Below are 228230 nucleotides of genomic sequence, written 5' to 3'. Positions count from 1 at the left end.
TCGAGCAGCGACTGCATGACGTCGCGGAACGGCTTCTGGATCTCGGGCATCAGGCCTGAGCGCCCGCGCTCGATCGCGACATGGCGCATGTCGAAGCTCAGCGCCTCCAGCACCTGCAACGCGGCGGCGAACACCTGCTCGATGGCGCCGAGGACGGCGAGCTGGGTGAGCTGCTCGCGCTGCTGCGTGGCGAGGCTGCGGTTCAGGCGCTGCCGATAGTCGTCGAACGCCGCATCACGCTGCGCCGCGACCCAGGAGGCGAACCAGGAGAGGCTCGCGTCGTTGCCCGACAGCCCCTCGCCCACGCCGCCCGGCCGCACGCCCACCGGCGCGTCGGCGGCCCGCGCCAGCGCGCGCTCGATGCGCCGCGCCGCATTGACGGCGCCTTCCAGATAGCCGGCCGCATGGCTTGCGGTCTCGGCGCCGCCGAGATGCAGGCGGCCCTCCCACAGCGCCCGCCGCAGCATCGGATTGGCGATCTCGCTGTGCTCGCCGCGCGGCGTCGTCCGGTCCAGCGCGCTGCAGGTGAAGCGCTCCGTCGCCCAGTCCTGATAATGCTGCTCGCCGCTTTCCAGCGCCGAGCCGAACAGCTGCACCATCTGGCTGTCCATCAGCATCGGCAGGCCGACATTGAAGGCTTCGCGCAGATCGGGAGGGAAAGCGAGGAAGCCGCCGAGCGCGGCGCGGTCGCCGCCTTCGTCGCAGGCATCGAAGATCTCGCCGACGACGGCCTGCTCGTGACTCACGAAGGCGTTGCCCGATTGGCCCTTGTCGCGCCAATGCGCCTGGTCATAGGCGATCACGATTTTGGCCTGCGCGGCCATCCAGGTCTCGGCGTTGCGCAGCGCCTCGAAGGTCGCGTCATCGAGCGCAGGATAGAAGCCGACATGATCGATCAGCAGCCGCGGCGGCAGCGCCAGCACCGCGCGTTTGGCTTCAACCGCGACCGACTCCGTTTCGGTGGCGAAGATCAGCCGCACATGCGTGCCACAATCGACGATGCGCATCAGCTCATGGCCGAGATGGATCACGGAAGCCGGCAGATCGCGCGACAGCGCCTCGACCAGCTTCGTCATGCCCCCGGACAGCCGGCGCGCCCCCTGATGAATCGGCGGACCGCTGATCGGCTCGGCCGCCTTGTCCGCCTCCTTCAGGTGCAGCACCGTGCCGTCATCATGCTGGGCGAAATCGGTGAGTCCGAGCTCGGCGATCAGGCCGGTGAGCAGCGGCTGGGTCTCGGGCCAGAACCAGGTCGGCCCGAGATCCAGCGCGAGCCCGCTTCTGCTTTTTGCTGTCATGATCCGCCCGCCCAAGCGATGTCGGGCTTCGAACAACGCAAACGTCCCGCCGCGCTGCTGAAGGCTGCGCGCGAGTGTTATTCCGCACAATCCACCCCCGACAATGGCCGTTTCGAGCATGACAGGACCTCGGCTGCTGCGTTGCAATGGCGTGCCGATGGGGGCTTGCAAGAAGCTTGCAAGTTTGCGCCGAGGCAGGTGATGTGCGGTTTCGGACATCGGGTGATGTTCGGCAAAGGACTGACGCAGGACTGCGGCATGAGTGACGAAAGCGCGATCATTGCCGCCAATGCGGCCTTCTACGCGGCCTTTGCGGCCGGCGACTTCGCCGCGCTGGCGGCGCTGTGGGCCGATGGCGACGGCATCTCCTGCATCCATCCGGGCTGGCCGGCGATCGTCGGCCGCGCCGCCGTGATCGGCAGCTGGCGCGACATCCTGAGCAATCCGGCGCGCCCCCAAATCGTGTGTGCGGAACCGCACGCCATCGTCGATGGTGATCATGGCCACGTGGTCTGCATCGAGCTCGTCGATGGTGCCGCGCTTGCCGCCTCAAATCACTTCAAGCGGATCGGCGGCGGCTGGCGGATGGTCCACCATCAATCCAGCGCGATCGCGCAGCTCGTGTCGTCACAGGACGACAGTGACGGCCACAGTCTCCACTGATCGCGGCGCGTCTGGCACGAAATTTGATCTGTCATCTCGCACCGGCGGAAATGTCGGTGATTGTTGATTTTCGTCGCGTTGGATTCGGACCCGATTTCCGTATCCACGCGGGGCGATCGGTACGCTGCGACCAGCATCGTACTGATGCCGACGGGAGACACGGGATGGCACGCGTTCTGACCGCCTATCTGAAGCGCATCGATGTGCCGACGCGCCCAGCGTTGCAGCAGGCGATCGCGCGCCTTCCGTTCGCGCTGACGCTCGACGACGGCTATGTGCCGTTCGAGACATCGGGCTATCTGCCCTGCACGCTCGATGGCGAGGATGCCGGCTTCGACCTGCGCTTCGCCGGCGTGACGGAGCGGCGGGCGGACGCGGGCGAAGTCGCCATGACGATGAAATGGAGCGGCGACCCGCGAGAGGAGGCCGCAGCACTCGCGGTGGGCGCCGCACTCGCCAGGGATTTTCGCGCGACCGTCGAACGCGACGGCGCACAGCTTTCATCCGACCACATGCTCGAACAGGCGAAGGGAGCACTGGTATGAACATGACGGCTCCACTTCAACCAAGCGCGATCCACGCCGTGCCGGCCGAGCTCTGCGACTGCGGCTTCCGCCTCCTGATGATCCGCCAGTTCAATGTCGGCGCGGTGCCGCCGGCTTTCGCGATCATCGATCAGCGCATCATGCGGATGCCGCAGCGGCTCGGACGTCACGGCGTCTCGTTCGCCGCGACGTTTCTGCCCGACGTGATGGCGTGGCTGATCGATCATCTCGGCCGCCCGTCGTTGCATGACGAGAGCGGCCGCTCCTATCGCAATCCGCGCTGGCCGGTGGTGTGCTGGCACGACCAGGAGCGCTACTGGCCGAGCGGCGCCGTCACGGTCGAGTGGTTCGCCGAGGTCGCCTTCCAGGATCACGCTTCGTGGATGGCCTTCCGCACCCATTGGCAGGACGGCCTGATGGGCCGCAGCGCCGACGAGGACGCGCCGGCTGGAGAAGCGGATCAACGCAGCATGCACTCATCGGAAAAGGAATTTACCGAAGATGCGCTTCAGCAGGCATGATCTGCTAAATTGACGCGGAGCCGAGCCCTGCTCTGTTCGGCGCCGATCGAGGCATGATATCAAAGCGGTTGTGCAACGACGCGGAGGCTATCATGCGCTACGTCTCGTGGGTGGGAGGCTGGCTCGGTCACCTGATGCCGCAGCGGCGAGTTGACGCCCGCACGGAGCGCGGCGAACTGGTCGTGCGACGTCGCACCGGTGAGCTGTCGAACGAGGATCTCTTCTACCTCGCCATGCTCGGACCTCACGTGTAGAACGCACCCAGGATCCCGCCCGGCGCGCGACGCGTTCGGCAAAACCGACATCAACAAGATCGACTTCGATAAGTCGACTTCGCAGAGCCCGACTTCAGATGACTGACATTGCCCGTTTGCGCGACTTCGTCGCCGAGACAGCGCGCCTCGTGACCGATACGACTGACGAAGCGACATTGCTCGCGGCCCTCGCACCGAAGCTGAAAGACCTGATCGCGCATGACGATTGGCTGCCGGACGCCTATGCCGTCGCCGACGGTGCCCGCTACCGGCAGTATCTGCTCTATGCCGATCCGCTCGACCGGTTCTCGATCGTCAGCTTCGTCTGGGGTCCGGGCCAGGGCACGCCCGTTCACGACCACCGCGTGTGGGGCCTGGTCGGCGTGCTGCGCGGCGAGGAGCGGTCCGTGAGCTATGCGCGGCAGGCGGATGGCAGCCTGCGCGGAGGCATGCCGGAACGGCTACAGGCTGGACAAACTGCCGCAGTCTCGCCAGAGATTGGCGACATCCACGCCATCTCCAACGGTCTGGCGGACCGCTCCTCGATCAGCATCCACGTCTATGGCGGCAATATCGGCCGCATCCGGCGCGCGGTCTATGACGCGGAGAGCGGCACGAGCAGCGAGTTCATCTCCGGATATTCGAATGACAGCGTCCCCAACCTCTGGCCCGACCGCACCGCCGCCTGACATCGAAGGCTTCACTACACCAAAGGAGCTACGGCGGCGCTGGCGCGCCAATGAAGAGGTGGCGCTGCTCGACGTCCGCGAGGAAGGGCCCTATTCGCTGTCGCATCCGTTCTTCGCGGTGTCGCTGCCGCTGTCGCAGATCGAGCTGCGCATCCTCGATCTGATCCCGCGGCTCTCCGTGCCGGTCGTGGTCTATGATGACGGCGAAGGCGCTGCCGAGCGTGCGGTGCCGCGCATCCGCGCGCTGGGCTACAGCGACGTGTCGATCCTGGCCGGCGGGCTCGCCGGCTATGCCCGGGTCGGCGAAGTGTTCCGCGACGTCAACGTGCCGAGCAAGGCGTTCGGCGAACTGGTCGAGGCGATCCGCCACACGCCGTCGCTGCCGGCGGACGAAGCCAAGGCGCTGATCGAGCGCGAGTCGAACCTCGTCGTCCTCGATGCACGGCGCTTCGAAGAATACCGTACCATGAGCATTCCACGCGGGGTCAGCGTCCCCGGCGGCGAGCTCGCTTTTCGCGCGCGCGAAATTGCGCCGTCGCCCGACACCACGATCATCGTCAACTGCGCCGGGCGCACCCGCTCGATCATCGGCACGCAGTCGCTGATCAATGCCGGTCTGCCGAACAGGATCTATGCCCTGCGCAACGGCACGATCGGCTGGACGCTGGCCGGCCATCACGTCGAGCGCGGCAAGACCGCGCGCATGCTGGAACGGCCGCAGGCGAGCTACGCCAAAGCTCTCGCCGACGCCAAATCTTGGGCCGAGCGTGTCGGCGTCGGCATGCTCGATGCAGCGACGTTCGCGCGCTATCAGGCGGAGGCCGCAACACGGACGCTGTACTGCCTCGATGTCCGCACGCCCGAGGAATATGCCGCCGGTCATCCGGCCGGATTCGCCTCCGCGCCTGGCGGCCAGTTGGTGCAGGCGACCGACGAATGGGTCGGCGTGCGCGGCGCGCGGCTGGTGCTGTTCGATGACGACGGCGTGCGCGCGCGCATGACCGCGTCGTGGCTGACACAGATGGGCTGGGACGCCTCGATCATCGGACCTGACGTCGTGGCGCCGACCGCAACGGAGATCCCTGCCCCCTGCCGGCCGGCCTTGCCGGAGATCGGGGATGCGGCGATCGATGTGGCACGGCTCGCCGCTGACCGCGCGGCCTGGACCATCGTCGAGCTCACGCGCAGCCCGAACTACAAGGCCGGACACATTCCCGGCGCGCATTTCGTGCTGGCGTCGCGCTTTGCAACGGATCTCCGCAAGCTGCCGGGCGACGGCCCGATCGTGCTCGCAAGCGCCGACGGCGCGGAAGCGGCGTTTGCGTTGGCCGAGGCGCGATCGGCGACTAGCCGGCAGGTTCGCGTCCTCGACGGCGGCACGCGGGCTTGGACAATAGCGGGACATGCGCTGGAGACGGATCGACAGTCCTGGATCTCGACGCCGGACGACGTCTACAAGCGCCCCTACGAAGGCACCGACAACGCCACCGAGGCGATGCAGGCCTATATCGATTGGGAGCTGCAGCTGGTCGCGCAGCTCGCCAATGATTCCGTGTCCAACTTTCACGTGGTGTAGTCCGGGCCGCATCCGATCGCCGGGTGGACGACGAGGCAATCGCGGCGCGGATGCCTCCGTGCGCTTCGGCTGCTCGGGAATGCCGCGAACGACGGCGGATCAGGACGGGTCGCAGGCCCGGGATGTCGCCGCCTGCGGCAAGGTCGTCTCCAAGGACTCGCACGCGCCCGGCTGCAGCGGCGGTGCGCCGGGAAGTTGCGGCAACGCCCAGCGGCGGATGGCCTCGAACAGCAAGGGCGGCTGGATCGGCTTGGTGACGTAGTCGTTCATGCCGGCGGCGAGATAGGTCTCGCGCTGGCCGACCAGCGCGTTGGCGGTCAGCGCGATGATCGGCGTGTGGCACGCGGGCGGCGGCAGTTCGCGGATCGCGCGCGTCGCCGACATGCCGTCCATCTCCGGCATCTGGACGTCCATGAGCACCAGGTCGAAGCGCCGCTTGAACACGGCGGCGATGGCCTGGACACCGTTGACGACAATGGTCGGCCTGAAGCCCTGCTTGACCAGCAGGCTGGAGATCAGCGTCGCGATGATCGGACTGTCCTCGGCGACGAGAATGTCGAGCGGCCGATCGGGCGACGCCTCGATCGGCTCGATCGTCAGCACCGGCGCTTCGCCCTGCCGGCATCTCACCTCGAACCAGAAGCGGCTGCCGCGGCCGAGCTGGCTGTCGACGCCAATGTTGCCGCCCATGATGGTGCAGAGCTGCTTGCAGATCGCCAGACCCAGCCCGCTGCCGCCATACTTCCGCGTGATGGAGGTGTCGGCCTGAACGAAGGGGTCGAAGATCTGAGCCTGGATCTCCGGCGACATGCCGATGCCGGTGTCGATCACCTCGATCCTGAGATCGATTGCGCCATCCTCATGCGCGCGATGGCTCGCGCGCACGTCGATTCCACCCCGCTCGGTAAACTTGATGGCGTTGGCGACGAGGTTCAGCACCACCTGGCGGATCCGCGTCGGATCGCCCTTGAGGAATTGCGGCAGCTCGGGTGCGAGGCTCACCTTGAGATCGAGACTGCGTTTCCTCGCCCTCTCGCCCATGAAGGAGACCGCGCTCTCGACCAGATTGCGCACGTCGAAATCGATGCTCTCGGATTGCAGGCGGCCCGCCTCGAGCTTGGAGAAGTCGAGGATGTCGTTGATCACGTCGAGCAGCAGATCGGCGGATTCCTTGGCCAGCGCGGTGTAGCGCTTCTGCTCATCGGTGAGCGTCGTTCCGCGCAGCAGGTCGACCATGCCCACCATGCCGCTGAGCGGCGTGCGGATCTCGTGGCTCATGATCGCGAGAAAATCCGACTTGGCGCGGTTGGCGGCCTCGGCGGCATCGCGCGCGGCGCGCAGCTCCGCGCCGGTCGCTTCCAGCTCCCGTTTCTGCTCCTCGAGATCGGCGCGGATCGCCTGGACGTAAGCGAGCTTCTGCTCGAGTTCAGCCTGGACCGTCTTGAAGGCGGTGATGTCGGTGACGAGGCAGACGGTGCCGCCATCGGAGATGCGATGATCGACGCTCTGGATCCAGCGGCCATTGATCTCGCGATGCTCGATCAGGCGGCTGCCGCCGAGGTGCCAGGCGCGCTTGCGCTCCAGCCATTGCTCGAAGCCGGCACCCTTCGGGCGGATCAGCCCATCGTCGTGGGCCCGCCGCATCAGGTCGGTGAACGAAATGCCGGGCCGCATCAGCCTGGCCCAGCCTGGAAACATCTCGCGGAAACGCGTGTTCGACAGCACGAAGCGATCGTCATTGTCGAACAGGACAAAGCCCTTGGTGAGCGCCTCGATGGCGTCGAGCAACAATTGCTGCGCCTGCTCGGCCGCGATCTCGGCGGCCTTCCGTTCCGTGATGTCCTGGACGATGCCGAAGCGCTCGCGGAACTTGCCGTCGACATCATCGATCGGCTCGGCCACCATCCGGATCCAGCGGATTTCGCCGTCGGGGCGGACGATACGAACATCCTGCTGCAAGGCGCAGCCCGTGGCGATCGTGCGCTCGCGCGCGCGGATGAAGGTGCTGACGTCGTCGGGATGGATGATCTCGATCATCTTGGAGACGGCAACGCTGGGCTGCGGCTCAAGACCGGTGATGTCGAACAGCTGCTCCGACCAGACGGACGATTCGCCCCCCTGCTCTGCCGTCCAATGGGCGATACGGCCGATCCGCTGCGCCTCGTTCAACAGGCGGGTCGTGTGCGCCAGTTGTTCGTTCTGCCGCGCCAGGGCCTCCGCCATCGCAACCGCATGCCGGCTGTTGCGGATCAGCATCGATGTCAGCACGGCCATGACGATGATCGCGGCGACAGCGAGCATCAGCAGCGAGACGATCAGGTCCGGCTGCAGGTCCGCGATCAACTCCACGGCCAAGATCACGAAGGAGGCGGTCGCGACCGAGATCGCCATCGTCCAGCATCGCGCGCGCGGCTCGGCGACAGCGGAAACGCGGCCGTCCATGCCGGTGCCGGACCTCGTGAGGGTCTCGTCGGAGACGACCTGGCTCATGCGCATTCCGCCGCACGTTTCAACGCGTCGGTCGTGGCACCGATCGTGTCGCTCATCAGCGGCAGCTGCGCCGCGATCTCCTCGGCCGTCGACAGATCGAGTTCGATCACGCGCGCGATCTCGGCCAACCGTGCGGCGCCCAGGCTCGAGGAGGACCCTTTCAGAACATGGGCCGCCTTGCGCACCTGGTCCAGATCGCCCTTCGCGAGCGCCGTCCGGATGCCGGCGAATGTCTCGGCCGCGACCACAGGAAGCTGGGACAGCATGGCCCGCAACTCATCGGGATCGAGCGCTGCCTGCAGCAGGTCCAGTTGGTCCTGATCGATCAGCGGAACGTCGGAAGCCCCCGTCACGTCAGCGGCCTCCGCGAGATGAAGTCGTTGCCCGCGGCTTTGCCGCGCGGTCGGGCGCTCTCTCGGCGTTGTGACGCAGCCCTGCGCGCCGGTCGAGGCAGACGATCGTGGTGTCGTCGGGCAGCGGGCTGGCTTCGCCAATCCCGGCCGCGCTGCACAGCCGGTCGATCACCTCCTGCGGCGCGAGCGCGGGCCCGCATGCATTGAGCGCCTTCACAAGCCCATCATCACCGATCCGCTCGCCCTTCGCATTGGGAAACTCGGACAGTCCGTCGCTGAACAGCAGCAGCAGCGAGCCGGGCGAGAACTTGCGGCGCGAGGTGCGATACTGCACGCCGCGTTCGACTCCGAGCGGAAAGCCGCTGGTGTCGCATAGCCGCGCCCGACCATCGATGCCCTGGACGAGAATGGCGGGCGGTGCCCCGGCGGAGGCACATTTGAGCACGTTGGCCCGATGGTTGACGACGACGTACATGAAGGTCGCGAACTGGCCGGTGCGCAACAGCCGGACGAGGCGCTCGTTCAGCATCGACAGCAGGGCGCCGGGATCGTCGTGCAAGGCCTTGTATTCGTGGATCAGCGCGTGCAGCCGGAACGTATTCAGGGCCGCGTTGACGCCATGCCCCGTGAAATCGGCGAGAAAGATTCCGAACGCGCCATTGCTGATCGGCAGAATGCCCCAGAGATCGCCGCCGAGTTCCGAGGACGACCTGTTGTAGGTGGCCATGCGCAGATCCGCGGTGCGTGCCGCCCACTGCAGCGTCACCGGATCCGGCAGCAGCTCGACCTGCATGCGATGGGCGGCTTCGAGCTCCCGCGAGATGCGCTCGCGATAGTCGCGCAACTCGCGCAGCGAATTCCAGCGTTCGAGATGCACGACGACGCGGGCGATCAGCTCCGACGGATTGAGCGGCTTGGACAGAAAATCCGAGGCGCCCGCGGAGAACAGCTCCCCCATCTTCTTGCGGTCGACCGTCGCGGTCTGGACCAGGATCGGCACGTCGGCGAATTCAGGCTTGGCGCGGAGCCGGCGGCAGACGTCGAGGCCGCTGATGTCCGGCATCTGCATGTCCAGCAGCATCAGGTCGGGCCGAAAGCTGTGCACCTGCTCCATCGCCGACAAGCCGCCTTCGGCAAACTCGATGTTGGTGAATTTCTGCGCGCGCAGCACGCCGGCGACCAGGCGCCGACACAGCGGATCGTCGTCGGCAATCAGGATCCGCGCATTGGCAAGTCCCTCCGGCACGGCTCTCTCGTCGGCCGCGGGTTCGACCATCGTCATGACCGGACTCATCGCAGGAACTCCAGCCGCACCGCCGTTCCGCGATCGAGCACCGTCACGGCATCGGAGAACACCTGGAGAATCTCGAGACCGCGACCCGACGCGCCATCCTCCGCGGCCGGCCGGACGCTGCTGTAGTCGTAGCCACGGCCGCTGTCACGGACCGTGACCTGCAGGGCGGCATCGGTCCAGGACGCGGTCAGCCGAATCGGCGCGCATCCGACATCGCGGGAGTTCAGCCTGTCCTCAATCACGGTCTGCGCGGCAACAAGGCCGTCGAGACTGCCGCGCATCCGGCCGTCGATCTGCAGGTTGCCGTGAAGCACCGCATTCATCAGCGCTTCCTGCACGGCGCTGCACACCCTGATCCGCAGATCCTCCGACAGCTCGATCCGGGATCGAATGGCCTGGACGAAGATCCTCACGACCGAATGGCGATAGGCCGCCCGCGTCGTGATGAGCAGATCGAGCCGGTCTGCAGCGGCGCCGTCGAGCACCACGTCCGCGTCTCCGGGCACAGGCAGGCCGGCCTGGACGCAAGTTGTCGCAGGCCGCGCCAAGGCGGCCGCCAGCGTCTCCTCCGAGATGCCGTCCCAACTCGCGCTTCCGGCGATCTCCACATCGGCCGAGACGGACATCGCGGATCACTCCTCGACGGTGAACAGCGCGTTGAACTTGGTGACGGAGAACATGCGCTTCACCTGCCCGATCGGCTTGCGCAGGATCAGCTCGCGATGATTCTTCTTCGCTTCGTCGCGCGCCAGGAGCAGCATTCCAAGTCCCGCGGAATCGATGAAGTCCAGCTTCGAAAGGTCGATGACCACCGATTTGCCGGGCACGGCGAAGAGCTCCGTGACCATCTCCTTGAAGGGAACGTGGTCGGTGAAGGTGAACTCGCCGCTCATCGCAATCTGGCCGCCCGCGCGGTCGATCTGTATCTGCATGATGTCCTCCTAGAACAATTCGACGGTGCCGGTGTCCAACGGCGCGACCGCGGTTTCACCGGGATCAGCGGGCTGCCTGCCCTCCAGGATCTGCGCAACGAAGCGCGAGCGCATTTCCCCGAGCGTGAAGCGGTCCAGCATGGCCTTGACCCATTCATTGTCGGTCGACAGCTCGGCCACCGGCACGTCGAGCGTCTGCTCCGTCGTCGTCTTCAACTCGTCGAGGGCCTCATCGACCACGCGCAGCGTATCCACCACATGCTCGAGCCGCTGCCGCGTCCGGTCCTGGAACTGAATCCCGGTCACCATGCCCGCGACATCGGCGGAAATGGTCTCGGCCTCCTTCATCGCTTCGGCGACGACCTCGTTCAGGTTGCTGCTGCGCTGGATCAGCGCGTTCATCAGCAATTCGAGACGGTCCTTGGCCATCAGGTTCTGCGACATGTCGATGGTCGCGACGCGCTGCAGCGTCGCATGGCCGTTGGCAATGCCTTCGGTGACGGCCTTGAGCTCGGTATCCATGTCGACCGACAGCCGCTGCGTCGCGCCCGACAATTCGCGCACCTCGCCGGCGACCACACGGAAGGCCGCACCGGCCGCCCCTGCCCGTTCCGCCTCGATCCGGGCGTTGAGCGCGAGCATGTTGGTTACGCGGTTGATCTTGTTGAGCTCCTCCATGCAGCTGTCGACGCGGTTGACGTTCGCGTTGAGCTCGCTCAGCGCATAGACCATCGACATCGCGTCCTTGGACAACAGCAGGATCTTCTCGACGACGTCGCTCAACGTCTCCTCGAGCAGGCCGGCGATCCGGTCGATCGCGACCGCCTCGCCATCGACCTCGATGCCAATCGCAAGCCGGCTCAGGCTTTCGACGCGCTCGGTCTGCTGCCCGGCACACACGGCGAGACGCTGGAAACGGCCGCTGAGGCTGTCCGCCTCGGTCTCGACGATCGCCGACGTCTGCTGGATTTCGCCGACCAATGTCCTGATCACGCGCTGCTGCATGCCGCCAAACGCGATCCAGCGGCGCAGCAGATCGTCCTGCTTGGATTGCTCATCCGGCGCGGGCGGCTGCGACGGCTCCGGATCCGGCGGCCTCGTCGCGGCTGCGCTGCTCTGCTTCCAACCAAACATGCGCTACACCCTGACGCCACGCGCCGCGAGGGTTTCGCACCGCTTGAGAACGTGTTCTGCAATCTTGTTGAGCGGCATTTCGGCTTCGACCGCGCCGCATTCCTTGGCGGCCTTGGGCATGCCGTAGACCACGCAGCTCGCCTCGTCCTGGCCAATGGTCGGCGCTCCCGCCGAGCGCATCTCCAGCAGGCCCATCGCGCCGTCGCGGCCCATGCCGGTCAGGATCACGCCGATCGCATTGGGGCCGGCCGCATGCGCGACGGAGCGGAACAGAACGTCCACCGAAGGGCGATGGCCCGAGACGGCCGGCTCGTCGTGAACGCGGCAGACGTAGTTCGCGCCGTTGCGCGCCAGCTCCATGTGGAAACCGCCGGGTGCGATGTAGACATGGCCCGGCAGCACGCGCTCACCGCTGACCGCCTGCTTCACCGTGACCGCGCACAGCTGATTGAGACGGCTCGCGAACGACGCCGTGAACATCGCCGGCATATGCTGCGTGACGACCGCGGCCGGCGCGTCCGACGGAAACGCCATCACGAGTTCCTGCAGCGCCTCCACCCCGCCGGTCGACGCGCCGATCGCGATGATCTTCTCGGACGAATTATACGAGACCCCCGGCCGCTGGATCGGCCGCACCTGCTCGCCGGCCCGCGCGCGAATCTTTGCCGTCGAAGCCGCCTTCACCTTGCTGACGATCTCGTCGCGCATCGCCGGCAGGCCTTCGACCAGTCCGATCACCGGCTTTGCCACGCAATCGAACGCGCCCATCTCCAGCGCCCGGACCGCTGTATCCGCACCCTTCTGGGTCAGCGACGAGATCATCAGCACGGGCATCGGCCGCAGCGCCATGATCTTGTCGAGAAACGCCAGGCCGTCCATGCGCGGCATCTCGATGTCGAGCGTGAGGACGTCGGGATTGAGGCTCTTGATCATGTCGCGCGCGACGATCGGGTTCGGAGCGGCGCCCACGACCTCGATTCCGGGATCGCTCGACAGGATCTCGGTCAGAACCTGGCGCACGAAGGCTGAGTCGTCGACGATCAGAACGCGAATGGCACTCATGTCTACTGCCTCAAAAGAGCTCGACGGATCCGGCGACAGGCTCGACCTGGATCTTGGATTTGTAGGACGTCTCGTGACGGACCAGCGCCTCCTGCTCGATGCGCGGCAGTTCGAGCAGCATCACGCGGCCGGTCGCGGGGAAGTAGTGGACGCGGCGCGGCGATGAGCCACGCAGATGGCTTGCCGCGATCGGCAGATTTTCCGCCGCGAGATACTCCTCGACGAAATCCGCGTTGCGGTGGCCGACCTTGGCCACACCGTTGAGGACGTTGGCGCCGCCAAACACCTTGATCTCGAGCCGGCGGCGCGCGCCGCCGCGCGCGAGCACGTCGTTGATCAGCCGCTCCATCGCGACGTTGCCGTAGCGCATGCTGTCGGACGCATTGCCCCAGGCGCCGAAATTCTCCGGCAGCATGAAGTGATTCATGCCGCCGACCTTGGTCTTGGGATCGCGGATGCAGGCCGCCACGCAGGAGCCGAGCACGGTGACCAGCATCTCGTCATCGGCATCGGTGACATAGTGCTCGCCAGGAAACACCTTGATGGCGACCGCGTCGAAGCGGCTGTCGCGATAGCGCCGGCTGCCGGTGGAGACCTCATCGGTCGCCGCCCCCGCCGCCATTGTCCGCCGTCTTGTCCTGGTCTCGGTCATCGGATCCTCCGGTAGATCGTTCGGCCGACCAGTTCGAAACGGTCGGTGACGCCGAGCAGGTTCTCCGAATGGCCAATGATCAGCCAGCCGTCCGGCTTGAGGATATCCGCGTAGCGGTCGAACAGCCGCATCTGGGTCGGCTTGTCGAAGTAGATGACCACGTTGCGGCAGAAGATGACGTCGAACGGCCCCGACATCGGCCAGGGGCCGAGCAGATTGAGGTGCGCGAAGGTGATGAGATCGCAAAGCTCGTCGTTCATCACGACGTTGCCGTCCCGCATCCGCGTGAAGCGCTTGCGGTGGGTCTCGGGAATGCTCGTTGTCCGGTCCAGCTCATAGACACCCTCTGCGGCATGGGCCGTCACGTTGGTGTCGAGATCGGTGGCGAGGATCTTCAGGTCCCAGTCCATCAGGACCCGCGGGCCGGCCGCGACCGTCATCGCGATGCTGTAGGGCTCCTCACCCGTCGAGCAGCCGGCCGACCAGATACGCACGCGCTCGGTCTGCGCATTGCGGGTGACCAGGGCGGGAAGGATCACCTGCGACAGATAGTCGAAATGGTGGGCCTCGCGAAAGAAGTTGGTGTGGTTGGTGGTGACCGCGTTGATGAAATTGCGCAGCTCGTCGTCGCCCTTGGTGCTCTCGAGCAGACGGCAATACTGCGAGAAATTGGACATGCCGAGCGCGCGCAGCCGCCGCCCGAGCCGACCATGGATGAAGGCACGCTTGCGCTCGCTCAGCACGATGCCGGCCGTGTCCATCACAAGCTTCGACAGCTTGCGAAAGTCCTTGTCCTCGAGCGCGTACTGTTCCTGCACCATGATCTCCCTGGCCTTCGGGGAGACGCCCCCGCGCAAGCGGGGGCGTCTCTACGGCTCAGAATTCCTTCCAGTCCACATCGCCCGCCCCGACCACACGCCGGCGCGCGGTCTCGCCGTCAGAACTGCGAGGCGGGGGGGACGGCGCTCGCACGGGCGCCGGCTTGGCGGTCGCGCTGCGCATCGTTGCGAGCTTGTCCTTCCCGGCGCCGAGCGAGCGGTCGACCACCGGATTGCCGGTCTTGGCCGCGTAGGGCCGCCCGCGATCGAATTCGGGCAGCATCACGAAGCGATTGACCATCTCGGCCATCGTCTCGGTCTGCTCTTCCATCGACTTGGCGGCGGCGGCGGCTTCCTCGACCAGCGCGGCGTTCTGCTGCGTGACCTTGTCCATCTGGGTCACGGCGTTGTTGACCTGCTCGATGCCGCCGCGCTGCTCCTGCGACGCCGCCGAGATCTCGGCCATGATGTCGGTGACGCGCTTCACCGACTGCACGATGTCCTCCATCGTCTTGCCGGCGGTGTCGACCAGGCGCGAACCGGACTCCACCTTGGAGACCGAGTCGGAGATCAGTCCCTTGATCTCCTTGGCCGCATTGGCGCTGCGCTGCGCGAGGTTGCGCACCTCGGCGGCGACCACTGCGAAGCCGCGGCCCTGGTCGCCGGCACGCGCGGCCTCGACCGCCGCATTGAGGGCAAGGATGTTGGTCTGGAATGCGATCTCGTCGATCACGCCGATGATGTCGGCGATCTTGCGGCTGGCATGCGTGATGCCTTCCATGGTCTGTACGACCTCGGCGACCACGGTGCCCCCCTTGATCGCGACGTCCGACGCCGAGGACGCCAGCTTGTTCGCCTGCTGGGCATTCTCGGCGTTCTGCCGAACGGTCGAGGTGAGCTGCTCCATGCTGGCCGCGGTCTCTTCGAGGCTGGCCGCCTGCTCTTCGGTCCGCTGTGACAGATCGGTGTTGCCGTTGGCGATCTCGCGTGCAGCACTCGACAGCGTGTGGGAGCTCTCGGACACTTCGGCGAGCACGGCGGACATCGCGTCGAGCAGCCCGTTCACGCCTTCGCAGAGCTGGGCGATCTCGCCGCTCTTGCCCTCCATCGGGATGCGCTCACGCAGATCGTTGTTCTTGGCCGCATCGACGACGGCCTGCGTCTGCCGCACCGCGGCCTGCAGCGATTCCGACGCCCTCACCTGATCGGTGATGTCGGCGGCGTATTTGACCACCTTGAACGGCTTGCCGGATTGGTCGAGAATCGGGTTGTAGCTCGCCTGGATCCAGATCTCGCGTCCGCCCTTGCCGAGCCGCTTGAACTGGCCGGCCTCATATTCACCGCGGCCAAGCTTGTCCCAGAACAGGCGGTATTCCGCGCTCTGACGGTGGGCCGGCTCGACGAACATCGAGTGATGATGGCCCTTGATCTCGGCCAGCGAGTACCCCATCGACGTGAGGAAGTTGTCGTTGGCGTCCAGGATCGTTCCGTCCAGCGCGAACATGATCATCGCCTGCGAGCGATCGATCGCGGCAAGCTGCGAGGCCTGGCTGCGGATGTCGGTCACATCGGCCCATTCGAGCATGAAGCCGTGGCTGCCCTGGGCGCCCCGCATCGCATTGACGCTCAGCGAGATCTTGAGCGGGCCGACCGAGATGTCGGTCTTGAATGGCAGATTGGCTGGGTTGGCCAGCATCGTCCGCTGGTGCGCCGGGTTGCGATGGAAGATGTCGATGCAGGTTCCGAGCATCCCGTTCGGATCGAAGCTTGGCCAGACCTTGCGGAACTCCGCGAGATGCTGGTTGAACAGCTGCTTCGAGGCGTGGTTGAGGTAGGTGATCTTGAGGTCGTTGTCGACCAGCATCACGGCGCTGGTGACGCGTTCGGCGACCATGGTCATCAGGTCGTCACGCGGGGCAGCGGGTTGCCTGGGAGCGGACGGCTTAGCGGCGGGCTGCGGCCGGCTGCTGCGCGAGCGCGAGCGCGCCTTCGGCTTTGCGCTGTCTTCGCCCGGAGCGCCGTCGGCTGTGAAGTCCTGCATGATGTTGTCCTCGTAAGTGTCGCTCATGACGATCTCGCAAAAATGTCCTGTGATGGGTTCAGGCGGCGGCCGCCGCATCGGCCGGAGCGGCCTTACGCTTGACTGACTCTGCCGACATTCCGAACAGGCCGGACAGCGACACCAACGTCACCATCCGCTCCTGAATCGCGACCAACCCCTCCAGGAACTGATCCTCGACCGGCATGCCCATCTCGGGCACGTCGCGGATCTCCTTGGGATCGACCGAGATGATGTCGGAGACGGTATCGACCAGGAGGCCGACGGTGCGCGTTCCCGCCGCAACGATGATGACCACGTGCATGCTGGTCGGCACGGTCACGCCGGTGCCGAACCGCGCGCGCAGATCAAAGATCGGCACGATGATGCCGCGCAGATTGATCACGCCGCGCACATGTGACGGCGCGTTGGGGATCATGGTCGTTTCGGTCCAGCCCTTGATCTCGCGGACCACCATGATGTCGATGCCGTACTCCTCCGCGCCAAGCGTGAAGGTGATGAATTGCTGCACGTTCTCGCCGACGGCCGCGTCCAGGCCGAAACCGACGGCCGGCTTGTTGTCAGGCTGCATGGGTGAGGTCCTTTGCGAGTTCAGCTGTCAATGGCTCCGGCGCGGGCAGCCGTCCGGGCGTGCCGCGGACGTCGATCTCGTGCAGCCGGGCGACGTCGAGGATCAGCGCAACGCGGCCGTTGCCGAGAATGGTGGCGCCGCTGATGCCCTCGACCGGCTCGTAGTTGGCCTCCAGGCTCTTGACGACGACCTGCTGCTGTCCGAGCAGCTCGTCGACGACGATGCCGACGCGGCCGGCGCTTTCGCTCTGCACGATGATCACGATGCCGCGGCAGGGATCGCCGATGGCATCGCCGATCGAGAACACGCGATGCAGATAGACCAGCGGCAGATATTCCCCTCGCAAGGCGAGGACGTGCCCGCGGCCGACCACGGGATGGATGTCGGCGGCCAGCGGCCGCAGGTTCTCGACGATCGCCACCAGCGGAATGATGAACGTCTCGCGCCCGACCGAAACCACCATGCCGTCGACCACCGCGAGCGTGAGCGGGAGCGACAAGATGAATGAGGAGCCCTGCCCGAAGCGCGAGCGCACCGAGATGCGGCCGCCGAGCGCCTGCACGTTGCGCTTGACCACGTCCATGCCGACGCCGCGGCCAGAGATGTTCGAGATCACGTCGGCGGTCGAGAATGCCGGCAGGAAGATCAGATTGTCGATCTCGTCGTCGCTCAGATTGGCGCCGGCCGGCACGAGATCGCGCGCCCTGGCCTTGGCCAGGATCTTCTCGCGGTTGATGCCGCGGCCGTCATCCGACACCTCGATGACAATGCGGCCGCTGCGCTGCGCGGCGGACAAATGGATCGTTCCCTGCCGCGACTTGCCTGCGGCGAGCCGCTCGGCCGGCGGCTCGATGCCGTGATCGAGCGCGTTGCGGATCATATGGGTCAGCGGATCGTTGAGCTGCTCGATGACCGTCTTGTCGATCTCGGTCATCTCGCCGGAGGTGATGATGCGCACCTCCTTGCCGAGCGTGGCGGCGAGCTCGCGCACGATCCGCGGCATGCGCGCGAACACCGACTTCACCGGCTGCGCGCGGATCGCCATCACGCTTTCCTGCAACTCGCGCGCGCTCTGGGCGAGTGCTTCGATACCCTGGATGAGCTGCGGATACTTGTCGGCCGGCAGCGAAAGGCCCTGCTCCGTCAGCATCGCCTGACTGATCACGAGCTCGCCGACGAGATTGACCAGGCGGTCGACCTTGTCGACGTCGACGCGGATCGATTGCGCGACGCTGACGGCCGAAACGGCGGGAGCCGGTGCTCCGCCGGGCTCACCGGCCACTGTCTCGACCGCGCTTGCGGCCGATTCGAGCTGCTCGATCTCGAGATCGCAATCATCCTCGACGAATTCGAAGACATCCTGGATGGCGCCGCGCGGGACGGCCGTCTCCAAGGTGAACGTCCAATTGAAGTAGGCCGCCTCGGGATCGAGCTGACCCAGCGCCGGAAGGCTGGAGCTGTCAACCACGGTCGTCAGCGTACCGAGCTTGCGCAGCTGACGGATCAGCAGCAGCGGCTCGTTGGCCTTCTTCAGCATCTCCGTGTGCGGCCGGAACTTGATGCGATATTTCTGTTCGCCGAGCGACTTCGTCTCGACGGCGACATGGGCCGGAGCCGCACCAGAGGCCTGCCCGGCGCCCTGGAGCGCGTCCTGCATGGCCACGCTGATGTCGCTGGCGAAGTTCGGCGGCAGCTGCTGCTCCAGCCGCGCTGCCGTCACGATGTCCGCCAGCGCATCGCTGGCGCGCAGCAACAGCTGCCGGATCTCCTGGGACGCAGCGATCTTGTGGTCGCGCAAGGCGTCGAGCAGGCTCTCGAACGTGTGTGAGAACGCGACCAGGTCGGTACAGCCGAATGCGCCCGCGCCGCCCTTGATCGAGTGCACCGAGCGGAAGATCGCATGCAGCGTCTCGTCGTCCTCCTGCCCGGAGGACAGCAGTTCGAGATTGGACTGCAACGCGTCCAGCAGCTCCGCACATTCCTCGAAATAGGTCTTGCGGAACTGCGCGACGGGATACGCTTCTTGGTCTGACGTTACGGACATACGCGGTTGACCGTCGCGATCAGTTGCTCGGGATTGAACGGCTTCACCAGCCATCCCGTCGCGCCCGCCGCCTTGCCGTCGGCCTTCTTGGCGCCATCGCTCTCGGTCGTCAGGATCAGGATCGGCACCGCACGATGTTGGCTGCCGGCCCTCACATTCTTGATCAGCGTAATGCCGTCCATGTTCGGCATGTTCAGGTCGGTGATGATCAGATCGAACTTGCCACCGCCCAGAACGTTGAGCGCCGCCTTGCCGTCCTCGGCTTCCGCCACGTCGAAGCCAGCCTTCTTCAACGTGAAGGAGACCATGTCGCGCATGGTCTTCGAGTCGTCGACTGCGAGAATTCGCTTGGTCATGTCACTCCATCCAATGATCTAATTCGTCGCCAAGTCCCAGCTCGGTCACCGCCGTTCGGAACAGCTCGGATGCCTGCGTGATCTTGAAAGATTTGTGGGCCGCGCCCGCGCCGCGTGCGGCGGCGAGCAGGATCTGCACGCAGGGCGTGGACATCCGCTCGACGCCGCTCGCGTCGAGCACGATATCGCCAGCGCTCGCGAGCCGGACCATCTCGTCGCGCAACTGGGAGGCTTGCGTGAGATCCAGCATCTGCGGCAGCACGTAGGCGCCGTCGGCTACGTGGTTGGTCAAGCCAGGGGCTGTCGAGTTCGCGTCCGTCATGCTCGAAATTCCATGGAGCTTTTGAGCTCCGGCCGCGGCGCCAACGCGCCACGGACTAAAAAACGATCTTTGAGTTCACCCGACAGACACAGCCCTTGCGCGTCAACTCGTTCAAACTTCGCGGAAAGCGATTGTTGGATTGTTAAATATGAGAGCCGTATTAGTACGGCTCATCTACCCTGGCGTGTTTCGATTTCCAGAAGTGAGGTGGAACACGCGCCGCCCTCGCGACGGCGCAAATGCTTTCGAACGTGCGCAGCAGCCGTCGGCGCTGCGTTGAAATGGGTGAAGAGTGAGACATGCGTGATCGCCCCGGCCGTTTCGCCAAGCGTTAGCAACGCGGGTGTTAATGGAATCCGTGTCGATTGCTGAACGGATGGTCCGGACGACTACGGGTCCGGCGCAGCAATGACCGGGATCTTACGGGCCGGCGACGGATGCACGCTGATGTGCAAAAGGCCAGCGTCGGTGACGCTGGCCTTTTTACGTCTCTGGTGATCGCCGAAACCGAAGCGTCGGCGCGGTGCGTGGGTCGTTATCGGCGCTGGTTGTAGACGTCGATGCAGACGGCGCCGAGCAGCACCAGGCCCTTGATGACCTGCTGATAGTCGATGCCGATGCCGAGGATGGACATGCCGTTGTTCATCACACCCATGATCATGGCGCCGATGACCGCGCCGCCGACCCGGCCGACGCCGCCATAGGCCGAGGCGCCGCCGATGAAGCAGGCCGCGATGACGTCGAGCTCGAAGCCGAGACCGGCCTTCGGGGTTGCGGTGTTGAGACGGGCGGCGAAGATCAGGCCGGCCAGCGCCGCCAGCACGCCCATGTTGACGAAGGTCAGGAACACCAGCCGCTCGGTCTTGATGCCCGACAGCTTGGCCGCCTTGGCATTGCCGCCGACGGCGTAGATCTGCCGGCCGACCACGGTGCGGCGCGTCATGAAGCCGTAGAGCGCGATCAGCGCTACCATGATCACCAGCACGTTGGGCAGGCCGCGATGCGAGGCGATCAAGTAGGTGAAGTACATCAGTACGCCGGCGAGCACGACGTTCTTGGCGGCGAACACGCCGAACGGCTCGACGTCGATGCCGTGCTCGACCTCACGCGCCCGGCCCTTGACGCTGGCATAGACCAGGATGAGCGTGAGCACCGCGCCGATCGCGAGCGACGTCGGATTGAGATTGCCGGCGCCGGAGATCAGCTCTGGAATGAAACCGGACGACAGCTTCTGAAAGGTCGCGGGGAACGGACCGACCGACTGGCCCTGCAACAGCGCCAGCGCCAGGCCCTTGAACACCAGCATGCCGGCGAGTGTCACGATGAAGGACGGAATGCCGAAATACGCCACCCAATAGCCCTGCGCCGCACCGATCGCCGCGCCGACGATCAGGCAGGCGATGATGGCGAGCGGGAAATCGATGTGGTAGCGCACCATCAGCACGGCCGCGACGGCGCCGACGAAGCCCGCGACCGAGCCGACCGAGAGGTCGATATGCCCGGTGACGATCACCAGCAGCATGCCCAGCGCCATGATGACGATGTAGCTGTTCTGCAGCACCAGATTGGTGAGGTTGAGCGGCTGCAGCAGGGTGCCGTCGGTCATGATCTGGAAGAACAGCATGATGACGAACAGCGACATCAGCATGCCGTAGCTGCGCAGATTGTTCTTCAGAAAGCCGGCGTGGGGCTTCTCTTCCGGGAGTGAAACCGTCTTGTCGGTCATGGCTGGTGTCCTCCCGGCCGCTTAGGCGGCCGTCTCCTGGTTCTTAAGGGCTTCGTTGCGCATGATGGCGCGCATGATCTTTTCCTGCGTCGCGTCCGGGCCCGCGAACTCGCCGACGAAGGCGCCGTCGTTCATCACGCAGATCCGGTCACAGATACCCAGCAGCTCGGGCATCTCCGACGAGATCACCACCACACCCCGGCCGGCGTCCGCAAGCTCCTGGATGATACAGTAGATCTCATATTTGGCGCCGACGTCGATGCCGCGGGTCGGTTCGTCCAGGATCAACACCTTGGGATCGGTCATCAGCCATTTCGACAGCACGACCTTCTGCTGGTTGCCGCCGGAGAGCTGGCCCGCCTCCTGATAGACGTCCGAGCAGCGGATGCGCATGCGGCCGCGGTAGCCGGAGGCCGCCTTGAGCTCGGCGATGTCGTCGATCACGCCCTTCGGCGCGACCTGGGAAAGGCTTGCGAGCGTGATATTCTTGCGGACGTCGTCGGCCAGGATCAGGCCGAGCTGCTTGCGGTCCTCGGTGACATAGGCGAGGCCGGCATCGATCGCGGCGGGCACGCTGGTGAGATTGACATCCTTGCCCTCGAGCCGGGCGCGGCCCGAGATGTTCACGCCCCAGGAGCGGCCGAACAGGCTCATCGCGAACTCGGTGCGTCCGGCGCCCATCAGCCCGGCGATGCCGACGATCTCGCCGCGGCGCACCTGGAAGTCGACATTCTTGATGACGCGGCGGTCCGAGTGCTGCGGATGGAACACGGTCCAGTTCTCGACCGTGAACACCGGCTCGCCGATCTTCGGCTGGCGCTCCGGGAAGCGGTGCGCCATGTCGCGGTTGACCATGCTCTTGATGATGCGGTCCTCGAGCACCGGCTCGGCGCGGCAGTCGATGCCGTCGACGCTGCGGCCGTCGCGCAGCACGGTGATGCGGTCGGCGACCCGGGAGACCTCGTTGAGCTTGTGGGTGATCAGGATCGAGGAGATGCCCTGCTCGCGGAAGGCGACGAGACGATCGAGCAGCGCGGCGCTGTCGGCCTCGTTGAGGCTGGCGGTCGGCTCGTCCAGGATGAGAAGCTTGACTCGCTTGGACAGCGCCTTGGCGATCTCGACCAGCTGCTGCTTGCCGACGCCGAGATCGGTGATCAGGGTGTCCGGGGATTCCTTCAGGCCGACCTGCGCGAGCAATTGCTGCGTCCGGCGATAGACCTCGTCGCGGTCGATGACGCCGAAGCGCGACGGCGCGTGCGACAGGAAGATGTTCTCCGCGATCGACATCAGCGGGATCAGCGCAAGCTCCTGGTGGATGATGATGATGCCGAGCGCCTCGGAATCATTGATGTCGCGGAACTTGCGTTCCTCGCCCTCGAAGATGATCTGGCCCTCGTAGCGGCCGTGCGGATAGACGCCGCTCAGCACCTTCATCAGGGTCGACTTGCCGGCGCCATTCTCGCCGACCAGCGCGTGGATTTCGCCGGGCTCGACGGCAAAGCTGACGTCGCGCAGAGCCTGCACGTTGCCGAAGCTCTTGCTGACGTTGCGCATTTCCAGGATTGCGGTCATCGTGTCATGTCTCTGTTCTGACGCCACTCAGTTCTAGCGCCACTCGCCCCCGCCGCGCGAGCTCCAATAAGATGTCCCTCCCCCCGGAAGACCGGGGAGAGGGCTGCTTGTCTGTTAGACCGAGATCACTCGAACTGCGACTTCTTGTAGTAGCCGCTCTCGACCAGGACCTTCTCCCAGTTGCTCTTGTCGACCACGACCGGCTTGAGCAGGTAGGACGGCACGACCTTGACGCCGTTGTTGTAGGTCTTGGTGTCGTTGACCGGAACTTCCTTGCCGGCCAGTGAGGCATCGACCATGTCGGCGGTCACCTTGGCGAGATCGCGAGTGTCCTTGAAGATGGTCGAGTACTGGTCGCCGCGCAGCATCGCCTTGATCGACGGCACCTCGGCATCCTGGCCGGAGATCACCGGCATCGGCTGATCGGCGCTGCCATAGCCCACGCCCTTCAGCGACGAGATGATGCCGATCGACAGGCCGTCATAGGGCGACAGCACCGCGTCGACGCGCTTCTTGCCGTAGAAGGCGCTCAGCAGGTTGTCCATGCGGGCCTGGGCGGTGGCGCCGTCCCAGCGCAGGGTCGCGACCTTGTCCATGCCCTTCTGGCCGGAGCCGATCACCAGCTTGCCGGAGTCGAGATAGGGCTGCAGCACCGACATCGCGCCGTTGTAGAAGAAGTAGGCGTTGTTGTCGTCCGGCGAACCGCCGAACAGCTCGATGTTGAACGGACCCTTGCCGTCCTTCAGGCCAAGCTTGTCGACGATCGACTGCGCCTGCAGCACGCCGACCTGGAAGTTGTCGAAGGTCGCGTAATAGTCGAGGTTCGGCGTGTCGCGGATCAGGCGGTCATAGGCGATCACGGTGATGCCCTTGGCCTTGGCCTGCTTCAGCACGTCCGACAGCGTGGTGCCGTCGATCGCCGCAATGACCAGCACCTTGGCACCCTTGGTCACCATGTTCTCGATCTGCGAGAGCTGGTTCGGGATGTCGTCCTCGGCATATTGCAGGTCGGTGGCGTAGCCGCGATCCTTCAGCACCTTGACGATGTTGTTGCCGTCATCGATCCAGCGCGCCGAGGACTTGGTCGGCATCGCGATGCCCACGGTGCCCTTGCTCTGCGCCATGGCGGCGCTGGACAGCGCCAGGGCGCCGAGGCCGGCCAACGCGGCGGCCATGATGGTCTTGAAATTCAGCATGCTTCACTCCCTCTTGGATTTTCGAACTCTTGAACTTTTCGAACTCTTGGATTTTCGATTTTCAACGAGACTACGCGATTGCGTATCTTGATACCAGTTAGCTGTTAGGCTGAACGACGCTCGACTTGATTGTTCCTCCTCTCAGATCGACAGCACGACGTCGGGCTCGGCGCGTCCCCTTGCGCCGACATCGAGAAGAAAGGTCTGGCCGTGGCCGGGGTCGGCCGCCTTGGCCGCCGCGTCCATGTCCTGCCAGGCCGATGTGACCAGCAGGCGCGACAGATCGGGGCCAACGAAGGCGGGACAACTGGCCTGGCTGGCGGGAACCGCGACGCTGCGCAGATGCTCGCCCTGCGGGCTGTAGACGTCGACACAACCGCCGCCCCAGCGCGCGTTCCAGATCCGCCCCTCGGCATCGACCACCGCGCCGTCGAGCCCACCGATCCCGGTATGGCGCAGCAGCACCTCCGGCTCGCCACGTGGCAGCCCGGTCTGCGGATCGAGCGCGACGCGGTAGAGCACGTTCTCGTCGGTGTCGGCGAAATAGCCGGTCGCGCCATCAGCGGTGAAGCAGATTGCGTTCGGGATGGTGACGTTCGGAAAGAGACGGACGATCTCGCCGCGATGCAGCGCATAGATCGCGCCCAGCCCGCGCTCGGCCTTACGGCCCATGGTGCCGATCCAGAACGTGCCCGAGGGATGCACGCGCGAGTCGTTCGACCGCGTCGCCGGATTGTCGGCCTCGAGCGGGAGATACAGCGACAGCGCGCCGTCGGCGATGGTTCGGATATAGAGCCCGTCCTCGGCCACGATCAGTTGCCGCTTCGCATCGATCCGGCCGAGCGCGCTCGCCATCTTGCCCAGGACATGACGGCGAACCTCGCCGCCGCCGATCTTGGCTTCGAACAGCAGGCCTTCGCGGATGTCGAACCACCAGGCCGTGTCCGTCGCGGGATCGTAGGTCGGTCCCTCGCCGAGATGGCAGTGCTCAGCGCAAAGGATGGTGGTCGGCACCTGCTCCATCATCATGCGGACGCTCCCGTGGTCGAGAAGCGATAGATGGTCTGATGCTTGTAGACGTCATCAGGCGAGAGCTTGGCGCTCGGGAAATCCGGGCGGTTCGGCGTGTCCGGCCAGACCTGCGGCTCCAGGCAGAGCGCATCGGACTGCCGGAACACCCTGCCCTTGCCGCTCACGGTCGCGTCGATGTAGTTGCCGGAATAGACCTGGAGGCCGGGCTGATCGGTCAGCAGCTCCATGACGCGGCCCGAGCGCGGCGATTCCAGCCGGGCCGCGAAGCGCACGCCGTCGCCCGCGCGCAGGCAGAAATTGTGGTCGTAGCCGCGGCCGCATTTGATCTGCGCATCGTCGGCGCGGATGCGCGCACCGATCGCCTGCGCCTCGCGGAAATCGAACGGCGTGCCGACGACGTCAGCCGGCGGCCCAGGCAGCGGGATCGCCGTCTCGTCGATCGCGAGATAGTGGTCGGCGGCCAAGGTCAGCCGATGATCGAGGATGCCCGTGCCGGCCGCGAGGCCGTCGAGATTGAAGAAGCTGTGATTGGTCAGATTGACGATCGTGGTGCGGGTGGTCCGCGCCGCGAAGGTCACCGACAGTTCCGTCGGCCCGGTCAGCTGATAGGTGACGCGGACGTCGAGCCGTCCCGGATAGTTCGCCTCGCCGTCCGGGCTGACATAGAGCAGCGTCACCGAGGGCTGCTCGCCGTCCTCGATGGCGACGATCTGCCAGAGCTTGCGGTCGAAACCGTCGGGCCCGCCATGCAACGCATGCGCGCCGTCATTGGCCTCCAGGCGCACGTCGTCGCCATCCAGCGTGAAGCGCGCGCCGGCGATGCGGTTGGCATAGCGTCCGACCGTGGCGCCGAAGAACTTGCGGAGCTTGACGTAGCTCAAGAGGTCGTCATGGCCGAGCACGACATCGTCGACGGCGCCATGCGCATCCGGTACCAGCAGCGCCTGCAGCGCGGCGCCGAAGGTGATGATCCGGGCCTCGAAGCCACCGGCGCCACGCAAGGTGACGCGCTCGACCTCGCGGCCATCAGGCAGGCTGCCAAACACATCCCTGGTGATCCGGGTCTCGGCCATGGCTTAGTCCTCGAACGGCTCGACGATGTTGCGGCGGCCGAGCAGGAAGGAATCGGCCACCAGTCGGAGCGGCGCCAGATCGACGTCGCTGGCGCCAGTCTTGGTCAGCTCGACGAAGCGGCGATAGAGCCCGGGATATTCCCGCTCCTTCTCGTCGATCATCACCTGATCATCCGCTGTCATGCGCGCGCCGCCGAGCGACAGCTTCAGCTGCCCGGCATCGGTCTCGATGCGGATGTCCCAGCTCTGCGGCCCGGTCTGACGGAAGTCGAACTCGGCCGCGATCGGCAGTTCGCTCGCCGTGGACATCGAGAGATTGGCCGCGATCGGCGCCTGGCAGTTCGACGGGAACGACAACTCGGCCTCGGTGACGAACACCGGCTCCGGCAGGATGCGCGTCAGGATCGACAGCGCGTTGATCCCTGGATCGAACACGCCGAGCCCGCCCGGCTCCCAGATCCAGGCCTGACCCGGATGCCAGACGCGGACGTCCTCCTTCCAGTCGATGCGCACACTGCGGATCTCGCGCTGCGCCAGCCACGCGCGCGCAGGCTCGACGGCCGGCGCGTAGCGAGAATGCCAGGTGGCGAACAGCGTGCGCTGCTTCTTCGCCGCGAGCGTGACCAGCGGATCGAGCTCGCTCACGGCGGCGCCCGGCGGCTTTTCCAGCATGACGTGCTTGCCGGCCTCGAGCGCGACCAGGGCCTGGGCGCGGCGGACCTGCGGCGGCGTGCACAGCGACACCGCGTCGATCTCCGGCCCGTCGCGCAGCAGTTCCTCGATCGAGCCGAAATGCGGCAGGCCCGGCAGCGAGGCGTTGCGGCTCGCCACGGCGGTCAGGGTCACGCCCTCGGTGGCGGCGATCGCCGGCACGTGCTGGTCTTTGGCGATCTTGCCGAAGCCGACGATGGCGACACGAAGCTCGCTCATGGCTCAGCGTCCCCAGCGCAGCACGAGCGGATCGAGCCGGCGCGCGATCTCGATCAGGCCCTTCTGCGTCGCCGGATGGATCGGCGGCTGGGGCGCGCGCAGCGTATCGTGCTTGATCACGCCGCCCTCCTTCATCAGGATCTTGCAGGTCGCAAGGCCGCACTGGCGGTTCTCGTAGTTGATCAGCGGCAGCCAGCGCTCATAGGCCGCGGCCGCCGCGTCACGATCGCCTGCAAAATAGGGATCGATGATCTTTCTGATACCGTCGGGATAGCCGCCGCCGGTCATCGCGCCGGTGGCGCCGGCGTCGAGATCGGCCATCAGGGTGATCGCCTCCTCGCCGTCCCACGGGCCCTGGATGTCAGCGCCGCCCGCCTCGATCAGCGCGCGCAGCTTGTCGGCGGCGCGCGGCACCTCGATCTTGAAATAGGCGAGGTTCTCGATCTCCTTGGCCATGCGCGCGAGCAACGGCACCGACAGCGGCGTCCCCGCGACCGGCGCGTCCTGCACCATGATCGGAATCGAGATCGCATCCGACACGCCGCGATAGAACTCGTAGATCGAGCTGTCGGGCACGCGGAAGGTGGCACCGTGATAGGGCGGCATCACCATGACCATCGCGGCGCCCTTGTCCTGCGCGCGGCGCGAGCGCTCGGCGCAGACGAAGGTCGAGAAATGCGTGGTCGTGACGATGATCGGCACGCGGCCTGCGACATGCTCCAGCACCGTGGTCATGACGAGGTCGCGCTCGTCGTCGGTGAGTACGAACTGCTCGGAGAAGTTGGCGAGGATGCAGATGCCGTGCGAGCCGGCGTCGATCATGAAGTCGATCGCGCGCTTCTGGCCCTCGAGGTCGAGGCGGCCGTCGGCGTCGAAGATGGTCGGCGCGACCGGGAAGACGCCCTTGTAGAGCTTTTTGGCGGAAGCGGTCATGGGCCCCTCTTTAGTGATTGTCGCGCGGCACCGGCGAGCCGGTGCGGCCGACCAGGAAGTCGAAATCCACGCCGCGATCGGCCTGCAGCACGTGATCGATGTAGAGCTTCTGATAGCCGCGATCGGCATGCGGCTTCGGCGGCGTCCAGGCGGCGCGGCGCGCGGCCAGCTCCTCGTCGCTGACATGCAGATGCAGCCGGCGGCCGGGCACGTCGAGCGTGATCATGTCGCCGTTCTTCACCAGCGCCAGCGGTCCGCCGACGGTGGCTTCGGGCGCGACATGCAGCACCACGGTGCCGTAGGCCGTGCCGGACATACGCGCATCGGAGATGCGGATCATGTCGCGCACGCCCTGGCGCAGCACCTTCGCCGGCAACGGCATGTTGCCGACCTCGGCCATGCCCGGATAGCCCTTCGGGCCGCAGTTCTTCAGCACCATGATGCAGGAGGCGTCGATGTCGAGATTGTCGTCATCGACCGCGTCGTGCATCTCCTCGACGCTCTCGAACACGACGGCGCGGCCGGTGTGGTTCATCAGCTCGGGCGAGGCCGCCGACGGCTTGATGACCGCGCCGTTCGGCGCCAGGTTGCCATTGAGAATCGCGATGCCGGCTTCCGTCTTGAACGGCGTCTCGAACGGCGTGATCACCTCGGCATTGTAGTTCGGCGCTTCCGCCACGTTGTCCCACAGCGTCTTGCCGTTGACGGTGCGCGCGTCCTTGTGCAGCAGGCCACGCTCGCCGAGCGCGCGCAGCACCGCCGGCAGGCCGCCGGCGTAGTAGAAGTCCTCCATCAGGAAGCGTCCCGACGGCATCAGGTCGACGAGGCAATGCACGTCGCGGCACAGCCGGTCGAAATCGTCCAGCGTCAGCTCGACGCCGACGCGGCCGGCGATCGCGAGCAGATGCACCACGGCGTTGGTCGAGCCACCGATCGCCGCCAGCGTGCGGATCGCGTTCTCGAACGCCTGGCGCGTCAGAATGTCCGACGGCTTGAGGTCCTCGTTGACCATCTCGACGATGCGCCGGCCAGCCATGCGGGCCAGCAGATTGCGGCGAGCGTCAGCGGCTGGGATCGCGGCGTTCTCAGGAAGGCCGATGCCGAGCGCCTCGACCATCGAGGCCATGGTCGAGGCCGTGCCCATGGTCATGCAGCTGCCGGCGGAGCGGTTCATGCCGGCCTCGGCCTCGTGGAATTCCTTCAGGGTGATCTCGCCGGCGCGCAACTGCTCGCTCATCGAGATGATGTTGGTGCCGGAGCCGATGATCTGGCCGCGATAGACGCCGCGCAGCTGCGGCCCGCCGGAGACGCCGATCGCCGGCAGGTCGGCCGAGGCCGCGCCCATCAGGAGCGCCGGCGTGGTCTTGTCGCAGCCCATCAGCAGCACCACGCCGTCGAGCGGATGCGCGCGGATCGCTTCCTCGACGTCCATCGAGGCGAGGTTGCGGAACAGCATCGCTGTGGGGCGCATCGTCACCTCGCCGAGCGAGGAGACCGGGAATTCGAGCGGATAGCCGCCGGCATCGAGCACGCCCTGGCGGACGTGCTCGGCAATGACGCGGAAATGCGCGTTGCAGGGCGTCAGGTCCGACCAGGTGTTGCAGATGCCGATGACAGGCCGGCCTTCGAAACGGTCCTGCGGCGTGCCGCTGTTTTTCAGGAATGAGCGATAATAGAAGCCCATCTTGTCCTGGCGGCCGAACCACGCCTGGCTGCGCAGCTGCTTGTCTGATTTGTCGTTGCTCATTCCTGGTCCGTTCGTGCAGCCGATTGCGCATGACGCCGCCGGCCGTTGTAGATGACTTCGATCATGGCTTCCGAGGCACCCTCGGGGTCTCCATTGGCGATCGCATCGATGATGCGCTGGTGCCAGACCAGCACGGTGTCGCGATCGGCGGTCTCGACCGGTGCGCTCAACACGAAGGAGGCACGCAGTGCCGCCTCGATGACCGCGCCGATCGAGCGCATGAAGGGATTGCCGGACGCGTTGGCGATCGCGATGTGCAGGGCGAGGTCGGCGTCGGCGAAGGCGACCGAGGTCGACGGCTCGCGCTCCATCTTTGCCATCGCCGTGCGCATGGCTGCGACGTCGTCCTCGCTGCGGCGTTCGGCCGCGAGCGCCGCCGCGCGCGGCTCGATCGCCAGCCGGATCTCGGCGAGGTCGGCGAGGAAGCGTTTGTCGATCCCTGCGTCGAGGTGCCACGCCAGCACGTCCGGATCGAACATGTTCCAGGCGGAGCGCTCGCGCACCACGGTGCCGACGCGGGCCTTGGTCGAGAGCAGGCCCTTGGCCACCAGCGTCTTGACGCTCTCGCGCAGCACCGGCCTGGACACGCCGAACGTCGCGGTCAGCTCGGCATCGCCGGGCAGCCGCGCACCTTCGCCAAGACGGCCCGAGATGATGTCGATACCGATGCTGCGGGCGACTTCGGCGTGATTGGAATGTGCCCGCCGCGTCGGAATCGAGACGATGTGCGACGACGTCATGTCGGCGCCCCTGCAGGCTTGACCTCAGCGGGCTTGACGCCCGCCAGCTTGGCCCCTGCGGGCTTGACGGATGAGCGGCGCGCGAGCGCCATCAGACCTTGCTGCAGCGCAATGAAGACGAACAACAGAACCCCCGTGGCGATCTTGGTCCACCAGCTCGACAGCGTGCCGTCGAAATTGATGTAGGTCTGGATCATGCCCTGGATCAGGACGCCAAGGAAGGTGCCGATGACCGAGCCCTGCCCGCCGGTCAACAAAGTTCCGCCGATCACGACGGCCGCGATGGTATCGAGCTCGACGCCGACCGCCGACAGCGAATAGCCGGCCGCGGTATAGAAGGAGAAGACGATGCCGGCGAGGCCCGCAAGCACGCTGGACAGCATATAGATGCGGATCGTCATCGGCCCGACCGGGATGCCCATCAGCGCGGTCGCGGCACGGCTGCCGCCGAGCGCATAGACGTTGGCGCCGAACCGCGTCAGGTGCAGCAGCAGCGCGCAGACGACGAGGATCACCAGCATCGCAATCGCGATCGCAGTAAGCCGCCCGCCGCCGGGCAATTTGATCGCAAAATCCGAAACGGCGCTGTAGATCGGCGCGGTGATCGGGATCGACTCGGTGGACAGAAGGAAGCTGATGCCGCGCGCCAGAAACATGCCGGCGAGCGTCACGATGAAGGGCGGCAGCTCGAAGACGTGGATGATCGTGCCCATTGCGGCGCCGAACAGCGCGCACAGCACCAGCACCAGCGCGAAGGCCGCGAGCGGCGGAATGCCCCAGCGCTCGATCGCGAGCGCGGTGAATACCGTGGTGAAGCCGATCACCGAGCCGACGGAGAGATCGATGCCGCCGGAGATGATGACGAAGGTCATGCCGGCCGCGACGATGCCGAGAAAGGCATTGTCGGTGAGCAGATTGGCGACGACGCGGGTCGAGGCGATGTTCGGAAATTGCAGCGCGCACAGCGCAAAGCCTGCGACCAGCACGAAAGCGGTGATCGCAACCGAGGTCGAGGCCTTCATGGCTTGGTCCTCCGCCAGCGCGCGGTAAAGCGCGAGAGATCGCCGAGCCGGGGCGACTGCGCCAGCAGCACCGCCAGCACGACGACGGCCTTGACCAGCAGATTGAGCTCCGGGGGATAGCCCGAGAGCAGAATGCCGGTGTTCATGGCCTGGATGATCAGCGCGCCGGCCACCGCCAGCACGAGGCTGAAGCGGCCGCCGAACAGCGAGGTGCCGCCGATCACGACCGCGAGGATGGCGTCGAGCTCCAGCCACAGCCCCGCATTATTGGCGTCGGCGCCCATGATGTCAGCCGCGGCGATCACGCCCGCGAGCGACGCGCACAGCCCGCACCAGACATAGACCGACAGAATCATCGCGCGCGTGCCGACGCCCGACAGCTCGCTGGCGCGCGCATTGCCGCCCGTCGCCTCGATCAGCAGCCCGAGCGCGCTGCCGCGCACGACCGCCGCCGTCACCAGCAGCATGCCCAGGGCGATCACCACGGGGGTCGGCAGGCCGAGCACGGCGCCGTTGCCCATCCACACGAGATCCGGCGAGGTGAAGGTGACGATGCGGCCTTCGGTGATCAGCTGCGCGATGCCGCGCCCGGCGACCATCAGGATCAGGGTCGCGACGATCGGCTGGATCCGCAGCACAGCGACGAGGATGCCGTTCCACAGCCCGCAGGCGAGGCCGACGGCGAGCGCCGAGACCAGCACGACCGGGAGCGAATGGGTGTCGGCGAGGCTCGCCGCGGTGGCGCCCGCGATCGCCATGACGGCGCCGACCGACAGGTCGATGCCGCCGGTCGCGATCACCAGCACCATGCCGAGCGACAGCAGCGCCACCGGCGTGCCGCGGTTGAGCACGTCGATCACGCTGCCGAAGAGACGGCCATCCTGCAGATGCAGGTTGAAGAACTGCGGCGACACCAGGCGATCAATCATCAGGATGATGATCAGCGCCAAGGCCTGGGCCATGCCGCGGCGGGGGATGCGGAGCGTCATGATGCGGCCTCGTGCGCCGGCGCGGTGTCGGCGGCGATCGCCGCGAGAATGCTGGAAACCTCGATGGCGTCGCCCTTCAGCTCCTCGACATGTTCGCGATCACGCAACACCACGACGCGGTTCGAATAGGTCACGATCTCGTCGAGCTCGGAGGAGATGACGAGCAGCGCCAAGCCCTGGTCGCACAACTCGCGGACCAGGCGGATGATCTCGGCATGGGCGCCGACGTCGATGCCGCGGGTCGGCTCATCGAGCACCAGCAGCTTCGGCGATGTCGCGAGCCAGCGCGCCAGCAGCGCCTTCTGCTGATTGCCGCCGGACAACAGCCCGATCGGCCGCTCCGGATCCGGCGGCCGGATGTCGAGCATGCGGATATAGCGCATCGCGATCTCGTCCTGCTCGCGCCGCGACAGCGGACGATGCAGGCCGCGCCGCGCCTGCAGCGCCAGCACGATGTTCTCGCGCACCGTGAGATCGGCGACGATGCCCTCGGTCTTGCGCTCCTCCGGGCAATAGCCGAAGCCGAAGCCTGCGCCATCGCGCGGCGAATTCAGCTTGATGACCTTGCCGTCGATCGTGGCTTCGCCGCTGTCGGCGCGCTCGGCGCCGAACACCAGCCGCGCCGTCTCGGTCCGGCCCGAGCCAAGCAGGCCCGCGAGTCCGACGACCTCGCCGCGGCGCAGCTCCAGATCGAACGGCGCGACATAGCCCTGCTTGCCAAAGCCCTTGAAGCTGACGCAGACCTCGCGCGCCGTGTCGGGCTGGCTCGCAGCGCGCTCATGCGTCGTTTCGGCAAGCTCGCGGCCGAGCATCATGCGGATGAGATCGAGCCGCGGCAGGTCGGCGATGTCGCGCGACCCGATCAACCGGCCATTGCGCAGCACGGTGACGCGATCGCAGATCTCATAGACCTGATCGAGGAAATGGCTGACGAAGACGATGCCGATGCCGCGATCGGCCAGCTTGCGCATCACGCTGAACAGGATCTCGACCTCGTGACGATCGAGGCTCGCGGTCGGCTCGTCGAGGATGAGCACGCGCGCCGACAGATCGACGGCACGCGCGATGGCCGTGATGTGCTGGACCGCAACCGAAAAGCTCGCAAGCGGCGCGCCGACGTCGATGTCGAGACCGTAATCGAGCAGAAGCGCACGCGCGCGCCGCTTCATCTCGCCCTCGCGCACGACGCCGAAACGCGTCGGCTGGCGGCCGAGAAACAGATTCTGCGCCACCGACAGGTTCGGCAGCAGGTTCACTTCCTGATAGACGGTGGCGATGCCGGCATCGACGGCATCTTTTGCCGAGCGAGGCGCGATCTCGCGGCCGGCGAGCCGCACTGTGCCCGCGTCGCGCGCGAACACGCCGGTGACGACCTTGATCAGGGTCGACTTGCCGGCGCCGTTCTCGCCCAGCAGCGCATGGATCTCGCCCTCACCCAGCGTGAAGTCGACGCCATCGAGCGCTTTCAGCGTACCGAAGCTCTTCGACAGGCCACGGATGTCCAGGAGGGAGGGACGCGTCGCCGGCGGAGCTGAAGGATCAGACATCATGGACTACTTGGCGAGACGATTGGAGATCAGCCAGAAAGCTGACGTCCGCTTAGAATGCGGACGCCAGCACCTATTTTCGTCGTCCCGGCGAACGCCGGGACCCATACCGCGGATGGGTTGATTGAGGCACTTGGCCAATACCGTGCGCCTCATCAGCTTCGGTGGCTATGGGTCCTGGCTCCAGGTACGCATTTGCGCACAAGGCCAGGACGACGGAGAGTTCATAGGCTCAGTAGCCCAGGCCCTTCTTGCTGTCGTAGACCTTCATCGGCTCGTCAGCCGAGGTGTAGAGCTTCGACTCGGTCTGGATCCACTTCGGCGGCACCGTGCCCTTCTCCTTGAAGGCGACGATCGCATCGAAGGCCGGGCCGGCCATGTTCGGCGTCAGCTCGACGGTCGCATTGGCCTCGCCGGCGGCGATCGCCTTGAAGATATCCGGCACCGCGTCGATCGAGACGGTCAGGATGTCCTTGCCCGGCTTGAGGCCCGCTTCCTTCATCGCCTGGATCGCGCCGACCATCATGTCGTCGTTGTGGGCGTAGACGGCGCAGATCGACTTGCCGCCGCTCTCGGCCTTGATGAAGCTCTCCATCACTTCCTTGCCCTTGGCGCGGGTGAACTCGCCGGTCTGGCTGCGCACGACCTTCAGGTTGGCGTTCTTGGCGACGACGGAGTCGAAGCCCTTCTTGCGGTTGGTGGCGACGCTGGCGCCGACGGTGCCCTGCAGCTCGACGACGTTGCAGTCCTTGCCGGCCACGGTCTTGGCGAGCCACTCGCCGGCGACCGCGCCTTCATGCACGCTGTCGGAGGTCACGGCGGTCAGATAGAGGTCCTTGCCGGCGGGATCGATGTCGCGGTCGAGCAGCACGACCGGGATCTTGGCTTCCTTGGCTTCCTTGAGCACGGCGTCCCAGCCGGAGGCCACGACCGGCGCCAGGAAGATGGCGTCGACGCCCTGCGCGATGAAGGAGCGGATCGCCTTGATCTGGTTTTCCTGCTTCTGCTGGGCGTCGGCGATCTTCAAATTGATCTTGCGCTTGGCGGCTTCCGACTTCGAGACCGAAGTCTCGGCGGCACGCCAGCCGGACTCCGATCCGATCTGCGAAAAGCCGACGGTCAGCTCCGCGGCGCTAGCGGACGTGGCAAGCAGCAGGGCGGCCGTTGCCGAGGCCGCAAACAGGGCTTTCAGGGTCATCAGACGTTCTCTCCCACACAATAAAATCTGTTTTCGATGCGTCACCGCGATCTGCGGTGTCTTCGCACCGTTTCACCGGCCTCGACGGCCGACGGGGTCCGTTATTCCACGGAACCTCGGGGCTGACTAGTAATATTATTTGACTGTAATACTTTTTGTGGGAGCAAATTGGCGCGCCGCAGCACCGCCTGGGAGCGGCGGCAACGCGGTTGATATTTGAAGTTGTAGCTACGGACGTTCAGCGCAGGGTCGCCGCCTCGCGGGCGCGCTGCTCGATCGCGGCCCAAGCCCCCGCCTTGATGTCGGACGCGGGCGCCACCCAGGAGCCGCCGATCGCGACGACCTTCTTGTGCGCGAGCCATTGCGCGGCATTGCCGGCGTTGATGCCGCCGGTGGGGCAGAAGCGCACGTTGGGAAACGGACCGGCCAGCGCATCGAGCGCGGCAAGTCCACCGGCGGGGACGGCGGGAAAGAACTTCACCAGGTCATAGCCGCGCGTCACGCAGGCGATCAGATCCGACGGCGTCTGGATGCCCGGCGCGAATGGCAGCTCGCCAGCGTTGGCCGCGTCCAGCAGTTCGATCGACATGCCTGGACTGATCGCAAATGCCGCGCCGAGCCTGGCGGCGCGCTCGTAGTCTGCCGGTGTCAGCACCGTGCCGATGCCGACCTTCGCCTCGGGCACCTCGCTAATGATCGCACGCGCGGCATCAAAGCCGGCCTGCGTGCGCAACGTGATCTCGATGACGCGGAGGCCGCCCGAGACCAGCGCGCGCGCCAGCGGCACGGCGCGGCCAGCGTCCTCGATCGTGATCACCGGGATCACCGGCGCCAGCGCGAACACCGCCTCGAGCTTCGCACGCTTGTCCTGATTGCTCATCACGCCTCGCTGAGTGCCAAAATGTCCGTGGGCATCGCCGCAGCCGGGATCACCGCACCAGGCGACATGATCACAGCGCCTGCGAGCCGGTGGCCGGCCAACGCCGCCTTGCGCGGCGGCGCGCCGTTGATGCGCGCGGCGAGATAGCCGGCATTGAAGGAATCGCCGGCCGCCGTCGTGTCGACCGGCTGCAGCACGGCGGGCGGCGCGATATCGACCAGCACGCCATCGGCATGGATCAGGCAGCCGCGCGGGCCGCGTTTGATCACGACCTCGCTCACCCCGGCATCCCTGAAGCGGCGCAGGCAGACCGAGGCATCGGCGTCGTCGAACAGCATCTGCTCGTCCTCGAGCGTCGGCAGCGCGATGTCGACCAGCGGCAGGATGGCGCGGAAGGCGCGCTGCGCGACCTCCCGGCTGGCCCAGCCGCGCGGCCGGTAGTTGCCGTCGAACACCACGCGCGCGCCGCGCTTGCGCGCCACCGTCAGGAGCTCGCGCAGCTTGGCCTTGCCGGTCTCGCCATACAGCGAGAGACTGATGCCGGAGAGATAGATCACGTCGAAGCGCGACAGACGGTCGAGCATCGCCGGGTCGGCGCGATCGAACAGCTCGCGCGCCGGAGCCCGGTCGCGCCAGTACAGGAAACTACGCTCGCCCTTGGCGTCGCGCTCGATCATGTAGAGGCCTGGCACCCGGCCCTCGACCCGCAGCACTTGCGAAATATCGATGCCCTCGGCCTGCCAGGCCGCCAGCATCATCGCGCTGAGGGGGTCGTCGCCGAGCGCCGTGACGTAGGACGTGGGCACGCCGAGCCGGGACAGATAGAGCGCCGTGTTGAGCGTATCGCCGCCGAAGCCGCGCCTGAACAGGCTGCCGTCCTCCTGCGCGAACTCCACCATGCACTCTCCGATGCAGGCGACTCTCATCGGCTCAATCCATTGTTCAAAACGTCAAATGAACCTTCATCGCGCGGCTTCGATCGCTGGCGAGCTCGAAGGCGGAAATTGCCTCCTGGAACGGCAGCGTGGCTGTTATCAGCGGCTTCACGTCGAGCAGACCCTCGCCCATCAGCCGCACCGCCAGATCGAATTCACGGTCGAACCGGAACGTGCCGCGCAATTGCAGCTCCTTCGTGACCAGCGTGTTGAGCGGCAGCGTCATCTCGCCGCCGAGCCCGAGCTGCACGATGACGCCGCCCGGCCTCATGACATCGAGCGCCGCGCGCAGCGCGGCCTGGTTGCCGGAGGCCTCGAACAACACGTCGAACGTGCCCTTCCCCGCCCGCCAGGGATCGAGCGCCGCTGGATCGGCAGCGACGTTGAAGGCGTGGCTGGCGCCGAGCTTGCGGGCCACCGCGAGCGGGGCCTCGGCGACATCGGTCGCGACGATCTCGGCCGCCCCGCCGTAACGCGCGACCAGGATCGCCAGCGCGCCGATCGGTCCACAGCCGGTGACCAGCACGCGCTTGCCGAGCAGCGATCCCGCCTGATGCGCGGCGTGCAGGCAGACCGACAGCGGCTCGGCCATCGCCGCCTCTCCGAGCGACAGCGACGGCGCGATCGGCACCGCCTGCGAGGCATGAACGGTGATGAATTCGCGAAAGCCGCCCTGCACGTGCGGATCGCGCATCGCACTGCCCATGAAGCGCATGTCCAGGCACTGGTTACGCAGCCCCTCGCGGCAATAGGCGCAGTGGCCGCAGGGCAGGCTCGGATTGACGGCAACGCGGGTGCCCTCGGCGATCCCTGTCACCCCGGCCCCCACCGCAGCGACCACGCCGGCGATCTCGTGCCCAAGCGCCATCGGCTGCTTGATCCGCACCGTACCGAAGCCGCCATGATGGTAGTAATGCAGATCCGAGCCGCAGATGCCGCCGGCCGCGATCTTGACGCGGACCTGCCCTGCGTCCGGCGCCGGGTCGGGGAAGCTGTCGATGCGCAGGTCCTTGGGCGCATGTATCACGACGGCACGCATCAGCCGGGTCTCCCTGTCTTTCTCTTATCCGCCGATCCTAGACCACGAGGAGCCGGGGCCGGCAAGCGCTTCGTTGCGAGGACTGCCCGCCTCAACCGCCCGGCCGGCGCGCCAGCCTGAACAGCCGCGACAACATTGGACCAGAAAGTTAAGGTTGTTTGCCAATCACGGGGTCTCGTCTCAATGCGCCACTTCAGTCTGTTTCTTCTCGTTCTGCTGTCGATATCCGGCACGGCGTTCGCGGACGAGATGGCGTTCAAGCGGCAGCTTCAACAGCACCTCTCGGAAAACAGCTGGGTCATTCCGAGACGGTTGCAGACCAAGGCCGTTGATGTCGGCGTTGTGTTCTCGATCGGCCGGGACGGGAAGCTCTTGGATGCAATCGTCGATCAAAGCTCCGGCTCGCCCGCCGACGATGCAGACCTTCTCGCCAGCATCAGGCGCATCCACGCGTTTCCGCGGGTTCCTGACGAGCTGAACGCCCCTTATGAAATCAAGACAACGTTCAATCTGGGGATGCAGCGGCGGATCGGCCACGTCGACCTGCAATGGCCTCCGACCGGTCAGACACCGGCTCGGGAGCTCGCCTATCGCAGCGATGTCCAACACCATTTGCGGCTCCATCTACGCACCTTGCCAGACGGCGCCAATATCCCCGGGGAATCGCATTCGACCATCGCCTTCTCACTCGATCGCGACGGCCACCTCGTCGAGGCCAAGGTCACCAAGAGCTTCGGACGGAAAGCGTTCGATGATCAGACCCTCGCCTGGCTCAGGTCGATTGAACCCTTCCCCCACATGCCCTCGGAGCTGATTTCACCGATCAAACTGACAGCCGAATTGGTATTCGCTCCCAGGGGTGTCTGGAACGACGAAGACGCCCGACGAAAGGTCAACGGCGTCTGCCGGGGCTGCTGATCCGCGCGACGGTCCGTCTTATGCCTCTGGCAGCAGCTTGCCCGGGTTCATCAGCCCATGCGGATCGAGCGTGCGCTTGAGCTGCAGCATCAACTCGAGCTCGAGCGGGGGCTTGCACAGCGGCATCTCGGAGGTGCGGAGCTGGCCGATGCCGTGCTCCGCGCTGATCGAGCCGCGGCGGCGGGTGATCTCGTCGTGGACGAGGCGAGTGATGCGCGGGCCGCGCTGGTAGAACTCGGCCTCGCTCATGTCGAGCGGCCGCATCAGGTTGTAGTGCAGATTGCCGTCGCCGAGATGGCCGAACACCATGGGGCGGATGCCAGGCAGCGCGGCGCCGACGGCGGCATCCATCACATCGACGAAGTCGGCGATCTCGGCGACGGGCACGGCGACGTCGTGCTTCAGCGCCTTGCCCTCGCGTACCAGGGCTTCCGATACGCTCTCGCGCACGCGCCAGAACGCCTTGGCCTGGGTGCCATCCTGTGCAATGACGGCGTCGGCGACGAGTCCTTCTGCCATGGCGTCGGTCAACGTCGTTTCGAGCCGCGCCGTCAGCGCGGCCTCCTCGCCGATGTCGCTGAGCTCGATCAGCACGGCGGCCTCAGGCAATGCCGGAAACGGCAACCGCGCATCCGGCATCTGCCGCGTGATCATTTCGAGCGTTGCCGCGGTCAGGAATTCGAACGCCGTCAGGCGATCGCCGCAACGGGCGCGCGAGCGCTGCAGCAGCTTGAGTGCAGCGGCGGCATCGGCGACGGCGACGAAGGCGGTGGCGCGCGCGGTCGGCTGCGGGAACAGCTTCAGCACCGCGCCCGTGATGATGCCGAGCGTGCCTTCCGAACTGATGAAGAGATCGCGCAGCGCATAGCCGGTGTTGTCCTTGCGCAGCGACCGCAGACCGTCCCAGATGCGCCCGTCCGGCAGCACGACTTCGAGCCCGAGCGTCAGCTCGCGCATCACGCCATAGCGCAGCACGGCGACGCCGCCGGCATTGGCCGCCAGATTACCGCCGACGGTGCAGCTGCCCTCGGACCCCAGGCTGAGCGGGAAGAACAGGCCCGCTTCGCGCGCGGCATCCTGCACCTTGGCGAGCACGACACCGGCGTCGACCACGATGGTCTGTCCGATCGCATCGACCGCGCGGATGCGGTTCATCCGCGACAGCGACAGCACGATCGCGCTCCCGCTCGCATCCGGCGTGGCGCCGCCCGACAGGCTGGTGTGACCGCCCTGCGGCACCACGGCGACGCGCGCCTCGGCGCAGGCCGCCATCACGGCCGCAACCTCGGCCGTCGATCCGGGCCGCACCACGGCGATCGCCGCGCCGTGATATTTGCCGAGCCAGTCGCGCAGATAGGTCGCCTGATCCTGCGGCGCGGTCAGGACATGAGAGGCACCGACAAGACCCTGCAACGTGGTGATCAGCTTCGTCATGACGCGCGCGGAGACCTTTGTCGGTGATCGTTTTGCGATTTTCGCAAACTAACAGGATGGGCAGCGCAGCCCCCAATACCAAGTTGTCCGCCGTCCATAATCGATTGTTATGGGTCCGGGCTCAGGCCGTCGCCAGCGCCATCGGCGGGGCGATGTGGGGGACCGCGTCGACCAGCTCGCGGGTGTAGTCGGTCTGCGGATTGGCGAACAGCGCCCGGCTCTCGCCCTGCTCGACGATAGCCCCGGTGCGCAGCACGATGGTGCGGTCGCACATCATGCGGACGACGTTGAGATCGTGGCTGACGAACAGGAAGGCGAGATTGTCCTCGCGCCGGAGCTTGTTGAGAAGCTGCAGCACTACCGCCTGCACGGAGACGTCGAGCGCCGCGGTCGGCTCGTCGAGCACCAGCAGCCGCGGCTTGCAGGCGATCGCGCGGGCGATGCCGACGCGCGCCTTCTGCCCGCCGGAGAGCTGGTGCGGAAAGCGCTGCAGCAGCTCGCGCGGCAGGCCGACGCGCTCGGCGCATTCCTCGACGCGCTGGCGCATCGTTTCGCCCGAGCGCATGTTCATCAGCCGGAACAGCGGATGCGCGATGCAGTCGAACGCGGTGTAGCGCGGATTGAGGCTGTCGTTCGGATCCTGGAAGACGATCTGGATGTCCTTGCGCAGCTCGGAGCGGTGGAAGTCGCGCGCCGGAATGCCGCCGATCGACTGGCCGTCGAACAGGATCTCGCCTTCGCTCGGGTCGAGCAGCCGGCAGATCATCCGCGAGGTCGTGCTCTTGCCGGAGCCGCTCTCGCCGACCAGGCCGACGCTCTCGCCGCCCCGCATGGTCATCGAGAAATCGGCGACGCCGATGGTGCCGTCGTCGAAGCGCTTGACGATGTTCTTGACGTCGAGCAGCAGCGGCGTGCCGTGCGGCGCGGGCGGCAGCTCGGTGACCTCGACCAGCGGAATCGTCTCGCCTCCGGGCACGAGATCCTCGATGCGCGAGGTCGCGGTCGGCGACGCCGCGACCAGCCGCTTGCTGTAGGGATGCTGCGGCCGGTGGAACAAGGTCAGCGGCTCGGCCTCCTCGACCAGCCTGCCCTGCTCCATCACCACCACGCGCGCGCAATAGCGCGCGGCGAGGCCGAGATCATGCGTGATCAGGATCGTCGCCATGCCGCGGTCGGCCGCGATCTTGGCGAGCAGGTCCATCACCACCTTCTGCGTGGTGACGTCGAGGCCGGTGGTCGGCTCGTCGGCGATGAGCAGCGACGGATTGCAGGAGATCGCGACCGCGATCATCACGCGCTGGCACATGCCGCCGGAGAGTTCGTGCGGATACGCGCTCATGCGCCGCTCGGGATCGCGGATCTGCACGGCCTTGAGCAGGTTCAGCGCCTCGGCCAGCGCCTCCTGCCGCGACAGCCGTCGATGCGCGAGGATCGCATCCGCGACCTGCTGGCCGATGGTGCGGATCGGGTTCAACGCCGCGCGCGGGTTCTGAAAAATCATCGACATCGCAGCCCCATGCAGGCTGCGCAGATCGGCGCCGCCAGCACGGGTGATGTCCTGGCCCTTGAAGCGGATGCGGCCGTCGGTAATGCGGCCAGCCTTGTCGAGCAGATGGGTGACGGCAAAACCCGTCACCGACTTGCCGGAGCCGCTCTCGCCGACGAGGCCAAGCATCTCTCCCGGCTGCAGCGACAGCGACACGCCGCGCACGGCCTCGACGAGGCCGCGACGCGTTGAGAAGGAAACCTTCAGGTTCTCGACCTCGAGCAGCGGCGACTGGCTTGCAGATGCGGTCACGTGCGCATCCTCGGGTCGAGAATATCACGCAGCCCGTCACCCAGCAGGTTGAAGCACAGCACGGCGCTCATCAGCGCCAAGCCCGGGAACGCCACCAGCCACCAGCGTCCCGTCGAGATGAAGCGCGCGCCCTCGGCGACCATGATACCCCATTCCGGGGTCGGCGGCTTGACGCCGAGACCGATGAAGGAGAGACCCGCGGCATTGAGGATTGCCCAGCCGAGATTGAGCGACATCTGCACCGCCATCGCCGGCAGCACGTTGGGCAGCAGGAAGCGCAGCACCACCGCGACATGGCTCTCGCCGCAGGCGCGCGCGGCCTCGACCCAGCCGAGGTTGCGGCGGATGTTCACCTCGGCGCGCGCAAAGCGGATGTAGAACGGCAGGTTGATGATCGCCGTCGCGATCACGATGTTCTCGACGCGGTTGCCGAGCGCCGCGACCATTGCCATCGCCAGCACGAACAGCGGAAACGCCATCAGCACGTCGACGAAGCGCCCGACCGCCTTGTCGAGCCTGCCGCCGGCATAACCACAGAGCGCGCCAATCACCGAGCCGATCGCGAAGGACACCGCGACCGCGGTCACGGCTATGGTGAGATCGAGCCGGCTCGCCACGATCAAGCGGCTGAGCACGTCGCGGCCGAGCTGGTCGGTGCCGAACCAGTGCGCCGCGCTCGGCGGCTGCAAGGCGGCCGGCACGTCGGAGGCAATGGGGTCGTAGGGCGCGAGCCAAGGCGCGAAGATCGCCATCAGCGCCAGCAGAACGGCACCGCCGGCGGCGATCGCGGTGACGGGGTTGCCGCGCAGCACGAAGGCGGTGTGACGCAGCGTGGATGAGGTCTCGATCGTGGTCATGCTCATGCCACCGTCGCGCGGGGATCGGCCATGCCGTAGAGAAGATCGACGAGCAGATTGACGATCACGAAGATCGTCGCCATCAGCAGCACGAAGCCCTGCACCGGCGCGTAGTCCGAGACCAGCAGCGCGTCGAGCGCGTAGGACGCGACGCCGGGCCAGGAGAACACCTTCTCGACCAGCACGTTCGCGCCCAGCATGGTGGAGAACACGATGCCGGCGATGGTAATGACGGGGAGGATCGCGTTCCGCAAGGCGTAGGTCACGACGATGCGCCACCACGATAGCCCGACCGAGCGCGCGGTGCGGACGAAATCGCTGCCGAGCGAGACCAGCATCGACGCGCGGGTGATGCGCGCCAGCGGCGCGATCACGAACAGCGCCATCGTAACGGCCGGCAGCATCAGCTGCCGCGCCGCCGCCCACCAGCCCTCGATATCGCCGGCGAGCAGGAAGTCGATGATCAGGAAACCGGTCCGCTGCGGCGGCAGGCTCGCGAAGATGTCGATGCGGCCCGTGGGATCGGGCGCAATGCCGAACAGATAGTAAAACACGTAGATCAACAACAGACCAGAGACGAAGGTGGGCACGCAGACGCCGAGCGAGCAGAACAGCCGCACGCCGTGATCGATCAGCGATCCCGGCCTGAGCGCTGCGATGACGCCCAGCGGCACGGCCGAGACCAGCGCGATCAGCAGCGCCGTCAAGGTCAGCTCGAGCGAGGCCGGCAGGCGCTCCTTGAGGTCCTTGGCAACCGCCTGCCCGGTCATCATCGAGCGGCCGAGATTGCCGCGGGCAACGTCGGTCAGGTAGATCACGAGCTGGTTCGGCAGCGGCTTGTCGAGCCCCAGCTGCTTGCGGATGACCTCGATCTCCTCCTTGCCGGCGTTGGGGCCGGAGGCGAAGAACACGGCCGGATCCCCCGGCAGCACGCGCATCAGCAGGAAGGTGAAGACCAGGACGCCGAACAGCGCCGGCAGCGACGAGACGAAGCGTCGTCCCGCCCGCAGCAGAGTTGCGCCGATCGTGTTCATGGGTCTTCCGTCTCCTAAAACAATCCATCGTGAGCGAGGCGCACCGGTCCGCCGGGGCTCGGGATCACCTCTCCCCGCTTGCGGGGAGAGGTCGGATTGCATCGACAGATGCAATCCGGGTGAGGGGGTACAGGTCTCACCACGTGCACTGCCCGTGCGTCTGCCCCTCACCCCAACCCTCTCCCCGTAAGAACGGGGAGAGGGAGCGCAGTTGCAGCGCGGCACGAGCTTTAGTCCAACTTCAGAAGAGCGAAGCTTTCTCTCCCGATGGAAACATCCTGAGCCGCCTGATCGCCCTACTTCCGGCTCAGGTTACGATAATCGACCTGACGCGTGAACTGGTAGACGTAGCCGTCCACCGTCGGCTGCATCACCGCGTCCTGGGCCGCCTGCCAGATCGGGATCTGGAACATCTGGTCGAAGTGGATCGCGTTGAGCGCCTTGCCCTCGGCCTCGTATTTCGCCTTGTCGGCCTCGAAGCGCGCCTCCTGGGCGATCTTCTCCAGCTCGGCATTGTCGGTCGAGGAGTAGTTCCAGCGCTGCTTGCCGGTGTAGAAGTTGCGGTAGAAATAGTCGGTCGACGGCAGCCAGGCGACGATGCCCTCGATGAAGAACGGCAGCTTCTTCTCGTTGATCGCGGTCGACATCTGCGCATCCGGCAGCTTCTGGATATCGACCTTGATGCCGATCTTTCCGAGCGATTCCTTGACGAGCGCGGCCATCGGCTCGGCGGTCGCAGCCTGGCCGACGTTGAAGCTGAACGTCGTGGAGAACCCGTCCGGCATGCCGGCGTCCTTCAGATAGGCCTTCGCCTTCTCCAGGTCGAGCTTGATCGGCTGCGGGATCGGATAGCCGCCGCTCGGCGGCTTGCCGTCGGCCCAGGTCGCGCCGTACAGCGGCGCGCCGCGGCCGAACAAGGCGGCCTTGAACATGTCGTCATAGGGCAGCGCGTAAGCAATGGCGCGGCGCACATTGACATTGTCGAACGGCGGAATGGTGTTGTTCATCGAGATGAAGGTCACCGCATTGTATTGCGGGGTCGAGATCACCTTCAGCTTGCCCTTGCCTTCGAGCGACTGCACGTCGCTGGCCTGCAGATCGATCACCAGATCCGCGTCGCCGCGCTCGACGAGGTTGGCGCGCGTCGCCGGCTCCGGCACCGACTGGATGATCAGGCGCTTGAACGCCGCCGGCTTGTCCGGCGTGCCGCGGTTCCAGGCGTCGTTGCGCTTGGCGATCACCTGCTCGCCGGGCTTGAATGTCTCGACGATGTAGGCGCCGCTGCCCGCCGCGTTCTCCTTGGTCCAGTTCAGCGCCCACGGATCGTCAGCCGTCGCATGCGCCTTGGCGAGCTTGGAGTTGATGATGATCGGATAGACGGTGGCGAGGTTCGGCAGCGCCAGCTTGTCCGGCTTCGGCAAGGTGACTTCGATGGTCAGGGGATCGATCACCTTGAACTGATCGGCCGAGGTCAGCGAGCCCGTCAGCAGCTGCGCCTTGCCGAGGATCGGCGCGGTGACGCAACGGTCGAGCGACCATTTGACGTCCTCGGCCGTGACCGGCGAGCCGTCCTGGAACTTGGCATCGGGACGCAGCTTGAAGGTGATCTTCAGGCCATCCGCGCTGACCGAATAGGATTCGGCGAGCTCGCCGGTGATGGTGTCGAGATCGAACACCCACTTACCATTGAGCTGCTTGCGGCCGAACGAAACCAGCCGGTCGTAGCTCGACATCGACAGCGCGAAGGCTTCGCGCGTCGAGCCCGGAATGTTCGGATCGAGCGTATTGACGGTCGCACCGGTGACATAGCGCAACGTCTCCGCACGGCTCTGCGCATGCGCCGACGGCGCCGCGAGTGTCACCGCAAGCAACGCGGTCGCCGCGAACAACGAACGTTTGGACATTTCGAAACTCATCGCCCTTGTTCCCTCATCAGTCTCAAAATCCGGGACTAAAAACATTGGTTAACAGTCACCAGCGATATCCGCGCACTAGCAGCTCACTTGGTTTGCAGCTCACGTCGTCAGCAAATCACGTGCCACGGCGCACTTCGGCCTGCCTCACATCATAGGCCTGGAAGTTGGCCCAATGCTTGTCGATATCGGCCGTAAACAATCCGCGCGTCAGACCATGCACGAGCTTCGGCACCGCCGTCGTCATCGCATTGATGGAGGATCCCGATGCGCCGAAGCTCATCGTCGAGGCGATAGCGAACACATGGATATCGCGGATCCACGGCGTCTCGCCTGCCTTGCGCTCTGATAGCGCGTAGTCGTCGGCGAGATAGGGGAAGGCGCCGAGCCGGTCGTTGCGCTCGCTCTCATCGGGCGTGTAGCGGTCCGACCAGCGTGCGATGTTCGCAGCGAAGCGCTGCAGCTCCGGCCGCTTGGTGAAGTCCATCGAGATGCCGGTCGCGCTGATCACGAAATCCGTCGTGATCTCCCCTTTCGCCGTCTGCAGCACGACGCCATCGGCGGTCTGGCGCGCCGCGATCAAAGGCGCCCCTTCATGCAGATGGAACGCGTCATGGCGGGCGCAGCGATCATAGGTGTGCTGCGGAAAGCCTTCGCGCAGACCCAGGACTGCATTCATGAAGCGCCAGCGCCAGACATCATCGAGCTCGGAGAAGTGCCGCAGGAAGCCGCGGAAGGTCAGCCAGCGATACGGCTGAATGAGCTGGATTTCCGCGCGGCGGCACAACAGATCGACGCTGCCAGCACCGGCCTCGAGAGCAACGGCCGCGTTGTCGAACGCGGACGCGCCGGCGCCGATCACCGCGACGCGGCGGCCGCGCAGAGCATCGAAGTCGATCTCGGCACCGGAATGCGCGCAGCGCGTCGCGGGGAGATGGCGCAGCGGTTCCGGGATGCTCCAATCGCCCATGCCTTCCTGGCCGGTCGCGAGCACGATCTTGCGCGCGTAAAGCGCGGTCTCGCCGTCCTTGCTGCGCACCGTCGCCTTGAGCAGTCCATCGGCAGCCGGCGCGATGTCGACGACCTCGCAAGCATTGCGCACGGGAAGGTCGAGCACTTCGCGATACCAGGCGAGATAGTCTGCCCAATATTCGCGCGGGATCAGGTTAAGATCGCGCCAACTGTCGCTGCCGAACTTCGCCTCGTGCCATGCCTGATAGGTCAGGCAGGGAATGTCGAGGTCGGGTCCGGTGAAATCCTTGGGGCTGCGCAGGGTTGGCATGCGCGCATAAGTGAGCCACGGCCCTTCGCGGCCCTCCTCGGCCTTGTCGAGCACGAGGATGTTGCTGACGCGCGAGCGCAGCAGCGCGAACGCAGTCGCAAGACCCGACTGGCCGCCGCCGACGATCAGCACGTCGAGCGCAGCCCGGCCGTCGGGACCGGTGACGGGCGTCAACCATGGCATGGTGGGATGGGCGATCTTGGCAAGATCGCTGCGAACCTGGGCTGTCAGCCTAGCGAGACCGTCGCTCATGCTGACCACCGGCTGAAACACGCGCAATCGCGGTCGACACGCTTGCTGTCGCTCACGCTCTCTCCATCAGTCATGTCACCCGGCACATGAAGCTTAGCAAAGCGGACCTGAAGCCTTCCATACCGATTTGTCCGCTGCCCATAACAGCTTGTTATGGGAGGGCCGGCGCGGCTACAGTTGATCCGCACCCGCAGCGAGACAAGAGGTCGCATGCCGCTCAATCTGCGCCAGATCGAGGTCTTCCGCGCCATCATGATCACCGGCTCGATCAGCGGCGCCGCGCGGCTGTTGTCGGTGTCACAGCCCGCCATCAGCCGGCTCTTGGCCTACACCGAGGACGGCCTGAAGCTGAAGCTGTTCGAGCGCATCAGCGGCCGGGTGCAGCCGACGCCGGAAGCGAAGCGGCTGTTCGCCGAGGTCGAGCACATCCATCGCGGCGTCGCGCGCATCAACGATCTCGCCGACGAATTGCGTGCCGGCGGCACCGGCACCATTCGCGTCGTGGCCAGCCCGAGCGCGGGATACGGCATGGTGCCGGACGCCCTGGCGCGGCTGCGCAGCCGCTTTCCCGACCTGCGCGTCGAGTTCGAATCGCTGACGCTGCTGGAGATCGTCAACCGTGTCGGCACCGCGCGCGCCGATGTCGGCGTCACCGTGCTGCCGGTCGACGAGCCCACGGTGGCGGTGGAGGCCATCGCGGAAGGCGCGCTCCACGTGATCATGCCGGCGGATCATGCGCTGGCAAAACTGCGCAGCATCCGGCCGAAGGATATGCTGCCCTATCCATTGGTCGGCTTCGGCCCGCAGACGCCCTACGGCCACATCGTCACGTCGGCCTTGGCCGGCGGCCCGGACCCCACGACGATCGTGCGCTACACCCCCGACGCCTGCGCCATGGTCCGCGCCGGCGCCGGCCTCGCGGTGGTCGACGAATTCGTCCTGCGCGGCCGCGCTTGGCCCGACCTCATCGCGCGTCCGCTGCTGCCGAGGACCCCGATGCGCGCCTATCTGCTGACGCCGCGCTTCGAGCCGCTGTCGCGGAATGCCGCAGCGCTGGCGGACATCTTGCGCGGACGCGATCGGAAGGGGGCGACGGGGAAGCGATAATTGCTTGTCTGTTGGGATCCGACCTCTCTCCGCGCAACCGGTGAGCTCCCCTCCCCCTTGCGGGGAGGGGTCGGGGGTGGGGGTCCCCGAGAGTCCGGCTCGATGTGAGGCGCTCGAATAATTGCTGAAGATCGAACAGCGCGGAAAGGAGCCTTGCTCTCAGGCCCCAGATCCGGAAGGGCCGGGGGATTTCACGAAGTTCAGCGCCCGGGGACCCCCACCCCCAACCCCTCCCCGCAAGGGGGAGGGGAGCCGACCGCCGCCGCGGCGCGAGCTTCGCTTCAAATCAAAGTCAGGCGTCGCCTACCAGCTCACCTCGAAACTTGCGGCCCTACGCCGCCAGCCACCCGCCATCCACCGGCAGCACGATGCCCGTCGTGAATGACGCCTCGTCGCTCGCCAGAAACAGCGCCGCCGCCGCCACCTCATCGGCCTCTCCGAACCGCTTCATCGCATGGCGCTGGCGCGAGGCGTCGCGGACCGGCTCGGGATCGGCATGGCGCGCAAAGCTCCGGCGCAGCAGCGGCGTATCGATCGCGCCCGGGGCCAGCGCGTTGACGCGGATGCCGTCGGTGGCGAAATCGACCGCCATGGTGCGGGTCAGGCTGATGATCGCGCCCTTGGCGGCGATATAGGCACTGTTGCCCTTGCCGCCGGCGACGGCGAGTTGCGAAGCGACAGTGATGATCGATCCCGCCTTCTGCGCCTGCATGATCGGCACCGCGACCTTCGCCCACAGCCAGGTGCCGCCGACATTGGCGCGAAACACCGCGTCCCAATCGGAAGGATCGGTCGTGACCACCGTGCCGCCACAGGAGAAGCCCGCCGCGGTCATCAGCACGTCGAGCCGGCCACGCGCCGCGGCCACGCCTTCAATGGTCGCCTTGGCGAACGCGGCATCGCCGACATCGCCGACATGGACGCTGCCGTTCCCGCCGGCATCACGGACCAGCGCCAGCGTCTCGTCCGCACCGGCAGCATCGCGATCGACCAGGGCGAGGAACGCGCCTTTACGCGCGAACATCACGGCGCTGGCGCGGCCGATGCCGGAGCCGCCGCCGGTGATGATTGCGACCTTGTCCTTCAGCCTCATCTCAATCCCTCACGTACTGATCGAACCAGCGACCGAAATGCTCGGCCGAACCAGCGCAATCGAACCGCGCGCGCCAGCCGAATTCGTCCGCCAGCCGCGTCGTCGACAGCCGGCCGCGCACCGGCGCGAACACCGGCACCGTCGGCGTCTCGCCGTGCTCTGCGAGCCGGCACGTGAATCCGGCCCGGCCGGCCGCGAACGCGCGGCCCCACTCCTCGGCCGTGAACGTCGCCTCGTTCGAAATGTTGTAGAGCGTCTGCTGGGGCTTCTCGGCTTCGAGAAGCACACACACGGCATCGGCGACGTCGACGGCGTAGACCCAGTCCTTGTCGCCCGGTTCGTTCAGCAGCGCCGGCTCGTTGCGCACGCAGCAGGCCGCGATCAGCGCCTGCGGCGACGGCGTGTCACGCACGCCGCCGCCGCGCTCGAACGGGCCGAACACCGCGGACAGCCGCACGCTGATCACGTCGGTCTTCCAAAGATCCGACAGCCGCGCGGCGACGCGCTCGGAGGTGAATTTCGTGATCGCATACAGCGACACCGGTTCGCACGGCGTCGTCTCCTCCAGCACGGCAAAGCGCTGGCCGCTGGCGCCGTAGGATGCAGCGGACGACAGATTGATCACGCGCCGGACACCGCTGAGCCGCGCCGCCTGCAGGATCGGCACTTGCGCCAGCAGATTGACCGCCAGGATGCGCTCGGGATCGGACGCATCGCGCTCGGGACCGGCGGTGATCGCAGCGCCCATGACGACGGCATCGCAGCCGGAGCCGACCGCCGTCGCGACGGCAGCCGCATCGGTCACATCGCCTTTGATAACTTGCAGCCGCTCACCATGAGAAGCGAAGGCGCGTTGCGCGGCACTCGGCAGCGGCGCCGCATCGAACACGGTCACGCGGTGTCCGCGCTCCAACAAGCCTTGCGCGATGTTGAGCCCGACAAAGCCGGCGCCGCCGAAGATCAGGACATGCATGCGAGAAGCCTCTCCATCGGGGCCTCATGATTCGAGACGGCTGCTGGCGCAGCCTCCTCACCATGAGGTTCTGGCACCCAAGCGGGTCCTGCACACCGACCATGAACACGCCAAGAGGCGTGTTCATGGAGAGGAAACGCAGCGTGCGCGCCGCCTGCCCTGCTCTCTCCCCTCATCCTGAGGAGGTCGCGAAGCGACCGTCTCGAAGGACGAGGCCCGTGATCTCTCGCCGACATGCTCACAGCAGCGTCGCCCCAAAGTTCTGCTCGGGATCCATGTCCGCCACCAGCCGTCCCGTCGGCTTCGCCGCCTCGCCGCCGCTGCGGGCGAGGAACTGGCCGGAGCCGGGCTGCACCGAGACCTTGCCGTCATCAACAATCACCCGACCGCGCGACAGCACGGTCACCGGCCAGCCCTGTACGCTGCGGCCGGCGAACGGCGTGTAGCCCGCGAGGTCGTGCATGGCGGCATCGCTGATCGTGACGCGTTTGTCCGGATCCCACAGCGCGATGTCGGCGTCGGCGCCGATCGCGATCGCGCCCTTGCGCGGATGCAGATTGTAGATCTTGGCCGGCGCCGTCGACGTCAGCTCGACGAACTTGTTGAGGCCGAGCCGGCCCTTCGACACCATCGCGTCGAACAGCAGCGGCAGCCGCAGTTCCAGGCCCGGCAGGCCGTTGGCGATCTGCTTGAAGTTCGGGTTCGGACCGGCGCGCAGCTTGCCGGTCTCGTCGAAGCGGTACGGTGCGTGATCCGACGAGATCGTCTGCAGGTCGCCGAGCGATAGCGCCTGCCACAGCGCCTCCTGGTCCGGCGCGCGACGCGGCGGCGGGCTGCACATCCACTTCGCGCCTTCGATGCCCGGCTTGTCCAGATCGTCGGCCGTCATGAACAGATATTGCGGACAGGTCTCCGCGAACACTTTCAGCCCCTGCCCGCGCGCGTCGCGGATGACCTTGGCGCCTTCGGCGGTCGAGACGTGGAAGATCATGATCGGCTGATCGACCAGCGCCGCCATGCCGATCAGCCGGTTGAACGCCTCGGCCTCGGAGAAGCGCGCATGGCTGATGGCGTGGTATTTCGGCGCAGTGTAGCCGCGCGCCAAGAGCCGCTTCACCATCCAGGAGATGATGCCGTGGTTCTCGGCATGCGCGCACAGCATCGCGCCGCCCTCGCGCGCGGCGACGAGGATGTCGAGCAGCGGCTCATCGTCGATCTTGAGCCGGTCGTAGGTCATGAAGATCTTGATCGAGCCATGGCCCTGCCGGATCAGCGCCGGCAGATCGCGCTCCAAGGTCTCCTTGGTCGGATCGGCGATGATCATGTGGAACGCGTAGTCGATCACCGCGCCCTTGCGCGCCAGCGCGTGATAGTCCTCCAGCACCTGCGGCAGCTGCATACCGACATGCTGCGCGGCGAAGGAGATCACCGATGTGGTGCCGCCATACGCGGCCGAGGTCGTCGCGCTCTCGAAGGTATCGGCATTGACGATGCCGGCGGCCGAGAGCTGCTCGATATGGCAATGGCTGTCGACGCCGCCGGGCAGCACGTATTTGCCGCGCGCATCGATCTCGCGCTTAGCGGGCCCGAGCCCGCGGCCGATCGCCGCGATCGTCTCGCCGGAGATCGCGACGTCGGCCTCGAACGTGTCGGTGGTGGTGGCGACGCGCCCTCCCCGGATGATCAGGTCATAGGCCGGCTCGGTCATCGCGATCTCCTAGTTCTGCCAGATGGAACGGCGTGGACGTGATGAGGCCGCGACGGCCTGCTTGCGTCCGCGGTGGCATAGTGGTTGCCTGTCGGGCGACGTCAACTCCGAAGAAGCAGGTAACACCCATGTCCCGCCCGCGCATCACCGTGATCAACCCGAACTCCAACCAGGTGGTGACCGACGGCCTCGCGGCGGCGCTCAAGCCACTGATGTTCGCGGAAGGACCGGAGATCGTCTGCGAGACCTTGAAGGAAGGACCCTACGGCGTCGAGAGCCAGAAGGATGCCGACAGCGTCGCGCTGCCGCTGCGCCGCTTCGTCGAGGGCGACAACGCCTCCAGCGCATTCGTCATCGCCTGCTACAGCGACCCCGGCCTGCACGTCTGCCGCGAGGCGACGACGCGGCCGGTGCTCGGCATCGCCGAATGCGGCGTGCTGACCGCGCTGACCCGCGCCGACACCTTCGGCGTGCTCGCTATCGCGCAACGCTCGATCCGCCGCCACATCCGCTATCTCCGCCAGATGGGCCTGATGGACCGGTTGGCCGCCGAGCGGCCGCTCGACATGACGGTGGCGGAGACGGCCTCGGGTGAAGGCACGCTGGCGAAGATGATCACGGTCGGCCGCGCGCTCCGCGACGAGGACGGCGCCGGCGCCATCGTCATGGGTTGCGCCGGCATGGCGCGGCATCGCAAGAATCTGGAAGACGCGCTGGGCATTCCGGTGATCGACCCGACGCAGGCCGCGGTGACCATGGCGCTCGGCGCGGTGGCGTTTAGCAGCTGATTGCTTCGCAAATCTCGCGGCGCCGCCTGCGCTGCTCTGCCCGACCTACCCTCCGCTGTCGTCCCGGCCTCCGAGCCGGGACCCATAGCCACCGGCCGGGATGAGACAGGCAACTACCAGTGACGTCCCTCGATAGCTTCCGCGGTATGGTAGCATCGCAAGATGCAATCCGACTGAACGGGACCCTCCGCACGGTCGGTGGGCGTGGCTGCCCCTCACCCCAACCCTCTCCCCGTGAAGAACGGGGAGAGGGAGCGCACTGGGGTCTGCGACGCAGCGCCACCTGCAACTCACAAGGCAGCATACCTCACTCCGGCGGCACCGCGCCGGTGCGGCTGGTGATCAGGCCGTAATGCTCCACGCGGCGATGCCGCGCGAAGTCGAAGATCGTCTGCTTTCCGAACCGCGTCGCATCCATATCGCACGCTGCGACCAGCACCTCGTCGCCCTCCGTCACAGCTTCCGCAACGATCTCGCCGTCGGGATTGACGATCAGGCTGCCGCCGATCAGATGATGGCCATCTTCCAACCCGGCCTTGGCCACCGAGACCACCCAGCACGAATTCTGATACGCGCCGGCCTGCGCGGAGAGACGATTGTGGAACAGCCGCTGCTGCAGTCCTTCGGCTGATTTCAGCGAGTTCACCGACGGCGTGTTGTAGCCGATGAGCACCAGCTCGACGTCCTGCAGCCCCATCACGCGATAGGTCTCCGGCCAGCGGCGGTCGTTGCAGATCGCCATGCCCATGATCCCGCCGAGATTGCGCCAGACCGGAAAGCCGAGATCGCCCGGCTCGAAATAGCGCTTCTCCAGATGCTGATGGCTGCGCTCCGGCTCGAATTCTTCGTGGCCGGGCAGATGCACCTTGCGGTACTTGCCGACGATGTTGCTGGCGCGGTCGGTGAGAGCAGCTGTGTTGTAGTGGTGCCCATCCGGCGTCAGCTCCGCGTAGCCGAGATACATCGCGATGCCGTGCTGCGCGGCGCGATCGAACAGCGGCTGCACCGCGGCGTTCGGCATGTCGCGCTCGAACCATGTATCGACCTCGGCCTGATCCTCCATGTACCAGCGCGGAAAGAACGTGGTCAGCGCCAGCTCCGGATAGACGATGAGATCGGCGCCCTTGCGCTTGGCCTCGTCGAGCAGCGCGATCATGCGCGCGACGACGGCCTCGCGGCTCTCGGCCCGCTGGATCGGCCCCATCTGGGCGGCGGCAACGTTGATGATGCGCATGAAGGAACTCCTGTAGTAACTCCGCCGTCATTGCGAGCGAAGCGAAGCAATCCAGGGCCGCGCAAGGACTCTGGATTGCTTCGCTTCGCTCGCAATGACGCGTTGATAGACCATCACATTGTAACAACTAGATCATCCTGGCCGATGCAGCACAGGCCGCGTGCGCGAGAACGAGGGCCGGCCGCGCTTCAGGCCCCACAGCGGCTGCGCCAAGGTCGCCACCGCTTCGGTCGGATCGCGCGCATCGATGCAGACGAGGTCGGCCGGCGCGCCGACCGTCACGCCGTAATCCTCCAGCCGCATCAGCTTCGCCGCATCATGCGTCACCATGTCGAGACAGCCGGCGAGATGGTCGGGGCGCGAGACGTGGCAGACATTGGCGTAGAGATTGGCCATGCGGATTAGCGAGCCATCGCCATAGGGCGTGAAGGGATTGAGCACGTTGTTGGTCGACAGCGAGCACGTCACGCCGTGCTCGCGCAGCGGCTCAAGCGGCACCACGCCGCGCGGGATGGCGTGATCCTGCCGGCGGCCCATCAGATGCAGATCGGTCGAGGGCAACACGGTAACGGCAACGCCGGCATTGGCGAGCTTGACAGCAATCGCGTTGAAGCGCTCCGGTGGCAGCAGCGACAGCTGCGTGACATGGCCGACCGCGACGCGGCCGCCCCAGCCGTACTCCTCGGTCTTGCGGCAGACATATTCGATCTGCATGTGATCGAGCGTCTCGGCGAGGTCGAGATGCATGTCGATGTCAACGTCGTGCTCCCTAGCGATCGCGAAGATGCGGTCGATCTGCGCCGGCGGATCCGTGTCGAAATACGGTGCCGCGCCGATGGTGCGCGCGCCGCGGCGCAGGCCCTCGATCAGCAGCTCCTCGGTGCCCGGATAGTTCGTCAGGCCTTCCTGCGGAAACACGCAGATTTCGAGATCGAGCGCCCAGGCGTAGTCACGCGCAAGCTGCTGAATGGCTTCGAACGCGATGAAGCCGATGCCGGGATCGAGCTCGACATGGGTGCGCATCCGCATCGTGCCGTGACTGACGCAGCGCTCCACGGTCTGCTTCGCCCTGGCGTAGACATCCTCCGCCGTGAAATTGCGCTTGGCCGCCGCGGTCTCGCGCACCGCCTCCGCCACCGTCCCTTCCCGGATGGTGCAGCGATCGAGGATGCAGGTCTTGTCGAGATGAATGTGCGTCTCGATGAAGCCGGGCACGACGAGGCAGCTCTCGGCATCGCGCTCCTCGCCGTCCGCCTGCAGCGCGGCCTCGATCGCCACGATCACGCCTTTGGAAATTCCGATATCGGCGCGGCGCAGCTCGCCTTGCTGCGCCAGTACCGCGTTGCGAATGATCAGGTCCATGCCGCCTTTGCCGCCGACGAATCCGTGCGCGGCCCAAGCTGGCGGCGCGGCGCTCAAAAGGCAAGCGCCATGCCAGCGGACCAGACCGCGCTGCATCGCAGGCGGGGCTTCGTCACCATTCGTTTACAAATAGAGGGCGCCGGCGACGCCCTTGTTTGCTGCGGAAAAGCTGCTATATTCCCGTATGGAAAACGTGAACTCGTTCTGCTCAGGCCCGTCGTCAAGGCGGGCCGTTGCCGTTTTGGGGGTGGCTGTCCGATGACTCGCTCCAACCGTACGGATCACATCCGCCTGACCTCGCACCCGGTGCCAGGCGCCAAGCATAATTTCCCGCTCCATTGGGGCGCCGAGAGCGCGCGCGAGCGCGGGCCGATCATCGGCACGGTATCGCGCCCGCAGGACCGCAACGTGATCGGCAGCCATGGCGGCTCCTACACGGTGTACCGCGCGCTTGCGGTGTCCTCCGGCGCGCTCGATCCGATCCGCCGCCCCGATCTCACCAACACCCATCCCGCCGCCACCATCGGCCCGTTCGGCCAGTGGCGCGATCCCGCCAAGATCGTCGCGCTCGATCCCTGGGGCCATCTGGTCGCCGAGAACTTTGGCGGCGAGATCGCCGAGGGCATCGACATCCGCCCCTCGATCGCGGTGACCAAGGCGCGCATCGAGCTGCCGGAACTGCACGCCGCGCTCGCCGCCAAGCGCCTCGTCCATGACGGCGAGGTGGTGCATGCCAATGGCAGCGTGTCGGTGGTGAAGATCGCGATCGACCCGGTGTGGTACCTGCCCGGCGTCGCCGCGCGCTTCGGCACCAGCGAGACCAATCTGCGCCGCGGCCTGTTCGAGCAGACCGGCGGCATGTATCCGGAGCTGGTGACGCGGCCGGACCTGCAGGTGTTCCTGCCGCCGATCGGGGGCACCACGGTGTATCTGTTCGGCGACGTCACCAAGCTGAACGACTCCAGGACGAAGATCACGTGTCGCGTGCATGACGAGTGCAACGGCTCCGACGTGTTCGGCTCGGACATCTGCACCTGCCGCCCCTATCTGATCCACGGCATCGAGGAATGCGTCGCCGCCGGCCAGAACGGCGGGCTCGGCATCATCGTCTACAACCGCAAGGAAGGCCGCGCGCTCGGCGAAGTCACGAAATTCCTGGTCTACAATGCGCGCAAGCGCCAGGAGGACGGCGACGCCGCCGCGGCCTATTTCGAGCGCACCGAATGCGTCGCCGGCGTGCAGGATGCGCGCTTCCAGCAGTTGATGCCGGACGTCATCCACTGGCTCGGCATCACGCGCATCGACCGCTTCATCTCGATGAGCGACATGAAGCATGATGCTTTGGTCGGCCAAGGCGTCGACATCGTCGAGCGCGTGCCGATCCCGGACGAGCTGATCCCGGCCGACGCGCATGTGGAGATCGCGGCCAAGAAGGCGGCCGGCTATTTCTCGCTGGAGCCGCAGAAGCCCGAAGCGCTCGGCGACACCGTCGGCCGCCCGCTCGAAAAGTACTGAGCGCAGCGGCTGATCATGGACGACGTCTCATCCCTTCTGTCCGCCCGCGCCGTGCGCGAGCGGGCGCATCAGCTGCTTGCCCTCGGGCTCGACGACAAGCTGCCGCATTTTCGAGTCGATCTCGGCAAGCTCGAGGGAATCGCCGATCTCGTGCTAGACGTTACGAACAAGGCGTATCCGAGCGGCGAGGTGCCGTTTCATTCGCGTTGGCGGCACTTCGTATTCGGTGGCGTCGATCGCTGGGCTGCAATCGCTGAAAAGGTGGAATGGCCGGATGCCGCTGCGCGCGCGCGCGCCGAATTCGATCTCGCCATCACCAGCGTGCTGCTCGACGCCGGCGCCGGCGCCGCCTGGCGCTATCAGGATGCCGTCACCGGCGCGAAGATCGGCCGCTCCGAGGGACTTGCGCTGGCGAGCCTCGACATGTTCGAGCACGGCGCTTTCTCGGCCGATGTGCGCGATCCCCTGCGCGCTGATGCGGCGAAGCTGCAAGCGCTCTCCGTTGCCGATCTCGAACGCGGGTTTCAGGTGAGCCCCGACAATCCGCTGGTCGGATTGGACGGCCGCGTCGCCCTGCTGCGGCGGCTGGGCGAGGCAACGGCGGCAAAGCCGGAGATCTTCGGAACACAGGATGCTCCGCGTCCCGGCGGTCTGTTTGATCAGCTCGCCGCCGGCGCGTCCGGCGGTCATCTGCAGGCCGCCGACATCCTGCAGCAGGTGCTGCTGCAGCTCGGCCCGATCTGGCCGTCACGCCTGACGCTGCAAGGCATCGCGCTCGGCGACTGCTGGCGGCATGAATCGCTTGTTACGGCCGATGCGACCACCGGTCTCGTCCCGCTGCACAAGCTGTCGCAATGGCTGAGCTATTCGCTGATCGAACCGCTGCAGCGGGCCGGCCTGGTGGTCGATGCCATCGACGGCCTCACCGGCCTCGCCGAATACCGCAACGGCGGCCTGTTCGTCGACGGCGGCGTGCTGGTCCTGCGCGATCCCGCCGATGCCTCTCGCGCCCATGAAGTCGACTCGCCGCTGGTCGTGGAATGGCGCGCGCTGACGGTCGCCCTGCTCGACCGGCTGGCCGGACTGATCCGCGAGCGTACAAGCCAGACCGCAGAACAACTGCCCTTGGCCCGCATCCTCGAAGGCGGCACCTGGGCCGCCGGCCGCAAGCTCGCTTTCGCCCGCCGCCCGGACGGCTCGCCGCCGCTCACCATCATCAGCGACGGTACGGTGTTTTAAGGGGTTTGGACCACACTTACCGACCTTGCGGCTCCGTCATTGCGAGCGAAGCGAAGCAATCCAGGGCCCCGAAGAAAGTCTGGATTGCTTCGTCGCTTCGCGCCTCGCAATGACGAACCCATGAGGTATCCGTAGGGTGGGCAAAGCGCAGCGTGCCCACCACTCCAGTCTGAGCTAGCATCACGGTGGGCACGGCGCGTCGCGCCTTTGCCCACCCTACGTGTCGGAGATGAAAGCCATGGAAGGCGTCACGGTCGTCGATCATCCGCTGGTGCAGCACAAGCTGACCCTGATCCGCGACAAGTCGATCTCGACCAAGTCGTTCCGCGAGCTCCTGAAGGAGATCGGCATGCTCCTCTGCTACGAGGTCACGCGCGATCTGCCGCTCACGGAAGTCGAGGTCGAGACGCCGCTGGCGCGGATGCAATCGGCCAAGATCGCCGGCAAGAAGCTGGTGTTCGTGCCTGTGCTGCGCGCCGGCGTCACCTTCGTCGACGGCATGCTCGACCTCGTGCCGACCGCCCGCGTCGCCCATATCGGCCTCTATCGCGAACCGCAGACCTTCACCGCCGTCGAGTATTTCTTCAAGGCGCCGTCCGACCTGCAGGAGCGTCTCGCCGTCGTCGTCACGCCGGTGCTGGCGACCGGCAACAGCGCCGTCGCCGCGGTCGACCGCCTGAAGGAGCGCGGCGCCAAGGACATCCGCATGGTCTGCATGATCGCCGCCCCCGAAGGCGTCGAGCGCGTCCGCGGCCTGCATCCCGACGTCACCCTGTGGACCGCCGCCATCGACGACGGCCTCGACGACGACGCCTTCATCGTCCCCGGCCTCGGCGACGCCGGCGACCGCGCGTATGGGACGCGGTAAGGCTCGCATCAACTCGACAAATAGGACGCAGTAATCCGGGCCTCGCCCTTCGAGACGCGCGCCTTTCGGCCCGCTCCTCAGGGTGAGGAGTGGCAGGATTCGGCGTCGCCAAATTCTCTGCGCCGAAGCCTCGTGAGAGGCAGGTCTTCAGGAACACGACTTTCGGCGTGTTCCTGGCACGGGATCCAGCACCGACGTCGGTGCCGGACCCTCATGGTGAGGAGGCGCACGCCGATCTGCGCGTGAGAGCAATCGACGAACAAGCGCGCGCCGTCTCGAACCATGAGGCCAAGGTCGAGAGATCGCGATCGCTGATGCGTTCGCGCTGGGGCGCGCGGATGGCAACAAACTCCGCTGTCATCCGGGCAAGTCACGGCAACGCGACAGGGTTGTCGGGACGCAGACCCGGGATCCATAACCACGGCTTGCCGTTGTTGAAGCACGATGGAGCGTCGTTCGTCGCCTCAACGAGGCCTGTGGTCATGGGTCCCGGGTCGGCGCCATGACGTCGCGTTGCGACGCCATGGCTTGCCCGGGACGACAGTCGAATTTGGGGCTGCGGCCTGATGTTTTCGTCGGCGACGCCGTGACGTCGGCGGGCTCAGGAGCGACACTGCTCCAAAAGTCGTCAATCGCACCATCGCACGAGCCGCAGCTACCAGATACCCTGATTTGCCCGACGGGCGCAGTCTGTCGCTTGATCGCGCCGAATTCGTGTGTCGGGGTGATCGATCTGCGCCGCGCGAAAACGCGATTATCAGCAGCAATTCCAACAACAAGCTCGAGTTCAAGAGCCTGCGCGAAAATAAAACTCTTCCAAAAATCAGAATATTCGGTTTATCCTCCACCTCGTTCCGGTCCGGATGAGGGGCGTACGCGTCGTCACGAGACGTTGGATCGGCAATGCGGTGGACGTCGGAGCATCGGATGCGCTTGCGCGGACGAGCGGTGCTTCGCGGACGGCGAAGTCGCGTGGTCCTGATACCCCGAAGCTGGTATCAAGTCGGCCGGTGTGACGCATCGGATCGATGACGGCGGCCAACGAGCCGGGCGCCGGGGAGATCGCGTATAAGCCGTAAACCATCGCGCAGGGAAGGCCGGATGCTCCGGTCCGTACCTGTGGTTCTGCCGCGTGCTTATCTTGCTGCACGCGGACCGCGGGTGCGACCGGCACCCGGCCTTCCCTGCGCCCTCATCACGTCGCGAGGGCAACGACGATAGCATTACCCGGGCGCGATCCGCGCCGCGGCAGCGATGCGGCTCGCCCCCGGCTGTTTGACAAGGTTCAGATGAAACCCTCGCGCGACGTCAGCCCGCGAACGCGGCCTGCGCCTCCGGCAGCGCCCAGATCTTCTCGATCGCCGCAGCACCTGCTGCCGTGATCGCCGTCTCGTCGCCATGCAGATAGCGGCCGTCGTGAATCAGCAGCCGGCCGTCGACCATCACCTGGTCGATGTTGGCGCGGTTGGCGAGCGCGATCAGGCCGCGGCGCGGGTCATGCAGCGGCTGGAGATGCGGATGCGCCATGTCGACGACGGTGAGATCCGCGGTCGCGCCCGGCGCGATCACGCCGAGATCGTCCCGCTTGATCATCGCAGCCGCGGTCGCGGTGACCGCATCGATCAGCTCCGGCGCGCTCGCGGTCTCGGCATTGCCCAGCGCGACCTTCGAGATCAGCGACGCGGCGTTGAGCTCGCCGAGCAGATCCATGTTGTAGCCATCGGTGCCGACGGCGGTGCGCACGCCATGCGCGGCGAAGCGGCCGAACGCTGCCGTGACGCCGGCGCGCGCGAACACGCGCGGGCAGTTCAGCACGCCGGCGCCGCGCGCCGCCATCAGTTGAAGGTCCGAGTCGGTCGAGGCGTGGCAATGCGCGGCGAGCAGATCGGGGCCGAGCAAGCCGAGCCAGTCGAGATATTCGGCCGGCGTGCGGCCGCCGTAGCGCTGCCCGATCGTGGCCACCTCGCCGGCGCTCTGCGCCATATGCGTGGTGATGGGAACGTCGAGCTCGCGCGCCCGGCTTGCGGCAGCCCGCAACAGATCAGGTCCGCAGGTGTCGGTCGCATGCGGGCTCATTGCGAGACGGATGCGCCCGTCGCCCTGCCCGTGCCAGCGCTGATATAGCGCGTTCCAGGTCGCCATGTCGGCCTCGCCGTCGTCGCCGGCGTAGTGAACGACGCCGGAGGCATCCGCCTTGGCGTCCGACGTCGAGAACAGATAGGGCGCGCCGTAGAACCGCAGCCCCATCTCGAGCGCCGCGTCGAACAGCTCGGGAATCGTATTGCGGAACGGCTCCATCACGGTCGTCGCGCCGCCCTTCAGGAGCTGCAGCACGCCCATGCGGCCGATCGCCAGCCGCTCCTCGACACTCAGGATCTCAGCACCGCGCTTCGACAGCGGCAGCAGCACCGTGTAGACGATGCTCTTATTGTTGCGGCGGCCGTTGCCATCCTCGGTGAGCGTACGCGCGATCGCCTCGCTGAAGATGTGGTTGTGCAGATTCAACAGGCCTGGCAGCACGAAGCGGCCGGGCCGGTCGAGGACCTCGTCGGCCGACGGACGGGTCGGCGTGACCGCCGCGATCTTCTTGCCCTCGACCAGCACCCAGTGATCACGCAGCACGTGTTGCGCGCCATCCTTGCGGGTCAGTACGTAGCTGCCGAAGATCGCGGTCGTGTTCATGCGCCCTTCGCTTCCGCAGCCTCATGCCGCTGGTAGTTGGCCGCAATCTCCGCACCTGTCGTGATCCAGACGTCCTGGCAGGATTTGGCGTAGTTGAGGAACTCGCGCAGCAGCCGGAACCGCATCGGCCGCCCCGACACCTGCGGATGCAGCACGGTGGTGACCATCGCGCCCCAGTCGCGGACCTCGTCGAGCTCGTCCTTCCACATCGACAGCACATGCTCCTTCGGGAAGATCGAGCGCGGCGAGAACCGCGCCGACAGGCCGTGCATCCAGTCGTCATAGCTCGACGTCACCGGGATCTCGATCGTGCCGGGCGAGCCGGAGGCCAAGCGATGACGATACGGCCTGACGTCGTCGCGGAACGACGAGGTGTAGACGATGCCCTGCCGCACCAGCGCGACGCGCAGCTCCTCGCAGAACTCGCCGAACGGCGCGCGGTAGCCGATCGGGCGGACGCCGAGCCGGCGCTGCAGCGTCTCGAAGCCGCGCTCGATCTCCTCGATGATGAAGGGATCGCCGGGGTCGGGCAGCAGATGATGATAGCCGTGATGACCGATCTCATGGCCGGCCTTCAGCACCGCCTCAGCCATCGCCGGATGCGCATCGACCGCCCACCCCGTGATGAAGAACGTCGCCTTCAGATCGAGCTCGGCCAGCAGCTCGAGCAGTTTTGGCGTGCCGACGCGGGCCTCGAAGCCGCCGAAGCTCATCGTGACCAGGCGCGCGGCGTGCGCGGGGTCCTTCGATGTCCAGGCGCTCTCGGCGTCGATGTCGAACGACAGGAACATCGCCGCCTTGTACGGCGCGGGCCAGGGATATTCCGGCGCCGGCGGCGCCGTGTTGGAGGGAATGAGCGGAATGCCCGCGAGCGCCTTACTGTCCGGCATTGATCGTCACCTTCTCGATCGCGTTATCGCCAAGCTTCCACTTCGAAAGCAGCGCCTTGTAGCTGCCGTCGGCGATCAGCGCCTCCAGTGCGGCGCGCAGGGACTCGCGCAACTCCTCCGCCTTCACCGGCGTCGCGAGCCCGGTATACTGGAAGGCGATCGGCGTGCCGACCGGCACATAGGTGTTGGGCTCAAGGTCCATGATGTAGGGCAAGGTCTCGTTGCCCTGCACCGCGGCGTCGATGCGGCCCTGCTTGAGCTGCGTCCGCGCATCGGCCGAGCCCTCGGTGCCGACGAATTCGATCGGTGTCGCGCCGCAGTTCTTGTCGCTCCAGGCCGCGATGTCCTTCGGGAACATCGTGCGCCTGCTGGCGCCGACCTTCTTGCCGCACAGCGCCGCCGGCTCCTTGAACTCGGCGGCGCGCGAGGCCTGCACGAAGAAGCGCGGGCCGCTGCGCAGATAATCGATGAAGCTCGCGGTCTCCTGCCGGCTCTTGAGGTCGGTCATGCCGGTCAGGATGATATCGAAGCGCTGCGTGGCGAGCCCCGGCATCAGCTGGTCGAAGCTGGTCTCCTGCCACACCGCCTTGACGCCGAGCTTCCTGGCCAGCGCCTCGCCGAGCTCGACATCGAAGCCGGTCAGGGTCGCGGTGGCCGGATCCTTGAACTCCATCGGCGGATAGTTCGGCACCACCGCGATGCGCAGGCCGTTCTGCTTGATGTCGGCCGGCAGCTCGGCCGCAGCACTTGCCACCACCATCGCCGCGCTCGCGACGGCGGCCCACATGATCGACTTGACCTTCATGATCTCACCCCACTTCAGCTGCCAGAAATGCCTTGGTTCTCGCCTCGCGCGGCGCGCGCAGCACCTCGCCGGCCGGACCGCTCTCCACGATCACGCCCTGGTCCATGTAGACCACGCGGTCGGCGACCTCGCGGGCGAAGCCGAGCTCATGCGTGACGACCAGCATGGTCATGCCGGAGGTCGCGAGCTGCTTCATCACGCCGAGCACCTCGCCGACCAGCTCCGGATCGAGCGCCGAGGTCGGCTCGTCGAACAGCACCAGCCGCGGCGCCATCGCCAGCGCGCGTGCGATCGCGACGCGCTGCTGCTGGCCACCGGACAATTGCGAGGGATAGGAGCCGGCCTTGTCCGCCAGACCGACGCGGCGCAGCAGCGCCATCGCCGCATCCTTGGCTTCGGCTGGCTTGCGCTTCTGCACCTGCACGGGGCCCTCGATGATGTTCTCCAGCGCCGTCATGTGCGGAAACAGGTTGAAGCGCTGGAACACCATGCCGCAGGCGAGCCGCTGCCGCGCGATCTCGCGCTCCGAGAGCCGATGCAGCCGGCCATCCTGCTCGCGGAAACCGAGCAGCTCGCCATCGAGCCAGATGCCGCCGCTGTCGGCCGTGGTGAGCTGGTTGACGCAGCGGAGCAAGGTGGTCTTGCCGGAGCCGGACTGCCCGATCAGGCAGACCACCTCGCCTTCGTAAACATCGAGCGAGACCTGCTTCAGCGCCTGGAACTCGCCAAAGCGCTTGCTGACCTGACGGATCGCGACCAGCGGCCTCATCAGCGGCCCCGCGCAATGCCGCGCGCGAAGCGGCGTTCGAGCAGCATCTGCAGCGGCGTCAGGATCGAGACCACGAGCAGATACCAGAGGCCGGCGACGATCAGCAATTCGATGACACGGGAGTTGGCGTAGTAGATGTTCTCGGCCGAATGCAGCACTTCCGGGTACTGGATCACGCTCGCGAGCGAGGTCGCCTTGACCAGGCCGATGAACTCGTTGCCGAGCGGCGGGATCACCACGCGCATGGCCTGCGGCAGGATGATCCGGCGCAGCGCCTGCAGCCGGCCCATGCCGATCGCCTGCGCCGCCTCGTACTGGCCGATGTCGACCGACAGCAGCCCGGCGCGCATCACTTCCGAGGTGTATGCGCCCTGGTTGATGCCGAGCCCCAGCAGCGCCGCGAGGAACGGCGTCATCACATCGACGGCGCGCGCGCTCCACAGGCCGGGAATGCCGATGGTCGGAAACACCAGCGCGAGGTTGAACCACAGCAGCAGTTGCAGGATCAGCGGCGTGCCGCGGAACAGCCACGTATATCCGGCGGCAACCGAGCGCAGCACCGGATTCGGCGACAGCCGCATGATCGCGACGACCACGCCGAGCGCGATGCCGAGCGCCATCGCCGCCACCGCCATGATCATGGTGTTGACGATGCCGCGCAGGATGACGGGCGCGGTGATGAAGCGCTCGACGAACGACCACTCGATCTGGCCGCGCACGAAGGCGCGGCCGATCGCAAGGAGAATGACGATGATGATCGCCGCCGCGAGCCAGCGACCCCAATGCGCCTGCCGCGCGATTCTGTGCGCGGACAGATCCGGGAAACCTTCGGCCAGTGTCTCGCTGCGGCTCATCGCGGTGCCGTCAGTCGACGGCGACCGGCTCGACCACGCCGGCACGCTCGGTGATGAGCTTGTACTGATCGGGCCGGCGGTGCGCCGCGAAATTGAACATCTTGTCCTTGCCCTGCCGGCACAGATCGAGATCGATGTCGGCGACGAGCACCTCGTCACCGAGCGTCTTGGCCTGCGCGACGATGCAGCCATTGGGATCGACGATGCAGGAGCCGCCGATCAGGCCGCTGCCGTCCTCGTCGCCGGCCTTGGCGACCGCGATCGCCCAGGTCGCGTTCATATAGGCGTTGGCCTGCGCCACCAGCGTGGAGTGGAAGGTGCGCAAGGTTGCATCCTCGGTGTTGCCGCCGTTCGGATCATAGGCCGCGGAATTGTAGCCGACACAGACCAGCTCGACGCCCTGCATGCCGAGCATGCGCCAGGATTCCGGCCAGCGCCGGTCGTTGCAGATCATCATGCCCATGATCGCCCCGCCCCACTCCGCGCCCGCACGCACCGCCGGAAAGCCGAGATCGCCGTAGCCGAAATAGCGCTTCTCGAGCTGCTGGTACTTGGCCCCTTCGCGCGGCTCGACCGAGCCCGGCAGATGCACCTTCCGGTACTTGCTGATGATCTCGCCGTCGGAATCGACCAGGATCGAGCTGTTGAAGCGGCGACCGTCAGGCGTCAGTTCGGCATAGCCGACGTAGAAGCCGACGCCGAGCGTCCGCGCGCGATCGAACAGTGCGGCGACGGAGGCGTTCGGCATGCTGCGCTCGAAATACTGGTCGAGCGCATCGCCCTCCAGGATCCAGCGCGGGAAGAAGGTCGTGAAGGCGAGTTCGGGAAACACCACCAGCTTGGCGCCCTGGGCGGCGGCCTGCTCCAGGAGTTCTATCAGGCGGGACAATGTGTGCGCCCGGCTGTCGGCGCGCTGGGTCGGCCCCATCTGGGCGGCGGCGGCGCGGAAAATACGGCTCAAGACTGCCTCCGATCTGTGCGCCATGCCGAACGATCAGGCGAAGATCGCCTGGAGATGCGCACCGAAAGAAGGGGCCATCTTGGCGAACCCGGCGTGGGATTTGCAATCCGCCTTCGCGGCCGCGCGCTATGATATTTTGGCCGAGACCATAACCGGGGCTTATAGGGCGTTCACATGAACCTGCGACAGCTGGAGATCCTGCGGGCCGTTATCCGCCATCACACCACAGTCGCCGCCGCGGAGGAGCTATCGCTGTCGCAGCCGGCGATCAGCAACGCGCTGAAGGCGATGGAGGCGCAGGCAGGCTTCACGCTGTTCGAGCGCGTCAACAACCGGCTGTTTCCGACGCCGGAGGCGATGACGCTGTATGAGGAGAGCGAGGCGATCTTCACACTGCATGCGCGGCTGGAAAACCGGGTGCGTGATCTGCGCGAGCAGAAGACGGGGCATCTGTCGATCGTCGCGACGCCGCCGCTCGCCTACAGCATCATCCCTCCGACGTTGTCGGGCTTCCTGCGGCGCCGGCCGCAGACGCGGATGTTCTTCGACGTCCGGCGCTACGAGGGCGTCATCGAAGGCGTGCTCGGCAATGTCGCCGAGCTCGGCTTCGCACTCGGCCTGTCGGACCATCCGGGCATCGCGCATGAGGTCGTGCACACCGGCCAGATGGTCTGCGTGATGCCGCCGCAGCATCCGCTGGCCGAGCGCGATGTGATTTCGGCGCGGGACCTCGTGGGCTTCCCGTTGATCGGCCTGGAGCGCGGCACACGCCTCGGCGAAGCGGTACGCGACAGCTTTCGCGAAGCTGATGCCGACTATCAGCCCACCGTCGAGGTCCGCTACTGCAACACGGCCTGCGTGCTCGCCGCGACCGGCGTCGGCATTGCCGTGGTCGATCCCTTCTCGCCGCGCCAGGGCGGGCATGATCTCGTCGTGAGGCCGTTCACGCCAAGCACGACGGTTTCAGCCTACGTGCTGTGGTCGGAGGCGAGGCCGCTGTCGAATTTAGCGAAGACGTTTCGGAATGAGGTGCGGAACGCGAGCCGGAGTCTCAGCGAAAAGGCAAACACAACTGGTCCAGCAACGGCGCCGCCAAATACAGCGCCCTCGCCCCTTGTGGGAGAGGGCATCGCCAGCGTCTCCACAGACTCGGTTGGGTGAGGGGTCTCTTTCCGCAAGCGCGACTTGTCGAAGCAGAGCCCTCACCCGACCGAGCTCGCTGCTCTGCCCAACATGCCCTCTCCCACCCTAGCGAAGCTTCGCTTCGCCGTGGGGGCGAGGGCACATTCACGAACACCGCGCTTGCGGTGATATAAGAGGAGTGGAAATTCTATCGTTGGCTCCAACGCCTCCGCAGCGATCTCACGCCCGCGCCAATTCGATCTCGTGCGTCTGCTTCGTCTCGGCGTCGTACACCTTGATCTGCAGCATCGGGAATCGACGCTTGAGATCGTGCGCGCCGTTATGCGCACCGTCCTTGGTCTTGAACTCGGTCTTGATCTGGCCGTCGACCACGACCGCGTAGCCGGTCAGCGGAAGGTCTTTGCCGAACTTGTCTTGAGCAGGCTTGTTGTGGACAGACTTCTCTTGGGCAGACTTGAGCATTGCGAGCCGACGTCGATTCGTGAGTTGCGGGGGTGCCGAGTGCGCGGGTCTCCGCGCCTCGAACGACACCGATGTAAGGTGAGTCTGTCGCAGCGAGCAAGCGAAGACGCGTTCTTCACAAGCGGTGCGATTACGGTTCAACCTGATGGCGTGACCGCGCACCACGAGCATTCGAGGATGCTTCGTTCCGGCCGCCGGAACGGTAAACGCCGAGGCTTCGCCTTGACCGTGCGTTTACCTCCCTGTCGGCCACGAGATCGTGACTTTGATGCAAGTCAACATTCCCGATCCGAACGCACCGCCTACTGCCGCAACGTCCAAGCGAATCACGTTGCGGTTCCCTGGTTCGGCGTGCCGCCAACGGTTCCTGTGCATGGCCATGGAGAATCAGATGAGCGAAATCGGCGTCACCGCGCTGGACCATACCGTCCAGGAAACCAACATCTGGCTGAAGGCGATCGAGCAGCGGCTGGCGCTGGCCAGCCGGCAGCAGGCCTACAACGCGCTTCGCGCGGTGCTACATGTGCTGCGCGACCGCTTGCCGCTGGCCACCGCCGTCAACTTCGGCGCTCAGCTGCCGATGCTGATCCGAGGCGTCTACTACGAGGGCTGGCATCACGCGGCGACGCCGACCAAGGACCGGCATCTCGAAGAGTTCGTCGACGACATCTTCCGCCAGCTGCCGCCGCAATTCCCGGTCGATCCGCTCAAGGCCGCGCGCGGCATCTTCGAAATTCTGTGGGAGAAGCTCGATCCCGGCGAGTTCGACAAGCTGATGGGCCATCTGCCGGTGCCGCTCAGGAACCTGCGCGAACCCGTGACCTGAGAACTGCCGCGCGCTCAATGCGCGAGCTGCCGGTAGAGCGCCGGCAACGCCGCAGGCAGACGACGAATGTTCCCGACGATCGCATAGCCGCCGCGACCGAACAGCGTTGGAAAACACGACTGCGCCGATGCGTCGATGGTGACGCCGAACACCGCCACGCCGGCGCGGCGCGCCTCCTGTACCGCCTTGCGCGTGTCCTCGATCGCGAACCGTCCCTCGTAATGATCGACGTCGTTCGGCTTGCCGTCGGTCAGCACCAGCAGCAGCCGCTTGCGCTCGGGACGCTCGGCAAGCTCGCCGGCGGCATGGCGCACGGCCGTGCCGATCCGCGTGTAGTAGCCGGGACGGAGCGCACCGATGCGGCGCTCGATTTGCCCGCTCATCTTCTCGCCGAACGCCTTCACGGTCTCCAGTCGGACCCAGGAATTCCGCCGCGAGGTGAAGGTGAGGATGCTGTGGCTGTCACCGCAGGCCGACAGGCCGTGAGCGAGCACCAGCAGCGCCTCCTTCTCGACGTCGAGCACGCGAACGCCGTCGATCCACGCATCCGTCGACAAGGAGACGTCGACCAGCAGGGTCGCCGCAAGATCATGCGCGAGCGGACGCATCGCGAGGTGGACGCGATCGAGACCGCCATGGCCGGCATTGAGATCGCTGCGCGCGCGGACCAGCGCGTCGATATCGAGGTCGTGCCCGTCAGCCTGGGCGCGCATCACCTCCTGGCGCGGCCGCAACGTCTCGAAGCGACGCCGCACGCTGCGAATACGACGGCGCATCGCCTCATCGGGCGCCCACGTCTCGCCTGTCTCGGCCGCGGCGCCGGTGACGACGCGACAATGATCCGGCAGGTAGTCGCCGCTTCGGTAATTCCATTCAGGGTACAGCCGCCCGCTGTCGAGCCGCGCGGTGTCGACCGCCTCGGGCGGCAGATCGAGATCGAACTTCAGCTTGCTCGCGGGACGTCCCTTGCGCCTGGAGATCGCGAGCTCATCGAGATCGTCGGCGGCCTTGCGGGCGTCGTCATCGTCGGTATCGTCAGAGGGACGATCGACATTGACCATCTCCGCCATCGCGAGAATCTTCTCGAAGCGGTTGAGAATGAATGGATCGCGCCTGACGCCATCGTCGCGTTCGCGCCGCGCAAAGCGCTTGCGGGTGTCTTGCGTCTCCGCCTGCTCGGCCGGCGTCGGCGTCTCCTCGTCGTCGCGTTCGGCAGCAACAGCGTCGCGGCTCCAGCAATCGCCCCACAACGGGCACGGCAGCATCGGTCGGTAGCCCGGCGGTGCGCGATGCGGCAGTTCGCCGTCGGCGATGACGGCATTCCACAGCACGCCCTGCGGCGGCACGGCCGCTCCAAGCAGCGCCATGACGATGTGCTCGACCTGCTGCTCCAGACGCGGCAGCGGACGTCGCGGTCGGGTCACGGCCAGGGCACGCGCGAGCTGGACGTAGGATCGGTTCAATCCGGGGAAGCGCGTCAGCACCACCATCGTGGTCTCGCGCGCCCGGCGCAGCGCGAGGAGATCCCGCCGCAACGGATCGCTGTCCGCGATCGGCTCGACCTCCATGGTCGCGAACCACGCCGCGAGCCAGTGATAGAGTTGCGCGTTGAGGGCGCGATCCGGCAGCAGCGCGATGGTGTCCGGGAGAAACACGGTGGCGCCGTCGCGGCCCGCCTGATCGAGGCACTCGTCGCCGAGCCCGATGCGCTGGCGCCAGCCGAGACGATGGCCCGACTTGCGCGCCTTGGCGCCTGCGATCTGCACACCGCTCTCTCCGCCAAGCGCGCGGAACATCACGGCGATACGGCCGCTGACGTCATTCAACGCGACCGCGTGATCGGGATGAACCGAATAGCTCGACGTGGTGCCGACAAGGCGATGCCAGGCACGGCCGACGGTTTCTTCCAGTTCGAGAAAGTCGAGCATGCTTCACCCGATCACGGCCTGCGCGACCTCGCGCAAGGCTGCCTTGACGTCGGCATCGTCGGTCAGCGGCTCGATCATCGCGGCGAGCACGGCTTCGGCGACGGGCGTCCCGGCAGCGACGAGCGTGGCGCAATAGACCAGCAGCCGGGTCGAGACGCCCTCCTCCAGATCGTGGCCCTGCAGCGCCCGCAGCCGATGCGCCAATGCCACCAGCGGCCGCACACGGGCAGGCGTCAGCCCGCTCTCGGCGGCGACGACCGCGATCTCCTGCTCCGCGGGCAGGAAGCCGAACTCGATCGCAATGAAGCGCTGCCGCGTCGACGGCTTCAACGCCTTGTGCAGCGACTGATAGCCCGGATTGTAGGACACCACGAGCATGAAGCCGTCGGGCGCGACCAGCTCCTCGCCGGTGCGCTCCAAGGGCAGCATGCGACGATCGTCGGTGAGAGGATGCAGCACGACCGTGACGTCCTTGCGGGCCTCGACCACCTCGTCGAGATAGCAGATGCCGCCATCGCGCACGGCGCGGGTCAAAGGTCCGTCGGTCCAGACGGTGTCGCCGCCCTTGAGCAGATAGCGGCCGGTGAGATCGGCGGCGGTGAGGTCGTCATGACAGGCGACCGTATGCAGCGGCAGGCCGAGCCGCGCCGCCATATGAGCGACGAAGCGGGTCTTGCCGCAGCCCGTCGGGCCCTTCAGCAGCACCGGCAGCCGATGACGGAACGCATGCTCGAACAGCGCGCATTCATTGGCGGTCGGCGTGTAAAGCGGGAACACAGGAACGGTGTCGATCGCGTGCAGCGCGGCTTTCATGGTCTTTCTCCAATATTGGGGGACTGCAGGCGGCGACCGCGGGGCCGCCGCCTGCCCGCATTCACTCCGCGGGCTGCAGGGCCCCGGAAATTACGGCCTGCTTCGCGCGGCCGGGCACCAGCACGGCCCAGACGAACATCAGCGCCGAGATCGCGACGAACACGCCGGAGCCGAGCCGCACCCAGTAGAACATCGCGAGCTGGTCCTGCACGTCCATGTAGCTCTGGCCGAGCACGCGCTGCAGATGCACCTGAAGAATGCCGGCGAAGGTCAGGGCGAAGGTCATCACCATCATCGCCGTGCACATGATCCAGAAGCTCGCGATCGAGAGCCACTGGTTATAGGGCGCACGCTGGCGCAGCTGCGGCACGGCATAGGCCATCACGGCGAGGTTGAGCATCACATAGGCGCCGAAGAAGGCGAGATGGCCGTGCGCGGCGGTCACCTGGGTGCCATGGGTGTAGTAGTTCACGCTGGACAGCGTGTGCAGGAAGCCCCACACGCCAGCGCCGAGGAACGCCATCACCGAGCAGCCGACCGACCACAGCAGCGCAGCGCGGTTCGGGTGCTTGCGGCCGGCCTTGAGCGTCATCTGCACCGTGAAGATGACCATGGTGAAGAACGGCGCGACTTCCAGCGTCGAGAACAGCGAGCCGATCCACTGCCAATAGCCGGGAGCGCCGATCCAGTAGAAGTGGTGGCCGGTGCCGAGGATGCCGGAGAACAGCGCCAGGCCGATGATGACATACAGCCACTTCTCGACCACCTCGCGATCGATGCCGTTGAGCTTGATCATCAGGAAGGCCAGGATCGAGGCCATGATCAACTCCCAGACGCCCTCGACCCAGAGATGGACAATGTACCACCAATACATCTTGTCGACGGCGAGATTGGCCGGGTTGTAGAACGCGAACAGGAAGAAGATCGCGACGCCCCACAGCCCGAACAGCAGGATGTTGGTCACCGTGGTCTTGCGGCCTTTCAGCGCCGTCATCGTGACGTTGAACAGGAACATCAGGCAGACCACGACGATGCCGACCTTGATGATGAAGGGCTGCTCGAGGAACTCGCGGCCTTCATGGTAGTGGAAGAGATAGCCCACCACGGCGGCGCCTGCGGCTCCGAAGAACATCCAGAACTGGATCTTGGCGAGCAGCGGGCTGTAGAGCTCGGTCTCGGTCTCCTCGGGCAAGAGGAAGTAGGTCGCGCCCATGAAGCCGATCAGCGACCACACGATCAGCGCATTGGTGTGGATCATGCGGACGATGTTGAAGGGCAGCAGGACCGACAGCGTGTTCGGCAGCACGTAGATGGTGCCGGCGAGCAGGCCGAACAGGACCTGGGCGAGGAAGAGCGTCAGCGCGCCGTAGAAATACAGCATCGCGACCTTCTGGGTCTCATATCTCATCGCGGATCTCTCTCGTGGATGAAGGGCGGGATGCAGGGCTCAGCCGGCCTTGTTCGGCGGCCAGTCCTGGCGCTTGATCGTGTCGGTCCATTGCAGGAAATCGGCGAGATCGTTGAGCTCCTGGTCCGTGAGGTTGAACTGCGGCATTTGCCGCCGCCCGGGCGCGCCGGAGGGCAGCGACTGCATCCAGGATTTCAGCATCTCGCGCGCCGCGGCGGGGTCTTCCCGACCGCCCCAGCGGTCCCAGACGTTGCCGACCTCCGGCGCGAAATAGGCACCCTCGCCGAGCAGCGTATGGCAATTGATGCAGGAGTTCCTTTCCCAGACATGCTTGCCGCGCGCCACGCCATCGGAGAGCGTCGACGCCTTGGTCGAGGTCGTGACCATGTAGTAGTGGCTGTGCGCGGTCAGCCCGAGGAAGATCGCGAAGAAGAAGGCCGAACCGCCGTAGAAGACGTTCCGCGCGGCCGACTTGGTCAGGCGTTCCGCCATGACACGTCCTTTCCGGTTGGTGAGGATCAATGGTGTGGAAGCAATCTACTGGCGCTGCCGCGGGGCTCTTTGTCGGGGCGCAACGAGCGCGCAGATCGGCCGTCAGACGAGAGCCCGGATCGCAACCGCAAGCGCGGCAAAGGCGGCGAGACCGGCACCCCAGGTGGTGAGCAGGCCGCGCCACAGCGCAGGCGCACTGCGCAGGCCGAGATAGTCGAGTACGATCACCCTGCCCTTTGCAGCGGCGAGCGAGAGAACCAGCGCATCGACGAGCCATCTGCTCGGCACCAGCAGCGAGGCTGCGAGCGTGGCGAGCGCGAAACTCAGCAATTGCAGCCAAGCCATATCAAGTGGGCTCCGGAACATGCCTCACCCCACCAGATAGAGGATGGGGAACATCACGATCCAGACCAGGTCGACCATGTGCCAGAATGCTGCCCCGGTCTCGATGCCGCTCGACGTGGCGCGATGGCTGACGACGGCGAGGATGACGATGCCAAGCCCAACGTGCAGCAGGTGGAACCCTGTCAGGAGGAAGTAGAGCGTGAAGAAGACCGAGGATTCGAGGCTCGCGCCGGACGCGATCTCGTTGCTGTACTCGGTCAGTTTGATGACGGCGAATGCCGCACCGAGCATCGTGGCCAGTGCAATCCAGCGCCGTGCAATATGCGGCGATTCAGCCCGCGCGGCCGCAGCAGCACGCGCGGCGGCCCAGCCGCTCGTCACCAGCACAATCGTATTCAATGCTGCGAGCGGTCCGTCGAGGACGGCCTGCCCGGACGCGAACACCACTGGATGGATCGCGCGGGTAACGATGAAGGCGCCGAGCAGCAGGCCGAATGCGACGAGCTCGCTCAAGATCAGCACCCACATCATGGGATCGCCGGGCAACCCGCCGAACACACCCCAGCGCTCGTCCTGGTCCGTCTCGCATGTCAGTGCCGACATCTCGCCCTCCGGTTGGATGCCGCGAAGCTAGTCAGGCGAGCCGAGGTCCTCCTTGTCGGTGCACAAACAGCGCGGCACCGGACTGCGCTAGGGATCGGCGACACCGCCAGCAGCAGACCCCAGGAGCAGTTCTATGACCGAAGCACAGCTCGGCCTCGTCACCGCCACGCCGATCATCATCGTGTTCGCAGCCGCGCTGCGGCGGATGGGAGTGCTGTCGACCACCGGCACGGTCTCGGCCATTGCTGCTTCGGTCGCGATCGCAACGGTGCTCTTCGTCACCCAGTAGGCCCACTTGGAACCTTCGGCACACACGGACGTCACCTCGTCCGGAGGTGCCGCATGAACGACAAGCGATTCGCAGAACTGCTGGGCAACGCCGCGATCAGCGTATGGGGCGACATGCCGCGCGATATCCAGGAGGCGCTGTTCGAGACCGCGATGCGCGGCCAGGACGATCTGCGGCTGCAACTGGCGAAGCTCCTGCACGACCGGAATCCGCGCACCCAGCATCCGCCCCGGCCGGTGTGAGACGTCTCATTCAGGGCGATCATCAGACCGGAACTGCGATGCCTCGTCGTAATCCTTGCGGCTGCTGTAGAACACCAGCACCATCAGGCCGACCCCCACAATCAGCGAGAACACCACGCCCAGCGAGAGCGCGATCCAGCCCTCGGTCGGCATCGGATCGCCGGGCAGCGTCAGGCCCTGGTAGGCGAACACGGCGGCGCCGGCGAGAATCACCAGCAATGCGACAACGATCGTGATGGGCCCTGCACGCATGCGATCGCGCTCCTGCGAGCGAGAACAGGAGCCGCCCGTGATCGTTCCTGACGGTGCTTTAGTGACGACGGGCGGCAGTTCCGGAATGCGAGAACGCACGAGCGAGGCGGGTCGCATTGCGGCGCGGAAATCACCGCGCTGCATTCAAACGCAGCACCCTTTGCTCAAGCGCTGCCCCGCGGCTTGGCACCGCCCGCATGGCTGCTCCCGCCGGGGATCGCTAGGCGTCAGGGAACTTAGCTGATAACCATACCGGCCTCTTTATTGGCTACAGAGGACACGACCGGAGATGGATAACCGCAGCGAGATCTGGCGCGGCGTCGACGCGATCAAGACCCGTTTCATCGAGCTCAGCGACCGGGTGTGGAGCATGCCCGAGGTCTGCTACACCGAGGCCCGCTCGTCCGCCGAACACCTCGCCGAGCTGAAGCACCAGGGTTTTCGCATTACCGAAAAGGTGGCGGGCATTCCGACCGCGCTGATGGGCGAATGGGGCGAAGGCGGTCCGGTCATCGCCTTCATGGGCGAGTATGACGCCCTCCCTGGCCTCTCGCAGGAAGCCGGCGTTGCCGAGCACCGTCCGATCGAGACCGGCGGCCACGGCCATGGCTGCGGCCACAATCTGCTCGGCTCGGCGGCGCTGCTTGCCGCCACCGCCGTGAAGGACTGGCTCGCGGCCAACAAGGTGCCGGGCCGGGTGCGCTACTACGGCTGCCCCGCCGAGGAAGGCGGCGCCGCCAAAGCCTTCATGGTGCGCGCGGGCGCGTTCGAGGATGCCGACATCGCCATCACCTGGCATCCCTCGAGCTTCTGGGAGGTGGTGATGACTCCCTCGCTGGCCAACACCCGCGCCGACTTCATCTTCACCGGCCGCACCTCACACGCCGCCGCGTCGCCGCATCTCGGCCGCAGCGCGCTCGACGCCGTCGAGCTGATGAATGTCGGCGTCAACTACATGCGCGAGCACATGCCGAGCGACGCCCGCGTGCATTACGCGCTGCTCGACACCGGCGGCATTGCGCCCAACGTCGTGCAGGCGCATGCGCGCGTGCGCTACTCGATCCGGGCCCGCGACCTGCCGGGCATGAACGAGCTGGTCGGGCGCGTGCACAAGATCGCGCAGGGCGCGGCTTTGATGACCGAGACCAAGGTCGAGATGAAGATCATCTCGGCGGTGTCCAACATCCTGCCGAACACGCCGCTCGAAGAGGCGCTGTACGGCATCATGGAAGAGCTCGGGCCGCCGCATTTCGACGAGACCGACCGCGATTTCGCCGGCCAGATCCAGGCGACCTTGACCGACAAGGATATCGAGTCGGTCTACTACAGCATCGGCATGGAGCCGACCGCCAAGCCCCTCGCCGACTTCCTGGTGCCGCTCAACAGCAAGCGCAATCCACAGATCGGCTCGACCGATGTCGGCGACGTCAGCTGGGTGGTGCCGACGGTGCAGGTGCACGCGCCGACGGTGGCGATCGGCACGCCCTTCCACACCTGGCAGGTGGTCGCACAGGGCAAGACGCCGGCCGCACACAAGGCGATGGTGCAAGCCTCGAAGGCCATGGCCGCTCTCGGCATCAAGGCGCTCAATGAGCCCACGCTCATCGCGGCAGCTAAGGCGGACCTGAAGAAGCGGACGACGCGCACGCCCTATGTCAGCCCGCTGCCTGCCGACGTCGAGCCGCCGCTGACCATGTCGGTCGCCTAGAACGAAAACCGGGGGGAGATCACGATGGCAAAGACAGCGACAAAGCCGGCGGCGAAAGCCGTCCGGCCAGTTCCGAAGCGCGCCACCGCGCGCACTGTGGCCAAGGCCAAACCATCCGCCAAGGCGAAGGCCGCAACGAAGGCAGCGCCCAAGCCGCAGGTGAAGGCCGCCGCGCCCAAGCCGCGGCTGCCGAAGGGACCGCCCTGGCAATGGTCGGCGGTCGAGACGGCGGCGGCGATCCGTTCGGGGGCCGTCTCCTCGCTCGAGGTGACCCAGGCGCACATCGCGCGGATGCATGCCGTCAATCCGAAGCTCAATGCGGTCGTCGTCGATCTCAGCGACGAGGCGCTGAAGGCCGCGCGTGCCGCCGACAAGGCGCGTGATAAGAGCGGCCTGCTGCACGGTGTGCCCGTCACCATCAAGGAGAACGTCGACTACGAGGGCCGGCCGAATCCGAATGGCGTCCCGGCGCAGATGGGCATCATCGCGCCGTCGGACGCGCCGGTCGTGCGCAACCTCAAGAAGGCCGGCGCGATCGTGCTCGGTCTCACCAACACACCGGAATTTTCGTTCCGCGGCTTCACCGACAACCCGCTGCATGGACTGACACTCAATCCCTGGGATCCGGAGATCACCTGCGGCGGCTCGTCGGGCGGCGCTGGCAGCGCCGTCGCCGCCGGCATCGGCACGATCGCGCATGGCAATGACATCGGCGGCTCGCTGCGCTGGCCGGCGCATTGCAACGGCGTGGTCACGATCAAGCCGACGCAGGGGCGGATCCCCGCCTACAACGAGAGCGCCGCCGCGGAGCGGCCGATGCTGGCGCATCTGATGTCGTCGCAAGGGCCGCTGGCGCGCAGCGTCGCTGACGTGCGATTGGCGCTGGAGGTGATGAGCCGGCGCGATCCGCGCGATCCCTGGTGGGTGCCGGCGCCGCTCGAAGGCGACAAGCCGAAGCGCCCCATCAAGGTCGCGCTTGCGAAGCTTCCCGGCGACATGGATGTCGATCCCTCCGTGCCTGCCGCGCTCCGGCAGGCGGCCGATGCGCTGGAACGGTCCGGCTACCGCGTGAGCGAGGTCGAGGTGCCCGACATTTCGGGCGTCTGGCAGACCTGGTGCGACATCATTACCAACGAGGTCGTGGTGCTGCAGGAAGCCAAGATGCTCGCCGTGACCTCGGAGGACTTCCACAAGGCATGGGGCGGCATGAAGACCAAGGCCGCGGAGCTCGACCTCGCCGGCTGGATGAACGCGACGGCGCAGCGCTCGACGCATATCCGCGCCTGGCAGCTGTTTTTCGAGGAATACCCGGTCGTGCTGGCGCCGACGACGGTCAAGCCGACGCCGGGGCCGCGCGAGGACACCGTCAGCCCGGAGCGCGTGCGCGACATCTTCTGGAACGACATCCGCTTCATCTCGGCGATCAACGTCCTCGGCCTGCCCGGCGCCGTCGTGCCGGTCACGGTCCACAACGGCCAGCCGATCGGTGTGCAGCTGATCGCCGGCCGCTATCGCGAAGACCTCGCGCTGGACGCCGCCGCGGCAATCGAGAAGCGTGCGGGCATGCTGGTGCGCCAGCTCTGGGAACGGATGGCTTAGTCCCCGCGACGGCCGGTGACGATGGTCCCGGCCGTCATGTTTGCGACACAGCGCCGCATCGATTTGTTCAAAGACCAACACTGACGCTTACCGCGTCGACCCGAGGCAGCCCTCGGGTTGACGGGAACCGGCCGAGCTGTCTATTTTTCATGTATCCAAACGGATATAGCATAGCGTCAGCACCGGCCGGTGCGTCGGAACGGGACTTGCAAACCACCGAACCAAGCCCTTCGCGTGGGTGTGAACAAGGACAAAGTGATGAGATCGATGCGCTTCGTTACGGCCGCTGTCTGCGCGGCGGTTACCCTTCTGGCCGGCACGCATGCCTTCGCCGGCAGTGCCAACGTTGCGGTCGCCGCCAACTTTACCGAGCCGGCCAAGGAAATCGCGGGCCTGTTCAAGGCGAAGACCGGACATGAGCTGGTGCTCAGCTTCGGCGCGTCCGGGCAGTTCTACACCCAGATCAAGGAGAGCGCGCCGTTCGCCATCCTGCTCTCGGCTGACGACGAAAGGCCGAAGAAGCTGATCGATGAAGGGTTCGGCGTGCCCGAGAGCCGCTTCACCTATGCGATCGGCAAGCTCGTGCTGTGGAGCAAGGACGCGAACACGGTGAAGGGCGAGGAGACGCTCAAGGCGAACGCGTTCAACAAGCTGTCGATCGCCAATCCCGCAGCCGCGCCTTACGGCGCAGCCGCCGTCGAGACACTGAAGGCGCTGAAGCTCTACGAGACGATCCAGCCCAAGATCGTCCAGGGCAACACGATCTCGCAGGCGTTCCAGTTCGTCGACACCGGGAATGCAGAAGTCGGCTTCGTTGCGCTGTCGCAGTTGATGCCGAATGCCGGCGGGTCGCGCTGGCTGGTGCCGCAGAATCTCTATAGCGAAATCCGCCAGGATGCCGTGCTGCTGAAGGCCTCGGCCAGCAACGAGGCGGCCGTCGCATTCCTCGCCTTCCTCAAGACGCCGGAAGCGCGTGCGGTCATCGAGAAGTTCGGCTATGCTCTGGATCCGAAATCCGGCTCCTGAGCACGTCCAGCATCGATGAAAAGCCACGGATGAACCTCCACGTCTCGGCCGATATCTGGCAACCGATCCGGCTGACCCTCGAACTCGCGGCGCTCACGACCGTCATCCTGATGATTGTGGGCACGCCGATCGCGTGGTGGCTGGCGTGCTCGCGGGCGTGGTGGAAAGAGGCCGTGGCCGCGCTGGTGGCCATTCCGCTGGTGCTGCCGCCGACCGTTCTCGGCTTCTACCTGCTGGTCGCGCTGGGCCCGAGCGGTCCCGGCGGCGCGTTGGCCTCGCTGTGGGGCGCGCGTACGCTCGCTTTCACCTTCCCGGGTCTCGTCATCGGCTCGGTGCTGTTCTCGATGCCCTTCGTGGTGCAGCCGATCCGCAACGCCTTCGAGGCGATGGGTGAGAAGCCCATGGAAGCTGCGGCTACCTTGCGCGCCTCACCCTGGCGCGCGTTCTGGACCATCGCCGTACCGCTGGCGAGCCCCGGCTTCCTCACCGGCGCGATCCTCGGCTTCGCCCACACCGTGGGCGAGTTCGGCGTCGTGCTGATGATCGGCGGCAGCATCCCCGGCAAGACGAAAGTGCTGTCGGTCGCGATCTACGACTATGTCGAGACGTCGCAATGGGCCGAGGCCTCGGTGCTCGCGCTCGGCATGGTCGTGTTCTCGTTTGCCGTCATTCTCACGATGATGCTGATCGAGAAGAAGATGACGAAAAGCGCATCATGAGCACCGTCAAGGTCGACTTCAGCGGCCCGCTCGGACGCTTCGAGCTGAACGCGCGTTTCGAGGTGCCGGCCCGCGGCGTCACGGCAATCTTCGGCCCATCCGGCTGCGGCAAGACGGCGGTGATGCGCTGCATTGCCGGGCTCAATCGTCTGGACGGGCTGTGCTCCGTCGCCGGCGATGTCTGGCAGGACGAGAAGCACTTTCGTCCCGTGCATCGGCGGCCGATCGGCTATGTGTTCCAGGAAGCCAATCTGTTTCCGCACCTCTCGGTCCGGCGCAACCTGATGTACGGCCATCCCGGCGAGACAGGTACCACCGCGATCGGCTTTGACGAGGTCGTCGCGCTGCTCGGCATCGGCAGGCTGCTCGACCGCTCGCCGCGGCATCTCTCGGGCGGCGAGCGCCAGCGCGTAGCGATCGGCCGCGCGCTGCTCAGCCAGCCGAAGCTCTTGCTGATGGATGAGCCGCTGTCTGCGCTCGACCAGATGACCAAGGACGAGATCCTGCCCTATCTGGAGCGGCTGCATGCTGCGCTTGACTTGCCGATCCTCTATATCAGCCACGACATCGCCGAAGTCGAGCGGCTCGCCGATCAGTTGGTGCTGATGCGGAGCGGGACGGTCCTGGCTTCGGGGCCGCTGTCCAAGCTTCAGGCCGATCTGTCGCTGCCGCTCGCGTTGTCACGTGACGCAGCCGTGAGCCTCGATGCCACTGTCGTCAGCCAGGATGCCGCGGACGGGATGGCAACCCTCGCCGTCCCCGGCGGGCAGTTCCTGCTCCCCGCCGAGACGCTTCAGCCCGGGACCCGCCGCCGGCTTCGCGTCGTCGCGGATGACGTCAGCCTCGCGCTGGAGGCGCCGAGCCGCAGCACCATCGTCAATGTGCTGCGCGCGAAGATCCTCGAGATCCGCAGCCAGTCGGACCATCGCGTCACCGCCCTGCTCGGCCTCGGTGAGGACGGCGCCGGCGCGCGGCTGCTGTCCCGCGTGACCCAGCGTTCGTGGAACGAGCTCGGCCTGCAGGCCGGACTTGCGGTCTACGCACAGGTCAAAGGCGCCGCCCTGGTTCGCAGAGAAGATCCCCTGCCCTGACCTTGCGTGATCCGGCGTGTCGGCCACATCGCGCGTCGTGTTGTATACACGACAATATAGCATCTCATGTTATATCTTTTACAATACAGCTAAAGATGACCTCACGTTGGACGTTCTTGAGTTTCATCAATGTAACAAGGGACTTGGCCGCTCCTCGCCCATGTGGCCCGGCGCTTGCTAAATCGATCTCGCAACACGAGGTCATCAGCATGACAACCGCCGTCACCTGGCATCCGAACGCGCCCAAGCCGCTTGCGCTGGTCCTCGGCACCAACGAGATCGCCTCCGCCGTCGCGGCAAAGCTGAGCCGCGCGCACTTCGCGGTCGTGCTTTGTCACGATGCGTTCCCGCCGGTGATCCGGCGCGGCATGGCTTTTCATGACGTGCTGTTCGGCGAGGCGCGCGACGTCGACGGGATCACCGGCAACCGCGCCGACAGCATCGCAGACGTCGTCCGCATTCTTCGCGAAGCCGGCCATGTTGCGGTCACGGCCATGCATCTCACCGACATCATCGCCTTCCGTTATCCCTCGGTCATCGTCGATGCGCGCATGCAGAAGCACGTCATGACGCCGGATCTGCGCGGCGTCGCCGGCATTGCCGTCGGCGTCGGGCCGCGCTTCGCGGTCGGGCACAATTGCGACATCGCGATCGAGACGCACCCCTGCGAGACCGGTGCGATCGTGGCAGAGGGCTCCACGCGTCATGCCGACGGCAGGGCGCGGGACCTCGGCGGCGCCGGGCGTGAGCGCTTCGTCTATTCGAACCAGGACGCCATCTGGCACACCCCGTTCGATGTCGGCACACGCGTCTACAAGGGACTGCAGCTCGGCTCGCTCGGCGGCACCCCGGTGCTCTCTCCGCTCGACGGCGCGCTGCGCGGCATTGCGCGCGACGGCCTGCGCGTTCCTGCCAACGTCAAGCTGGTCGAGATCGATCCGCGCGGCCGCGGCGCAGCCTGGACCGGGACTGACGAGCGCGGTCAGGCGATCGCGGCCAGCGTCGTCTCGGCCATTCACCAGATCATGCAAACCGGTCGGAAGGCGGGCCGCGTCTCCGCCAATGTGTGAGGAGAACTGCGATGGGAAGAGCTGACGTCGAGAGCTGTCGGATCGTGGCGCTGCAGGGCGCAGCCTCCAGCGTCATCCAGGACCTGCTCGGCGAGCTTGCCGGGCGGCTGAGCACGATCGGCGTCCGTGTGGCCGGTGTGATCGAGAGCAGCGCCGACAAGTCCAAGCCGTGCAAGGCCATGATGCTGCGCAGCCTCGACGACGACAGCGTATTCTCGATCTCGCAGGATCTCGGCCCGGGATCGCAGGCCTGCAACCTCGATCCCGAAGGCCTGGCGCTCGCCTGCGCGGCCGTGCAGCGGTCGATCTCGCGCGGCACCGACGTCGTGATCCTCAGCAAGTTCGGCAAGCAGGAGGCGGCCGGCAGCGGCTTGGCCGATGCCTTCGGCTCGGCCATCGCCGCCGGGCTTCCGATCATCACCGCGGTTTCGCCTGCGATGATGGAGGCGTGGACGTCCTTTGCCGGCGTGTACGCGGAGTGCGTCTCCGTCGATATCGCGCGCAGTCCCGGCTGGGTCGAGACGTGGTCCGGCAGGATGGTGACATCGCGAGGCGCCCATGAGATGATCGACGCTTCACGCGAGCGGATCGGAATGGGATGAAGCGCGAAGCTCAGATCGCATTGACCATCAGTTTCAGCAATGGCGGCACGCTGTCGCCTGAGGATCTGCAGCTGATCGAGTTCATCCGCAAGGAACGCTCGATCCTCGGCGCGGCGCGCGCGAGCGGCATATCCTACCGCAAGTGCTGGCTGATGGTGGATGCGCTGAACCGCACCTTCGAAACGCCCGTCTTCGAGACCCATCCCGGACGCCGCGGCGGCGGCGCCGAGATCACGCCGTTCGGCGAGCGGCTGATCGCGCTGTATGGTTCGATGGAGCGGCGCACGCGCACGGCCACGGCCGCAGCGCTTGGCGAACTACAGAAGGCTACCGATCCTCGCTATCAGAAGCGGGCCAGCGGCGCGGCCGAGGCAGCTCCGAAGGCCGAACCGCGCCGGGCCCGATCGCGACGCTCTTGATCATCGCCCAGGCGGAGAGATCCGGCTCGAGCGCCAGCCGCTCGACCGACTCCAAGGTCACCAGCGCATGCAGCTTGGTGGTCCCGAGATCGAAGGTGACCCGCACATAGGGCGGATCGAGCGGCAGGATCTCCTCGATCCGGCCGGGCAGCCGGTTGGTGATCGAGACATCCATCGGCCGCGACAGCGCGATTGACACGTCGCGGGCCTCGATGGTCACCGAGACGCCGGCATCGATGGCTGCGTCGACCATCGGCACCCGCAATTCGCCGTCAGCAAAGAACAAGGTCGACATGCCGTATTGCGGATCATGCCGCAGCACCCGCGCCGGCACCGTCGTGGAGAGGACGATCGATACGGCTGACGAGGATGGGGACTGAGCGCTCATCGACGTCAGCCTTCCCCGCTCACGGCCGGTCGTGATCGTACAGCACGCGCACGCGGATCGTGCCTTCGACCGCGCGCAGCTCCGACAACAGCTCCTCGCCCTCGCCGCCGACGACGTCGGTTTCGAGCACGACATAACCGACTTCGGGATCGGTCTGCAGATATTGCGCGAGGATGTTGATGTTGTGCCGCGACACCGCCTCGTTGACCTGCCGCAGCACGCCAGGGACGTTGCGGTGGACGTGGATGAAGCGGGTGCCCGTCGGCCGCGCCGGCAACTGCACCTGCGGGAAGTTCACCGCACCAAAGGTCGAGCCAACGTCGGAATAGTCGATCAGCTTGCGCGCGACCTCGCCACCGATGCGATCCTGCGCCTCCTCGGTGGAGCCGCCGACATGCGGGGTCAGGATGACGTTGGGCAGGCCCTGCAGCGGCGAGACGAACGGATCGGCGTTCGAGGCCGGCTCGACCGGGAACACGTCGACGGCGGCGCCCGAGAGCTTGCCCTCGCGCAGCGCGCTCGCCAGCGCGTCGATGTCGACCACCGTGCCACGCGAATTGTTGATCAGATAGGCGCCGTCCTTCATGTGCCGGATCTGGCGCTCGCCGATCATGTTGGCGGTCGCCGGTGTCTCGGGCACGTGCAGCGAGACGACGTCGCTCGTTGCCAGCAGTTCGTCCAGGCTCTCGACCGGCTCGGTATTGCCATGGCGCAGCTTGTCGGTGAGATCGAAGAAGATCACCCGCATGCCCATCGCTTCGGCGAGGTTCGACAGCTGCGAGCCGATATTGCCGTAGCCGATGATGCCGAGCGTCTTGCCGCGCACCTCGCGGCTGCCATTGGCCGACTTGTCCCAGCCGCCGGCATGCGCCGACACCGAGCGCGGGAAGATCCGCCGCATCAGCATCACCACCTCGGCGATCGTCAGCTCGGCGACGCTGCGCGTATTCGAATAGGGCGCGTTGAACACGGGGATGCCGAGCCGCTTGGCGGCATCGAGATCGACCTGGTTGGTGCCGACCGAGAAGCAGCCCACCGCCATGAGGCGATCGGCCGCCTGCAAGACATCGGCGGTCAGATTGGTCCGCGAGCGAATGCCGAGCATGTGCACGCCCGACAGCATGCGCTTCAATTCCGCAGAGCCGAGCGCCTTGGGCAGCCGTTCGACCTCGGTATAGCCGCTGGCCTCGAACATGCGGACAGCCGAATCGTTCACGCCCTCAAGGAGCAGAACGCGGATCTTTTGCTTGGGCAGCGAGAGCGGCATGGGCCTGGCCTGAATCAGTCGTGGGTGTGGCGTAGTGTAGCGGTTGTTACAGTCGCGATGCGTTGAAACTTGGTGAATGCGACGCGGCACGAGCGCTTTCTGTCGCTTTCTCAGGGTCTTGTCCACTCCGCAACGGCGTTTTCAGCGGCGATGCAAAATCAGCGCCTGGCATAACGAATTCATGCGCTTCTTGCGGCGCAACAACCGCAGATCGTTGTTTTGTGTGCTGACAAACCCTGCGAGCAAGGCTAGCCTTTCGGGCAATCACAAAATCATCGGGAGGTCAGCATGTCAGACGGGTTGGTCGAGGCAGGCACGCACGAATCGACTCAGGGCGAAACCCAGACGGTCGACGTTGCCGTCGTCGGCGCCGGATTTGCGGGATTGTACCTGCTGCATCGGCTGCGCAAGGCGGGTTTCTCGGCCGTGGCGCTCGATACCGCCCACGATGTCGGCGGCACCTGGTATTGGAACCGCTATCCCGGCGCGCGCTGCGACATCCAGACCGTCGATTACGGCTACACTTTCGATCCCGAGCTCGAAACCGCCTGGCAATGGTCGGAGAGATACGCCACCCAGCCGGAGATCCTGCGCTATCTCGGCTTCGTCGCCGATCGCTACGACCTGCGCCGCGACATCCGCTTCGGCACCCGCGTGCTCGGAGCCGCCTGGGACGAAGGCCAAGAGCGCTGGCTGCTGACGACCGACAACGGCCCCGCCGTGTCCTGCCGCCACTACATCATGGCCACCGGCTGCCTGTCGCAGCCGAAGCCGCCGGAAATCGACGGCGTGCACGACTTCAAGGGTGAGATCTATTTCACCGGCCGCTGGCCGCATGACGGCGTCGACCTCCGGGGCAAGCGCGTCGCCGTGATCGGCACCGGTTCGTCCGCCATCCAGTCGATCCCGATCATCGCTGAGCAGGCGGCGCAGCTGACTGTATTTCAAAGGACGCCGAACTTCGCGCTACCCGCGCACAACGGCCCGCTGCCGGCCGATCGCGCCGCGCAGCTCGCACAGGATCGCGCCGGCCTGCGCGAGCAGGCGCGCTGGTCGATGACCGGCGTGCCTATCCCGCCGGCCACCGAGTTCAGCTGGGCGCTGAGCGAAGCCGAGCGCCGCGAGCGGTTCGAGAAGATGTGGGCATCCGGCGATCTCGTCGGCATGCTGACGCAGCTTTGGGCCGACCAGGGCGTCGACGCCGACGGCAACGCCCTGCTCGCCGATCTCATCCGCGAGAAGATCCGCGAGATCGTCAAGGACCCCGAAACCGCCGAAGCGCTTACGCCCCACGATCACCCCTTCGGTGCCAAGCGTCCGTGCCTCGACACCAACTACTACGCGACGTTCAATCGCCCGAACGTGACACTGGTGAACCTACGCAAGGAGCCGATCGCGTCGATCACCACTGGCGCCATCAAGACCGACAAGCGCAGCTTCGACGTCGACGTCATCGTGTTCGCGACCGGCTTCGATGCCATGACCGGCGCGATCCGCGCGATTCATCCGATCAAGGGCCGCGGCGGCAAGTCGCTCGACGCCAGCTGGGCGAATGGCCCGGAGACCTATCTCGGTCTCACGGTCGCCGGCTTCCCGAACCTGTTCCTCATCACAGGCCCCGGCAGCCCCTCGGTGCTGTCGAACATGGCGGTGTCGATCGAGCAGCATGTCGACTTCGTTGTCGATCGTCTGGCCGCAATGCGCGATGCCGGCTTTACGACCATCGAGCCCACAGAGACGGCGCAGAACGGCTGGATGCGCCACATGGCGGACTGCTCCACAGTGACGCTGCACCGGCTCGCAAACACCTGGTACACGGGCGCCAACGTGCCTGGCAAGCCGCAGACCCTGATGCCGTATACCGGCGGCGTCGGACCCTATCGCGGTATCTGCAACGAGATCGTGAAGCGCGGGATGCTCGGCTTCAAACTCACGGGTCCGGACGGCGCGACCCAGTGCAACGACGGCGAGATCGTGAAGCTGCAGCCGGATGTGCGGCTGGTGCTGAACATGCTCACCGAGATGAACCTGCCGCCGATCGAATCGATGGGCGCGCAAGGTGCACGCGACTTCATCGCCGAGTTCAACAAGGCCCGGCCGCCCGGACGCCCCGTGGGCGAGGTGAAGGACGGCACGCTGCCGGGCGCGGAGGGTCCCCTCGCCTACCGCCTGTATCGTCCGGCGACGCCTGGCCCGCATCCGATCGTCGTTTACTTCCACGGCGGCGGCTGGGTGCTCGGCGACGAGCAGTCGGACGATCCGTTCTGCCGCGACATGTGCCGCCGCTCCAACATGATCTTCGTCAGCGTCAACTATCGCCACGCGCCCGAGCATCGTTTCCCGGCGGCGGCCGAGGACGGCTACGCGGCGGCGAAGTGGGTCTCCGAGCACGCCGCAGAGCTTGGCGGCCGCGAGGGCCCGGTGCTGGTCGCAGGCTGGAGCGCCGGCGGCAACATCGCCGCCGTCACCTGCCAATTGGCGCGCGATCGCGGCGGGCCCGCCATCGGCGGCCAGCTGCTGGTGTGCCCGGTCACCGATTGCAGCTTCGATCGTCCATCCTACACCGAGAACGCGGCCGGCTACTTCCTGACACGCGGGCTGATGTTCTGGTTCTGGGACATCTACTGCTCGCCGGCGGACCGGACCGACCCGCGGGTGTCGCCGCTGCGCGGTCAGCTGAAGGGGCTGCCGCCGGCCTACATCGTCACCTGCGAATTCGATCCGCTGCGTGATGAGGGCATCGCCTATGCCGAGGCGCTGGCTGCCGCGGGCGTACCGGTCGGCCAGCTCAAGGCGCGCGGGCACTTCCACTCGTCCTTCACGATGGTCGACGTGGTCATCACCGGCGTCGGCGGCCGCATGCAGATGGCCGAGGCGTTGCAGGCGTTCACACAGTCGGGTGACGACAGCAGTTCGCTGGAGATCAACGCCGCCGCGAGCTAACGCGACCACCGGCCTTCGGACTTGCGGAAGGCTGCAGGTCTTTCCGCAAGCGCGGTCGCGGCACGACACAGAGCCGGTAAGCAGCCGGATGTTTCGGCCGGCAGCCGATGGGCCGCGTGCAGCAGGGCGCGCGCCGCGCGTGCTGGATCCGCACCGACTCGGTGCAAGCGCTCCAGCGTCGCCGCGATGCGCCGCTGGGCGCGCGGCGACGCCATGCGCGCGCCAAGCGCGCCGAGTTGCTCGATCGCCTGGCCGACATACAGAAGGGCCAGCGCATCCTCGGCCAAGCGCGCCGGCGAGTAGGATGCGCGCTCGCCCCAATAGGTCGCGAGCAGGATGCGATGGTGAAGCAGCGCGCGCCATGTTTTGCGCCGGTCCGGTCGCAGGGCGCTCGCAGCGAGATGTTCGAGATCGTCGATCATCGAATATCTGACCGCCTCGTACCGCCGACGGCTGTCGACGGGGTAGATCAGGCGAAAGGCGATCAGCGCGGCCACCGGTCCGACAACCACGGCAAGACTGGCCATCAGCGAATGCACGAGGCTCATGGTCTGCGGCCACACCGGTTGCAGCATCAGCAGCAGCACCATGTTGATGTCGAACGCCATGCGCTCGGTCCGGCGATGAGCGTAGAGCGGCGCGCCAAGCAGGATGAACGGGACCATCGCCACGACCAGCCCGAACGATCCAGCCGCAAATGGCCAGACCAGCCATCGGCAGATCAGGCCGAGCATTGCACCGATCACTTGCCCGACAAGCACATGGCGCAGGGTCGCGACCGGATTCTCGAATGTCGAGAAGATCGAGAGCATGATGGCGGTCCCGAGCATCATGAAGCCGCCCATCTCCCAGCCGGTCACGAGCCAGATCACGCCGGTCGCCGACATCGCGGCGAAGGCGCGGACCATCGCGCGGCGTGCCAGCAGCCACTCGCGATGGAGCAGTGGATCAGCGGCGGAAGAGCCGTCGAGATCGTCGAGACGTCTCGTCGCTGCATTCAGTTCGCCCAGGACCGCCGTCAGTGCACTGTTCGGATCCGTAGCGGCCTCAACATCATACAGCCGCTGGAGCGCCTCCGCGGGGTCAGCGGCCGGGGACGTCTCCATCGTCGTCGCCGCGGCCCCCGCGGTTGCTTCGATCGCGCGGCTTTCATCCGAGCGCAGCCACAACGCGGCGGACACCTGCGCCGACAGCAGGGCGCGCATCTGCCGGACCAGCCTTCGGCGCCTGCGCGAGCCGGCGCCGTGCAGGTCGAGCGTGCCCTCGAGCGTCGCAATATCCGACAGGATCGACTGCTGCCGATCTTCCGAGACCGGCGCCCCGCGCCGTCGCGCGATGAGGTCGGCAGCCAGCCGCCCGCTGAGCAGCCGCGCCTTTTCCAGCAGCGAGATGTCGTCACCCGGCGCGGCGAACAGCAGCCCGATCAGCAACGCCGCGAGGATGCCCACGGAAACCGTCAGCACGCGATCGGCACCCAGGGCCAGCACATGCTCGGGATGAGCCGAATCGAGCAGCGCCACCATCGCGGCCGAATATCCCGAAAGCATCGCCGCATAGGATGCGTAGCCGCGGACGAGGTTGCCGGCAAAGGCGCACACGCCGATCCACAGTGAGATCCCGATCACGAGCACGATGGGATCGCCCTGCGAGACGCGCATCAAGATCATGCCGAAGAGGGCGCCGATCACGGTGCCGCCGAACCGAGCCGCGCTCTTCTCCAGGAGGTGTCCGCGCAGCGGCTGCGACGCCGCCCACACGGTCATCGCCGACCATTGCGGATGTTCGAGCCCGGCCAGCCAGGCGGCGGCCAGCGCGAGACAGGCTGCGATCGCGGTCCTGAAACCGAACGCAAGCTTGGGACCGTCAAAGCCGAGCCGCGGCATGATCGACGTCATGATATGGTTTCGTCCGGATCGGCGAGGCGGCGCTCGATCCGCTCGAAGACGTCGAGGGTCGATTGCAATTGCCTGTCGTTGATGTCTCTCAGCATCGCGATCTCGGCATCCTGCAGGATGCGATAGACGGACGTCAGCACGCGCCGCCCCTTGGTGGTGAGAAAGACCAGCCGCGACCGGCGGTCCGTCGGGGAGACCCGACGCTCGATCAGCCCGCCCTCGCTGAGCTTGTCGAGCAGCCGCACGAGGCTCGATCCATCGATTCCGCAGCGGGCCGCGAGCTCGTTCTGGGTAATGCCGTCGCCGGACCGATCGAGGTGCACCAGCGGCGGCCAAGCCGCGTCCGACAATCCAAGCGCATCCATGCGCTCATCGAGCGCCCGCCGCCACCGGCGGGCCAGGCCGACGAGCGCAAAACCGAAGCGCAGGCGCGCGGTGGGGTCAGACGTTGCCATCGGCCAATTGATTGAACTCAAATCGTTTGAATTCAAGTCATTTTGGCGGGTCAAGGCTGAGGAACGGCTCTGCTTCCCGCGCATGCCGACGATATGTCAGCGGCTCGCCCAGCCGGAGACCGGCCGGATCGGCCTGAATCAGGCTTGCTGCATCAGGGCGTCGTCATAGGCCCGGATCGAGGCCAGCGCCGTGACCCCGACGTCGTCAGGCCGCATACCGGGCTTGTACAGGCTCGAACCAAGCCCGAATGCGCGCACGCCGACAGCAACGTAGCCGGCCAGATTCTTCTCGGACACGCCCCCGACGGCTCCGACTACGACGCCCTTCGGCAACACGGCGAGCTGGGCCGCGATGCCGGACGGGCCGAGCACGGACGCCGGGAAATACTTCAAGGCCGATGCGCCGCAGCGCAGCGCAAGAAACGCTTCGGTCGGCGTGAACACGCCCGGCATGGTCACCATGTCGTAGGCCTGCGCGGTCGCGAGCACCTCCGCATCGACATTCGGGCTGACCATCAACCGCCCGCCCGCCTCCGCGACGCGCACGCAATCCGGCGCACTCACGACCGTCCCCGCGCCGATCAGGCTGTCATTGCCGAACCGCCGGGCAAGGCGTCCGATCGAGACGAACGGATCCGGCGAGTTGAGCGGCACCTCGATCATCTCGAAGCCGGCCTCGATCAGGACCTCGACAATGCCCTCGCACTCCTCGGGCCTGATCCCGCGGAGGATCGCAACGAGAGACCGCTTCACCGGCGGCCAGGCAACGGATTGTGTCATCGGAAGCGCGCTCCCCAGATTTTCCCGGCGGCCTTGATCAGTCCGCGGCGTGACGCCTGCTCGGCATCATAGTCGTCGACATCGAAACCGGCCGCGCTCAACGCGCCGCGATAGAGAGCGCCAAGTCGGCCGGAGCCGATCAACCGGAGCGGACGATCCGCGCCGAATTGCGCGCGGGCGTCGGCGATCTCATGACCGATCAGCAGACCCGACAGCCGGGCAGCGCCATCGGGACGCTGCTCGAAACCGAGCAGTTGTGCCGCGCGAAGCCGAAACAGCGCGCCGGTCAGGGCGGTCGGTGCCGCCAAAGCCGTCGCGAGTCCAGCGCGAAATGGGGCGCCGTCCTCGGCCTGCGAGCCACCGGGCTCGACGGCGTGCATCAGGATGCTGTGCTGAGAGATCACAGCGAACAGCTCACCTGTCATGTAGGTCGCAAATTCGACCACGGCGCCGGCCTCGATCCGGATCCATTTGCTGTGGGTGCCGGGAATGCAGACGAGGCCGGAGAAAGCGGGCTCGGTGACGCCGAGCAGTTGCGTCTCCTCGCCGCGCATGACATCGGGCCGATCGGCGCGCGCCTGGGCGAGTCCGGGCAGGATTCGGACATCGCCGTCCGTGTTCACGCTGACAGCACCGTCGTGCAGAGCATCGAGCCGCGTCGGCGTGTGCAGATAGGGCGCCTCGACCCAGCCTTGCCGCGCGCCGGCCATGCCGCAGATCAGGACGGGCAGGTCGCCCGGTGCGCCGAGCTTGTGGAGATGATGGTGCAGCACCGGCGCAAAGCCTGACGTCGCACAATGCAACATGCCCTCGCTGCCGCGCGTCTCCGCAAGCTCTGTGCCGTCCGCGGCCATCAGCCAGGCACGGAAGCTGGAGGTTCCCCAGTCGACGGCGACGAAGGCCGCATGGGACGTATCTGCCGAGCTCATCGTTCCTCGTCGGCCGGGCTGCGACACCGCGAAACGTCGGTGTGGGTGACGCCAGCCCTATAGGCATGATATGGGCCGCCGACAAGCGTGACATCGCGGTCGCGCGACGCCGCCCGAGCTCTCGCGTTCCCCTGGGGCGTCGTGCTCATCCCCTCCCGCGTGCCCCGCGCCCGCACCGCCGGATCTCATCGATGACAGTCTCCGCCCCCCGCGCGGCGCAGCTCGCGACCCGCCTCGCCTTCTTCGTCGCCGGCTTCGGCATCGCCTGCTGGGCGCCGCTGGTGCCGTTCGCCAAGCAGCGTCTGGCGGTGGACGACGCCACGCTCGGGCTGCTGCTGCTGTCGCTTGGCGTCGGTTCGGTGGCATCGATGCTGGCTGCGGGCGTGCTGAGCGCGCGCTATGGCAGCAAGCCGGTGGTGATCGTCAGCGGCTTTGCCCTCGCTCTCCTGTTGCCTCCGCTCGCGATCGCCGCCACCCCGGTCTCGCTGGCGCTGGCGCTGTTCGCCTTCGGCGCGGCGCTCGGCTCGCTCGACGTCTCCGTGAACATCCAGGCCATCGAGGTGGAGCGGCTCAGCGAGCGGCCGCTGATGTCCGGCTTTCATGCGCAATTCAGTATCGGCGGCTTTGCCGGTTCCGGCGTGATGACGGCACTGCTGGCGCTCGAGGTCGCCCCGCTGCCGGGCACACTCGCCTGCGCCACGCTCGCGCTCGCCGCGATGGTGCTCGCAACGCCGCGTCTCCTCGCCGGCAAGCCGGCGCAGGCCGGCCCCCTGCTTGTCGTGCCGCATGGCGCGGTGCTGCTGCTGGCGGCGCTTGCCGCGATCATGTTCCTGGTCGAAGGCGCCATGCTCGACTGGAGCGCACTGCTGCTGAGCGGCTCCGGCCGCCTGCCGGCTGCGCAGGCCGGGCTCGGCTACATCATGTTCTCAATCGCCATGACCGCCGGGCGCCTTGCAGGTGATGCCGTGGTCGCGCGCATCGGCGACCGCGCGACATTGCTGTGGGGAAGCGTGCTGGCCATCGCCGGTTTCGTCGTGCTGCTCAGCGTTCCCTCCATCATCGCCGCGATGTTCGGCTTCGCCCTGATCGGCCTGGGCGCCTCCAATCTCGTCCCGGTACTGTTCCGCCGGGCCGGTGCACAGTCCGCGATGCCCGTCGGTCTTGCGGTCGCGGCGGTCACCACCGCCGGCTATTCCGGCGTGCTGCTCGGCCCTGCCGGCATCGGCTTCGTCGCGGCGGCCACCAGCCTGACGGCCGCGTTCTGGGGACTAGCCGCGCTGCTTGTCATCGTGCTCGCGAGCGCGCCGTTGGTCGCAAGGGCACCGCAATAGGAACGAGCCGCGAGGCGACGCTTTGGTCCGCATCAAATGCATTGGCCAAGGAGCAGAACCATGCGCGCACTCAACATCATCACACTCCTCCTCGTGATCGTCGGAGGATTGAACTGGGGCCTCGTCGGCCTGTTCGATTTCGATCTCGTCACCGCGATCTTCGGCAACGGCGCCGCCGAGACCGCGACCTCGTCTCCGATCGCACGGATCGTCTACATCCTCGTGGCACTCTCGGCGATCTATCAGATCGGCATGCTGGTGCGGCTGTCGTCGGCACGCAGCGACGTCGTCTATCGCTGAGCACAGGGGATGGTGCGCCGGCGACGGACGATCATGTCTCGGCCGGCGCCGATCCCCCCAACTCGCGCTCGCTCATCTCTCGGAAGCGATGAGCGGTCTGCGGCTTCACGAACAGCGTCGCGATGACCGGATGGCGAGCACGCAGCTCAGTCTCGATCGCGACGACGGCGCGCTCGATATCGTCGGCGCGCAGCTCATCGGCAAACTCGATGCTGAGCGCGACCACGACCTGTTGCGGCGACAGCTGTACCGTGAGCAGGCCGTTGGCCGCGCGCACGCCTGCCGACGTCCGTGCGATCTCCAGCACCGAGCTTGCCAGCTCCGGATCCGCCGGCTCGCCGATCAGGAGGCTCTTGCTCTCACGCGCGAGGACGATGGACGTCCCGGCCAGCACCAGCCCGATCAGGATCGAGCCGATGCCGTCCCAGGCCGGCTCGTCGAACGTCACCGCCGCAGCGGTCGCCGCAGCCGCGATGACGATGCCGATCAGTGCCGCACTGTCTTCGAACACCACCATGAAGGCCGGCGGATCCTTGCTGCGCCGGAACGCCTCGATGTAGGACAGCTCCGGGGCCGAGGCGCGAAAGCGCTTGACCGCCACCCCCCAGGAGCCTGCTTCGAAAATGAAGGACAGGCCGAGCACGACATAACTGACCGTGGGGCTCTCGATCGGCTCCGGCTGCATCAGATGCGCGACGCCTTCATACAGCGAGACCCCAGCGCCGAGCGCAAACAGCAGCAGCGCAACGATGAAGCTCCAGAAGTACAGCTCGCGCCCATGGCCGAGCGGATGCTTTCGATCGGGCGGGCGGGCGGCGCGATAGAAGCCATACAGCAGGACGAGCTCGTTCGAGGTGTCGACCACGGAGTGGATGGCCTCGCTCATCATGGCCGAGCTGCCCGTCCAGACCGCGGCTGCGATCTTGGTGCAGGCGACGAGCAAATTCCCGGCGAGTGCGGCGTACACCGAGACCTTCGAATCCGTGTTCGCCGCCATTGCCCGCCTGCTTGTCCCGTTGTCGACGCCGCGAGAACGCGGCCTTGCCGCATCGGGTTCCCTTGCGCGTTCCGGCGGAACGGCGCAGCATCGGACGGTAAAGCGGAGGGTCGATTGTGAGCGGCGAAAGTCTAACGGACGAGACCAGACCTGCTGATGCAGAAGAACGCGATGCGCATTTCCTCCGCCACAGCTTTGCCGTCGCGCGCCGCTCCCTGGCGCATGGCAACCACCCCTTCGCTGCCATTCTCGTCGACGCCGGCGGCCGTGTGCTGATCGAAGCCGAGAACGGCTACATGCCGTCCCGAGATGCCACCGCGCATGCCGAGCGGCTGGTCGCGACGCAGGCCTGCACCTCGCTCGAACCGGAGACTCGGGCTGCAGCCACGCTGTATTCCTCGGCCGAACCCTGTGCGATGTGCGCCGGCGCGATCTACTGGGCTGGCATCGGCCGTGTCGTCTATGGCCTGAGCGAGCGGCGGCTGCGCGACTTCACCGGCAACCATCCGGAAAATCCGACCCTCGACCTGCCATGCCGTGACGTGTTCGCCAGCGGGCAGCGCGCCACGGAGGTCGTCGGGCCGCTGCTGGAGAACGAGGCGGCCGCGCTCCACGTCGGCGTCTGGGACAAATGATCTCTCAGAAGGAGAACGCCGCGACGATTGCCGCGGCGCTCAGAAGATCGACAGTCGATCAGAACTTGACGGTCACACCCGAGTAAAGCGACGACTCGGTGCAAGCGCCCGTGCTGACACGATTGCCCCCAGCCCCGGCGACCGAGCAACCGACAGCATTGTTGTGGTCGAGGCCGAACTTGTTCTGCCAGTAGCGATAGGCGACCCAGACATCGACCATGTGGCTGTACTTGTCGCCCCACATCGCCTTGGACGCATCCAGCGTCAGGCGGATCGGCTCGGAGTTGAACTCGATCTTCGTCGGATAGACGCCGTTGGCGACACTGGCCGGCAGCGGCTCGGCGTCGGTGCCCTTCTTGCCATACCAGCCAGCGCGGCCCGAAATCGAGAAGAACTGCATGCTCTCCGGCAGGAAGCCAAGATCCATGTAGTAGTTGGTCTCGACCGCCCAGGTCGGCTTGAACTTGGTGTTGCCGTCGACGATGCAGGGATTCGACCAGCCCGCACCACACTGCGTGAAGGAATTGTGGTTAGCGAACTCCCAGTACATCAGTGGCGCGACGTTGAAATAGCCCTTGTAGGGCAGGTTGAACGCGAACTGCAGACCGGCGACGACGTCACGCTTGGCGGCGCCGAAATAGCGGTTCTCGGTGTTGGCATCCATGCCCACTTCGAACGAGATGTTCTGCAGCGGGCCAACCGTGAAGGCCTTGGTGTTGAAGATCTGGTTCCAGCCGAAGGTCGAGCGGAACAGGCCATAGATCTCGGTGGCGCCGGCGCAGGTCGCCGGCGTGAACGCGAAGCCGGCATTGGGCGAGACGATGCCGCCGGTCTGCGTGCATGGCCCGGCCGGGTCGTTGTGGTCAGACTTGAACAGCGAGATGGTGAAGAAGTTGGTGCCGTAGCCCCAGACGTCGAAATGGGTGAACGAGTAGACCTGCTTGGCCGTGTTCGGGTCGAAGCCGCCGTTGGGCTTCACGCTCCACGCGCCCGGCTGAACCGCGTTGAAGATGTAGGAGTAGCTGACGCGGTTGTCGACGACGAGAAAGAACGGCACGTCGGCCGGCGCCTTCTTGGCGATGGCCTTGGCCGGCAGATCGGCGGCGCCGGCGACACCGACCGAAGTCAGCGCGGCCGCGCCGAGCGCAATGGCAGCCACGATGGATTGACGAAACGACATTTCAACACCCCCAGTTAACAGCGCCGATTCCCGACTTGCCTTGCACAGTTGCGCCGTTCCTGAGGTCCGAGAAGCCTCAACTTTCTCCAGGCCTTGCTCGCGGTTTGACCAAAGTTCCGCCTTGTTGAACCACGTCGCGGCCGACCTGCCCGCGGGGCGTGAGACGATTCGCCGCGCGGCAATCGCGGCGGAATCCGATCTTCGCGCTTCACATTGCTGAGTTTTTCCGAAACGCGGCAGCGCCGGATTTGCGACCTTTGCGCCCGCCTTGCCTCGCGAGCTCAGGTCTCCCACGCTCATGACATGACGCTGCTCATCCAACGGGCAGGATGCTGCGGCCCGGTGTAATTTCAACGACTGTCGCAAAAGTGCCACATGTTAGTTCGGACCGCCCGCGTGGAAAGTTGCGGGCAATGGATGCTGCAACTTGGCTCTCGCCCCCCCCCCCCCAAGTCGTGGCTGTGCTGGGCAAGAGTTGAGCACAGGTTGGCGCTTTTCGGCTCTTACGCGCCGCCGCAAATTAGCTCACAATTGAGGCAGTTCCATTTCTGTCCAAACGCACATGCTTGACCCCGCGCCGGCCACTCCTCAGACCTCGCATCCGCTGTTGCAGACGGTCGGACTGACCAAGCGCTACGGCGACTTTCTCGCCAATGACCGCATCGACATCGAGATTGTCCCGAGCGAGATCCACGCGCTGCTGGGCGAGAACGGCGCGGGCAAGTCGACCCTGGTCAAGACCATCTACGGGCTCGTCCAACCGAGCGCGGGCCAGTTGCTCTGGCAAGGCACGCCGATCAAGCTGTCCGGGCCCGCGGAAGCGCGCTCGCTGGGGATCGGCATGGTGTTCCAGCATTTCTCGCTGTTCGACAACCTCACCGTCGCCGAGAACGTCGCGCTCGGGCTCGACGGCAAGGAGCCGTTCAAGGCGATCTCGGCGCGGCTTGCCGACGTCGCGCGCGACTACGGCCTGCCGCTCGATCCGAAGCGCGAGGTCTGGCAATTGTCGGTCGGCGAGCGCCAGCGCATCGAGATCGTGCGCGCGCTGATGCAGAACCCGAAATTCCTGATCCTGGATGAGCCCACCGCCGTGCTGACGCCGCAGGAGGCGGACCAGTTGTTCGTGGTGCTGGAGCGGCTGAAGGCTGAGGGCCGCGCCATCCTCTACATCAGCCACAAGCTCGACGAGGTGAAGCGGCTCTGCGACACCGCCACCATCCTGCGCGGCGGCAGGAAGGTCGCGACCACAAATCCGAAGCTCGAGACCGCGGCGTCCCTGGCCCGCATGATGGTCGGCACCGAGATCAAGGAGGTGAAGCCTCCAGCCGAGCGGCGCACCACCGTGCCGCGCCTCGTCGTCAATGATCTGACGCTTGCGCCTGCCGAATTGCACGGCGTCCGTCTGCAGAACATCTCCTTCGAGCTGAAGGGCGGCGAGATCCTCGGCATCGCCGGCGTTGCCGGCAACGGCCAGGACGAGTTGTTCGCGGCGCTGTCCGGCGAACGCCTCGTCAAGGAGCCCGGCACGATCATCATCGACGGCCTCGCCTGCGGCCATCTCTCCATCACGCAGCGGCGCAAGATGGGCGCGGCTTTCGTCCCGGAGGAGCGGCTCGGCCACGGCACCGCGCCACGCATGAAGTTGTCGGAAAATGCGCTGCTCACCGGCCACGCCGCCAGCGACATGGTCCGCCACGGCTTCATCAACGCCGCTGCCACCTTGCGCACCGTCGATCGCACCACCGAGACATTCGACGTCCGCAAGGCCAAGCGCGATCCGGAAGCCGCCAGTCTGTCCGGCGGCAATCTGCAGAAGTTCGTCGTCGGCCGCGAGATCCTGCGCGGGCCGGCCGTGCTCGTCGTCAACCAGCCGACCTGGGGCGTCGATGCCGGCGCTGCGGCGATCATCCGCCAGGCGCTGATCGATCTCGCCAGCGCGGGCGCCGCAGTGCTCGTCACCAGCCAGGATCTCGACGAACTCATCGAAATCGCCGATCGTATCGCGGTGATGTTCCACGGCCATCTCTCGGAAGCGCTGCCTCGCGCGGACGCCACCCGCGAGAAGCTCGGCCTGCTGATGGGCGGCGCCAGTCTCGACCAGAAGGAGGCCGCGCATGCAGTTGGTGCTTGAGAAGCGCGCCGAGCGCTCGCGCATCATCGCGCTGGTGTCGCCCCTGATTGCGATCGGGCTGACGCTCGTCACCATGAGCGTGCTGTTCGCCATCCTCGGCAAGAACCCGCTCACCGCGCTCGGCGTCTACTTCATCGCGCCGCTGACCGACGGCTATTCGCTGCAGGAGATCGCGGTGAAGGCGACACCTTTGGTGATGATCGCGATCGGCCTGTCGCTGTGCTACCTCGCCAATGCCTGGAACATCGGCGCCGAAGGCCAGTTCCTGATCGGCGCGGTCGCCGGCAGCTGGATCGCGGTGAAGACGCAGGGCACGGACGCCGGCGCCTGGGTGCTGCCGGCGATGCTGGTCGCCGGCGCCGGCGCCGGCGCACTCTATGCGCTGATCCCGGCGCTGTGCCGGGTGAAGTTCGGCGCGAGCGAAATCCTCACCAGCCTGATGCTGGTCTATGTCGCCGACCTCCTGCTCGACTATCTCGTCCGCGGGCCCTGGCGTGATCCGGCCGGCTTCAACTTCCCGACCACGGCCGAGTTCGATCCGGTCGCGACCGTGCCGGTGCTGATCGAGGGCGGCCGCCTGCATCTCGGCAGCATCATCGCGCTTGTCGTGGTCGCCTGCGCCTTCGTGCTGCTCGACCGCACCATCAAGGGTTTTGAGATCCGCGTCGTCGGCGTCGCGCCGCGCGCGGCGCGCTTCGGCGGCTTTAATGCCAATCAGCTCATCCTCCTGACCTTCGCCGTCTCGGGCGCCCTGGCCCGCCTCGCGGGCATCATCGAGGTCGCCGGACCGATCGGGCATCTGCAACCCGGCATCTCGCCCGGCTATGGCTTTACCGCGATCATCGTGGCCTTCCTCGGCCGGCTGAACCCGGTTGGAATACTCATTGCAGGGCTTTTCCTCGCCTTGACGTTCATCGGCGGAGAGCAGGCCCAGATCACGATGAAGATTCCGCTCGACGTCACAAAGGTGTTCCAGGGCATTCTGCTGTTCTACGTGCTCGCCTGCGACTCGCTCATCCTCTATCGCTTCAAGCTCGTTTCCGCCGCACGGCAGGTGCAAAGTGCTGCTCGTTGAAGCCATCATCCTGTCGGTGCTCGCCGCATCGACGCCACTGCTGCTGGCAGCCACCGGGGAGCTGGTGACCGAGCGCGCCGGAGTCCTCAACCTCGGCGTCGAGGGCATGATGATAGTCGGCGCCGCCTGCGGCTTCGCCGGCGCGTGGATGTCGGGGTCGATCATCATCGGTGCGCTCTGCGGCATCGTAGCGGGCATGCTGATGTCGCTGATCTTCGCTTTCATGACGCTCGGCCTTGCCGTCAACCAGGTGGCGACCGGCCTCGCGCTGACCATCCTCGGCATCGGCCTGTCCGGCCTGATCGGCGCCCGCTTCGTCGGCGAACGCATCACCACCGCACCGAAACTCGCCATCCCCGGTCTGACCGATATCCCGCTGGTCGGCCGCATCCTGTTCGGCGAGGACGCCTTCGTCTATCTGTCGCTCATCTTGATCGTCGCCGTCTGGTGGTTCCTGTATCGCACCCGCGCCGGCCTCGTGCTGCGCGCCTGCGGCGACAATCACGTCTCCGCGCACGCGCTCGGCTATCCCGTGCTGCGCATCCGCCTGCTGGCCGTGCTGTTCGGCGGCGGCTGTGCCGGCCTCGCCGGCGCCTATTTGCCGCTCGCCTATACGCCCTTCTTCATTCCCGGCATGACCGCGGGCCGCGGCTGGATCGCGCTGGCGCTGGTCGTGTTCGCATCCTGGCGGCCCGGCCGCCTGGTGATCGGCGCCTATCTGTTCGGCGCGGTGACGATCCTGCAGCTGCATGCGCAAGGCGCGGGCGTCGGCATTCCCTCGCAGTTCATGTCGGCGCTGCCTTATCTCGCCACCGTGATCGTGCTGGTGCTGCTGTCGCGCGCCCGCACCGGCGGCTCGACGGCGCCGGCCGCCCTTGGCACGGTGTTCGTGCCCGATCGCTAGAGACTTCATCCCGGGCGCCTGCGATGGGGCGCGGCGCTCGGGACCACCGGTTTTTCCCCTGACTGTTTGGAGAGATTGACCATGATGAAAAGGCTTCTGGGTGCGGCCGCCGCGCTGGTGCTGGCGGGGAGCATCGCCGGCGTCGCGCATGCCGCCGACAAGCTGAAGGTCGGCTTCATCTATCTCGGCCCGATCGGTGATCTCGGCTGGACGTATCAGCACGAGCTCGGCCGGCAGGCGCTGGTCAAGGAGCTCGGCGACAAGATCGAGACCACCTATCTCGAGAACGTGCCGGAGGGGCCGGACTCCGAGCGCGCCATCGAGCAGCTCGTCCGCGCCGGCAACAAGCTGATCTTCACGACCTCGTTCGGCTACATGGACCCGACCCTGAAGGTCGCCAAGAAGTACCCGAACGTGCATTTCGAGCACGCCACCGGCTACAAGCGCGACAAGAACATGTCGACCTATTCGGGCCGCTGGTACCAGGGCCGCTACATCCAGGGCCAGATCGCGGCGAAGATGTCGAAGGCCGGCGTGCTCGGCTATATCGGCTCGTTCCCGATCCCCGAGGTCGTCTCCGGCATCAACGCCACCATGCTCGGCGCGCAGTCGATCAATCCGAACATCAAGGTCAAGATCATCTGGGTCAACACCTGGTTTGATCCCGGCAAGGAGGCCGATGCCGCCAAGGCGCTGCTCGACCAGGGCGCCGACATCATCATGCAGCACACCGACAGCCCGGCGGCGATGCAGGTCGCGGCCGAGCGCGGTAAGCTCGCCTTCGGCCAGGATTCCGAGATGATCAAGTTCGGCCCCAAGGCGCAGCTGACCTCGATCCTCGACACCTGGGGCCCCTACTACATCGCCCGCGTCAAGGCCGAGCTCGACGGCACCTGGAAGTCGGAGGACACCTGGGGCGGCCTCGACTCCAAGATGTTCGAGATGGCGCCCTACACCAACATGCCCGACGACGTGAAGAAGATGGCCGAGGAGACCCAGGCCGCGATCACCTCCGGCAAGCTGCATCCGTTCAAGTGCCCGATCGTGGCGCAGGACGGCAAGGAGGTCGAGTGCAAGGGTGGCGACCATCTCGCCGACGGCCAGATCCTCGGCATGAACTTCTACGTCAAGGGCGTCGACGACAAGCTGCCGGGCAAGTAGTCGCTCCGCTCCGTCCATCAACTCTCTCCCCGCGTGCGGGGAGAGAGTTTCACTATCGCACTTTCCACAAAGCGTCGTCTCACCCTCCCCGCATCAGCTTCGCCGCCGCGCTGTGCCGGCCGATCAGCCCGGCGACGTCGAGGCCCGGAATGACGCCATCGATGACGGTCCAGCGGCCGCCGACCATGACGCGATCGGCGCGATGCGCGCCACACAACACCAGCGCCGCGATGGGATCGCCGGCGCCGGAGAAGCGCAGCTCGTCGAGCTTGAACAGCGCCAGATCGGCGGCCTTGCCGACCGCGATCTCCCCGAGTTCAGGCCGTCCCACACACGCCGCCGAGCCTTTCGTCGCCCAGCGCAGTGCATCCTTGTGGCTGATACGACTCACGCCATACCGCGCCCGCTGCAGCAGGAAGGCCGCGCGCACCTCCTGCATCAAATTGGAGCCGTCGTTCGAGGCGGAGCCGTCGACGCCGAGCCCGATGCCGACACCCGCCTCCTCCATCTCGCAGACCGGGCAGCAGCCCGAGGCGAGCAACTGGTTCGAGCAGGCGCAATGGCTGATGGTGGTCTTCGCCCTGCCGAGCCGCTTCATCTCCTCGGCGTTGAAGAAGATGCCATGCGCCAGCCAGGTGCGCGGGCCGAGCCAGCCGTTCTGCTCGAGATAATCGAGCGGACGGCAGCCGAACATTTCTTCACAGAAGCGGTTCTCGTCCTCGGTCTCCGCCAGATGCGTGTGCAGCCGGACGTCGAGCTTGTCGGCCAAAGCCGCGGTTTTCTGCATCAAGGATCCCGTCACCGAGAACGGCGAGCACGGTGCCAGTGCGATCTGCACCATCGCATCCGGTCCGCGCTCGTGATACGTCGCGACCACCCGCTCGCTGTCGGCCAGGATCGTGTCCTCGTCCTGCACGACGCTATCAGGCGGCAGGCCGCCGTCGCGCTCCGACAGGTTCATCGAGCCGCGCGTCAGCAGCACGCGGATGCCGAGGCGCCTGGCCGCGGCGACCTCGATGCCGACGGCATCCTCGAGACCGGCGGGAAAGACGTAGTGATGATCGGTGGTGGTCGTGCAGCCCGACAGCATCAGCTCGGACATGGCGAGGGTGACGGCGGCATCGAGCGACTCCGGCGTCAGCTTCGCCCAGATCGGGTACAGCGCCTTCAGCCAAGGGAACAGCTCGCGGTCCATCGCCGCCGGCAGCGCGCGCGTCAGGGTCTGATAGAAGTGATGGTGCGTGTTGATCAGCCCGGGGATCACGACATGCGCGCTGGCGTCATACGCCACCGCGGCCGGGGTCGCCGGCTCTGCCCCGGCGGCCACGAGCTCGACGATGCGGCCGCCGTCGACGACCACGCCACGCGCAGCGTCGTCGGCCAGGATGGCGAGCGGGTCTTTGATCCAGATCGGCGTCGTGCTCATGGCTGCCTCGTCTCGCTGATGACGTCTTCGTATCGCCTGTTGGCCTGCAAGCGCAGGGCCAGCGTCAAGCTATTGCCAGTTGGCGTCGGTCTTGCAAGGATTTGCCCTGCGATCCGCCGCGCGAATGAGCTTGCGTCACCATGGACCTGAACACCATCACCGAGGTCATGCGCCCGCGAACGCGGGCCGAGCTGCCCGCCTGGAAGGCAGGCGATGCCTGGCTGGCCGGCGGCACCTGGCTGTTCTCGGAACCGCAGGCGCAGCTGTCGCGGCTGATCGATCTCGGCGAACTCGCCTGGCCGCCGCTGACCATCAGCGACGACGGGCTCAGCATCGCCGCGACCTGCAGCGTCGCCGAGCTCGATGCGCTGCCCTGCCCGGCCGAGTGGATCGCGGCGCCGCTGATCGACCAATGCTGCCGCGCGTTCCTCGCCTCGTTCAAGATCTGGAAGACGGCGACCGTCGGCGGCAATCTCTGCATGTCGCTGCCGGCCGGACCGATGATCTCGCTGCTTGCCGCGCTCGAAGGCGTCTGCACGATCTGGAAGAATGACGGCAGCGAGCAGCGTATCGCGGTTGTGGACTTCGTCACCGGCAACAACAGCAATCTGCTCGCGCCCGGCGATCTGCTGCGCCAGATCGACATTCCCTTGACCGCGCTGAAGCGGCGCGCCGCATTCAGGCAGATCGCGCTGAGCCCGGTCGGCCGGTCCGGTGCGTTGCTGATCGGCACGCAAGGCCGCGACGGCGATCTGCTGCTCACGGTGACCGGCGCGACCGTCAAGCCGCTGCAACTCCGCTTCGGCACCATCCCGGATGAAGCCGCGCTGCGCGCCAGCATTCTCAGCGACATTCCTGATGCGCTCTATCATGACGATGTCCATGGCAAGCCGGCCTGGCGCAAGGCGATGACGCTGCGCCTCGCCGAGGAGATCCGCGCCGAACTTGCAGGCATCAGGCCATGAGCGTGATCGTCGACGGCAAGACAATCGATGCTGCGCCGCGCCCGGGGCAGTGCCTGCGCACGTTCCTGCGCGACACCGGCCATTTCGGCGTGAAGAAGGGCTGTGACGCCGGCGACTGCGGCGCCTGTACGGTGCTGCTCGACGGCGAGCCGGTGCATTCTTGCCTGATCCCGGCGTTTCGCGCCGACGGCAAGGCGGTTACGACCGTCGAAGGTCTCGCCATCGATGACAGCCTGCATCCGATGCAGCAGGCCTTTCTCGACGCGCAGGCGTTTCAGTGCGGCTTCTGTACCGCCGGCATGATCGTCACTTGCGCCTCGCTCAACCAGGCGCAGAAGAAGGATCTCGGCGCCGCGCTGAAGGGCAATCTGTGCCGCTGCACCGGCTATCGCGCGATCGAGGACGCGCTGCTCGGCCGCACGCATGTCGAGGACGTCGCCGCCGGCGAAGCCTTCGGCCGAAGCCTGCCGGCGCCGGCGGGTCCCGACGTCGTATGCGGCAAAGCGCGCTACACCTTCGACACGGCGATCGAAGGCCTGCTGCACATCAAGCTCGTGCGCTCGCCGCACGCGCATGCGCGGATCATCGGCATCGACAAGACTCCCGCGCTGGCCGTGCCCGGCGTGCATGCGGTGCTGACGCATGAGGATGCGCCGGCGACGCTGTTCTCGACGGCGCGGCACGAGCAGAACTGGATGGACCCCGCCGACACGCGCGTGCTGGACGACACCATGCGCTTCATCGGCCAGAAGGTCGCAGCCGTCGTGGCGGAGACCGAGGCCGCCGCCGAGGAAGGCTGCAGGCGCCTGATCGTCGACTACGAAATTCTTCCAGCCGTGATCGATCCCGAAGCGGCGATCGCGCCGGGCGCACCGGTCATTCACTCGGGCCGCGGCAGCGAGCATCGCGTCGCCGATGTCAGCCGCAACATTGCCGCCGAGACCCATGGCGAATTCGGCGACGTCGCGGCCGCGCTCGCCTCGTCTGCCGCGATCTACGAAGGCACCTTCACGACGCAGCGCGTCCAGCACGCCGCACTGGAGACCCATGGCGGCCTCGCCTGGCTCGACGATGACGGTCTGCTCACCGTCCGCTCCAGCACGCAGGTGCCGTTCCTGACGCGACGCGCACTGTGCGAGATCTTCGCTCTCGCGCCCGACAAGGTCCGCGTATTCTGCGCGCGCGTCGGCGGTGGCTTCGGCGGCAAGCAGGAGATGTTCGTCGAGGACATCCTGGCGCTCGCGGCCTTGAAGACGGGCCGTCCCGTCAAGCTCGAATTCACCCGGGAGGAGCAGTTCATCGCGACCTCGACGCGGCATCCGATGCGCGTCTCCGTCAAGGCCGGCGCCGACAAGGACGGCAGACTGACAGCGCTGCAGCTCGACGTGCTCTCCAACACAGGCGCCTACGGCAATCACGCCGGGCCCGTGCTGTTCCATGCCTGCGGCGAGTCGATCTCGGTCTACAATTGCCCGAACAAGAAGGTCGACGGTCGCGCGGTCTACACCAACACCGTGCCGGCCGGCGCCTATCGTGGCTACGGCCTGCCGCAGACGACCTTCGCCGTGGAGGCGGCGATCGATGAGCTGGCGCTCAAGCTCGGCATCGATCCGTTCGAAATGCGTCGACGCAACATCGTCAAGCCGGGCGATCCCATGCTGACGCCGCCGGGCTCCGACGAGAGCGACGTGCTGTATGGCTCCTACGGTCTCGATCAATGCCTCGATCTCGTCGAGCACGCCATGGCCAAGGCCACGCCGACGCCGGACCTGTCGGACGAGTGGCTGACCGGCGACGGCATCGCGCTGACCATGATCGACACCGTGCCGCCCGATGGCCACTTCGCCGACGCCACCATCAGCCTGCGCGAGGACGGCGGCTTCACGCTCACCGTCGGCACCGCGGAGTTCGGCAATGGCACCAGCACCGTGCACCGCCAGATCGCCGCGACCGTGCTCGGCACCACGGTCGACCGCATCAGCCTCAAGCAATCCGACACCGCGCATGGCGGCCACGACACCGGCGCCTATGGCTCGACCGGCACGTTCGTGGCGGGGCGTGCGACGCAGGCCGCGGCCGAAGCGCTGGTCGAGCGGATCAAGAGCTTCGCGGCTGATCGCTGGACGGTCGATCCGGCCGACTGCCGGATCGCCGACAACGCCGTCAGTTGCGGCACGCAGCGGCTCTCCTTCGCAAGCATCGCCAGCCTTGGCGGAGACCGGCTCACCGCAACCGGCAACTCGCAGGGCACGCCCCGCTCGGTCGCGTTCAACGTCCAGGGGTTTCGCGTCGCCGTGAACAAGCACACCGGCGTGGTCAGGATCTTGAAGAGTGTGCAGGCCGCGGATGCCGGTCGCGTCGCCAATCCGATGCAGTGCAGAGGCCAGATCGAGGGCGGCGTCGCGCAGTCGCTGGGAGCCGCGCTGTATGAGGAGATCGTCATCGATGATACGGGCCGCGTCGTCAATCCGCGCTTTCGCGACTACCATCTGCCGTCCTACGCCGACGTGCCGCGCACCGAAGTGCTGTTCGCCGCGACCCTCGACAGCATCGGTCCGCTCGGCGCGAAGTCGATGAGCGAGAGCCCTTACAATCCTGTCGCCGCCGCGCTCGGCAACGCGATCCGCGCCGCGACCGGCATCCGCTTCACGGCCGTGCCGTTCAAGCCGGACCGGCTGTTTCCGCAGCTGCAGGAGAAGTTTGGCAACTGACGTCGTCTGGGGGATCAAGTGGGGGGACGCATGAGCGAGACAATTCATCCGGTCGACGAGATGCTGCCCGTGCCGAAGCTGCTGGCGCTCGGGCTGCAGCACGTGCTGGTGATGTATGCCGGCGCCGTCGCCGTGCCGCTGATCATCGGCCGCGCGCTGAAGCTGCCGCCGGAGGATGTCGCCTTCCTGATCAGCGCCGACCTGTTCGCCTGCGGTCTCGCCACCCTCGTGCAGTGCATCGGCTTTCCCGGCGTCGGCATCCGCCTGCCCGTCATGATGGGGGTCACCTTCGCCTCGGTCGGACCGATGCTGTCGATGGCCGCCTCGCCCGACATCGGACTGCTCGGCATCTACGGCTCGGTGATTGCCGCCGGCATCTTCGGCATCGTCGTCGCGCCCTTCATCAGCCGGCTGCTGCCTCTGTTTCCGCCGGTCGTGACCGGCACCATCATCCTCATCATCGGCATTTCGCTGATGCGCGTCGGCATCAACTGGGCCGGCGGCGGCCAGCCGACGATCACCAAGGTCTTCGATGGCGTGCGCGGCGCCTTTCCCAATCCCGACTATGGCCAGTTGCAGGGGCTCGGCATCGCGCTGTTCGTGCTGCTGTTCATCCTTGGCCTGATCCGATGGGGCACCGGCTTCGTCGCCAACGTCTCGGTGCTGCTCGGCATCGTCGCCGGCGCGTCGCTCGCCACCCTGCTCGGGGTGATGCATTTCGACAAGGTGGCCGCCGCGCCGTGGGGCGCGCTGGTCATCCCCTTCCGCTTCGGCCTGCCGCAGTTCAGCCTCGTGCCGATCGTCACGATGTGCGTCGTCATGATCGTGGTGATGATCGAATCGCTCGGCATGTTCCTGGCGCTCGGCGAGATGACCGGCAAGACCGTCGACCGCGAGGCGCTGTCGCGCGGGCTGCGCGCCGACGGCGTCGGCACCCTGCTCGGCGGCATCTTCAACACCTTCCCCTACACCTCGTTCTCGCAGAATGTGGGCCTCGTCTCCGTCACCGGCGTGCGCACGCGCTGGGTCACGATCACCGGCGGCGCCATCATGCTGCTGCTCGGCCTGTTGCCGAAGATGGCTGCGCTCGTCGAAGCCGTGCCGCAGGTCGTGCTCGGCGGCGCCGGGCTCGTGATGTTCGGCATGGTGGCCGCGACCGGCGCGCGCATCCTCGCCACGGTCGACTTCAAGACCAACCGCTTCAACCTGTTCATCGTCGCGATCGCGATCGGCTTCGGCATGATCCCGCTCGCCGCGCCCGGCTTCTTCCACAACCTGCCGAGGGATCTGCAGCCGCTGCTGGAATCCGGCATTCTGCTGTGCGCGCTCGTCGCGGTGCTGCTCAACGCGTTCTTCAACGGGCTCGGCAGCGGCAAGGCTGCGGAGGCCGATGCGGCCGCCGCCGCATCCTCGGCGCAACACGTCTGAGGCGCGACATGACCGGGCTATTGCTTGGGGCGTCGATCGTACGACCAGCCGAACAGGCCGCTGCGCTGGGTTTCGGGCTCCGGCTCCGCGGCCGGCTCCGGCGCTGGTTGAGCGGCGGCCTGCGGCGGGGCTGCGGGCACGACCGGCTTCGGGATGGTCTCGCACTTCATCGAGTACACCAGCTTGCCGTCCTCGGTCCGCCCGATCGGCGCACAGGCCTCGGCGCGCTTGGCGGCGGCCTTCGGTGCGGATGCAGACTGCGCCCATGCGGCTTGCGTCAGCGCGAACTGCGCCGCTACCAGAATGATCAGACCCGATCTCTTCATCACGACTGCCTTGCTTCCCTGTTGGTCCCATTGAACGCAATCGCATCGAAGAAGTCCATCGCATCGGATGAGCACCACGTCGACTCGTGTTGGCTGTTAATTCGCAGAGAGCGATCGAGCCATCGCCGCACGGAAGCTGCGCTCCCTCTCCCCGTTCTTCACGGGGGCGCGACGAGCTTCGCTCGCGCTGTGAGGGTTGGGGTGAGGGGCAGCCACACCCACCGACCTCGCGGAAAGCCGCCCTCGCCCGGATTGCATCTGGCGATGCAATCCGACCTCTCCCCGCACGCGGGGAGAGGTAACGACCGAGCCCGTCGCACCGTGCGGACTCAAATGAACGACACCAGGAGATAACCCCGCGATGTGGGCTTCGATCGTATCGGAATGGCTGAGCCTGATCTTCCGCTGGCTGCATGTGATCGCGGCCGTTGCCTGGATCGGCAGTTCGTTCTACTTCATCGCGCTCGACCTCAGCCTGAAGCCGCGCGAGGGCCTGCCGAAGGGGGTGATGGGCGAAGCGTGGCAGGTGCATGGCGGCGGCTTCTACCACATCGTCAAATATCTGGTGGCGCCGGCGCAGATGCCGAACGAGCTCACCTGGTTCAAATGGGAGGCCTACACCACCTGGCTGTCCGGCTTCGTGCTGATGATCGTGGTGTATTACCTCAACGCCGATCTGTTCCTGGTCGACAAGTCGATCCTCGATCTCACGCCTGTTCAGGCGGGGCTGTTCAGCTTCGGCTCGCTGGCGCTGGCCTGGCTGCTGTATGAAGCCGCCTGCCGCAGCGGGCTCGCCCGGCATGAGCTGCCGTTCGCGATCGGCGGTTACATCTTCCTCGTCGTGCTCACCTATGCCTTCACGCATGTCTTGAGCGGCCGCGGCGCCTTCAACCAGATCGGCGCGATCATCGGCACCATCATGGTCGCCAACGTGTTCGCGGTGATCATTCCGAACCAGAAGAAGATCGTGGCCGCGCTGCTCGCCGGCGAGGCGCCAGATCCCAAGCTCGGCAAGGCCGGCAAGGAGCGTTCGGTCCACAACAACTACCTGACCTTGCCGGTCGTCGTGCTGATGATCAGCAACCACTATCCGCTGCTGTTCGGCACCCGCTACAATTGGGTGATCGTCGCCATCGTCCTGGCGCTCGGCCCGGTCATCCGGCACTTCTTCAACGAGCGTCACAGGGGCAATCCGTCGCCATGGTGGGTGTGGGGTGTGGCTGCGGCGGGCATGGTTGCGATCCTGCTGTTGTCGGCAGCCGGCCCGCGCGACGCCAAGGCCGCCGCTGTCGCGCAGCCGAGCTTCGCGCAGGTCGAGGAGATCGTGACCTCCCGTTGCAGCATGTGCCACGCGGCTGAGCCCGTCTGGGACGGCATCGTGACCGCGCCCAAGGGCGTGCGGCTCGATACCGCCGAGCACATCCAGCGCAATGCGCGGCTGATCGCGCGCAACGCGGCGTGGTCGAGCGCGATGCCGCCCGGCAACATCACCGAGATCACCGGAGAGGAGCGCGCCGTGCTTGCGGCGTGGGCGGGTGCGCAGTAGGCGCAACGCCGCTGTCCAATGCAGTGCCTCTCCCCTTGTGGAGAGGCATGTACGAAGGTGCCGCACGCTCGGTTGGGTGAGAGGTCTTTCTCAGGGCTCCCGGATCGGCGCCGCGACGCGCTGTCGCGCGTCGTGGCTTGTCCGGGACGACGATGGGGGGAGCAGCTGATTCACATTTCAAAGAGCGCGGCGTAGCGGGGCATTACCAACATCAGGCATCAGTACGAACATCAGGGCATCACGCGACATGCGATCGCAATCCCGCGGCACATCGCGCCCGGGTGATGCATCGAACGTGTCCCCTTCGGCAGCGAGAGGGTGCAGGAAGGACCGGACCTCGGCTGAGGCCCGTGGCCCCCGTGCGAGAAAAATGCACGGGCAGGAACCACAGGTACAGCCGGACAGATCCGGCCCTCCCTGCGCGATGGTTTTCACGCTTATGGCGCGCTCTCCCCGGTGTCCGGCTGTTAGCTACCGTCGCCTTCGGGGTCATCAATTCCCGCGAAGACTTGACGCCAGCCTCGGGGCGCCAGGACCACACGCTTTCACGTCCGCGCCGACAACGCTCGTCTGTCGCTGCCAGGCACGGCCACCACTCCCCACCTCCACGTATCGTGACGACGCGTACGTCCCTCTGCATGAGGCGGGATGGCGAGAGAGAACCACATATTCTGATAAAGCGAAAGCAGAATATTTTCCACGAGCCTACTGGACAGGCCAAATCAGTTTGAAAGGACTGGCGAATTGGAGATTGTCGCGCATGCGCCGGGGCGCCTCGCGATATCGTTTCCTGTGGCGCCGTGGCGGAGAACGCGACTGTCAGCGTGCGTCAGAGGACATTCCGTGGTTATGGATCCCGGCGTTCGCCGGGATGACGGCGGGGAGCAAGGCTGCCGGCCTGCGCTCCTCATGAGTGATCAGCGGTGCAAGATCGCGACGCGCTTACGAAGCTGGCGGCAACGACCCCTGTGCTTCCGAACGCCGATCTCATGCGTTGATGTCCTGCGACGATCGCGCGAAGCTCATGGCCGGACAACCGGATCATCGCAACGGATAGTTGAGCGTCAGCCAACACAGGTACGATCGAGTTCAACCTCGTCCGATTGTCGTCATGAACTTGCGGCAAAATTTACCAGCTGTCTGGACTTGGCTTGGCTACGAACGCCTCGGCGCTACAGTGAGAACAACAACCAGCATCCAGCGAAACGCCCCATCATGTCGATCTCCGTCAAAGGCCGACTGGCCATTGTCGCGCTCATTGCGCTTGCCTGTTTCGCAAGTTCGGTCCTGAAACTCTATCTCAGCCTGCTCTGCATCTCGCTGCTCGTCAGCTTTGCGGTGGTGGGCGCCGTCGCCTGGCTGGTCGAACGGCTCCCGCGCCAGCGTCACCGCAGCGGCGACGAGCAGTTGGCACGCCACCTGCTTTCCTGTCAGGATCGGACGCCGCTGCCGATCACGCCAGTGGATCATACCGACGCTCCGTCGACTGCGGGACACGTGCCATGAGCAGGCTTCATGCAATCTGGCCGGCGCTGCTGCTGGGGCTGATCGGTACCGGGATCGCCCACGCCGAGCGGCCCGCCTTCTCGATCGTCGATCGCCCCTCCCAGGATGGACGCTGCGTCGATGATCAAGGCCGTGGCGATCTCGATCGCTCCGAACCGGCCTGTCTCGCGCAGATCCCCGACGTCGCGCAGCGCAGCGGCGCCACGCTGAAAGTCACCTTCCGCAACAAGCGCACCCGGCTGTACCGTAATCAGGACGCCAAATGCGCCGGCGAGGCGACCGAGGAGTGCGTCAAGTACCAGTTGACCGGCTACTTCCCCGATCACGACCTCATCCTGCTCGAGCGCGGCCGCTCCGTGGGCATCGACTGGCTGCTGGTGCGCGCCGACAATGGCGATGAAATCGCCATCGTCGCCCCACCGCATTACTCGCCGGAACGGCGCTGGCTGGTGGCCGTCACATCCCGCCTCGGTCCGTCAGGTCCGCCGGACGGGATCGACGTGATCCCAGCAAAGCGCGATCGGCTGGTGAAGGACTGGCACTTCCGCACGCCCGACAACAGCAAGTGGCATTATGAGTTCGAGCGCTGGGAGGGCGAAGACGAGATCATCCTGATGGCCAAGCCGATCGGCGACACGGCCTCGCCGCGCCTCGTCGCGCTCTCGCGCAAGAAGGGCGAATGGACCTTCAAATAGCCGCGCCGGTCGCGCGCCGCGGCCATCGGTCGATCAGCTCCGCTTCCGCTTCGCCTCGAGCGCCACGAGATAGGTCGCCATCACCTCCGGTAACGCGGCGACCACGATGTCGCGGCTGCGCGCGTCCTGCTCGCGCGTGAACACCAGCGTGCCGAGCACGACGGCATCCAGCGTGGTCGCCGCCTGCGCTCCCAGCTCGTCGCCGAGCTTGGCGCGCATCACGCGGTCGATCAGGGTCTTGAACTCGTCGTGCATGGTCTTGTCGTGCAGATCGAGCGCCACCAGCGCGTCGGGATGGCGGACGAAATAGCGGATCGCCCAGCCGATCAGATGCTCGATCACCTCCGGCGCCGACAGCGCCGCCCATTCGGCGTCGCTCCGCTGCAGCACGCGATCGAAGGCGGGCTGCAGTTCGGCATCGTGACGCTCGGCGAGCGCATCGAGCATCTGATCCTTGTCGCGGAAGAAGTGATAGACCGAGCCGATCGAGGCGCCGGCGCGCTCGGCCGCCGCATGCATGCTGACGGCGGCAAGCCCGGACTCGGCAATCAGCGCCGCGGCTGCATCGAGCAACTGCTCGCGCCGCTCCCGCCCGCGCGCCTGGCGCGGCGCCCGGGCGGTCGCGCGTCCCGCGGCCTCCGGGTTCGTCGGATCTTTTCGTCGCACGTCTGGTTCAGCTCTCGTTCGGATCGCCCCGGCTGCAGCGAAACGGATTTTGGCGGCCCGCCGCTTTTCCCCGTCTCAGGCCCGCAGCGTCGATTTTAAGCCCGCCAACGGGAAATTTACTAGACATTTTTTTCTAGAAATGATTGTCTAATTCACGCGCCGTCAAGGGAACGATGGTCTGCTGTTCCCGAAGGCCATGCCCTGCCAACCGGCGAAGCCGGCGTGGGTTCATCGGCTCGATGTGCAAACGCCCTAGAACGCGCCGGACGCACGACGACCGCAGGTCTCAGGACCGGGTCTCAAAACCCGGTCGAACCGACGACGATCAACCCGCCAGCCCCGAGTCCCAACGTGCAACCATGACGTCATCCACGCGATCTCCCCCCGCCGCGCGCGCCTTCAGTTCACGTCTGCTGTCCCTGTTCGGCTGTGCCGCCATCGGGCTGCTGCTCGCTGGCTGCGGGCAGAAGACGGCCGCGACCGCGCCGACGGCCCGGCTTGTCCGCACCGAAGTGGTGAAACTGTCGGAGCGACGGCAATCGGTTACGTTGACGGGCGACGTGCAGGCGCGCGTGCTGGCCGAGCTGTCGTTCCGCGTCAGCGGCCGGGTCACCGAGCGGCTGGTCGAGGTCGGCGCGCACGTCAAGGCCGGCCAGGTGCTCGCCAGGATCGATCCAGCCGAGCAGCAGGCGGATCTCGACTCCGCCCAGGCTGCGGTTGCCGCCGCGGAGTCGCAGGTCAAGGTTGCGACCTCCAATTTCAACCGACAACAGACACTGATCACCAGCGGGTTCACGACCCGCGCGACCTTCGACCAGGCGCAGGAGAACTTGCGCACGGCGGAAGGATCGCTGGAAGCCGCGAGAGCGCAGCTCGGCACCGCCAAGGATGCGCTGACCTACACCGAACTGCGCGCCGATGCCGACGGCACCATCACCGCGCGCAACATCGAGGTCGGCCAGGTCGCGCAGGCGGCGCAATCGGTTTTCACGCTGGCGCATGACGGCAACCGCGATGCGGTCATCGACGTCTACGAAGCCGCGCTGTCGCTGAAGTTCGACGACAGCAAGGTGGCGCTGGCGCTGCTGTCCGATCCGTCCGTCACCGCCAAGGGCACCGTGCGCGAGGTGTCGCCGACCATCGATCCGAAATCCGGCACGGTCCGTGTCAAGATCACGATCGAGAATCCGCCGCCCGAGATGGTCCTCGGCAGCGCCGTCAGCGCCACCGGCTTCATCAAGCCGGAGCAGCGCATCATCCTGCCGTGGAGCGCGCTGAACGCCGCCGGCAAGACTCCGGCGGTGTGGCTGGTCGACGCGAACAAGACGGTGTCGCTGAAGCCGATCACCATCGAGGACTACGAGACCGGCGCCATCGTCGTGTCCGGCGGGCTGAAGCCGGGTGATCGCGTGGTCACCGAGGGCGGCAAGCTCCTGAGCGTCGGACAGCAGATCAGCTTCAACGAGGAGGCCCGGTCGTGATGATGCCGAAGCGTTCCGTGCTTCCCCTGCTCGCGCTCGGCGTGCTCGCCGGATGCAACGAAAAGACCGAGGCGCCCGAGCCGGTCCGGCCGGTGCTGTCGATGAAGGTCGAGCCGCAGGCGGCCAATGCTGCCGCCGTCACCGGCACGATCGAGCCGCGCTATAAGGCCGATCTGAGCTTCCGCGTGCTCGGTCGCCTGATCGCGCGGCCCGTCTATGTCGGCGACGCCGTCAAGCAGGACCAGGTGGTGGCGGCGATCGATCCCGCCGCGCTCGAGCTTGCGGTGCGCGCCTCCGCCGCCGAGGTCTCGCGCAGCCAGGCGCAGCTCACCAATGCGACCGGCACCGAAGGGCGGCAGCGCACGCTGCTGGAAACCGACGCGACGACCAAGGCCACCTTGGAGAGCGCCGAGCAGTCGCGCGCGGCCGCACAGGCCTCGGTGATCAAGGCGCAATCCAATCTCGCCAAGGCGCGCGAGCAGCTCGGCTACGCGCAGCTGAAGGCGGATTTCGCCGGCATCGTCACCGCCGTCAGCGCCGAGGTCGGCCAGGTCGTGTCGCCCGGCCAGAGCGTGGTCACGGTGGCGCGGCCGGACATCCGCGAAGCCGTCATCGATGTCGGCGACGACATCGCCGGCGGCCTGCAGGCAGGCACGCCGTTCACGGTACGGCTGCAGGTCGATCCGAGCGTCAGCGCGACCGGCAAGGTGCGCGAGATCGCGCCGCGCGCCGACGCCACGACGCGCACGCGCCGCATCCGCATCACGCTGGAAAGCCCGCCTGAGATCATGCGCCTCGGAACCACCGTCACGGCCAGCATCGACGCCGAGCAGAAGATGGTCATCCGCCTGCCGCGCTCGGCCGTGCTGGAGCAGAACGACAAGCGATACGTCTGGCTGGTCGATGCCGCGAGCAAGACGGTGAAGCGGCAGGAAATCACGGTCGCCACCAATGAGGACGGCAGCCTGCGCGTCACCGGCGGCCTCGAAGCCGGGCAGCGCGTCGTCACCGCCGGCGTGAACAGTCTCAAGGATGGCCAGGCCATCCGCATCGATCAGGAATCTCAGCCGTGAAGTCCTTCAATCTCTCCGACTGGGCGCTCGAGCACCGCTCGCTGGTCTGGTACTTCATGATCGCCTTCATGGCGGCGGGCCTGTTCTCCTACCTGCATCTGGGACGCGAGGAGGATCCGTCCTTCACCATCAAGACGATGCTGATCCAGGCCAAATGGCCGGGCGCATCCGCCGAGGAGATGACGCGGCAGGTCACCGACCGCATCGAGAAGAAGCTCGAGGAGCTGCCGGCGCTCGACTACACCAAGAGCCTCACCGTGCCCGGCCAGACCACCGTGTTCGTCAATCTGCGCGACACGACGAAGGCACGCGACGTGGTGCCGACCTGGCTGCAGGTCCGCAACCTCATCAACGACATCAAGGGCGACTTCCCCTCGGGCGTGGTCGGCCCGGGCTTCAACGACCGCTTCGGCGACGTGTTCGGCAACATCTACGCCTTCACGAGCGACGGATTGAGCCAGCGCCAGCTGCGCGACCGCGTCGAGGAGGTCCGCGCCAAGGTGCTGACGGTGCCGAATGTCGGCCGCGTCGACATCGTCGGCGCGCAGAACGAGGTGATCTATCTCGAATTCTCGCCGCGCAAGGTCGCAGCCCTCGGCATCGACCAGCGCACCATTCTCAACGCGTTGCAGGCGCAGAATGCCGTGTCGCCGTCCGGTGTGCTGCAGGCGGGACCTGAGCGCATCGCCGTGCGCGTCTCCGGGCAGTTCACCTCGGAAGAGAGCCTGAAGCAGATCAACCTGCGCATCAACGACCGCTTCTTCCCGCTCACCGACGTCGCCACCATCACCCGCGGCTATGAAGACCCGCCGACCTCGCTGTTCCGCTTCAACGGCCAGCCCGCGATCGGTCTCGCGATCGGCATGAAGGCCGGCGCCAATCTGCTCGATTTCGGCGATGCGCTGAAGGAGGAGATGACGAAGGTCGTCGCCGACCTGCCCGTCGGCGTCGGCGTGCATCTCGTCTCGGACCAGCCCAAGATCGTCGAGGAGGCCGTCGGCGGCTTCACCAAGGCTCTGTATGAAGCCGTCATCATCGTGCTTGCGATCTCGTTCGTCAGCCTCGGCGTGCGCGCCGGCCTGGTGGTGGCGATCTCGATCCCGCTGGTGCTCGCGATCACCTTCCTGTTCATGGCCTATACCGGCATCTCGTTGCAGCGCATTTCGCTCGGCGCGCTGATCATCGCGCTCGGCCTGCTGGTCGACGACGCCATGATCGCGGTCGAGATGATGGTCGCGCGGCTGGAGGTCGGCGATTCCTTGCGTAAGGCGGCGACCTACGTCTACACCTCGACTGCGTTCCCGATGCTGACGGGCACCTTGGTCACGGTCGCCGGCTTCATTCCGATCGGCCTCAACAATAGCGCCGCCGGCGAGTTCACCTTCACGCTGTTCGTCGTGATCGCGGTGTCGCTGGTGGTGTCGTGGATCGTGGCCGTGCTGTTCACGCCGCTGCTCGGCGTCACCATCCTGCCCGCGTCGCTGCCGGCCCATCACGCCGAAGGCGGACGGCTGACGCGGATGTTCCGCGCCATGCTCAACGCCTGCATGCGGCATCGCTGGACGACGATCATCGTGACCGTGCTGGTGTTCGGGCTGTCGGTCTTCGGCATGGGCTTCGTGCAGCAGCAGTTCTTCCCGTCCTCCGACCGCAACGAGCTGGTCATCGACTTCAACCTGCCGCAGAACTCCTCGATTGCCGAGACCGACGCGCAGATGGCGAAGTTCGAGCAGGAGGCGCTGAAGGGCGATCCCGACATCGACCATTGGTCGACCTATGTCGGCTCCGGCGCGCAGCGCTTCGTGCTGTCGTTCGACGTGCAGCCGGCCGATCTGTCGTTCGGCCAGATCATCATCGTCACCAAGAGCCTGGAGGCACGCGACCGCGCGCGCGGCAAGCTGCAGGCCTATCTCACCAAGACCTTCCCCGGCACCGACGCCTATGTGCACCTGCTCGACATCGGCCCGCCGGTCGGCCGTCCCGTGCAGTACCGCGTCAGCGGGCCCGAGGTGGCGAAGGTGCGCGAGATCGCCCAGGACTTCGCCGGCGTGATGCGCGGCAACAGCCATCTCGGCGCGGTCATCTTCGACTGGATGGAGCCGTCGCGGGTCGTGAAGGTCGACGTGCTGCAGGACAAGGCGCGCCAGCTCGGCGTCACCTCCTCCGACATCGCCAACGCGCTGAACGGCGTGCTCGACGGCACCTCGATCACCCAGGTGCGCGACGACATCTACCTGATCGACGTGCGCGGCCGCGCTCAGGCCAAGGAGCGGCAGTCGCTCGAGACCCTGCGCGACCTGCAGCTTTCGGGCTCCAACGGCCAGTCGATCCCGCTCGCCGCGCTCGCCACGCTGCGCTACCAGATCGAGCAGCCGGAGATCTGGCGCCGCTCGCGGCTGCCGACGCTGACCCTGAAGGCCAGCGTGATCGACCAGGTGCAGCCGAACACGGTGGTCGATCAGCTCAAGCCGGCGCTTGCAGCCTTCAACGCCAAGCTTCCGGCCGGCTACAAGGTCGTCACCGGCGGCGCGGTCGAGGAAAGCGCCAAGAGCCAGGCGCCGATCGTCGCGGTCGTGCCGATCATGCTGTTCACGATGGCCACGATCCTGATGCTGCAGCTGCAGAGCTTCCACCGGCTGTTCCTGGTGTTCGCGGTGGCGCCGCTGGCGCTGATCGGCGTGGTCGCGGCGCTGCTGCCGAGCGGCGCGCCGCTCGGCTTCGTCGCCATCCTCGGCGTGCTCGCGCTGATCGGCATCCTGATCCGCAACTCCGTCATCCTGATCGTGCAGATCGAGCATTTGCGCGACGAGGGCCACCCGCCCTGGGAGGCCGTGATGGAGGCGACCGAGCACCGCATGCGGCCGATCATGCTGACGGCGGCGGCGGCCTCGCTCGCGCTGATCCCGATCGCGCGCGAGGTGTTCTGGGGCCCGATGGCCTATGCCATGATGGGCGGCATCATCGTCGGCACCGTGCTGACCCTGCTGTTCCTGCCGGCGCTCTATGTCGCCTGGTTCCGGATCAAGGCGCCGGAGAATACTGCTTCGGCCGAGCCGGCCGCGCCCGGCGCGTAAGGGAGGAGATGCACGCCGCTGTTGGGGGCCTCATGGTTCGAGACGCGCCGCAAGCGGCGCTCCTCACCATGAGGGGTTAGAACAGCGCCGCGAATCAGCACTCGTCCTGAGGAGCTCGCCGACAGGCGAGCGTCTCGAAGGACGGCCACGAGTCGAGCCGTTCCGCTCCGACGAATCGCGGATAATTGCACGGGATAAGCCGTCCGCGTGGCTTAAACGCCCCGCGGCGGCCGGTTAGATTGCATCTCCATGGAGAGATGCGAATCATGACCGATCCCCAGATCGTCTGCCCCTCCTGCCGCACCGAGATCAAGCTGACCGAGCAGCTCGCAGCGCCCCTGATCGCGGAGACGCGCCGGCAGTTCGAGAAGCAGCTTGCCGCCAAGGAGGCCGATTTCGACCGCCGCGAAGCGCAGCTCAAGGCGGCGCAGGAGCAGATCGCGCAGGCCAAGGCCGCGATCGACCAGCAGGTTGCCGCCAAGCTGAAGGCCGAGCGCGCCGCGATCGCGCAGGCCGAGGCCGAGCGGGCGCGCCAGGCTGTCGCCGATGAGATGGGCAACCGCGACCGCCAGCTCGCCGAGCTGCATCAGGTGATCGTCAGCAAGGATGCCAAGCTCGCGGATGCGCAGAAGGCGCAGGCCGAGATGCTGCGCAAGCAGCGCGAGCTCGACGAGGCCCGCCGCGAGCTCGATCTCACCATCGAGACCAAGGTGCAGGAGAACCTCGTTGCTGTCCGCGACAAGGCGCGGCTCGAAGCCGAGGAATCGCTGAAGGCCAAGGTCGCCGAGAAGGAGACACAGATCGCCGGCATGCAGCGGCAGATCGAGGAGCTCCGCCGCAAGGCCGAGCAGGGCTCGCAGCAGCTGCAGGGCGAGGCGCTGGAGATCGAGCTGGAATCGCAATTGCGCGCGCGGTTTCCGCGCGACCTCGTCGAGCCCGTGCCGAAGGGCGAGTTCGGCGGCGACGTGATCCATCGCGTGGTCGGCCCCGGCGGACAGGCCTGCGGCGCGATCCTGTGGGAATCCAAGCGCACCAAGAACTGGAGCGACGGGTGGCTCGCCAAGCTGCGTGGCGACCTGCGCGCGGCCAAGGCTGACATCGCGCTGATCGTCTCGTCAGCGCTGCCCAAGGGCGTCGACGGCTTCGATTTGATCGACGGGGTCTGGGTCGCCGAGCCGCGCTTCGCGCTGCCGCTGTCGCAGGCGCTGCGCCAGTCGCTGATCGACGTCGCCTCGAGCAAGCTTGCGCAGGAGGGCCAGCAGACCAAGATGGAGATGGTCTACGCCTATCTCACAGGCCCCCGCTTCCGCCACCGCATCGACGCCATCGTCGAGCGCTTCACCGAGATGCAGTCGGATCTCGACCGCGAGCGCAAGACCATGATGCGTCTGTGGGCCAAGCGCGAGGAGCAGCTGCGCGGCGTTCTGGATTCGACGGCGGGGCTGTACGGCGACCTGCAGGGTATCGCGGGACGCGCGATGCAGGAGATCGAGAGCCTGGACGTGCTGCTGATCGAGGGCAAGAGCGAGGCGGCGGAGTAGCGCGGTGCCGTCGCTCGGACATTGGTAGTAGGATCGCACCGCGCTCTTATATCATTCCTATGCGATCGCCCGTGGCCGCGTCTCGCATTCCTATGACATGCCGGAGGATATTCATCCTGACAACGGCCGGTTTCGCCGGCCCTCGATATGGATGGATCCGATGTCCCCTCTCACCACTGAGCAGAACCACCTTCACCGTGCGTCGTGGTCTCTTCGTGACGAGCGCGCCAACGCGGCCACACGCGCCCTGCTCGGCCGGCTCACGCGCTTCGCCCTGGTGCTGACCGGCGCCTCCGCCCTGCTCACCTTGATGGTCGTGCTGAAGACCGCCGCCTACATGTCGCATCACCCGGTGTGATCGCTGACGGTCACTCGCTTGAATGAGATTCCACTCTTGCGGCTTGCGCGGTGTAACCTCGCCCCGCCAGGGCGAAGCAAAGCTTCGCTAAGGCGGGGAGAGGTCGGATTGCATTGTTAGATGCAATCCGGGTGAGGGGGGCTCTCAGCGCGGTCGGTGGGTGTGGCTGCCCCTCACCCCAACCCTCTCCCCGTGAAGAACGGGGAGATGGAGCGCACCGACTGCGCGGCGGGCAGCGGTGCGACTCACTGCAACTACTTCACCGGCCGCTTCTCCAGCTTCCGCGCCAATGTCCGCCGGTGCATGCCGAGCCTTCTCGCCGCCTCGGAGATGTTGAAATCCGTATCGATCAGGGTCTGGTGGATGCGCTCCCATTCGAGCGTCTTGATCGAGGTGGAGCGCTCGGGCAGTGCGACCTGGGCGTTGCCCTCGGCCTTGCGGAAGGCGTCCTCGATGTCGTCGGTGTTGGACGGCTTTGCCAGATAGTGGCAGGCGCCGAGCTTGATCGCCTCGACGGCGGTGGCGATGCTGGCAAATCCCGTGAGGACCACGATCAGCATTTCCGGATCATGCGCGTGCAGCTTCTCGACGCAGACGAGACCGGAGGCGCCGCCGAGCTTGAGGTCGACGACGGCATAGCCGAACGTCCTGTCCTTGATGATGTCGTCGACCTCCTCGAGCGAGGCCGCGATCACGGCCTCGTAGCCGCGCCGCTCGAACGAGCGCTTCAAGGTGCGCGCAAAGCCGTCGTCGTCTTCGACAATCAGGAGAGAGCGTTCAATCTCCACTGGGCTCTCCAATCGCAAGCATCGAGAGCGGCAAGGACAGCCGCACGGTTGCCCCGCGTCCCCGGTGGTTCCAGGCCGAAACGCCGCCGCCGAGCTTGCGGATCACATTGACCACCAGGAACAGGCCGAGCCCGCGCCCCGGACGGCCCTTGCTCGACTGATAGGGACGCCCGATCTGCGCCAGCATCGCCGGATCGAAGCCCGGCCCGCGGTCGCTGACGCTGAGCAGCAATGACTCTCCATCGCGCTCGGCGACGAACTCGACCCAGTCGCGGGAGACCTCGAAGGCATTGTCGAGCACGTTGACGATCGCCTGCTTGAGCGCGACATCGGAGACGATCGCGGGATCGGAGCCGAACTCGTTGCGGAACATCAGATTGCGTGCCGAACGTGCCGTGGTCCATTCCGAGACCAGCGTGGTCAGGAAGGCCTTCAACGTCGTCGGCGCCGAGCCCTCGCCGCGCGCCTGCCCCGCCGACACCAGAATGTCGGTGACGATCGACTTGCAGCGCTGCACCGCGGCTTCCATCTCGGTGAAGTCCTCCGCCAGTGCAGGATCGGCCGAGATCGCCGTCATCCGCCGCCAATCGTTGAGGATCACGGAGATCGACGCGAGCGGCGTGCCGAGCTCGTGCGCGGCGCCGGAGGCCAACAGGCCCATGCGGATGATGTGGTCCTGCTCGGCGGCATGCTGGCGCAGATCGGCGAGCTTGGCGTCGCGCTCGCGCAGGTTCCGGTTGATGCGGGTGACGAACACGACGAGCAGCACCGCGTCGAGCACGAAGCCGACGAACATGCCGGTGATGTGCAGGTCGAACGGATCGCTGACATGATGCAGCGGCGGCGCCAGCGGCCGGTACTCGATGGTGAGCCAGACGAAACTGAGCACCGTCAGCGCGACCAGAGACCAGGACGAGCGCGCATCGAGCAGCACGGCGCCGAGGGTGATCTGCAACAGATAGAGACAGGTGAACGGGTTCGACGCGCCGCCGGTGAGATAGAGCTCCGAGGTCAGCGCCACGACGTCGAGCATCAGCGCGATCAGCAAATCGCGGTTGCCGACGTCATCGCGGGTGCGCAGCCAGATGTGGCTGGCGATATTGAGCACCACCAGCGCGCAGATGATCGCGGCCATCGGCACCACCGGCAGCGCGATGCCGAACCAGAAGGTGACAAAGGCGATGGTAACGATCTGCCCGACCACCGCGATCCAGCGCAGCTGGATCAGCAGCACCATGTTCTTGCGGTTGGTGGCGTCCTTGGTCGGGACGGGCGCGTGGATCTCGGGCGTCGCGATCGCAGCGACGGCTCCGATCGGCAGGTTCGGCGCCTCGTTCATGCCGAGGCGTCCGAGGCCATCTCGGATGATGCCAGCAGGCCGCGTCCGCTCAAGACGGCGACGCCCCCTGCCCGCGCATGTCCTGCTGCCGATGATCCCATGCCACGTCCTGCGCTGCCGCTGCGCCAGGATCGCGGCGCGCGCGGCGAAGCCGCTGCACGCCGGCGCCGGCCAGCATCAGCGCCAATGTAAACCACGTCAGCGCGTAAACCAGATGGTTGTTCGGAAACGCGATCACGGTCAGGCCACCGATCGGGTACCCCCCCGGATTGGGCGTCGCATCGGCATCGACGAAGAACGGCGCAACGTCGGACAGGCCGCGCGCGGCCGCGATGGCTGCAACGTCACGTGAATACCAGCGGTTGGCGGCGGGATCGTTGTGGCGCAGGAAGCCGCCGCCGGGCTCGGAGATCCGCAGCAGTCCAGTCACGCTGACCACGCCATCCGGGTTCCCGGCGCTGCGGCTCGCAGGCTCGCGGCGTTCGGAGGGCACGAAGCCGCGGTTGACCAGCACGAGGCCGTCGGCCGTCTGCAGCGGCGTCACCACCCAATAGCCGGGGCCTTCGACCGTGAGCGCCTGCACCAGCGTCTCGCGGTCGTTGAGGAAGCGGCCGCTCAAGGTCACCCGCTTGTATTCGTCGTCGCTGCGATTGATCGCCGGCCATGCGGCCCGATCCGGCACCGGCACCGGCGCGGCGTGCACGCGGCGCTCGACACGGTCGATCAGATCGAGCTTCCAGGCGCGGCGCTCGACCTGCCAGACACCGAGCGCCAGCAGGACCGCGACGCAGGCGACCCACGCGGTGCCGATCGCCAACGTCGCCGGCCGCCACGCGGCCGGCGCTTCTCGTCCCCCTGCCCCATTGGCAGGGCCCGACATCACGGCGTCGAGCCCATCTCGTGCACCGGCATCATGTTGGTGGTCAGATGATGCATAACCCAGAGCGAGCCGGAGAGCGCGATCACCACCATGATGATGGTGAAGATCAGCGCCATCATGGTCCAGCCGCCCTCGGCCTTGGTGTTCATGTGCAGGAAGAAGATCATGTGGACGACGACCTGCACGGCCGCGAATGCCATGATGATCAGCGCCGTCACCTGCTTGTCCAGCGAGCCGTTCATGACCAGCAGGAACGGGATCGCGGTCAGGACGACCGAGAGGCCGAAGCCGATCAACTGGCCGGAGCGCGTGCCGGCATGATCATCGGCCGAGCCGTGCGCATCCGCGTGGGCGTGGGCGTCAGAGCTCATCGAAGCATCCCCATCAGATAGACGAAGGTGAAGACCCCGATCCAGATCACGTCCAGGAAGTGCCAGAACATGCTGAGGCAGACCAGCCGGCGGCGGTTGGCCTCGATCAGGCCGAAGCGCTTGACCTGCACCATCAGCGTCACGAGCCAGATCAGGCCGAACGTCACGTGCAGGCCGTGGGTTCCAACCAGGGTGAAGAACGACGATAGGAAGGCGCTGCGCTGCGGCGTCGCGCCCTCATGGATCATGTGCGCGAACTCGGTCAGCTCGATGCCGAGGAACGCGAGGCCGAACAGACCGGTCACCACGAGCCACGCCTGCATCGCACCGACGCGATTCTGCTGCATCGACAGCATTGCGAAGCCGTAGGTCAGCGAGGACAGCAGCAGGAACGAGGTGTTGAGCGCGACCAGCGACAGGTCGAACAGATCCTTCGGCGCCGGGCCCGCGGCGTATTTGGCGCCGAGCACGCCATAGACGGCGAACAGGATCGCAAAGATGAGACAGTCGCTCATCAGATAGATCCAGAAGCCGAGCTGCGTGCTGCTGCCTTCCGGATGGTCGTGCTCGTCGACGACGTAGAAGACCGGCTGGCCGGCCTTCATGGTGCCTGTTGCGATCGTCATGACTTGGCTCCTGCCGCGAGCAGCTCGGTGCGGGCACGTTCGACGCTCACGACCTCTTCGGCCGGAATGTGGAAGCTGCGGTGATAGTTGAAGGTGTGGCCGATCGCGACCGCCAGCAGCGCGACGAAGCTGCCGGCCGCCATCCACCACATGTACCAGATCAGGCCGAACGCCATGGTCGTGCTGAGCCCCGCCAGGATCACGCCGGTGCCGGTGTTGCTCGGCATGTGGATCGCCTTGAAGCCGGTGAGCGGACGCGCATAGCCGCGGCGCTTCATGTCCCACCACGCGTCGTTGTCGTGAATGACCGGCGTGAAGGCGAAGTTGTAGGCCGGCGGCGGCGACGACGTCGCCCACTCCAGGGTGCGCGCATCCCAGGGATCCCCGGTCGTGTCGACGAGCTGCTCGCGGCGCAGCACGCTGACGGCGATCTGGATCAGGAAGCTGGCGATGCCCAACAGGATCATGAACGCGCCGATGCCGGCGATGATGAACCAGATCTGCAGGCTCGGATCATCGAAGGTGCGCAGGCGGCGGGTCACGCCCATCAGGCCGAGCACATAGAGCGGCATGAAGGCGAAGTAGAAGCCCACGGTCCAGAACCAGAACGACATCTTGCCCCAGAACGGATCGAGCTTGAAGCCGAACGCCTTCGGGAACCAATAGGCGATGCCGGCGAACAGGCCGAACAGCACGCCGCCAATGATGACGTTGTGGAAATGCGCGACCAGGAACAGGCTGTTGTGCAGCACGAAGTCGGCCGGCGGCACCGCGAGCAGCACGCCGGTCATGCCGCCGATCACGAAGGTCAGCATGAAGGCGACCGTCCACATCATGGGCGGCTCGAAGCGGATGCGGCCGCGATACATCGTGAACAGCCAGTTGAACATCTTCGCGCCCGTCGGGATCGAGATGATCATCGTGGTGATGCCGAAGAACGAGTTGACGCTGGCGCCGGAGCCCATGGTGAAGAAATGGTGCAGCCAGACGAGATAAGAGAGGATGGTGATGACGACGGTCGCGTAGACCATCGAGGTGTAGCCGAACAGCCGCTTGCCCGAGAAGGTCGAGGTGACCTCGGAGAAGATGCCGAACGCCGGCAGGATGAGGATGTAGACCTCCGGATGGCCCCAGATCCAGATGAGGTTGACATACATCATCGGATCGCCGCCGAAATCATTGGTGAAGAAGTTGGTGCCGACGTAGCGGTCGAGCGACAGCAGCGCCAGCACCGCCGTCAGCACCGGGAAGGAGGCGACGATCAGCACGTTGGTGCACAGCGAGGTCCAGGTGAAGACCGGCATCTTCATCATGGTCATGCCGGGCGCCCGCATCTTGACGATGGTGCAGATCAGGTTGACGCCGGACAACAGCGTGCCGACGCCGGCCACCTGCAGCGCCCAGATATAATAGTCGACGCCGACGTCCGGACTGTAGGACAGGTTCGACAGCGGCGGATAGGCGAGCCAGCCGGTGCGCGCGAATTCGCCGACGAACAGCGAGCACATCACCAGCACGGCGCCCGCCGTGGTCATCCAGAAGCTGAAATTGTTGAGGAACGGAAACGACACGTCGCGCGCGCCGATCTGCAGCGGCACGACATAGTTCATCAGGCCGGTGACCAGCGGCATCGCCACGAAGAAGATCATGATCACGCCGTGGGCCGTGAACACCTGGTCATAGTGGTGCGAGTTGAGGTAGCCCTCGGAGCCATTAAAGGCGATCGCCTGCTGCAGGCGCATCATCAGGGCGTCGGCAAAGCCGCGCAGCAGCATGACGATGCCGAGCACCATGTACATGATGCCGATGCGCTTGTGGTCGACGGTGGTGAACCACTCCTTCCAGAGATAACCCCAGAGCCGGAAATAGGTCAGCGCGCCTAACAGCGCGAGGCCGCCGAGCGCGACCATTGCGAAGGTGCCGACGATGATCGGCTCGTGCAGCGGCAGCGACTCCAGGGTCAGCCGGCCGAAGATGAGCTTGGTGAGATTGGCAGTGTCGAACATGATGTGATCCTCGCGAATCCGAACGTCAGGAATTCGACTTGGAGGTCGGCAACGGGATGAACGACGCCTTGGACGGCCGCATCAGGCCGGGCCGTTCCAGCCCGCGGCCCTGCAACGGCGTCCAGTCGAGCGGCGCCAGCACGGTTGGCGAGGAGTCCTCGGCCATGCGCGTGACCTGGTCGCCCGGCAGGCAGACGCCGCCGGCGACGAAGCTCGGCTCGGCGCCGAACACGGCGCCGCGGCCGGCGAACTTGTCATAGGCGAGCGGCAGCGTGTTGCGCACACCGGCCATGCCCATGCCGCCCCTGGCGTCGATCGCCATCATCTCGCTCATGCACATCTTGCCGGTCTCGACGCACATGTTGAGGATGGCGCGGAACAGGTCGTTGTCGACGGAAGCGTAGTAGCGCACCGGCTCGTTGGCGCTCGGGCGCTCCAGGGTCAGGTATTCAGGCTTGCCCAGCGCATTGCCGCTGGCTTTGGCCTTCTCGACCCAGCCGGCAAACTCCGCATCCGACAGGCCATGGAAAGCGAAGCGCATGCCGGAGAAGCCGGCGCCGCTATAGTTCGCCGAGAAGCCGCGATAGACGCCGGGCTTGTTGATGACCGCGTGCAGCCGGCTCTGCATGCCCGGCATCGCATAGATCTGACCGGCGAGTGCCGGAATATAGAACGAGTTCATCACCGAGGACGAGGTGATGCGGAAATCGAGCGGCCGGTTCACGGGTGCGGCGAGCTCGTTGAGGCTGGCGATGCCGTATTCGGGATAGATGAACAGCCACTTCCAATCGAGCGCGACGACGTTGACCTCGAGCGGCTTGTCCTGCGGCGTCACCGCGCGATCGGCCGAGATGCGCCCGAGCGTGCGGTAGGGATCGAGCAGATGCGTGCCCATCCAGGTGACGGCGCCCAGGCAGATGATGATCAGCAGCGGCGCCGCCCAGATCAAAAGCTCGAGCTGGGTGGAGTGGTCCCAGTCGGGCGTGTAGGTCGCGGTCTTGTTGGACTGGCGGTAGCGCCAGGCGATCATGGCGGTGGCCACCATCACCGGCACCACGATCAGCAGCATCAGCACGGTGGCGATGATCACGAGATCGCGCTGCTGGGCCGCGACGTCACCGGAGGGCGCGAGCACCACCAGATTGCAGCCGCCGAGCGCAAACCCTAGCGGTAGCAAAGCCAACGTTTTCCAGTAACGCACGATTAACCTCGTCGAAGCGCGGATCTCTGAACGAGGCCTCACGTAGCGACCGGGCGTCACGCCCAACATTGGACAATTTGTCCAATACCGGACCGCCGCCGGGGCAGACATCTACGGGCCGGAGATAGAGTGCGAGAGGACTGCGAGCAGCGATGACACAGGCAGCGGCCATGGACGGCGAGACCGATCTCTCCCGCAGGCATGAGGCGAATCCCGGCGAGATCGCGATCGGGGTCATCATCGGCCGCACGTCGGAGTTCTTTGATTTCTTCGTCTACGCCATTGCCTCGGTGATCGTGTTTCCGCGGCTGGTTTTTCCGTTCGCCGACGAGCTGACGCAGACGCTGTATTCCTTCGCGCTGTTCGCGCTCGCCTTCATCGCGCGTCCGTTCGGCAGCGTGATCTTCATGGCGATCGACCGCCGCTACGGCAAGAGCGCCAAGCTGATCATCGCGCTGTTCCTGCTGGGCACCTCGACCGTCGCAATCGCCTTCCTGCCGAGCTACTACACCGTCGGCGCTGGCGCGATCTGGCTGCTGGCGCTGGCGCGAATCGGCCAGGGCCTCGCCTGGGGCGGCGCCTGGGACGGGCTGGCCTCGCTGCTCGCGATGAACGCGCCGGAGCATCAGCGCGGCTGGTATGCGATGATCCCGCAGCTCGGCGCGCCCCTCGGGCTGATCGTCGCCAGCACGCTGTTCGCCTTTTTCGTTGGCCATCTCTCGGCGGCGGATTTCTTCGACTGGGGCTGGCGCTATCCGTTCTTCGTCGCCTTCGCCATCAACGTCGTGGCGCTGTTCGCGCGGCTGCGCATGGTGGTGACCCCCGAATATGACGAGCTGTTCCACTCCCGTGAACTGCAGCCGGCCAGCGTCGCCAACACCATCCGTCACGAGGGCCGCAACATCGTGATCGGCGCGTTCGCGCCGCTGGCGAGCTTCGCTCTCTTCCACATGGTCACCGTGTTTCCGCTGTCCTGGGTGTTCCTGTTCACCAAGGAGACGCCGGCGCGCTTCCTGATCATCGAGGCCGTCGGCGCGGTGTTCGGCGTGGTCGCGATCATCGCCTCCGGCATGCTCGCCGACCGCATCGGCCGCAAGTCGCTGCTGATCGGCTCGGCCATCGCGATCGCCGTGTTCTCCGGCTTCGCGCCGCAGCTGCTCGATGCCGGCCCGGTCGGCGAGACCGTCTACATGGTGCTCGGCTTCATCCTGCTCGGCCTCTCGTTCGGCCAGTCCTCGGGCGCGATCGCCGCCAACTTCGCCCGCACCTATCGCTACACGGCGTCAGCACTGACCGCCGACCTCGCGTGGCTGTTCGGCGCAGGCTTTGCGCCGCTGGCGGCGCTGCTGCTGGCGTCGTATTTCGGCCTGCTGTCGGCCGGCGGCTACCTGCTGTCGGGCGCCGTGTGCACGCTGCTCGCGCTGTGGCTGAGCGCGCCGCGGCAGCTGGAGCAGAAATAGGCGAGGCGACACAATTCGCTGCACTTGGTCCTCTTTGACCGAGTAAGCTTCCGGCCGCGAGCAGCGCAATGATCAAGACGATCGAAAGCTTCGCTCGGAATTGCGCGCTTCGCCCTGCTCGGAACGACTTCCACCCTCACCCTGAGGGCCCGCCGAAGGCGGGCGTCTCGAAGGGCGAGGCCACAGCTCGGGCCTCATGGTTCGAGACGCGCCGCGCCCGAACCATCTCAGCTTGCGTCAAGCAGCTTGCGGCGCGGCGCTCCTCACCATGAGGTTCAACAGCCGGGGCGGCACTGCACACCGGACCACGAACACGCCGAGAGGCGTGTTCATGGAGAGAGTGGGGTTCCGAGACCGGCGACACGTTGCAGACCAACGACAGATCAACTCCCCCGCCATTTCCGCTCCGCCTCGCCCCACGCAGCCAGCGGCTGCAGGTCCGGCACGCACGCCAACCCCGTCTTGGCATCCGACGACACCGCCTCCGGCGTCACGACCATGTCGAGCAGCGCCGGACGATTCGCCAGCGCGCGTTCGATCGCAGGCCCAAGCTGCTCCTCCGTCTCGACGCGCTCGGCATGCATGCCGAAGGCGCGCGCCATGGCGGCGTGATCGGCGAATTGCAGCCTGGTGCCGACGACCTTGCCATGCGTCACCGACTGGTCGTGAACCTCGATCTGCCAGGCGCCGTTGTTGGCGACGACGATCAGCACCGGGGCCTTGTGGCGCACGGCGGTGTCGACCTCGATCGCGTTGAAGCCGAACGCGCCGTCGCCGGTCGCGACCACCACGGGCTTGTCGGGATAAGCGAGGCTGGCGGCGATACCGTAGGGCACACCGATGCCGATGCAGCCGAACGGGCCGGGATCGAGCATCAAGGGCGCACTCAGGCCCACACGGGCGAAGGACAGGAAATCACCGCCGTCGGTGATGACCACGGCGTCGTTGCCGATGGCGTCCTGGATGGCCGATAGCACGCGGTTCGGATGCAGCCGGCCGTCGGAGCCCGGTGCCGCCGTCGCCATGCTCTGCTTCAGCTTGGCGGCGCGCTCCTGATGCGCCGCGCGCAGCTTCGCGGCCCATTGCCGATCGACAGCCGATTCGCGATTGCCCGCGAGCGCAACGATCGCACGAAGCGTCTCGGCCGGCGACGCCAGGATCTCGGCCGCGCCGCGGCGATTATCGCGCAGCTCGCTGGCGGTGTCACTGATGCGGACGAACTTGGCGTCCTTGAACACGGCGGGCGAGCCATAGGCGAGCTGGAAGTCGAGCTTGCGGCCGACCGTCAGTACGACATCGGCATCGCCCATCACGGCGCCGCGCATCGCGCCCACCACGGACGGATGATCATCTGGCACGAGGCCCCTGCTCTCGCCGGTGTCGAGATAGACCGCGCCGAGCCGGTCGAGCAGGCCGATCAGCTCGGGCCCTGCGCCGCGCGCGCCACGGCCGGAAATGACGAGCACGCGGCGCGCCGACCACAGCAGCTCGACCGCCTTCTCGACCTCGGCCGGATCGGGGCGCGTCGCCGCGCGCGGCTTCGGTCCGAGATGCTCCTCCAATTGCAGTGCCTTCGGCACGATCCCGCGCAGGGTGTCGACCGGGAAATCGATGAAGACGGGTCCGGGCTCGCCGCCATCGCCGAACGCGCGCGCGATCGCCTCGTCGAGCTCCTGCAGCACCAGCGACGGCTCTCGCACCGTGCGCGCGTAGCGCGTGATCGAGCGCACCAGCTGGGTGTGATCCATGTCCTGCAGGCCGCCGCGATTTTCCTGCGGCCGCGGATTGCCGCCAGATATCACCAGCACCGGCGCGCGCGAGACATGGGCGTTCGCGATGCCGGTGATCGCGTTGGTCATGCCGGGTCCCGCCGTGACCAGGGCGACGCCGAGCTCGCCGGTGAGCTCCGCATGCGCCTGCGCCATGTGCACGGCGGCACGCTCGTCGCGCACGTCGACGATGCGGATGCCCTCCGCGTCAAGCCGCATCCAGATCGGCATGATGTGGCCGCCGCACAGCGCGAACACGCGGGTGACGCCACGGCGCTTGAGCAGGCGGGCGATCAGGTCGGCAGCACTGTCGGGCAAGACTTTCATCGGACCACTCCGGATGAAGATGCGATCAGCCCGGGGCGAGCCAAGCCACGAGCAGCGAGACCGTGAGGACGGCGAAGATGTGCGAGACCAGGATCGAGCCCGAGGTGACGCCGGCTTCGAGGCCGTAGAGCTTGGCGATCGTGAACGGCCCCGAGCCGATCGGCAGCGCGCTCAGGATGACGGCCGAATGCGACCACAGCGGCGGCATCGCAAAGACGTGGAAGGCGAGCAGCGCGGTCACGGCCGGCTGCATCACGAGCTTCAACGAGACGAGGATGGCGATCGATGTCGCATCGTGCGTAACGACACGCTCCTGCGCCAAGAAGAGACCGATGCAGACCAGCGCCGCAGGCGAGGCCGCGCCGCCGAGCAGGCTGGTGAAGCTCATGAATGGCGCCGGCAGCGCGATGCCGCTGAGCCCGACCGCGAGGCCTGTGACCGGCGCGACGAACAATGGGCTCGTCAGCAGCGAGCGCGCGACCTTGGCGATGGTGGTGCCGAGCGTCGCGCCCTTCTGCAGATCCATCTCGACGACGACGATCGCGAACAGAAACAGCACGCTGGCCGTGAAGAGCGTAGCGATGATCGAGGCCGGTGCACTGTCCGGGCCGAACACCAGGAGGCACATCGGGATGCCCATGAAGCCGACATTGCTGTAGCCGGCGTCCAGCCCCTCGATGCTGGCATTGGCGACGCGGCGGCCGCGCAGGCGGCTGATGACGAATCCGGCCGCGAAGGTCGCGGCGATGCCGCCGCAAAACGCGCCGATGAAGCCGAACTGGCTGACCTGCTCGACGCCGATCCTGGACATCGCCGTGAAGATCAGCGCCGGCAGCGCCAGGTACACCGCGAAGCGGTTGAGATTGTCGGTCGCGGTGCGATCGAACACACCGAAGCGTCCGCACAGGAAGCCGGTGAGGATCAGCGCGAAAATGGGAAGAGCGGAATTGAGAACGGCCTGCATCGCAGCTACATATCAGACCGCACCACATCGCAGCCACCCGTTCACGAAAATCGCTTCTTCAGCTCGCGGTGCAGGATCTTGCCGGTGGCGTTGCGCGGCATCTCGGCGTCGGTGATCAAGGCGTAGGAGCGCGGCCGCTTGAAGCCGGCGAGACGTTCCTTGGCCCAGTCGACCAGCTCGCCCTCCTTCACGGTCACCCCGTCGCGCGGCACGATCACGGCGTGGACGCGCTCGCCCCATTTGTCGTCGGGAAGGCCGATCACCGCGATGTCCTTGACGCCAGGATGTGCGCCGACCAGCGCCTCGACCTCGGAGGGATAGATGTTCTCGCCACCGGAGATGATCATGTTGCTCTTGCGGTCGGCCAAGTGAATGTAACCGTCAGCATCACGGCGCGCCATGTCGCCGACCGAGCAATAGTCGCCGCGGAACGCCTCTGCGGTCTTTTCCGGCAGGCGCCAATAGCAGTCGAAGGTGTGGGCGTTGGACGAATAGAGCTCGCCCGCCTCGCCGTCCGGCACCTCATGGCCGGCCTCGTCGAGGATGCGGATGGGTGCTGCGCCGACGCATTCGCGCCCGACAGAGCCGAGCTTGGTGAACTGCTCATGCGGATGCAGCATCGTCACCCAGCCGGTCTCGGTCGCGCCATAGAGCTCGTAGAGACCGGACTTCGGAAACATCTCCATCACCTCGCGCTTGGTCTCCGGTCGCGCCGGCGCCGAGGAGATCATCAGCTTGGTCACCGCGCTGAAATCGTGCTGCGCGCGGATCGCGTGCGGCAGATCGAGCATCATGATGTAGTGCGTCGGCACCAGCGAGGTGAAGGTCGAGCCGCCATCGGCGAGCGTCGTCACCGCGTGCTCGGGATCGAAGCTCTTGCGTGAATAGATCGAACTGACGCCGCCGATGTAGCCGAACGCGCCGAAGAAGTTCAGCGAATTGGCATGGCACATCGGCATCACCAGCAGCGCGCCGTCATCGCGGCTGAGCTTCAGCTCGATCTCGGTGACCATCGACAGCAGCACGGCGCTGCGGTGGCTGCGCAGCACGCCCTTCGGCTTGCCAGTCGTGCCCGAGGTGTACATCAGGGTCCAGGGATCGGACAGCGCGACGTGCTGATCCGGCTCGCGGGACGACGCTGCAGCGATGATGTCCTCATAGCCGCGATAGCCGGCCGGGCGCGGCTTTGTACCGAAGTGGATGAAGCGATCGTCGGGGATGCCGAGATCCTTGCGAGCCTCCTCGACGAGACCGACGAGTTCGTCCTGTACGATGACGGCGGACGCTTCGGCGTTCTGCACGATGAACAGCACCTCGGGCGCTGTCAGGCGAAAGTTGATCGGCAGCGCAACCAGGCCAGCCTTGGCCGTCGCCGCATAGATCTCACACCACTCGACGCAATTGTAGGCAAGGATCGCGACGCGATCGCCCTTGGCCAGACCGAGGCCGAGCAGCGCATTGGCGAGCCGGCAGGCGCGCTCGTTCCAGAGACGGAAGCTCATCGCGCGCTCGAGGTCGCGGGCACCGGTGCGCTCCGGCGACATGCGGGCGTGCGCCGACAGCATCTGCCCGAAGTTCAGCAGGTCCCTCATTCCAGGCTCCTCCTCTTTACGAATTCGTATTCCGAATTCGAATTCAAAGCAAGAGCCTTGGTCGGCGCCTCGCATGATCCCGTCCCGGCGTGAAGAGGCGCCACTGTGTCTGGTTCGGTCACACGGGCCGCGACAAGCAAAGGTGTCATCCCGGGCAAGTCCGGCAACGCGCAGCGTTGGCGGACGCCGACCGGGAATCCATACGCCGTGGCGGACGCGGCTGGGCGAGATTGTTCGGGGACATGGTGCCTCGCACATCTCCCTGGGGTTATGGGTCCCGGATCTGCGCGCGCATGCCAGCAACGCTGCGCGTTGCCGGAGCGCGCTTGTCCGGGACGACACTGAGTTTGGAATTTGGCAGCGTTGCCATCTGCGGGCTAACGGCGTGCCGGGGCTATAGGGTCATAGAGCCGAAATCAGAAATGACGGACTCATCGCGAAAAACAGGCCTGAGCGACGGGTCCTATGCGTCGAAACGAAACTCACAAAATGATGAGGTGGAGCGGCGCATGCCGCCCCACCCTGGTTGTTGGTGCTACGCCTTCATCGCCGCCTTCACCGCCGCTGCGGTGATCGGCAGCGCGCGCAGCCGCGCGCCGCAGGCGTTGTAGATGGCGTTGCCAAGCGCCGGCGCGACCACGGTCACCGCGGGCTCGCCGACGCCGGTCGCCTTCTCGCCATTGGCGATGACGGCGATCGCGACCTCCGGCACCTGGCTCATGCGAAGCGGCGTGTAGCTGTCGAAGTTGGTCTGCTCGATACCGCCATCCTTCAAGGTCGCCTTCTCGTACATCGCCAGCGACAGGCCCCACAGTGCCGCGCCTTCGACCTGGGCGCGGATGTTGTCGGGATGCACCTGCGTGCCGACATCGGTCGCCACGGTGAGCTTCTTCACCGTGACCTCGCCTGAGTCAGCCACCGCGACATGGGCGACGCAGGCCGTCCAGCTCGCGGTCGCGCGCTCCTGCGACGACACGCAGGCGACGCCCATGCCCTCGCCCTTCGGCAGCTTCTTGGCGCCGTAGCCGGACAGGCCCATCGCCGCGAGCAGCGTGTTGCGCAGCCGCTGCGCGCCGCCATCGTTCTTGCCCTTGCCGTCGAGCAGCGCGATGCGGAACTGCGCCGGATCCTGCCCTGAGGCCACCGCGATCTCGTCGATCATGCTCTCGACCGCCCAGAACGTCCAACCCGGCGCCACCGAGCGGAGCTGCCCGGACGGCGTCGCATTGTGCGCGAGGTCGTTCTTGATCGCGCGCACATGGTGGTTGGGGACGGTGTAGAAGAAGTCGGCGCCGTTGACCGTGAACGAGTCGAGCGGGCCCTTCTTGTCGACCGAGGGCGTCAGGAAGTCCGGGATGCCCCAGCGCGCGGTAGGCCAGGCCGAGACGACGTCGTGGCTCAGCGCAACCAGTCTGCCGCTGGCATCGAGCCCAGCCTTCACTTTCTGGTAGGTGAGCGGCCGCGAGTAGTCCATCGTCATGTCGTTCTCGCGGGAATATATCACCTTGACCGGCTTGCCGACGGCCTTCGCCGCCTGCACCGCCGGCACCATCATGTCGGCGTCGAGCCTGCGGCCGAAGCCGCCGCCGAGCCAGGCCTGGTGCATCACGACATATTTGGGATCGATCCCGGCGGCTCCGGCCGCGATCGCGCCGGAACGCGTCGCGAACTGATTGCCGGAATAGATGTGCAGGATGTCGCCCTTGAACTCGGCGGTCGCGTTCATCGGCTCCAGCGGCGCGTGGATGTTGATGCTGGTGGTGTACTCCGCCTCCAATACCTTGGCCGCGCCTGACAGCGCCGATGCTGGATCGCCGTCCTTGACGAAGAACTGTCCGGAATCGTCCTGCGCCTGCAGCTTCTTGGCCTCGGCGAGGATGCTCTCGGTGCTGACATTGGCGTACGGCCCCTTGTCATAGCTGATCTTCAGCGCGTCCGCCGCCTTCCTGGCATTGGCGTAGGTGTTGGCCACGGCCACCACCCAGCCCGACGTCGAGCCGGTCTTGTCGTCCAGCGTCACCGCCTTGATGAAGCCGGGGACCTTCTTGGCCTCCGAGTCATCGACCGACTTCACGGTCGCGCCGAAGCGCACCGGCGGCGTCACCACCTTGCCGTAGACCATGCCCGGCAGCATCGTATCGATGCCGTACTTCGCCGTGCCGTTGGTCTTGGAGGGAATGTCGAGCTGCGGCACGGAGACGCCGATCATGGTGTACTGATCCGGCGTCTTCAGCGTGATCGCCTTCAGCTCGTCCGGCGTGAAGCTCTTGGTGATCTTGCCGCTCTTGACGATCTCGGCATAGCTCATCTGCTTCTTCGACTTCGGATGCACCACGACGCCGTCACGCGCCACGAGCTCCTTGGCCGGCACGCCCATCGCGGTCGCAGCCGCTTCGGTGAGCGCAATGCGCCCGGCGGCGCCGGCCCGGCTCATCGCATCGAAGTTCATCATCGTGCTCCAGCTGCCGCCGGTGATCTGGGCGCCGAGCACGGGATCGTTGAACTTCGGATCGTTGGAGGCGAGCTGGACGCGCATGTCCTTCCAGGCGGCGCCGAGCTCCTCGCAGATGATCTGCGCCATCGTCGAGGCGATGTGCTGGCCCATGTCGGCCTTGCCGCAGGTCACAGTGACGAGACCATCCGGCGCGATCGAGTACCATACGGTCGGCTCGAAGGCCGAGGGCGTCGTCCCCGCAAGCGCGCTGTCGGCGAGGCCGGCATAGCCGAGCACGAGGCCGGTGGCGGCGGTGCCGACCAGGAAGGAACGGCGGCTGAGATCGGTCGTGGGATTGGCGATGCGCTCGCCCGCGGCGTTCGTCACATGCGTAGTCATGTGGGGCTCCGCTCGTTCGAGGTGGCGTTGGAGGCGGTGCGCATTTCGGCTGCGGCGCGCGAGATCGCCTTCTGGATTCGCGAGTAGGTCATGCAGCGGCAGAGATTGCCGTCCATATGCGCTGTGATCTCCTCCTTGCTCGGGCTCGTGGTCTTGGCGAGCAGCGAGGCTGCCTGCATGATCTGGCCGGACTGGCAGTAGCCGCATTGCGGCACCTGCTCGGCGATCCACGCCTTCTGCAGCGGATGATCGCCCTTCTCCGACAGGCCCTCGATGGTCGTGATCTTCTTGTTGGCGACGTCGCCGACCATGGTCTGGCACGAGCGCACCGCCTCGCCCTCGACATGCACGGTGCAGGCGCCGCACAGCCCGGCGCCACAGCCGAACTTGGTTCCGGTCATCTGCAATTCCTCGCGGATGACCCACAACAGCGGCGTGTCGTTCGCCGCGTCGACAGAGACGTCTCTGCCGTTGATACTGAGTTTCGCCATTGCCAAGAACCTCCTTACGGGACGGATTTGCTCTGAAGCGAACGCCCATCGGCGTTCCGGCACGTCTCGGCAACGCGCTGCCCCATCATCCGCGCGGTGTCCGAGGGTGAATTGCAGCTCAATCGGTGGCAGCGACAACAACGGCTGCGATCGCTGCCACGGCAGACCTTGAACGGTCGTGGCTCAGCTCTTGCGCTGAGCGGACTGCCGGCTGGCGCAGGCATACATGTTGATTTCCATTCCGACCGGCACTTCGACGATCTTGGGGGCAGTCCAGCTCATGCTCGTTCTCCCGGAGAGGATGATCATCGCCGCAACCGACGGCCACCTGCGTCTCCGGCAACTCTCCGCACCCGGCGATCGCAGGCATGACACGCGAACCTCGCGGCGCTCCGCGAGGCATAGAATGGCTTGATTAGTTCGTCTGCTTGGTGATCTGGACCATGGTCTGGTCGACGAAGTTCTTGATGTCCTGGTCCGGCTTGCGGAACAGCTCACGCTCGACCGTCAGCATCCGGCCGGGAATGGCTTTCTTGCAGACCTCGCGCAGAAAGACGCCGCCGACCGGCTGCTCGCCCGCGCTCGGCTGCTGCTCCTTGCAATCCCAGCCCTCGGCGCCGTAGCGCGACTTCACCTGGTTGCCGAGCAGGAACGCCTTCTTGCGGATGTAGAGGCGCGCCTTCGGATCGGTCTGGATGGTGAGCCCGAACACCGTGGCGTTATCGTCGATGACGGCCGTGAGCAGCACAGGATGGCCGGCCACCTTGGTGCCGTCCTGACTCGTCTCCGGATCGAATTCGAAGCGCACCGCGCGCCGTCCCTGTTCATCGGCCGGACAATCGCGCCAGCCCGACCAAGCAGCGAGCTGGCGATCAGGCTGCCCAGCGCAGCTCAGGTTGACATAGCCTTCGTTCGGCAGGTTGCCGATCGGCATGCCGACGGTGATGTCGCGCAGGTCATAGCTCGGCACGGCCTGCGCCGAGGCCGCGTGCATGACGACGGTCAGAAGGAAGGTCGCAAAGATCGCAGTGCAGGTTGAGCGTTTCATTTGGATGGCTCGCTTGCAGGCTGGGTTGCGTTGGCCTTGTAGATGTCGCAGACGCGCGATGTATTGCCGAAGAAGGCGGTGCACTCGTCATAGGTGGGTTCGCCTCGACCCTTGATGTGCGCGAGCACGTAGTCCGCGACGGCCTCGATGTCGTTGGGGCGCAGGAAGGTGCCGCCTTCCGGCGGCATGCGCTCGCCGACGTCCTGGCGGTTCATCTCGTAGCACTTCGCCGTGTCGTAGGAGCCGCGCGCGAAATACGGCATGCCGGTGCCCGGACGGCCGCACGTCACGGTCTCGATGATGTGCTGGCGGTCGAGCTCGGTCTTGCGCAGCGACAGCGCGTCGCCGCCGTAGCCGCCGCCGCCATTGCCGTGCCATTTGTGGCAGCCGACGCAGTTGGCGCGCTTGAACACCGCCTTGCCGGCCTCGGTCGGATCGGTGGGGACAGCAGACTGAGCCGAGGCGAGCGAACCGGAGACGAGAACGAAAGCCAACGCCACGGCGGACGTGATCGCACTGAATTTCATCTGATCTTCTTTTCAAACGCGAAAACGGGAGGAGCGGAGGCAGTGCCTCCGCTCCTTGATCGACCTACAGCGCGAAGACGTAGAGCATCGAGCCGGGCTGGATCTTCTTCAGCTCGGGCGTGGATTCGATGAACCACTTGTCCCAGGCGCCGCCGAGACCGACGAGGATCGCAACATATTGCTTGCCGTCCACCGAGAAGGTCACGGGAGGCGCGTTGACGCCGCCGCCGGTGTTGAACTCCCACAGCTTCTGCAGGGTCTTGGCGTCGAGCGCCATCACCTCGCCCGAGGGCTGCCCGGTGAAGACCAGATCAGGCGTCGACAGCATGCCGCCGAGATTCGGGAACGGCGTCTCCATCTTGCCGGCGATCTTGCCGGTGGTGACGTCGATCGCGGTCACACTGCCCGTGATCCGGAACGGCTGGCTCGGCCCGCCGCCGGTCCAGAACTCGCGCGGCTTCAGCTTGTCCTTGGTCGCCTCTTCGACCGTGATCCGGTTGCAGCTCTCGATCACCGGGATGTACCAGAGCTTGAGATCCGGATTGTAGGACGTCGGCGGCCAGTTCTTGCCGCCCATGTTGCCCGGGCAGATGTCCGCGACCTTGTTCTCACGATGCGGTGTCACCGCAGCGTTGTAACGCTGCACCGGATTCTTCGGATCGTACTCGATCGGCTTGCCGGTCTCGGGATCGAGGCCCTTGGTCCAGGTCACCTTCTTGACGAAGGGCAGTCCCCAGATGAACTTGCCGTTGGTCCGATCGATCGCATAGGCGAAGCCGTTGCGGTCGGCCTCGAGCGCGAGCTTCAACGTCTGGCCGTTCGGCGCGGGCACGTCGACCAGAACGTTCTCGGCGACACTGTCATAGTCGTACGGATCGTTCGGCGTGTGCTGGTAGTGCCACTTGATCTTGCCGGTGTTGGCATCGAGCGCCAGCGAGCTGTCAGTGTAGAGGTTGTCACCGGGACGATAGGCATTGTCCCAGTCCGGTCCGGGGTTGCCGACGCCCCAGATGATCGTGTCGGTCGCCGGGTCGTAGGTGCCGGTCACCCAGGTCGAGCCGCCGCCGGCCGCGGCCGCGTCGTTGCTGTCCTTCCAGGTCTCGCTGCCGGGCTCGCCCTTGGCCGGAATGGTGTGCGTGCGCCACACTTCCTTCTGCGTCGTGAGATCGGTGGCGGCGATCCAGCCGCGGATGCCATATTCGGCGCCGGCGACGCCGGAGATGGCCATGTTCTTCACGATCAGCGGCGCGCCGGTGATGACCTCGCCCTTGTCGGGATCGGCGACCTGGCGCTGCCAGGCGACCTGGCCGGTTTCCTTGTTCGTTGCGATCAGCCGGCCGTCGAGCGTGTGCGAGACGACAAGATCGCCCCACAGCGCAACACCGCGATTGTCGACGCCGCAGCAGGCGATGGCGCCGGCCCAGTCATGATCCGTCTTCGGATCCATCTTCCAGACCATCTGGCCTTTGCCACCGCGCGCATCGATCTTGTAGACCGAGCCCCAGCCGTCGGTCACATACATCATGCCGTTCTCGACGATCGGCGTGCCTTCGAGACCGCCATGGCTCCAGATGCCGCCGCCCTCGACGCCGCCGAGATGCATCGTCCAGGCGACCTTCAGATTCTTGACGTTGTCCTTGTTGATCTCCTTCAACGTCGAGAAGCGCGTGCCCGAGTAGTTCTTGTGATGATGCAGCCAGTTGCCGGCTTCCTTGTCGGCATTGAGCAGCCGCTCCGGCGTCATCTCGTCGGCGGCCTGCGCCGGTGCTGCCAGATTGAAACAGGCAAAGGCTGCGCCGGCGAGCAGCACTGCCCGCAACGTAGACCTGACGTGATTCCTCATCGTTTCCTTCTCCCACTTTTTGATTATGAGTTGGATCGAACACCGCTCCGCCGTGTAGCGAAGGGCAGCAGGCGACAGACAGGCATCAGGGGGACTTGCGAACCTCAACCTCCGTTTCGATGGATCCAGCCTTCTGGAACACGATGGTGCAGGTGAAGCGCTTTCCGGGCTCGAGCGGCTCGCGCGTCTGCAGCAGCATCACGTGATAGGCGGTCGGCAACAGCACCAGCGTGCTACCGGCGGCAATCGGAATGTTGGGGATGGCGCGCATCGACGGGGCGCCCTCGCCGCGGTCGACGGTGTGGCGCTCGGAAAAATTCGCGATCGGACAGCGCACGCGCATCAAGGCTTCCGGCGCCGACGTCTCGTTCTTGATTGTAAGCGACAGCGGGATATCGCGACCGACTTCGGGGGCCGCAGGCACCCAGGCATCGGACAAGGTGAGGCCTTCGCCAGCCAGCGCCGCCTGAGATGCCAACGCGACAAATAGAACGGCAGACGCTGCCGCTCCCCCTCGCGAGACGAGCGCCCACACACCAGAGCGCGCGCTGCCCTCCAAGGACGCCGCGCAGCCGTCATCACGCCTCGAACGAGCCGGTTGATCCGACACGGACGCCCTCCCCGGAGATGTTGAAGCCGTTTTCGCTTGGCTCCTTGCTTCTGAATTCGTACTCTGAATACGAATTCCTCGCAAATGGATTTTCGCGCTCCGCGTGTTAGTGTTCCCGAAAATGTGATGCCCATGAGAATCGTGCCCCCTGCTCCATCCCTGGTCGATCAGGTCGTCGAAGCGATCACTGACGAAATCGTCAGCGGCGTGCTGGCGTCCGGCTCACGGCTGATTCAGGACGATCTCGCGCAGGCCTATGGCGTATCGCGGCAGCCGGTGCAGCAGGCGCTGATCCTGCTGCGCGGCTGCGGGCTGGTGCAGAGCGCGCCCGGACGCGGCTTGATCGTGGCGCCGCTCGACCCGAGCTTCGTGCGCGATCTCTATGAGATGCGCGCCGTGCTCGAAGGCCTGGCGGCGCGGCTCGCGGCCGAACGCGCCAGCGATCGCGCGGCCCGCGAAGGCCCCGCCTACATCGCCGCCGGCCACGAGGCGGTCAAAAGCGGACTCGTGAGCCGCAAGATCGAGAGTGACATCGCCTTCCACCGCTTTCTCGGCGAACTCTCGGGCAACGCCCTGATCGACGAGACGATGACGCCGCATTGGCCCTGCCTCAAGCGCGTGATGTCCGACGTGCTGCAGAAGGAGGAGAGGATGTCCCAGACGGTCTGGGACGAGCACGAGGACATTCTCGCTGCCATCATCGCGGGCCGCAGCGCCGAGGCCGAACGGCTGAGCCGCGACCACATTTCGCAGGCGGCGGGCGTTTTCATTCACCATCTGGAGGCCCAGCAGGGCGACAGGACGAAGCAGCGCCGCACGCTCTCGGGACGAAAGACGTCGCTATGAGCGGTCGCGGAAGAGACATTGCCGATCGGATGCAGGAGGCCGCGTGGCGCCGCTGAAGACCCAGCCGAACCTGACGGAGCGCGTCTACCAGCGCATCCTGTCCGACATCGTCGGCGGGGAGTTGCCGGAATCGGCGCGGCTGATCCAGGACGATCTGGCGCGCGACCTCGGCGTGTCGCGCCAGCCGGTGCAGCAGGCGCTGCTGCTGTTGCGCAACCAGGGCTTTGTCCGCGAGGCGCCGGGACGCGGCCTAGAGGTCATGCCGATCGACACCAACTTCATCCGCAATGTCTACGAAATCCGCGCCGTCGCGGAGGGCCTCGCGTGCAGACTCGCAGCGACCCGCGGCGCCGAGCGCGCCGCCGAGGAAGGACCGAAGCTGATCGCGGAAGGCCGCCGCGCCGAGCGCGAGCATTCGGTCGAGCAATTGATCGAGGCGGACGTCAAATTTCATGAGTTCCTCTATGAGATCTCCGGCAACTCCGTGATTCAGGACACCACGCAGCCGCATTGGCTGCATCTGCGCCGGCTGATGGGCGAAGTCCTGATGCGTGACGAGACGCCACGGCGGATCTGGGATCAGCACGAGGACATCCTCAACGCCGTGATCGCGGGCGATGCTCAGAAGGCCGAGGATCTGGCCCGGCAGCACATCACGCGCACCGCCACGGTGCTGCTGGCCCGGCTGTCCAGGCAGCGCGACCGCATGCCGGTCGCCACGCCGTCCTGATGATGTCCGCACGCTGACGCGCAACGTTGTCGCGCCCCCGTCCTGGAACCTAGCCAACGCGTCGGACGTTCTGGCCGCACGGAGACTACAGCTCTCCGCACAGCGTCGGCACGTGCCCACGCCAGCCGACGGAACGACCAACGTGAGCAGCAAGGCCACCGCGCCGACGTTCAGCCCCGCCGACGACATCGACGGCGTCTCGGATGAGCAGCGGCAGCAGATCAAAGCGCAGAGCCGGCCCAACGCCGCACTGATTCACGAGACGATCCGCGCCGAGGGCGAGAGCGAGCTCGAACGGCGCTGGTGGGCCATCCTGCTGTCGGGGCTCGCCGCGGGCCTGTCGATCAGTTTGTCGCTCATCGTGCAGGGTGAATTCCATGCCTTCGTCTCCGACGAGGCGGTGCGACGGTTGTTTGCTCCGCTCGGCTATACCGCCGGCTTCCTGGTCGTGGTGCTCGGCCGGCAGCAATTGTTCACCGAGAACACGCTGACTCCGATCCTGCCGCTGCTGCATCATCGCGACCTCAAGACGCTCGGGCAGGTCGCGCGCCTGTGGAGCCTGGTGCTAACAGCCAATGTGGCGGGGACATGGGCCGCGGCCGCCGCACTGGCGTATACGCACGTGTTCGAGCCGCGGATCGTCGATGCCTTTATCGAGATCAGCCGGCACACGGTCGAGGGTCCGTTCTCGACGACGTTTGCGCGCGCCGTGTTCGCAGGCTGGCTGATCGCGCTGATGGCCTGGCTGCTGCCGGCGGTGCGCGGCGCCCGCGCCCATATCGTGGTGGTGATGACCTATTTGGTGGCGCTCGGGCAGTTCGCGCACATCGTCGCCGGCTCCGTCGAATGCGCATTCCTGGTGTTCAGGGGCGAGGTCTCGCTTGCCGACTATGCCGGCACGTTCTTTATCCCGACCCTGCTCGGCAACATCGTCGGCGGCACGACGCTGGTGGCCATTCTCAACTATGGGCAGGTCGCGGCCGAGCTCGATCAGGACGACTGACCGGGCACGAGCCGGCCATCACGCGGCAGGCAGAGCGAACGAGAATGTCGCGCCGCCCTCGGGCTCGTTGCTCACCACCAGCTCGCCACCGTGCTCCCGCACGATGCCATAGCTGATCCACAGCCCGAGCCCGGTGCCCTCGCCGACGCGCTTCGTGGTGAAGAACGGCTCGAAGATGTGGGTGAGATGATCCCTGTCGATCCCTGGGCCATTGTCAGTGATCCGGAACACGATCTCGTTCCCTTGCCGCGCGGCCGCAACGACGAGGCGTGGCAGTTCGATCGATCGCATCGCGTCGATGGCGTTCTCCACCAGGTTGACGATCACCTGATGCAGCTGGCCCTCATTGCCGGAGATCCACAGATCCGGCTCGACCTCGATCTGAATATCGACGCGATGCTGCTTGGTGCGCCCGGCCCACAGCACGGCCGTGTTGATCAGCCGCTCGATGTTGACGCGCTCGACCTCGCCGAGCTTGGAGAACGACAGCCGGCGCAAATTCTTGACGATCTCGCTGATCCGCACCGCGCCTTCCATGGTGCCCTCGATCAGCGGGCCGAAATCCTCCAGGATGGCGTCGATGCGCAGGTCCTTGCGCAACGCTGCAACCTCGTCGCAGACCGGCTGCTCATGGACCGCGTCGAGATAGCCGACCAGCGCCGTTCGATAGCGCATCAAGGTGTGAACGTTGCCATAGACGAAGCTGATCGGATTGTTCAGCTCGTGGGCGACGCCGGCCACGAGGCGGCCGAGGCTCGCCATCTTCTCCTGCTCGACCAGTTGCCGCTGCGCGCGCTGCAGCTCCTGATGCGCCTTGTGCAACGCCTCATAGGCGCGGCGCAGTTCGCCGATGGGACGCCCCGTCAGCACCACGCCGATGAAGCGGCCGCGATGGTCGTGACGCGGCGAGCTGTTGATGGCGAACAGATCGGAACTCGATCCGCCCGCCGCAAAGCGCAGCTCGCCATCGACGACCTCGGCATTGCTGCGCGGGTTCAACAGTGCCGCCAGCCTGCCGTGGTGGTCGAGATCGATCATCTCGGCGATATTGCGTCCCGCGATCTCCGGCAGAGTACGGCCGGATGTCCGCTGGAACGCCGAGTTGGCCTGCTGCACCGTTCCCCGGGCGTCGCAGACGACGAGAATGTCCGAGACCGACTCGATGACATTGGTGACGAAGGCCTGCGCCTCCTCGAGCTCGGCGTTCTTGTGCTCGAGGTCGACCTCGTAGCGCAGGAGGTCGGAATAGACCTCGTCCATCTTGCGGATGACTTCGATCCACACGCCCTCCCGCTCGCTGTCGAATTCCAGCGTGCTGCTGCTCGCGATCAGCTTCAGAAGCGTGTCAGCGCCGGACTCAGGAGAGTGCGTGGCCTTTGCCATTTTTCTTCAGGTCGTATCTCGACAATTTGTTGCGCAAGCCCACGCGGGACAGGCCGAGTTCGCTGGCGACGCGGCTGATGTTACCCTCGTATTTTTCGAGACAGCTGACAATGATCGTCTTTTCGAGATCCTCGACGCGGTCCTTCAGACTGCCGCTGCCGTTCAGCTTGCCGTTGGCGGCGGCTGGCGCCGCCCGGCGCGCGCTGCGGCGGCCCGCGAAAGGCGGACAGCGCAGCTCGTCGGCATCGGCCAGCACGGCCATCCGCTGGATCTCGTTCTGCAGCTCGCGGACGTTGCCCGGCCAGTGATACTTGGAAAACTCGTCGAGCGCCGCGGGCGCGAAGCGCAGATGCGGCCGGTTGAACGAGGTCTTCACGGCCGACAGCACGCCCTCGGCGATCAGCGGGATATCCATCGGCCGCTCGCGCAGCGACGGCATGTGCACCGGGAACGCGGCAAGCCGGTAATAGAGATCGCGGCGGAAACGGCCGGCCTCGACCTCGGCCTCGAGGTCGCGATTGGTCGCAGCGACGACGCGGACATCGACCTTGCGGACACGCTGCGCGCCGAGCGGCCGGATCTCGCTCTCCTGCAGCACGCGCAAGAGCTTGACCTGGAACGCCGGCGAGGTCTCGCCGATCTCGTCGAGAAAGATGGTGCCGCCATCAGCGACCTCGAACAGGCCGATGCGGTCCTGATAGGCGCCGGTGAAGGCGCCCTTCTTGCAGCCGAACAGCTCGCTCTCCAGGAGTTCATCCGGCAGCGCGCCGCAGTTCTCGACGACGAACGCCTTGTTGGCGCGGGCCGAGCCGTAATGGATCGCACGCGCCAGCAGCTCCTTGCCGGTGCCGGACTCGCCCGTGATCAGCACCGAGATGTCGTAGTCGGCGGCGCGGCGGCCGAGATCGATCACATTGCGCATCGGGCTCGCCGCCGAGTGCACGATGCGATCGAAATCATACAGCTTCTTGGCCGCGCCGCGCTTGACCGAGACGACCTGCTTGATGTGCGCCGGTGTCGCCTTGACATCGACGCCGGCGGTCTCGGTCTCCTTCTGCAGCCGATACAGCTGCACGGCCTCGCGCACAATGTCGATCAGGCGATCCGGCTGCCAGGGCTTGGTAATGTATTGATAGATGCCGGCTTCGTTGAGTCCCGCGATGATGTCCTCGGAATCCGAATAGCCCGAGATGATCATCCTGACCGGATCGGGCCACATCTCACGCACACGCTTCAGGAAGCTGACGCCGGATTCCTGCGGCATGCGCTGGTCGCAGATCACCGCGTGCACGATCTCGCCTTCAAGCAGCTTCTCCGCATCGGCCGTATTGCCGGCGCACAAGACCTCGAAATCCTGGTTGAGAACGCGGCGCAGCGCCTCCTGCGACCGGACCTCGTCGTCGACGACCAATATGGTTCCCTGGATTCCCATGTCTCAGCAGATCCGCGGCAGCTGCTCGCCCGACAGCCAGTCGACGATGCGGCCTCCACCAAAGCTCGTCGCCATCTGGACGAAGCGATGATCATCCGCCACGGCCTCGCCGATGTCGGCGGCGTCGTAACCCAGCGGATGCGCCTTCATCGCCGCGAGCACGGCGCCGGCCACGTCAGGCGACACCACGGCGATCAGCTTGCCTTCATTGGCGACGTGCAGCGGATCGAGACCAAGCAGCTCGCAGGCCGCGGCCACCGCCGGCTTCACGGGAATGGCCTCTTCCTGCAGGCGGAAGCCGAGATTGGACTGCTGCGCGATCTCGTTCATCGTGGCGGCGAGCCCACCGCGCGTGGGATCGCGCATCAATCTGACGCCACGACCGCCGGCGGCCACCATGTCGGCAACGAGCCCGTGCAGCGAGGCCGAGTCGGAGACGATCTCGGTATCGAAGGTCAAATTCTGCCGCTTCGACATGATCGCGACGCCGTGATCGCCGAGGCTGCCGGACAGCAGCACACGATCGCCGGGCGTCGCCTTGTCGGCGGAAAGATCGAGCCCCTCCGGCAACACGCCGACGCCTGCGGTCGAGATGAACACGCCATCGGCCTTGCCGCGCTCGACCACCTTGGTGTCACCGGTGATGATCGCGATACCGGCCTCGCGCGCCGCCTCGCCCATCGCATCGGCGATCCGCTTGAGATCATCGAAGCGAAAGCCCTCCTCGATGATGAAGCTCGCCGAGAGATACAGCGGCTTCGCGCCGGCCATGGCGATGTCATTGACGGTGCCGTGCACGGCGAGGGAGCCGATATTGCCGCCGGGAAAGAACAAGGGCGAGACGACATAGCCGTCCGTCGTCATCACCATGCGGCCGGCCGCCACGTCGAATGCCGACTGGTCGTTGCCGCGTGCCAGCCATTCATTGCCGAAGGCTTCGTGGAACAGGCCCGAGATCAGCTGCGCCATCGCGCGGCCGCCGGCGCCATGCGAGAGATCGACGCAGCCGTTCTTCATGTCCAGCCGGCGCTGATGCATGCTCATGAGGCGAGCCTCCGCTGATGGTCGCGAAAGCGGCCATAGGTCCAATGCGCCGCGCAGGCGCCTTCCGACGACACCATGCAGGAGCCGATCGGCGTCTCCGGCGTGCACGCCGTGCCGAACAGCTTGCAGTCCACCGGCTTCTTCAGCCCGCGCAGGATCGCTGGGCATTCGCAGGCCGGATTGTCGGCGACGACGAGTTCGGCCATCGCGAAGCGCAGCTCGGCATCGAGATGCGCGAAGGCCGGCCGCAGCTTCAAGGCGCTCGCCGGAATGCTGCCGAGGCCGCGCCACTCGAACTGGTCGCGCAACTCGAAGATCTCGGCCACCTCCCTGATCGCGCGCTGGTTCCCGCTCCCGGTGACGGCGCGACGATACTGGTTCTCGACCTCGTGGCGACCGTCATTGACCTGCTCGATCAGCATCAGGATCGCCTGCATCATGTCGAGCGGCTCGAAGCCGGCGATCACAACGGGCTTGCCATCGTCGCGCGCGAACGGCGCATAGGGCTCGGTGCCAATCACGGTCGAGACGTGGGCCGGGCCGACGAAGCCGTCGATCTCGATCGGCGTGTCGCTGTCGAGGATCGCGCGCATCGCCGGCGGCGTCAGCACGTGGTTGCAGAACACGCTGAAATTAGTGAGCTGCTTCTTCTCGGCGGCCCGGATCATCACGGCGGTCGGCGGCGTCGTTGTCTCGAAGCCGATGGCGAAGAACACGACCTCGCGACCGGGGTTCTGCTCGGCCAGTGCAATGGCATCGAGCGTCGAATAGACCATGCGGATGTCGGCGCCGCGCGCCTTGGCCTTGAGCAGCGAGGCACCGCGCGAGCCCGGCACGCGCATCAGGTCGCCATAGACGCAGAGAATGACCTGCGGCCGTTCCGCCAGCGCGATCGCCATGTCGATGCGCCCGGCCGGCAGCACACAGACCGGACAGCCGGGGCCGTGAATCATGCGGACATTCTCAGGCAGCATGTCTTCCAGGCCATAGCGCGCAATCGCATGCGTATGGCCGCCGCAAAACTCCATGAAGCGATAGGCGCGCGCCGGATCCGCCTTGGCGCGGATGGCGCGCGCAAGGCCCAGCGCCAGCTCCTTGTCGCGAAACTCGTCGGCATATTTCATGATGCAACCTCCGCCGTCGCTGCGCCCATCTGCCGGAGCAGGTCCAGCGTCTCGCGCGCCTCCTCCGGATCGATCTTGGCCAGCGCGTGGCCGACATGAAGGATGACGTAGTCGCCGACCGCGACCTGCTCGATCAGCGCGACGGAGACCTCCTTGCTGACGCCGTCGATCGAGACGATCGCCATGTCGTCGGGCAGCAGCTTGATCACCTCGGCGGGAATGGCCAGGCACATCAGACGATCCCTCCAGCTGTGTTGTCGTTGTCGATCAGTCGCAGCCCGGCGATCCAGGCCTGCCCCAGGCTCAGGCCGCCGTCATTGGGCGGCAGACGGCGGGGGAGAAGCGCCGCAATGCCGGCAGCGCGGCAGCCGCTGACGATCAGCTCCGCCAGATGCGTATTAAGGAAGCAGCCGCCGCTCAGCACGACGGTGTCGACGCCGGTCGCGCGTGCGGCGTCCGCGATCCAATCGACGCAGGCCGCTGCCAGGGTGCCGTGAAACAGGCCGGCGGCTTCGGCTTGGTCGAGGTCGTTCGCGACGAGATGCGCGAGCAACGGACGCAGCGACAGCACGCTGTCGGCCATGGACCAGCCGCGTTCGAGCACCATCGGTGCGCGCACCAGCGCCTCCAGCCGCATCGCGGCCTCGCCCTCGTAGCTCTGAACCGCATTGATGCCGAGCAATCCCGCCGCGGCATCGAACAATCGGCCGGCGCTGGTGGTCACGGCCGCATCGGTGCGATCGAGCAGCATCGGCAGATGGCGCGCCTGGGGCTGATCCATGAAGCGCGCGGCGATCTCGGCGTCATGTCCGAGGTCATGCAGCACCGCCGCCGCCATGCGCCACGGCTCGCGCGCCGCGCGGTCGCCGCCTGGCATCTTCAGCGGCGCGAGATGGCCGAGACGTTGAAAGCGGAGGCCTTCGCACAGCAGCAGTTCGCCACCCCAGGCTCCGCCGTCGCTGCCATAGCCGTAGCCGTCGAGCACCACCGCCAGCGCGGGCTCTCGTACGCCGTGCTCAGCGATCACCGACGCCGCGTGGGCGTGATGATGCTGTACGGCGAAGGTGGGCAAGCCTTGCGCCTGCGCAAACCGCGTCGACGCCATGTCCGGATGCAGGTCATGCGCGATCGCCACCGGCGCGACGTCGAGGATGGACGTGAGATGTTCGATGGTCTCCTCGAAGAAGCGGATTGATGCGACAGTGTCGAGATCGCCGAGATGCTGCGAGACGAACGCTTCGTCGCCGCGGATCACCGTCACCGTCGACTTGAGATGAGCACCGACCGCCAGAAGCGGCGGCAAAGCGTGCGGCAGCCGGATCGGCTCCGGCACATAGCCGCGCGCGCGCCGGATGAATCGTGGGGCACCTGCCATCATGGCCACGACGGAATCATCGGCGCGGATCACGATGTCGCGGTCATGGGTGACGATCAGATCGGCGATATCAGCCAGTCCGGCAAGAGCGTCATGATTGTCGGTCAGCAACGGCTCGCCGCTCGGATTGGCGCTGGTGCAGACCAGCGCCCAATTGGCCTCATCTCCATGCGCACGCAGCGCGTCGAAGATCAGATGATGCAGCGGCGCAACCGGCAGCATCACGCCGATCCTGGCAAGGCCCGGCGCAACCGAGGGCGCAACGGTGTGGCGTGACGTCAGCACCACGATCGGTCGCGCGACCTGTTCCAGCAACGCGCATTCCGCCGCATCGATCACGGCAATCTGGCCGGCGGCCTCGGCCGAGGCCAACATCACCGCGAACGGCTTGCCATCGCGCTGCTTGCGCGCGCGCAGCCGCTGAACCGCGCGCTCTTTGCGCGCATCACACAGCATCTGGTAGCCGCCCAGTCCCTTGATGGCGACGATCTTGCCGTCGGCGAGCGTGGAAGCGATGTCGTTGACACTATGGCTGAGGCGAGGTCCGCAATCCGGGCAGGAGATCGCCTCGGCATGAAACCGGCGGCCGCGCAGATCTTCATAGTCCGCGCGGCAAGCCTCGCACATCGGAAAGCGCTTCATTGCCGTCGTCGCGCGGTCGTAGGGCAGCCGCTCGGCGATGGTGTAGCGCGGACCGCAATGGGTGCAGTTGACGAAGGGATAGCGGTGGAAACGGCTATGAGGATCGAACAGCTCCGCAAGGCACGCCGGACAGGTCGCGGCATCCGGCACGATGCGGGTGGTCACCCGGCCGCTGATGCTGCCGCCGATGCGGAAGTCCGCGCTGGCTTCAGTTGCGATCGCCTCGACGGCGATGTCGTCGATGCGGGCCAGAGGCGGCGCCTGTCGTGGCAGCGCCTCGACGAACGGCACGACGTTCTCGCCCTCGACTTCGATCACGACGCCTTCCGCGTCGTTGGCGACGAAGCCGCCGAGGCGATGGCGCGTGGCGAGGCCATGGACATAGGGACGGAAGCCGACGCCCTGCACGGCGCCGCGAACGCGGAGCCTGAGGCGCGTGCGATCCGCCGCCAATGTCGGGCCTGCTGAGGTCATCTCTGCACCGCGCCCAGCGCGCCCGCGCGCATGCGGTCAGCCTGCTTCCTGATCCAGGCATAGAAGGCGGAGAAGCCTTCGCCCGTCTTGGCCGAGATCGTCAGCACTTCGATTTTGGGATTGACGCGGCGGGCATATTCGATGGTCTGCGCCAGATCGAAGTCGAGCACCGCGGCCAGATCGATCTTGTTGATGAGCATCAGCGCCGAGGCTGCGAACATGTCCGGATATTTGAGCGGCTTGTCCTCGCCCTCGGTGGTCGAGAACACCACGATCTTGCAGGCCTCGCCGAGATCGAACGCCGCCGGGCAGACGAGATTGCCGACATTCTCGATGAACAGCAGCCCGCCGCGCAGCGGCGGCAGCCGGCCATAGGCCTCGCCGACCATGGCCGCATCGAGATGGCAGCCCTTGCCGGTGTTGATCTGGATCGCCGGCACGCCGGTCGCGCGGATGCGCTCGGCATCGTTCGAAGTCTGCTGATCGCCCTCGATCACGGCGACCGGGCGGCTCTGCTTCAGCTCCGAGACGGCGCGCACCAGCAGCGAGGTCTTGCCCGCGCCGGGGCTGGAGACGAAGTTGAACGCGAGCACGTCGTGCGCTGCGAAGCGGGCGCGGTTCTCGGCGGCGAGGCGATTGTTCTTGCCGAGAATATCGCGCTCGATCTGGATGATGCGTCCACTCGACAGGCCGGCGATCTCCTGGCCCGCCGGATTGGCCGCACAGTCGATATGATCCGCCGCGCCATGCGCGTGATGATGGTCATGCGCATGATCATCATGGTGATGATGGTGGTCGTGGTGGTGATGGCCGTGATGGTGATGATGCCCGGCATGATCATGGCTGTGATCATGTCCATGCGCATGATGATGATCGTGATCGCCGTGATCGTGATGATGATCACCCGCTTCGATCGAGGACTTGCCGTCACCGCAGCCGCACACCGTACACATCACTCGACCTCCAGCTCCTTGACCCGCATGTCCTCGCCGCCCGTCACCTGCAGCTGATGGCTGCCGCATTCGGGGCAGGGCTCGTAACGCTGGCTGATCTCGACGCTGCGCGAGCAGCCGAGGCACCAGGCCGTGCCCTTCTGTTCGATGATCTCAAGCGCCGCGCCGCGCGCGATCGTATGCGCCGTGACGGCCTCGAAGCAGAACCGCAGCGCCTCCGGCGCGACATGGCTGAGCGCGCCGATCTCGAGCCACACCGTCTTCACCTTGGAGAACGCGCCCTTGCGCGCCTCCGCCTCGACGATCTCGACGATGCCTTCGCACAGCGCCATCTCATGCATCGGCCATCTCCCGCACCGTCAGGCCGAAGCCGACGCAGGGATCGAACGATGCGATCATGCCGTGGACGGAATCACGATCCTCGGCGCCGCGCAGCATGGCGCCCGTCAGACAGGTCACGACCGGCCCGCGCGGATGAAAATTCCATTCCGTCGGGGCGAGATAGTCGAAGCTTGCGATGTTGCCCAGCGCATCCAGCTCGACGACGTGGTGCAGCCGGCCACGCGCACATTCCACCGCAGCCGCACCACGGCCAGGCCCCAGTGCATAACCCGCGACCAGGTCCTCCTCAGTGGCATCCTCGGTCTCACCGTCCTCGATCCAGCGGAGCAGCGCGGTCAACTCTGCGATCCGGGCCGACAGCCGCTCGGCTGCCCCCGCCGCGTGCGGCGCGTTGCGTGCCTGACGGGCCCAGACGCCGGTCTCGGGGACACGGCCGTCGAGCTCGGGCGCATCCGCGAATGCGGGCCCCTCCTCCATCAGCCGGGTGACGACGGCGCGATCGTCAGCAGCAGACAGCGCGCCATGCGCTGACGGCATGTGCCTCCATCCTCCATCTTCGGCGGCCTTGCGAAGCGCCGCCATCAGCCTTGCGAGTGGAGTTTCCGGCGCAAAGATCCCCGAGGCGGAGCCTACCCCCAGTTTCTCCAAGGCCATCTTGATCTGTGACAAGGTTTCTGCGCGGGAGCTTACGGATGCCTCGGCTCGAAAGCCGTTCTGCAGCGCCGCAATGGCTTGCGCCAGCGGCAGCGTTTCGCGATCGCCGGAGAGAGGTCCGAGCAGCAGGCCGCGCAACAACTCGGCAACGCGCTCGGTCAGCACGGCCTTGATCCGGCGATGCCGCGTCAACGGTGCCGCCGGCTGACCGCGCGCGGCCTCGATGGCCGTGAGCAGCGCGACCTGATGCGCCGTGGCGCACAGCGAAAACAATCGGGGCAAGGCTGCGAGTAGCACTTCGACGGGCCTACCCGCGCCAAGACGCCCGACCGGCGGCCGCGTGCGCGGTTGGATCTCGACGCGCGTGATCCGCCCGTCGGCCACCGACAGCGTCACGTCGATCCGGTTGCGGAAGGCGAGCGTCATGCGCGGCGCTCCGACAAGGCTCCACGCAGCAACGCGCGGCGATCGATGGCGCGCGACGCCCGCGCGGCATGGCCTTCGTCTTCGGACGCGGTCAGCATGGCCGCAAGCGCGGCCTCGGCCGCGATTCGCGCGGCGGTCATGTCCTCGAACTCGGACATCGGCGAGAACAGCGAACAACTGGCGATGCGCCCGACCTCGGCGACTTCACCGACGGTGAACTCAAATGCGCCGGCGGGCAGCGCGATCTCGATGGTTGATCCGACGCTGCCTTGTTCCGCCGGAGTAACCACGTTCATGAACCAGGGCGTGATGATGATCCCGATCGTCCGTCCCTGGACGCTGGTGAAGCCGACCGCCTCCACGTCGAGCACATCGTGGTAGATCGGCAAGTCGCGCATGGCCCGCTCACCGATCTCGCGATAGGCGCCGGCAAGGCGCTCGCCCCATGCGGCCGGCGCGAGCTCGTAGATCTCCTGCCCGGCCGCGACCGCACTCATGACTCCACCACCATGAACTTGGCCTTCGGCGCGTCGCAATTCGGGCAATGCCAATCCTCAGGGAGGGCCGAGAACGGCGTGCCCGGTGCGATCTGCGCGACGCCGTCGCCTTCGGCCGGGTTGTAGCGCGTCCAGCAGATGCCGCACTCCAGCGTCACCTCGTCGGCGAGATCGCTGCGCACACCAAAATTCTCGAAGCCGGCGCTCATGTGAAATACGCCTCGATGATCTGCTTCAGACGTTCGGCCGAATCCTCGAAATCCTCGGGCGCGGCGAGCGCAACCACGGGCACGCCGCCGACCTCGAGCGTATCGAGGATGATCGTGTCCATAGCGTTGAAGAACTGCACCGACCAGACATGGCGCACGCCGGTCGCGAGGACGCGGCAGGTGCCGTAGCCGCGCGACATCAGTTGAATGGGACCATTGCCGAGCGTTTGCTGCAGGAAGCTCATGTCGACCGGGCTCATCGGCAGCAGCGTGAAGTTGATGGTCTGCGAGCGCTGGCCCGGCCGCCAGGCGAGCGCGCGCTCGCGAATCTCGGCGAGCACCGGCAGCGCGTTCATCGTGCCCTCCGGTGCCGGCCCGATCACGACGTCGCCGGCCGTCAGATCGATCGCGGCGCGCGCGACAATCTCGGGCACGGCGCCGATCTCGATGTAGTCGTGGCTCTCGTCGCGCTCGAGCCGGATCCGCCAGATGCCCGCGAGCACCGATTCCTGGATCTGCGCGAGCGAGCCGTCCGGCAGCGCCACCACGCCGGCGACCTCGCCCTCGCCGAGCACGTCGTCGATCAGCCGGCGCTCGAGATCGTTGAGGCCTTCGAGACGGAACAGCTGCGTCGGCGCGTCGGCGGCCTGCGATCCGATGGCCGACGCGATCGTCGACAGCAACTCGACGGCGCGCGGACAGCTCCGCGCCAACTCCTCCGAATCCAGCGTCGCGAGCTTGGCCAGGGCGCCGGAGGCGGTCAGCCCCTTGTACTGAACATCGAGCGCCTCCTCGCCGATCGGAAACACGCTGACCGGCTGCTCGGCGCCTTCGGGCGCAATCCAGAATCCGGGCTTCATCGGTCGACTCCTGAAGGCTGATGCGCGGGAACGATGCTGGCGACGACCGTTGCGGCGGCTCCGACCGGGCGATCGATCAGGCGCGAGATGCGGTCGACATAGACGGACCAGTCCTGGATCTTGGCGATGACGCCGAGCACGTCGCTGCCGCGGCACAGGATCAGCGACGGCTGCACGCGTACGCCAAAGCGCGCGCCGAGCTCGGCCTCAGCGTTTCGCGCGATCACCGCGCCGCGCAGCCGTCCTTGAAACGCGGTGATCAGCTCCGGCAACACGATGGCCACGTCGAGCGCTTCCGGAAACCTTGCGGGATCGCCGGCCGAGAGCAGCACGGCAACGGCACCAGCGCCGTGTGCCTCAGCCAGGAAGCGATCGACGGAGCCAGCATCGACCTCCGGCAGCCCACCTCGCCTGCGCGCAGGCTCGTGCTGCAGCATCTCCATGGATGTCTCCCCCTGACCAGTTATCGTTTCCGTCGTCCCATTGGTCAGCAATCGACGTGCCAGATGCCGGCGTCCGACCAACTCAGGCAAGCTTTTGATTTAACAAAATATTTTCAGACGATTAAGTTTTCAGCAGGAAACGGCAAAGTTGGTTTCCATACAGGAGATGGTAAGTTTGTTTTCTTGTGGAAACCATATTGTCAGAAACCTGACAGGATGACAGCCCCGAGATCAGCGCAGATGCTCCGGCAGCTGCGGCTCACGGCCGACCAGGTCGGCAAAGAAGTCGTCGCAGTTCTCGCCGTTCATCGCGGCCTGCAGGCCGCGCAGCGCCTCACCGATCAGCCGCGCCTCTTCGTCATCGAGCAGGCGCACCGCGTTGTCGAGATAGACGAGGACCTTCGCGCCGACCGGCGGGCTTGAGAGAAGCAGCACCGAGACGCGGCGCTCCTCACCGTCGAAGCTGCACCGCGCCGAGACGCCGTCGGTCTCCACGATCGTCATCGGCAGGCCCAGGCACATGGCAGACTCCCTCGCGATCCCCCGGGTTATTCGGCCGGGTCCGCGCGCATTTCGTAGCTATGATGATCGATGTCGTTGGCGAGCAGGCGCGCGTCTCCGGCGAGCGGCTCGGGCCGCAACACCGCCGAGACGCCCCACTCGGCGAGCACAGCGCAGGCCAACTCAATCGCCGGGGCAATCTGCGCGCGCACCGGCGCGGTCAGCGGCCCGCCCCAGTCCTCGAGATCCAGCGGCTGGCAGCCGATCAGCGCCAGACGCTGGGGATAGCGGCCGAGCAGGTCGGCGGCGCTCAGCACCTCCTGGAAGCCGGTCTGGTGCAGGCTCATCTTCTTGGCGCCGGTGAAGCGCGGCACCTCCTCGTCACGGACGAGCTTGAGCTCGCCCGGCGCAAGGCCGTAGTCGATGGCGTCGAACACGATGAGGCCATCGGCCTCCTCGACATAGTTGACGAGGTAGAGCCCCTGCGTACCGCCATCGAGGATCGTGACGTTGTCCGGCACGGCGTAGCGGCGGTGGAATTCCTCCACCACGCGCACGCCAAACCCTTCGTCGGCCCACAGGATGTTGCCGATCCCGAGCACCAGGATGCGGTCGAGCTTCACGCCGTCGGCCATCGCCGTACTCCCTTTCACTCGCGGAACTGCCGCTCGCCCGAGATCATCGAGGAGATGATGCTCTGACGGGACATGATGTCCTCGCGGATGGCGGCATAGACGTGCACCATCACGAACATCACCAGCGCCCACATGCCGAGGTGATGATAGGTGTGCACATCCTGGCTGTTCGGCCAGATCGAGAACACCCAGCCGAACAGTTTGTACTGCCAGCTGTCGATCCCCTCGCCTTCCGAATACAGCGCGAAGCCGGTGACGATCATGAAGGCGACGAACACCGTGAAGCCCGTGAACATCGCCGTCTGCGCCAGCGGATTGTGGCCGACATACATTTTCGGCTCGCGCTCCAGGAACGCATACCAGCGGATCTCGTGCAGCACTTCCTTCCAGAACTGCTTGCGATGCACGGGAATGTAGAAGATCTGCCGCGAGTGGTGGTTGCCGACGAAAGCCCAGAGGATGCGGGCGAGGAAGAACACCGCCAGCACCTGCCCGGCCGCGAAATGCGTGAACCGGATGTAGCCCATCACGAAGCTGCCCGATGCCTCGCCTTCCACCGTCGGCAGCGGCGTCCCGATCAGATAGCCTGTCACCATCAGCACGACGATCGCGAACGCGTTGACCCAGTGGCAGATGCGCACCGGGGCTTCGTAGACATAGACCGTGGGCCGGCCGATCGCGCGCTCACCGGCGGCGTCGGCCGCGATCGCGGCGAGGTTGGACTCGGTCTCCGGCGGACGTGCAACGGCATCCATCATGCTGCTCTCTCCCGCTACCTGACCTTGACCGTCGCCATTTCCTGGCCATCCGGGCTCATGACGTGCGTGGAGCACGCCAGGCACGGATCGAACGAATGGATCGTCCGCAGGATCTCCAGCGGCTTTTCCGGATCCGCCATCGGCGTATCCATCAGCGACGCCTCGAAGGCGCCGATATTGCCCTTGGGATCCCGCGGCGAGCCGTTCCAGGTGGTGGGCACGACGCACTGGTAGTTGTCGATCTTGGTGTCCTTGATCTTGATCCAATGCGCCAGCGCACCGCGCGGCGCCTCGGTGAAGCCGTAGCCCTTGGCCTCCTTCGGCCAGCTCTCCGGCTTCCACTTCTCGACATTGGCGGTCGAGGAGTCGCCCGCCTTGATGCGCGCCACCAGTTTGTCCTGGAAGTAGCGCATCTGCGTCGCGGCCCAGTCGCACTCCAGCGCGCGGGCGGCAGTGCGGCCGAGCGTCGAGAACAGCGCCGTGACCGGCAGGTTGAGCGCCTTCAGGAGCTTGTCCGTCGGCTCCTTGAATTCCGGCTTGTTCTGCGCATAGCCGATGATGTAGCGCGCCAGCGGCCCGACCTCGACCGCGTTGCCGCGCCAGCGCGGCGCCTTGATCCAGGAATATTTGCCGCCCTCGTCGAGCTCCTTGATGTCGGTCTTGGTGCCCTTGGCATTCGGTCCGAGCTGATAGTTCGGCTCGGTCACGCCGTCCCAGGGATGCAGCCCCTTGCTCTCGTCGGGATATTTGTACCAGGAATGCGTCACGAACTCCTGGATCTGCTCGGGATCGCCATGATCGATCGGCAGCACCTCGTTCAGATTGCCGTTGAGGATCACGCCGCGCGGCAGCTTGAGGTTCTTGGCCGAATAGTCGTTGGCGTTCTCCGGAATGTCGCCGTACGACATCACGCTCTTGCCGGAGAGGCCGCCGCCATAGAGCCAGTCCTTATAGAACGAGCCGATGGCGACGACGTCGGGCAGATAGACCTTCTGCACGAACTCGATCGAGCGGTCGATGATCGACGAGACGAGGTTGAGCCGCTCCATGTTGATGGCGCCGACCGCGCCGGTGCCGTCGATATTGACCGCACAGGGCACGCCGCCAACCAGCCAGTTCGGATGCGGGTTCTTGCCGCCATAGATGGTGTGGATCTTGACGATCTCCTTCTGGAAATCGAGCGCTTCCAGATAGTGCGCGACCGCCATGAGGTTCGCTTCGGGCGGCAGCTTGTAGGCGGCGTGGCCCCAATAGGCGTTCTTGAACGGGCCGAGCTGGCCTGACTCGACGAACTTGGTCAGCCGTATCTGCAGGTCCTTGAAATAGCCGGGCGAGGACAGCGGCCAGTCCGAGATCGACTGCGCCAGCGCCGAGGTCGCCTTCGGATCGGCCTTCAGCGCCGAGACGACGTCGACCCAGTCGAGCGCATGGAGGTGATAGAAGTGCACGAGATGGTCGTGCACCTGCAGGCAGAGCTGCATGATGTTGCGGATCGAGTTGGCGTTGTCGGGGATCATGATCCCCAGCGCATTCTCGACCGCGCGCACCGAGGTCAGCGCATGCGTGCCGGTGCAGACGCCGCAGATCCGCTCGGTGAAGGCCCAGGCGTCGCGCGGATCGCGGTTGCGCAGGATGGTCTCGATGCCACGCCACATCGTGCCGGTCGAGACCGCGTTGCGGATGACATTGTTGGAATCTACGTTCACCTCGACGCGCAGATGACCTTCGATGCGCGTGAGCGGATCGACGACGACGCGCTTGCCGGAATTGTCGAGATTGAAGCCATTGGGAGTCTGGATGCCCATCGTTGCCTGCCCTGAACTGAATTAATGATCTTGCTTGGCGCTGGCGTCGTCGCGCTTGGTCGCGAGCCGCTTGACCGCGGTGACCGCGGCATGCGCCGCAACCGCGACGCCCACAGTGCCCGCGGCGGCCATGCCGACCTCGTCCGCGTTGCGTTCGATGCCGAACTGCTTGATCGTGGTGAGCCGGTCGTAGAACGAGCCCTTGTCCCAGAAACCGTCCTCGGAGCAGCCGATGCAGCCATGGCCCGACTGGATCGGGAACGAGACGCCGCCGTTCCAGCGCACGGTCGAGCAGGCATTGTAGGTGGTCGGGCCCTTGCAGCCCATCTTGTAGAGGCAGTAGCCCTTGCGCGCGGCCTCGTCATCCCACTCCTCGACGAACTGCCCGGCATCGAAATGCGGCCGGCGATAGCATTTGTCGTGGATGCGCTGCGAGTAGAACATCTTCGGCCGGCCCTGGCGGTCGAGTTCGGGCAGCTTGCCGAAGGTGGTGATGAAGGTGACGACGCCGGTCATCACTTCCGCGATCGGCGGGCAGCCCGGTACCTTGATGATCGGCTTGTTGGTGATCACCTTGTCGATCGGCGTCGCCTGCGTCGGATTGGGTTTTGCCGCCTGCACGCAGCCCCAGGATGCGCAGGCGCCCCAGGCGATGATCGCCATCGCGTCCTCGGCCATCACCTTCAGCTTCTCGACGAACGGCTTGCCGCCGTCGATGCAGAACATGCCGCCTTCGTTGAGCGGCGGATTGCCTTCGACGGCGAGGATATACTGTCCCTTGTACTTGGCGCGGGTCTCTTCGAGGATCTCCTCGGCCTGCTGGCCGGCCGCCGCCATGATCGTGTCGTCATAGTCGAGCGAGATCATCGACAGCACGACGTCCTTCACCAGCGGATGCGCCGAGCGGATGAAGCTCTCCGAGCAGCAGGTGCATTCCAGCCCGTGCATCCAGATGACAGGCGTGCGCGGCTTGGTCTCCAGCGCATTGGCGATGCGCGCCGACGCCAGCGGCCCGAGGCCGAGGCTCGTCGCGGTCAAGCTGCAGAACTTATGGAAGCTGCGCCGCGTGATGCCCTGGCGCCGGATCACGCTGTAAAAAGTTTCCGTCGTCGCGCCCATGAGTCCTCCCCCTGCTATCGCCTTGGCGATCATCCGATCGCGATCTGGCGAGAGGGGTCAGCAAGATGCGGGCCAGCATCATTGCTAGATTTGAATCATAATGATTCCAGATGGTTGGGATGAGGCTCGTTAAGAGACAAGCAGTTCGGGCTCGCTGATCGGCCGCATATCGGAAATCACGCGCTTTGCACCCGATAAGCTTGTTTCCGCCCTTTACAGCTCGGTCAATGCGCGGTGCAGACCATACAGGGATCGAACGACCGCACCACATGCTGGATGCTGACGGCGCGCGCGCCGGCGCCGCCTACCGCGGTTCCGACCAGCGCCTGTTCGAGCGGGCCGGGGACGCCATCGGCATCGCGCGGCGAGAAGTTCCAGCTGGTCGGCGCGATGATCTGATAGCGCGCGATGCGGCCGGAGCGCACCGCGAGCCAATGGCCAAGGCTGCCGCGGGCAGCCTCGACGAGACCGACATAGTTGCCATCTGTCGCCTCGCCGCTGGCTTCGCAGAACGGCTCGTTGAGACGCAGGGCTTTGATCCAGCTTTCGATCGAGATTGCGAGCTGCGCCGTCTCGATCAGGCGCGAGATGACGCGATTGCGGACGTTGCTGCCGCTGTGGGCAAGCAACGCGGTGATCAGCTTCTGCCCATCAACGGCTTGCCGCGCCAGCGCGCCGACCTCGACGGGATCTCCCGCAAGCCGCGGCGCCTTGCACCAGCTATAGGCGTCAGGCTTGTCGGCATCCGGCTCGGTGCGACTCTCGGCCGGATCGCGCGACGTATCGCGCATCCAGGCGTGCGACACGTCCTCGGTGATCTGACCGGACGGCAGCGCTTCGATCTTTCCATCGGAGGTCCGAAGCCCGGCCCGAAAGCGCGCAGCATCAGCATCGTGATACGCGCCAAAACTCATCAGCAGACCGGGTCCCGGCCCCAGATGCGCGAGATCGAGCGCATCGGCCAGGCGAAGGAAGTGCGCGAAGTCGCCGCCGCGCCCGTCGCGCCACTGATCGAGTTCATCCGGCGTCGACAGCGCCAGCACGTGTTCGAGCTTGTCGGCAAACACAACGCGTTCGAGAAAGCCGCGAAACGACGCCGCGATCGCATTCAGCCGGATACGCTCGCCAAGCTCAATCGCACGCGTCGTGCCGCCCGGCTGGAACGCGAGGCTATGCGGCCACTTGCCTGCGATGACACCCATGATCTCCAGCAGCCGCGCCCGCGCCGGCAGCGCCTCGCGGGCCGCGGCCCCCTTGGTGGCAGTGAAGCGCTCCGCCGCTTCGCCGTGCCACGCGTGAGACGCGTAGGCGTCGCGGGCGAAGTCGGGCATGAAGAAGATGTAGAAGTGGGTGAGATGATCGGCGGCGTTCTCGGCCGCGTGCGCGATGTTGGTCGCGAGCACGCCGTTCGGCGCTGGGACCACGCCCATGGCCTGGCGCAATGCAGCGGCTGCCGCGATCGACTGCGAGACCGAGCAGATACCGCAGATGCGCGGCGCTATCACCAGGGCATCTAGCGGCGGCCGCCCTTCCAGGATCTGCTCGAAGCCGCGGTAGAGCGGCGCCGTCACTTCGGCGCGCGCGACGCGGCCGCTGTCGATATCCAGGCGGACTTCGAGATCGCCCTCGACGCGGTTGAACGGGCCGACCGTGATCCGCGTCATGAGCTGCGCTTATCGCCGGAGCGGCTCGGCGGCACCACGACGTGGTCGGCGGTCGCATTGACGCGCACACGGCGCGGCGTTGCCGATTTCGACAGCGCGGCCAGCGCGACGAACCAGGCCTTGGGCATGTCGGTCGGGAGCCCCACAGGGATGCCCGCGAGCTTCGCCGTCTGCAGATAGTTCTGCGTGCTCTCGAAACCCGGCGAGGTGCAGGCAATGCAGGCATAGCCGCCCTTGGTGCAGGAGCCACCGCCGTTCCAGGAGCGCTGGTTGCAGTCGCCGACGGCTTGCGTCGCGCGGCAGCCCAGATGCTCCATCAGGCAGCCGCGTTCCGACATCGTTTCCGCGCTCGCCTTGAACTCATAGAACTCGTTGCGCGAGCAGCCGTGATGCGCGAGGTGGTTGGCGATGAAGGTCGGGCGCCCGACGGCGTCGAGACCGCCCGCCGTGAGGTCGCCAGCGGTGAGCGCCAATAAGCTTTCCATCACCCAGCCGGGATGCGGTGCGCAGCCCGCGACATTGATGACCGGCAGCCCGCGCTTCGAGCGGAAGCCGGAGCCGAGCGCACCGCCGGCATCGCTGCCCTCGAACTGCAGCCCGACGGCGTCGGTCGGATTGCTCCCGGCCGCGGGAATGCCGCCATAGGCCGCACAGCTTCCAACCGCGACGACGTAGTCGGCAAGCGGGGCGAGATCGAGCAGCCAGTGATAGATCGAGCGGTTGGTGCCGGCGAGCATGTTGAAGCGACCGCTGAGATGCGGTCCGCGCGCGACCGAGCCTTCGAGCACCAGCAGATCGAGCCGCTCGCGGCCGTCACGGATCGCGTCGAGCAGCTCGACGACCTCGTCGCCGGTCTCCTCGCTGACAGAAGGGTGCCAGATCAGGTCGATGCCGGATTGGCGCAGCTCGTCGAACCAGCCGGAGGCGCCGCTTTCCAGGATCGACATCGTGCAGCCGCCGCAGCTCGCGCCCTGCAGCCACAGCATCCTGGTCATTCCCTCCGCGCCGGCCATCGTGAGGTCCTGCCCTCAGCACAGCTTCATGCTGTCGTGTTTGGTATCTCCCCGGGGTTTAGCGTCCCCGCACGAAGGGTGGCAAGCGCCGCGTCGGCCTCGGAATCGCGCGGGCGGCGGTTGAAGACCACGGCACCGGCCCAGATCAGTCCGAACAGGACGACCGCGACGATCCCCAGATCGGCGATTCCATCACCGAGCGCGCTCGCAACATCGGCCCAGGTTCCGGTCAGGCCGAACAGCGGCGCCAGCAGCGTGGCGGCCTCGACGCCGCCGATCACCAGCGCGATCATCACCGACAGCCCGGTGATCACCAGATTGTAGCGTCGCTTGCGCGCGGGATCCGTCAGCGCCCAGCGGTAGGCGCCGACCATCAGCATGCCGTCGGCGGTGTCGACGGTCGCCATCGCCGCGGCGAACAGCGCCGGGAACACCAGGATATGCACCAGGCTCTCGCCGCGGGCCGCTTCGGTCGCCGACAGGCTCAAAAGACCGATCTCGCTGGCGGTGTCGAAACCGAGGCCGAACAGGAAGCCGAGCGGGAACATGTGCCAGGCGCGCGACACGACCCGCAGCACGGGCCGCAGCAGACGAATCAGGAGGCCGTTGCCGGGGCTCGCGCTGTCCGTTTCGGACCGGGGCGAGCGGCGCCAGAGGTTCACGAACAGGACGAGGTTCGCCAACGCGATCAGCAGCAGGAAGCCTGCCGACACCGAGGTGCCGATGGCGCCGCCGATCGCCCGGATCGCACTGTCCTCCCGCAACAGATCCGCGCCGGCGACCAGGCTCACGACGATCGTGGCGATCACGACGACGCTCGAATGGCCGAGCGCGAAGTAAAGACCCGCGGCGCGCGGCGCATCGCCGTCCTGCACCAGCTTGCGGACCACATTGTCGATCGCCGCAATATGATCGGCATCGACAGCGTGGCGGAGGCCGAGCAGCCAGGCCAACAGCGCGGTGCCGACGATGGCAGGGCGATCGGCATAGAGTGCGAACGCCCAGGCCCAGGCGAGCGCATTGGCGAGCACGAGACCGGCCAGCAGCATCGCATTGCGACGCCCGACCGGCCGCAGCCAGGCTTGGATCCAGCGCGCGGGACCAGGATGATCAATTGGCAAAATCGTCATACTCGGACAGGAGAGCAAGACCCGCGCCAAAAGGCAAGGCTCACGCTGCCAGGCCCAAATCACTTGCAAATCAACCCTCGTCGTCCGTGCGGCCGAGGTTCCCATCTTTGCCTTGGCAATCCGCTATCCGGTCACGCACAAACATTGACCAGCCCGTGTCCAACTCTCTTCCCTCTTCTCCTCCCTTCCTTCACCGCGCGGATGCGCTCTGCGCGGCGATCTCGCGCCGCACGGCCGCCTCGAACTGGCTGGCGGGCGCGGCGAACATCAGCCGGGTCTCCTCGTGGAACGCCGAAAAGATGCCGACCACCACCGGCTCGCCGCCGATCTCGGCCAGGATCGGCGAGCCCGAGTAGCCGAAATTGGCGAGGCAATGCACGGTCAGCAGACGGGCGTCCTTGGTCATGCCGGCGCTGCAATTACGCTGGCCGGTCGGCGAATAGCGCCGCTCCTGACCGTAGCCGATCTCGGAGATCGTGCCCGCCTTGGTCGCAGCCGCGAGCTCGTCGCGGCCCACGGACTTCACTGCCACCGGCTTCGAAGGCAGCGCATCCTTCAGGATGATCAGGGCCCAGTCGGCCGGCGAGCGGTCGATCGACCATTTGTCGTGCTGGGTCGGTATGAACTCAGGCGCGACGATCAGCTTGTCGGCAACCGACGAGGCCGCGGGCGTGCCCTTGTTCATGCCCGCCAGGAAATGGACGTTGCCGGGGCTGACCTGGGTGAGACCGTTGAAGACACAATGCGCCGCCGTCAGCACCACGCGCGGCGCCACCAAGGTGCCGGTGCACGAGCCTCCCGTACTGTATTGCGCCACGGTCACGACACCGATCGATGATGCCGGCCAGGAGGTGGGATCGACGACGTCGCCGAAGTGGCGGTCGAGCCCGAGCAGTTGCTCCGCGCGCGGATTGGCGATGCCGGCATCTGCCGATTCCGGCTTCGGCCGCCACGCCGCAATGGTGGCCTCGGCTTGCTGCCGCTGCGCTTCGCTGAGCTTCACTCTCTGGATCTCGCGGCCGGCCGACCTGACGCCGCTGCGTCCGGCCATCACCAGCCAAGCATAACCCTGGATGACGTCCCTGGTCATGACCTCGCCGTCGAGCATCATCAGGCCGAGCATGTATTGCGACTGGGCAAAGCCCTGCGCCGCCGCGCGGTTGAACCAGCGCGCGGCTTCGCCGTGATCGCGGGCGGCGCCTTCCCCGTTGAAATAGGCGATGCCGAGATAATGCTGGGCGACGGCGAGCCCTTGATCGGCGGCCTTGCGGTACCAGACCAGCGCCTCCGCCTGGTTGCGCGGGGCGCCCAGGCCGAAGGCCTGCATGAATCCGACATTGAATTGCGCGCGCGCATCGCCCTTGGCGGCGAGCGGCTGGAGCCGGCGCAACGCCGCCGCCGGCTGTCCATTCGACGCCGCAGCGACGGCGTCCTCGAGCTCGGCGGCTGCGGCATTGCCGGCAGCCACAAGCAACAAGGCCAACAAGATAGCGAGCGTCCTGATCATTGCGTCTGCCGAGGTCCGACCATGATGATGGGAACTCGATCACACAGGATCAAGACGGCAACGGCGTGACCGCGCGATCAGGCCTGCTCGCCCGTCACGCCTGCTCCGACTTGGCGAACCGATCATCCAGCGCATAGCCCGCGCCGCGCACGGTGCGGATCGGATCCTGCTCGCGGCCGGGATTGAGCAGCTTGCGCAGCCGGCCGATATGCACGTCCACCGTGCGCTCGTCGATATAGATGTCGCGGCCCCAGACGCTGTCGAGCAACTGCTCGCGGCTGAACACGCGGCCGGGATGCTCCAGGAAGAATTCGAGCAGGCGGTATTCGGTCGGGCCGAGATCGATCGGCCGGCCCGAACGCGCGACGCGGCGCTTCTCGCGGTCGAGCTCGATGTCGCCATAGGACAAGACGGTCGCCAGCCGCTCCGGGCTCGCGCGCCGCAGCAGGCCCTTTACGCGCGCCAGCAGCTCCGGCACCGAGAACGGCTTGACGATGTAATCGTCGGCGCCGGTCGCAAGCCCCCGCACACGCTCGCTCTCCTCGCCGCGCGCGGTGAGCATGATGATCGGCAGCTGCTTGGTCTCGGACCGCGCCCGCAGCCGCCGGCACAGCTCGATGCCGGACAGGCCCGGCAGCATCCAGTCGAGCACGACCAGATCGGGCACGCGCTCCTTGAGCCGCGTGTCGGCCTCGTCGCCGCGCGCCACGGTCTCGACCTCGTAGCCTTCGGCCTCGAGGTTGTAGCGCAGCAGCGTCGTCAGCGCCTCCTCGTCCTCAACCACCAGAATTCGCGCACCCATGTCGAAATCGTCTTTCTCAGTTACCGGGGATCGTGGTCGCGAAGCTGGTCATGTCGCCCTTCGGGCGCTTGTCCATGATCTGCTGGCCCTCGATCATATAGAACACCGTCTCGGCGATGTTGGTGGCGTGGTCGCCCATCCGCTCGATGTTCTTGGCGCAGAACATCAAATGGATGCAAAACGAGATGTTGCGCGGGTCTTCCATCATGTAGGTCAGGAGCTCGCGGAACAGCGAGGTGCAGATCGCATCGACCTCCTCGTCGCCCTTCCACACCGTCATCGCCGCCGGCAGGTCATGCGCCGCATAGGCGTCCAGCACCGTCTTGACCTGCGACTGCACCAGGTCGGTCATGTGCTCGAGGCCGCGGATCAGCTTCAGCGGATGGAAGTCGCTCTCCAGCGCGGCGACGCGCTTGCCGATGTTCTTGGCGAGGTCGCCGATGCGCTCCAGATCGGTGGCGACGCGCATCGCGCCGACGATCTCGCGCAAATCCACCGCCATCGGCTGGCGGCGGGCGATCGTCAGCACCGCGCGCTCCTCGATGATGCGCTGCAGCTTGTCGACCTCGGCGTCGGCGGCGACCACCTTCTGGCCGAGCGCCACGTCGCGCCGCACCAGCGCGTCGACGGAATCGACGATCAGCCGCTCGGCGAGGCCGCCCATCTCCGACACCAGCCGGGTGAGGTCCTGCAGATCGCTGTCGAACGCCTTGGCGGTATGTTCACTGGCCATGTTGATCTCCTGAAGAATGCTGTCGGCGTCAGCCGAACCGGCCGGTGATGTAGTCCTGGGTCCGCCGATCGCTCGGCGAGGTGAAGATCTTGCTGGTCTCGTCGAACTCGATCAGCTCGCCGAGATACATGAAGGCGGTCTTGTCGGAGACGCGGGCCGCCTGCTGCATGTTATGGGTGACGATCGCGATCGTATAGTTCTCCGCGAGCTCCTGGATCAGCTCCTCGACCTTGGCGGTCGAGATCGGGTCGAGCGCCGAGCACGGCTCGTCGAACAGGATCACCTCGGGCCGGACGGCGACCGTGCGCGCGATGCACAAGCGCTGCTGCTGGCCGCCGGACAGCGACAGGCCAGAGGCGTTGAGCTTGTCCTTGACCTCGTTCCACAGCGCGCCGCCGCGCAGCGCCTTCTCGACGCGGTCGTCCATCTCGGACTTCGAGATCTTCTCATAGAGCCGGATGCCGAAGGCGATGTTCTCGTAGATCGTCATCGGGAACGGCGTCGGCTTCTGGAACACCATGCCGACCCGCGCGCGCAGCAGATTGAGATCGAGCTTGGGATCGAGGATGTTGGTGTTGTCCAGCATCAGCTGGCCGGTGGCGCGCTGGCCCGGATAGAGATCGTACATCCGGTTGAAGATGCGCAGCAGGGTGGACTTGCCGCAGCCGGACGGGCCGATGAACGCCGTGACGCGGTTGGTGCCCAGCGTCAGGTTGATGTTCTTCAGCGCGTGATGATCGCCGTAATAGAAGTTCAGGTTGCGCGCGGTCACCTTGGCCGGCGCCTCGGGGAGCGGCTGGCCGTGAAGGGTGTGAGCGGGCTGACTGACGGAGACGGACAGTTCGGTCATTTCGTTTTCCTCTCGGCGCCGAGAATGCGTGCACCGACGTTCAAAGCGAGCACGGCCAGAGTGATGAGAAGGGCTCCGCTCCAGGCCAACTGCTTCCAATAGGCATACGGGCTCTGCACGAAGTTGTTGATGGTGACAGGCAGGTTCGCCATCGTCTTGGAGAGGTTGAGGCTCCAGAACTGGTTCGACAGCGCGGTGAACAGGAGCGGCGCGGTTTCGCCGGCGACGCGGGCGGTCGCCAGCAGCACGCCGGTGATGAGGCCGGAGCGCGCCGCGCGGTAGGCGATGCGGCGGATCACCAGCGAGCGCGGCAGGCCGAGCGCCGAGGCTGCCTCGCGCAGCGGGTTGGGCACCAGCAGCAGCATGTCCTCGGTGGTGCGCAGCACGACGGGGATCACGATGACGGCCAGCGCCAGCGCACCGGCGATGGCCGAGAAGCCGCCCATCGGCACCACGACGGCGCCATAGATGAACAGGCCGATGATGATCGACGGCGCCGACAGCAGGATGTCGTTGATGAAGCGGATCACCGAGGTCAGGCGGTCGTTGCGGCCGTATTCGGCGAGGTAGGTGCCAGCGAACAGGCCGAGCGGCGCGCCGATGCCGACGCCGATCACGGTCATCATGATCGAGCCGACGATGGCGTTGCGCAGGCCGCCTTCGCTGGCGCCCGGCGGCGGCGTGTCGGCGGTGAAGACCTGCAGGCTGAGGCCGGCGAGGCCGTTATAGAACAGCGTGAACAGGATCAGCGCCAGCCAGGTGACGCCGAACGCCGCGGCGGCGATGCACAGGCCGCGGACGACGAGGTCGCGGCGCCGGCGGCGCGCATAGATCGGGTTGATGGGATTGACCGGCGTATCGACGGTGGACATCTCGACGCTCGTCATGGGTTACTTTCCAGCCTTGGCTTCGAGCCGCGCCAGCATCAGCCGGGCGCTCGCCAGCACGAAGAAGGTGAGGACGAACAGGAGCAGGCCGAGCAGGATCAGGCTCGACTGGTGCAGGCCGTCGCTCTCCTGGAATTCGGAGGCGATCGCGGCCGAGATCGTCGTGCCCGGCGCGAAGATCGAGGACGAGATCCGGAACGAGTTGCCGATGATGAAGGTCACCGCCATGGTCTCGCCGAGCGCACGGCCCAGCGCCAGCATGACGCCGCCGATGACGCCGACCCTTGTGTAGGGGATGACGACGCTGCGCACGACCTCCCAGGTGGTGCAACCGACGCCGTAGGCGGCTTCCTTGAGCACCGGCGGGACCGTCTTGAAGACGTCGACCGAGATCGAGGTGATGAAGGGCAGCACCATGATCGCCAGGATCAGCGAGGCGTTGAACAGGCTGAGATAGGACGGCGGACCTGCGAAGATGTCCTGCAGCACCGGGATGTTGGCGCAGAGGCCGATCATGAACGGCTGGAACGTGGTGGCCAGGAACGGGCCCAGCACGAAGAAGCCCCACATGCCGTAGATGATCGAGGGAATGCCGGCGAGCAGCTCGATGGCGAGGCCAATGGGACGGCGCAGCCATTGCGGGCAGAGCTCGGTCAGAAAGATCGCGATGCCGAGGCCGACGGGAATGGCGATCAGCATCGCGATGAACGAGGTCACCAGCGTGCCGTAGATCGGGCCGAGCGCACCGAGCACCGGCGGATCGGCCGAAGGCGCCCAGCGCTTGGTGAAGAGGAACTGGAAGCCATACTCCTTCATCGCCGGCCAGGCGCCGATGACGAGGGAGATGATGATGCCGCCGAGGATCAGCAGCACCGAGATCGCCGACAGGCGGGTGATCCAGTAGAAGGTGACATCGCCGAGCTTGAACGCGCTCAGCGCGCGGGCGCGGTCATAGGGCCCTGCGGCAGCGGCGATATCGCCGACCTCGCTCTCAACGGCCATCTCAGCCAAGTCCGCCCCCTGCTTCTTTGACACCATCATCACCTTGAACGAACCCTCTCCCGTTTCCGGGAGAGGGCAGCACGCTTCAGATCAGCTCTTGATGTCGGCCGACCAGGTCTTCTCGATCAGCTTCACGACGCTGTCGGGCATCGGGATGTAGTCGAGCTCCTCGGCCATCTTGTCGCCCTTCTCGAACGACCACTTGAAGAACTTGATCGCCTCGGCGGAGGCCGCCTTGTCGGTCGGCTCCTTGTGCATCAGGATGAAGGTCGCGGCCGTCATCGGCCAGGACTTCTCACCCTGCTGGTTGGCGAGGATCACGTAGTAGCCGGGAGCCTTGGCCCAGTCGGCGTTGCCGGCCGCAGCCTGGAACGCCTCGACGGTCGGCTGCACGGTCTTGCCGGCCTTGTTGACCATGCCGGTATAGGTCAGCTTGTTCTGCTTGGCATAGGCGTACTCGACATAGCCGATCGAGTTCTTGGTCTGGCTGATGTTGCCCGACACGCCCTCGTTGCCCTTGGCGCCGACGCCGACCGGCCACTCGACCGCGGTGTTGGTGCCGACCTTGCTCTTCCAGTCCGCGCTGACCTCGGAGAGATAGTAGGTGAAGTTGAAGGTCGTGCCCGAACCGTCGGAGCGGCGGACCACGGCGATGGCATCGCCCGGCAGCTTGACGTTCGGGTTCAGCTTCTTGATCGCGGCGTCATCCCACTTGGTGATCTTGCCGAGATAGATGTTGGCGAGCGTCTCGCCGTCCAGCACCATCTCGCCCGGCTTCACGCCCTCGAGGTTCACGACCGGCACGATGCCGCCCATCACCATCGGCCACTGCACCAGGCCATCCTTCTCGAGCTGCTCGGCCTTGAGCGGCGCGTCGGTGGCGCCGAAGGTCACGGTCTTGGCCTGGATCTGCTTGATGCCGCCGCCGGAGCCGATCGACTGGTAGTTCAGACCGTTGCCGGTCTCCTTCTTATAGGCGTCAGCCCACTTGGAATAGATCGGGAACGGGAACGTCGCGCCCGCGCCGGTGATGTCGGCCGCAAATGCCGACGTCGATGCGGCGACCAAGCCGGCAGCGACGAGTGCTTTGACGAAATTCATAGCTGGTCTCCATGCTTGGGAAGCGAAGCGCCGTTTGCACCCGATTGCGCTTCCCGGGCCGCTTTAGGGGGCCACGATGTGGCTTTTATAAAGGTTCGATGACAGCTGGATGACAGTCGCAAGCTATTGATAGATATTGAAAATTTGATCCTGCCCCGAATTTATACGGTCCATCTGGCCGTGTTCCATGACGCATTTGCACGCGGTTTGAGAGAGCGGCGCTCACGCCCCATGCGGCCTGTGCGGGTCACCGTCGGCGTTCATCAATTCGTGTTTCGTTGGTCAAGCCCGCACGTCATATTCAGTGTCGCCCCGGCCTTGAGCCGGGACCCATAGCCACCGGCCGTGCGGCCCGGTGAGATTCGTCCACGCGCGTGCCCCGAACAACTCCCTGGGGTTATGGGTCCCGGCTCAAGGCCGGGACGACACCGGAGAGCGTGGCTCACAGTTTCCATCACACCGTTGTCAGACAAGCCCTCGCCGTCTCGCGGCACGCCGTGCCCGAGTGATGCATCGCTCACATGCCCTCTTGAATACGAGAGGGCGCGAGGAAGGCCGGACCTCGGCTGAGGCCCGTGGCCCGCCTGCAGAAAGATAAGCAGGCGGCAGTCACCACGAGTACAGCCGGACAGACCCGGCCTTCCCCGCGCGATTGGTTTTAACGGTGTCCTTCGTGCTCTCCCTGGGGATCGGCTTTGTTGCCCCCATCGCCCGCGCGTGCCGTCAAGCAACGACCACGGACTTGACCTCGGCGTCGAGAGGCCAGGACCACACGACTTCGCCGTCCGCGCCGGCCATGCTCGTCTGGCACGACCGTCACGTCCATCGCAGCCCACCTCACCGTTCGTGACGACGCGTACGTCCCTCTGCATCGAGGCGGGATGCAGGGATAAAAGCATGAATTCTGAAAAATAGCAGTATGTTTTTATTTCAGCGAATACATCCCCATCAAGCGTTCGGGGAATGGCCTGCGTCGTCCTTCAGGATTTCGCAGGCGGCCGCCGCGATGCGCTGACACAGCGCCAGCGCGGTCTCGCGGTCCCTGACATGAAAGATCTCGTCGCTGATCAGGCGATCGTCGAGCCAGGCGCGGAACGCCTGCTCGCTGTCGGGGGTGAAGGTGCCCTCCTCGTAGATGAAGCCGCTCAGCGGGCCTTCGATCACGTAGTCGGTGTCGGCGGCAAGCTGCGACGGCCGCCCGCATTGCGCCCAGATGCGGCCGGCATCATCGACGCAGGCGAGAACGCCGTCGTCGCGCTGTACTAATCGCATCTTCAAATTCCCCACGCAGATATAGAAGCGAACTCTCTCCGCGTCATTGCGAGCGCAGCGAAGCAATCCAGAGTCCCGCCTACGCCCCTGGATTGCTTCGCTGCGCTCGCAATGACGGAGGAGAGATCGTGGATGTTACTGCCAGATTCGCGGCGGAAGGAAAGGTGACCGGGGATCGCGCCCTACTCTGGACACTTGATCTCCTTGTAGACGGCGTCCGCGAAGGCCTTGATGCCGGTGTTGATGCGCAAGGGCGAGGTCAGCGTCTGGTAAGTGACGATGCCGCGGGTGATCGACAGCACCTTGTAGCTTTCGGCGATCCTGGTCTTGTAGCACTTGCCGGCCTGGATGGCGTCTTCGGTCAGTGGCATAATCTTCCCTCCTCGCTCAACGATGCGATCTCACATCGCCAATCACGCCAGCGGAGCCGCGGCGTGGCGGACACCCGGGACGGGCGGCTCGCGATCGACTGCCTTGAGCGCGTCGAGCGCGGCAAACAACGCCTGCTGTCCATCGGCCATGGCCTGTTGCGCCGTCTCGCCAATGCCGATGACACCCGGAAGGTCGGGAAAGGTGACGAGAAAGCCGCCGCCGTCCTCGGCGCCGAGCTCCGTGACATCATAGGCATAGGCGTCGACATCGCTCATCGCGCGGCCTCATCCATGCCGTCGATCATCGCCACGAAGGCCCTGATATGCGGCGGCCTGATCGGCGCCTTCAGCGGAATGGTCACGCAATGCGGCACCGAGGGATGCAGGAAGACCTCGTGCGTGCCGGTGATCTTGCGAAACTTCATCGCATATTGCGAGGCGATGATCTCGAGATCGACCGGCTTCCAGTCGCGACGGGGATCGGCGCGCAACGCTTCGAGGCGCTGATTGTGGGGCCGGTTATGGGAACGGTCCTGTCGGCTTTCCGACATCGCAGCGGCGACCGGCCCGGCATTGTCGGTGCTGACGCCGGTGTCGTCGGGCTGCACCAGGCGAAGGAAGGCTCCGATGAAAGCGCCGACGCTATCGTTCCGGTGCGCGAGCCGCCAGTTTTGCGACAACACGAGCCTGGTGCCGCTGCGCGCATTGTGACACGCGACGAGTTCATCCATCATCGTCAGCACCCTGACGGCACTGAGATTATAGGGCTCCTGCGTGAACTTGCGCGTGAGGTCGATGCGCTCCTTGCGCAGGCTGGCGTTCTCGACCAGCCAGTCGACGATCGTTCCGACCCAGAACGCCTCGGTGTTCGCCGCCTCAGACATGACCGCTCTCCGGACCGCGCACATTGTCGACGCGCGGACGCTGACCGGAGATCGATACAAGAGCCATGCCATCGGCATGAGGCACAGCGCCCCGCCGCCCGACGGACATCCAGGCGGCGATCCGACCCGCCTGCGCGATGTCGCGCGCAGACAGGTCACATGGTCAGCCGAAGCCTACCAGACGGGGCCGCCCCACGGTCCGCCACCCCAGCCGCCATAGTAGCGGCGCGCATAATAGGGACGGCCGTAATAGGGCGCGTAGCCGACGCCGGCATAGCCGTAGGGCCCGCCGCCATAATAATAAGGGTCATCGTAGTAATAGGGCGTCGCCGCCGCCGCGATTCCCGCGCCGAGCAATGCGCCGGCCGCAAGCGCGCCGCCACCCCAGCCCCAGCCGCCGCCATGCCAGCCGCCGCCGAACCCACGGCCGCCATAGCGCACCTCGGTGGTGGGGAGCGGCGCGGCATCCGGCTTCGCGGCGGCCGACAGCGCCGTCATCGGAGCAGACATCGCCGGCGCATTCGCACCGGCCAGCAGCGCCCCCGAGAGGGCCAACGCCGCCACGACATTCAAGCTTCGCATCACTAGGACTCCTCGACTGAGATCATCACGCATGACGGCGCCATCTGGACGGGGCGCCGCCGTCCGCCGCGGGCGCGACGGACTGGAGCACGTGAGTTGCTCGAAAGCTACGAACCGCCGGTGGACGCGCGCGTTCCAGGCAAACACACCGGCCGTTGCCAGAACACGGGCGTTTGATCCCGCATCCTTGCGGCACGCCCGGTGCTCCCCTCCCCCTTGCGGGGAGGGGTCGGGGGTGGGGGTCTCCGGGCGCCGGATTCCATGATGAGCATCGTCGCTTTCCCCGATGCTGGACGGAGCTCGCGAATTGCTGACGAACAAGGGGATCATCACAGAGAGCACGTTCCGCGGACCCCCACCCCCAACCCCTCCCCGCAAGGGGGAGGGGAGTTCACCTACCGTGCGGCGAGATCTCGAGACCCAACTGGTTTCAGCCCCAACGCTCGCGCTCAGCCGCGCCGCTTGCGGGCCTGCCCCGACGCCGCCTGCTTGCGCAGGCTCTCCGCCGCGCCGCCGACGATCTCGGAGATCTGCATCAGTTGCTTGGCGAGCGGGCTGGTCTTGCGCCAGACCATGCCGATGCTGCGCTGGGGCTGCGGCTCGGCGAAGCGCGCCAGCGACACCGCGGCCGAGCGCGTCTCGACGCCGACGGCCATCTCCGGAATGAGCGTCACCCCCATGCCGGCGCCGACCATCTGCACCAACGTCGACAAGGACGACGCATCGAGCATCTCGCGCGGCGCCTGCATGTTGCAGAACGACAGCGCCTGGTCGCGGAAGCAATGCCCCTCCTCCAGCAGCAAGAGCCGCATCTCGCGCAGGCTTTCGCTGCTCGGCACCGGGGCGCCTTCATATTCGGGCGGGCGCACCAGCAGGAAATTCTCCGAGAACAGCGCGACCTCGGTCAGCGACGGTTCCGAGACCGGCAGCGCAACGATCGCCGCATCGAGCCGGCCCTCGACCAGTTCCTCGATCAGCTTCGGCGTCTTGGATTCGCGAACATGGATGTCGATCTCGGGATGCTTGCGGGTGAGATCGCCGATCACTTTCGGGAGAAGATAGGGTGCGACCGTCGGGATCATGCCCAGCCGCAGACGCCCGGTGAGCTTGTCGCGCGAGGCGCGGGCGAAGTCGCCGAGCTCGTCGACCGAGCGCAGGATCTCGCGAACGCGCGCGGCGAGTTGCTCGCCGAACCGCGTCAGCACCACCTGGCGCGCATTGCGCTCCAGCAGGACGCCGCCGAGCGCGTCCTCCATCTCCTTGATCTGCATCGACAGTGCCGGCTGCGAGATCGCGCACGCTTCCGCGGCGCGGCCGAAATGGCCGAGACGCGCCAGCGCGTCGAAATAGCGAAGCTGCCGCATCGTCAGATGGATCATCAGATTATCTTATTGTTCATCGACCTGAAGTCAATTTGGCCGGGCCACAATCTCAGGATGTATCGATAGCGCACAATGTCACTCTGCGTTTGGGTGCCGTCACACCATATTCATCAGATAATCTTATCGCTGCAATCACCAAACTCAATTTCCCCTGATCGAGGCAGCCGCGTAGGGTCCCGCCACCCACCCCAGGGGGAACAATGCCGTTCAGGTCAGGAGGCAAACATGGATGACGTCAGCAAGTGCCCGTTTTCGGGCGGCTTGAAGGGATTCAAGAACAAGGACTGGTGGCCGAACCAGCTCGATCTGTCGGTACTGCATCAGCATTCGAACCTTTCCGATCCGCTCGGCGAGGCGTTCGATTATTCCAAGGAATTCAAGAGCCTCGATCTCGACGCGGTGGTCAAGGACCTGACCGCGCTGATGACGGATTCGCAGGACTGGTGGCCGGCCGATTTCGGTCACTATGGTCCGTTCTTCATCCGCATGGCCTGGCATGCCGCCGGCACCTACCGCATCGGCGACGGCCGCGGCGGCGCCGGCACCGGTCAGCAGCGTTTCGCGCCGCTGAACAGCTGGCCTGACAACGCCAACCTCGACAAGGCCCGCCGCCTGTTGTGGCCGATCAAGCAGAAATACGGCCAGAAGCTCTCCTGGGCCGATTTGTTCGTGCTCACCGGCAACGTCGCGCTGGAATCGATGGGCTTCAAGACCTTCGGCTTCGGCGGCGGCCGCGCCGACACCTGGGAGCCGGAGCAGGACATCTATTGGGGCCCCGAGGGCAAGTGGCTCGCCGACGAGCGCTACAGCGGCGATCGCGAGCTCGCAGGCTCGCTCGGCGCCGTGCAGATGGGCCTGATCTACGTCAACCCGGAAGGCCCGAACGGCAACCCCGACCCGGTCGCAGCCGCCCGCGACATCCGCGAGACGTTCGGCCGCATGGCGATGAACGACGAGGAAACGGTGGCGCTGATCGCCGGCGGTCACACCTTCGGCAAGACCCACGGCGCCGGTGATGCGTCGCTGGTCGGTCCGGAGCCGGAAGGCGCTGATATCGCGCAGATGGGTCTGGGCTGGGCCAGCAAGTACGGCTCGGGCAAGGCCGGCGACACCATCACCTCGGGTCTCGAGGTGATCTGGACGTCATCGCCGACCAAGTGGAGCAACAACTTCTTCTGGAACCTGTTCGGCTATGAGTGGGAGCTGACCAAGAGCCCGGCCGGCGCGCATCAGTGGACGCCGAAGGGCGGCGCCGGCGCCAACACCGTGCCCGACGCGCATGACAAGTCCAAGCGCCACGCGCCGTCGATGCTGACCACCGACCTCGCCCTGCGCTTCGATCCCGAGTACGAAAAGATCTCGCGGCGCTTCCTGGAGAACCCCGATCAGTTCGCCGACGCGTTCGCCCGCGCCTGGTTCAAGCTGACCCATCGCGACATGGGCCCGAAGGTGCGCTACCTCGGCCCGCTGGTGCCGAAGGAGGACCTGATCTGGCAGGATCCGATTCCGGCGCTCGATCACCCCGTCGTCGACGACAAGGACGTCGCCGATCTCAAGGCAAAGATCCTGGCGTCGGACCTGTCGGTGTCGCAGCTGGTCTCGACCGCCTGGGCCTCGGCCTCGACCTTCCGCGGCTCGGACAAGCGTGGCGGCGCCAATGGTGCCCGCATTCGCCTCGCTCCGCAGAAGGACTGGGCGGTCAACAACCCGGCCGAACTCTCCAAGGTGCTCGGCAAGCTCGAAGCCATCCAGAAGGAGTTCAACGCATCGGCCACCGGCGGCAAGAAGATCTCGCTCGCCGACCTGATCGTGCTGGCCGGCAATGCCGGCGTCGAGGCGGCGGCCAAGAAGGCCGGCGTCGAGGTGACGGTGCCGTTCGCGCCGGGCCGCACCGACGCCTCGCAGGAGCAGACCGACGTCGAGTCGTTCGCGGTGCTCGAGCCGACCCATGACGGCTTCCGCAACTATCTCACCGGCAAGCAGTGGCTGTCGGGCGAGGAGCTGCTGGTCGACAAGGCTCAGCTGCTGACCCTGACGGCACCGGAGATGACCGTGCTGGTCGGCGGCCTGCGCGTGCTCGGCGCCAATGCCAATGGCGCCAAGCACGGCGTGTTCACGGCGCAGACGGAAGTCCTCTCGAACGACTTCTTCGTCAACCTGCTCGACATGGGCGTCGCCTGGGCCCCGGTCGATCAGGGCGAGCACACCTTCGAGGGCCGCGACCGCAAGTCCGGCGCCGTGAAGTGGACCGCGACCCGCGCCGACCTGATCTTCGGCTCGCACTCGCAGCTGCGCGCGCTCGCCGAGGTCTATGCCAGCTCGGATGCCAAGCAGAAGTTCGTCAAGGACTTCGTCGCCGCCTGGACCAAGGTGATGAACCTCGACCGGTTCGATCTGAAGGCGTGAGGCCTGACCGCTTCGACTAAACACAAGCAGCGAGGGCGGCGTTTCATCGAAACGCCGCCCTCATTCTTCCTAGGCAAGCGGTTGCCGTTTGAGCGCATCGAGACGCTCGATAAATTTCCGCTTGCTGTCGTGCCTCGTGCGGATCGCAGCGATACGCCGGTCGAAGGCCGCCATCTGCTTCGTCTGATGCGCGAGCGCGCGCAGATCGGAAAGCAGCGCCGCGGCCGCATCATAGCCGGATGGGTTGCGGCGCGCGATCTCGGTCTCGACCTGCTTCCAGACGGCGTCGCCGCGGCTCTCCAGCGTCTTCAACCTGGCCTGACGTTCTCTCTTCTCCTGCTGCATCCGGCGCCTGCGCTTGGCCTCCGCAGCAGCGGCCTCGGCCGCCTCGCGGGCGGCGGCAATCTCGCCGGCGCGCGCCAGCAGCGAAGCAGCCGAGCGCTGTCCATCGGACCGTGCAACGCGAGTTCGGAAACGGCGCCGCAGTTCGGCCGTGACGCCGCCGTCGCCCTCGACAACGCGCAGCAACAAGTCGACCTTCTCCGCGTTCGGCAACGCCTCGATCGACCCACGGAGCTCAACCTCTGACGGCTTGACGGCAGCCCCCTGCCGCTCGGCCGCGGCCTGCACCAGGTCCGGGTCGAGCAACAGAAAATCGGCGAGACTGTCGAGCGCGCCAGTCATCGGACCGATCCCGGGCAGCGGCTCCAGCGCATCGCCGGGCACGAGCTCGGCCTGAACGGCCATCAGCCAGAGCAGATAGAACAGCCTGAGATCGCCATCGATAAGATCGGTGCGAAGCGGCGCGAGCGCCGCCATCCACTTCGATCCATCATCCGCATAGTCGTCGGATTCGAAATCATAGAGGTTGATGTCGACGATGACGTCGTCGCCGGATATGGCGATGTCGACGCAATCGAGCTTCCCCAGGAACGGAGTGGCGTCCGACGGCTCCAGCGCCGTCCTGGGCATGCGGATCATGAAACGCCGGACGTTGAAACTGGCGACGTAGACGTGCAGGTCGAACCAGCGCCGCATCATGTCGCGCTGATCGGCTTTGAGATCGCCCCACTCGTAGTGATTGCTGAAGCTCGTCGCGGTGATGCGGGCTCGCGACGAGATCGCGCGCAGCTTCTCGCGTGCCGCGGCATCGAGAACTCGGTCGATGGCCAGAAACTCGTAGTACTGATGTTCGCTCATGAGGTGCTGCTTGCGGTGACCGGAGCCAGCCTGACGGCAGGGGTCGCTTCAGTCCACCCCCTGCCCCCGGCTTCACCGATCAATCCACAAGCCGCAGCGCCTCACCGTTCCGCGGCGGAGCCGCCGCCGTCGATCTGGCGGCCCATCAGGGCGATGGCCTTCTGGTAGACACCGGCGGCGTTCCAGGCTTCGATGGCGGCGAAGTTCGGCTCGCCCGGCTGATAGCCGGCGCCCGCCTTCCAGCCATTGGCGCGCAGGAAGTTGGCGGTCGAAGCCAGCGCATTGGCCGCAACGTCGAGATTGCCGACGCCGTAAGCCAAAATGTTCTTCGGCATGAACTGGGTCTGCCCGACCTCGCCATGCATCGAGCCGCGGGTGTTGCCCGAGAGCACGCCGCGATCGATCAGCTTCAGCGCGGCATAGAGCTGCTCGGTGAAGAATTCCGGACGGCGGCAGTCATAGGCGAGCGTCGCGATCGACGACAGCATGTGCTGGTTGCCGCGCTGGCTGCCGAACGCGCTCTCCATGCCCCAGATCGCGATCAAAGGTCCGGGCGGCACGCCGTAGCGCTGCTCGATCGAGGCGAACATTGCCGCCTGCGACTGCTTGAGCTGCCGGCCGCGCGCGACGATCGCCGGTGCACCGCGCTTGGCAAGGAACTGATCGAGCGAGAGCTGGAAGCTGCGCTGGCCGCGATCGGCGGCGATGGTGGCGGACGCGTAGTTGGTCTGCATCAGCGCCGCGATCGCGGTGCCGCCGACGCCCTTGGCCCGTGCCTCCTCGCTGAACTCGCGCTTCCAGGCCTCGAAGCCGGCCGGCGACGAGCCGCACTGCGCCGCCTGCGCACCGCCGCCGAGCGTCGCAAGCAGCGCAGCGACGGCGAGAGGAATCGTGAGAATGGCTCGGCGCTTGATCATTGATGCTCCTGTGCTGGCGTCCGGTCACGCGGCCATCACGACACCGCACGACATCGCAAGACGCTGGCGCGGCAGTATCGGCCGCTGGGTTGAAACCGCGACAACCTATCGGAAATGGAAAAAAATCATAGCCGGTCATGCCTGCCGCTGCGCGCCTCATGCTCAACGTACGGAAATACGGTGTCGGCAAGACTTGCCGCAGAGGTTCCTTACTCCAGCTCCCGCAATCGTGATCGGCGCAGGTCGACACGACCGACGAAACCTTGATCAATCGGCAATAACAATACTATACGGTTTCGTTTATAAGCAGGAGTGATGGGCGTTGTTGCGTGCCTCCTTTATTGGTTGCCTGATCGGCATGTGCAGTGTGGTTCTGCTGCTCGGCGGCTGCGCCTCGGTGCAGCGCGCGGCCTATTCGGCCGACGATGCGAAACGCGCGCGGATCGACGGCTTCCAGACCGTCCGGATGTGGGCCGACGCACCGCCCGAGAGCTTCGACAGTCCGGCGTTCAGGCCGCGACCGCAACCCGGCAAGCCGTTCGCCTATCTCGCGCTGTCCGGCGGCGGCGGCGATGGCGCGTTCGGCGCCGGCATTCTCAACGGCTGGAGCGAGAGCGGCGCGCGTCCGGAGTTCACCGTGGTCTCAGGCGTCAGCACCGGCGCGTTGATTGCTCCCTTTGCCTTTCTCGGGCCAGCCTATGATCCGACGTTGAAGGAGATGTACACCAGCGGGCTGGCGAGCTCGTTTGCCGCGTCGCCCAATGCGCTCGGCGCCCTGTTCGGCTCCTCCGTCTTCGACGGACAGCCGCTCCGCGACGCGATCGCGCACTACACGACACCGGAGCTGCTGGAGGCCATTGCCAGGGAGCATGCCAGAGGACGCCGGCTGTTCGTCGTGACCACCGATCTCGACGCGGCACGGCCCGTGCTGTGGAACATGGGCGAAATCGCCTCCGCACGATCACCGCAAGCGCTGCAGCTGTTCCGGCAGGTGCTGACCGCCTCGGCCAGCGTGCCCGTCGCGTTTCCGCCGGCGCTGATCGCCGCGTCCTCCGACGGCAAGCCGATCGAGGAAATGCATGTCGACGGCGGTGTCTCGACCCAGGTCTTCACCTTCCCGGATCGCCTGCTGATGCAGCCGGCATCTCAGCGCCTGGCCGAGAAGCCGGCCATCTACATCATCATGAACGGACGGACCTCCGTCGATTTTCAGCCGGTCGAGAACAGCACCAAGGCCATCGCCCTCCGCTCGCTGGGCATGAAGGGCAAGCGCGAGATCCAAAGTTACCTCTCCGCCACCTACCAGCTCGCCAGGCGCAACGGCATGGCCTTCAACATGACCGCGATCGATCAATCCGTCCCGGAGGGCCAGGGCGTGGGCTTCGACACCGACTACATGCGCGCGCTCTATGCGCTCGGCTACGACAGCGCCCGCTCCGGGCGGTTCTGGGCGCAGTCGCCGCCGCTGCCCTGACCTTGACAACCGCAGGCCGAGGAATTATAAAACTATACAGTTTCGTTTTCCTGCAACATTCTCCCGGGGATTGCTCTACAAGCGCCGACTGAGATCGGAGACAGCAGGCCGCCATGAGACGAATCGCTCTGTTCACCTTGATTCTGCTGTCCTGGACGTCGCTGGCGCACGCGGCCGTCGGTGCCGTGACCACCAATCCCGAAGGGCGCGATTCGCAAGCCTCGACCGATCCCGCCCTGAGCCAGGAGGCGATCGACCGCGAGCTCGACAAGTTCCGCAAGACGGAAGTATCCCTGCACCAGGCGTTGCGGATTGCCGAGAAGATTCATCCGGGCTCCAGGACCGCCGACATCAGCTTCGAAGGCGGGCTCGATATGCCCGTCTACAAGGTGCGCACCCTGCAGAGCGGGCAGATCTGGGAATCCGATATCGACGGCGCAACGGCCAAGGTGATCAATACGGCCCTGTTCTCGACCGTACAGGGATTGAGCGAGACTGACCGAAGCAGCCTCGCCGCTCTCGACACGATCAACCTCAGGATGTCTGACGCGATCAAAATCGCGGAGCGGTCCGCGGCGGGCAAGGCCATCAGCGGCGGCCTCACGACCAAGGACGGCAAGGTCGCCTTCATCATCGTCGTGGTGTGCGGCAAGAACCTGAAGCAGGTCACGCTCGAACCGACGCTGCGGCGACGCTAGTCAGTCCAGACAGAGCGCGCTGTCTGAGCGCGCGCCGCGCCGAAAGCGCGACATCATGCCTTGGCGTGAAGTGCGAGGAAGATCTTGACCCGCTCGCGCACGAAGCCCGGCATCTCCTTGCGAATGGTCTTCTCCTTCACCCCCATCAGCGCGCGCATCAACAGCGGCAGCACGATGAGGTCGATGAAGATCTCTGCCGATGCTTCCGAGGCCTTCGACGCACCTCGCTTGGCCGGCGCCGAGGAGACGCCGATCGTCTCGGCCAGCAGCACCGCGACCGGCTGCGTCGCGCGCTTGCGCGAGACCTCATGAAACTGGCAGCTCAGATCGGGAAAGCGGTAAGCCTCGCCGATCGTCACCCGCAACAATCCGAGCGACTGCTTCAGCACGCGGTCGACGATCGCAATCGCGAGCCCCACCAGCTTCTCCTGCACCGTTCCCGGCGGAGGCGTGTAGGAGGGACCGAGGTTCATCACCTCCTCGATGGAGCGCTCGACGATCGCGGCAAACAAGGCCGGCTTGCCGGCGTAGCGCGCATAGATGGTGGGCTTGCTGGCCGGCGCGCGCTCGGCGATCTCGTCGATGCTGGTGCCATCGAATCCGCGTTCGAGGAACACCTCACGCGCCGCATCGAGAATCCGTTCTTCGATGTTGCCGGCCAAGGCCTTCGGTGGCCGCCCGACCCGCCCGCGCATCGCGACCGCGCGCGCGACGTCACTTCGCTTCACCTTGGCCTGCGTGCGGGCCATACTCAACGACCTCGACTCGACATGTCAGCATGTCGATAAGGGATTACACGTTCTTGGCTGAACGGCAATAGAACGCGTAGCAGGAGCTGCTATGCGCCTCCTGTCATGCATAGTGAGGAATGCTTGTATGCCTTTTCGCCTCACGTGCCCGACACAAACAGCTCGCCGAGGTCCTCCAACACGCCGAGTGCGCCGTTGAACGTGTCATCATGGAAATAGAGGCTCCGTGTAATGAGCACGGGAACGCCGGCACGAATGGCCGCCAACAGCCCGTTACCGGAGTCCTCAATGGCGATGCAGCTCGCGGCGGGCAGATCGAGCTGAGACAGCACCTCCAGGTAGACATCCGGCGCCGGCTTCTTGCGCGCGACGTCATCGGCGGCGACGACAGCGGCGAACTTCGTTTCCCAATCCGTCCCCAGCACCGGGGCCAACAATGCGTCGATATTGACGCGAGTCGTGGTGGTGGCGATCGCGACGCGCTGTTCGCGTTTCCATGCCGCTTCGAGCAGCGCCTGAACGCCTGGGCGCAGCGCGCATCCCTTGGCGGCCATCAGGGCGGCAAACCTTTCCGTCTTGATGCGATGAAGCCGGGCGACCACCGCGTCGCTCAATGGCGGACCGGAACGACGCATCTGGTCGAACGCACGGATGCGCTCCTTGCCGCCGGCGACACGCAACAGTTCCTTGTAGATCCTGCGCCCCCAATGCCAATCGACGCCGACAGCGACGAAAGCCTCGTTGAACGCCTCCCGATGGATCTCCTCGGTCTCCGCCATCGTGCCGTCGACATCGAAGATCAGTGCGCCCGCATCGGCGATTCTTCGCCGCAGATCGTCAGATGGTGAATTCTTCACCAGCACGAGAGTCATGACTACGCCTCCGCCTCTACATTACATCTGCCTTTGCATCTGCTTTGGCGAACACCCGGCTCGCCAGAACGTCGCTCGCCTCGATAGACATGACATCATCGGGCGTCAGCACGCGATCGAGCCGCGACACCAGCCGGTTGGCCTGGCGCAGCCGGACGCGATCCAGCGCGTTACGGATCGAGCGCGCATTGGAGAATAGCGGCTGGGTGCGCCGAACGGTAATGTATTTCTCAAACGCCGCGCGCGCCTCGGGCGAGAAGCGGTAGTTCTGACCCTCCAGCATCATCTCCGCGATCGTCAGCAGCTCGGCTTCCGAATAGTCCGGGAAGTCGATGTGATGGGCGATGCGCGAGCGGAAGCCCGGATTGCTCTGGAAGAATTTCTCCATCCGGTCGGAATAGCCGGCCAGGATCACGACCAGGTCCTCGCGTTGCGACTCCATGATCTGCAGCAGGATCTCGATCGACTCCTGGCCATAGTCGCGCTCGTTCTCGGGACGGTAGAGATAATAGGCCTCGTCGATGAACAGCACACCGCCCATCGCCTTCTTCAGCACCTCCTTGGTCTTCGGGGCGGTGTGGCCGATATACTGCCCGACGAGATCGTCGCGCGTGACGCTGATGACATGACCGCGGCGGACGAAGCCGAGGCGGTGCAGGATGCCGGCCATGCGCAGCGCGACCGTGGTCTTGCCGGTGCCGGGATTGCCGGTGAACGACATGTGCAGGGTCGGAAACGTCGTCGCCAGGCCCATCTTCTGGCGGATGCGCTCCATCAGGAGCAGCGAGGCGATCTCGCGGATGCGTGTCTTCACCGGGGCGAGGCCGACCAGCTCACGGTCGAGCTGCTCCAGCACGGGTGCAATGTCGACACTTTCGAATTCGCGGCGCAGGTCGATGGTCTCGACCGCCGTCGCCTCCTTGGCATCCGCCTGCGTGGCCTGCATCATGGGCTCTTACTCCGCTTGGCCGAAGTTCGCGCACGCTGGCGGCGGACCCTCCCCGCGAACTCCGGCAAGCGGGGACGCCGTCAAAATCGGATTTAGCAACCGGACGTCATCAGTGCGGCAGACCCGACGCTGACGTTCCTGCCGCTGATTCTGCTAGGACTATCGCATACGACGATCGCTTTTTGCGCGCGTCTGCCTCCACGTCGTCATGGCCGGGCTTGTCCCGGCCATCCACGTCGTTCGGCACCCTGAGAACCACGTGGATGCCCGGGACAAGCCCGGGCATGACGGAGTTACTAACGTGCCGCATTGTTTGTCGCGACGGTGTACGTTGATGCGGATTGCCCTGCTTGATCACCGGAAACCTCAGCGCAGCGTCCGCTACGAATAGCGCTCGCCCTCGGGGCGCTCGGCGGCGTAGGACCGCGTCGAGTAACGCAGATTGCGCCCCACGGTTTCCTGGCGGTCGAGCCGGAAGCCGGGCTCGTTCTTCGGCCGGTTGACGATGAAGGACAGCCGGATCGATTCCCAGCCGTGCGAGGAGTCGAACGCCGAGACTCGGATGTAGCGGTCGCCGTAGATCTTCCGGCATTCGGCCAACTCCCGCATGATGCCGGCGGCATCGCGCAGGTCGAACATCGGCAGGCCCCACATCTCCCAATAGGTATTGCGGGGATGCGGGTCGTCGGTGAACTCGATGTTTACGGCCCAGTTCTTCTCGAGACAGTACTGGATCTGGGCCGTGATCTGATCGTCGGTGAGATCGGGCAGGAAGGAAAAGCAGCCTTGGGTGACGCGCATGATGGTGTCTCCTGATTTACGGATGCAAGCGAGCCGGTCTCCGGCTCGCTTCGCGCTCCAAATAAGAGTTAGGCAGCCGGGGTGACGGTGGGCACGAAGTCCGGCGAATCAGTCGATTCGTAGTTGAAGGTGACGTCCTTCCAGATCTCCAGCGCCTCGCGTAGCGGGGTGCAGGTCTGCGCCGCCTTGGCCAGGATCTCCGGACCCTCATGCACGTAGTCGCGCCCCTCGTTGCGGGCGAGGATCATCGCCTCCAGCGCGACGCGGTTCGCGGTAGCGCCAGCCGCGATGCCGCGGGGATGGCCGATGGTGCCGCCGCCGAACTGCAGCACGACGTCCTCGCCGAGCAGGTCGAGCAATTGGTGCATCTGGCCGGCATGGATGCCGCCGGAGGCGACCGGCATCAGCTTGTTGAGGCTCGCCCAGTGCTGGTCGAAGAATACGCCGTGCTCGAGCCGCATCGGATTGAAGTCCTCGCGGCAGATGTCGTAATAGCCGCGCGTGGTGTTCGGGTCGCCCTCGAGCTTGCCGACGACAGTACCGGCATGGATATGGTCGACGCCGGCGAGCCGCATCCATTTGGCGATGACGCGGAACGAGACGCCATGCGCGCGCTGCCGCGTGTAGGTCGAATGTCCCGCGCGGTGCAGATGCAGGATCATGTCATTGCGGCGCGCCCATTTCGCCATCGACTGGATGGCGGTGTAGCCGATCACGAGGTCTATCATGATGATCGTCGAGCCGAGCTCCTTGGCGAACTCGGCGCGCTCATACATGTCCTCCATCGTCGCCGCGGTGACGTTGAGATAGGTGCCCTTGATCTCGCCGGTCGACGCCTGCGCCTTGTTGACGGCCTCCATGCAGTACAGGAAGCGCTCGCGCCAATGCATGAAGGGTTGCGAGTTGATGTTCTCGTCGTCCTTGGTGAAGTCGAGGCCGCCCTTCAGCGCCTCGTAGACGACGCGGCCGTAATTGCGCCCCGAAAGACCGAGCTTCGGCTTGACGGTGGCGCCGAGCAGCGGACGGCCAAACTTGTCGAGGCGCTCGCGCTCGACGACGATGCCGGTCGCCGGGCCCTGGAATGTCTTCACATAGGCCACCGGCAGTCGCATGTCCTCCAGCCGCAGCGCCTTCAGCGGCTTGAAGCCGAACACGTTGCCGATGATCGACGCGGTCAGGTTGGCGATCGAGCCGGGCTCGAACAGGTCGAGATCATAGGCGATGTAGGCGAAATAGCTGCCCGGCGAGCCCGGCACCGGCTCGACCCGGTAGCACTTGGCGCGATATTTCTCCGCTGCGGTCAGGCGGTCGGTCCACACCACCGTCCAGGTCGCGGTCGAGGATTCGCCGGCGACCGCCGCGCAGGCCTCCACCGGATCGACGCCGTCCTGCGGCGTGACGCGGAACAGCGCGATGACGTCGGTATCCTTGGGCTGATAGGACGGCTCCCAATAGCCCATCTTCTTGTATTCCATCACGCCGGACTTGTAGCGATCCTTGCCGCGGACGGTGATCGAGGGGTCGTTCATGTGTTCCTCCTAACCTGTTTCGTTGTGGCTTGTTGACGTCACGCAGCTTCGGTCATTCCCCCAATTCGCGGATCGAGCGCGCCGGAGCGATAGCGCTTGGCCATATCCGACAGCGGCAGCACCTTGATCCTGGATGCGTTGCCGGCCGCGCCGAACTGCTCGAAGCGCTCGCGGCAGAGGTCGCGCATGGAATCCATCGCCGGCTTCAGGAATTTGCGCGGATCGAACTCGGCCTTCGACGACGCGCCCACTTTCCGGAAGATCGCCGTCATCGCCAGCCGGCAGTCGGTGTCGATGTTGACCTTGCGGACGCCGTGGCGGATGCCGCGGACGATCTCCTCGACCGGCACGCCCCAGGTCTGCGGCATCTCGCCGCCGAACTGGTTGAACATGTCCTGCAGGCCTTGCGGCACCGAGGAGGAGCCGTGCATGACCAGATGCGTGTTGGGCAAGCGGCGGTGGATCTCCTCGATCACGTTCATGGCGAGGATCTCGCCGTCGGGCTGGCGCGAGAACTTGTAGGCGCCATGCGAGGTGCCCATCGCGATCGCCAGCGCATCGACCTTGGTGGCGCGGACGAAATCGACCGCCTGGTCCGGATCGGTCAAGAGCTGGTCGCGGCTGACCTTGCCTTCGAGACCGTGGCCGTCCTCCTGCTCGCCGCCGCCGTGCTCGAGTGAGCCGAGCACGCCGAGCTCGCCCTCCACGGACGCGCCGACCCAATGCGCCATGTCGGTGACGCGGCGGGTGATGTCGACATTGTACTCGTAATCAGCCGCCGTCTTGGCGTCGGCCTTGAGCGAGCCGTCCATCATCACCGAGGTGAAGCCGTATTTGATGGCGGTGGCGCAGGTCGCCTCGTCATTGCCGTGGTCCTGATGCAGGCACAGCGGGATCTGCGGATACATCTCCTCCAGCGCGTCGATCATCTTCGACAGCATGATGTCGCCGGCATAGGAGCGCGCGCCGCGCGAGGCCTGGATGATCACGGGGGCGTCGACGGCGGCCGCCGCCTCCATGATCGCGAGCCCCTGCTCCATGTTGTTGATGTTGAACGCCGGCACGCCGTAGCCGCGCTCGGCGGCATGGTCCAGCAATTGTCTGAGCGTGATCCGCGCCATGATTGGTCTCCGTCGCTGTTCGGTGTTTTGTGTGTGGTGCGGCTCAGGACGCCCGCGCCCGGATGATGTTGCGCATGGCCGCATCGGCGACGGCCGCAGGCGTGATGCCGAATTCGCGGTACAGCACGTCGGCCGGCGCCGAGGCGCCGAAGCCGTGCATGCCGACGAACTCGCCGGCATCGCCGAGCCAGCGCGCCCACTCGCCCTCGATGGCGGCTTCGACGCCGATGCGCGGCGCGCTGCCGAGCACCTCCGCGCGATACTCCGCACTCTGCTTGCGGAACAGCTCGAAGCACGGTGCCGACACCACGGCCGCTTGGACCTTTTCCGCCGCCAGCAGCTTCGCCGCCTCCAGCGCGATCGCCACCTCCGAGCCGGTCGCGATCAGCGTCACGTCGCGGCCCGCTTCAGGCTCGACCACCACATAGGCACCGAGCGCCACCTTGTTGTGATCCGACGCCTCCGTGCGGAAGGCCGGCAGCGCCTGCCGCGACAGGCACAGCACCGACGGCGAGGTCTCGGCGCGCAGCGCGCAGTCCCAGGCTTCGGCGGTCTCGACCGCATCGGACGGACGAAACACCAGGAGATTGGGAATGGCGCGCAGGCTCGGCAGATGCTCGACCGGCTGATGCGTCGGGCCGTCCTCGCCGAGGCCGATGGAGTCGTGCGTCATCACATGGATGACGCGGATGCCCATCAGCGCGGCCAGACGGATCGCGGGCCGGTTGTAGTCGGCAAACGCCAGGAAGGTGCCGCCATAGGGAATGAAACCGCCATGCAGCGCGACTCCGTTCATGGCCGCGGCCATCGCGTGCTCGCGCACGCCGTAATGGACGTAGTTGCCGTCCATCGTCGAAGGTGTGACAGATTTGTGCGTCTTCGCCTTGGTCAGGTTGGAATGGGTCAGGTCCGCGGAGCCGCCCAGCAGGTTCGGCAGCACGGTCGCGATCACGTCGATCACGTTCTGCGAGGCCTGGCGCGTGGCGATCTTCGGCTTCTCGGCCGTGAGCTGAGCGATAAACTGCGCCATGCGCTCGGTGTAGGCCGCCGGCAGCTTCTTGTTGAGCGCGTCGTGGCAGGGCGAGCGGTCAGACGTGCCGAGCTTGCGCGCCCGCTCCTTCCAGGCCTGCCGCACGCTGCGGCCGCGCGCGCCGATCTCGCGCCAGCTCACCAGCACGTCGGCGGGCACCTCGAACGGACGATGCGGCCAGTGCAGCGCCGCTCGGGTCTTCTCGACCTCCTCCGGGCCAAGCGGCGCGCCATGCGCCTTCTCCGAGCCCTGCCGTCCCGGCGAGCCGAAGCCGATCGTGGTGCGGCAGGCGATCATGCTGGGACGGTCGCTCTGGCGGGCGGCCGCGATCGCGGATTCAATAGCCAGGGGATCATGGCCGTCGATGCGGCTGGTCGCCCAGCCCGAGGCCGCGAAGCGGACGAGCTGATCGTCGGAGCAGGCCAGCCCGGTCGAGCCGTCGATCGAGATGCCATTGTCATCAAACAAGACAATGAGCCGATTGAGCCGGAGATGCCCCGCGAGCGAGATCGCCTCGTGGCTGATGCCCTCCATCAGGCAGCCGTCGCCGGCGATCACATACGTATAATGATCGACCAGTTCGTCGCCGTAACGCGCGTTCATCAGGCGCTCGGCGAGCGCCATGCCGACCGCGGTCGCGATCCCCTGCCCCAGCGGCCCGGTCGTGGTCTCGACCCCCGGCGTGTGGCCATACTCCGGATGCCCCGGCGTCTTGGCGCCCCATTGCCGGAACGCCTTGATCTCGTCGATCGTCACCGCCTCGTAGCCGGTGAGATGCAGGAGCGCATAGAGCAGCATCGAGCCGTGGCCGGCCGACAGCACGAAGCGGTCGCGATCGGGCCAGGACGGATCGGCCGGATCGAACTTCATGAAACGGGAGAACAGCACGGTGGCGACATCGGCCATGCCCATCGGCATGCCCGGATGGCCGGACTTTGCCTTCTCCACCGCGTCGATCGCGAGGAAGCGGATGGCGTTCGCCATCTCGGCATGCGCCGGATCCGCCTTCGCGGCGGGCTTTTGCAGGGCGTTGGCGGTCATAGCGTGCGCCTCTTTCGGTCCATCAGTTGCATGATCATCGGGGTGAGAATGAGCTGCATGGCGAGATCGAGCTTCGAGCCATGGATCACGATCGAATTGGCACGCGACATGAAGCTGCCCTGGATCATCGACAGCAGATAAGGGAAGTCGATGCCGCGCGGATTCTTGAGGCGGATCACGACCATCGATTCATCTGGGGTCGGGATCCAGCGCGCAATGAACGGATTCGAGGTGTCGACCGTCGGCACGCGCTGGAAGTTGATGTCGGTCTCGGAGAACTGCGGGATGATGTAGTTCACATAGTCCGGCATGCGCCGCAGGATGGTATCGGTGACCGCCTCAGTGGTGTAGCCGCGCGAGGCACGGTCGCGATGCAGCTTCTGGATCCATTCCAGGTTCATCACCGGCACCACGCCGATCTTCAGGTCGGCATGCTGCGCGATGTTGACCTTCTCGGTGACGACGGCGCCGTGCAGGCCCTCGTAGAACAGCAGATCGGACTCCGCCGGCAGTTGCGTCCATTCCGTGAAGGTGCCGGGCCGGGCGTCGTACAGCCGCGCCTCCTCCTCGTCATGGACGTAGTGGCGCGTCGTGCCGGTGCCGGTCTCGGAATAGTCGCGAAAGGTCTTTTCGAGCTCCTCGAACAGATTGGTGTCGGGGCTGAAATGGCTGAAATGCTTGTTGCCGCGCTCGGCCTCCTCGACCATCTTGCGGCGCATGTCCTCGCGATTGTAGCGATGGAAGGCGTCGCCCTCGATATAGGCGGCCTTGACGTTCTCGCGGCGAAAGATGTTCTCGAAGGTCTTCTTGACCGAGGTGGTGCCCGCACCGGACGAGCCCGTGATCGAGATGATGGGATGACGACGTGACATGATTTTTCTCCGGACGTCTCGCCGAGCCGGGGAGGCTCAGCAGCGCGCGCTCAGCGGAACAGGCCGCGGCGGGCGAACAGGGGCGCATCGCTGGTTTCGAACAGCGGCTCGACGCCCTCATGCAACTGGTCGACGTCGCGCACGAGGCGGACGTCGCCCATGATCAGCGGCGCGCGCTGATGCGGCGAGCGCGCCGACAATTCGAGAATGCGCGCGCGGCCGCTCGAGGCCGAGCCGCCGGCCCATTCCATGATCAGCGCCATCGGATGCGCTTCGTAGACCAGTCGCAGCCGGCCCTCGCGATAGCCCGGGCGTGAATCGGCGGGATAGAGGAACACGCCGCCGCGCATCAGGATGCGGTAGGCCTCCGCGACCAGCGAGGCGATCCAGCGCATGTTGAAGTCGCGGCCGCGCGGGCCAGCGGCGCCGGACAGGCACTCGTCCACATAGTTGCGGACAGTGCCGCTCCAGTGCCGGCGGTTCGAGGCGTTGATCGCGAATTCCGGCGTATCCTGCGGGATGCGGATGCCCGACTTGGCGAGGATGAATTCGTGCAACGTCGGATGCAGCACGTAGAGGTCGACGCGATGGTCGATCGCGAGCACGAGGCAGGTCTGCGGGCCGTAGACGAAGAAGCCGGCGGCGAGCTGCGCGGTGCCGGGCTCGAAGAAGCTCGAGAGCACGTCGCGGCCGCGCGGCCGGATCGAAAAGATGGTGCCGACCGAGATGTTGTTCTGCAGGTTCGAGGAGCCGTCGAGCGGATCGATCGCGACACAAAGTGGGGCAGCCTCGTTGACCGTTTCGGGGCGATCACCCTCTTCCGAGAGAATGCCGGCAACGGGCGCCCGGCGCAGCGCGTCGCGCATCAGATTGTCGGCGACGATGTCGAGCGCCTTCTGGATGTCGCCATCGGTGTTGACGGTGGCGGCGCCTTCATCCACGCCGGACAGCGGGGCGATGGCGATCTGCCGCGCGAGCTCGCGCGCGGCATCGGCGAGGGCCTCGATCACCACCGCGCAATCGGCGTTCGCATTCTGCAATGCGAGATGCGCGTGCAATGTCTGATGATCCGCTTGGCTATTCATAAGTCCACTCCCTCGCCATCAGCTCCTCTGCCGGGAACTTGATGAAGCCGCACGAAAGCGTCGTGCCGCGCTGCTATCAACACACCGATTTGCCCGATTAGGGAAATTTCAATATCTTTGGATCGACCAAAGTTTTCCTTATGCGATCGACCTCTTGAGGGTTCCATGAGCCGCCACTTCTCCCGCGATCTCACCATTCGCCAATTGCGCGCGCTCGTGGCCGTGCAGAACTCGGGTTCCGTCACGTCGGCGGCCGGCCGCCTGAACCTCACGCAGCCCGCGGTCACGCTGCAGATTCGCAATCTCCAGGAGCTCGCCGGGCTGCCGCTGATCCAGCGCACCACGGATGGCATGATCCTGACCGAAGCGGGGCGCAGCGTGCTCGCGCTCGCCGAACGCGTCGAGGCGGCGCTGCTCGATTGCGAGCAGGCGCTGGACATTCTCGCCGGCCGCAGCGGCGGCCGGGTCGCGATCGGCGCGGTCTCGACCGCGAAATATTTCGTGCCGTTCGCGATCGCGGAGTTTTCGCGGCGTTTTCCCAAGATCGACGTGACCCTGCGCATCGGCAACCGCGACAGCCTGCGCGAGGCGCTGCGCGGCTACGATCTCGACATCGCCATCATGGGCCGGCCGCCCGCCGACATCCCGGTCGACATGCGCCCGTTCGGCAAGCATCCGCACATCATCATCGCGCCGGCCGGCCATCGCCTGGCGCGGCGCAAGCGCATCGCGCCCGAGGATCTCGCCGGCGAAGTGTTCATCACCCGCGAGCCGGGGTCGGGCACGCGGCTGCTGATGGAGACGTTTTTGGAGAAGCGCGGCCTGCATCCCAAGACCAGCATGGAGATGGACAGCAACGAGACAATCAAGCAGGCGGTCATCGCCGGGCTGGGCATCGCCTTCATCTCGCAGCACACCGTGGCGCACGAGCTCAGCGAGGGCCGGCTGGTCATGCTGAAGGTCGTGGGCCTGCCGATCGTGCGCCACTGGCATGCCGTCCGGCGTGCCGACAAGCTGCTGCTGCCGCCGGCGCAGGCGATGCTGGACTTCTTCGGCAAGGAAGGCGCGCGGTTCCTGCCCCGCTAAGCGCGACACCCGAAGCCCTGACGGTGCCGCATCTCGCATAATTTCGTCTCACCAGTCGATCACGAAGCGGCAGGCAGATGCCCCCATGGCCTCGCAGCTGATCTCGCGCGCCCGCGCGTTCCGATGCACCAGGGTTGCGAACAGCGTCTCGAAGGTCGCGGCGTAGAAGTCGCAGATCGGATGGTCGGCTCCCTGCACGCGGCACAACGGGCAATGGCTGATCTCGTAGATCGTCGGCCGTCCCGGGCGGGCGGTGAAGAGGCCGGTGCCGGCGAAGGTCCAGGCATGGGCCGCAATCGCACGCGACAGCGCATGGCTGGCGAGGCGCGCCGGCAGCACGCGGAGCACGCGCTGGGCGGGTTTGGGAATGCGGTGGGCGAGCAGATAGAGCGCGGTCAATTGCCCCGCCTTGAGGCTGACCGCACGGGCTGCATCTGCATCCAACGCCGCCCGCACGGCGCGATGCAGGCGGATGACCTCCGCCTCATCCACCATGTCGGCCGGCGGCGCCGCGAGATACGGCTCCAGCCCGCCGGATGCGAAGACGCGGCGCGCGTCGGTCTCGCCGCGCAGGAGGCGCAAGGCCTCCGCGGTCTGGATGATCGCATTGGGACCGATGCGCCCCGTCGCGTGATCAGAGGCGGCGGCAACGCGCGGCAGCTGAAGATGCTGGGCGCGCGTGCCGTGCATCTCAGTGCACCCTGGTCTCGGCCTCGTCGCTCATCTGCTCGGTGCCGCCGCCGCAGGCCATCACCTGCGCCTGCTGCGGTCCGGTCAGCTTGCGATTGTGGCTCGTCTTCCATTCCACCTTGCCGGGCTCGGCGCGCTTGCGCGAGGTGTCGAAGCCGAAATCAACCTTGCCCTTGGATTGCGGCCCCCAATAATTAACGCGGCCGAGATCGTAGAATTTGCGCTCGAAGCCGGACTTCAGGAACGCCTTGAGGCAGCCGAGCAGATAGCGGCGGCGCTCGCCGGAGCCGGCCCAAGGGTACGAGAACAGCGCCTTGTGCATGTAGAAGCGGCGGTAGTTGTTCATGACGCCGTCGAGTAGCTCGCCGCGGTCCATCGCGTCGGGCTTCATGATCGGGGTGACGAAATTGTACTTTTCGTAATCGAAGATCTCGACCTTGTCGCCGAGATCGCGGAACAGGTCAGAGAACGGCCACGGCGTGTACATCGCCCAGTTGGCGAGGTCGGGCTTCCAGTCCCGCGCCATCTGGTAGGTTTCTTCCAAGGTCTCGCGGGTCTCGTTCTCGAGACCGACGATGAACTGCGCCTCGACGACGATGCCGGCGTCGCGCAACAGCTGGATCGCCTTCTTGTTCTGCGCGACCGTGGTCTCCTTGTTGAAGCGGTCGAGCTTCATCTGCGCGGCGGCCTCGGTGCCGAGCGAGACGTGGATCAGGCCGGCCTTACGATAGAGCGGCAGCAGCGCCTCGTCGCGCAGGATGTCGGTGACGCGGGTGTTGATGCCCCAAAGGATCTTGAGGTCGCGGCGGATCAGCTCCTCGCAGAACGCGACGAACTTCTTCTTGTTGATGGTCGGCTCCTCGTCGGCGAGGATGAAGAAGCCGACATCGTGCTCGCGCATCAGGGTCTCGATTTCGTCGACCACCTTCTTCGGGTCACGGATGCGATAGTCGCGCCAGAATTTCCACTGCGAGCAGAAGCTGCAGGTGAACGGGCAGCCGCGCGCCATGTTGGGGATCGCGACGCGCTTGTTCATCGGGATGTAGATGTATTTGCTCCATTCGAGCACGCTCCAGTCAGGCGTGATCGCATCGAGATTCTTTACGGTCGGCGCCGCCACGGTCGCAACGACCTCGGTGCCGTCGCGATAGGCGATGCCCTTGATGCTGCGGCGATCATTGGCCCAGCGGCCGTCCTCGCGGGCGCGCATCAAATCGACGATGATCTCCTCGCCCTCGCCGCGCACGATGGCGTCGATCCACGGCGCTTCCGTCAGCACCTGCTGATACATGAAGGTTGCGTGGATGCCGCCGAGTACGGTGAGCGCGTCCGGGTGCTCCTCCTTGGCAATTTCCAGCAGTCGCTCGGCCTTGTAGATCGACGGCGTGATCGCGGTGCAGCCGATCACATCAGGCTTTTCGCTGCGCAGAAGGCTGCGGACCTGCTCCTCGGAGAGGTCGTTGGTCATCGCGTCGATAAAGCGAAGGTCGGTGAAGCCGGCGGCCTTCAGCGCGCCGGAGATGTAGGCCGCCCAGGCCGGCGGCCAGTTTCCGGCGATCTCGGCGCCGCCGGAGTGATAATTCGGATGCAGCAACAAAATCCGCACGGCGTTCTCCCCCGATTATCAATTTGTCCATACATCCTAACGTCAAGCTGGATTGACAAATTGATCTGGCGCAAACGCCGCGCGGTTTGCGCAGGCGATCAGGCCGCCTGCGCGAGTCCCATCTCGGCCCAGATCTCGGACAGCGCCGACACGAGATGCTCGATGTCCTCGTCGGAGTGATAGGGCGACGGCGTGATGCGCAGCCGCTCGGTGCCGCGCGGCACTGTCGGATAGTTGATCGGCTGCACATAGATGCCGTAGCGATCGAGCAGGATGTCGCTGATGCGCTTGCACAGCACGGGGTCGCGCACCATCACCGGCACGATGTGGCTGGGATTGTCGAGATGGCTGACACCGGCTTCATCGAGCCGGCGACGCAGCCGCGCGACGCGATCCTGGTGCCGCGCGCGCTCATGATCGCTGGCCTTGAGATGCCGGATGCTGGTCAGCGCGCCCGCGGCCACCGCCGGCGGCAGCGAGCTGGAGAAGATGAAGCCCGACGCGAAGCTGCGGACGAAGTCGCACACGGTGTTGGAGGCGGTGATATAACCGCCGATCACGCCGAACGCCTTGGCCAACGTCCCTTCGATGACGGTCAGGCGATCAGCGACACCGTCGCGCTCGGAGATGCCGCCGCCGCGCGGGCCGTACAGGCCGACGGCATGGACCTCGTCGAGATAGGTCATCGCATTGAACTCGTCAGCGACGTCGCAGACGTCGGAGATCGGCGAGATGTCGCCGTCCATCGAATAGACGCTCTCGAAGGCGATCAGCTTCGGCACCTTCGGGTCGAGATCCGACAGCTTGTCGCGGAGATCGGCAACGTCGTTGTGGCGCCAGATCCTTGTCTCGCAGCGGCTGTGGCGGATGCCCTCGATCATCGAGGCGTGATTGAGTTCGTCCGACAGGATCACGCAGCCGGGCATCCGTCCCGCGAGCGTCGACAGCGACGTCCAGTTCGAGACGTAGCCGGAGTTGAACAGCAGCGCCGCCTGCTTGCCGTGGAGATCGGCAAGCTCCTCCTCCAGGAGGATGTGGTAGTGGTTGGTGCCGCTGATGTTGCGGGTGCCGCCGGCGCCGGCGCCGCAGCGGTCGAGCGCCTCGTGCATCACTTCCAGCACCTTCGGATGCTGGCCCATGCCGAGATAGTCGTTGGAGCACCACACCGAGACCTCGCGCTCGCCATGCGGACCGCGATAGGTCGCACGCGGGAAGGCGCCGGCCTTGCGCTCGAGATCGGCGAACACGCGATAGCGTCCTTCGCGCCGGAGGCCGTCGAGTTGGCGGCGGAAATAGTCTTCGTAGTTCATGGTACTCCCCCCTGTGCTGTCGTGTTCGGATCGACCGGCGGTGTGACCGACACCGCGGCCAGTCCGGTGATGGTTTGCGCCTGCGCATCGGCGCGGGCCTGGCGATAGGCCTGGCGGAACTGCTCCTCGAGCCGCTGCCGCGCCAGCGCGGCGGCCGTCTTCTGCGCCGACATCGATGTCTTGGGCGCGGGCATGGGACGCTCTGCTTCCGGCGTGGCCGGCACGACGGCGAGCACCGGCCGCGCCATGGGCGTGACCGGCACGGATGCCGGGATGGCGACGACGGCCGCCATGACCGGCTCCGCCGGCGCGCTCCAGCGCCAGAGATTAATGACCGGCATCGGCAGCGCCATGAAGCCGTGTTCGAGCAGACCGAGCGCGATCAGCGACGCCAGCAGCGACAGCGCGACGCCATCGAAGGTCGATTTTGCGCCCAGCGCGGCAGCGGCAACCAACACGGTCGCGGTGGTCGCAGCGGCGATCGAGAACGGAAACAGCAGGTTGATCGACTTCTTGGCGAAATAGCTGCGCATGAACCGGACCTGCTGCGGCAGCAGCTCGTCATTCAGGGTGCGCACGCCGAGAAACAGATTGATCTTGGCGCTCTGCCTGAGCACCAGCAGCGCGGCGAACGTCCACCAGCTCAGCCGATTGGGGGCGCCGGATGTCACCGCGAACACCAGGCCCGCGGTCGCGATCAGCGCCAGTTCGTGATAGGCGATCGCCTGCAACGCAAAGCCGACGCGCGAGGCCGGCGTGCAATCCCGCGGGCACGGCTCGGGCCGCGGCCCGGTGATCCAGCCGGCAAGCAGCGACATCTCCACCGTGCCCCACAGCAGGATGGCACAGGTGAAGGCGCAATAGGCGCTGGCGTCCTCGGCCGACTGGCTCGACACCGCGACGCCGGACAAGGCCGCGACGAACGCCGCGGCCGTGCCCCATTTGAACGCGGCCGGGTAACGGGCGGCGAGCCCGACCAGCGCCAGCACGGCGCCGGTCGAGAACCACCAGACGAACACGACATAGGGTATGGCAATCGCGGTCGCGCCCATGTCCGGCTCCTTGTCACCAGGCGGGTTGCAGCCTGATCTCCCGTGGCAGCTCGTTGCTCTTGGCCGGCAGCAGATACAACCGGCCGAAGGTCAGGGCCGCCTTGAGCGGCAGCACGGCGCGCTTCAGCGTGCCCATGATGCCGCCCTGCGCCTTCGCATCGGCGATCGCCTCCGAGATTTCTCGCAGGCGCTTGAGGCCTTCCCAGAAGCGCGGGTTGTCGATGTCGAGCATCACCGGGAAGACCTGGCGCGAGATCTCCGAGGTGATCCGGAAGACCCGCATGTCGTACTCGTCGACCGGCATGCCGAGCGCCTCGTAGAAGGCCGGGCGCATGTGGTCGCGGACATGCATGGTGGCGAACACCGCGAGCAGGAAGAACTTGATCCAGAGCTTGTTGTATCCGCTCAAGAGCTTCGGATCGGCGCGCATCAGAAGCGCGAACGCCTCGCCGTGCCGGAACTCGTCGTTGCACCACTTCTCGAACCACTTGAAGATCGGGTGGAACTGGCGTTCCGGATTGCGCTCCATCTGGCGATAGATGGTGATGTAGCGGGCGTAGCCGATCTTCTCCGACAGGTAGGTCGCGTAGAAGATGAACTTCGGCTTGAAGTAGGTGTACTTCTTCGTCTTGGTCAGGAAGCTGAGATCGACGCCGATGCCGTGATCCTTCAGGATCTCGTTGATGAAGCCGGCATGGCGGGCCTCGTCGCGGCTCATGAACTGGAACAGCTCGCGGATATCGGGATTGCTGATCCGCTTCTTGATCTCGGCATAGAGCACGCAGCCGGAGAACTCGGCCGTCAGCGACGACACCAGGAAGTCCTTGAATTCGGCGCGAAGCGCCTCGGGCAGATCGTTGAGATCCTTGTCGAACTCCGGCGTGCGCACGAAGTGCTTGCGGTTGTGGTCGGCGCGCAGCTCGGCCATGACAGCATCCCATTCGCGGCGCACCAGGTCGACATTGAGCCGGTCCATCGCCGCGAAATCGGTGGTGTAGAAGCGCGGCGTGAGGATCGTGTCCTCGAGCGCCATCTTGGTGGAAATGTTGCCGGACCCACCTTCCATTGCGATCATCTGACCCTCCCGTCCGAAAAGCTGACGTCGTACAATTCCGTGAGTTCGAGATATCCGGCGACATGCATCATCATGCGCTTCACCGGACCAGCACGAACCACAGTGGCCGTGCGGCGCAGGTTGAGCTGCTCGCCGAACTTGACCGTGATCGGCTCGCCATGAATCACGACCTCGTCGCCCGGACGGATGTTGACGTCGCGGTCGAGCGTGACATGGGCGTGCAGCGTCTCGGAGGTCTGCTCGACCTCGATGCTGCAGCCGATGTCGAAGCGGCGGGGCTCGTTGGCCCATAAGGCTCTCATCGCGTTTCTCCCATGGTCATCAGCTCCGTGAACCGGCGCCTGTTGTTGTCACCGAACGGCGCGAGATCGACCCGCCGTCCGGTGGCGGGATCGTCCAGGCTCAGGCGGCCGTCGGACCATCGGTTGATGGTGAAGGCCGGCCCCGAGCCGATCGTGTGACGCTGGCGGTCGAACGCCATGCTGCGCAGAACGGTGCGCAGGAAGCCGTCAGAGCCGGCTTCGACCACGCCGACGACCTTGCCGCTGTCGGGCGACACCACGGAGATGCCGCCGTCGGGCCGGTCCTCGAACCGCAGCGCCACCGTCTGCACGGCGGCCACGTGATCATGCTGCACGGTGCCGAGGCCGGTCAGGCGACCGACACCGGCAGCGAGCAGAGCGAAGGCGACCAGCGCAAAGGCTGCGCGCAACGCGCCCTTCGGGATGATGATTTCGGCTTCGACATGGCCCTCGGCCTGGCTCATGGCTTGTTCCTCCTCATCACGCCGCGTTGGCCACGGCGCCCGCAGGCGTGCCCTGCGGATGACCCTCAGCAGCCGCGAGCGGCTGGGCCGCGACCGCGCCATCGGAGGCCGCGACCAGCGCCTTGGCGAGAATCTCGGCGACTGCGCGGGCATCAGGCACGCCGCGCAGCATCGGCTCGACCTCGTTCAGCCGCCAGGGACGCGCATGCGGCCACAGCAGCAGATAGGACAGCCGCTGTTGCGCCAGGACGCCGAGCGGAAGATCGCCGGAGCCGTCCGCGAACAGCTTCACGTCGGCGCGCGCGATCTGCTTGAACGGTACGTTCAAGGTCATCGGCAGCACGGCGCCGAACTGCAGCAGCACGCGCCTGGAGGTGATGGTGTAGCGCGTGGTGCGGCTGTAGAGCACCGCGAGGCCGGTGAGCAGCAGCGTGGCGATCGCCACCGGCATTGCCAGCGACGACGCGCTGGCGACCGAGGCCGCCAGCGGCTGGTGATCCAGCGCACCGGCCACGACGCGCGCGCCGAACAGCGCCGCGAAATAAGCGAGCACCAGACGCAGGTGGAAGACACGCAGCAGCAGCGCCTTCACCGCCGGCTGTCCCTGCCAGAGCAGCCGCTCGCCCTCCGGCAGCATCAGCTCATCACGATCGCGAAGCCTGCTCACAGCAGCGGCTCCTGGCGCGCGGCGGTCGCATAGAGGTGGCCGCCGCCATAGTAGCCGACGATCTTGTCCTCCTCGAGCTTGGTGACCTGGTCGGCATTGGCGAGAGCGGGCACGTTGGCGAATTGTGAGCCGAGAATGGCATCGACCAGCACCGCCTTGCGCGACCTGTCGACCACGGCCATCGTCATCGGCAGCAGCACGTGGCGTCCGACGATGCCGTCGACCTCGACTTCGAGATAGCGGATCAGCATCTCGGCGCGATCGACCCACACCTCACGCACCTTGCCGCCGAGCTGGCCGTCGCAGCCGATCACCGGCATGCCGCGTGGATCCGGATCCTCCGAGGCGATGAAGATGCTGCCGTCGACGCGCAGCGGCACGATCGCCGGGATGTTGTCCATGGTCAGTTCCGGTTCGTCCCTGCGCGCGGCGAAGGAGCCCGGGCCGACGCCGTCGAGCATCGGGTTGCCGGTCGGCAGATAGGGCGTGCCCGGCCAGGGATACATCGGCGTCACCGGCGCATCCGAGCGGTCGTTGTCCCAGTTCGGCAGGCTCGCGGTACGGCCGCCATGCATGTAATAGGTCTTGCGGCTCGGCGGGGTCGGGAAGCCGTGACCGCTCGACGCGGTCCGGCGGCCGACGCGGCCCTCGAACTGCAGCGGATAGCCCTCGCGCTTGTCCTCGGTGCGCAGGTAGAAGATCAGGGCTGCGAAGAACACCCAGAACCCGTAAAGCACCACCTGGGCGACATCGATGTAGCTCGTGAAAGACGTCTGCATGGTTTCCTCCCCGACTGGGCTAACCTGGAAATTCAGCGATTCCGAACTGTAGTTGCTGCGGCTCCGCCGCCCGCCGCCGCACCAGCGGCCCGATGACCGCGAGGGTGACGAAGAGCAGCGCGATTTCGACGTGATAGACGATGCTGTAGCCGGTCGCGGGACCGGCAAGGGCTATGCCGAGGCGGCCATCGAGCGCGAGCTGCGACATCACATCGCGAATGGCGCCGCCGCCTGCGATGGCGAGTCCCGCCGCCGTGGCCTGCACCGCGCCCCAGGCGCCGAGCGCCAACCCGCTCTCGCCGTTCTGCACCAGCGCCATCGCCGCCGTCAGCGTGCCCACCGCGAACAGGCCGCCGCCAAAGCCGATCAGGGTCGTGCCGATACGGAACAGCAAGGGCGACGCGAGCGGCGCCGAGAAGATCACGGCGGAAAACGCGAACAGGCCGACGAGCCCGCCGAGCGCCGCGATGCGATAAGGATCGGACCCGCGGCCGAGACGGCGCGCCGACAGCCCGAAGCCCGCAAGCGTGCCGGCGGCGAACAACGCCGTCAGTGCGGTCGTTTCGCCCACCGTGAGGTGAAGGATCTCCGCGCCATACGGCTCGAGCAGAATGTCCTGCATCGTGAAGCCGGCGGTACCGAGCCCGACCGCGACCAGCACGCGCATCGAGCCGCCGGCCTCGCGGAACTGCCGCCAGGAGTCGCCGAAGCGCGGGCGCTCCCGGGCAGCCGACGTGCGCGAGGGATCGCGCGCCTCCTGCTTCCACAGCGCGATGACGTTGAGCACCATCTCGGTCAGCGCGGCGCCCTGGATGACCTGGATCAGCCGCATCTCGCTGAAATCGGCGAGCAGCCCGCCGAAGGTCAGCGCGCTCGCCATCATGCCGAACATCAGCATCACATAGAGGAAGGCGACGACGCGCGGGCGCGAATGCTCGGGCGCGATGTCGGTCGCCAGCGACAGGCCTGCCGTCTGCGTCGTGTGCAGCCCGGCGCCGACCAGCAGGAAAGCGAGCGCCGCGCCCACGCGCCCCGCGATGACCTGGCCCGGCGCGTCGCCCGCGGACAGCAGGAGCAGCGCGAACGGCATGATCGCGAGGCCACCGAACTGCAGCAAGGTCCCCATCCAGATATAGGGCACGCGGCGCCAGCCGAGCACGGAGCGGTGATGGTCCGACTTGAAGCCGATCAGCACGCGCAGCGGCGCGAACACCAGCGGCAGCGCCACCATGGTCGCGACCAGCCAGGAGGGCACGCCGAGCTCGACGATCATGACGCGGTTGAGCGTGCCATTGAGCAGCACCACCGAAATGCCGATCGAGACCTGGAACAGCGACAGCCGCATCAGGCGCGACAGCGGCAGCTCGGTCGAGGCGGCATCCGCAAACGGCAGATAGCGCGACGACAGCCGCGTCCACAGTTGCAGGAACGATGGTGCGCGCGCGCTCATGACGGGCGGAGCTCCAGCGCTTGCGAGATGTAGAAGCCGTTGGCGATGCGGCTGCTGCGCGCGCAGCGCCAGTCGGCGAGATCCGGCTGATCGGCAATCAGGCGAGACAGCTTCTGCTCGGCGACCGGCTCGATCGACGGCGCGCGATTGCCGCGCGGGAACAGGCCGCCGACGGCATGCATGACAGCAAGCAACGGCGTGCGCGGCGCGTAGGTCATCAGGATCGCATCGGAGGTGCGATTGGCGAGGCCGGCGACGATGCGCACGGCATCCTCGGCGCGGTAGTGAATGAACGAGTCCATCGCGACGACGAAATTGAAACCGCCATGCCGGGGGTCGAGCATGTCGCCGGCGACGAAGCGGATCGCATCGCGGCTGATGTCGTCGGGCAGCCGGCGCTGCGCGATCTCGATCAGCGTCGGCGAGATGTCGACGGCGACCACATCGGCGCCACGGCGCGCCGCCTCGATCGAGAAGCTGCCGGTGCCGCAGCCGGCATCGAGAATCCGTGCGCCGCGCAGGTCGAGCGGCAGCCATGACAACAGCGTCCGCCGCATCTCGTCGCGGCCGGCGCGCACCGTGGCGCGGATGCGGCCGACCGGCGCATCGGAGGTCAGCCGCGTCCAGGCGGCGACCGCGGTGCGGTCGAAATAGGTCTCCACTTCACTGCGGCGGGCGAGATATTCCGCTGTCGTCATGTGCCAGCCTCACTCAATCGAAGCCAAGGAGATCGAAGATATCGCGGTCCTTGAGAGCCATCGCGTGGATCGGCTCGACGCCGGCGAGCAGCGAGGCGGCGAGGCGCAGATATTCGTTCTGGGCGCGCTCGACGTCGGGCGAGGCCTCCATCTCGAACAAGGTGCACTTCTTCAGCCGGCTCTTTCGGATGACGTCGAGATCGGGGAAGTGCGCCAGCGTCTTCATGCCGATGCGCTCGTTGAACTTGTCGATCTGGTCGGTCGCGGCGCTGCGATTGGCGATCACGCCGCCGAGCCGCACCGGATAGTTGCGCGACTTGGCCTGGATCGCCGCGACGATGCGGTTCATCGCGAAGATCGAGTCGAAGTCGTTGGCGGCGACGATCAGCGCGCGATCGGCATGCTGCAGCGGCGACGCAAAGCCGCCGCAGACGACGTCGCCGAGCACGTCGAAGATCACCACGTCAGTGTCCTCGAGAAGATGATGCTCCTTGAGCAGCTTCACCGTCTGGCCGACGACATAGCCGCCGCAGCCGGTGCCGGCCGGCGGCCCGCCGGCCTCGACGCACATCACGCCATTGTAGCCCTGGTAGACGAAGTCGTCGGGGCGCAGCTCCTCGGAGTGGAAGTTGACCTGCTCGAGGATGTCGATGACCGTCGGCACCAGCCGCTTGGTCAGCGTGAAGGTCGAGTCATGCTTGGGATCGCAGCCGATCTGCAGCACGCGCTTGCCGAGCTTCGACAGCGCCACCGAGAGGTTCGACGAGGTCGTGCTCTTGCCGATGCCACCCTTGCCGTAGACCGAGAACACTTTTGCAGTGCCGATCACCACGTTCGGATCGAGCTGCACCTGAACGCTACCGGCCCCGTCAGGGCGGCGCGGGGCCGTCGTCAGCGGCGGTCTCAAGGTCACATTCATGCGGCAACTCCCACGCCTTCGAGGCGATCTTCGAGTTCTTCCCCGGCCTTGCGCAGGACATCGAGCATCTCGGCATCCGGGGTCCAGTAATTGCGCTCATGCGCTTCGATCAGACGGTTGGCGATCTTCGCGGACGCCGCCGGATTGAGCGAAGCGAGCCGCTCGCGCATCGCGGGGTCGAGCACGAAGGTCGTGGTGATCTGTTGATAGACCCAGGGGGCCACCTGCCCGGTCGTCGCCGACCAGCCGACGGTATTGGTCACATGCGACTCGATCTGGCGGACGCCCTCGTAGCCATGGGCGAGCAGCGCCTCGTACCATTTCGGATTGAGCGTGCGCGTACGCGTCTCCAGCGCGACCTGCTCCGAGAGCGTGCGCACGGTGCCCTCGCCGCGGGTCTGGTCGCCGATATAGACCGGCGCCGCCTCGCCCTTGGCGCGCTTCACCGCGCGGCTGATGCCGCCGAGCGTATCGAAATAATGATCGATCGTGGTGACGCCGAGTTCGACGGAGTCGACGTTCTGATAGGCGGCGTCGACGCCGGCCAGCACATGGCCGAGCAGCGCGTCGCGGCGGACAGGGCGGCCGTCGGTGCCGTAGGCAAAGCCCTTGCGGCGGGTATAGACGTCGGCCAGTTCGTCCTCGTCGGTCCAGGCGCCGCAATCGATCAGATGGTTGACGTTGGCGCCGTAGGCGCCCTCGGCATTGCCGAACACGCGCAATGCGGCGTCCGCGATCTCACCGCCATGCGCGGCCTGGAAGGCCAGCGCGTGCTTGCGGACATAGTTGAATTCCGCGGACTCATCCGCCGACGCGGCGAGCAGCGCGGCTTCGGCGAGCAGCTTGGTCTGCAGCGGCATCAGGTCGCGGAAGATGCCGGACAGCGTGATCACGACGTCGATGCGCGGGCGTCCCAACTGCTCCAGCGGGATCAGCTTGGCGCCGCAGAGCCGGCCATAGCTGTCATGGCGCGGCGCTGCGCCCATCAGCCACAGCGCCTGCGCGATCGGGCCGCCCTCGGTCTTGAGGTTGTCGGTGCCCCACAGCACCAGCGCGATCGTCTCCGGCAGCTTGTGGCCCTCGCCGGCATGGCGGGCGAGCAGCCGGGCGACCTGGCGCTCGGCATCCTTGAGCGCGAAGGCGCTGGGAATACGGAACGGATCGAAGCCGTGGAGGTTGCGGCCCGTCGGCAGCACGTCGGTGTTGCGCAGCAGGTCGCCGCCGGGGACGGGGCGGATGTAGCCGCCGTCGAGCGCGTGCAGGATGGCCGGCGTCTCGCTGTCGGTGGCGAGCAGTTTGTCGAGTTCGGTGCGCTTGGCGGCGTCGGTGATACCTGCGAGGTCGAGCAGCTCCTTGCGCTGCTCTTGCGGCGGCGGGGCGCCGACCACGTGGAGGCCGTGCGGGATCAGCGAATACTCCAGCTCCAGCACGCTGGCCGAGAGCGCAGCGATCCGTGCGTCACGCTCATCGCCCCAGAGCGGATCAGCCACGGCAAGATCGACCGCGGCAGCCTGCGCCTGGATCAGCGCCGCGCTGTCGGCCCTCACCTGCTCGGTCGCGTCCGGCGACAGATTACGCCAGGCGTCGAGCGAAGATTTCAGCTCGGCGAGGCCCTTGTAGAGGCCGGCGCTGGTGATCGAGGGCGTGAGATAGCTGATCAAGGTGGCGCCGCCGCGGCGCTTGGCGAGCGCACCTTCGGAGGGATTGTTGGAGGCGTAGATGTAGAAGTTCGGCAGATCGCCGATCAGCCGCTCTGGCCAGCACTCGGCGGAGAGACCGGCCTGCTTGCCCGGCATGAATTCGAGCGCGCCGTGGGTGCCGAAATGCAGCACGGCGTGGGCGCGATACTCCTCGCGCAGCCAGCGATAAAACGCGGCGAAGGCGTGGGTCGGCGCGAAGCTGTGCTCGAACAACAGCCGCATCGGATCGCCCTCGTAGCCGAAGGCGGGCTGCAGGCCGACGAACAAATTGCCGAATTGCTCGCCCAGCACCATCAGGCTGGCGCCATCGGTCTGATGGCGGCCGGGCGCCGGTCCCCATTGCTTCTCGATCTCGGCCAGATGCCGCTCGCGGCGGACATGCTGATCGACCGGAATCCGGACAGCGACATTGGCCGCAGTGCCGAACCGCTCGGCGTTGCCCTTGAGCACGCGCGCGCGCAACTCGTCCACGGTCGCCGGCACGTCGACCGTGTAGCCGGCGGCGCGCAGCGAGGTCATGACGTTGTGCAGCGACTCGAACACCGAGAGGTAGGCCGCAGTGCCGGCGCTGCCGCCGTTCGGCGGGAAGTTGAACAGCACCGCGGCGATCTTGCGCTCGGCGCGGGCCGAGCGGCGGAGTTCGACCAGCCGGGCGACGCGCGATGCGAGCTGTGCCGCGCGCTCGGGCAACGAGGCCATGTCGCGCCCCGCGTCGGCCATCGCCGAGCGGCCGCCGAACACGGTCGGGCCGACCGCGCCGTCGAGCTCGGGGATGGCGACCATCATCGTCGCCTCGACCGGCGTGAGGCCGCGCGCATCGTCATGCCACTGCTCGACGGTCTGGAATTCCAGCGGATGCGCCGCGATCAAGGGCACATCGAGGCCAGCCATGACCTCCTCGGCGGCGCGCGCGTCATTGTAAGCGGGGCCGCCGACGAGCGAGAAGCCGGTGAGCGAAACAACCGCATCGACTGTCGAGACGCCGTCCTTCTGGAAATAGCGCTCGATCGCCGGGCGCGAGTCCAGTCCGCAGGCGAACACCGGAACGACAGCGAGCCCGCGCGCCTCCAGTGCCGCGATCACGCCATCATAATGCGCGGTGTTGGCGGCGAGCAAATAGGAGCGCATCAGGATGACGCCGACGCGGCCGACCGGCTTCGCCAGGACCGGCAACTGATCGGCGCGTTCGACGATCCGTTGCGGCACCCGCGGATGATAAAGCCCGACATCCGGATAGGTCATCGGCTCGGCGGCAGTGAGCTTGCCGCGCAGCGACGCGCGCGGGCCATCGGCATAGCGGCCGACCAGAAAGCGCACCATGTTCGCAAAGTTCTGCTCGGAGCCGGCGAGCCAATATTGCAGCGTCAGGAAATAGGCGCGCAGGTCCTGCGCCGTGCCGGGGATGTAGCGCAGCAGGCGCGGCATCCGCTGCAGCATCTTCATCTGGCCCTGGCCGCTGGAATTGCCCGAGCGGTTGCTGCCGCGCAGCCGCTTCAACAGGCCGAGCACGCCGGTCGCCGAGCCCGACATCGTCAGCTTGCCGAGCCGCGTGAGGCGCACGACTTCGCCGGCCGACAGGCAGCCGATCATCGCGTCGCACCGGTCGCGGCGAGCCTGCAGGGCCGGCAGCACCGGCTGAATGTGGTCTTCCATGAACAGCATGGTGGCGACGACGATGTCGCCGGTCGCGATGTCGGCGAGGCAATGCGCCAGCGCGTCCGGATTGCAGCCCCACTCGTCGGCCGCATGCACCTTGAGATCGAGCCCGGGCAGCTCCGCCTGCAAGGTCGTGCGCGCGCGCACGGCTGCCGAGGCGAGATGGCTGTCCATCGTCACGATCACCACCCGGATGGGTGTGACGTCAGCGACCGAAATGCGCTTTGGCATCGTACAAGGTCTCGAGCGTGATCAGGTTGACGTTGCGCTCGCGCGCGAAGCGTTCGGTGTTGCGGCGTGCCTTGCCGCGCACGAAGAACGGAATCTTGGTCAGCTCGCGCTCGGCGTCGGAGGCCCAGGCGAGCTCGGTGGTGATGGAGGTCTCGACGACGCGGAGCTGCGGCTGCGGCGGCGCCGCCGGGGCGGCGCCGAGATGCGAGGGCGCGTGATCGGCGAACTCATGATCCTCGCGGAACATGCCGAGCAGATGCTCCTCCAGGCCCATCATCAGCGGATGCACCCAGGTGTCGAACAGCACGTTAGCGCCTTCGAACCCCATCTGCGGCGAGTAGCGCGCCGGGAAATCCTGCACATGGGTCGGCGACGAGATCACGGCGCAGGGAATGCCCAAGCGCTTGGCGATGTGGCGCTCCATCTGCGTGCCGAGCACGAGCTCAGGACGGAGTTCGCTGACACGGGCTTCGACCTCCAGATAGTCGTCCGTGATCAGTGGCTCGACGCCGTAGAGCGCGGCGGCCTCGCGGATCTCGCGGGCGAATTCGCGGGCATAAGTGCCGAGGCCGACGACCTCGAAGCCGAGTTCCTGGGTCGCGACGCGCGCCGCGGCGACGGCATGGGTGGCATCGCCGAAGATGAAGACGCGCTTGCCGGTGAGATAGGTCGAGTCAACCGAGCGCGAATACCAGGGCAGCCGGCTCTCGGCGCGTGACAGAACGGGCTCTGCATCGATGCCGGCAAGGCCTGCGACCTCCTTGATGAAGTCGCGCGTCGCGCCGACGCCGATCGGGATCGTCTTCGTATAGGGCTGGCCAAACTGTCGGTTCAGCCATTGGGCCGCCGTCAGCGCGATTTCCGGATACAGCACGATGTTGAAATCGGCCTCCGGCAGGCGAGCGAGATCAGCCGGCGTCGCGTTCCACGGCGCCACCACATTGATCTCGATGCCGAGCTCCACAACCTGCCTGGTCACTTCCGCGAGGTCGTCGCGGTGACGGAAGCCGAGAGCCGTCGGACCAAGCAGGTTGCAGACTGGACGAGCGCCCGCCTCCCGTTCACGGCGGGGGGAGCCATCAGCGGAAGACGCAGCCAACGCCCGTACAATCCGGTAGAACGTTTCCGAGGCGCCCCAATTCTCCTTGCGCTGATAGGCCGGCAGCTCGAGCGGGATCACCGGAATCGGAAGCCTCAAGGCAAGCGCCAGCCCGCCGGGATCGTCCTGGATCAGCTCGGCGGTGCAGGATGCGCCGACCAGCATCGCCTGCGGCTGGAAGCGCTCGTAGGCCGCGCGCGCCGCGCTCTGCAGCAGATCCGCGGTGTCGCCGCCGAGGTCCCGCGCCTGGAAGGTGGTGTAGGTGACGGGCGGCCTTCGGTCGCGGCGCTCGATCATCGTGAACAAGAGATCGGCGTAGGTGTCGCCCTGCGGCGCGTGCAGCACGTAGTGCACGTCGCGCATCGCGGTCGCGATGCGCATCGCGCCGATATGCGGGGGACCCTCATATGTCCAGACCGACAGCTGCATCTCACACCGCCAGTCGCGTTTGCCGCAGCAAGGGCCGCGCGAACAGCTCGGCGAGATCGCCGGCCTGCTCGAAGCCTTGAATCGGCGTGAAGATCAGTTCGATCGACCATTTGGTCGTAAGGCCTTCGGCCTCCAGCGGATTGGCGAGACCGAGACCGCAGACGACAAGATCGGGACGCGCGTCGCGGCAGCGATCAAGCTGGCGCTCGACGTCCTGGCCCTCGCTGAGCTGCGTCCCGGCGGGCAGCATCGAAAGCTCCGCGGCGAGATGATCGCGATGCAGATAGGGCGTGCCGACCTCGACCAGCTCCATGCCGATCTCACGCGCAAGGAACCGCGCCAGCGGGATCTCGATCTGCGAATCCGGAAACAGGAAGATGCGCTTGCCGGCGAGCTGCGCGCGATAGCGCGCCAGCGCCTTCTCCGCCCGCGCTTTCAAAGGCGCGAGGGTACGCTCGACATGGCTGCGCGAAACGCCGAAGGCGTCGGCCGCAGCAGTCAGCCACAGCGCGGTGCCCTCCCCGCCCAACGGAAACGGCGCCGCGATTCTGCGGCAACCGCGTTCTTCCAGTGCGCGCGCGGTGTCCCCAAGGAACGGCTGCGCCAGGAGAATGCGTGTTTCCGGTCCGATCGCCGGCAGCTCCGACGAACGGCGCGGCGGCAGGAATGAAACGTTGTCGATCCCGAGCGCGGCGAAGGTCCGCTTGAACTGATCCTCGACGACATCGGCGAGCGCGCCGACCACGAGCAACGACGGCCGCGCGGCGCGGTCGGCTTGCGGCAACACCGGCACCAGCGCAGCGAGGCAGGCATCCTCGCCTTGCGTGAACGTCGTCTCGATGCCGCTGCCGGAGTAGTTGAGCACGCGCACGCCGGGCGAGAAGCGCTGGGACAGCCGCAACGCCGCGCGCGACAGATCGAGCTTGATCACCTCGGACGGACAGGAGCCGACCAGGAACAAGAGCTTGATCTCGGGGCGACGCGCCAGGAGCTGCGCGACGATGCGGTCGAGCTCGTCATTGGCATCGACGAGGCCGGCAAGGTCGCGCTCCTCCATGATCGCGGTGGCAAAGCGCGGCTCGGCGAAGATCATGACGCCTGCGGCCGACTGGATCAGATGCGCACAGGTGCGCGATCCCACGACGAGGAAGAACGCGTCCTGAATTTTCCTGTGGAGCCAGACGATGCCGGTGAGGCCGCAGAACACCTCGCGCTGGCCGCGCTCGCGCAGCACGCCGTCTGCTGATGAGGCCGACGCCACGGCACAGGCTTGTGCGGACATGCTCATGACGCGCGCTCCGCACTCGTTTGCGCCATCGCCTGCTCCTGCAGCCGCGCGGCGCGCAGCTTGAGCAGGAATTGCGTCGCGTTGATCGCGTAGGCCGCATAGGCCGCGAGCACCAGCAGCATCTGCTGCTGTGCTGATCCGATATGCCCGATGATCGCGGCGAGATAGGCCGTATGCAGCGCGATCACCAGCATCGAGAACACGTCTTCCCAGAAGAAGGCCGGCGCAAACAGATAGCGGCCGAACACGACCCGCTCCCAGATCGAGCCGGTGATCATGATGGTGTAGAGCAGCGCCGTCTTGAGAATGACCGAGGCCGTGGCGAGCCACAGGCCCTCGCCCGTGGCGAGATAGCGCGCGACCAGTCCGAGGCTGACCAGGAAGACGAGAAACTGGAGCGGCGCCAGGATGCCCTGCACCAGGGTCCATGGCGTGGCGTCGCGCCGACGCTTTTCCTCAGGCGTGTAAAGCGCTTGCCGCTTTGCACGCGGCGCCGCCTCGGGTGTGAAGCAGAGTTGACTCCACAGCGACGGATCAGTGGCGGACGTGAATTGGGCGTCACACGATGTGTAAAGATGATTTGACAACATCGGTGCCCGGTGGTGCGATGACGACAACCACAGGGACATTTGTGGTGCACCGCACTCGGCCTGGTCAACGTTACGTTGTGCAGCTTGCAGGTGGCGCATCGCAAATCCCCGGAGTGCGGGCCCGATGGGGAAACGCTAGACCCGGGTCGGAAGAGTGTCAATCAAAATTGACGTCAAAGAATATTGACGCAACGAGCAACGTGCGCTCATATGGAGGGGAGGCGCTGATGACCGAGCTCAATGAAACAGCCCGATTTCCAAGAGCACGCTTCCGGACGAAGCGTGGGCAGCCCGGCTTTCATCCGCCGGCAGCGCCGCGTGTCAATGTGCCCTTACACAGCACCCGTCATCCTCAGCTCAACGGAGCGATCGAGGCCGAGATCATTCCGCGCCTGGTGATGGCCCATGCCTCCACGCTCGAACGCGTGCCGGCGATCATCACAGCCTCGGCCCAGGAAGCCGCCGACTTTGCCGAGCTGGTGCTGGACGCCGACGAGGACGGCGCGGTCGCCTGCATCCAGGCGCATCGTGATCACGGCGAGACGCTGGAGCGGATCTATCTCGATCTCCTGGTGCCGACCGCGAACCATCTCCGCCATCTCTGGGCCGATGATGAGCGCGACTTCGCCGACGTCACGCTGGCGCTGTGGCGGCTGCAGCAGCTGCTGCGCCATTTCAGCCCCGCCTTCTGCGCCGAACTCGCGGTCGCGCCCACGGGCCTGCGCGTCCTGTTGACGACGTCGCCAGGCGATCGCCGCGAAATCGGCCACATGATGTTCGGCGTCGTGCTCGCGGGTGAATTCTTCCGCCGCGACGGCTGGGAGACCTGGATCGAGCCCGACACGGCGGATCGCAGTTTCGTCGATGCGCTCCGCACGCAATGGTTCAACGTCGTCGAGTTCTTCGCAACCAGCGACAAGAAGCTTGACGATCTCGCCTCAAACATAAGGATGGTCCGGCGCGAGTCCTCCAACCAGGACATCGGCGTGCTGGTCTGCGGTCCTGCGTTTATTGAACGGCCTGAACTCGTTCTTCTGGTCGGCGGCGACGGTATCGTCTCCGACCCGAGCAGAGAGGCTTCGCAAGCCCGGCACGTCGTCAGTCTTCTGACCGAACGGCGATAGCTGAGGGTGCAGTGAAGATGAATGCTGGAATGAGACTTGCCGCGCGAAGGCTCCTTGATTGGGAGGACAACGGCGTTGGTGAGGGCGTTCAGAGCTCCGAAAGAGTCGCTTGGCGATCTCAATGCGGATGTTGCGGCCATGCTGGTGGCCGCAGCCTCCGACATTGCGCTCGCGCTCGACGCCGACGGCAACATTCAGGATCTGGCTTTTCAACAGGCCGGATTGCCGCTTGAATTGAGAAACACAGACGCGTGGATCGGCCGATCCTGGCAAGCAACAGTGTCCGAGGAAAGCCAGACCAAGCCAGAGCTGCTGCTCACCGAGGCCTCCCAGCGCAAGGTGTCGCGCTGGCGCGAGGTGCGTTATCCGGCCGCCCGCGGCCCGGACATCCCGATTCTGTTCGCCGTCGTGGCGATCAAGGGCGCCGCCCGCTTCATCGCGGTCGGGCGAGACGTTCGCGCCACCGCAGCCCTCCAGCAGAAGCTGATCGAGGCGCAGGTTGCGATCGAGCGCGACTACTCGCGCATGCGCAATGCCGAATCGCGCTACCGGATCCTGTTTCAGATCACCGCCGAGCCGGTCCTGATCATCGACGCCACAAGTCATCGAGTGGTCGAGGCCAATCCGGCGGCGGCCACCCTGCTCGACCATGGCGCCGCCAATCTGATCGGCAAGCTGTTTCCCGACGTCCTGCTGCTCGACGACAACGCGCTGTCGCAATCGCTGTCGCTGGCGATCAGGTCCCAGGGCAAGATCGAGCGCGCCAAGGTCACGCTCGACGGCGGCCGCGAATATCTGCTCGACGGCACCTTCTTCCGCCAGGACACGTCGTCGCTGTTCCTGCTGCGGTTCTCGCCGCTGACGTCGCAACCGGCGATCACCCGCGCCTCCGAGGTCAACACCCAGCTGGTGCAGTTCGTCGAGGCCGCCCCCGACGGCTTCGTGATCACCGACATGGACGGGCGGCTGCTGCACGCCAACGCCACGTTCCTCCAGCTCGCCCAGATCGAGAGCATGCATCAGATCGTGGGCGAGACGATCGACCGCTGGATCGGCAAGTCCGCGGTCGACTTCTCGGTGATGCTGACCAATCTGCGCCAGCACGGCACGCTGAAGCTGTTCTCCAGCGTCGTCCGCGGCGAGCATGGCTCGCCGGTCGACGTCGAAATCTCCGCCACCACGGTCGGCGCACCCGGCCAGGCCCGGCTCGGCTTCACCATCCGCAATGTCGGCCCGCGCATTCCCGGCGACGGCGCCGATCACGGCTTCATCCCACGCTCCCGCGAGCAGCTCGCCGAGCTGATCGGCCGGGTGCCGCTCAAGGAGCTGGTGCGCGAGACCACCGACGTGATCGAGCGGATGTGCATCGAGACCGCGCTCAAGCTCACCGGCGACAACCGGGCGACCGCGGCCGAGATGCTCGGGCTCAGCCGGCAGAGCCTTTATGTCAAGCTGCGGCGCTACGGCATGGCCGAGCCGAGCGAAGAGGACAGTCAGCTGGAATAGCTGCCGTCCGAACAGATGCCATTGGAAGAGGTGGAAGCGTAGCAATGACCGAGATCGCGCCCGTCCCGCTGTCCCCCCGGCTGCATCCGTCCGCCGTTCTCGAACTGCTGAAGCCGATCACCTGGTTTCCGCCGATCTGGGCGTTCGGCTGCGGCGTGGTGTCCTCGGGCGCGCCGCTGGCGCCGCGCTGGCCGATCGTGATCGCCGGCCTCGTGCTGGCCGGGCCGATGGTGTGCGCCACCAGCCAGGCCGTCAACGACTGGTTCGACCGCCATGTCGATGCGATCAACGAGCCGGACCGGCCGATTCCCTCGGGCCGCATTCCCGGCCGCTGGGGCCTGTACATCGCGCTGATCTGGACGGTGCTGTCGCTCGGCGTCGCCTCTTTGCTCGGCACCTGGGGCTTTGCCGCGGCGGCGCTCGGCCTCGCGCTCGCCTGGGCCTACAGCGCGCCGCCGATCCGGCTGAAGCAGAACGGCTGGTGGGGCAACAGCGCCGTCGGCCTCTGCTACGAGGGACTGCCGTGGATCACGGCCGCGGCGATCATGAGCGCGCAGGCGCCGTCCTGGCCGGTGCTCGCCATCGCGCTGCTGTACAGCGCCGGCGCCCACGGGATCATGACGCTGAACGACTTCAAGTCAATCGGCGGCGACCGTGTCAGCGGCGTCGATTCGCTGCCAGTGCTGCTCGGCCCCGAACGCGCCGCGCGCCTTGCCTGCATCACCATGGCGCTGGCGCAGGTTGCGGTGCTCGGGCTCCTCATCGTCTGGAGCCGTCCGGCGCATGCCATGATCGTCGCCGCGCTGGTCGCGGCCCAGCTGGTGCTGATGCGGCGGCTGATGACCAATCCGCGCGAGCTCGCGCCCTGGTACAACGGAACGGGTGTGCTGCTCTATGTGCTTGGCATGCTGGTTTCCGCCTTCGCGCTCGCGGGGATGTCGGCATGACCTCGGCCTCCGCTCCACTCTCCTGGTTCGGCATCGTCAGGCTCGGCCTGGTGCAGACGGCGCTCGGCGCCGTGGTGGTGCTGACGACCTCCACCCTAAACCGCGTGATGGTCATCGAGCTGGCGCTGCCGGCGATGATTCCCGGCCTGCTGGTCGCGATCCACTACGCCATGCAGGTGCTCAGGCCCTGGCTCGGCCACGGTTCCGATGTCGGCGGCCGTCGCTTCGCCTGGATCGTCGGCGGCATGGCCGTGCTCGCGGCCGGCGGACTGCTGGCCGCAGCAGCGACAGCGCTGATGGCGAGCCAGCTCGTGCTCGGCCTCGTGGTGGCAGTGATCGCCTTCATCATGATCGGCATCGGTGTCGGCGCTGCCGGCACCTCGCTCCTGGTGCTGCTCGCCAAGCGCACCTCACCGGGACGGCGCAGCGCCGCCGCCTCGATCGCCTGGATCATGATGATCGCGGGCTTCATCGTCACCACCGCCGTGGCCGGCAAGGCGCTCGATCCGTTCTCAGGCGAGCGGCTGATGCTGGTGTCCGGCACGGTCTCCGCGATCGCCATGGTGCTGACCCTGCTCGGCGTGTGGGGTATCGAGCAGCCCGAGCTCTCCGCCGAGCGGACTGCCGCGACAGCCGAGCGCGGCGGCTTCATGGAGGATTTCCGCGAGATCTGCCGGGAACCGCAGGCGCGGCGCTTCGCGATCTTCATCTTCGTCTCGATGCTGGCCTATAGCGCGCAGGACCTGATCCTCGAGCCGTTCGCCGGCAGCGTGTTCGGCATGACGCCGGGCCAGACCACGCAGCTCTCCTCGGTGCAGCACATGGGCGCGCTGATCGGCATGATCCTGATGCCGGCGATGGCGAGCCTGCATGCCGACTGGCGGACGCGGCCGCAGCCCTGGATCATCGGCGGCTGCCTCGCCTCGGCGCTGGCGCTGCTCAGCCTGGTCGCCGCCGCGGCGGTCGGTCCAGCCTGGCCGCTGCGCGCCTCGGTGCTGCTGCTCGGCATCACCAACGGCGTCTACGCGATCGCGGCGATCGGCGCGATGATGAACATGGTCAGCGAAGGCCGCGACAACCGCGAGGGCACAAGGATGGGCCTGTGGGGCGCCTCGCAGGCGATCTCGTTCGGCATCGGCGGCTTCGTCGGCACCGCGGCGGCGGATGCCGCGCGCGCCTTCATGCCCTCGACCGCCTCGGCCTACGCCGCGGTGTTCGCGGCCGAAGCGGCATTGTTCGTTCTTTCCGCCTGGCTCGCGATCTGGATCAAGCGTCCGCGCGAGCAGACATCGGCGCTTGCGGCACAGCCGGCCAATCAGGGAGCCTAGCGATGACCACCCCGTCCGAAACGTTCGATGTCGTGGTGGTCGGCGGCGGTCCCGCCGGCGCCACCGCCGCCAACGATCTCGCCCGCCAGGGCCATCAGGTGCTGCTGCTCGACAAGGCCGGCCGCATCAAGCCGTGCGGCGGCGCCATTCCGCCGCGGCTGATCGCCGAGTTCGAAATTCCCGACCATCTGCTGGTGGCGCGGATCTCGTCCGCCCGGATGGTGTCGCCGAGCAACCGCGATGTCGACATGCCGATCGACGGCGGCTTCGTCGGCATGGTCGATCGCGAGCATTACGACGAATGGCTGCGGGCCCGCGCGGCCGAGGGCGGCGCGATCCGCCGCACCGGCACGTTCAGTCACATCGCCCGCGATGCCGATGGCACGGCCGTGGTGCATTACGAGCGCCGGATGGACGACGGCAGCGTGCGCGCGGACAGCGTCCGCGCCCGTGCGGTGATCGGCGCCGACGGCGCGGTGTCGGCCGTGGCGCGGCAGTGCATCCCGGAAGTCAGCGAGATCCGCTACGTCTTCGCCTATCACGAGATCGTCCGATCGCCGGAGCGTGGCCATCCGCTGTTCGACGCCACTCGCTGCGACGTCGTCTATCGCGGCCAGCTGTCGCCGGACTTCTACAGCTGGGTGTTTCCGCATGGGCCGACCACCAGCATCGGCACCGGCAGCGCGCATAAGGGCTTTTCGCTGCGCGGCTCGGTGGCCCAGTTCCGCAAAGTCGCCGCGCTCGACGATCTCGAGACCATTCGCCGCGAGGGCGCGCCGATTCCGCTGAAGCCGCTGTCGCGCTGGGACAATGGCCGCGACGTCGTGCTCGCCGGCGACGCGGCCGGCGTGGTGGCGCCAGCCTCGGGCGAGGGCATCTATTACGCGATGGCCGGCGGCCGCGCCGCGGCTGATGCCGTCGCCGTGTTCCTGAAGACCGGCGATGCCGCAGCCCTCGCCACAGCGCGGAAATCCTTCATGCGCAAGCATGGCGCGGTGTTCTTCATCCTCGGCATGATGCAGCGCTACTGGTACACGAACGACGCCCGCCGCGAGCGCTTCGTCGCCATCTGCCGCGACAAGGACGTCCAGCAGCTGACCTGGGACGCCTACATGAACAAGGAGCTCGTGAAGGCGAAGCCGCTGTCGCATGTGCGGATCTTCTTCAAGAACATCGCCCACCTCACCGGGCTTGCGAAGGCGGCCTGAGCTGCTCACGCGATGGATGAGCTGTTTCGCAGCCCGCACCTGGTCGACCTGATCCTGGCGGTGGTGGCGGTCGAGCTTGCGGCCGTGACGTGGGTCTGGCGGCGCTACCGCCGCGGCATCAGCCCGCGGGCGCTGCTGCCCAACCTGCTCGCCGGCGTGTTCCTGCTGCTGGCGCTGCGCTGCGCGCTCGCGGATGCACCCTGGTTCTGGCTTGCCGGCTGCCTCGCCGCGTCGGGCGTCGCCAATGCGGCTGATCTCAGGCAGCGGTGGCGCTAGATCTCCGGAGAGCAGTGAACGGGCTCCCCGGCTGCTGCTGGGGCGAGCGTATGGAGGACCACCCCAGCGGGGGGTCATCCCGGCGAAAGCCGGGATCCATAACCACCGGGGCCATGATGACGAAGAAAGGCGACCCGAACCTTGTTCGCCCACAGGCATCACGCGGTCTGGGTCCCGGCGTTCGCCGGGACGACATTGGTGCGAGTGGATGGCGCGCGGATGAGCGCTCAGACCTGAGATCCGTACCGCGCTCCCCTTACTTCTTCTCCGAGAACGTCTTCAGGTAGGCGACGACGTCCTTGCGCTGCTGCTCGTTGGCGAGCTTGAACACCATCTTGGTCGAGCCGGTCGCCTGGTCCGTCTTGCCCTTTTCGGTCAGATATTTCTTCAGGTAGGCGTTGGGGTCGGCGAGATATTCGAAGATGTTGTCGTCGGTCCAGACCAGTCCCGCCTCGCCCGCGTGCTTGTTCAATTCGGAATAAGCAAACCCCGGATAGGTCCCGGTCGGACGACCGACCACACCGGTCAGCACCGGTCCGACCGCATTCTTGGCGTCGGGGCCGATCCGATGGCAGGTCATGCACTGCTTGAAGACCTGTTCGCCTTTCGCAGCGTCACCGCCGTCCAGCGCCCAAGCGCCGCTCGCCGATGCTGCAATCACGACCGCTGCGACCAATCCAACTCTGAGCATTTCCAATTCTCCCGATCTTTCCAGTCCGTTAGTGTACGTAGTTTTCCCTGACAGATAACAATGTCATGAACGCTTGTCATGCTCACCTGAAATGAAAGTGAGCGAATAAGTCGCAGTTCGACCATGCAATGGGCGCGGGAATACCAACGAAAGTTGGATGCTTGGAAATAAGCCTTGACACCGAAGGCTCTGCGTGAGCTAACGACATTCTCAAGACTATCAATGCGTTAGCGGGATACGGCGCAACACCTTCAAAATGCGCGCCAATCGAGGCCGCGATCCCTGCGAGCGTCTCCAACGGGTGCCAACAAGCGGGTGCCAATACATGGCCGAGTTTCACGGTCCACGACCCGACGTGACATTGCTGCTCGACATGGACGGCGTGATCCGTGAGGCCACGCTGTCGCCGAACATCTCGACAGAGAATGTCGACGTCTGGCTCGGCCGGCCCTGGTCCGAAATCGTCGACGATGCGAGCGAGAAGATCGAGCGCATCATGCAGGACACCAAGCGCACCGGCATCTCCGCGTTTCGCCAGATCACGCAGCGGTTTCCGAGCGGCCTGGAACTGCCGATGGAATTCACCACCGTGCTGCTCGGCGGCCGGGCGGGCATGCTGGCGATCGGCAAGAACCTGCAGGCTGTCGCGGAGCTGCAGGCGCGCCTGATCTCGGCGCAGCAGACCATCGAGCGCGACTACTGGAAGCTGCGCGAGATCGAGACCCGCTACCGGCTCGTCATCGAGGATTCCAACGAGGCCGTGCTGCTGACGAAGGTGTCCGATCTGCGCATCGTCGAGGCGAATCGCACCGCGGCCGCGGCGCTCGGCGTCTCCAGCCGGCGCCGGGACAATCTGGTCGGCCGCGAGTTTCTGCAGGAGATCCCGCAGAAGGAGCGCGAGCCGGTGGAGCTGATGCTCAGGCGCGTCCGCGACCAGGGCAAGGCGCCCGGCATCGTCGTTCACCTCGGCGAGGACGCCGCGCCCTGGATGCTCCGGGGATCGCTGATGACGAGCGAGACCGCGCCGATGTTCCTGCTGCAGATGGCGCCGATCGGCCGCGCTGCTCAGCCCGGACCGATGCCGGACGATCCGGAAGGGCTGATCGACAATCTGCCCGATGCCGTCATCAGCATCGATGCGACCGGGGCGATCAAGCGCGCGAATCGCGCCTTCCTGGAGCTGGTCGAGATCGGCTCAAAGGAGGCCGTCCTCGGCGAGAAACTCAGCCGCTGGCTAACGCGGCCGGGCGCCGACCTTTCGGTGCTGATCTCCAACGTCGAACGGCATGGCACCGTCCGCCTGCTCGCCACCACCATCCAGGGCGAGCTCGGCAGCGAGACGGAGGTCGAGATTTCGGCCGCCTCCCACGGTCTGGACGGTCACCGCCGGATCGGATTGATCTTGCGCAATATCGCGCGGCGGTTGTCTCCGGCGGCGGAACATGACAATCTTCGGGCGGCCCTGTCTGGTCTCAACGAATCGGTGGGCAAAACGCCGCTGCGCGACCTGGTGCGGAGCACCGTGGAGGTCGTCGAGCAGCACTATGTCCGCGCCGCGCTTGAGCTCGCCAACGGGAACAGGACGTCGGCGGCCGAAATTCTCGGCCTCAGCCGGCAAAGTCTTTACGCCAAGCTCGATCGGTATAATCTGAGCCAGCTAGAAGAAGACGAGGAAACCGAAAAGGGGAGCTAGTTGCCCGTTCCGCTGACAACGCCGGCCTTCGGCCACGCTACTCTTGCGGATTGCGAGCGTGAACAGATTCATCTCGCGGGCTCGATCCAGCCGCACGGCATTCTGCTGGCGCTGAAGGAGCCGGACAACGTCGTCATCCAGGCCAGCATCAATGCGGCCGCCTTCCTCAATACCAATACCGTGGTCGGACGCCCCTTGCGCGATCTCGGCGGCGACGTGGCGCTGCAGATCCTGCCGCATCTCAACGGTCCGCTGCACCTGACGCCGATGACGCTGCGATGCACAGCCGGATCGCCGCCGCAGCAGGTCGACTGCACGGTGCATCGGCCCTCGAACGGCGGACTGATCGTCGAGCTGGAGCCGGCGACAAGGTCGACCAACATCGCCCCCGCCCTCGACGGCGCCTTCCACCGCATCACCTCGGCCTCGTCGCTGCTCGGCCTGTGCGACGAGACGGCGACGATCTTCAAGGAAATCACCGGCTACGACCGCGTCATGGTCTACCGCTTCGACGAGGAGGGCCATGGCGAGGTGCTGTCCGAGCGACGGCGGCCCGACCTCGAGGCGTTTCTCGGCAACCGCTATCCGGCCTCGGACATTCCGCAGATCGCGCGCCGGCTCTACGAGCGCAACCGCGTCCGGCTGCTGGTCGACGTGAACTACATGCCGGTGCCGCTGCAGCCGCGGATCTCGCCGCTCAACGGCCGCGACCTCGACATGTCCTTGAGCTGCCTGCGCAGCATGTCGCCGATCCATCAGAAATATCTGCAGAACATGGGTGTCGGCGCGACGCTCGTGTGCTCGCTGATGGTCAGCGGCCGGCTGTGGGGACTGATCGCCTGCCACCATTACGAACCGCGCTTCGTGCCGTTCGACATTCGCGCCGCCGGCGAGGCGCTGGCCGAGACCTGCGCAATCCGGATCGCCGCCCTCGAAAGCTTCGCCCAGAGCCAGTCCGAGTTGGTGGTGCGCCGGCTGGAACAGCGGTTGGCCGAGGCGGTGTCGCGCGACGGCGAATGGCAGACCGCGCTGTTCGACGGCTCGCAATCGCTGCTGCAGCCGCTCGGCGCCAGCGGCGCGGCGCTGCTGTTCGAGGGCCAGGTCACGACCGCCGGCGACGTGCCGTCGACCCAGCGCATTCGCGATCTCGCAACCTGGCTCGACCGCAGGCGCAAGCTGCCAGATGCCGCACAAGGGCTGACCGTCACCGCCTCGCTCACGCTGGACGAGCCGTCGTTCAGCGATATCCGCGGCGTGGCGAGCGGCCTGATCGCGGCGCCGCTCTCCGCTAGCGATGGCGAGTATCTGCTGTGGTTCCGGCCCGAGCAGGTGCGAACGGTGACCTGGGGCGGCGATCCGCTGAAGGCCGTGATCATCGGTGACGATCCCTCCGATCTGTCGCCGCGGCGCTCGTTCGCGCAATGGCACCAGCTGGTGGAAGGCAAGTCCGAGCCATGGTCGGCGGCCGAACTCGCGTCGGCCCGGCTGGTCAGCGAGACCGTCGCCGACGTCGCGCTGCAGCTGCGCTCGGTGCGCATGGTGATCGCCCAGGACCAGCTCGCCACCATCAGCGCGCAGGTGCTGCGCTCGGAGCAGCCGGTCATCATCGCCGATGTCGAAGGCCGTATCCTGCTGATGAACGAAGCCTTCGAGCAGCAGTTGCGCGCCTCGCATCCGCATATTCCGCATCTGCGCGACCTCGGCGCCTATTTCTCGGCGCCGGCGGAATTTCGCGCCAATCTCGACGACCTCATGCGCAACAAGCGCAGCTGGCGCGGCGAACTGACGCTGACCGGCGGCGCCTTGCCGCAACGGCCGCTGATGCTGCGCGCCGATCCCGTGATCGCGCCCTATGACCGCGTTCTCGGCTTCGTGCTGATCTTCTCCGACCTCACCGAGCGCAAGACCGCGGAAGCCGCGCGCGCCCGTTTCCAGGAGGAGATCGACGGCAACCGCCGCCCGAGCCTGCGGCTCGATCACAGCGCCAGCCTGATCTACAAGGAGCTCGCCGCCTCCACGGTGGAGAACGCCCAACTCGCCGCGCTGGAAGTCACCCACGGCGCCGAGGCCGGCAGCATGCCCGAAATGCTGGAGAGCATCCGCAACTCCACCGCGCGCACGCTGAGCATTTTGGAGCACCTGGTGTGGTATCGCTCGCAGAGCGGGGAGTGAGGGTGCGGAGTAAGCGAGCGCAGGCTTCGCTTGATTGGTCATGCGGGACAAAGCCGTTCGCCAAACTCAAACGCACTTTGACGATGTGACCCAAGATGGTCCCGCGACCGCAGTGCGCTCCCCTCCCCCTTGCGGGGAGGGGTCGGGGGTGGGGGTCCGCGCACTCCGAACTGCGTGATGAGCACGATGCCTTTCACATCGCACAACAGCTCCCGTTGCGATGGTCTCTTGATTCCGGTTCGCTCAGTAGCAAATGAGCTCGAGGGTATGGAGCTCGATCACAAGCAGCGCGACTCGTGGACCCCCACCCCCGCCCCCTCCCCGCAAGGGGGAGGGGAGTGGACCGCCTGCCGCGGAAGCAGATCGGCTCCAACGGATGTTGCCATCCACCGCGAATCTGAAGTCGGCGTACCCTACGAGCCTGCGCCTCGCCTGCCCTACCCGCCGAGCCCCGCCGCCAACTGCAGCGCCTGCGACAGCGTGATGTTCAGCTTGAAGGCCGTCGCGGCTTCCTCGACGACGACATCATGCTCGTCCATCGCCGCGCCCGCGCGCTCCAGCGCATCGCGATAGCCGTCCTTGAAGCGCGGAATGTCGGCGATCTCAGGAAAATCGTAGAACGACAGCGCCTCCGTCGGCAGTTCGAGCGAGCGCGCGAGGATCTTCTTGATGATCTGGCCGCCGCTGAGATCGCCGAGATAGCGCGTATAGGCGTGCGCCAGCAGCGGGTGCCCCGAACCAGCGCCCGCCTCGCGGATGGCGCCGACATAGGCGATCGCCTCCGGGAGCAGCGGCAGGTGGCTTCCATCCAGCCGCGCCAGGCCAGCCTTGATCGCGGCAGTACGATGCAGCTCGGGCCGCACGATGAGACCCACCACCGCCGTTCCCGCGTGCCGCGAGAGCTCGGCTTCCAGCGCGTCGTAGACCGGCAGCAGATTGCGCAAGAGCAGCGCGTAGGCGGGGATGGTACCGCGTCCCCGCAGCAGTTCGGCGACGATGCCGGTACGCTCCGCGGTCACGTGCAACGCCTTGGTGCGCTCGCGCATCGCCTCCAAAAGACTGGCCGGACGCGTGCTGCGCCCGGCCAGTTCGATCTGCTCAACTCTGTCCAACATGCCTTGTCCCGCAGACCTTCAGCGCATCGGCGCCAGCCCGTGTTTCACGCCCCAGTCGAACCAGCTGTCGACAACGGTGCCTGACAGTAGGATACCGATGCCGCCGGTCAAGGGACAAAGCACCGCGAACCACCAGGCCCAGCGATGGATCGATTCGGCCGTCGCGTTGAAGCCCATCGTCCAGCGCCAGAACAGCGCACCACGCTCGAACGCCGTGCCGCGGTCGACGATCTGCTCCAGCTCGCGCTCGCCGCCGTAGCGGCTGATCGCCAGCACCGTCGCGCCATGCATCGCGAACAGCAGCGCCGACCCGTAGAGGAAGGCGATCGAGAGCATGTGGAACGGATTGTAGAACAGGTTGCCGTGCGTGATGGAGAAGTTGTTGGTCCAGTCGAGGTGCGGGAAGATGCCGAAGGGCACCGCCTCGCTCCAGCTGCCCATAAAGATCGGCCGGATGAAGCCGAGCACGAGATACAGCCAGATGGCCGAGGCGAACGCCCACGACACATGCGTGCCGAGGCCGAGCGCCCGAGCGCGGCGATAGGTGCGCGCCCACCACAGCAGGATCGACGTCGTCAGGAAGAAGCCTGCCATGAGCCACCAGCCGCCCTCCTGCAGCGGCGGGAAGATCTGCAGGCCGTATTCCGGCGCCGGCGGCTGCAAGGACAGCCAGAAGAACTGACGGATGAACTCGAGCGGACTCCAGTTCACCGACGCCAGCATGTTGAGACCGATGATCTCGATCGCAACGAAGCCTGTCATCAGCGAGGCCAGGCCGAGGAAGCCGAGATAGACCGGGCCGACCTGGGCGTCGCCGAGCTTGCCGAGCCAGTAGTTGAAGCTGCCCTTGCCGAGCCGCTCCCAGATGCCCGGCTCGATCGGAATGCCCGGGTAGATTTTACTGCGGACTTGGATCTGCGTGAAGATGTTCTGGTATTGGGCCATGACGACCTCTCCTTGAACTCATTGCGGCGACCAGATCGGGATCTTGCGCCACCATTCCCACCAATCCGACCAGGCATTGCCTTCGGGCAGCAGCCACGCAGGACCGGAGATGACGATGCAGACGGCGCTGAAGAACACGGCCGACAACGCCAGGAACAGGCCGAGGCGATGGATGCCGAGCGTGCCGATGGAGTAACCGAGGAGATCGCGGAACATCGTGTTCTCATGTTCCGGCGATTTCATCTCCTCGCCCTTGCCCGGATTGGCGGCCGACAGGATCAGCGAGCCGTGCAGCGCGAGCGCGAGACACGTCGTGAAGAAGAACGTGATCGCGATCATGTGCGCGGGATTGTAGTGGAAGTTGCCGAACTGATAGCCGGTGTTCGACACCCAATCGAGATGGGTGATGATGCCGTAGGGAAACGCGTAGCTCCACGAGCCCATCAGCACCGGACGGATCACCTCCAGCGTGAAATAGGCGAAGATCGCGAAGCCGAAGGCAACCGGCACGTGATAGCCGATCGCGAGCTTGCGACAGATCTCGACCTCGCGCAGCGCCCACGAGACGAACGCGCCATGCGCGCACACCGTGATGAGCTGCCAGAAGCCGCCCTCCGTGAGTGGCGCGAAGGAGAGCCCGTATTTTGCGTCGGGCGGATTGATGCTGATCTGCCAGAGATTCCACGTCGGTCCGAGCGCCGTGGCATAGAGGATCAGCGCCACGCCGACGAAGGTGAAGAAGATCGTCGTCACGCCGAAGAAGCCGACGTAGAACGGGCCGACCCAGAAATCGAAGAGATCGCCGCCGATCAACGTGCCGCCGCGGACGCGGTATTTTCGTTCAAAGCTGAGCATTGCCATCGGTCCTGCCTCCGCTGCCCGTCGCTCGATAAGCTACGTGTCGTATCGTGAATTCGGTGGACGAGAGGATTTGGGAAGCGGGCGAACGGGGTCTGCCGCCGTCGCCCGTCCGCTTCCCTCTGGTCGTCGAGCTGTTAGGTGAGCTTTACCGGAGTGACCGGAGCCGAGATCGACGACGTCTTCGCAGCACGCGGTCCCTCCAGCCAGTTGAACCGGTTGGTGCTGAGCAGGATGAAGTGAATCACCAATGCCAGCCCGAACAGGAACACGCCGAGAGCCACGAGAACCCTGCGGGGATCGAACAACAACCACAAGCGCCACATAGTTTTCTCCTTTCGATCAGGTCAGGTAGGAGAGCACGAGATTGGCGTAGTGGGTCACCCCATCCAGCGCCGCTGCCTTGTAGCCGGTCGGGCCGGGCAGCCACGGACGCCACATCCAGGCGAGAATGTGGGCGACGATCGCAACCGCCGTGAAGGCCACAAAGCTCGTCATGAAGATGCTATGGAATTCCCTAGCCTCCGCTTCGGTCAGCCCCGACAGAGAGCCTCCCTTGTTTGGTTCCACCATAGTAGTACCTCCTGGTGTTGGCCTTTCGGCCGGATGCCGCTCACCGAGATGAGCGGCGTCGAAGCGCCATCCCGTCGCCGGGATGACATCCGTGCGGCAAGCCGCACGAATTCCTTGCAAGAGCAGCGGGGCCTGACATCACGACCCCGGAGCCCGAAACCTTTCGGGGCGTCACAGCCCCATGAACGACGAGGTCGCGCAGTTCGCGGCCTTGACCCGCGCTTCGGCGACGATCGCGCCGAGCGGCGCCGGACGATGGGCCGTGACCAGCGAGCCGATCCGGCGCAGCACGCCCTCGACCATCAGCACGGCAAAGCACACCGCGTAGACGAGAAGGTATTCGATCCGCTCGCGCGATCCCGGCGCGACGTCACGATCCATGCGTTCGTATAACGACATCGTCCTCTCCCTCTCCGCTCCATCCCCGTTGCCTACGCGGCCTGGCCCGTTGCGAGCCGTGACCGCGCTTGCGCGAGAATGTCTTCCGTCACAGTGTCCAGTCCGGCCTGGCGCGCGCCGCGCTCGGCCGCATCGCGCAGCCGCTTGGCCGCGGAGATGCGCACCAGCACCGGCTGTGTCTCGATGATCTGATCCAGCGCCAGCTTGGCGCCGTCGTCCCAGGGCAATTCGCGCTCAAGCCGCGCCGGCGTCGCCGCGATCTGATCCAGTTGCGTGGCGAGCGGCAGGATGTTGAACAGCGCGTCGAACAGCGCGTTGCAGACTTCCTGCACGACATAGGTCGCGCCGGCATAGCCCATGAACGGCGTGCCGGTGTGGCGGCGGATCACCGTGCCCGGGAACGAGGCCGGGATGTAGATCGCGCGGTTGCCGGCTTCCGCCGCATACATGCGCTCATTGTAGCTGCCGAACAGCACCAGCGGTGGCCGCTCGTGGATCAGCTTGCGGATCGAATCATTGTCGGTCTTGGCGCCCGCGCAACGCGAGATCGCGAAGTGGCAGGGCAGACCGAGCTCGGTCTCCAGGAAATTGCGCAGGCCCCGCGCATAGGTCTCGGAGGCGACGATGCCGAAGCTCGCGGTGCCGAAGAAGTCCTGCGTCACCGAGCGCCAGAGATCCCACACCGGCTTGATCGTGGTGTGCTTCTCGCGGGTGATGAACGGCTCCGGATCCAGCCCCGTCAGCTCGCCGAGCGAGCGCAGGAATTTCGTCGTCGAATGCAGCCCGATCGGCGCCTGCAGATAGGGCCGCTCCAAGGTCTCGCACAAGAGACGGCCGAACTCGCGGTACATGCAGATGTTGACATCGGCATTGACCAGCTTCGGCACGTCGGCGAGGTGGCTGCCGAGCGGAAACACCATGTTGATCTCGGCGCCGATGCCCTCGACCAGGCGGCGAATCTCGGCGAGATCCGAGGGCATGTTGAAGGTGCCGTAGATCGGCCCGATGATGTTGACGCGGGGCTTCTCGCCCTCGGCGCGCGGCTTGCGCTCGGGGATCTTGCGCAGGCCGTATTCGCTCCACAGCCAGCTCAAGGCGCGGTTGGCGCTCTGCCACTGGTCCTCGTCGATCGTGCGTGGCAGGAAGCGCTTGATGTTGGAGCCCTCGGGCGTCACGCCGCCGCCGATCATCTCGGCGATCGAGCCGGTGACGACCACGGCCGGCAGATCCGGATCGAGCGCGGCGCGGGCGCGCTTCATCGCCTGCTCGGTGCCCTTCTGGCCGAGCTCATCCTCGCCCAATCCGGTGACGACGATCGGCAATTCGTGCGGCGGCAGGCCGTCGGTGTAGTGCAGCACCGAGGTGACCGGCAGGTTCTCGCAGCCGACGGGGCCGTCGATGATGACCTGCAGGCCCTTGATGGCGGTGAACGCGTAGACCGAGCCCCAATAGCCGCCGGCACGATCGTGGTCGAGGATCAGCATTACACCATCTCCTCGGACTTGCGCTTCTTGGCCTGCGCCGCGACCGCCTTGCGATATTTGTCGCGGAAGTCCGGACGCGCGACAGGCATGCCCTGCCACACGCCCGCGGTGTCGCCCTCACCGACACCTTCGAAGAAGTCGCGCATCTCGTCGAATCGGGCCTTGCCCGCGATCGCCGCGTTGACCACCTGCGCCAGCGAGCCGGCGCCGGAGACGCCGAACAGCGGCCGCGCC

Annotated in this window: 213 protein-coding genes (2 of these 213 only partly in view); 59 read left to right on the top strand and 154 right to left on the bottom strand. The window is 66.1% G+C overall.

Going from position 1 to position 228230, the window contains the following annotated elements:
• Positions 1–1418: the 5' portion of a flavin monoamine oxidase family protein gene (locus ACQR0Z_RS13180; protein ID WP_434918900.1), read on the bottom strand. It extends 193 nt beyond the left edge of the window; the window shows 1418 of its 1611 coding nt (coding positions 1–1418); the start codon lies at positions 1416–1418; its stop codon lies beyond the left edge, outside the window.
• A gap of 138 nt (positions 1419–1556) precedes the next feature.
• On the opposite strand from ACQR0Z_RS13180, the gene ACQR0Z_RS13175 reads away from it, so the two are divergent.
• The 6 genes from ACQR0Z_RS13175 to ACQR0Z_RS13150 all read left to right on the top strand — a co-directional run bounded on the left by ACQR0Z_RS13175 (position 1557) and on the right by ACQR0Z_RS13150 (position 5546).
• Positions 1557–1961, top strand: coding sequence for a nuclear transport factor 2 family protein (locus ACQR0Z_RS13175; RefSeq protein WP_434857186.1), 405 nt, complete (start codon positions 1557–1559; stop codon positions 1959–1961).
• 164 nt (positions 1962–2125) lie between these two features.
• A complete protein-coding gene (locus ACQR0Z_RS13170; RefSeq protein WP_434877031.1) occupies positions 2126–2506 on the top strand; it encodes a hypothetical protein in 381 nt (126 codons plus the stop codon).
• A 2-nt stretch (positions 2507–2508) separates the two neighbouring features.
• Positions 2509–3027 (top strand): hypothetical protein, encoded by a 519-nt coding sequence (locus tag ACQR0Z_RS13165; RefSeq protein WP_434877163.1) that lies wholly within the window; start codon positions 2509–2511, stop codon positions 3025–3027.
• Positions 3028–3119: 92 nt separating this feature from the next.
• The gene (locus ACQR0Z_RS13160) at positions 3120–3281 is read left to right on the top strand and encodes a hypothetical protein (RefSeq protein ID WP_434918899.1); all 162 of its coding nucleotides are present in this window, start codon (positions 3120–3122) and stop codon (positions 3279–3281) included.
• 98 nt (positions 3282–3379) lie between these two features.
• Positions 3380–3970 carry a cysteine dioxygenase gene (locus ACQR0Z_RS13155; RefSeq protein WP_434918898.1) on the top strand — a complete coding sequence of 197 codons (591 nt, stop codon included), beginning with the start codon at positions 3380–3382 and terminating at the stop codon, positions 3968–3970.
• Positions 3927–5546 carry a rhodanese-like domain-containing protein gene (locus tag ACQR0Z_RS13150; RefSeq protein WP_434918897.1) on the top strand — a complete coding sequence of 540 codons (1620 nt, stop codon included), beginning with the start codon at positions 3927–3929 and terminating at the stop codon, positions 5544–5546. The genes ACQR0Z_RS13155 and ACQR0Z_RS13150 overlap by 44 nt, the downstream gene beginning before the upstream one ends.
• A gap of 99 nt (positions 5547–5645) precedes the next feature.
• Here ACQR0Z_RS13150 and ACQR0Z_RS13145 read toward each other — a convergent pair whose 3' ends face one another.
• From ACQR0Z_RS13145 to ACQR0Z_RS13000, 30 genes are all read right to left on the bottom strand, one after another.
• Positions 5646–8036, bottom strand: a complete 2391-nt coding sequence (locus tag ACQR0Z_RS13145) for an ATP-binding protein (RefSeq protein ID WP_434918896.1) — start codon at positions 8034–8036, stop codon at positions 5646–5648.
• Complete coding sequence (locus tag ACQR0Z_RS13140; protein ID WP_434918895.1) at positions 8033–8389, bottom strand: Hpt domain-containing protein; 357 nt, start codon at positions 8387–8389, stop codon at positions 8033–8035. The genes ACQR0Z_RS13145 and ACQR0Z_RS13140 overlap by 4 nt, the downstream gene beginning before the upstream one ends.
• Position 8390: 1 nt before the next feature.
• Positions 8391–9671, bottom strand: a complete 1281-nt coding sequence (locus ACQR0Z_RS13135) for a PP2C family protein-serine/threonine phosphatase (protein WP_434857193.1) — start codon at positions 9669–9671, stop codon at positions 8391–8393.
• 8 nt (positions 9672–9679) lie between these two features.
• The gene (locus ACQR0Z_RS13130; RefSeq protein WP_434918894.1) at positions 9680–10309 is read right to left on the bottom strand and encodes an ATP-binding protein; all 630 of its coding nucleotides are present in this window, start codon (positions 10307–10309) and stop codon (positions 9680–9682) included.
• A 6-nt stretch (positions 10310–10315) separates the two neighbouring features.
• Positions 10316–10615 carry an STAS domain-containing protein gene (locus ACQR0Z_RS13125; RefSeq protein WP_434857195.1) on the bottom strand — a complete coding sequence of 100 codons (300 nt, stop codon included), beginning with the start codon at positions 10613–10615 and terminating at the stop codon, positions 10316–10318.
• Between the two features lie 9 nt (positions 10616–10624).
• Entirely contained in the window at positions 10625–11749 is a 1125-nt protein-coding gene (locus ACQR0Z_RS13120; protein ID WP_434918893.1) for a methyl-accepting chemotaxis protein, read from the bottom strand.
• A 3-nt stretch (positions 11750–11752) separates the two neighbouring features.
• Complete coding sequence (locus tag ACQR0Z_RS13115; protein WP_434918892.1) at positions 11753–12811, bottom strand: protein-glutamate methylesterase/protein-glutamine glutaminase; 1059 nt, start codon at positions 12809–12811, stop codon at positions 11753–11755.
• 10 nt (positions 12812–12821) lie between these two features.
• Positions 12822–13433 (bottom strand): chemoreceptor glutamine deamidase CheD, encoded by a 612-nt coding sequence (gene cheD, locus ACQR0Z_RS13110; protein WP_434919307.1) that lies wholly within the window; start codon positions 13431–13433, stop codon positions 12822–12824.
• Between the two features lie 26 nt (positions 13434–13459).
• Positions 13460–14284, bottom strand: a complete 825-nt coding sequence (locus ACQR0Z_RS13105; RefSeq protein WP_434877037.1) for a CheR family methyltransferase — start codon at positions 14282–14284, stop codon at positions 13460–13462.
• Positions 14285–14339: 55 nt separating this feature from the next.
• Entirely contained in the window at positions 14340–16349 is a 2010-nt protein-coding gene (locus tag ACQR0Z_RS13100; RefSeq protein WP_434877038.1) for a methyl-accepting chemotaxis protein, read from the bottom strand.
• Between the two features lie 31 nt (positions 16350–16380).
• Positions 16381–16911: a chemotaxis protein CheW gene (locus tag ACQR0Z_RS13095; RefSeq protein WP_434918891.1), complete on the bottom strand. Its 531-nt coding sequence runs from the start codon at positions 16909–16911 to the stop codon at positions 16381–16383.
• Complete coding sequence (locus tag ACQR0Z_RS13090) at positions 16901–18955, bottom strand: chemotaxis protein CheA (protein ID WP_434918890.1); 2055 nt, start codon at positions 18953–18955, stop codon at positions 16901–16903. The genes ACQR0Z_RS13095 and ACQR0Z_RS13090 overlap by 11 nt, the downstream gene beginning before the upstream one ends.
• Positions 18946–19311 carry a response regulator gene (locus ACQR0Z_RS13085; protein WP_434857203.1) on the bottom strand — a complete coding sequence of 122 codons (366 nt, stop codon included), beginning with the start codon at positions 19309–19311 and terminating at the stop codon, positions 18946–18948. The genes ACQR0Z_RS13090 and ACQR0Z_RS13085 overlap by 10 nt, the downstream gene beginning before the upstream one ends.
• Before the next feature lies 1 nt (position 19312).
• On the bottom strand, positions 19313–19633 hold the full coding sequence (locus ACQR0Z_RS13080) for an STAS domain-containing protein (protein ID WP_434857204.1): 321 nt from the start codon (positions 19631–19633) through the stop codon (positions 19313–19315).
• A 535-nt stretch (positions 19634–20168) separates the two neighbouring features.
• Complete coding sequence (gene mmsB, locus ACQR0Z_RS13075; RefSeq protein WP_434857205.1) at positions 20169–21359, bottom strand: multiple monosaccharide ABC transporter permease; 1191 nt, start codon at positions 21357–21359, stop codon at positions 20169–20171.
• A gap of 21 nt (positions 21360–21380) precedes the next feature.
• Positions 21381–22931: a multiple monosaccharide ABC transporter ATP-binding protein gene (gene mmsA, locus ACQR0Z_RS13070; RefSeq protein WP_434857206.1), complete on the bottom strand. Its 1551-nt coding sequence runs from the start codon at positions 22929–22931 to the stop codon at positions 21381–21383.
• Between the two features lie 125 nt (positions 22932–23056).
• Positions 23057–24127: a multiple monosaccharide ABC transporter substrate-binding protein gene (chvE, locus tag ACQR0Z_RS13065; protein WP_315721474.1), complete on the bottom strand. Its 1071-nt coding sequence runs from the start codon at positions 24125–24127 to the stop codon at positions 23057–23059.
• A 141-nt stretch (positions 24128–24268) separates the two neighbouring features.
• On the bottom strand, positions 24269–25150 hold the full coding sequence (locus tag ACQR0Z_RS13060) for an SMP-30/gluconolactonase/LRE family protein (RefSeq protein WP_434919306.1): 882 nt from the start codon (positions 25148–25150) through the stop codon (positions 24269–24271).
• A 2-nt stretch (positions 25151–25152) separates the two neighbouring features.
• Positions 25153–26232, bottom strand: coding sequence for an aldose epimerase family protein (locus tag ACQR0Z_RS13055; RefSeq protein ID WP_434918889.1), 1080 nt, complete (start codon positions 26230–26232; stop codon positions 25153–25155).
• A gap of 3 nt (positions 26233–26235) precedes the next feature.
• Positions 26236–27162 (bottom strand): Gfo/Idh/MocA family protein, encoded by a 927-nt coding sequence (locus ACQR0Z_RS13050; protein ID WP_434877042.1) that lies wholly within the window; start codon positions 27160–27162, stop codon positions 26236–26238.
• Between the two features lie 3 nt (positions 27163–27165).
• Complete coding sequence (locus ACQR0Z_RS13045) at positions 27166–28095, bottom strand: dihydrodipicolinate synthase family protein (RefSeq protein WP_434918888.1); 930 nt, start codon at positions 28093–28095, stop codon at positions 27166–27168.
• A gap of 10 nt (positions 28096–28105) precedes the next feature.
• The gene (locus ACQR0Z_RS13040) at positions 28106–29842 is read right to left on the bottom strand and encodes an IlvD/Edd family dehydratase (protein WP_434918887.1); all 1737 of its coding nucleotides are present in this window, start codon (positions 29840–29842) and stop codon (positions 28106–28108) included.
• Positions 29839–30582 (bottom strand): FadR/GntR family transcriptional regulator, encoded by a 744-nt coding sequence (locus ACQR0Z_RS13035; RefSeq protein WP_434857211.1) that lies wholly within the window; start codon positions 30580–30582, stop codon positions 29839–29841. The genes ACQR0Z_RS13040 and ACQR0Z_RS13035 overlap by 4 nt, the downstream gene beginning before the upstream one ends.
• The gene (gene yjfF / locus ACQR0Z_RS13030; RefSeq protein WP_434918886.1) at positions 30579–31604 is read right to left on the bottom strand and encodes a galactofuranose ABC transporter, permease protein YjfF; all 1026 of its coding nucleotides are present in this window, start codon (positions 31602–31604) and stop codon (positions 30579–30581) included. Before yjfF ends, ACQR0Z_RS13035 begins: the two co-directional genes overlap by 4 nt.
• A complete protein-coding gene (locus ACQR0Z_RS13025) occupies positions 31601–32593 on the bottom strand; it encodes an ABC transporter permease (RefSeq protein ID WP_434918885.1) in 993 nt (330 codons plus the stop codon). Before ACQR0Z_RS13025 ends, yjfF begins: the two co-directional genes overlap by 4 nt.
• Positions 32590–34140 (bottom strand): sugar ABC transporter ATP-binding protein, encoded by a 1551-nt coding sequence (locus ACQR0Z_RS13020; RefSeq protein WP_434919305.1) that lies wholly within the window; start codon positions 34138–34140, stop codon positions 32590–32592. Before ACQR0Z_RS13020 ends, ACQR0Z_RS13025 begins: the two co-directional genes overlap by 4 nt.
• Before the next feature lie 232 nt (positions 34141–34372).
• Positions 34373–35338 carry a galactofuranose ABC transporter, galactofuranose-binding protein YtfQ gene (gene ytfQ / locus ACQR0Z_RS13015; protein ID WP_434918884.1) on the bottom strand — a complete coding sequence of 322 codons (966 nt, stop codon included), beginning with the start codon at positions 35336–35338 and terminating at the stop codon, positions 34373–34375.
• A gap of 238 nt (positions 35339–35576) precedes the next feature.
• A complete protein-coding gene (eda, locus tag ACQR0Z_RS13010) occupies positions 35577–36221 on the bottom strand; it encodes a bifunctional 4-hydroxy-2-oxoglutarate aldolase/2-dehydro-3-deoxy-phosphogluconate aldolase (protein ID WP_434918883.1) in 645 nt (214 codons plus the stop codon).
• Positions 36218–37144 carry a sugar kinase gene (locus tag ACQR0Z_RS13005; protein WP_434877047.1) on the bottom strand — a complete coding sequence of 309 codons (927 nt, stop codon included), beginning with the start codon at positions 37142–37144 and terminating at the stop codon, positions 36218–36220. The genes eda and ACQR0Z_RS13005 overlap by 4 nt, the downstream gene beginning before the upstream one ends.
• A gap of 16 nt (positions 37145–37160) precedes the next feature.
• Positions 37161–38192 (bottom strand): L-idonate 5-dehydrogenase, encoded by a 1032-nt coding sequence (locus ACQR0Z_RS13000; protein WP_434918882.1) that lies wholly within the window; start codon positions 38190–38192, stop codon positions 37161–37163.
• A gap of 183 nt (positions 38193–38375) precedes the next feature.
• On the opposite strand from ACQR0Z_RS13000, the gene ACQR0Z_RS12995 reads away from it, so the two are divergent.
• A complete protein-coding gene (locus ACQR0Z_RS12995; RefSeq protein WP_434918881.1) occupies positions 38376–39110 on the top strand; it encodes a TonB family protein in 735 nt (244 codons plus the stop codon).
• Positions 39111–39128: 18 nt separating this feature from the next.
• Here ACQR0Z_RS12995 and ACQR0Z_RS12990 read toward each other — a convergent pair whose 3' ends face one another.
• The 6 genes from ACQR0Z_RS12990 to ACQR0Z_RS12965 form a co-directional block, all read right to left on the bottom strand.
• Positions 39129–40544 (bottom strand): FAD-binding oxidoreductase, encoded by a 1416-nt coding sequence (locus ACQR0Z_RS12990; RefSeq protein WP_434918880.1) that lies wholly within the window; start codon positions 40542–40544, stop codon positions 39129–39131.
• Positions 40545–40665: 121 nt separating this feature from the next.
• Positions 40666–42342: a nickel ABC transporter ATP-binding protein NikE gene (gene nikE, locus ACQR0Z_RS12985; RefSeq protein ID WP_434918879.1), complete on the bottom strand. Its 1677-nt coding sequence runs from the start codon at positions 42340–42342 to the stop codon at positions 40666–40668.
• On the bottom strand, positions 42339–43199 hold the full coding sequence (locus ACQR0Z_RS12980) for an ABC transporter permease (RefSeq protein WP_434857263.1): 861 nt from the start codon (positions 43197–43199) through the stop codon (positions 42339–42341). The genes nikE and ACQR0Z_RS12980 overlap by 4 nt, the downstream gene beginning before the upstream one ends.
• Positions 43200–43201: 2 nt before the next feature.
• Positions 43202–44233: an ABC transporter permease gene (locus tag ACQR0Z_RS12975; RefSeq protein ID WP_434918878.1), complete on the bottom strand. Its 1032-nt coding sequence runs from the start codon at positions 44231–44233 to the stop codon at positions 43202–43204.
• A gap of 296 nt (positions 44234–44529) precedes the next feature.
• Positions 44530–46149, bottom strand: a complete 1620-nt coding sequence (locus ACQR0Z_RS12970; protein ID WP_434918877.1) for an ABC transporter substrate-binding protein — start codon at positions 46147–46149, stop codon at positions 44530–44532.
• A 115-nt stretch (positions 46150–46264) separates the two neighbouring features.
• Positions 46265–47680 (bottom strand): NAD(P)-binding domain-containing protein, encoded by a 1416-nt coding sequence (locus tag ACQR0Z_RS12965; protein ID WP_434918876.1) that lies wholly within the window; start codon positions 47678–47680, stop codon positions 46265–46267.
• Between the two features lie 210 nt (positions 47681–47890).
• Between ACQR0Z_RS12965 and ACQR0Z_RS12960 the strand changes: the two genes are divergently transcribed.
• On the top strand, positions 47891–48787 hold the full coding sequence (locus ACQR0Z_RS12960) for a LysR family transcriptional regulator (protein WP_434918875.1): 897 nt from the start codon (positions 47891–47893) through the stop codon (positions 48785–48787).
• Between the two features lie 331 nt (positions 48788–49118).
• On the opposite strand, the gene ACQR0Z_RS12955 is transcribed toward ACQR0Z_RS12960, so the two are convergent.
• The 3 genes from ACQR0Z_RS12955 to hydA all read right to left on the bottom strand — a co-directional run bounded on the left by ACQR0Z_RS12955 (position 49119) and on the right by hydA (position 52561).
• Entirely contained in the window at positions 49119–49880 is a 762-nt protein-coding gene (locus ACQR0Z_RS12955) for an SDR family oxidoreductase (RefSeq protein WP_434918874.1), read from the bottom strand.
• 1 nt (position 49881) lies between these two features.
• On the bottom strand, positions 49882–50853 hold the full coding sequence (locus ACQR0Z_RS12950) for an NAD-dependent epimerase/dehydratase family protein (protein ID WP_434918873.1): 972 nt from the start codon (positions 50851–50853) through the stop codon (positions 49882–49884).
• Positions 50854–51091: 238 nt separating this feature from the next.
• A complete protein-coding gene (gene hydA, locus ACQR0Z_RS12945; protein ID WP_434855889.1) occupies positions 51092–52561 on the bottom strand; it encodes a dihydropyrimidinase in 1470 nt (489 codons plus the stop codon).
• A gap of 128 nt (positions 52562–52689) precedes the next feature.
• Here hydA and ACQR0Z_RS12940 point away from each other — a divergent pair, with 128 nt between their 5' ends.
• Positions 52690–53349 carry an aspartate/glutamate racemase family protein gene (locus ACQR0Z_RS12940; protein ID WP_434855890.1) on the top strand — a complete coding sequence of 220 codons (660 nt, stop codon included), beginning with the start codon at positions 52690–52692 and terminating at the stop codon, positions 53347–53349.
• A 307-nt stretch (positions 53350–53656) separates the two neighbouring features.
• On the opposite strand, the gene ACQR0Z_RS12935 is transcribed toward ACQR0Z_RS12940, so the two are convergent.
• Together ACQR0Z_RS12935 and ACQR0Z_RS12930 are read right to left on the bottom strand one after the other, a co-directional pair.
• The gene (locus ACQR0Z_RS12935; protein WP_434918872.1) at positions 53657–54583 is read right to left on the bottom strand and encodes an N-carbamoyl-D-amino-acid hydrolase; all 927 of its coding nucleotides are present in this window, start codon (positions 54581–54583) and stop codon (positions 53657–53659) included.
• A 132-nt stretch (positions 54584–54715) separates the two neighbouring features.
• The gene (locus tag ACQR0Z_RS12930) at positions 54716–55945 is read right to left on the bottom strand and encodes an amidohydrolase family protein (RefSeq protein ID WP_434918871.1); all 1230 of its coding nucleotides are present in this window, start codon (positions 55943–55945) and stop codon (positions 54716–54718) included.
• 258 nt (positions 55946–56203) lie between these two features.
• Between ACQR0Z_RS12930 and ACQR0Z_RS12925 the strand changes: the two genes are divergently transcribed.
• The 3 genes from ACQR0Z_RS12925 (at position 56204) to upp (ending at position 59567) form a co-directional block, all read left to right on the top strand.
• Positions 56204–57460, top strand: coding sequence for a GTP cyclohydrolase II (locus tag ACQR0Z_RS12925; RefSeq protein ID WP_434918870.1), 1257 nt, complete (start codon positions 56204–56206; stop codon positions 57458–57460).
• Positions 57461–57475: 15 nt separating this feature from the next.
• A complete protein-coding gene (locus ACQR0Z_RS12920) occupies positions 57476–58699 on the top strand; it encodes a URC4/urg3 family protein (RefSeq protein WP_434918869.1) in 1224 nt (407 codons plus the stop codon).
• Between the two features lie 238 nt (positions 58700–58937).
• The gene (gene upp, locus ACQR0Z_RS12915; RefSeq protein ID WP_315721502.1) at positions 58938–59567 is read left to right on the top strand and encodes a uracil phosphoribosyltransferase; all 630 of its coding nucleotides are present in this window, start codon (positions 58938–58940) and stop codon (positions 59565–59567) included.
• Positions 59568–60875: 1308 nt separating this feature from the next.
• On the opposite strand, the gene ACQR0Z_RS12910 is transcribed toward upp, so the two are convergent.
• From ACQR0Z_RS12910 to ACQR0Z_RS12885, 6 genes are read right to left on the bottom strand one after another with little or no spacing between them, the layout of a single operon-like run.
• Positions 60876–62249 carry an amidohydrolase family protein gene (locus ACQR0Z_RS12910; RefSeq protein WP_434918868.1) on the bottom strand — a complete coding sequence of 458 codons (1374 nt, stop codon included), beginning with the start codon at positions 62247–62249 and terminating at the stop codon, positions 60876–60878.
• Positions 62246–63139 (bottom strand): polysaccharide deacetylase family protein, encoded by an 894-nt coding sequence (locus tag ACQR0Z_RS12905; protein WP_434855896.1) that lies wholly within the window; start codon positions 63137–63139, stop codon positions 62246–62248. Before ACQR0Z_RS12905 ends, ACQR0Z_RS12910 begins: the two co-directional genes overlap by 4 nt.
• Positions 63126–63944: an ABC transporter substrate-binding protein gene (locus tag ACQR0Z_RS12900; protein ID WP_434918867.1), complete on the bottom strand. Its 819-nt coding sequence runs from the start codon at positions 63942–63944 to the stop codon at positions 63126–63128. The genes ACQR0Z_RS12905 and ACQR0Z_RS12900 overlap by 14 nt, the downstream gene beginning before the upstream one ends.
• A 4-nt stretch (positions 63945–63948) precedes the next feature.
• Positions 63949–64716 carry an amino acid ABC transporter ATP-binding protein gene (locus ACQR0Z_RS12895; protein WP_434919304.1) on the bottom strand — a complete coding sequence of 256 codons (768 nt, stop codon included), beginning with the start codon at positions 64714–64716 and terminating at the stop codon, positions 63949–63951.
• The gene (locus tag ACQR0Z_RS12890; RefSeq protein WP_434918866.1) at positions 64713–65567 is read right to left on the bottom strand and encodes an amino acid ABC transporter permease; all 855 of its coding nucleotides are present in this window, start codon (positions 65565–65567) and stop codon (positions 64713–64715) included. The genes ACQR0Z_RS12895 and ACQR0Z_RS12890 overlap by 4 nt, the downstream gene beginning before the upstream one ends.
• A gap of 10 nt (positions 65568–65577) precedes the next feature.
• Positions 65578–66552 carry an N-carbamoyl-D-amino-acid hydrolase gene (locus ACQR0Z_RS12885; RefSeq protein ID WP_434918865.1) on the bottom strand — a complete coding sequence of 325 codons (975 nt, stop codon included), beginning with the start codon at positions 66550–66552 and terminating at the stop codon, positions 65578–65580.
• Between the two features lie 150 nt (positions 66553–66702).
• Between ACQR0Z_RS12885 and ACQR0Z_RS12880 the strand changes: the two genes are divergently transcribed.
• Positions 66703–67689 carry a LysR family transcriptional regulator gene (locus ACQR0Z_RS12880; RefSeq protein WP_434918864.1) on the top strand — a complete coding sequence of 329 codons (987 nt, stop codon included), beginning with the start codon at positions 66703–66705 and terminating at the stop codon, positions 67687–67689.
• A 201-nt stretch (positions 67690–67890) separates the two neighbouring features.
• Here the strand turns inward: ACQR0Z_RS12880 and ACQR0Z_RS12875 are convergent, their stop codons facing one another.
• Entirely contained in the window at positions 67891–68304 is a 414-nt protein-coding gene (locus tag ACQR0Z_RS12875) for a hypothetical protein (RefSeq protein WP_434918863.1), read from the bottom strand.
• 220 nt (positions 68305–68524) lie between these two features.
• On the opposite strand from ACQR0Z_RS12875, the gene ACQR0Z_RS12870 reads away from it, so the two are divergent.
• Positions 68525–68959 carry a DUF2267 domain-containing protein gene (locus tag ACQR0Z_RS12870; protein WP_434918862.1) on the top strand — a complete coding sequence of 145 codons (435 nt, stop codon included), beginning with the start codon at positions 68525–68527 and terminating at the stop codon, positions 68957–68959.
• A 14-nt stretch (positions 68960–68973) separates the two neighbouring features.
• Here the strand turns inward: ACQR0Z_RS12870 and ACQR0Z_RS12865 are convergent, their stop codons facing one another.
• From ACQR0Z_RS12865 to ACQR0Z_RS12840, 6 genes are all read right to left on the bottom strand, one after another.
• Positions 68974–70887, bottom strand: coding sequence for a nitric oxide reductase activation protein NorD (locus ACQR0Z_RS12865; protein WP_434918861.1), 1914 nt, complete (start codon positions 70885–70887; stop codon positions 68974–68976).
• Positions 70888–70890: 3 nt separating this feature from the next.
• Positions 70891–71700 (bottom strand): CbbQ/NirQ/NorQ/GpvN family protein, encoded by an 810-nt coding sequence (locus ACQR0Z_RS12860; protein WP_434877074.1) that lies wholly within the window; start codon positions 71698–71700, stop codon positions 70891–70893.
• A gap of 61 nt (positions 71701–71761) precedes the next feature.
• Positions 71762–73108: a cbb3-type cytochrome c oxidase subunit I gene (locus ACQR0Z_RS12855; protein ID WP_434877075.1), complete on the bottom strand. Its 1347-nt coding sequence runs from the start codon at positions 73106–73108 to the stop codon at positions 71762–71764.
• A gap of 39 nt (positions 73109–73147) precedes the next feature.
• The gene (locus ACQR0Z_RS12850) at positions 73148–73600 is read right to left on the bottom strand and encodes a c-type cytochrome (protein WP_434918860.1); all 453 of its coding nucleotides are present in this window, start codon (positions 73598–73600) and stop codon (positions 73148–73150) included.
• A 102-nt stretch (positions 73601–73702) separates the two neighbouring features.
• The gene (locus ACQR0Z_RS12845) at positions 73703–73966 is read right to left on the bottom strand and encodes a cytochrome C oxidase subunit IV family protein (RefSeq protein ID WP_434918859.1); all 264 of its coding nucleotides are present in this window, start codon (positions 73964–73966) and stop codon (positions 73703–73705) included.
• 3 nt (positions 73967–73969) lie between these two features.
• The gene (locus ACQR0Z_RS12840; protein WP_434918858.1) at positions 73970–74548 is read right to left on the bottom strand and encodes a cytochrome c oxidase subunit 3 family protein; all 579 of its coding nucleotides are present in this window, start codon (positions 74546–74548) and stop codon (positions 73970–73972) included.
• Between the two features lie 133 nt (positions 74549–74681).
• Between ACQR0Z_RS12840 and ACQR0Z_RS12835 the strand changes: the two genes are divergently transcribed.
• Positions 74682–74837 carry a hypothetical protein gene (locus ACQR0Z_RS12835; RefSeq protein WP_009028352.1) on the top strand — a complete coding sequence of 52 codons (156 nt, stop codon included), beginning with the start codon at positions 74682–74684 and terminating at the stop codon, positions 74835–74837.
• 53 nt (positions 74838–74890) lie between these two features.
• Positions 74891–75079, top strand: a complete 189-nt coding sequence (locus tag ACQR0Z_RS12830) for a hypothetical protein (protein ID WP_434918857.1) — start codon at positions 74891–74893, stop codon at positions 75077–75079.
• 6 nt (positions 75080–75085) lie between these two features.
• Here ACQR0Z_RS12830 and ACQR0Z_RS12825 read toward each other — a convergent pair whose 3' ends face one another.
• Positions 75086–75331: a hypothetical protein gene (locus tag ACQR0Z_RS12825; RefSeq protein WP_434919303.1), complete on the bottom strand. Its 246-nt coding sequence runs from the start codon at positions 75329–75331 to the stop codon at positions 75086–75088.
• A 289-nt stretch (positions 75332–75620) separates the two neighbouring features.
• Between ACQR0Z_RS12825 and ACQR0Z_RS12820 the strand changes: the two genes are divergently transcribed.
• The 8 genes from ACQR0Z_RS12820 to ACQR0Z_RS12785 all read left to right on the top strand — a co-directional run bounded on the left by ACQR0Z_RS12820 (position 75621) and on the right by ACQR0Z_RS12785 (position 83565).
• On the top strand, positions 75621–77039 hold the full coding sequence (locus ACQR0Z_RS12820) for a M20 family metallopeptidase (protein WP_434918856.1): 1419 nt from the start codon (positions 75621–75623) through the stop codon (positions 77037–77039).
• A gap of 24 nt (positions 77040–77063) precedes the next feature.
• Positions 77064–78638: an amidase family protein gene (locus ACQR0Z_RS12815; protein ID WP_434918855.1), complete on the top strand. Its 1575-nt coding sequence runs from the start codon at positions 77064–77066 to the stop codon at positions 78636–78638.
• Positions 78639–78896: 258 nt separating this feature from the next.
• Positions 78897–79664 carry a molybdate ABC transporter substrate-binding protein gene (gene modA / locus ACQR0Z_RS12810; protein WP_434918854.1) on the top strand — a complete coding sequence of 256 codons (768 nt, stop codon included), beginning with the start codon at positions 78897–78899 and terminating at the stop codon, positions 79662–79664.
• A 29-nt stretch (positions 79665–79693) separates the two neighbouring features.
• The gene (gene modB / locus ACQR0Z_RS12805; protein WP_434918853.1) at positions 79694–80383 is read left to right on the top strand and encodes a molybdate ABC transporter permease subunit; all 690 of its coding nucleotides are present in this window, start codon (positions 79694–79696) and stop codon (positions 80381–80383) included.
• Entirely contained in the window at positions 80380–81474 is a 1095-nt protein-coding gene (gene modC / locus ACQR0Z_RS12800) for a molybdenum ABC transporter ATP-binding protein (RefSeq protein ID WP_434918852.1), read from the top strand. Before modB ends, modC begins: the two co-directional genes overlap by 4 nt.
• A 209-nt stretch (positions 81475–81683) precedes the next feature.
• Positions 81684–82544 carry a xanthine dehydrogenase gene (locus ACQR0Z_RS12795; RefSeq protein ID WP_434918851.1) on the top strand — a complete coding sequence of 287 codons (861 nt, stop codon included), beginning with the start codon at positions 81684–81686 and terminating at the stop codon, positions 82542–82544.
• A gap of 11 nt (positions 82545–82555) precedes the next feature.
• The gene (locus tag ACQR0Z_RS12790) at positions 82556–83146 is read left to right on the top strand and encodes a DUF2478 domain-containing protein (RefSeq protein WP_434918850.1); all 591 of its coding nucleotides are present in this window, start codon (positions 82556–82558) and stop codon (positions 83144–83146) included.
• Positions 83143–83565, top strand: a complete 423-nt coding sequence (locus ACQR0Z_RS12785) for a winged helix-turn-helix domain-containing protein (protein ID WP_434918849.1) — start codon at positions 83143–83145, stop codon at positions 83563–83565. Before ACQR0Z_RS12790 ends, ACQR0Z_RS12785 begins: the two co-directional genes overlap by 4 nt.
• On the opposite strand, the gene ACQR0Z_RS12780 is transcribed toward ACQR0Z_RS12785, so the two are convergent.
• Together ACQR0Z_RS12780 and serA are read right to left on the bottom strand one after the other, a co-directional pair.
• Positions 83474–83953 (bottom strand): TOBE domain-containing protein, encoded by a 480-nt coding sequence (locus tag ACQR0Z_RS12780; RefSeq protein ID WP_434918848.1) that lies wholly within the window; start codon positions 83951–83953, stop codon positions 83474–83476. The genes ACQR0Z_RS12785 and ACQR0Z_RS12780 overlap by 92 nt on opposite strands.
• A gap of 19 nt (positions 83954–83972) precedes the next feature.
• Complete coding sequence (gene serA / locus ACQR0Z_RS12775; RefSeq protein WP_434918847.1) at positions 83973–85220, bottom strand: phosphoglycerate dehydrogenase; 1248 nt, start codon at positions 85218–85220, stop codon at positions 83973–83975.
• A gap of 288 nt (positions 85221–85508) precedes the next feature.
• Here serA and ACQR0Z_RS12770 point away from each other — a divergent pair, with 288 nt between their 5' ends.
• Entirely contained in the window at positions 85509–88163 is a 2655-nt protein-coding gene (locus tag ACQR0Z_RS12770) for a flavin-containing monooxygenase (protein ID WP_434918846.1), read from the top strand.
• On the opposite strand, the gene ACQR0Z_RS12765 is transcribed toward ACQR0Z_RS12770, so the two are convergent.
• From ACQR0Z_RS12765 to ACQR0Z_RS12750, 4 genes are read right to left on the bottom strand one after another with little or no spacing between them, the layout of a single operon-like run.
• On the bottom strand, positions 88160–90046 hold the full coding sequence (locus ACQR0Z_RS12765) for an FUSC family protein (protein WP_434919302.1): 1887 nt from the start codon (positions 90044–90046) through the stop codon (positions 88160–88162). The genes ACQR0Z_RS12770 and ACQR0Z_RS12765 overlap by 4 nt on opposite strands.
• An 8-nt stretch (positions 90047–90054) precedes the next feature.
• The gene (locus ACQR0Z_RS12760; protein WP_434918845.1) at positions 90055–90597 is read right to left on the bottom strand and encodes a MarR family winged helix-turn-helix transcriptional regulator; all 543 of its coding nucleotides are present in this window, start codon (positions 90595–90597) and stop codon (positions 90055–90057) included.
• A gap of 54 nt (positions 90598–90651) precedes the next feature.
• The gene (locus ACQR0Z_RS12755) at positions 90652–91293 is read right to left on the bottom strand and encodes a 2-dehydro-3-deoxy-6-phosphogalactonate aldolase (RefSeq protein WP_434918844.1); all 642 of its coding nucleotides are present in this window, start codon (positions 91291–91293) and stop codon (positions 90652–90654) included.
• Positions 91290–92222 carry a 2-dehydro-3-deoxygalactonokinase gene (locus tag ACQR0Z_RS12750; RefSeq protein ID WP_434918843.1) on the bottom strand — a complete coding sequence of 311 codons (933 nt, stop codon included), beginning with the start codon at positions 92220–92222 and terminating at the stop codon, positions 91290–91292. The genes ACQR0Z_RS12755 and ACQR0Z_RS12750 overlap by 4 nt, the downstream gene beginning before the upstream one ends.
• Before the next feature lie 191 nt (positions 92223–92413).
• Between ACQR0Z_RS12750 and ACQR0Z_RS12745 the strand changes: the two genes are divergently transcribed.
• Positions 92414–93553 (top strand): MFS transporter, encoded by a 1140-nt coding sequence (locus ACQR0Z_RS12745; protein ID WP_434918842.1) that lies wholly within the window; start codon positions 92414–92416, stop codon positions 93551–93553.
• 60 nt (positions 93554–93613) lie between these two features.
• Entirely contained in the window at positions 93614–93853 is a 240-nt protein-coding gene (locus tag ACQR0Z_RS12740) for a DUF378 domain-containing protein (RefSeq protein ID WP_006612838.1), read from the top strand.
• Between the two features lie 31 nt (positions 93854–93884).
• Here ACQR0Z_RS12740 and ACQR0Z_RS12735 read toward each other — a convergent pair whose 3' ends face one another.
• Positions 93885–94850 (bottom strand): cation diffusion facilitator family transporter, encoded by a 966-nt coding sequence (locus tag ACQR0Z_RS12735; protein ID WP_434918841.1) that lies wholly within the window; start codon positions 94848–94850, stop codon positions 93885–93887.
• Between the two features lie 116 nt (positions 94851–94966).
• Between ACQR0Z_RS12735 and ACQR0Z_RS12730 the strand changes: the two genes are divergently transcribed.
• Positions 94967–95485, top strand: coding sequence for a nucleoside deaminase (locus ACQR0Z_RS12730; protein WP_434918840.1), 519 nt, complete (start codon positions 94967–94969; stop codon positions 95483–95485).
• A 58-nt stretch (positions 95486–95543) separates the two neighbouring features.
• On the opposite strand, the gene ACQR0Z_RS12725 is transcribed toward ACQR0Z_RS12730, so the two are convergent.
• Positions 95544–96665, bottom strand: coding sequence for a hypothetical protein (locus ACQR0Z_RS12725; protein ID WP_434918839.1), 1122 nt, complete (start codon positions 96663–96665; stop codon positions 95544–95546).
• A gap of 562 nt (positions 96666–97227) precedes the next feature.
• Here ACQR0Z_RS12725 and ACQR0Z_RS12720 point away from each other — a divergent pair.
• The 4 genes from ACQR0Z_RS12720 to ACQR0Z_RS12705 all read left to right on the top strand — a co-directional run bounded on the left by ACQR0Z_RS12720 (position 97228) and on the right by ACQR0Z_RS12705 (position 101936).
• On the top strand, positions 97228–98796 hold the full coding sequence (locus tag ACQR0Z_RS12720; RefSeq protein WP_434918838.1) for an ABC transporter ATP-binding protein: 1569 nt from the start codon (positions 97228–97230) through the stop codon (positions 98794–98796).
• Positions 98780–99871 (top strand): ABC transporter permease, encoded by a 1092-nt coding sequence (locus ACQR0Z_RS12715; RefSeq protein WP_434918837.1) that lies wholly within the window; start codon positions 98780–98782, stop codon positions 99869–99871. The genes ACQR0Z_RS12720 and ACQR0Z_RS12715 overlap by 17 nt, the downstream gene beginning before the upstream one ends.
• Entirely contained in the window at positions 99858–100775 is a 918-nt protein-coding gene (locus ACQR0Z_RS12710) for an ABC transporter permease (protein ID WP_434918836.1), read from the top strand. The genes ACQR0Z_RS12715 and ACQR0Z_RS12710 overlap by 14 nt, the downstream gene beginning before the upstream one ends.
• A gap of 81 nt (positions 100776–100856) precedes the next feature.
• Positions 100857–101936: a BMP family ABC transporter substrate-binding protein gene (locus ACQR0Z_RS12705; RefSeq protein ID WP_009028379.1), complete on the top strand. Its 1080-nt coding sequence runs from the start codon at positions 100857–100859 to the stop codon at positions 101934–101936.
• Positions 101937–102015: 79 nt separating this feature from the next.
• Here ACQR0Z_RS12705 and ACQR0Z_RS12700 read toward each other — a convergent pair whose 3' ends face one another.
• Positions 102016–103362 (bottom strand): 8-oxoguanine deaminase, encoded by a 1347-nt coding sequence (locus tag ACQR0Z_RS12700; protein ID WP_434918835.1) that lies wholly within the window; start codon positions 103360–103362, stop codon positions 102016–102018.
• Positions 103363–103502: 140 nt separating this feature from the next.
• Here ACQR0Z_RS12700 and ACQR0Z_RS12695 point away from each other — a divergent pair, with 140 nt between their 5' ends.
• The 3 genes from ACQR0Z_RS12695 to ACQR0Z_RS12685 are packed head-to-tail and all read left to right on the top strand — an operon-like array spanning position 103503 to position 108466.
• Positions 103503–104327, top strand: coding sequence for an FAD binding domain-containing protein (locus tag ACQR0Z_RS12695; RefSeq protein ID WP_434918834.1), 825 nt, complete (start codon positions 103503–103505; stop codon positions 104325–104327).
• On the top strand, positions 104324–107038 hold the full coding sequence (locus tag ACQR0Z_RS12690) for a molybdopterin-dependent oxidoreductase (RefSeq protein WP_434918833.1): 2715 nt from the start codon (positions 104324–104326) through the stop codon (positions 107036–107038). The genes ACQR0Z_RS12695 and ACQR0Z_RS12690 overlap by 4 nt, the downstream gene beginning before the upstream one ends.
• Before the next feature lie 30 nt (positions 107039–107068).
• A complete protein-coding gene (locus ACQR0Z_RS12685; protein ID WP_434918832.1) occupies positions 107069–108466 on the top strand; it encodes a nucleobase:cation symporter-2 family protein in 1398 nt (465 codons plus the stop codon).
• 17 nt (positions 108467–108483) lie between these two features.
• On the opposite strand, the gene ACQR0Z_RS12680 is transcribed toward ACQR0Z_RS12685, so the two are convergent.
• Complete coding sequence (locus ACQR0Z_RS12680; protein WP_434855937.1) at positions 108484–108792, bottom strand: hypothetical protein; 309 nt, start codon at positions 108790–108792, stop codon at positions 108484–108486.
• Positions 108793–109153: 361 nt separating this feature from the next.
• On the opposite strand from ACQR0Z_RS12680, the gene ACQR0Z_RS12675 reads away from it, so the two are divergent.
• The 3 genes from ACQR0Z_RS12675 (at position 109154) to ACQR0Z_RS12665 (ending at position 112539) form a co-directional block, all read left to right on the top strand.
• A complete protein-coding gene (locus ACQR0Z_RS12675) occupies positions 109154–110338 on the top strand; it encodes a urate hydroxylase PuuD (RefSeq protein WP_434918831.1) in 1185 nt (394 codons plus the stop codon).
• Positions 110339–111553: 1215 nt separating this feature from the next.
• Positions 111554–111844 (top strand): hypothetical protein, encoded by a 291-nt coding sequence (locus ACQR0Z_RS12670; protein ID WP_434918830.1) that lies wholly within the window; start codon positions 111554–111556, stop codon positions 111842–111844.
• Positions 111841–112539: a hypothetical protein gene (locus ACQR0Z_RS12665; RefSeq protein WP_434918829.1), complete on the top strand. Its 699-nt coding sequence runs from the start codon at positions 111841–111843 to the stop codon at positions 112537–112539. Before ACQR0Z_RS12670 ends, ACQR0Z_RS12665 begins: the two co-directional genes overlap by 4 nt.
• 33 nt (positions 112540–112572) lie before the next feature.
• Here the strand turns inward: ACQR0Z_RS12665 and ACQR0Z_RS12660 are convergent, their stop codons facing one another.
• Positions 112573–113205, bottom strand: coding sequence for a TetR/AcrR family transcriptional regulator (locus ACQR0Z_RS12660; protein ID WP_434918828.1), 633 nt, complete (start codon positions 113203–113205; stop codon positions 112573–112575).
• A 359-nt stretch (positions 113206–113564) separates the two neighbouring features.
• Here ACQR0Z_RS12660 and ACQR0Z_RS12655 point away from each other — a divergent pair, with 359 nt between their 5' ends.
• From ACQR0Z_RS12655 to ACQR0Z_RS12635, 5 genes are all read left to right on the top strand, one after another.
• A complete protein-coding gene (locus ACQR0Z_RS12655; RefSeq protein WP_434877107.1) occupies positions 113565–114686 on the top strand; it encodes an efflux RND transporter periplasmic adaptor subunit in 1122 nt (373 codons plus the stop codon).
• The gene (locus tag ACQR0Z_RS12650) at positions 114683–115759 is read left to right on the top strand and encodes an efflux RND transporter periplasmic adaptor subunit (RefSeq protein WP_434918827.1); all 1077 of its coding nucleotides are present in this window, start codon (positions 114683–114685) and stop codon (positions 115757–115759) included. The genes ACQR0Z_RS12655 and ACQR0Z_RS12650 overlap by 4 nt, the downstream gene beginning before the upstream one ends.
• Positions 115756–118833, top strand: coding sequence for an efflux RND transporter permease subunit (locus tag ACQR0Z_RS12645; RefSeq protein ID WP_434918826.1), 3078 nt, complete (start codon positions 115756–115758; stop codon positions 118831–118833). Before ACQR0Z_RS12650 ends, ACQR0Z_RS12645 begins: the two co-directional genes overlap by 4 nt.
• A gap of 266 nt (positions 118834–119099) precedes the next feature.
• Positions 119100–120374 carry a DUF2130 domain-containing protein gene (locus tag ACQR0Z_RS12640; protein WP_434918825.1) on the top strand — a complete coding sequence of 425 codons (1275 nt, stop codon included), beginning with the start codon at positions 119100–119102 and terminating at the stop codon, positions 120372–120374.
• 160 nt (positions 120375–120534) lie between these two features.
• Positions 120535–120732, top strand: a complete 198-nt coding sequence (locus ACQR0Z_RS12635; RefSeq protein WP_434855946.1) for a hypothetical protein — start codon at positions 120535–120537, stop codon at positions 120730–120732.
• Positions 120733–120986: 254 nt separating this feature from the next.
• Here the strand turns inward: ACQR0Z_RS12635 and ACQR0Z_RS12630 are convergent, their stop codons facing one another.
• The 7 genes from ACQR0Z_RS12630 to cyoA are packed head-to-tail and all read right to left on the bottom strand — an operon-like array spanning position 120987 to position 127943.
• On the bottom strand, positions 120987–121520 hold the full coding sequence (locus ACQR0Z_RS12630; RefSeq protein WP_434918824.1) for a response regulator transcription factor: 534 nt from the start codon (positions 121518–121520) through the stop codon (positions 120987–120989).
• Positions 121510–122859, bottom strand: coding sequence for an ATP-binding protein (locus ACQR0Z_RS12625; protein ID WP_434918823.1), 1350 nt, complete (start codon positions 122857–122859; stop codon positions 121510–121512). Before ACQR0Z_RS12625 ends, ACQR0Z_RS12630 begins: the two co-directional genes overlap by 11 nt.
• 49 nt (positions 122860–122908) lie before the next feature.
• On the bottom strand, positions 122909–123739 hold the full coding sequence (locus tag ACQR0Z_RS12620; RefSeq protein WP_434918822.1) for an SURF1 family protein: 831 nt from the start codon (positions 123737–123739) through the stop codon (positions 122909–122911).
• Complete coding sequence (gene cyoD, locus ACQR0Z_RS12615; protein ID WP_434918821.1) at positions 123739–124110, bottom strand: cytochrome o ubiquinol oxidase subunit IV; 372 nt, start codon at positions 124108–124110, stop codon at positions 123739–123741. Before cyoD ends, ACQR0Z_RS12620 begins: the two co-directional genes overlap by 1 nt.
• Entirely contained in the window at positions 124107–124736 is a 630-nt protein-coding gene (cyoC, locus tag ACQR0Z_RS12610) for a cytochrome o ubiquinol oxidase subunit III (protein WP_434855951.1), read from the bottom strand. Before cyoC ends, cyoD begins: the two co-directional genes overlap by 4 nt.
• Complete coding sequence (gene cyoB, locus ACQR0Z_RS12605) at positions 124733–126742, bottom strand: cytochrome o ubiquinol oxidase subunit I (RefSeq protein ID WP_434918820.1); 2010 nt, start codon at positions 126740–126742, stop codon at positions 124733–124735. Before cyoB ends, cyoC begins: the two co-directional genes overlap by 4 nt.
• Positions 126743–126767: 25 nt before the next feature.
• Positions 126768–127943, bottom strand: a complete 1176-nt coding sequence (gene cyoA / locus ACQR0Z_RS12600; protein ID WP_434918819.1) for a ubiquinol oxidase subunit II — start codon at positions 127941–127943, stop codon at positions 126768–126770.
• A 152-nt stretch (positions 127944–128095) separates the two neighbouring features.
• Between cyoA and ACQR0Z_RS12595 the strand changes: the two genes are divergently transcribed.
• Complete coding sequence (locus ACQR0Z_RS12595; protein WP_434877118.1) at positions 128096–129403, top strand: MFS transporter; 1308 nt, start codon at positions 128096–128098, stop codon at positions 129401–129403.
• Positions 129404–129786: 383 nt separating this feature from the next.
• Here the strand turns inward: ACQR0Z_RS12595 and ACQR0Z_RS12590 are convergent, their stop codons facing one another.
• The 10 genes from ACQR0Z_RS12590 to ACQR0Z_RS12545 all read right to left on the bottom strand — a co-directional run bounded on the left by ACQR0Z_RS12590 (position 129787) and on the right by ACQR0Z_RS12545 (position 141236).
• Positions 129787–131499, bottom strand: a complete 1713-nt coding sequence (locus tag ACQR0Z_RS12590; protein ID WP_434918818.1) for a thiamine pyrophosphate-binding protein — start codon at positions 131497–131499, stop codon at positions 129787–129789.
• A 25-nt stretch (positions 131500–131524) separates the two neighbouring features.
• A complete protein-coding gene (locus ACQR0Z_RS12585) occupies positions 131525–132463 on the bottom strand; it encodes an AEC family transporter (RefSeq protein ID WP_434918817.1) in 939 nt (312 codons plus the stop codon).
• 41 nt (positions 132464–132504) lie between these two features.
• On the bottom strand, positions 132505–134055 hold the full coding sequence (locus tag ACQR0Z_RS12580) for an AMP-binding protein (RefSeq protein ID WP_434918816.1): 1551 nt from the start codon (positions 134053–134055) through the stop codon (positions 132505–132507).
• 535 nt (positions 134056–134590) lie between these two features.
• On the bottom strand, positions 134591–136888 hold the full coding sequence (locus ACQR0Z_RS12575) for a molybdopterin cofactor-binding domain-containing protein (protein WP_434918815.1): 2298 nt from the start codon (positions 136886–136888) through the stop codon (positions 134591–134593).
• A complete protein-coding gene (locus ACQR0Z_RS12570; protein ID WP_434855959.1) occupies positions 136885–137379 on the bottom strand; it encodes a (2Fe-2S)-binding protein in 495 nt (164 codons plus the stop codon). The genes ACQR0Z_RS12575 and ACQR0Z_RS12570 overlap by 4 nt, the downstream gene beginning before the upstream one ends.
• A gap of 183 nt (positions 137380–137562) precedes the next feature.
• Positions 137563–137661: a pyrroloquinoline quinone precursor peptide PqqA gene (pqqA, locus tag ACQR0Z_RS12565; RefSeq protein WP_434855960.1), complete on the bottom strand. Its 99-nt coding sequence runs from the start codon at positions 137659–137661 to the stop codon at positions 137563–137565.
• Positions 137662–137794: 133 nt separating this feature from the next.
• Positions 137795–138427 (bottom strand): hypothetical protein, encoded by a 633-nt coding sequence (locus ACQR0Z_RS12560; RefSeq protein WP_434918814.1) that lies wholly within the window; start codon positions 138425–138427, stop codon positions 137795–137797.
• On the bottom strand, positions 138424–138921 hold the full coding sequence (locus ACQR0Z_RS12555) for a c-type cytochrome (RefSeq protein WP_434919301.1): 498 nt from the start codon (positions 138919–138921) through the stop codon (positions 138424–138426). Before ACQR0Z_RS12555 ends, ACQR0Z_RS12560 begins: the two co-directional genes overlap by 4 nt.
• Positions 138922–139018: 97 nt before the next feature.
• Positions 139019–140797: a methanol/ethanol family PQQ-dependent dehydrogenase gene (locus ACQR0Z_RS12550; protein WP_434855962.1), complete on the bottom strand. Its 1779-nt coding sequence runs from the start codon at positions 140795–140797 to the stop codon at positions 139019–139021.
• An 85-nt stretch (positions 140798–140882) separates the two neighbouring features.
• Positions 140883–141236, bottom strand: coding sequence for a copper chaperone PCu(A)C (locus ACQR0Z_RS12545; protein WP_434918813.1), 354 nt, complete (start codon positions 141234–141236; stop codon positions 140883–140885).
• A 303-nt stretch (positions 141237–141539) separates the two neighbouring features.
• Between ACQR0Z_RS12545 and ACQR0Z_RS12540 the strand changes: the two genes are divergently transcribed.
• The 3 genes from ACQR0Z_RS12540 to ACQR0Z_RS12530 all read left to right on the top strand — a co-directional run bounded on the left by ACQR0Z_RS12540 (position 141540) and on the right by ACQR0Z_RS12530 (position 143986).
• Positions 141540–142253 (top strand): GntR family transcriptional regulator, encoded by a 714-nt coding sequence (locus tag ACQR0Z_RS12540; RefSeq protein WP_434855963.1) that lies wholly within the window; start codon positions 141540–141542, stop codon positions 142251–142253.
• A 43-nt stretch (positions 142254–142296) separates the two neighbouring features.
• Positions 142297–142983, top strand: coding sequence for a GntR family transcriptional regulator (locus tag ACQR0Z_RS12535; protein WP_434918812.1), 687 nt, complete (start codon positions 142297–142299; stop codon positions 142981–142983).
• 142 nt (positions 142984–143125) lie between these two features.
• Positions 143126–143986, top strand: a complete 861-nt coding sequence (locus ACQR0Z_RS12530; protein WP_434918811.1) for a formate/nitrite transporter family protein — start codon at positions 143126–143128, stop codon at positions 143984–143986.
• 18 nt (positions 143987–144004) lie between these two features.
• On the opposite strand, the gene ACQR0Z_RS12525 is transcribed toward ACQR0Z_RS12530, so the two are convergent.
• The 34 genes from ACQR0Z_RS12525 to ACQR0Z_RS12360 form a co-directional block, all read right to left on the bottom strand.
• Positions 144005–145369 carry a sensor histidine kinase gene (locus tag ACQR0Z_RS12525; RefSeq protein WP_434918810.1) on the bottom strand — a complete coding sequence of 455 codons (1365 nt, stop codon included), beginning with the start codon at positions 145367–145369 and terminating at the stop codon, positions 144005–144007.
• The gene (locus tag ACQR0Z_RS12520) at positions 145344–146801 is read right to left on the bottom strand and encodes a sigma-54-dependent transcriptional regulator (RefSeq protein ID WP_434855967.1); all 1458 of its coding nucleotides are present in this window, start codon (positions 146799–146801) and stop codon (positions 145344–145346) included. Before ACQR0Z_RS12520 ends, ACQR0Z_RS12525 begins: the two co-directional genes overlap by 26 nt.
• A gap of 3 nt (positions 146802–146804) precedes the next feature.
• Positions 146805–147845 carry a hydrogenase expression/formation protein HypE gene (gene hypE, locus ACQR0Z_RS12515; protein WP_434877129.1) on the bottom strand — a complete coding sequence of 347 codons (1041 nt, stop codon included), beginning with the start codon at positions 147843–147845 and terminating at the stop codon, positions 146805–146807.
• A complete protein-coding gene (gene hypD / locus ACQR0Z_RS12510) occupies positions 147842–148969 on the bottom strand; it encodes a hydrogenase formation protein HypD (RefSeq protein WP_434918809.1) in 1128 nt (375 codons plus the stop codon). The genes hypE and hypD overlap by 4 nt, the downstream gene beginning before the upstream one ends.
• Complete coding sequence (locus tag ACQR0Z_RS12505; protein ID WP_434855970.1) at positions 148966–149202, bottom strand: HypC/HybG/HupF family hydrogenase formation chaperone; 237 nt, start codon at positions 149200–149202, stop codon at positions 148966–148968. Before ACQR0Z_RS12505 ends, hypD begins: the two co-directional genes overlap by 4 nt.
• Positions 149202–151460 carry a carbamoyltransferase HypF gene (gene hypF / locus ACQR0Z_RS12500; protein ID WP_434918808.1) on the bottom strand — a complete coding sequence of 753 codons (2259 nt, stop codon included), beginning with the start codon at positions 151458–151460 and terminating at the stop codon, positions 149202–149204. The genes ACQR0Z_RS12505 and hypF overlap by 1 nt, the downstream gene beginning before the upstream one ends.
• Positions 151457–152413, bottom strand: a complete 957-nt coding sequence (hypB, locus tag ACQR0Z_RS12495) for a hydrogenase nickel incorporation protein HypB (RefSeq protein ID WP_434918807.1) — start codon at positions 152411–152413, stop codon at positions 151457–151459. Before hypB ends, hypF begins: the two co-directional genes overlap by 4 nt.
• Positions 152413–152754, bottom strand: coding sequence for a hydrogenase maturation nickel metallochaperone HypA (gene hypA / locus ACQR0Z_RS12490; RefSeq protein ID WP_434855973.1), 342 nt, complete (start codon positions 152752–152754; stop codon positions 152413–152415). Before hypA ends, hypB begins: the two co-directional genes overlap by 1 nt.
• Positions 152747–153835, bottom strand: a complete 1089-nt coding sequence (locus ACQR0Z_RS12485; protein ID WP_434918806.1) for a nickel-dependent hydrogenase large subunit — start codon at positions 153833–153835, stop codon at positions 152747–152749. The genes hypA and ACQR0Z_RS12485 overlap by 8 nt, the downstream gene beginning before the upstream one ends.
• Positions 153832–154332 carry a [NiFe]-hydrogenase assembly chaperone HybE gene (gene hybE / locus ACQR0Z_RS12480; protein ID WP_434918805.1) on the bottom strand — a complete coding sequence of 167 codons (501 nt, stop codon included), beginning with the start codon at positions 154330–154332 and terminating at the stop codon, positions 153832–153834. The genes ACQR0Z_RS12485 and hybE overlap by 4 nt, the downstream gene beginning before the upstream one ends.
• Entirely contained in the window at positions 154329–154541 is a 213-nt protein-coding gene (locus ACQR0Z_RS12475; protein WP_434877136.1) for a rubredoxin, read from the bottom strand. The genes hybE and ACQR0Z_RS12475 overlap by 4 nt, the downstream gene beginning before the upstream one ends.
• Complete coding sequence (locus ACQR0Z_RS12470; RefSeq protein WP_434918804.1) at positions 154538–155401, bottom strand: hydrogenase expression/formation C-terminal domain-containing protein; 864 nt, start codon at positions 155399–155401, stop codon at positions 154538–154540. The genes ACQR0Z_RS12475 and ACQR0Z_RS12470 overlap by 4 nt, the downstream gene beginning before the upstream one ends.
• Positions 155398–155844 (bottom strand): hydrogenase accessory protein, encoded by a 447-nt coding sequence (locus tag ACQR0Z_RS12465; RefSeq protein WP_434855978.1) that lies wholly within the window; start codon positions 155842–155844, stop codon positions 155398–155400. The genes ACQR0Z_RS12470 and ACQR0Z_RS12465 overlap by 4 nt, the downstream gene beginning before the upstream one ends.
• Positions 155845–156075: 231 nt before the next feature.
• A complete protein-coding gene (locus ACQR0Z_RS12460; protein ID WP_434855979.1) occupies positions 156076–156366 on the bottom strand; it encodes a HypC/HybG/HupF family hydrogenase formation chaperone in 291 nt (96 codons plus the stop codon).
• A 26-nt stretch (positions 156367–156392) separates the two neighbouring features.
• Positions 156393–156980, bottom strand: coding sequence for a HyaD/HybD family hydrogenase maturation endopeptidase (locus tag ACQR0Z_RS12455; protein ID WP_434918803.1), 588 nt, complete (start codon positions 156978–156980; stop codon positions 156393–156395).
• 14 nt (positions 156981–156994) lie between these two features.
• On the bottom strand, positions 156995–157738 hold the full coding sequence (cybH, locus tag ACQR0Z_RS12450) for a Ni/Fe-hydrogenase, b-type cytochrome subunit (protein WP_434918802.1): 744 nt from the start codon (positions 157736–157738) through the stop codon (positions 156995–156997).
• 14 nt (positions 157739–157752) lie between these two features.
• Positions 157753–159543, bottom strand: a complete 1791-nt coding sequence (locus tag ACQR0Z_RS12445; protein ID WP_434918801.1) for a nickel-dependent hydrogenase large subunit — start codon at positions 159541–159543, stop codon at positions 157753–157755.
• Positions 159544–159564: 21 nt separating this feature from the next.
• A complete protein-coding gene (locus ACQR0Z_RS12440) occupies positions 159565–160662 on the bottom strand; it encodes a hydrogenase small subunit (RefSeq protein ID WP_434918800.1) in 1098 nt (365 codons plus the stop codon).
• Between the two features lie 224 nt (positions 160663–160886).
• A complete protein-coding gene (locus tag ACQR0Z_RS12435) occupies positions 160887–162326 on the bottom strand; it encodes a nickel-dependent hydrogenase large subunit (RefSeq protein WP_434918799.1) in 1440 nt (479 codons plus the stop codon).
• Positions 162323–163339: a HupU protein gene (locus tag ACQR0Z_RS12430; protein WP_434877143.1), complete on the bottom strand. Its 1017-nt coding sequence runs from the start codon at positions 163337–163339 to the stop codon at positions 162323–162325. Before ACQR0Z_RS12430 ends, ACQR0Z_RS12435 begins: the two co-directional genes overlap by 4 nt.
• A 26-nt stretch (positions 163340–163365) precedes the next feature.
• A complete protein-coding gene (locus ACQR0Z_RS12425) occupies positions 163366–164388 on the bottom strand; it encodes a HoxN/HupN/NixA family nickel/cobalt transporter (protein ID WP_434918798.1) in 1023 nt (340 codons plus the stop codon).
• A 271-nt stretch (positions 164389–164659) separates the two neighbouring features.
• A complete protein-coding gene (locus ACQR0Z_RS12420; protein ID WP_434918797.1) occupies positions 164660–165976 on the bottom strand; it encodes a trypsin-like serine protease in 1317 nt (438 codons plus the stop codon).
• 94 nt (positions 165977–166070) lie between these two features.
• Positions 166071–166778: a phosphate regulon transcriptional regulator PhoB gene (gene phoB / locus ACQR0Z_RS12415; protein WP_009028046.1), complete on the bottom strand. Its 708-nt coding sequence runs from the start codon at positions 166776–166778 to the stop codon at positions 166071–166073.
• 16 nt (positions 166779–166794) lie between these two features.
• On the bottom strand, positions 166795–167511 hold the full coding sequence (phoU, locus tag ACQR0Z_RS12410) for a phosphate signaling complex protein PhoU (protein ID WP_434855988.1): 717 nt from the start codon (positions 167509–167511) through the stop codon (positions 166795–166797).
• A gap of 28 nt (positions 167512–167539) precedes the next feature.
• Positions 167540–168361: a phosphate ABC transporter ATP-binding protein PstB gene (pstB, locus tag ACQR0Z_RS12405; protein WP_434855989.1), complete on the bottom strand. Its 822-nt coding sequence runs from the start codon at positions 168359–168361 to the stop codon at positions 167540–167542.
• Positions 168358–169248 (bottom strand): phosphate ABC transporter permease PstA, encoded by an 891-nt coding sequence (gene pstA / locus ACQR0Z_RS12400; protein WP_434877146.1) that lies wholly within the window; start codon positions 169246–169248, stop codon positions 168358–168360. The genes pstB and pstA overlap by 4 nt, the downstream gene beginning before the upstream one ends.
• Positions 169249–169251: 3 nt before the next feature.
• Positions 169252–170250: a phosphate ABC transporter permease subunit PstC gene (pstC, locus tag ACQR0Z_RS12395; RefSeq protein WP_434855990.1), complete on the bottom strand. Its 999-nt coding sequence runs from the start codon at positions 170248–170250 to the stop codon at positions 169252–169254.
• A 90-nt stretch (positions 170251–170340) separates the two neighbouring features.
• On the bottom strand, positions 170341–171351 hold the full coding sequence (pstS, locus tag ACQR0Z_RS12390) for a phosphate ABC transporter substrate-binding protein PstS (RefSeq protein WP_434855991.1): 1011 nt from the start codon (positions 171349–171351) through the stop codon (positions 170341–170343).
• A 948-nt stretch (positions 171352–172299) separates the two neighbouring features.
• On the bottom strand, positions 172300–172623 hold the full coding sequence (locus tag ACQR0Z_RS12385; RefSeq protein ID WP_434918796.1) for a hypothetical protein: 324 nt from the start codon (positions 172621–172623) through the stop codon (positions 172300–172302).
• 182 nt (positions 172624–172805) lie between these two features.
• Positions 172806–172994: a hypothetical protein gene (locus ACQR0Z_RS12380; RefSeq protein WP_434877148.1), complete on the bottom strand. Its 189-nt coding sequence runs from the start codon at positions 172992–172994 to the stop codon at positions 172806–172808.
• 42 nt (positions 172995–173036) lie between these two features.
• Positions 173037–173270: a type II toxin-antitoxin system HicB family antitoxin gene (locus tag ACQR0Z_RS12375; RefSeq protein ID WP_434877149.1), complete on the bottom strand. Its 234-nt coding sequence runs from the start codon at positions 173268–173270 to the stop codon at positions 173037–173039.
• The gene (locus tag ACQR0Z_RS12370; protein WP_434918795.1) at positions 173267–173878 is read right to left on the bottom strand and encodes a hypothetical protein; all 612 of its coding nucleotides are present in this window, start codon (positions 173876–173878) and stop codon (positions 173267–173269) included. The genes ACQR0Z_RS12375 and ACQR0Z_RS12370 overlap by 4 nt, the downstream gene beginning before the upstream one ends.
• A gap of 174 nt (positions 173879–174052) precedes the next feature.
• On the bottom strand, positions 174053–174460 hold the full coding sequence (locus tag ACQR0Z_RS12365; RefSeq protein WP_434877151.1) for a hypothetical protein: 408 nt from the start codon (positions 174458–174460) through the stop codon (positions 174053–174055).
• A 449-nt stretch (positions 174461–174909) separates the two neighbouring features.
• A complete protein-coding gene (locus ACQR0Z_RS12360) occupies positions 174910–175839 on the bottom strand; it encodes a LysR substrate-binding domain-containing protein (RefSeq protein WP_434918794.1) in 930 nt (309 codons plus the stop codon).
• 228 nt (positions 175840–176067) lie between these two features.
• Between ACQR0Z_RS12360 and katG the strand changes: the two genes are divergently transcribed.
• A complete protein-coding gene (gene katG, locus ACQR0Z_RS12355; protein WP_434918793.1) occupies positions 176068–178248 on the top strand; it encodes a catalase/peroxidase HPI in 2181 nt (726 codons plus the stop codon).
• A gap of 69 nt (positions 178249–178317) precedes the next feature.
• Here katG and ACQR0Z_RS12350 read toward each other — a convergent pair whose 3' ends face one another.
• Positions 178318–179448, bottom strand: coding sequence for a hypothetical protein (locus ACQR0Z_RS12350; RefSeq protein WP_434918792.1), 1131 nt, complete (start codon positions 179446–179448; stop codon positions 178318–178320).
• A gap of 101 nt (positions 179449–179549) precedes the next feature.
• Entirely contained in the window at positions 179550–180365 is an 816-nt protein-coding gene (locus ACQR0Z_RS12345) for a lytic murein transglycosylase (protein ID WP_434856003.1), read from the bottom strand.
• Between the two features lie 322 nt (positions 180366–180687).
• Between ACQR0Z_RS12345 and ACQR0Z_RS12340 the strand changes: the two genes are divergently transcribed.
• Both ACQR0Z_RS12340 and ACQR0Z_RS12335 read left to right on the top strand, forming a co-directional pair.
• Positions 180688–181839: a patatin-like phospholipase family protein gene (locus ACQR0Z_RS12340; protein WP_434918791.1), complete on the top strand. Its 1152-nt coding sequence runs from the start codon at positions 180688–180690 to the stop codon at positions 181837–181839.
• A 113-nt stretch (positions 181840–181952) separates the two neighbouring features.
• Positions 181953–182537, top strand: a complete 585-nt coding sequence (locus ACQR0Z_RS12335) for a PepSY domain-containing protein (RefSeq protein ID WP_434918790.1) — start codon at positions 181953–181955, stop codon at positions 182535–182537.
• 53 nt (positions 182538–182590) lie between these two features.
• Here ACQR0Z_RS12335 and ACQR0Z_RS12330 read toward each other — a convergent pair whose 3' ends face one another.
• The 9 genes from ACQR0Z_RS12330 to ACQR0Z_RS12290 form a co-directional block, all read right to left on the bottom strand.
• Positions 182591–183286 (bottom strand): TetR/AcrR family transcriptional regulator, encoded by a 696-nt coding sequence (locus tag ACQR0Z_RS12330; protein ID WP_434856539.1) that lies wholly within the window; start codon positions 183284–183286, stop codon positions 182591–182593.
• A gap of 140 nt (positions 183287–183426) precedes the next feature.
• Positions 183427–184158 carry an HAD-IA family hydrolase gene (locus ACQR0Z_RS12325; protein ID WP_434918789.1) on the bottom strand — a complete coding sequence of 244 codons (732 nt, stop codon included), beginning with the start codon at positions 184156–184158 and terminating at the stop codon, positions 183427–183429.
• Between the two features lie 16 nt (positions 184159–184174).
• Positions 184175–185104 carry a CbbX protein gene (gene cbbX, locus ACQR0Z_RS12320; RefSeq protein ID WP_434856540.1) on the bottom strand — a complete coding sequence of 310 codons (930 nt, stop codon included), beginning with the start codon at positions 185102–185104 and terminating at the stop codon, positions 184175–184177.
• A gap of 384 nt (positions 185105–185488) precedes the next feature.
• Entirely contained in the window at positions 185489–185908 is a 420-nt protein-coding gene (locus ACQR0Z_RS12315; protein ID WP_434856007.1) for a ribulose bisphosphate carboxylase small subunit, read from the bottom strand.
• A gap of 68 nt (positions 185909–185976) precedes the next feature.
• A complete protein-coding gene (locus ACQR0Z_RS12310; RefSeq protein WP_434918788.1) occupies positions 185977–187437 on the bottom strand; it encodes a form I ribulose bisphosphate carboxylase large subunit in 1461 nt (486 codons plus the stop codon).
• A gap of 38 nt (positions 187438–187475) precedes the next feature.
• Positions 187476–188558: a class II fructose-bisphosphate aldolase gene (gene fba / locus ACQR0Z_RS12305; protein WP_434918787.1), complete on the bottom strand. Its 1083-nt coding sequence runs from the start codon at positions 188556–188558 to the stop codon at positions 187476–187478.
• Positions 188559–188601: 43 nt separating this feature from the next.
• Complete coding sequence (tkt, locus tag ACQR0Z_RS12300; RefSeq protein WP_434918786.1) at positions 188602–190629, bottom strand: transketolase; 2028 nt, start codon at positions 190627–190629, stop codon at positions 188602–188604.
• Positions 190626–191501: a phosphoribulokinase gene (locus ACQR0Z_RS12295; protein ID WP_434877483.1), complete on the bottom strand. Its 876-nt coding sequence runs from the start codon at positions 191499–191501 to the stop codon at positions 190626–190628. Before ACQR0Z_RS12295 ends, tkt begins: the two co-directional genes overlap by 4 nt.
• Positions 191502–191551: 50 nt before the next feature.
• Positions 191552–192586 carry a class 1 fructose-bisphosphatase gene (locus ACQR0Z_RS12290; RefSeq protein WP_434918785.1) on the bottom strand — a complete coding sequence of 345 codons (1035 nt, stop codon included), beginning with the start codon at positions 192584–192586 and terminating at the stop codon, positions 191552–191554.
• A gap of 165 nt (positions 192587–192751) precedes the next feature.
• On the opposite strand from ACQR0Z_RS12290, the gene ACQR0Z_RS12285 reads away from it, so the two are divergent.
• A complete protein-coding gene (locus tag ACQR0Z_RS12285; RefSeq protein ID WP_434918784.1) occupies positions 192752–193672 on the top strand; it encodes a LysR family transcriptional regulator in 921 nt (306 codons plus the stop codon).
• A gap of 48 nt (positions 193673–193720) precedes the next feature.
• Here ACQR0Z_RS12285 and bchJ read toward each other — a convergent pair whose 3' ends face one another.
• The 16 genes from bchJ to bchF all read right to left on the bottom strand — a co-directional run bounded on the left by bchJ (position 193721) and on the right by bchF (position 211674).
• Positions 193721–194362 (bottom strand): bacteriochlorophyll 4-vinyl reductase, encoded by a 642-nt coding sequence (gene bchJ / locus ACQR0Z_RS12280; RefSeq protein WP_434918783.1) that lies wholly within the window; start codon positions 194360–194362, stop codon positions 193721–193723.
• Between the two features lies 1 nt (position 194363).
• A complete protein-coding gene (bchE, locus tag ACQR0Z_RS12275; RefSeq protein WP_434918782.1) occupies positions 194364–195968 on the bottom strand; it encodes a magnesium-protoporphyrin IX monomethyl ester anaerobic oxidative cyclase in 1605 nt (534 codons plus the stop codon).
• Between the two features lie 98 nt (positions 195969–196066).
• On the bottom strand, positions 196067–197278 hold the full coding sequence (gene hemA, locus ACQR0Z_RS12270) for a 5-aminolevulinate synthase (RefSeq protein ID WP_434877488.1): 1212 nt from the start codon (positions 197276–197278) through the stop codon (positions 196067–196069).
• On the bottom strand, positions 197275–198330 hold the full coding sequence (gene puhE, locus ACQR0Z_RS12265; RefSeq protein WP_434918781.1) for a putative photosynthetic complex assembly protein PuhE: 1056 nt from the start codon (positions 198328–198330) through the stop codon (positions 197275–197277). The genes hemA and puhE overlap by 4 nt, the downstream gene beginning before the upstream one ends.
• A 13-nt stretch (positions 198331–198343) precedes the next feature.
• A complete protein-coding gene (gene acsF / locus ACQR0Z_RS12260; RefSeq protein WP_434918780.1) occupies positions 198344–199405 on the bottom strand; it encodes a magnesium-protoporphyrin IX monomethyl ester (oxidative) cyclase in 1062 nt (353 codons plus the stop codon).
• On the bottom strand, positions 199402–199707 hold the full coding sequence (locus tag ACQR0Z_RS12255) for a hypothetical protein (RefSeq protein WP_434856019.1): 306 nt from the start codon (positions 199705–199707) through the stop codon (positions 199402–199404). The genes acsF and ACQR0Z_RS12255 overlap by 4 nt, the downstream gene beginning before the upstream one ends.
• The gene (puhC, locus tag ACQR0Z_RS12250) at positions 199704–200171 is read right to left on the bottom strand and encodes a photosynthetic complex assembly protein PuhC (protein WP_434918779.1); all 468 of its coding nucleotides are present in this window, start codon (positions 200169–200171) and stop codon (positions 199704–199706) included. The genes ACQR0Z_RS12255 and puhC overlap by 4 nt, the downstream gene beginning before the upstream one ends.
• 16 nt (positions 200172–200187) lie before the next feature.
• Positions 200188–200808: a photosynthetic complex putative assembly protein PuhB gene (gene puhB, locus ACQR0Z_RS12245; protein WP_434877644.1), complete on the bottom strand. Its 621-nt coding sequence runs from the start codon at positions 200806–200808 to the stop codon at positions 200188–200190.
• Between the two features lie 26 nt (positions 200809–200834).
• Positions 200835–201617, bottom strand: a complete 783-nt coding sequence (gene puhA / locus ACQR0Z_RS12240) for a photosynthetic reaction center subunit H (protein WP_434856021.1) — start codon at positions 201615–201617, stop codon at positions 200835–200837.
• A gap of 19 nt (positions 201618–201636) precedes the next feature.
• Positions 201637–203067 carry a BCD family MFS transporter gene (locus ACQR0Z_RS12235; protein WP_434856022.1) on the bottom strand — a complete coding sequence of 477 codons (1431 nt, stop codon included), beginning with the start codon at positions 203065–203067 and terminating at the stop codon, positions 201637–201639.
• A complete protein-coding gene (bchM, locus tag ACQR0Z_RS12230) occupies positions 203064–203765 on the bottom strand; it encodes a magnesium protoporphyrin IX methyltransferase (RefSeq protein WP_434856023.1) in 702 nt (233 codons plus the stop codon). The genes ACQR0Z_RS12235 and bchM overlap by 4 nt, the downstream gene beginning before the upstream one ends.
• Positions 203766–203778: 13 nt before the next feature.
• Entirely contained in the window at positions 203779–204684 is a 906-nt protein-coding gene (gene bchL, locus ACQR0Z_RS12225) for a ferredoxin:protochlorophyllide reductase (ATP-dependent) iron-sulfur ATP-binding protein (RefSeq protein ID WP_434918778.1), read from the bottom strand.
• Complete coding sequence (locus ACQR0Z_RS12220; protein WP_434918777.1) at positions 204681–208271, bottom strand: magnesium chelatase subunit H; 3591 nt, start codon at positions 208269–208271, stop codon at positions 204681–204683. Before ACQR0Z_RS12220 ends, bchL begins: the two co-directional genes overlap by 4 nt.
• On the bottom strand, positions 208246–209799 hold the full coding sequence (gene bchB, locus ACQR0Z_RS12215; protein ID WP_434918776.1) for a ferredoxin:protochlorophyllide reductase (ATP-dependent) subunit B: 1554 nt from the start codon (positions 209797–209799) through the stop codon (positions 208246–208248). The genes ACQR0Z_RS12220 and bchB overlap by 26 nt, the downstream gene beginning before the upstream one ends.
• Position 209800: 1 nt before the next feature.
• Complete coding sequence (locus tag ACQR0Z_RS12210) at positions 209801–211081, bottom strand: ferredoxin:protochlorophyllide reductase (ATP-dependent) subunit N (RefSeq protein WP_434919300.1); 1281 nt, start codon at positions 211079–211081, stop codon at positions 209801–209803.
• 2 nt (positions 211082–211083) lie between these two features.
• Positions 211084–211674 carry a 2-vinyl bacteriochlorophyllide hydratase gene (gene bchF / locus ACQR0Z_RS12205; protein ID WP_434919299.1) on the bottom strand — a complete coding sequence of 197 codons (591 nt, stop codon included), beginning with the start codon at positions 211672–211674 and terminating at the stop codon, positions 211084–211086.
• Positions 211675–211694: 20 nt separating this feature from the next.
• On the opposite strand from bchF, the gene ACQR0Z_RS12200 reads away from it, so the two are divergent.
• The 6 genes from ACQR0Z_RS12200 (at position 211695) to ACQR0Z_RS12175 (ending at position 218066) form a co-directional block, all read left to right on the top strand.
• On the top strand, positions 211695–212801 hold the full coding sequence (locus ACQR0Z_RS12200; protein WP_434918775.1) for a cobalamin B12-binding domain-containing protein: 1107 nt from the start codon (positions 211695–211697) through the stop codon (positions 212799–212801).
• A 138-nt stretch (positions 212802–212939) separates the two neighbouring features.
• Positions 212940–214307 carry a transcriptional regulator PpsR gene (ppsR, locus tag ACQR0Z_RS12195; protein WP_434856029.1) on the top strand — a complete coding sequence of 456 codons (1368 nt, stop codon included), beginning with the start codon at positions 212940–212942 and terminating at the stop codon, positions 214305–214307.
• A 44-nt stretch (positions 214308–214351) separates the two neighbouring features.
• A complete protein-coding gene (gene chlG / locus ACQR0Z_RS12190; RefSeq protein ID WP_434918774.1) occupies positions 214352–215254 on the top strand; it encodes a chlorophyll synthase ChlG in 903 nt (300 codons plus the stop codon).
• On the top strand, positions 215251–216582 hold the full coding sequence (locus tag ACQR0Z_RS12185) for a BCD family MFS transporter (RefSeq protein WP_434918773.1): 1332 nt from the start codon (positions 215251–215253) through the stop codon (positions 216580–216582). The genes chlG and ACQR0Z_RS12185 overlap by 4 nt, the downstream gene beginning before the upstream one ends.
• Positions 216583–216584: 2 nt before the next feature.
• Positions 216585–217790, top strand: a complete 1206-nt coding sequence (locus ACQR0Z_RS12180; RefSeq protein ID WP_434877500.1) for a geranylgeranyl diphosphate reductase — start codon at positions 216585–216587, stop codon at positions 217788–217790.
• 12 nt (positions 217791–217802) lie between these two features.
• Entirely contained in the window at positions 217803–218066 is a 264-nt protein-coding gene (locus tag ACQR0Z_RS12175; protein ID WP_434877501.1) for a hypothetical protein, read from the top strand.
• Between the two features lie 256 nt (positions 218067–218322).
• Here ACQR0Z_RS12175 and ACQR0Z_RS12170 read toward each other — a convergent pair whose 3' ends face one another.
• Positions 218323–218757: a c-type cytochrome gene (locus ACQR0Z_RS12170; RefSeq protein ID WP_434918772.1), complete on the bottom strand. Its 435-nt coding sequence runs from the start codon at positions 218755–218757 to the stop codon at positions 218323–218325.
• Between the two features lie 325 nt (positions 218758–219082).
• On the opposite strand from ACQR0Z_RS12170, the gene ppsR (ACQR0Z_RS12165) reads away from it, so the two are divergent.
• Complete coding sequence (ppsR, locus tag ACQR0Z_RS12165; protein ID WP_434918771.1) at positions 219083–220450, top strand: transcriptional regulator PpsR; 1368 nt, start codon at positions 219083–219085, stop codon at positions 220448–220450.
• Positions 220451–222622: a GAF domain-containing protein gene (locus ACQR0Z_RS12160; RefSeq protein WP_434918770.1), complete on the top strand. Its 2172-nt coding sequence runs from the start codon at positions 220451–220453 to the stop codon at positions 222620–222622. It abuts the gene before it with no gap.
• Positions 222623–223059: 437 nt separating this feature from the next.
• Here ACQR0Z_RS12160 and ACQR0Z_RS12155 read toward each other — a convergent pair whose 3' ends face one another.
• The 8 genes from ACQR0Z_RS12155 to bchY all read right to left on the bottom strand — a co-directional run.
• Positions 223060–223737, bottom strand: a complete 678-nt coding sequence (locus ACQR0Z_RS12155; protein WP_434918769.1) for a heme oxygenase (biliverdin-producing) — start codon at positions 223735–223737, stop codon at positions 223060–223062.
• Between the two features lie 18 nt (positions 223738–223755).
• Positions 223756–224682, bottom strand: a complete 927-nt coding sequence (pufM, locus tag ACQR0Z_RS12150; RefSeq protein ID WP_434877503.1) for a photosynthetic reaction center subunit M — start codon at positions 224680–224682, stop codon at positions 223756–223758.
• 18 nt (positions 224683–224700) lie between these two features.
• The gene (pufL, locus tag ACQR0Z_RS12145) at positions 224701–225543 is read right to left on the bottom strand and encodes a photosynthetic reaction center subunit L (RefSeq protein ID WP_434877504.1); all 843 of its coding nucleotides are present in this window, start codon (positions 225541–225543) and stop codon (positions 224701–224703) included.
• Between the two features lie 134 nt (positions 225544–225677).
• Positions 225678–225866, bottom strand: a complete 189-nt coding sequence (pufA, locus tag ACQR0Z_RS12140; RefSeq protein WP_006615514.1) for a light-harvesting antenna LH1, alpha subunit — start codon at positions 225864–225866, stop codon at positions 225678–225680.
• Positions 225867–225882: 16 nt separating this feature from the next.
• Entirely contained in the window at positions 225883–226113 is a 231-nt protein-coding gene (gene pufB / locus ACQR0Z_RS12135) for a light-harvesting antenna LH1, beta subunit (protein WP_434856040.1), read from the bottom strand.
• A 171-nt stretch (positions 226114–226284) separates the two neighbouring features.
• The gene (locus ACQR0Z_RS12130) at positions 226285–226512 is read right to left on the bottom strand and encodes a hypothetical protein (RefSeq protein WP_434877505.1); all 228 of its coding nucleotides are present in this window, start codon (positions 226510–226512) and stop codon (positions 226285–226287) included.
• 32 nt (positions 226513–226544) lie between these two features.
• A complete protein-coding gene (bchZ, locus tag ACQR0Z_RS12125; RefSeq protein WP_434918768.1) occupies positions 226545–227996 on the bottom strand; it encodes a chlorophyllide a reductase subunit Z in 1452 nt (483 codons plus the stop codon).
• Positions 227996–228230, bottom strand: partial view of a chlorophyllide a reductase subunit Y gene (gene bchY / locus ACQR0Z_RS12120; RefSeq protein ID WP_434918767.1) — the end only. 1313 nt of this gene lie beyond the right edge of the window; the window shows 235 of its 1548 coding nt (coding positions 1314–1548); its start codon lies off the right edge, out of view; it ends in the stop codon at positions 227996–227998. The genes bchZ and bchY overlap by 1 nt, the downstream gene beginning before the upstream one ends.

Origin of the sequence: Bradyrhizobium sp. HKCCYLS3077 (assembly GCF_051167555.1) — a bacterium.
In the GTDB taxonomy this organism is placed as follows: domain Bacteria; phylum Pseudomonadota; class Alphaproteobacteria; order Rhizobiales; family Xanthobacteraceae; genus Bradyrhizobium.
The sequence above is the reverse complement of the archived record's forward strand: the minus strand, read 5'-3'. Positions and strand labels throughout refer to the sequence as shown.

Bases quoted from the DNA above. Each gene is read 5' to 3' on its own strand.
- ACQR0Z_RS13175 (WP_434857186.1), top strand. From the start codon at position 1,557: ATGAGTGACGAAAGCGCGATCATTGCCGCCAATGCGGCCTTCTACGCG.
- ACQR0Z_RS13170 (WP_434877031.1), top strand. From the start codon at position 2,126: ATGGCACGCGTTCTGACCGCCTATCTGAAGCGCATCGATGTGCCGACG.
- ACQR0Z_RS13165 (WP_434877163.1), top strand. From the start codon at position 2,509: ATGACGGCTCCACTTCAACCAAGCGCGATCCACGCCGTGCCGGCCGAG.
- ACQR0Z_RS13160 (WP_434918899.1), top strand. From the start codon at position 3,120: ATGCGCTACGTCTCGTGGGTGGGAGGCTGGCTCGGTCACCTGATGCCG.
- ACQR0Z_RS13155 (WP_434918898.1), top strand. From the start codon at position 3,380: ATGACTGACATTGCCCGTTTGCGCGACTTCGTCGCCGAGACAGCGCGC.
- ACQR0Z_RS13150 (WP_434918897.1), top strand. From the start codon at position 3,927: ATGACAGCGTCCCCAACCTCTGGCCCGACCGCACCGCCGCCTGACATC.
- ACQR0Z_RS13145 (WP_434918896.1), bottom strand. From the start codon at position 8,036: ATGAGCCAGGTCGTCTCCGACGAGACCCTCACGAGGTCCGGCACCGGC.
- ACQR0Z_RS13135 (WP_434857193.1), bottom strand. From the start codon at position 9,671: ATGACGATGGTCGAACCCGCGGCCGACGAGAGAGCCGTGCCGGAGGGA.
- ACQR0Z_RS13130 (WP_434918894.1), bottom strand. From the start codon at position 10,309: ATGTCCGTCTCGGCCGATGTGGAGATCGCCGGAAGCGCGAGTTGGGAC.
- ACQR0Z_RS13125 (WP_434857195.1), bottom strand. From the start codon at position 10,615: ATGCAGATACAGATCGACCGCGCGGGCGGCCAGATTGCGATGAGCGGC.
- ACQR0Z_RS13120 (WP_434918893.1), bottom strand. From the start codon at position 11,749: ATGTTTGGTTGGAAGCAGAGCAGCGCAGCCGCGACGAGGCCGCCGGAT.
- ACQR0Z_RS13115 (WP_434918892.1), bottom strand. From the start codon at position 12,811: ATGAGTGCCATTCGCGTTCTGATCGTCGACGACTCAGCCTTCGTGCGC.
- cheD (WP_434919307.1), bottom strand. From the start codon at position 13,433: ATGGCGGCGGGGGCGGCGACCGATGAGGTCTCCACCGGCAGCCGGCGC.
- ACQR0Z_RS13105 (WP_434877037.1), bottom strand. From the start codon at position 14,284: ATGGTGCAGGAACAGTACGCGCTCGAGGACAAGGACTTTCGCAAGCTG.
- ACQR0Z_RS13100 (WP_434877038.1), bottom strand. From the start codon at position 16,349: ATGAGCGACACTTACGAGGACAACATCATGCAGGACTTCACAGCCGAC.
- ACQR0Z_RS13095 (WP_434918891.1), bottom strand. From the start codon at position 16,911: ATGCAGCCTGACAACAAGCCGGCCGTCGGTTTCGGCCTGGACGCGGCC.
- ACQR0Z_RS13090 (WP_434918890.1), bottom strand. From the start codon at position 18,955: ATGTCCGTAACGTCAGACCAAGAAGCGTATCCCGTCGCGCAGTTCCGC.
- ACQR0Z_RS13085 (WP_434857203.1), bottom strand. From the start codon at position 19,311: ATGACCAAGCGAATTCTCGCAGTCGACGACTCGAAGACCATGCGCGAC.
- ACQR0Z_RS13080 (WP_434857204.1), bottom strand. From the start codon at position 19,633: ATGACGGACGCGAACTCGACAGCCCCTGGCTTGACCAACCACGTAGCC.
- mmsB (WP_434857205.1), bottom strand. From the start codon at position 21,359: ATGACCGACAAGACGGTTTCACTCCCGGAAGAGAAGCCCCACGCCGGC.
- mmsA (WP_434857206.1), bottom strand. From the start codon at position 22,931: ATGACCGCAATCCTGGAAATGCGCAACGTCAGCAAGAGCTTCGGCAAC.
- chvE (WP_315721474.1), bottom strand. From the start codon at position 24,127: ATGCTGAATTTCAAGACCATCATGGCCGCCGCGTTGGCCGGCCTCGGC.
- ACQR0Z_RS13060 (WP_434919306.1), bottom strand. From the start codon at position 25,150: ATGGAGCAGGTGCCGACCACCATCCTTTGCGCTGAGCACTGCCATCTC.
- ACQR0Z_RS13055 (WP_434918889.1), bottom strand. From the start codon at position 26,232: ATGGCCGAGACCCGGATCACCAGGGATGTGTTTGGCAGCCTGCCTGAT.
- ACQR0Z_RS13050 (WP_434877042.1), bottom strand. From the start codon at position 27,162: ATGAGCGAGCTTCGTGTCGCCATCGTCGGCTTCGGCAAGATCGCCAAA.
- ACQR0Z_RS13045 (WP_434918888.1), bottom strand. From the start codon at position 28,095: ATGACCGCTTCCGCCAAAAAGCTCTACAAGGGCGTCTTCCCGGTCGCG.
- ACQR0Z_RS13040 (WP_434918887.1), bottom strand. From the start codon at position 29,842: ATGAGCAACGACAAATCAGACAAGCAGCTGCGCAGCCAGGCGTGGTTC.
- ACQR0Z_RS13035 (WP_434857211.1), bottom strand. From the start codon at position 30,582: ATGACGTCGTCGCACATCGTCTCGATTCCGACGCGGCGGGCACATTCC.
- yjfF (WP_434918886.1), bottom strand. From the start codon at position 31,604: ATGAAGGCCTCGACCTCGGTTGCGATCACCGCTTTCGTGCTGGTCGCA.
- ACQR0Z_RS13025 (WP_434918885.1), bottom strand. From the start codon at position 32,593: ATGACGCTCCGCATCCCCCGCCGCGGCATGGCCCAGGCCTTGGCGCTG.
- ACQR0Z_RS13020 (WP_434919305.1), bottom strand. From the start codon at position 34,140: ATGTCTGATCCTTCAGCTCCGCCGGCGACGCGTCCCTCCCTCCTGGAC.
- ytfQ (WP_434918884.1), bottom strand. From the start codon at position 35,338: ATGACCCTGAAAGCCCTGTTTGCGGCCTCGGCAACGGCCGCCCTGCTG.
- ACQR0Z_RS13005 (WP_434877047.1), bottom strand. From the start codon at position 37,144: ATGAGAGTCGCCTGCATCGGAGAGTGCATGGTGGAGTTCGCGCAGGAG.
- ACQR0Z_RS13000 (WP_434918882.1), bottom strand. From the start codon at position 38,192: ATGCGTGCCGTCGTGATACATGCGCCCAAGGACCTGCGCATCGACAGC.
- ACQR0Z_RS12995 (WP_434918881.1), top strand. From the start codon at position 38,376: ATGCGCCACTTCAGTCTGTTTCTTCTCGTTCTGCTGTCGATATCCGGC.
- ACQR0Z_RS12990 (WP_434918880.1), bottom strand. From the start codon at position 40,544: ATGACGAAGCTGATCACCACGTTGCAGGGTCTTGTCGGTGCCTCTCAT.
- ACQR0Z_RS12980 (WP_434857263.1), bottom strand. From the start codon at position 43,199: ATGACCACGATCGAGACCTCATCCACGCTGCGTCACACCGCCTTCGTG.
- ACQR0Z_RS12975 (WP_434918878.1), bottom strand. From the start codon at position 44,233: ATGAACACGATCGGCGCAACTCTGCTGCGGGCGGGACGACGCTTCGTC.
- ACQR0Z_RS12970 (WP_434918877.1), bottom strand. From the start codon at position 46,149: ATGAGTTTCGAAATGTCCAAACGTTCGTTGTTCGCGGCGACCGCGTTG.
- ACQR0Z_RS12965 (WP_434918876.1), bottom strand. From the start codon at position 47,680: ATGAGCGACGGTCTCGCTAGGCTGACAGCCCAGGTTCGCAGCGATCTT.
- ACQR0Z_RS12960 (WP_434918875.1), top strand. From the start codon at position 47,891: ATGCCGCTCAATCTGCGCCAGATCGAGGTCTTCCGCGCCATCATGATC.
- ACQR0Z_RS12955 (WP_434918874.1), bottom strand. From the start codon at position 49,880: ATGAGGCTGAAGGACAAGGTCGCAATCATCACCGGCGGCGGCTCCGGC.
- ACQR0Z_RS12950 (WP_434918873.1), bottom strand. From the start codon at position 50,853: ATGCATGTCCTGATCTTCGGCGGCGCCGGCTTTGTCGGGCTCAACATC.
- hydA (WP_434855889.1), bottom strand. From the start codon at position 52,561: ATGACCGAGCCGGCCTATGACCTGATCATCCGGGGAGGGCGCGTCGCC.
- ACQR0Z_RS12940 (WP_434855890.1), top strand. From the start codon at position 52,690: ATGTCCCGCCCGCGCATCACCGTGATCAACCCGAACTCCAACCAGGTG.
- ACQR0Z_RS12935 (WP_434918872.1), bottom strand. From the start codon at position 54,583: ATGCGCATCATCAACGTTGCCGCCGCCCAGATGGGGCCGATCCAGCGG.
- ACQR0Z_RS12930 (WP_434918871.1), bottom strand. From the start codon at position 55,945: ATGGACCTGATCATTCGCAACGCGGTACTGGCGCAGCAAGGCGAGCTG.
- ACQR0Z_RS12925 (WP_434918870.1), top strand. From the start codon at position 56,204: ATGACTCGCTCCAACCGTACGGATCACATCCGCCTGACCTCGCACCCG.
- ACQR0Z_RS12920 (WP_434918869.1), top strand. From the start codon at position 57,476: ATGGACGACGTCTCATCCCTTCTGTCCGCCCGCGCCGTGCGCGAGCGG.
- upp (WP_315721502.1), top strand. From the start codon at position 58,938: ATGGAAGGCGTCACGGTCGTCGATCATCCGCTGGTGCAGCACAAGCTG.
- ACQR0Z_RS12910 (WP_434918868.1), bottom strand. From the start codon at position 62,249: ATGAACACGACCGCGATCTTCGGCAGCTACGTACTGACCCGCAAGGAT.
- ACQR0Z_RS12905 (WP_434855896.1), bottom strand. From the start codon at position 63,139: ATGCCGGACAGTAAGGCGCTCGCGGGCATTCCGCTCATTCCCTCCAAC.
- ACQR0Z_RS12900 (WP_434918867.1), bottom strand. From the start codon at position 63,944: ATGAAGGTCAAGTCGATCATGTGGGCCGCCGTCGCGAGCGCGGCGATG.
- ACQR0Z_RS12890 (WP_434918866.1), bottom strand. From the start codon at position 65,567: ATGAGCCGCAGCGAGACACTGGCCGAAGGTTTCCCGGATCTGTCCGCG.
- ACQR0Z_RS12885 (WP_434918865.1), bottom strand. From the start codon at position 66,552: ATGGCGCACAGATCGGAGGCAGTCTTGAGCCGTATTTTCCGCGCCGCC.
- ACQR0Z_RS12880 (WP_434918864.1), top strand. From the start codon at position 66,703: ATGAACCTGCGACAGCTGGAGATCCTGCGGGCCGTTATCCGCCATCAC.
- ACQR0Z_RS12875 (WP_434918863.1), bottom strand. From the start codon at position 68,304: ATGCTCGTGGTGCGCGGTCACGCCATCAGGTTGAACCGTAATCGCACC.
- ACQR0Z_RS12870 (WP_434918862.1), top strand. From the start codon at position 68,525: ATGAGCGAAATCGGCGTCACCGCGCTGGACCATACCGTCCAGGAAACC.
- ACQR0Z_RS12865 (WP_434918861.1), bottom strand. From the start codon at position 70,887: ATGCTCGACTTTCTCGAACTGGAAGAAACCGTCGGCCGTGCCTGGCAT.
- ACQR0Z_RS12860 (WP_434877074.1), bottom strand. From the start codon at position 71,700: ATGAAAGCCGCGCTGCACGCGATCGACACCGTTCCTGTGTTCCCGCTT.
- ACQR0Z_RS12855 (WP_434877075.1), bottom strand. From the start codon at position 73,108: ATGAGATATGAGACCCAGAAGGTCGCGATGCTGTATTTCTACGGCGCG.
- ACQR0Z_RS12850 (WP_434918860.1), bottom strand. From the start codon at position 73,600: ATGGCGGAACGCCTGACCAAGTCGGCCGCGCGGAACGTCTTCTACGGC.
- ACQR0Z_RS12845 (WP_434918859.1), bottom strand. From the start codon at position 73,966: ATGTTCCGGAGCCCACTTGATATGGCTTGGCTGCAATTGCTGAGTTTC.
- ACQR0Z_RS12840 (WP_434918858.1), bottom strand. From the start codon at position 74,548: ATGTCGGCACTGACATGCGAGACGGACCAGGACGAGCGCTGGGGTGTG.
- ACQR0Z_RS12835 (WP_009028352.1), top strand. From the start codon at position 74,682: ATGACCGAAGCACAGCTCGGCCTCGTCACCGCCACGCCGATCATCATC.
- ACQR0Z_RS12830 (WP_434918857.1), top strand. From the start codon at position 74,891: ATGAACGACAAGCGATTCGCAGAACTGCTGGGCAACGCCGCGATCAGC.
- ACQR0Z_RS12825 (WP_434919303.1), bottom strand. From the start codon at position 75,331: ATGCGTGCAGGGCCCATCACGATCGTTGTCGCATTGCTGGTGATTCTC.
- ACQR0Z_RS12820 (WP_434918856.1), top strand. From the start codon at position 75,621: ATGGATAACCGCAGCGAGATCTGGCGCGGCGTCGACGCGATCAAGACC.
- ACQR0Z_RS12815 (WP_434918855.1), top strand. From the start codon at position 77,064: ATGGCAAAGACAGCGACAAAGCCGGCGGCGAAAGCCGTCCGGCCAGTT.
- modA (WP_434918854.1), top strand. From the start codon at position 78,897: ATGAGATCGATGCGCTTCGTTACGGCCGCTGTCTGCGCGGCGGTTACC.
- modB (WP_434918853.1), top strand. From the start codon at position 79,694: ATGAACCTCCACGTCTCGGCCGATATCTGGCAACCGATCCGGCTGACC.
- modC (WP_434918852.1), top strand. From the start codon at position 80,380: ATGAGCACCGTCAAGGTCGACTTCAGCGGCCCGCTCGGACGCTTCGAG.
- ACQR0Z_RS12795 (WP_434918851.1), top strand. From the start codon at position 81,684: ATGACAACCGCCGTCACCTGGCATCCGAACGCGCCCAAGCCGCTTGCG.
- ACQR0Z_RS12790 (WP_434918850.1), top strand. From the start codon at position 82,556: ATGGGAAGAGCTGACGTCGAGAGCTGTCGGATCGTGGCGCTGCAGGGC.
- ACQR0Z_RS12785 (WP_434918849.1), top strand. From the start codon at position 83,143: ATGAAGCGCGAAGCTCAGATCGCATTGACCATCAGTTTCAGCAATGGC.
- ACQR0Z_RS12780 (WP_434918848.1), bottom strand. From the start codon at position 83,953: ATGAGCGCTCAGTCCCCATCCTCGTCAGCCGTATCGATCGTCCTCTCC.
- serA (WP_434918847.1), bottom strand. From the start codon at position 85,220: ATGCCGCTCTCGCTGCCCAAGCAAAAGATCCGCGTTCTGCTCCTTGAG.
- ACQR0Z_RS12770 (WP_434918846.1), top strand. From the start codon at position 85,509: ATGTCAGACGGGTTGGTCGAGGCAGGCACGCACGAATCGACTCAGGGC.
- ACQR0Z_RS12765 (WP_434919302.1), bottom strand. From the start codon at position 90,046: ATGCCGCGGCTCGGCTTTGACGGTCCCAAGCTTGCGTTCGGTTTCAGG.
- ACQR0Z_RS12760 (WP_434918845.1), bottom strand. From the start codon at position 90,597: ATGCGCGGGAAGCAGAGCCGTTCCTCAGCCTTGACCCGCCAAAATGAC.
- ACQR0Z_RS12755 (WP_434918844.1), bottom strand. From the start codon at position 91,293: ATGACACAATCCGTTGCCTGGCCGCCGGTGAAGCGGTCTCTCGTTGCG.
- ACQR0Z_RS12750 (WP_434918843.1), bottom strand. From the start codon at position 92,222: ATGAGCTCGGCAGATACGTCCCATGCGGCCTTCGTCGCCGTCGACTGG.
- ACQR0Z_RS12745 (WP_434918842.1), top strand. From the start codon at position 92,414: ATGACAGTCTCCGCCCCCCGCGCGGCGCAGCTCGCGACCCGCCTCGCC.
- ACQR0Z_RS12740 (WP_006612838.1), top strand. From the start codon at position 93,614: ATGCGCGCACTCAACATCATCACACTCCTCCTCGTGATCGTCGGAGGA.
- ACQR0Z_RS12735 (WP_434918841.1), bottom strand. From the start codon at position 94,850: ATGGCGGCGAACACGGATTCGAAGGTCTCGGTGTACGCCGCACTCGCC.
- ACQR0Z_RS12725 (WP_434918839.1), bottom strand. From the start codon at position 96,665: ATGTCGTTTCGTCAATCCATCGTGGCTGCCATTGCGCTCGGCGCGGCC.
- ACQR0Z_RS12720 (WP_434918838.1), top strand. From the start codon at position 97,228: ATGCTTGACCCCGCGCCGGCCACTCCTCAGACCTCGCATCCGCTGTTG.
- ACQR0Z_RS12715 (WP_434918837.1), top strand. From the start codon at position 98,780: ATGCAGTTGGTGCTTGAGAAGCGCGCCGAGCGCTCGCGCATCATCGCG.
- ACQR0Z_RS12705 (WP_009028379.1), top strand. From the start codon at position 100,857: ATGATGAAAAGGCTTCTGGGTGCGGCCGCCGCGCTGGTGCTGGCGGGG.
- ACQR0Z_RS12700 (WP_434918835.1), bottom strand. From the start codon at position 103,362: ATGAGCACGACGCCGATCTGGATCAAAGACCCGCTCGCCATCCTGGCC.
- ACQR0Z_RS12695 (WP_434918834.1), top strand. From the start codon at position 103,503: ATGGACCTGAACACCATCACCGAGGTCATGCGCCCGCGAACGCGGGCC.
- ACQR0Z_RS12690 (WP_434918833.1), top strand. From the start codon at position 104,324: ATGAGCGTGATCGTCGACGGCAAGACAATCGATGCTGCGCCGCGCCCG.
- ACQR0Z_RS12685 (WP_434918832.1), top strand. From the start codon at position 107,069: ATGAGCGAGACAATTCATCCGGTCGACGAGATGCTGCCCGTGCCGAAG.
- ACQR0Z_RS12680 (WP_434855937.1), bottom strand. From the start codon at position 108,792: ATGAAGAGATCGGGTCTGATCATTCTGGTAGCGGCGCAGTTCGCGCTG.
- ACQR0Z_RS12675 (WP_434918831.1), top strand. From the start codon at position 109,154: ATGTGGGCTTCGATCGTATCGGAATGGCTGAGCCTGATCTTCCGCTGG.
- ACQR0Z_RS12670 (WP_434918830.1), top strand. From the start codon at position 111,554: ATGTCGATCTCCGTCAAAGGCCGACTGGCCATTGTCGCGCTCATTGCG.
- ACQR0Z_RS12665 (WP_434918829.1), top strand. From the start codon at position 111,841: ATGAGCAGGCTTCATGCAATCTGGCCGGCGCTGCTGCTGGGGCTGATC.
- ACQR0Z_RS12655 (WP_434877107.1), top strand. From the start codon at position 113,565: ATGACGTCATCCACGCGATCTCCCCCCGCCGCGCGCGCCTTCAGTTCA.
- ACQR0Z_RS12640 (WP_434918825.1), top strand. From the start codon at position 119,100: ATGACCGATCCCCAGATCGTCTGCCCCTCCTGCCGCACCGAGATCAAG.
- ACQR0Z_RS12635 (WP_434855946.1), top strand. From the start codon at position 120,535: ATGTCCCCTCTCACCACTGAGCAGAACCACCTTCACCGTGCGTCGTGG.
- ACQR0Z_RS12625 (WP_434918823.1), bottom strand. From the start codon at position 122,859: ATGAACGAGGCGCCGAACCTGCCGATCGGAGCCGTCGCTGCGATCGCG.
- ACQR0Z_RS12620 (WP_434918822.1), bottom strand. From the start codon at position 123,739: ATGTCGGGCCCTGCCAATGGGGCAGGGGGACGAGAAGCGCCGGCCGCG.
- cyoD (WP_434918821.1), bottom strand. From the start codon at position 124,110: ATGAGCTCTGACGCCCACGCCCACGCGGATGCGCACGGCTCGGCCGAT.
- cyoC (WP_434855951.1), bottom strand. From the start codon at position 124,736: ATGACGATCGCAACAGGCACCATGAAGGCCGGCCAGCCGGTCTTCTAC.
- cyoB (WP_434918820.1), bottom strand. From the start codon at position 126,742: ATGTTCGACACTGCCAATCTCACCAAGCTCATCTTCGGCCGGCTGACC.
- ACQR0Z_RS12595 (WP_434877118.1), top strand. From the start codon at position 128,096: ATGACACAGGCAGCGGCCATGGACGGCGAGACCGATCTCTCCCGCAGG.
- ACQR0Z_RS12590 (WP_434918818.1), bottom strand. From the start codon at position 131,499: ATGAAAGTCTTGCCCGACAGTGCTGCCGACCTGATCGCCCGCCTGCTC.
- ACQR0Z_RS12585 (WP_434918817.1), bottom strand. From the start codon at position 132,463: ATGCAGGCCGTTCTCAATTCCGCTCTTCCCATTTTCGCGCTGATCCTC.
- ACQR0Z_RS12580 (WP_434918816.1), bottom strand. From the start codon at position 134,055: ATGAGGGACCTGCTGAACTTCGGGCAGATGCTGTCGGCGCACGCCCGC.
- ACQR0Z_RS12575 (WP_434918815.1), bottom strand. From the start codon at position 136,888: ATGACTACGCATGTGACGAACGCCGCGGGCGAGCGCATCGCCAATCCC.
- ACQR0Z_RS12570 (WP_434855959.1), bottom strand. From the start codon at position 137,379: ATGGCGAAACTCAGTATCAACGGCAGAGACGTCTCTGTCGACGCGGCG.
- pqqA (WP_434855960.1), bottom strand. From the start codon at position 137,661: ATGAGCTGGACTGCCCCCAAGATCGTCGAAGTGCCGGTCGGAATGGAA.
- ACQR0Z_RS12560 (WP_434918814.1), bottom strand. From the start codon at position 138,427: ATGAAACGCTCAACCTGCACTGCGATCTTTGCGACCTTCCTTCTGACC.
- ACQR0Z_RS12550 (WP_434855962.1), bottom strand. From the start codon at position 140,797: ATGAGGAATCACGTCAGGTCTACGTTGCGGGCAGTGCTGCTCGCCGGC.
- ACQR0Z_RS12540 (WP_434855963.1), top strand. From the start codon at position 141,540: ATGAGAATCGTGCCCCCTGCTCCATCCCTGGTCGATCAGGTCGTCGAA.
- ACQR0Z_RS12525 (WP_434918810.1), bottom strand. From the start codon at position 145,369: ATGGCAAAGGCCACGCACTCTCCTGAGTCCGGCGCTGACACGCTTCTG.
- ACQR0Z_RS12520 (WP_434855967.1), bottom strand. From the start codon at position 146,801: ATGGGAATCCAGGGAACCATATTGGTCGTCGACGACGAGGTCCGGTCG.
- hypE (WP_434877129.1), bottom strand. From the start codon at position 147,845: ATGAGCATGCATCAGCGCCGGCTGGACATGAAGAACGGCTGCGTCGAT.
- hypD (WP_434918809.1), bottom strand. From the start codon at position 148,969: ATGAAATATGCCGACGAGTTTCGCGACAAGGAGCTGGCGCTGGGCCTT.
- ACQR0Z_RS12505 (WP_434855970.1), bottom strand. From the start codon at position 149,202: ATGTGCCTGGCCATTCCCGCCGAGGTGATCAAGCTGCTGCCCGACGAC.
- hypF (WP_434918808.1), bottom strand. From the start codon at position 151,460: ATGACCTCAGCAGGCCCGACATTGGCGGCGGATCGCACGCGCCTCAGG.
- hypB (WP_434918807.1), bottom strand. From the start codon at position 152,413: ATGTGTACGGTGTGCGGCTGCGGTGACGGCAAGTCCTCGATCGAAGCG.
- hypA (WP_434855973.1), bottom strand. From the start codon at position 152,754: ATGCATGAGATGGCGCTGTGCGAAGGCATCGTCGAGATCGTCGAGGCG.
- ACQR0Z_RS12485 (WP_434918806.1), bottom strand. From the start codon at position 153,835: ATGACGCTCGCCTTCCGCAACCGGATCGACGTGACGCTGTCGGTGGCC.
- hybE (WP_434918805.1), bottom strand. From the start codon at position 154,332: ATGAGTGCGGTCGCGGCCGGGCAGGAGATCTACGAGCTCGCGCCGGCC.
- ACQR0Z_RS12475 (WP_434877136.1), bottom strand. From the start codon at position 154,541: ATGAGCGCCGGCTTCGAGAATTTTGGTGTGCGCAGCGATCTCGCCGAC.
- ACQR0Z_RS12470 (WP_434918804.1), bottom strand. From the start codon at position 155,401: ATGAAGCCCGGATTCTGGATTGCGCCCGAAGGCGCCGAGCAGCCGGTC.
- ACQR0Z_RS12465 (WP_434855978.1), bottom strand. From the start codon at position 155,844: ATGGAGATGCTGCAGCACGAGCCTGCGCGCAGGCGAGGTGGGCTGCCG.
- ACQR0Z_RS12460 (WP_434855979.1), bottom strand. From the start codon at position 156,366: ATGTGCCTGGGCCTGCCGATGACGATCGTGGAGACCGACGGCGTCTCG.
- ACQR0Z_RS12455 (WP_434918803.1), bottom strand. From the start codon at position 156,980: ATGGCCGACGGCGTGAAGCTCGACCGCATCCTGGTGCTCGGGATCGGC.
- cybH (WP_434918802.1), bottom strand. From the start codon at position 157,738: ATGATGGATGCCGTTGCACGTCCGCCGGAGACCGAGTCCAACCTCGCC.
- ACQR0Z_RS12445 (WP_434918801.1), bottom strand. From the start codon at position 159,543: ATGGGCATCCAGACTCCCAATGGCTTCAATCTCGACAATTCCGGCAAG.
- ACQR0Z_RS12440 (WP_434918800.1), bottom strand. From the start codon at position 160,662: ATGGGCGCGACGACGGAAACTTTTTACAGCGTGATCCGGCGCCAGGGC.
- ACQR0Z_RS12435 (WP_434918799.1), bottom strand. From the start codon at position 162,326: ATGACGCGGATCACGGTCGGCCCGTTCAACCGCGTCGAGGGCGATCTC.
- ACQR0Z_RS12430 (WP_434877143.1), bottom strand. From the start codon at position 163,339: ATGGCCGGCGCGGAGGGAATGACCAGGATGCTGTGGCTGCAGGGCGCG.
- ACQR0Z_RS12425 (WP_434918798.1), bottom strand. From the start codon at position 164,388: ATGCTGCTGGCCGGTCTCGTGCTCGCCAATGCGCTCGCCTGGGCCTGG.
- ACQR0Z_RS12420 (WP_434918797.1), bottom strand. From the start codon at position 165,976: ATGATCAGGACGCTCGCTATCTTGTTGGCCTTGTTGCTTGTGGCTGCC.
- phoB (WP_009028046.1), bottom strand. From the start codon at position 166,778: ATGGGTGCGCGAATTCTGGTGGTTGAGGACGAGGAGGCGCTGACGACG.
- phoU (WP_434855988.1), bottom strand. From the start codon at position 167,511: ATGGCCAGTGAACATACCGCCAAGGCGTTCGACAGCGATCTGCAGGAC.
- pstB (WP_434855989.1), bottom strand. From the start codon at position 168,361: ATGACCGAACTGTCCGTCTCCGTCAGTCAGCCCGCTCACACCCTTCAC.
- pstA (WP_434877146.1), bottom strand. From the start codon at position 169,248: ATGACGAGCGTCGAGATGTCCACCGTCGATACGCCGGTCAATCCCATC.
- pstC (WP_434855990.1), bottom strand. From the start codon at position 170,250: ATGGCCGTTGAGAGCGAGGTCGGCGATATCGCCGCTGCCGCAGGGCCC.
- pstS (WP_434855991.1), bottom strand. From the start codon at position 171,351: ATGAATTTCGTCAAAGCACTCGTCGCTGCCGGCTTGGTCGCCGCATCG.
- ACQR0Z_RS12385 (WP_434918796.1), bottom strand. From the start codon at position 172,623: ATGCGATTAGTACAGCGCGACGACGGCGTTCTCGCCTGCGTCGATGAT.
- ACQR0Z_RS12380 (WP_434877148.1), bottom strand. From the start codon at position 172,994: ATGCCACTGACCGAAGACGCCATCCAGGCCGGCAAGTGCTACAAGACC.
- ACQR0Z_RS12375 (WP_434877149.1), bottom strand. From the start codon at position 173,270: ATGAGCGATGTCGACGCCTATGCCTATGATGTCACGGAGCTCGGCGCC.
- ACQR0Z_RS12370 (WP_434918795.1), bottom strand. From the start codon at position 173,878: ATGTCTGAGGCGGCGAACACCGAGGCGTTCTGGGTCGGAACGATCGTC.
- ACQR0Z_RS12365 (WP_434877151.1), bottom strand. From the start codon at position 174,460: ATGCGAAGCTTGAATGTCGTGGCGGCGTTGGCCCTCTCGGGGGCGCTG.
- ACQR0Z_RS12360 (WP_434918794.1), bottom strand. From the start codon at position 175,839: ATGATCCATCTGACGATGCGGCAGCTTCGCTATTTCGACGCGCTGGCG.
- katG (WP_434918793.1), top strand. From the start codon at position 176,068: ATGGATGACGTCAGCAAGTGCCCGTTTTCGGGCGGCTTGAAGGGATTC.
- ACQR0Z_RS12350 (WP_434918792.1), bottom strand. From the start codon at position 179,448: ATGAGCGAACATCAGTACTACGAGTTTCTGGCCATCGACCGAGTTCTC.
- ACQR0Z_RS12345 (WP_434856003.1), bottom strand. From the start codon at position 180,365: ATGATCAAGCGCCGAGCCATTCTCACGATTCCTCTCGCCGTCGCTGCG.
- ACQR0Z_RS12335 (WP_434918790.1), top strand. From the start codon at position 181,953: ATGAGACGAATCGCTCTGTTCACCTTGATTCTGCTGTCCTGGACGTCG.
- ACQR0Z_RS12330 (WP_434856539.1), bottom strand. From the start codon at position 183,286: ATGGCCCGCACGCAGGCCAAGGTGAAGCGAAGTGACGTCGCGCGCGCG.
- ACQR0Z_RS12325 (WP_434918789.1), bottom strand. From the start codon at position 184,158: ATGACTCTCGTGCTGGTGAAGAATTCACCATCTGACGATCTGCGGCGA.
- cbbX (WP_434856540.1), bottom strand. From the start codon at position 185,104: ATGCAGGCCACGCAGGCGGATGCCAAGGAGGCGACGGCGGTCGAGACC.
- ACQR0Z_RS12315 (WP_434856007.1), bottom strand. From the start codon at position 185,908: ATGCGCGTCACCCAAGGCTGCTTTTCCTTCCTGCCCGATCTCACCGAC.
- ACQR0Z_RS12310 (WP_434918788.1), bottom strand. From the start codon at position 187,437: ATGAACGACCCCTCGATCACCGTCCGCGGCAAGGATCGCTACAAGTCC.
- fba (WP_434918787.1), bottom strand. From the start codon at position 188,558: ATGGCGCGGATCACGCTCAGACAATTGCTGGACCATGCCGCCGAGCGC.
- tkt (WP_434918786.1), bottom strand. From the start codon at position 190,629: ATGACCGCCAACGCCCTGCAAAAGCCCGCCGCGAAGGCGGATCCGGCG.
- ACQR0Z_RS12295 (WP_434877483.1), bottom strand. From the start codon at position 191,501: ATGTCACGTCGTCATCCCATCATCTCGATCACGGGCTCGTCCGGTGCG.
- ACQR0Z_RS12290 (WP_434918785.1), bottom strand. From the start codon at position 192,586: ATGAATAGCCAAGCGGATCATCAGACATTGCACGCGCATCTCGCATTG.
- ACQR0Z_RS12285 (WP_434918784.1), top strand. From the start codon at position 192,752: ATGAGCCGCCACTTCTCCCGCGATCTCACCATTCGCCAATTGCGCGCG.
- bchJ (WP_434918783.1), bottom strand. From the start codon at position 194,362: ATGCACGGCACGCGCGCCCAGCATCTTCAGCTGCCGCGCGTTGCCGCC.
- hemA (WP_434877488.1), bottom strand. From the start codon at position 197,278: ATGAACTACGAAGACTATTTCCGCCGCCAACTCGACGGCCTCCGGCGC.
- puhE (WP_434918781.1), bottom strand. From the start codon at position 198,330: ATGGGCGCGACCGCGATTGCCATACCCTATGTCGTGTTCGTCTGGTGG.
- acsF (WP_434918780.1), bottom strand. From the start codon at position 199,405: ATGATCGCAATGGAAGGTGGGTCCGGCAACATTTCCACCAAGATGGCG.
- ACQR0Z_RS12255 (WP_434856019.1), bottom strand. From the start codon at position 199,707: ATGAGAGCCTTATGGGCCAACGAGCCCCGCCGCTTCGACATCGGCTGC.
- puhC (WP_434918779.1), bottom strand. From the start codon at position 200,171: ATGAGCCAGGCCGAGGGCCATGTCGAAGCCGAAATCATCATCCCGAAG.
- puhB (WP_434877644.1), bottom strand. From the start codon at position 200,808: ATGCTGCCGGAGGGCGAGCGGCTGCTCTGGCAGGGACAGCCGGCGGTG.
- puhA (WP_434856021.1), bottom strand. From the start codon at position 201,617: ATGCAGACGTCTTTCACGAGCTACATCGATGTCGCCCAGGTGGTGCTT.
- ACQR0Z_RS12235 (WP_434856022.1), bottom strand. From the start codon at position 203,067: ATGAGCGCGCGCGCACCATCGTTCCTGCAACTGTGGACGCGGCTGTCG.
- bchM (WP_434856023.1), bottom strand. From the start codon at position 203,765: ATGACGACAGCGGAATATCTCGCCCGCCGCAGTGAAGTGGAGACCTAT.
- bchL (WP_434918778.1), bottom strand. From the start codon at position 204,684: ATGAATGTGACCTTGAGACCGCCGCTGACGACGGCCCCGCGCCGCCCT.
- ACQR0Z_RS12220 (WP_434918777.1), bottom strand. From the start codon at position 208,271: ATGCCAAAGCGCATTTCGGTCGCTGACGTCACACCCATCCGGGTGGTG.
- bchB (WP_434918776.1), bottom strand. From the start codon at position 209,799: ATGCAGCTGTCGGTCTGGACATATGAGGGTCCCCCGCATATCGGCGCG.
- ACQR0Z_RS12210 (WP_434919300.1), bottom strand. From the start codon at position 211,081: ATGTCCGCACAAGCCTGTGCCGTGGCGTCGGCCTCATCAGCAGACGGC.
- ACQR0Z_RS12200 (WP_434918775.1), top strand. From the start codon at position 211,695: ATGACGACAACCACAGGGACATTTGTGGTGCACCGCACTCGGCCTGGT.
- ppsR (WP_434856029.1), top strand. From the start codon at position 212,940: ATGCTGGTGGCCGCAGCCTCCGACATTGCGCTCGCGCTCGACGCCGAC.
- chlG (WP_434918774.1), top strand. From the start codon at position 214,352: ATGACCGAGATCGCGCCCGTCCCGCTGTCCCCCCGGCTGCATCCGTCC.
- ACQR0Z_RS12185 (WP_434918773.1), top strand. From the start codon at position 215,251: ATGACCTCGGCCTCCGCTCCACTCTCCTGGTTCGGCATCGTCAGGCTC.
- ACQR0Z_RS12180 (WP_434877500.1), top strand. From the start codon at position 216,585: ATGACCACCCCGTCCGAAACGTTCGATGTCGTGGTGGTCGGCGGCGGT.
- ACQR0Z_RS12175 (WP_434877501.1), top strand. From the start codon at position 217,803: ATGGATGAGCTGTTTCGCAGCCCGCACCTGGTCGACCTGATCCTGGCG.
- ACQR0Z_RS12170 (WP_434918772.1), bottom strand. From the start codon at position 218,757: ATGCTCAGAGTTGGATTGGTCGCAGCGGTCGTGATTGCAGCATCGGCG.
- ppsR (WP_434918771.1), top strand. From the start codon at position 219,083: ATGGCCGAGTTTCACGGTCCACGACCCGACGTGACATTGCTGCTCGAC.
- ACQR0Z_RS12155 (WP_434918769.1), bottom strand. From the start codon at position 223,737: ATGTTGGACAGAGTTGAGCAGATCGAACTGGCCGGGCGCAGCACGCGT.
- pufM (WP_434877503.1), bottom strand. From the start codon at position 224,682: ATGGCCCAATACCAGAACATCTTCACGCAGATCCAAGTCCGCAGTAAA.
- pufL (WP_434877504.1), bottom strand. From the start codon at position 225,543: ATGGCAATGCTCAGCTTTGAACGAAAATACCGCGTCCGCGGCGGCACG.
- pufA (WP_006615514.1), bottom strand. From the start codon at position 225,866: ATGTGGCGCTTGTGGTTGTTGTTCGATCCCCGCAGGGTTCTCGTGGCT.
- pufB (WP_434856040.1), bottom strand. From the start codon at position 226,113: ATGGTGGAACCAAACAAGGGAGGCTCTCTGTCGGGGCTGACCGAAGCG.
- ACQR0Z_RS12130 (WP_434877505.1), bottom strand. From the start codon at position 226,512: ATGTCGTTATACGAACGCATGGATCGTGACGTCGCGCCGGGATCGCGC.
- bchZ (WP_434918768.1), bottom strand. From the start codon at position 227,996: ATGCTGATCCTCGACCACGATCGTGCCGGCGGCTATTGGGGCTCGGTC.